Genomic DNA, 230686 nt, shown 5'->3' on the forward strand with positions numbered 1-230686 from the left:
TCAGAATTATAAAAAATAGCCGATCGATATTGCGTACCAACGTCATGACCTTGTCTGTTTAATGTTGTTGGGTCGTGTGTTGCAAAAAAGATTTCTAACAATTCGGTATAACTCACTTTATCATCATCAAAAAATATTTGGATACCTTCTGCATGACCTGTTCTACCTGTGCAAATTTCTCTATACGCTGGATTTTTAATTTGTCCACCTGTGTAACCAGAAACCACACGCTCTACACCATCAATTCTTAAAAACACTGCTTCGGTACACCAAAAACAACCTCCAGCAAATGTAGCAATTTGTAAATTTTTATTTTCCATATTGTAAAAATAACTAATTCTGTTTAGGATATGTAAGTAATGAGGTGAACAAAATGGAGATTTAACGTTTAATTATGAGTTTATTTTAGCATCAAATTTAGTTTTGTAATATCATACTGTAACAAAGTAAAAAAAACAAAGTCTTTAAACAGTAACCATCAATCAAAAAAACCAAATGAAAACTTATCTAGTTTTATTCTTCGCTTTAGTTATTTCTTTTCAAATAAAAGCACAAGACAAAAAAACATATCAAATAGAACGTACGGATTCGCCTCCAAAAATTGATGGCGTTCTAGACGATAAAGCTTGGATTGATGCGCAAGTGGCTACAGACTTTACCGAGTTTAGACCTGATGTTGGTGATACTGCAGCAGAACATAAAAAAACAAAGGTTAGAATGACATATGATGATTCTGGTATTTACGTAGCAGCATATTGTTATGATGATCCTGAAGATATCATGCGTCAATTTACACAACGTGATAATTTTGGGCAATCCGATTTTTTTGCAGTTATTTTTAATCCAAATAATGACGCACAAAACAATACAGAATTTTTTGTATTTAGTTCTGGCACACAAGCAGATGCTGTGGAAAGCCCTAATATTGGTGAAGATTTTGGGTGGAATGCAGTTTGGGAAAGCAGCGTTAACATTGTTGATGACGGATGGATTGTCGAGATTAAAATCCCGTATCGTTCCCTTCGTTTTACACAACAAGAGGATCCAACTTGGGGCATTCAATTTCATAGACATTACAGAAAAACGCGCGAGCAAATGACATGGAATGCTATTGATGTGACCAAGGGTAACATTGGATTATATAATGCAGAATTAAAAGGCATAAAAAACATAACACCTCCAACCAGATTAAGCTTTTTTCCATATGCTTCAGGATTAGTCAGTACGTTTGATGGTGAAACAGATACCGATTTAGCAGCAGGTTTAGATATTAAATATGGTATTACTGAAAACATTACGTTGGATGCGACTTTAATACCTGATTTTAGTCAAGCTGGTTTTGATAATGTCGAATTAAATCTAGGTCCTTTTGAACAACAATTTGCTGAACAACGACAGTTTTTTACTGAAGGTGTTGATTTGTTTAGTAAAGGAAATCTATTCTACTCAAGACGTATTGGTGATAGACCATCTGGACGTGTTAACTTAAATAGTAACGAGTCTATTGAAGAGTTTCCAGAGAAAGTACAACTACTTAATGCTGTAAAAGTATCTGGTCGTACTAAAAAAGGATTAGGGATTGGTTTTTTTAATGCCATTACAGATAAAACAGAAGTAGCCATTACTAATAATGACACTGGAGAAAGACGTAAACAAGTTGTAGAACCTTTGGCTAACTATAACATTATGGTTTTAGACCAACAGTTTAACAAAAACTCGTCAGTAACACTAATAAACACAAATGTTACAAGAAATGGAGATTTTAGAGATGCCAATGTTACAGGATTATTATTGGATGTACTAAATAAAAAAAATACATATGGTGCAATTGGTCAAGTAAAAATGAGCACGTTTAACGACGTCCCTAACAAAGAAAATGGATATAATGCCTTTTTTAGAGTTGGAAAAGCAAGTGGTAAATTTAGATACAGTGTAGACTATAGTTATGCAGATGAAAATTATGATATTAACGATTTAGGTATCTTATTTAGAAACAACTACAGCAATTTTGGTGCGGATGTTAGCTACCGTATTTTTGAGCCTAGTAAGCTCTTTAACCAAATGTACATTGGTAGTTGGATAAACTATAGACAATTAGCTAACCCTAATACATATACTGGTGGAAATGTTGGATTTAATTTTAATGCACAAAGTAAAAAGTTACACAATTTTGGTATAAATGCAAATTGGAACTACGGAAAGCAGTATGATTATTTTGAACCTAGAAACGGATTTGATAGCTTTTTTATAACTGAAGATTATGCACAATCTAATATATGGATGTCTAGTAATTATAACTTATTTTTTGCATTAGATGCTAATTTTGGATATGGTCAGTTTTTAGACGACGATAGAAAAAACTTTAACAACTGGTGGTTTGGATTAAATCCAAGATTTAAATTCAATGAAAATTTCTTGTTAGTATTAGGATTTGATTATGATAATTACTCGGCAGACAGAGGTTATGTCAATGGACAAGATATTGATGATAGAATCATTTTTGGACAACGTGATCGTATAGATATAGAAGCAAGCATTTCTGGAAGTTATAACTTTAATCCATTTAATGCATTAACCTTAAGTTTTAGAAACTACTTAAGTACAGTAACTTACGATGACAACCTGTATGTTTTACAAGACAATGGTTACTTAAGAGAATCTGAAATTTATACAAAAAGCACAGTAAATGGTGACCCAAATTTTGATCCAGATATCAATTTTAATACATGGAATTTAGATTTAAGTTACACGTGGCAATTTGCACCTGGAAGTCAATTAACTGCTTTATACAGAAATCAAATTTTTAATTTTTCTAATAACTCTGAAGCTGGATTTTTCGACAGTATGGACGATTTGTTTAAGCAAGAACAACGCAATACGTTTTCTTTAAGGTTAGTATACTTTATAGATTACAACGATTTAAAAAATGTCCTAAAAAAGAAAACCTCATAAATTGTTATTAATAGCTTAAAGTAGTAATTTCATAGCTTTAAAATCAATCTATGATTCAAGCAAAAAATATTCATAAATATTATGGCGATTTACATGTTTTAAAAGGTGTAGATGTTCATATCAAAAAAGGTGAAATAGTATCTATTGTAGGCGCCTCTGGTGCAGGAAAAACAACTTTACTTCAAATATTAGGAACCTTAGATTTTATTGAAAATAAAACCGAAAGTCAGTTAATTATAAACGGTACTCCAGTTACAAGTTTAACCGAAAAGCAATTAGCACAATTTAGAAATACGCATATCGGATTTATATTTCAGTTTCACCAATTACTACCAGAATTTACAGCTTTGGAGAATGTGTGCATTCCTGCTTTTATCAAAGGGACTTCTAAAACTGAAGCCGAAACACGAGCAAAAGAACTATTAGACTTTTTAGGCTTATCGCAGAGATACAACCACAAACCTAGCGAGTTATCTGGTGGTGAGCAGCAACGCGTTGCTGTAGCACGTGCTTTAGTTAATAATCCAGAATTAATTTTTGCAGATGAACCTTCTGGAAATCTAGATAGCGAAAGTGCAGAAAACCTACACAACCTATTCTTTAAATTGCGTGATCAATTTGGACAAACCTTTGTTATTGTAACGCACAATGAAGAATTAGCTAATCTTGCTGACCTAAAATTAACAATGATAGATGGTAAAATAGTGTAACACATGAAAGCATTATTTTATTCCATCTTAGATTACGTTAAAAATCCACGTTTAAAACAATTAAAACACACAACTGTACAGCAAAAATTAAGTATTGTTTTTGCTTGTATTCCCATTTGCATTGGCTTAGGTCTTAGTTTTGGACTACTAATAAGTATTATGGAAGTTTTGGGCGTTTATAATTCTGACTCACACGCTATAAACAAATTAATGGAGGAGGAATCTCCAGTCTACATTTTACTAACAGCAGTAATACTAGCTCCTATTATAGAAGAATTTATTTTTAGAGGACCATTAACCCTTTTTAGTAAGAAGTACTTTAAACTAGGATTTTACGTTTTAGCTATAGTATTTGGGTATGTGCATCTTTTTAATTTTGAAATTACAACTAAAATACTTGTATTATCTCCATTATTTGTAGCGCCTCAAATTATAATAGGCTTGGTTTTTGGGTATGTTCGCGTCCGATTAGGATTAGTGTATTCTATATTATTACATGGATGTTATAATGGTGTATTAATGATTCCAGCGGTTTTATTTATGGAACAAGCTTTAAAATAATGACTAAAAAAGACCTTAAAGATTTTCTAGACCAAAAGGTAATACTTTACAACACACCAAAGTTTATTGATAGTGATCCTATTCAAATTCCACATTTATACACTAAAAAGGAAGATATAGAAATTGCAGGTTTTTTAAGTGCTACTATTGCTTGGGGAAACCGAAAAAGCATTATCAATAATGCACATAAAATGATGCAATTATTAGACAATAGTCCTTACGACTTTGTAATGCATCATCAAGAGTCTGACTTAGAAAAATTAGAATCTTTTGTACATCGTACCTTTAACGGTATAGATTTTATAACTTTTATAAAAGGATTACAGCACATTTATTCTAACCATGACGGTTTAGAAGCTGTATTTGCTAAACACGCGCAAAAGGATAGCTTACAAGCGTCTATTCATTATTTTAAATCTATTTTTTTTCAGATAGACCATTTACAACGTACACAAAAACACATTAGTGATCCCTTAAAAAATAGTGCTGCTAAACGTATTAATATGTTTTTACGTTGGATGGTTAGACCCAATAACACTAATGTGGACTTAGGTATTTGGACTAGCCTCTCTCCTGCTCAACTCTCATGTCCTTTAGATGTGCATTCTGGAAATGTCGCTAGAAAATTAGGACTTCTTAAGCGTAAACAAAACGATGGAAAAGCATTAGCAGAATTAGACCAATCATTAAGACAATTAGACCCAAATGATCCAGTTAAATATGACTTTGCGTTGTTTGGATTAGGTGTTTTTGAAAAGTTTTAACGAAATATAACTAATTATCAGTATTTTCGTTTGTGTGTACAACGTAAATGAAGCTTACTAAATGATCAAGCCTGAATTCCCTAAGAACGAGCATGAGCGTATCTCATGCGTTAAAGAATATAAATTACTTGACACACTTCCAGAGAGTGATTTTGATAATATTACTAGCTTAGTCGCTACCATTTGTAATGTTCCGATCTCATTAATTACTTTATTAGATACAGAACGTAATTTTTTAAAGTCACATCATGGTGTAGACATACAAGAATCACCAAGAGATATTTCATTTTGTGGACATGCCATTTTACAGGATGATGATATTTTTATTGTTGAAGATTCTAGAAAAGACAAGCGATTCCATGACAACCCTTTGGTAGAAGGTTTTAAAGCCATTTTTTATGCTGGTGTACCTTTAAGAAATGAAGAAGGATTAGCTTTAGGCACTTTGTGTATTTACGATCACGAACCTAGACAACTTACCGATTTACAAAAAAAAGCATTAGTAACTATTGCAAAACAAGTTATGAATTTGTTTGATTTAAGACTGAATAACAGGTTATTAGATGAAACTAAACAAGAATTAACAGATAGAAATACTGAGCTTAATAAGTTTGCTAGTCATGTCTCGCATGATTTGAAATCGCCTTTAGCCAATATTATTTCGTTAACCAATTTTTTAAAAGAAGAAGAAGGAAATAGTTTTACTGAAGAATCTGTTGAATACATTAATTTTATTGAAGAATCTGCCGAATCTTTGAAAAATTACATAGACGGAATCTTAATTCATTATAAGGCTAATGAACTTTTAAATGCAGATAAAGAAAACATAAGTATTCAAAAATTATTTGAAGATGTGCAACGTATACATTTGTTAGATACTGAGCATTTACAGATTGAAAATGTACAACATAATGCATTTATAAACAAAGCTGCAGCCACACAAGTATTGTTAAACTTAGTAGATAACGCTTTAAAATATAATAATAAACCTAGTCCTAAAGTTATTTTAGCTTTTTCAGAAAATGCGGATTATTACCTATTTAAGGTTACAGATAATGGTAATGGTATTGCTAAAGAGCAGCAAAACGAGGTGTTTAAATTATTTAACAACAATAATCAAATAGACGCTAAGGGTAATAAAGGAACAGGTATTGGGTTATTTACCGTAAAAAGTTTAGTGAAAAAACTTGGAGGTACTATTTCATTAAAATCTGAAATTGGTAAAGGCAGCACGTTTCAATTTACCATAGCAAAATAAAAAAAGCCTAATCTTTCAATTAGGCTTTTATATGTTTAGTGTTTACATCAGGATTTCCTCATGTGTTTTATTAACTTTTTAGTTAAGGTTTCTTGGTCTTTATACAAAGTACCACTCATCCCTAAGCATTGTCCATCTTTTAACATCATAGACTTACCATCCTTAGTTACATAAGTACCATCTGTTTTTACTACAGTTTCATTATTAAGCTTCAAATCTGCTTTTAAAGGTGTTACACCATCTACTGTGTAATGAAACACTTTGCTATCTAATAAAATTACGTAATTAGCATCCTCAAGCTTATTAGACTCTTGAGCGATTAAGGAATTTGCACCTAAAAATAAAGTAAATGCAATAAGAATTAATTTTTTCATTGTTATATATTTTTTAGTTTATTAGTTTTAAAAATTTACAACGTGTTGTAAATAATCACTAATTTAAACATTTCAACTACCATGCCAAACTATTTTTTAATTAATTATCCTTTAAGCCAAGCTTGTCTTGTTGCTTTTTGTGTTTGAGTTGCATTTGGATCTTCCGCTAATTTGTTTCCTGTGGTATAAGATTGCGTAGTTTTTGTTTTAATAACAATTTCTTGTCCATCTCTATCTAAAACAACATTAATATCAGTTCCAGGCTGCCACATATACATACTTGTTAAAATTTGTTGTGCTGTACTTAAGTTTAATTCTTTACCATCTACAGATTTAATCACATCACCTGGTAACACACCATTGTCTGCCCAAAAACTATTGTCTTTTACTGCTTCGCTAAATGGTATTGTCATTGTCTCTCTGTTTGGTGCAAAAATCAATACACCATCGTTTTGTATATAGTTGGTTTTTACGCGACCACTATCCATAGTTAATCCAACTTTTTCAAAAAATTTAGAATAGTCAATCGGTGTACCTCCAACAACATGCGTGTTTAAAAATTCACCAACACTTGGATAGGTCATTGCAGTAATTTCTTCAATTAACTTATCATCTTCAAAAGGTTTGTTCTTACCGTATTTATTAGATAATTCTTTCATTAAAGATAAAATTCCACGGTTACCATTACTCTCTTCGCGCATAAGTATGTCAATACACATTCCGATTAAAGCACCTTTCATATAAACATTGTAGTATTGTGGTGCATAAGGATCATCTAACACATTTTCACTCATTTCTGTAAAACTCATACTGTCGTTCATGTTAGAAGCTGTTTGAATTTTACTTAAAATATCACCATAAAATTCTTCTTCATCAATCAAACCTTGATCTACCTGAAATAAGGTTGCAAAATACTCAGTTACACCTTCGTACATCCATAAATGCTTAGAAAATGTTGGCTGGTTGTAATCAAAATAATGCACGTCTTCTGAGTGTACACTTAAAGGTGTTACAATATGAAAAAACTCATGCGACACCACATCTATCATACTTTCAGCTAAAGCTTCAAAAGGCATACTTTCGCTTAAAACAACAACTGTTGATGTGTGATGCTCTAAAGCTCCAAATCCTTTTGGTGATTCTGGTTTACCTTCAGATAAGTATAAATAAATGTCATATCTAGGTGTGCTATTAATGTCTCCTAAGTAGGTTTTTTGTGCTTGCATCATTTTTTCCATAACAGATTTAATTTGTGCTGCACTATGTACTTTGTTTGGAGAATAGACACTTAATACTATTTTGATATCACCAACTTGAAACTCTTCAACATCCAAATCACCATAAAACATTGGGTTATCTGTAATATCAAAGTAACGTGGAGCAAAATAACTTGAAGTTACCAACTGACCGTCTTTACTAGTTGTTTTACCTGTTTCTTGCAGTGCAGAAGTACGCTTGAAACTTGCTGGAGCAGTCACATCTAAACTATATTGACTGTCTTTTAAATTATCAAAATACCCAATAAAACCATGTAAATTTAACACGTAGTTGGTTGACTCTATATTTGTTCCTGCAGGAGAAAAAGGAACCTCTCCACCTATTCCACCACCAGAATTTGCTTCTTGATCAAAAGTATCATTAGCATTGTAGGTAATGTAGTCTAATTCTGTAGCATTAGAAATGGCCCACGTATTAGTATCAACTTTATTAGTTGCTAATTCGTTTCCTTTATAATCAAATGCTTTAAAATCGTCTATATATTTACCAAAGTCGCTTACAGAGTAGGTTCCTTGTACTACTCTTGGTAATCTGTAAGTTACTGTTTCTTCTGTAAAACGTCCTGGATTGATAGTTACAGGAGCTTTGTCGTTAACAACTTTAGATAAATCTATAGTTGTTGCAATTGGAGTTTGAGACGCTAATTTGTCCGTAGTTTTTGTTCCACCACAACCCACTAATAAAAGTCCTGCTGCAATAGTTGTTAATAAAAGTTTTTTCATTGTATGTTATTTTGTTAATGGTCTTAGTTAAAAGACGTTCAAATGTAAAATTTGTTACAGAATCAATACACTAAGATTTTGTTAAAATGTTAATTTGCAGATAGCAATTATATAAAAGCAATTATTATCTTTGACAAACTTTAAATTTAATGCAGTTTAAAAACCCAGAACTTCTTTACGCGCTTTTCTTACTGCTTATTCCCATTATTGTTCATTTATTTCAACTTAGAAAATTCCAGAAGGAATATTTTACTAATGTTGCCTTTTTAAAGAAAGTACAATTACAAACCAGAAAAAGCTCGACTATAAAAAAATGGTTAACCCTATTAACTAGGTTATTACTATTAGCTGCTATTATTATTGCGTTTGCACAACCTTACATTTCTAAATCAGAAACGTTTAATGTAGAAAAAGAAACGGTAATTTACCTTGACAACTCTTTTAGTATGCAAGCTAAAGGCGATAAAGGTGAATTACTAAAACGTGCAATTCAAGATTTAATTAACAACATACCAGATACCGAAAAACTATCACTTATTACCAATACTGAGAATTATAGAAACACAACTATTAAAGCCATTAAAAACGAATTGTTGCAACTCAACTATTCGTCTAACCAATTAACCTATGATGCTGCTTTACTTAAAGCTAAAAAAGCATTTTCTATTGGTAGCAATACCATTAAAAATTTGATATTTATATCCGATTTTCAACAAAATACAGATGATTTAAAAATAAAAAAAGATTCAAGTATTACTTTAAATTTAGTTAAGCTAAATCCTATAAATAAAACTAATACATCTATTGATAGTTTATACATTTCTAAACAAAATGCTAGTAACTTAGAACTTACAGTTATTTTAAAAAATGATGGCTCAGAAATTAAAAACTTGCCTGTTTCCATTTATAATAATAACAACTTATTATCTAAAGCGTCTGTAAATTTAAGCGGAGAAACCAGTACTATTTTTACGCTTCCTAACAATCAAATTATTAAAGGAAAAGTAACCATTGAAGACACACAATTACAATTTGATAACACCTTGTATTTTAATATCAATACGCCTTCAAAAATTAATGTGTTAGCAATTAGTGATGTCAATGCAGATTATTTAAGTCGAATTTTTAGTGAAGATGAATTTAATTTTACATCAAAATCAACCAGCACATTAGATTATAGTTTATTTGATACACAAAATATTATTGTGGTTAATGAAATTGAAACCTTGCCTGAAAACCTGACTACTGCTTTAAAAGCCTTTATAGACAAAGGTGGAGCTGTTGTTTTTATTCCTTCCTCTAAAGGAAATGTATCAAACTATAACACCTTTTTACAACGCAATGGGTTTTCTCCTTTTAGCAATTTAGTCACTTCAGAAAAGCGCATCACAACCATTAACTATTCGCATCCATTATACGCAAATGGTGTGTTTGAAAAACGTGTGAATAACTTCCAATATCCAAAAGTGAATAGCTATTATCCGCAAATTAATAATCAAGCCTCTAGCGTATTACAATTTGAAGACTCTAAACCATTTTTATCGCAAAAAGGTTCTGTATATGTGTTTTCTGCTGCTTTAAACGACCAAAACTCAAATTTTAAAAATATCAATTTAATAGTTCCTACTTTTTATAACATTGCAAAGCAGAGTTTGAATACGTCCACATTATACTACACAATTGGGCAAAATAACAGCTATGACGTTGCAGTTAATTTACAACAAGATGCTGTGCTTACTTTAGTGAATGGTGAGGATAAGATAATTCCTGAACAGAATTATTTTAATAATAAAGTAGTTATTAAAACCAACGAAACACCAGAAAAATCAGGTATCTACGATTTAAAAAACAACACAGAAATTATACAAAACATTAGCTATAATTACAACAGAGACGAAAGTAATTTAACCTACATCAACCTTGATAATTTAGAGTCTGCAACAGTTAGTAATTCCATTACCACTGTATTTGACAATATAAAAAACGATGCTAAAGTTAACGAGTTATGGAAATGGTTTGTAATTTTAGCACTAGTTTTATTGATTATAGAAATGCTCATCTTAAAATATTTTAAATGAACGTCTTAATAAAAACCGCAACCATCATTGATCCATCCAGTAAGTTTCATAATCAAACTTGTGATCTATTAATTGAAAAAGGTAAAATTAGCAAAATTGCTAAAAGCATTAAAAACACTAACAATTCCAAAACAATCGACTTAGAAAATCTACACCTTTCTCAAGGTTGGTTTGATAGTAGTGTATGTTTTGGAGAACCTGGATTTGAAGACCGAGAAACTATTGAAAACGGTTTAAAAACTGCTGCAAAATCAGGGTTTACAAGTGTTGCATTACAAGCCAATACTAGTCCAATAATAGATAGTAATGCAGATGTTGCTTTTTTATTATCAAAAGCACAAAACCATGCAGTTAACTTATTACCTGTTGGTGCTTTAACAAAAAACAGCGAAAGTGTTGATCTAGCTGAGCTTTTTGATATGAAAAACGCAGGAGCAGTCGCATTTTCAGACTACAAAAAACCTATAAAAAATCCTAATTTGCTTAAAATTGCGTTGCAATACGCTAGTAATTTTGGTGGTTTGGTGTGTTCTTTTCCTTTAGACACACAAATTGCAGGTAAAGGAATGGTTAACGAAGAGTTTATTAGTACTTCCTTAGGACTTAAAGGAAGTCCAAATTTAGCCGAAGCCATGCAAGTTGCAAGGGATTTGTTTTTATTAGAATATGCAGGTGGAAAGCTTCATATTCCTACCATTTCTACTGCAGAAAGTGTTGATTTAATTAGACAAGCCAAAGCTAAAAAATTAGACGTATCTTGTAGTGTAGCGATTCATAATTTATGTTTAGCAGATAGTGTTTTAGAGCAGTTTGACACCAATTATAAGGTCAATCCTCCGTTAAGAACTCAAACCGATATTGATGCATTAATTGAAGGACTAAAAGACGGAACTATTGACATGGTAACTAGTGACCATAACCCATTAACCATTGAAGATAAAAATGTAGAATTTGACCATGCAGCTTATGGTACCATTGGCTTAGAAAGTGCTTTTGGAGCGTTAAACAACTTATTTTCTACTAAAAAAACCATACAATTATTAACTAAAGGAAAATCTAGATTTGGTCAAGACCAAACAACAATTAACGAAGGAGAAATAGCCAACTTAACGTTGTTTAATCCAAATACTAAATATGCTTTCTCGGAAACTAATATACTTTCAAAATCTAAGAATAGTGCTTTTTTAGGTCAAGAATTAAAAGGAACAGTCTACGGAATCATTGCCAATAACAAAACTGTACTATAACCTATGAATCAACAAACTATAGAAGAAGGAAAATCGTTAGCTGTAATCAGTTACCTCACCATTATTGGTAGTATTATAGCTATAATTATGAATGGCGAAAAGAAAAACGAGTTTACCACCTTTCATAACAGACAAGGGTTAGGGTTGTGTTTATTATGGATGATTATTGGCTATTTTGTTAGTCAGTTTGATAATATGCAAATTTCTATTGCGTTTTGGATAAGCATGGGATCTTTATTGTTTTTAGGCGTGATGACAGCTATAAATGGGTCTATGAAACCTATCCCCTTTATTGGACCACTATTTCAAAAACTATTTAAAGGATTAGGACAATAATGGAACAATTTGATTTACACCACATCACCAGACCGTCGTCTTTATCAGAACATGCACCTTTACTACTCCTCTTTCATGGTTATGGAAGTGATGAGAATGATTTATTTAGTTTTGCACAAGAGTTACCAGAGGAACTGTTTATTATTTCAGTAAGAGCGCCTTACCCAATGCAACCATACGGAAATGCTTGGTACGCTATTAATTTTGATGCCGAAAAAGGGAAATGGAGCGACAACGAGCAAGCCAAACAATCTAGAGATTTAATAGCCACATTTATAGATCAAGCGGTTGCCCATTATCCTGTAAATAAGGATAAAGTAACGCTTTTAGGTTTTAGTCAAGGGACTATTTTAAGTTACGCAGTCGCATTAAGTTATCCAGAAAAAGTCAAAAATATAATTGCGTTAAGCGGTTATATAAATGAAGATTTATTTGAAGTAAAAAATGCTGAAGCCTACCAACATTTAAGCTTTTATTGCTCTCATGGCACAGTCGACCAGGTGATTCCAGTCGATTGGGCTAGACAAGCACCTAAATTTTTAGAAGCTTTAAATATCAAACACCAATACAGTGAGTTTCCTGTGGGTCATGGTGTTGCACCACAAAATTTTTATGAGTTTAGAGATTGGTTAGAAGGGTTAATTTGATTTAAGTAAAACATTATGATAAGCTCAATTACAAATGGAGGAAAAACACACATTACCTATGCTCATAGGCATTTTCCTAAAATAATCGAACTAAAATGTAAAAAATGTAAATCTAAAGTAATAGCGAAAAACTTAAATGCATCTGATGAAATTGAGCATTTTATTGACATATCTAATATTGAAAAAACATGGAATTTACTGTGTGTAAATTGCACTTATAGAAAAGATTTAGTTTGGGAAGAATTAACTGAATTTGATTTATGGCTAAAAACAGAAATAAGAAATATTAATTTTTGGGCTTGGAATACGGATCATTTAAAAATGATAATAAAAAAACTAAAAAAAGAAGATTTAGCATCTGATAAATGGATGTTTTTTGAAAGCTACATTCCTAAAATTTGGCTTATAAAATTTAACAGCAATAAAGAGATTAGAAAATTAGAAAAATTGATTCAAAAGTAACCTCCAAATTTAATAACTTTTCAAGCTCAAAATTATCTCGTATACAACAAGTAGTCTAACACTTCAAAATCTACTTTTTGATCTGAAGAAATAAAATATTTGATAAGCAGTTCGCCTTCAAATTGTCCATCGGTAAAATCTGCAATAATCCATCTATGATTTAGCATTTTTATGGTATTAAATTGCATTTTCTTCCCTTCTGTAGCTGCATATGGGATTAAAGGGTGTTCTCCATCGACTTCATTTAATTTGTATAATTCGTTTTGAATAAATGGTATTAATGCGTCGCTATCAAGGCTTTTATTATAAAAATAATCTTTAGCCATTTGGTTGTGTCGTAAATCAAATAATGACAAGTCTGTTAACTCTAAGTTCTGAGCGTCAACTTGTGCTTTAAGAGCTGTGTTTTGCGTTTTAAGGGTGTCCATGCGCTTAATGCTATCGTCTAAAATATTTTTAGAATTTACATATTGAAACACCACTATTAGTAGTGTAAATATAAACAGGTACATAAAAATTTTATTCTTCATTTTAATATCCTTTTAAATAGTTATTTGTAGTTGGTCATATGCCAAAAAAACATTGTCTGGTAACTTTTGCTGCACGTCATCATGAAATCCTAATAAGTGACTAATATGTGTAAAATAGGCACGTTTAGGCTTAATAATATTAACCAGTTCCAAAGCTTCTTCTAAATTTAAATGCGAAATATGTGCTTCTTCTCTCAAGGCATTGATTACTAAAACGTCTAAATCTTTAAGTTTATCTAATTCAGCTTTGTCTATAGTTTTAATATCTGTCAAATAAGCAAATTTATCAAATCTAAATCCAAATACTGGTAGTTTGTAATGCAACCCTTCAACAGGAAGTATTTGTTTTCCATTTACGTTAAACACTTCGTTTTTAATTTGGTTGATTTTTACTTTAGGTGCACCAGGATACCTATTTTTAGTAGCAAACACATATTCAAATCTTATTTTAAGCTGTTCTATAACGCGCTGGTGAGCATAGATAGGTAATTCGCCTTGTCTAAAACAAAAGGGTCTAATATCATCTATTCCTGCAGTATGGTCTGCGTGCTCATGGGTAAATAAGATAGCATCAATTTTATCTGGATTAGCACGTAACATTTGCTGCCTAAAATCTGGTCCACAATCCACTACAAACGTATTTTCGTCCCATTGGACCATAATGGATACACGTAAACGCTTGTCCTTTGGGTTATTACTTAAACATACAGGATGTGTGCTTCCAATAACTGGAATACCTTGAGACGTTCCTGTGCCTAAAAATGTGATTTTCAATAGTTGAAGATTTCTCACAAAAATAAGTTATTTTTTTTGTTTGCTATAGTTATTTGATACCTTTGTAAAACTTAACATCATAGGGATTTTTATATGGAAATTACGCTAAAAGGAGACAAGGAATTTGAAAACATTCCGTCTCTAAAAGATAAAGCGCTTCGCATTAACTTAAACGAAAACATTTACGGGACGTTTGCAGAGATTGGAGCAGGTCAAGAAACGGTTCGTCATTTTTTTAGAGCTGGTGGTGCTTCTGGTACTATTGCAAAAGCTATGTCTGCTTATGATAAGGATTTTAGTGATGCCATTTATGGTATTGAAAACGATAGACGTTATGTGACAGAAGCACGTCTGCGTAAAATGCTTTCTCATGAAATAAATCTTATTGAAGAGCGTATTGACAGGGAGAAAAACCCTAACAAGATGTTTTTTAGTTTTGCAAATACTGTTGCTACTATAGATTTTGCAAAAAAATATAAAGGTCATGGTTGGGTAGGCATCAAATACCAAATAGATCCAACAGAAAAAGAATATAACGAGATAGTACTTCATTTACGTTTTAAAGAAAATGATGCGCGTTTACAACAAGAAACACTAGGAATGCTAGGTACTAACCTAATTTATGGTGCTTTTTATAAGTATAACGAACCTAGAAAATTACTGCGTTATTTATATGATCATTTAGACAAAGATCAATTAGAAATTGATACCATAAACTTTTCTGGTCCTGTTTTTAAAGATGTAGATAACCGTTTAATGAGTTTACAATTAGTTAAAAACGGTATGACTGATGCAGTCATGTTTGCACCTGATGGTAATAACGTTCTGCCTGCTAGAGTCCTATATAAAAAGAATATTTTGGCATTACGTGGTAGTTTTAGACCTGTAACCAAAGTAAATATGGATATGTACCAAAAGTCTTTGGACATGTTTATAAAGGAAAATAAAGTGGATGAGGATAAAACACAAGTTATTTTTGAAATTACCTTATCTAATCTAAGAGCAGAAGGAGAAATAGACGAGCAAGATTTTATGGATCGTGCCAGACTACTATGCTCTTTAGGGCAAACCGTATTAATTTCTAATTTCCAAGAGTATTACAAATTAGTAGAATACTTCTCTCAATATACTAAAAGTCGTATGGGATTAGCAATGGGAGTTAACAACTTAGTTGATATTTTTGACGAAAAGTATTACAGACATTTAAGTGGTGGAATTTTAGAAGCGTTTGGAAAATTATTCTTTAAAGACTTACGTGTCTACTTATATCCTATGCGTGATGAAGATGGAAGTCTGACCACTAGCGATAACTTAAAAGTACATCCAAGAATGAAAGAACTTTATAAGTTTTTTAAATACAATGGTAAGGTGGTAGATATCACAGATTATGACCCGAAAACATTAGATGTCTTTTCTAGAAGAGTTTTAAAAATGATTGCTTCTGGAGAAGAAGGTTGGCAACAAATGCTTCCTGAAGGAGTCTCTAAACTAATTACAGAAAAAAGTTTATTTGGATGTGAAACTGAAGAAATTCATCACAACAATTAAAAACAAACAATTACAAAAAAAAGCGACTTTAAATAACATTAAAGTCGCTTTTTGTATGTCGTAGTAGGTAAATGTTTCTTTTTAGGGACTTAAAAAGTTTACTTTATGTTTCATTATTTACTACACAAAGTTTATTTCAAAACTCGTACCAATATTACATTTTTTTTGAAAAATTCCAAAAAAATTAAGAATTTTTTGCAATTTTTCCTTTTACACCCTTAAAAAAAGCTTTCATAAATTTAAAATCTTCTTCGATATTATCTGTAGGGTAAAAAGGTTTAGAAATTTTATTTTGCTTATTTCCAAAATCTAATGTAAACATGATTATTGGGACATTGGCTTGTTTTGCTATGTAGTAAAAACCCGTTCTCCACTCGTCTACTTTACTTCTAGTTCCTTCTGGTGCTAGAGTTAGCCTAAATTCGTCTTTGTTTTCAAATAATTTTGAAATGGTGTGTACTTTATTTTCTTTTGTTTTACGGTCTACTGGTACTCCTCCTACTGCTCTAAAATAGTAACCAAAAGGCCAAGTGAAGAGTTCTTTTTTACCAATAAAATTGGTCTTAACTCCAACTACTTTACGCAGTAAAATACCAATTATAAAATCTAAGTTACTAGTGTGTGGTGCTGAGATAATAACCGCTTTTTTAACGGTATCCTTCGAGAAATTGGTATTACCTACCACCTTCCAACCCAGAATTTTAAAATAAATAAGTTTAGCTAGCCAACGCATATTACATTTTTTGGTATAAAGCTTTTAGCGTGTCTGGAGTAATCGATTTTTTCCAGTTTTTACCTATTGCATTTTCCCAAAGTGGTTCAAGACTTAGTGCTACTTTTATCATGACATCAAAATCTTTATCGGATAAATCTGCGCAAATACCTTGTGGTAAGGTGATGTTGTGGGTGTCTTTCATTTGTTTGAATAACGCAACACCTTCAGGATAATAATCTGCTAAATGATCAAATACTATGCAATTACCAATTCCATGTTTTATACCTAATAAGTAGCTTAAACCATAACTTAAAGCATGGCATACACCTACTTGAGAATAAGCAATACTCATACCACCATGCCAACTAGCCATCATTAATTTATCTTGAGACTCTTCAACTGATAATGTATTATTTAAGAAAATGTCTTTACATAATTCTAAAGCTTTTTCTCCATAAGTTTTACTAAAGGTATTAAGATACGTTCCGTTTAAAGATTCTATACAATGCACATAACAGTCCATTCCTGTATAAAACCATTGGTCTTTTGGAACATCTTTAGTTAATTCTGGATCTAAAATAACTTGATCAAAAGGTGTAAAGTCACTATTAATACCAAGTTTGCGCTCTGGTCCTGTCAGTATAGTAGTTCTGGATACTTCTGCACCTGTTCCAGAAATAGTTGGTATCCCAACATGATAGATAGCTGGATTTTTCACTAAATCCCAACCTTGATAGTCTTTACTTTCTCCATCATTATTTAACATAATAGACACTGCTTTTGCAATATCTAACAAACAACCACCACCAATTCCAATAATACCTGAAGGACGTTCTTTAAAAGTTAAAATAATGTCTTCTACTAATTGGTCTATTTGTTCGGTTTTGGGTTCTTCTTTGGCAGAAACATAAATGACTTTGTCTTGATAAGACAAAGGTATTCTTGATGTTAACCAAGCATTACCCTTAAAAATATCATCTACAAAAAATATAAATGGTGCATTAGTATTTAATCGTTTAGGCTCAATAATTTCGCTTAATTGATTAAAACTACCTCGTCCAAAGATTACTCTGGACACCATCGGAAAATTTTTATAACTCATGGACTTGTTTCTGATTCAAAAATATAGCTTTTTTTGAAAATTAATTTAATAATTTAGGTAATTCTAATAAACTTTTTATGGTTTTATATTGTTTAGACTCGTCATGATTAACTTCTATTTGTTCATGCAACCATGTGGTATGAAAAGGCACGTGTATGGCGTGAGCTTTTATATTTATTAATGGCAAAATATCTGATTTTAAAGAGTTTCCTATCATTAAAAACTCTGAAGGATTTATATCTAAGTGATTTAACAATTTAGAATAATTTGCTTCCTTTTTATCACTTAACACTTCAATATGGTGAAAGTAATCTAACAATCCAGACTTTTCTAGTTTGCGCTCTTGGTCTAACAAATCTCCTTTTGTTGCTACTATTAATCTGTATTTTTTTGATAACTGTTGTAAAATATCTTCGACGCCTTCAAGTAATTCCACATCTTTATTTATCATATCCTTACCAATATCTAATATTTTAGAAATGGTTTTATTGGATACTGTATTATTGGATAATTCTATTGCCATTTCTACCATAGACAACACAAAACCCTTAATACCATAACCATAAACAGGAAGGTTTTTCATTTCCATTTTAAATAGTTCTTGGTCAATTTTATTGGCAGTTTCAAATGCACTTAGCAGTTTAGCAAACTCTAATTCTGCATCTCTAAAATAGGTTTCGTTAACCCAAAGGGTGTCATCAGCATCAAAACCAATGACTTTGATATGACTGTAATCTATTTCCATAATTTTTTTGCACGTTCTAAATCTTCTGGTGTATCAATTTCTACACCTTGCACAGACGTTTCAACCATTTTAATACGTTTTCCGTATTCTAAATATCGTATACATTCAATTTTTTCTGACGCTTCTAATGTTAACATTGGTAAACGATAAAAATCCATTAAAGCCTCTTTTCTAAATGCATAAACCCCTTTGTGTTTGTAATATTTAACATCAACACTTTCATCTCTTGGATACGGAATTGGACTACGTGAAAAGTAAAGTGCAAACTTTTGTTTATCGATAATTACCTTGACTGTATTAGGATTTTTTATTTCTTCCCAATCTGTTATATGAACCATTAGCGATGCTAAATCGACTTGTTTCTCATCGTCATCTTTAAACACTTGTATTAGCTTTTCTAGAGATTCTAACTCAGTAAATGGTTCATCTCCTTGTACATTCACAACAATATCAATATCTAAATCTTCTACAGCTTCTGCAATACGGTCGCTTCCACAGTCGTGCTCTTTTTGACTCATCATAACCTGTCCACCAATTTTTGTGATTTCGTCATAAATTATATCGCTATCAGTAACAACAATTACATCATCAAATAATTTGGTGTTTACAGTAGCTTCGTAAGTACGAGTTATGACTGGTTTTCCTCCTAAATCTTTCATTAATTTTCCTGGAAAACGTGAAGCACTATATCGTGCTGGTATCATGGCTATAATTTTCATCTACATTATTATATTGAACTATAAAAATAGGGTAAATATTGATGGTAGTAAAATAAAGGGGGAATATTATTCCTCTCCCCAACCCTCTCCAAAGGAGAGGGAGCCGAAACGCGATGACTCAAACCCTTTAAAACTACTTACTGAACACTGCGACTGCTAATTAATACTGAATACTGAACACTAATCCACTTCTTCAAAAAATTCGTCTTTAAAACCAATTAAATATAATTTTTCTTTTGCTCTAGTTACTGCTGTGTACAACCATCTTAAGTACTCTTTATCAATGCCATTTGGAAGATAAGGCTGTTCGACAAAAACAGTATTCCATTGTCCACCTTGAGACTTATGACAAGTAATAGCATAGCTAAATTTAACTTGTAAAGCATTAAAATACTTGTTGCCTTTAATTTTTAAGAATTTTTTATAGTTGCTGGTTTCGTCTTCATAATCTTTTTGTACTTCTTGGTATAACCTATTGGACTCTTCGTAAGGTAATGATGGAGTTTCAGCTTCAATAGTATCAAGCATTAAAACAGTTTCAAAAGGTCGCATTTTAGGGTAATCTACCATGCGTACTTTAACCTCTGCAAATCTAAACCCATACAATTCTTTAATACTAAAAATCTCTAAGACTTCAACAATATCGCCATTTGCAATAAAACCAGCTTCTGTTGTGGGTTTAATCCAAAAATAATTATTCTTAACCACCATAAGGTAATCACCAGATGCTAATTCGTTTTCACTAAACAAAATACGACTACGTATTTGTTGGTTATATAAATTGGCGCGTTTATTACTTCTAACTATTATACTAGTTTCCTCATAACCTAACTCGCTGTATGCATCGTTTATAGCGTCCATAATTTCATATCCATCTACCAATCTTACAATGTCTTTAAACGCCTTTAAATTAAATTTAAAACTATCGTAGAAGCTTCCTGCTAAGGTTTCTCTTAAAATGGTAGCATTTTCTAAAATTCCAGAACCTTCACCTTGTCTAACCACTTCGTCCAATTCCATTTTGGTTACAGACTTATTGTAATTTAGGTTTAATATGTTTTCATCTAACGCTGGACTTAACTCTAGTTTTACAGGAGGCAACTGTGCTGTATCACCAATTAGTAATAATTTACATCTATGACCTTGATAGACGTATTGCATTAAATCGTCCAACAAAGATCCATTGTCAAATAATTTTGAATCGCTTGGTGAATCTGGAATCATTGAGGCTTCATCCACAATAAAAATAGTGTCTTTGTGTTTATTAGGCTGCAATACAAATTTAACACCTCCACCTTTTTCTTTTTTTGGGAAATATATTTTTTTATGAATGGTAAACGCTTCCTTTTTTGAATAATTAGAGATAACTTTAGCTGCACGACCAGTTGGAGCCATTAAAACAGCACTTTTTTTTGCTTTCCATAAATTAGTAACAATTGTACCAATAATGGTGGTTTTACCAGTTCCTGCGTAGCCTTTCAATAAAAAAATACCATTTTGTTTATCATTTAAAATAAATTCTGATAACTGTAAAAGTAAAATATCTTGTTTGGAGGTTGGTTGAAACGGAAATTGCTGTTTTATAAGCGAATAAAATTGGGAACTAGTCATTAAATCGTGTGGATTGAAAACTTTTTATCAAATATATAAATCATTTTTACCTACAATGGTTTTTACGAATAAAAAAAAATTGTAGATTTGTCACTGACCTTAATTAAATTTAATAATATAAAATATGAAATTAGCACTTATTATAGTTGGAGCGATTTTACTAACAATTTTAATTGTTTGGCTTATTGACAAATTTGTTCCTGTAAAAGCAAAACCTTTTATAACATTAGCTCTTTGGGGACTTATCATATTTTTAGGATACCTAACATTTGATTCTGTTTATGGTGAAATTAAATTTAATCAATTAAAAGAAAAACGATACGCAGCAGCAATTGAGAACTTAAAAGATATTAGAGATGCTCAATTAGCACATAGAACGGTTACTGGAAAATTTACAAAAAGTTACGACTCGTTAATTAAATTTATTGAGACTGGTAAATTTACCATAGTAGAGAGAAGAGATTCTAGTATAGTAGATGTAGAAAGAACTAGAGCTTATGGTGGTGTAACTACGTATATGGATATCGTTATTACAGATACTATTGGATACGAGCCTGTCAAAGAAAAATTATTTAAAGATTCAGACAGATATAAAACTATGATGAATGTTCCGCTTGCAAAGGAAGGTACAACATTTACTATGAATGCTGGAGAAATAGAACAAGAAAGTGGATTGAAGATTCCAGTATTTGAAGCTTTTGTAATGAAAGACGATATTTTATACGATCAAGACAAAAATTTAGTGCTTAAAGAAAAACAAGTACAATCTGTAGAAGGTGTTAATGGTGACGCTTTACGTGTAGGATCTATGGAAGAAGTTAAAACTATTGGAAACTGGCCAAAAACTTATGGCTCAAACGAATAAAACACATAATACATTAACCAACCTAGAACTGTCCATTCAAATTAGTTTGAGTGGACTTTCTTTTTGTGTATTAGACAGAAGCACAACAACTATCTTAAACTTACACTCTACTAACTTTAAGATAAAAAAATCGCCTACAGATCTTTTAGATGCTGTAAAACATCTATTTAATACCCAAGCGTCTTTACAACAATCGTTTACAACTATTACTGTAATACATGTAAATGATTGGTCTACACTTGTACCAAAACCTTTATTTAAAGAAGAATTTTTAGCAGATTATTTAAAGTTTAATACCAAAATTTTAAAAACAGATTTTATAACTTTTGATGAAATCTCTCAAAACGATAGCGCTAACGTTTACGTTCCTTTCACAAACGTCAATAATTATATTTTTGATCAATTTGGGACGTTTACCTACAAGCACTTTTCAACTATTTTAATAGAACAACTTCTAACTTTTGAAAAACACAATAATACCTCAAAAGTATATGTCAACGTATCAGAATATAATTTTGAAATCATTGCATTTAACAGTGGAGAATTGTTATTATACAACACTTTTGAATACCAAACTAAAGAAGACTTTATCTATTATTTACTCTTTACTTTAGAGCAATTACAACTAAATCCAGAAACTGTAGAACTAGTATTTTTGGGTGAAATAAATGAAGCTGATACTTTATACCAAATAGCTTATAAATATATAAGACATGTGTCCTTTGGTAACCGAATGGACACGTTTGCTTTTAATACGCAACCAAAATCTAACCATTCTAATTTTACGTTACTAAAAAGCCTATAATGCGCATTATATCTGGACAATTTAAAGGAAGACGGATTACAGCTCCAAAAAAATTACCTGTAAGGCCAACCACAGACATGGCTAAGGAAGCCTTGTTTAATATTTTAAATAATCAGTATTATTTTGATTCTGTATCTGTTTTAGATTTATTTGCTGGAACAGGAAATATTAGTTACGAGTTTGCGTCTCGTGGCACAGAACACATTACAAGTGTCGATCAAGATTATGGATGCATAAAATTTATAAACCAGACTGCTGCTAGTTTTGAAATGCCTATACAAACCATAAAAAGTGATGTCTTTAAATTTTTAGAAAGCAGCAAGCAACAAGCCACTATTATTTTTGCAGATCCTCCTTATGATTTCCCTATTGAGGAGTTTGCAAAAATACCAGAATTAGTTTTTGAAAATAATTTATTAGAAACAGAAGGCTTACTAATAGTCGAACACTCTAAACATACCGATTTATCGGATTTATCAAACTATAGTCACTCAAAAAGTTATGGTGGAAATACCTTTAGCTTTTTTGAGAATGAAACTAATGATGAGGAGGAATAAAAAATTATGTCATTCCTGCAAAAGCAGGCATCCAAAATTATATTAAAATAGATTCCTGCCTACGCAGGAATAACAAAATCAAAAACCCTTCTTAATTTTAAGAAGGGTTTGTTATGTGTAAGCAAATCTATAAGCCGGATTCTGTATTACGCCTAGGCGTAACCCTTATCATTTATCTACATCTATTGTTACCAATAGACTTTAGCTACCTACCCTCTAACAATCGCGCGTGCACGCTCAAGCGTTAGTATACATGGTATTGCACCTCATAGAGTTTACCTGGTTTCACTACAGCATGACCTGTACATACTTTCTGTTGCACTTTTCCTCACCTTTCGGTGGATGGCTGTTAGCCACTATGATTACACTATGGTGTCCGGACTTTCCTCTACGCCAAAAGCGCAGCGATAAGGCGATTTACTGTTTGCAAAATTACGGTAAACTTAGTTATTTTATCAACTAATTATTAGTAAACTTATTTTTCTATAATTAATAAAGCTAGTTGCATTTCATCGATTTCTATTTGTTATATACGGATGTTGTGCTTAGTTATTTTTCAGATTACTATTTCCAAATCTTTTTAAATTCGTTCCAGAGATTGTTTTTAGGAATCGATTTTTCGATATTGGATTCCACAAACTTTTCATCTGCTTTTGAACTTAAACTTTCTTTATATTCAATTCCGATTATTGGAAACGAAACTTTTTTTATGTAATCCATTATCCAGCTTTCCGATTGCTGTACAAAATCCGAGCGTTTTTTTAATTCAGACGCAATAGCATTTATAATATCTAAGCTTTTTGGGTCTGACTTATTCGCTTTGTCATAAATCATTACACATAAAGCTTCTATTAATACATTCCGTTTTCCAATGTCGATTTCATCTTGGTCTATAAACTTCAAATACAAGTCAATACTCTCATCGTGTTGGGCGAGCAACAAGTCTTCGTCTTGAGATGAAAAGTAATATTCAGGATTTTTGCTCCATTCAGAAAGTAATTCTTCGTCAATATCAGGTTTATTTGAACTGATAGAAGAGAAGTTTTTTCCTCCGCATTTTGAACAAGCTAAATTATGAACAAAACTATCTTTCAATTCAAATGCAGCTTCTCTTTTGTCAACTTCTATTGAGTCAACATTTCCACATTTACAAGTTTTATTGTATTTGTAGGTCATTTTTTAATTAAGCACAACGTATTTGTGTATGGTTTATAGCGTTTTTATTAGCGATTTTAGTTCCGATTGATTGATGTTTGTTAAAGGTAGGTATATTCCTTGACTTAATCAACTAAGCTATAAACTATACACTTTGTTGTAAGCAGTTTTTTATTCCTCAAATCTATACATTATGTCTGTTCTCAAAATATATTTTTCTCCTAGATCCAATTTTGTTCCTTCGTGTTCCAAATCGTGAAAGAATATCAAGCAACTTCCTTTTTTAGGTACTATTTTTAAGTTTCCAAAAGTCGTTTCTCCACCAACAAAGTTGTCGTTCAGATAAATCATAAACGTATAGTAACTCGATTCAAGCTCGTTCCGTATATAACTTTGGTCACGATGTTTTTTAAATTCTTGATTTGGTTCATATTTATAAAATCGGAACATTTCATTTAGTCCAATCGCTCTACTTTTTCCAAGTTTTGGATTTACGAATTCTTTTACGTCATTCCAGATATTTACAGCAAGTTCAAAGTCGGTAAACAGAATCCGTTGATTGTTTCTTACACTTTCAACTAATTTTTGTCCACTTTCGGTCTGAACCATTGCTGGTTCATATCCAATAATTTCACTTTTAGAAATGAATTCATCACACTTGTCTGATGTCCAAAAGTTTTCAATTTCTAAAATATGTTCTGCATGTTGAATTAAGTTCATTTCTTAAATTGCTTACAACGGTCTCGGTTATGAGTAGTTGCGTGGTTTTGCACTTAACTTTGCAAGTACATACCAAACTGAAAATCCGCGAGGATTTTCAGAAGCAGGCGTGAACTAGCAATTACTTATAGCCATTGTTGTGCATAGTTTTTTTAATTCGCTATTAGTTTGTCTGAAATCATTATTCCACTATATCCAGCATTTTGATGTTTAAGTGAAAGTTTATTTTTTATTAAGGGTTTGAACATCAAGTTCGTCGTATCGCTCACAATGTCTACTTCAAATCTATAAGCTCCAAAATCTCCTTTTTCCGTTTTTAAAGTAATCGGATTTTTAATTTCATAACCTTGTTTCGATTCATCTCTTTCTGTTCCAAATAGGACAAAGTCGTCTCTAACATCAGGAACAAAAACAAATTCTCCATAATATTTGGTTCCTTTTTTCACTTGACTACCTTTAATCGGAAAATGCTTAATCTTTACATCATCAAATACATATTTATTTTCATATTTTTTTAATTCAGATTTCAGACTGTCGTTTTGAGTTTGTAATTGGTTAATTTCGGATTGCAATTCAGTTTGATTTCCACAACTCATAATTGCAAATAGCAGTAATAAAATATAGACTTTATTCATTCAGTTTTGAGTTTGTTTAAATTACCTACAACTTGTTATATAAATTGTCTATATCCCGTAATTAAATCGTGATATCGTAACTTTTATGTTGTTGACACCTTGTAAATATAATAATAAAAATAAGTAGTAAAAATAAAAAAAAACATCCAAACAATTATTAATTAATCAATATGCCATACTGCTTAAAAAAGTGTTTTATTTTGTTAATAACTCCTATTAAATTATACCTTCAAATTTCTAATTTTGAATATGAATTTTTAACTTTGTTACTATTAAAATAACATCTAGAGATGTTAGAAAAACGTAGTATTAATTGGAACACTTTGTAGTATCGGCTAGAAAATACAGACCACAAACATTTAAAGATGTTGTGGGCCAATCTGCTATTACAAATACGCTAACTAATGCTATAGAAAATAATCATTTAGCACAAGCTTTATTATTTACAGGACCACGTGGTGTTGGTAAGACTAGTTGTGCACGTATTTTAGCAAAAATGATTAATAGTGACGGAAACGAGACTGGTGACGAGGATTACGCCTTTAATATTTTTGAGTTGGATGCAGCATCAAACAACTCGGTTGACGATATTAGAAACTTAACAGACCAAGTTCGTATTCCGCCTCAAGTTGGTAAATATAAAATCTATATTATTGACGAGGTACACATGCTGTCTCAAGCTGCTTTTAATGCCTTTTTAAAAACTTTAGAAGAACCACCAAAACACTGCATTTTTATATTAGCAACTACTGAAAAACATAAAATAATTCCAACCATTTTATCGCGTTGTCAAATCTTTGATTTTAAACGTATAACTGTAAAAGACGCTAAAGCGTACTTAAAATATATTGCTAAAGAGCAAGGGATTACTGCAGAGGACGATGCTTTACACATTATTGCCCAAAAAGCAGATGGTGCCATGCGTGACGCTTTATCTATCTTTGATCGTGTAGTGAGTTTTTCTGGCAAAGAGTTAACTAGACAATCGGTTACCGAAAATTTAAACGTCCTAGATTACGAAACCTATTTTGAAAGTACAGACTATATTTTAGAGAATAAAATTCCAGAATTACTTATTCTGTTTAATAAAACGTTAGCTAAAGGGTTTGATGGTCACCATTATATTGCTGGATTAGCGTCACATTTTAGAGACTTGCTAGTGTGTAAAAATCCATCGACTATAGAATTGTTAGAAGTTGGTGATGACACTAAAACCAAATATGTAGAGCAAGCCCAAAAAGCGTCTCAAGACTTTTTAATTAAAGGAATTAACTTGGCTAACGAGTGTGACTTAAAATACAAAAGCAGTAAAAACCAACGACTCTTAGTTGAGTTAACACTAATGCAATTGGCCTCTATCACTTTTGATGGAGAAAAAAAAAATAGCAGTCGCTTCATAATTCCGCCTTCTTATTTTAAAAAGATTGGTATTACACCTGTAAAAGTCACTAAACCTAAAAAGGAATCTGAAACTACACAAAAGGTTGAAGAAGACCCTGTAAAGGTTAATCCAGAACTACAAAAATTTGTCGAGCCACCTAAACCTAAAATAATTTTAGAAAAAGGGATCGCTTCAGACAACAAACGTACTTCTGGTTTATCTTTAAAAAGTATTAAAGCCAAAAAAGAGCATCAAATCAAACAATTAGAGGTGGTTGTAGACGAAGAAAACTTACCACGTGATGCTTTTAATGAAGATGAATTAGTTACTGTTTGGAATCAATTTGTCGATCAAATTGAAAAAGAAGGTAATTACAATCTAGCATCAATCTTATCCATTGACAAGCCAACGCTAGCTGAGGATGGACATACCATACAATTAACCTTTCCTAATCCTACTAACAAGGTTGAAGTTGAGCGTAACTCGTTTGATTTAATGTCTTATTTACGTAAACATCTTAATAATTATGATGTTACTTTAGACATTACCATAAATGAAGCGTTAGATACTAAATATGCCTACACGCCTATTGAAAAATATGAAAAGTTAAAAGAGAAAAACCCAAATTTAGAGTTGTTACGTAAGACGTTTGATTTAGACGTATAAATCATTATACTAGAATTAAATAACTATGTTTTATGAATAAATTTATTGTATTAATTTTAGCTGTTTTTATAGCTCTAGTTAGTTGTGATGGTCGTGATAGAATACATAAAACACCTCAAGAAGTTCTTATTGAGAATAAGCTTTTAGACTCGTTTTCAGAAAACATAAAATATTTTCCTAAAGAGTATGTAGAATCTACAACAGATACAGTTTTAAGTAATGGGTTTAGGGTGAAAATTAAGACTTATACTGATATGGAGAATGCTGTATTGCAGTCCTTTACAGTGGATACAATAAAAAATAGACATTATTTTAGAGAGGTTATTTCTGAGGTAGTTGTTTTTAAAGAGAATAAGCAAGTTTTTAAACAAAACATAGACGATACATTTTTATCTGTAATAGATACTGATTACATAATAAATGAAATGTATTTAGATGAAGAAAAATCATTAGAGACTAATAATTTACATCTAATTGCATCACTTTGTATTCCAAGAACTGTGAATTGTCCAGTTTATTCAATAATAATTGATAAATATGGAAAATATGAAGTTTTAAAACTTTAAACTTTTAACTTTTAACTAATATAAATGCTAGGACTTAAACTACCCACAGATCCACGTTGGGTTAACATTGTAGAAAAAAACATAGAAGACATTTTAACAGATCACGCGTACTGTGAGCAAAAAGCAACTAGTACAGCTATATCGTTAATAGTTAGTTTTCCTGAATATACAGAGCTTGTACAAGAGATGGTAGCTTTGGTTAAAGAAGAAATTAGCCATTTTAAAATGGTTCATGATTTAATCTTAAAAAAAGGTTGGACTCTTGGTCGAGACAGAAAAGATGACTACGTTATACAATTATTAACTTTTTTCCCGAAAGGTGGAAGCCGAACCACTCAATTAGTACATAGACTTTTGTATGCAGCATTAATTGAAGCCAGAAGTTGTGAGCGTTTTAGATTACTGTCTGAAGAGCTTGAGGATAAAGAATTAGCAGAATTTTACAGAAAACTAATGGTAAGTGAAGCTAACCACTATACCATGTTTTTAGGGTTTGCAAGACAATATGGAGACCGAAAAGAAGTAGACAAAAAATGGCAAGATTTACTTGAATTTGAAGCACAAATCATGAAAAACTTAAGCAAAAGCGAAACCATACATGGTTAAAAAATGAGATAAAAAAAGCCAATTCTATACAGAATTGGCTTTTTTTATGTTTATTAAAATAGATTAGAATTTAACACCCAATCCAATTTGCATATTTGTGTTTTTTGCTTCTAAGTTAGCAGTATTATCATCTAATACACTAGTTAGTCCATAAGAGTATCTAAAGTCAATAAAAAATTCGTCAGAAATCATGTATTCTAGTCCACCTAAACCAGAAAAACCAAAGTTTTTAAAACCATCGTTGTAAGAATGTCCCTTTATACTTGCTACTGGTCCTAACCCTAAGCTAAAACTATCACTAATTTTAAATTTAAAAAATAATGGCATTTGGATATAGTTAATTCTTAGGTTTTCTTCTTTTGCACCTTCTGCAGAAAACTGAATTTCTGGTGCAAACGATATAGATTTAGATAAACCATATTCACCGAAAAAACCTATAAAAAAACCATTTCTATGTGCATTTTCAACACCTGATGGAACCATTGGTTCAAAATCTAAGTTTGATATTGTATAACCTGCTCTGACACCATACATAGCATCTTGAGAAAATCCGTAAAAAGACGCTAATAACAGGGTAAATAGTAAAATAGTTTTTTTCATGATTTGAAAAATTTAGTTGGTTTAATTCAGTTATTGATTGTAATAGTAAATATATATTTTTTTAATAAATAAATTATAATAAACAGATAAAGTGTACTATTTTAACTTTGTATGGCTTGAAACCGTTTCGTTATACATGCTTTTTATTATACCATCTGCAAGTCCAATTTTAGGAACATAGATATCTTTTGCGCCAGACCACTTCATAGCTGAGAGGTATATTCTGGTTGCAGGTATAATAACATCTGCTCTATCTTGATTTAAGTCTAAAATAGAGATACGCTCTTCGTAGGAGTAGGTTTGCAGCATATTGTAGTACGTTGTTAAATAAAAGTACGATAGTGGTTTACCTAAGGCTTTTCCTGATACTTTAAATATTTTGTTGATGTTACCACCAGAACCTAAAACATCGATTTTATCATACTTTGAAGTTTCTGTTTTAATCCAGTGTTCTAAATCTAACCAAGCCTCTTTTTTAACCATATCATTTAACAATCGTACAGTACCAATTTTAAATGATTTAGACGACACCTTTTCACTATTAGAGATTACAGAAAATTCTGTACTACCACCTCCAACATCTACGTATAAGTACGTTTTGTTAGCATCTATAAACGTATTTAAATCGGTAGCAGCAATAATAGCAGCTTCTTCTTCGCCTTCAATGATATCGATTTGCAAACCTGTTTTTTTCTTTATTTGTTTTGCAACTTCTTTTCCATTATTTGCTTCACGCATTGCGGAAGTTGCACACGCCTTATATTTAACTACACCATGAGATTGCATCAATAATTTAAAAGCCAACATGGTATCTAACATTCGTTTAGTATTGTTTTCTGAAATGACTTCAGAAATAAATACATCTGCTCCAAGACGAATAGGCACCCTAACCAACGAGCTTTTTTTAAAACGTGTTGGTTTTCCCTTTTCTTCTACAATATTAGAAATAAGCAATCTAACTGCATTGGACCCTATATCTATAGCTGCATATTTTTGAATCTTAAGCATCTAATTTATTTTTTAAATAATTATAGGCTTCAAATTGTGATCTAAATTTTGGCTTATCGTTTCGTTTATAGGTATTGTTTTGAGCTTTATTTAATAATCTTGCTTTAAAATTATCTTTCCAGCAAATATCAAAAGTGTCTATTAGCTCTTCCTTTATAGCGTCATCGTAAATTGGACAAGTAACTTCTACTCTATTTTGTATATTTCTAGTCATCCAATCTGCAGATGAAATAAAAACTTTTGGATTATTATTGTTACAGAAAATATATAGTCTGGTGTGTTCTAAAAATTTATCTACAATACTAACGACTTCTATATTATCACTAACGCCTTTTACACCTGGAACCAAACAGCAGATACCTCTGACTACCATATCTATTTTCACACCTGCTTGACTAGCTTCGTACAATTTATCAATCATTTGGTAGCTAGTTAAGCTATTCATTTTAAGTTTCATATAGGCAGGTTTACCTTCTTTTTTATTCTGAATTTCCTGATCTATAAGCTGATAAAACTTGTTTTTAGTATAATGAGGAGAAGTAATAATATGCTTGTACCTGTATATTTTATAATTAACTTCAAAAAAATTAAAGACTTTATTAATGTCTTTTAAAATTTTAGAATTAGCAGTAAACAGTGTGTAATCTGTATAGATTTTAGCAGTAGATTCGTTAAAATTACCTGTGCTAATAAAACCATATCGTTTTAGTTTTTTTCCTTCTTCACGCTCTATAACACACATTTTACTATGTACCTTTAGTCCTTGAACTCCAAATATTAGCTGTACACCTTCACGTTGCATTTGTTCGGCATATGTAATATTTGCTTGTTCGTCAAAACGCGCTTGAATCTCCATTGACACAATTACCTTTTTACCATTTTTAGCAGCATTTATTAAAGAACTAGCCACTTGAGAAATTTGAGCTAACCTATAAATAGTTATTTTGATAGTTTTTACTTTAGGATCTAAAGCAGCTTCACGCAAAAACTTAACCACATAAGCAAAAGTGTGATAAGGTGCATATTGCAGGTAATCTTTTTTAGCTATTGCTTCAAAAATACTACCTTCTAATGATAGTCCTTTAACTTCTAAAGGTTCTATTTTGTCGTACAATAAATCGGTTCTTCCTAAGCTAGGAAAGCCCATGTAATCTCTACGATTATGATATCGTCCACCAGGAATAATACTATCTGTATTATCTATATTAAGTTTCTCCATTAAAAACTTTAACGTAGACTTATCAATTGTTTTGTCATAGACAAATCTTACAGGCTCAGCATCTTCACGCTCTTTTACACTGTCACTGATTTTTTCCATAAAACTTTTGGTTAAATCACTATCTAAATCTAACTCTGCATCTTTAGTGATTTTAATCATATGGGCTGTAATTTTTGAGTATTCAAAAATGTTGAAGATATCATCCAAAAATAGACGTAATAAGTCATCTAACATGATAACGTTATTTTTGTCATCCTCTTTGGGTAATACAATAAAACGATCCATGTTTTTAGAAATTTCAATCAAAGCATATTGATTCGTTTCATCTTTCATCTGCATATTTACAGCCAAATAAGCAGCGTCATCTTTAAGGTTTGGAAGTTTTAAATCTGTATTTAAAATTATGGTCACTAATGCAGGACTAACTTTTTCTAAAAAATATCGTTTTAGAAAGGCCAACTGTGATTTAGATACTTTATTTTCTCTTAGAAAAAATATGTTTTCTGACTCTAATTGCTTTTGAATATGACTTAAAATTTTCAAACTTTCTGTTTGATGTTTTATTACTGTGTTGGTAATAATATCTAGTAATTTTGAAGCTTTAATACCACCTAGTTGACTTTTTCCTTCTTTACCTGCAAAATTTATACGTTGCACAGTAGCATATCGTACTTTAAAAAACTCATCTAGATTATTCGAATAAATTCCTAAAAAGCGAAGTCGCTCAATTAACGGAACAGTCTCATCTGCAGCTTCTTGAAGGACACGATGATTAAATTGTAACCAACTAAGTTCTCTGTTAATATATTTATTGTCTATTATATGATTAGTCATTGATAATTAAGATTTAAATACAAATATATCTATAAGAAAAACTATTTTAAATGTTTTGGAAAGACAATTTTAGTTGTCGTTCCATTTTTAATATTTTTCCAGCTATCGGTTTCAAATTCTATTTGTACAAATCCAGATGTTGTTACATTGTCAATACTAATATTTCCAAGAGAATTACATAAATTAGTTAGTGCATAATTATGTCCAAAAATCATTAAAATGCTTATTGAATCGTCACAAGACTTAATAATTTTAAGAACAGCCTCTCCAGAAAAATCATAAAGCTGCTTTTTTAGCTCGAATTGGGTCGAATTTAACTTTAAATTATCGACGAACAACTTAGCTGTAGATTTTGCCCTATTAGCAGTGCTACTATAAATAGCATCTGGATATAAAAAATTAGCTTCTAAATGATTACATACTAATTTAGCATCATTTACACCTCTATTTTTTAGTGGTCTATCATGGTCTGGAACATCAAATTCCCATGAAGATTTACCATGTCTTACAAACTGAATTATTTTACTCATTACTGTCGATTAACTACGTTTTTAAACGATTAAATTGTTTTTAAATACCTTTTATCGGTTTTATAGGTGCTATAACATATTTTTTTGATTTCAATAGCAAATCATCTTTCATTTGTTATGCTATTAATTAATTTTCCCCTTAAATCTAAAAAAATACAAAAGACCTACTATTATCACTCAGTGGTAAATTTCCCTTAAGCTGTAGCGTATTTTGGCTGTAATAATTAGTTAAAAATATAAAATATTAAGCAGTAAAGAAGTTTATGTTATGAGAATATTCAATTCTCTTTATTTATTTCCAATAACCCTACCATTTTATGGTAAGGTTTTCTATGCGTATATTTTATCTAATTTTTACAATTAAACAGTATTAAATTATATAAAGTTTTGAAACTATTGAAAACGAATACTAAACAAAAATTACTCTTAGTAATACTTTTATTAATTGGCTTTGGCATACAAGCGCAAGTTAAAAAGTCTTTTACTCCTAGATATAATTCTACTATTACAGGAGACGTAACTATGGTAGGTAATAATATGTTGTCAAGAACAGCTACTACTAATTACGATGGTGAGCAAGATAATCATGATTTTGTTGATAATGTATATGTCGATATAGATAATGACAACACGACTTTCAATTCAAGTAGTGCTAATTTATCGAATCCTAAACCTGGTGATCCATGTTTAGAAATTGATAGGGTGTTATTGTATTGGGCTGCAGCAGATAAAGGATTAATAAATGATGGTGATGAAGCTGAAAATGAACCAAACTGGAATTATAATGATGTAAAATTAATGCTTCCAGGACAAACGACTTACACAACTGTTACAGCTGACGAAGTTATCTATAGAGGACGAAATGAAAACCCACACGAAAATAACGATCCTTATGTATGTGTCAAAGATATAACTAGCAGTGTATTAAGTCTTTCTGAACCTTTTGGAAAGTATCAAGTTGCAAATATTGAAGCTAAAACAGGTTTTTTAGTATCGCATAATGGTAATAATACAGGGACTTCAGGTGGATGGCAAGTAATTTTGGTTTACAAAAGTGACAATTTAAAATCAAGAAATATCACTCTATTTGACGGTTATGCCAATGTAACTAGTACACAAAATAATTTTGATATAAATATTACAGGTTTCCAAACTGTACCAAATGGAGTTGTAAGATCAAATATTGTTATTGGTGCTTTAGAAGGTGATAGAGCTTTAACAGGAGACCGTTTGCAAATATTAAATACTGCAAACACTTTTGTTGATATAACTGCACCTTTAAGAAGTGCTGATAATTTTTTTAATAGTAGAATTACAGTAGGACCAAGTAATGGCGCAAACAACTTTATAGATAGAAATCCTGCAAGTTTAAATACGTTGGGTTTTGATGCTGCTATTTTTCCATTATCAAATCAAGGAAATTCTATTCTAACAAATAATCAAACATCTACAACTCTTAGATTAACTTCTAATCAAGAAACTTATGGGTTATTTGTCTTAGGTTTTTCAGTTGAAGTGTATGAACCTAATATTCAAACAACATTTACTGTTAATCCAACATCAATCACTCCTACAAACACTCCACAAACAGCCACATATTCAGCCAATGTAACTAATGCTGGAAATGATGATGCTACCAACGTGGTTTTAACAACAGTGATTCCTGTGGGTTCTGAATTAGTTACTCCAATTACTGGATTACCATCTGGTGTTACATATACATACAACTCTACTACACGAGTTCTAACTTTTACAGTAGCCAATGGAGTTTTAGCAGCTGGCGAAAGTTTTTCTTTAACCTATAACACAACAATAAATGATAATTGTTATTATTTAACCAATACGTGTTCTGATGTTTTAAGTTCTACACTTTCTGCTACATATAACGGAAATTTAAATATCAAAGATTTTTCTAGTGGTAGCTCAACAGGTACAGATAGTTGTGGAATTGGTAACAACTTAGGTGCAACAGTTACTGTTAATCAACCTTCACCTGCAACTTGGATAACTCAAGCTGGAGACTTGGATAGAACGGTTAGTTGTGATGATAGTGCAGCATTAACTAATGCACAAGCGTTAATTCCTGTTCCGTCATGTTCTGGTCTTACGCCAGTTAAAACGTCTGGGCCTTTTGTTCAAGACGCTCAATGTCCATCTAATGGAACATATACAAATACATGGAATTTTACTGATGCTTGTGGAAGAACTATAGACAATTATGTACAAATCATTACTGTAACCGACACGACACCTCCTACATTTACTGCACCTGCAGATATTGAAATTTTTACTGATGCCTCTTGTAATTATGATGCTTCTGTTGCTCAAACTGGAGATGTCACTAACGAAGCTGATAACTGTTCTACTGGTTTAAATGCTACTTTTTCTGATAGCGTAGTTGCTGGCACTTGTGAAGGAAGCTTTGTTATTACTCGTACTTGGTCTTTAGTAGACAATTGTGGTAATGCTGCTCCTACTCAAACTCAAACTATTACAGTTTCAGATAATACTCCTCCAACTTTTACTGCACCTGCAGATATCGAAATATTTACTGATGCCTCTTGTAATTATGATGCTTCTGTTGCTCAAACTGGAGATGTCACTAACGAAGCTGATAACTGCTCTACTGGTTTAAATGCTACTTTTACAGATAGCGTAGTTGCTGGTTCCTGTGAAGGAAGCTTTGTTATTACTCGTACTTGGTCTTTAGTAGACAATTGTGGTAATGCTGCTCCTACTCAAACTCAAACTATTACAGTTTCAGATAATACTCCTCCAACTTTTACTGCACCTGCAGATATCGAAATATTTACAGATGCCTCTTGTAATTATGATGCTTCTATTGCGCAAACTGGAGATGTCACTAACGAAGCTGATAACTGCTCTACTGGTTTAAATGCTACTTTTTCTGATAGCATAGTTGCTGGTTCCTGTGAAGGAAGCTTTGTTATTACTCGTACTTGGTCTTTAGTGGACAATTGTGGTAATACTGCTCCTACTCAAACTCAAACTATTACAGTTTCAGATAATACTCCTCCAACTTTTACTGCACCTGCAGATATTGAAATATTTACAGATGCCTCTTGTAATTATGATGCTTCTGTTGCGCAAACTGGAGATGTCACTAACGAAGCTGATAACTGCTCAACTGGATTAAATGCTACTTTTACAGATAACGTAGTTGCTGGTAGTTGTGAAGGAAGCTTTGTTATTACTCGTACTTGGTCTTTAGTAGACAATTGTGGTAATGCTGCTCCTACTCAGACTCAAACTATTACAGTTTCAGATAATACACCTCCTACTTTTTCTGCACCTGCAGATATAACTATTAGTTGTGAGCAAGATCCTACTGATTTATCAATTTCAGGTGATGTTACAAATGAAACAGATAACTGTGATACTAGTTTAGATGCTACTTATACAGATAGCACAACTGCTGGTAGTTGTCCAAATGAATCAGTAATTACTAGAACTTGGACATTAACAGATGATTGTAATAATACAACAACACATGTACAAACTATCACTATTGAAGACAACACTCCTCCAACTTTTGTTGAAGCTTTACCGTCTGATGCAACTGTAGATTTTGATTCAATTCCAAATGCTGTCACTTTAACTGCTACAGATAATTGTGGTACAGCTACTGTTACTTTTAATGAAATACAAAATGGTGATATCTGTACTGGAAGTTTTACAATAACAAGAACCTGGACAGCTACAGATGATTGTAACCTTACCACAGTTCACACTCAAGTTTTAACAGTTACACAACCTATCCTTGAAGCTACTATAACTGCTCAAACAAATGCTATTTGTGGTAGTGCAGATGCATCTGCTACTGTTACTCCTACTGGAGGAACAGAACCTTATATGTATCAATGGAATGATTCTTCTTCCCAAACTACAGCTACAGCTTCTAATTTAGTTGCTAATTCTTATAATGTTACAATTACTGATGCAAATAATTGTACTATTACAATACCTGTTATTATTACAGATTCTTGTATTACATTAACAAAATCTGGTATTTTTAATGATGAAGATCAAGATAACTGTGCAGATGTTGGTGAGACAATAACTTATAGCTTTGTTGTATCTAATACAGGAAATGCTAACTTAACAAATGTTATTGTAACCGATTCATTACTTGAAGCTCCTAACCCAGTCGTAGCGATTGTATTAGCTTCTGGTGATACCGATAACGATAACGAATTAGATCCTACCGAAACGTGGACCTATACCGCTAACTATACAGTGACGCAAGCGGATATTGATGCTGGTCAGGTGACTAATCAAGCTACGGTAACTGCTTTTACATTAGATAATATATCTATTTCTGATACATCTGGAATTACTTCAAATACTGACGACCAAACTATTGTTACCTTATGTACAGATGAAAATATCGCTCTTGTCAAGTCTGGAATCTTTAATGATGAAGATCAAGATAACTGTACAGATGTGGGAGAAACCATCTCATACACCTTTACTGTAACTAATACTGGTAATGTGTCTATCGATACTATAGTCCTTACCGATCCTTTATTAGAAGCACCTAACCCTGTCGTTACTATTGCATTCGCCTCTGGGGATACCGATAACGATAACGAATTAGATCCTACCGAAACGTGGACCTATACCGCTAACTATGCAGTGACGCAATCGGATATTGATGCTGGTCAGGTGACTAACCAAGCAACCGTGACGGGACAAAACGTCTTAACCGATGCGGTGGTGACTGACCTATCTGGTACTACTGCAACTACGGACGATGCGACGGTTATTACCTTATGTCAAGGGGATACCACCATTGCGCTTGTCAAGTCTGGAATCTTTAATGATGAAGATCAAGATAACTGTACAGATGTGGGAGAAACCATCTCATACACCTTTACTGTAACTAATACTGGTAATGTGTCTATCGATACTATAGTCCTTACCGATCCTTTATTAGAAGCACCTAACCCTGTCGTTACTATTGCATTCGCCTCTGGGGATACCGATAACGATAACGAATTAGATCCTACCGAAACGTGGACCTATACCGCTAACTATGCAGTGACGCAATCGGATATTGATGCTGGTCAGGTGACTAACCAAGCAACCGTGACGGGACAAAACGTCTTAACCGATGCGGTGGTGACTGACCTATCTGGTACTACTGCAACTACGGATGATGCGACGGTTATTACCTTATGTCAAGGGGATACCACTATCGCTCTTGTCAAGTCTGGAATCTTTAATGATGAAGATCAAGATAACTGTACAGATGTGGGAGAAACCATCTCATACACCTTTACTGTAACTAATACTGGTAATGTGTCTATCGATACTATAGTCCTTACCGATCCTTTATTAGAAGCACCTAACCCTGTCGTTACTATTGCATTCGCCTCTGGGGATACCGATAACGATAACGAATTAGATCCTACCGAAACGTGGACCTATACCGCTAACTATGCAGTGACGCAATCGGATATTGATGCTGGTCAGGTGACTAACCAAGCAACCGTGACGGGACAAAACGTCTTAACCGATGCGGTGGTGACTGACCTATCTGGTACTACTGCAACTACGGATGATGCGACGGTTATTACCTTATGTCAAGGGGATACCACTATCGCTCTTGTCAAGTCTGGAATCTTTAATGATGAAGATCAAGATAACTGTACAGATGTGGGAGAAACCATCTCATACACCTTTACTGTAACTAATACTGGTAATGTGTCTATCGATACTATAGTCCTTACCGATCCTTTATTAGAAGCACCTAACCCTGTCGTTACTATTGCATTCGCCTCTGGAGATACCGATAACGATAACGAATTAGATCCTACCGAAACGTGGACCTATACCGCTAACTATGCAGTGACGCAATCGGATATTGATGCTGGTCAGGTGACTAACCAAGCAACCGTGACGGGACAAAACGTCTTAACCGATGCGGTGGTGACTGACCTATCTGGTACTACTGCAACTACGGATGATGCGACGGTTATTACCTTATGTCAAGGGGATACCACCATTGCGCTTGTCAAGTCTGGAATCTTTAATGATGAAGATCAAGATAACTGTACAGATGTGGGAGAAACCATCTCATACACCTTTACTGTAACTAATACTGGTAATGTGTCTATCGATACTATAGTCCTTACCGATCCTTTATTAGAAGCACCTAACCCTGTCGTTACTATTGCATTCGCCTCTGGAGATACCGATAACGATAACGAATTAGATCCTACCGAAACGTGGACCTATACCGCTAACTATGCAGTGACGCAATCGGATATTGATGCTGGTCAGGTGACTAACCAAGCAACCGTGACGGGACAAAACGTCTTAACCGATGCGGTGGTGACTGACCTATCTGGTACTACTGCAACTACGGACGATGCGACGGTTATTACCTTATGTCAAGGGGATACCACCATTGCGCTTGTCAAGTCTGGAATCTTTAATGATGAAGATCAAGATAACTGTACAGATGTGGGAGAAACCATCTCATACACCTTTACTGTAACTAATACTGGTAATGTGTCTATCGATACTATAGTCCTTACCGATCCTTTATTAGAAGCACCTAACCCTGTCGTTACTATTGCATTCGCCTCTGGGGATACCGATAACGATAACGAATTAGATCCTACCGAAACGTGGACCTATACCGCTAACTATGCAGTGACGCAATCGGATATTGATGCTGGTCAGGTGACTAACCAAGCAACCGTGACGGGACAAAACGTCTTAACCGATGCGGTGGTGACTGACCTATCTGGTACTACTGCAACTACGGATGATGCGACGGTTATTACCTTATGTCAAGGGGATACCACCATTGCGCTTGTCAAGTCTGGTCTCTTTAATGATGAAGATCAAGATAACTGTACAGATGTGGGAGAAACCATCTCATACACCTTTACTGTAACTAATACTGGTAATGTGTCTATCGATACTATAGTCCTTACCGATCCTTTATTAGAAGCACCTAACCCTGTCGTTACTATTGCATTCGCCTCTGGGGATACCGATAACGATAACGAATTAGATCCTACCGAAACGTGGACCTATACCGCTAACTATGCAGTGACGCAATCGGATATTGATGCTGGTCAGGTGACTAACCAAGCAACCGTGACGGGACAAAACGTCTTAACCGATGCGGTGGTGACTGACCTATCTGGTACTACTGCAACTACGGATGATGCGACGGTTATTACCTTATGTCAAGGGGATACCACCATTGCGCTTGTCAAGTCTGGTCTCTTTAATGATGAAGATCAAGATAACTGTACAGATGTGGGAGAAACCATCTCATACACCTTTACTGTAACTAATACTGGTAATGTGTCTATCGATACTATAGTCCTTACCGATCCTTTATTAGAAGCACCTAACCCTGTCGTTACTATTGCATTCGCCTCTGGGGATACCGATAACGATAACGAATTAGATCCTACCGAAACGTGGACCTATACCGCTAACTATGCAGTGACGCAATCGGATATTGATGCTGGTCAGGTGACTAACCAAGCAACCGTGACGGGACAAAACGTCTTAACCGATGCGGTGGTGACTGACCTATCTGGTACTACTGCAACTACGGATGATGCGACGGTTATTACCTTATGTCAAGGGGATACCACCATTGCGCTTGTCAAGTCTGGAATCTTTAATGATGAAGATCAAGATAACTGTACAGATGTGGGAGAAACCATCTCATACACCTTTACTGTAACTAATACTGGTAATGTGTCTATCGATACTATAGTCCTTACCGATCCTTTATTAGAAGCACCTAACCCTGTCGTTACTATTGCATTCGCCTCTGGGGATACCGATAACGATAACGAATTAGATCCTACCGAAACGTGGACCTATACCGCTAACTATGCAGTGACGCAATCGGATATTGATGCTGGTCAGGTGACTAACCAAGCAACCGTGACGGGACAAAACGTCTTAACCGATGCGGTGGTGACTGACCTATCTGGTACTACTGCAACTACGGACGATGCGACGGTTATTACCTTATGTCAAGGGGATACCACCATTGCGCTTGTCAAGTCTGGAATCTTTAATGATGAAGATCAAGATAACTGTACAGATGTGGGAGAAACCATCTCATACACCTTTACTGTAACTAATACTGGTAATGTGTCTATCGATACTATAGTCCTTACCGATCCTTTATTAGAAGCACCTAACCCTGTCGTTACTATTGCATTCGCCTCTGGGGATACCGATAACGATAACGAATTAGATCCTACCGAAACGTGGACCTATACCGCTAACTATGCAGTGACGCAATCGGATATTGATGCTGGTCAGGTGACTAACCAAGCAACCGTGACGGGACAAAACGTCTTAACCGATGCGGTGGTGACTGACCTATCTGGTACTACTGCAACTACGGATGATGCGACGGTTATTACCTTATGTCAAGGGGATACCACCATTGCGCTTGTCAAGTCTGGAATCTTTAATGATGAAGATCAAGATAACTGTACAGATGTGGGAGAAACCATCTCATACACCTTTACTGTAACTAATACTGGTAATGTGTCTATCGATACTATAGTCCTTACCGATCCTTTATTAGAAGCACCTAACCCTGTCGTTACTATTGCATTCGCCTCTGGGGATACCGATAACGATAACGAATTAGATCCTACCGAAACGTGGACCTATACCGCTAACTATGCAGTGACGCAATCGGATATTGATGCTGGTCAGGTGACTAACCAAGCAACCGTGACGGGACAAAACGTCTTAACCGATGCGGTGGTGACTGACCTATCTGGTACTACTGCAACTACGGATGATGCGACGGTTATTACCTTATGTCAAGGGGATACCACCATTGCGCTTGTCAAGTCTGGTCTCTTTAATGATGAAGATCAAGATAACTGTACAGATGTGGGAGAAACCATCTCATACACCTTTACTGTAACTAATACTGGTAATGTGTCTATCGATACTATAGTCCTTACCGATCCTTTATTAGAAGCACCTAACCCTGTCGTTACTATTGCATTCGCCTCTGGGGATACCGATAACGATAACGAATTAGATCCTACCGAAACGTGGACCTATACCGCTAACTATGCAGTGACGCAATCGGATATTGATGCTGGTCAGGTGACTAACCAAGCAACCGTGACGGGACAAAACGTCTTAACCGATGCGGTGGTGACTGACCTATCTGGTACTACTGCAACTACGGATGATGCGACGGTTATTACCTTATGTCAAGGGGATACCACCATTGCGCTTGTCAAGTCTGGTCTCTTTAATGATGAAGATCAAGATAACTGTACAGATGTGGGAGAAACCATCTCATACACCTTTACTGTAACTAATACTGGTAATGTGTCTATCGATACTATAGTCCTTACCGATCCTTTATTAGAAGCACCTAACCCTGTCGTTACTATTGCATTCGCCTCTGGGGATACCGATAACGATAACGAATTAGATCCTACCGAAACGTGGACCTATACCGCTAACTATGCAGTGACGCAATCGGATATTGATGCTGGTCAGGTGACTAACCAAGCAACCGTGACGGGACAAAACGTCTTAACCGATGCGGTGGTGACTGACCTATCTGGTACTACTGCAACTACGGATGATGCGACGGTTATTACCTTATGTCAAGGGGATACCACCATTGCGCTTGTCAAGTCTGGAATCTTTAATGATGAAGATCAAGATAACTGTACAGATGTGGGAGAAACCATCTCATACACCTTTACTGTAACTAATACTGGTAATGTGTCTATCGATACTATAGTCCTTACCGATCCTTTATTAGAAGCACCTAACCCTGTCGTTACTATTGCATTCGCCTCTGGAGATACCGATAACGATAACGAATTAGATCCTACCGAAACGTGGACCTATACCGCTAACTATGCAGTGACGCAATCGGATATTGATGCTGGTCAGGTGACTAACCAAGCAACCGTGACGGGACAAAACGTCTTAACCGATGCGGTGGTGACTGACCTATCTGGTACTACTGCAACTACGGATGATGCGACGGTTATTACCTTATGTCAAGGGGATACCACCATTGCGCTTGTCAAGTCTGGTCTCTTTAATGATGAAGATCAAGATAACTGTACAGATGTGGGAGAAACCATCTCATACACCTTTACTGTAACTAATACTGGTAATGTGTCTATCGATACTATAGTCCTTACCGATCCTTTATTAGAAGCACCTAACCCTGTCGTTACTATTGCATTCGCCTCTGGGGATACCGATAACGATAACGAATTAGATCCTACCGAAACGTGGACCTATACCGCTAACTATGCAGTGACGCAATCGGATATTGATGCTGGTCAGGTGACTAACCAAGCAACCGTGACGGGACAAAACGTCTTAACCGATGCGGTGGTGACTGACCTATCTGGTACTACTGCAACTACGGACGATGCGACGGTTATTACCTTATGTCAAGGGGATACCACCATTGCGCTTGTCAAGTCTGGAATCTTTAATGATGAAGATCAAGATAACTGTACAGATGTGGGAGAAACCATCTCATACACCTTTACTGTAACTAATACTGGTAATGTGTCTATCGATACTATAGTCCTTACCGATCCTTTATTAGAAGCACCTAACCCTGTCGTTACTATTGCATTCGCCTCTGGGGATACCGATAACGATAACGAATTAGATCCTACCGAAACGTGGACCTATACCGCTAACTATGCAGTGACGCAATCGGATATTGATGCTGGTCAGGTGACTAACCAAGCAACCGTGACGGGACAAAACGTCTTAACCGATGCGGTGGTGACTGACCTATCTGGTACTACTGCAACTACGGACGATGCGACGGTTATTACCTTATGTCAAGGGGATACCACCATTGCGCTTGTCAAGTCTGGAATCTTTAATGATGAAGATCAAGATAACTGTACAGATGTGGGAGAAACCATCTCATACACCTTTACTGTAACTAATACTGGTAATGTGTCTATCGATACTATAGTCCTTACCGATCCTTTATTAGAAGCACCTAACCCTGTCGTTACTATTGCATTCGCCTCTGGGGATACCGATAACGATAACGAATTAGATCCTACCGAAACGTGGACCTATACCGCTAACTATGCAGTGACGCAATCGGATATTGATGCTGGTCAGGTGACTAACCAAGCAACCGTGACGGGACAAAACGTCTTAACCGATGCGGTGGTGACTGACCTATCTGGTACTACTGCAACTACGGATGATGCGACGGTTATTACCTTATGTCAAGGGGATACCACTATCGCTCTTGTCAAGTCTGGAATCTTTAATGATGAAGATCAAGATAACTGTACAGATGTGGGAGAAACCATCTCATACACCTTTACTGTAACTAATACTGGTAATGTGTCTATCGATACTATAGTCCTTACCGATCCTTTATTAGAAGCACCTAACCCTGTCGTTACTATTGCATTCGCCTCTGGGGATACCGATAACGATAACGAATTAGATCCTACCGAAACGTGGACCTATACCGCTAACTATGCAGTGACGCAATCGGATATTGATGCTGGTCAGGTGACTAACCAAGCAACCGTGACGGGACAAAACGTCTTAACCGATGCGGTGGTGACTGACCTATCTGGTACTACTGCAACTACGGACGATGCGACGGTTATTACCTTATGTCAAGGGGATACCACCATTGCGCTTGTCAAGTCTGGAATCTTTAATGATGAAGATCAAGATAACTGTACAGATGTGGGAGAAACCATCTCATACACCTTTACTGTAACTAATACTGGTAATGTGTCTATCGATACTATAGTCCTTACCGATCCTTTATTAGAAGCACCTAACCCTGTCGTTACTATTGCATTCGCCTCTGGGGATACCGATAACGATAACGAATTAGATCCTACCGAAACGTGGACCTATACCGCTAACTATGCAGTGACGCAATCGGATATTGATGCTGGTCAGGTGACTAACCAAGCAACCGTGACGGGACAAAACGTCTTAACCGATGCGGTGGTGACTGACCTATCTGGTACTACTGCAACTACGGATGATGCGACGGTTATTACCTTATGTCAAGGGGATACCACCATTGCGCTTGTCAAGTCTGGAATCTTTAATGATGAAGATCAAGATAACTGTACAGATGTGGGAGAAACCATCTCATACACCTTTACTGTAACTAATACTGGTAATGTGTCTATCGATACTATAGTCCTTACCGATCCTTTATTAGAAGCACCTAACCCTGTCGTTACTATTGCATTCGCCTCTGGGGATACCGATAACGATAACGAATTAGATCCTACCGAAACGTGGACCTATACCGCTAACTATGCAGTGACGCAATCGGATATTGATGCTGGTCAGGTGACTAACCAAGCAACCGTGACGGGACAAAACGTCTTAACCGATGCGGTGGTGACTGACCTATCTGGTACTACTGCAACTACGGATGATGCGACGGTTATTACCTTATGTCAAGGGGATACCACCATTGCGCTTGTCAAGTCTGGTCTCTTTAATGATGAAGATCAAGATAACTGTACAGATGTGGGAGAAACCATCTCATACACCTTTACTGTAACTAATACTGGTAATGTGTCTATCGATACTATAGTCCTTACCGATCCTTTATTAGAAGCACCTAACCCTGTCGTTACTATTGCATTCGCCTCTGGGGATACCGATAACGATAACGAATTAGATCCTACCGAAACGTGGACCTATACCGCTAACTATGCAGTGACGCAATCGGATATTGATGCTGGTCAGGTGACTAACCAAGCAACCGTGACGGGACAAAACGTCTTAACCGATGCGGTGGTGACTGACCTATCTGGTACTACTGCAACTACGGACGATGCGACGGTTATTACCTTATGTCAAGGGGATACCACCATTGCGCTTGTCAAGTCTGGAATCTTTAATGATGAAGATCAAGATAACTGTACAGATGTGGGAGAAACCATCTCATACACCTTTACTGTAACTAATACTGGTAATGTGTCTATCGATACTATAGTCCTTACCGATCCTTTATTAGAAGCACCTAACCCTGTCGTTACTATTGCATTCGCCTCTGGGGATACCGATAACGATAACGAATTAGATCCTACCGAAACGTGGACCTATACCGCTAACTATGCAGTGACGCAATCGGATATTGATGCTGGTCAGGTGACTAACCAAGCAACCGTGACGGGACAAAACGTCTTAACCGATGCGGTGGTGACTGACCTATCTGGTACTACTGCAACTACGGACGATGCGACGGTTATTACCTTATGTCAAGGGGATACCACCATTGCGCTTGTCAAGTCTGGAATCTTTAATGATGAAGATCAAGATAACTGTACAGATGTGGGAGAAACCATCTCATACACCTTTACTGTAACTAATACTGGTAATGTGTCTATCGATACTATAGTCCTTACCGATCCTTTATTAGAAGCACCTAACCCTGTCGTTACTATTGCATTCGCCTCTGGGGATACCGATAACGATAACGAATTAGATCCTACCGAAACGTGGACCTATACCGCTAACTATGCAGTGACGCAATCGGATATTGATGCTGGTCAGGTGACTAACCAAGCAACCGTGACGGGACAAAACGTCTTAACCGATGCGGTGGTGACTGACCTATCTGGTACTACTGCAACTACGGATGATGCGACGGTTATTACCTTATGTCAAGGGGATACCACTATCGCTCTTGTCAAGTCTGGAATCTTTAATGATGAAGATCAAGATAACTGTACAGATGTGGGAGAAACCATCTCATACACCTTTACTGTAACTAATACTGGTAATGTGTCTATCGATACTATAGTCCTTACCGATCCTTTATTAGAAGCACCTAACCCTGTCGTTACTATTGCATTCGCCTCTGGGGATACCGATAACGATAACGAATTAGATCCTACCGAAACGTGGACCTATACCGCTAACTATGCAGTGACGCAATCGGATATTGATGCTGGTCAGGTGACTAACCAAGCAACCGTGACGGGACAAAACGTCTTAACCGATGCGGTGGTGACTGACCTATCTGGTACTACTGCAACTACGGACGATGCGACGGTTATTACCTTATGTCAAGGGGATACCACCATTGCGCTTGTCAAGTCTGGAATCTTTAATGATGAAGATCAAGATAACTGTACAGATGTGGGAGAAACCATCTCATACACCTTTACTGTAACTAATACTGGTAATGTGTCTATCGATACTATAGTCCTTACCGATCCTTTATTAGAAGCACCTAACCCTGTCGTTACTATTGCATTCGCCTCTGGGGATACCGATAACGATAACGAATTAGATCCTACCGAAACGTGGACCTATACCGCTAACTATGCAGTGACGCAATCGGATATTGATGCTGGTCAGGTGACTAACCAAGCAACCGTGACGGGACAAAACGTCTTAACCGATGCGGTGGTGACTGACCTATCTGGTACTACTGCAACTACGGATGATGCGACGGTTATTACCTTATGTCAAGGGGATACCACCATTGCGCTTGTCAAGTCTGGAATCTTTAATGATGAAGATCAAGATAACTGTACAGATGTGGGAGAAACCATCTCATACACCTTTACTGTAACTAATACTGGTAATGTGTCTATCGATACTATAGTCCTTACCGATCCTTTATTAGAAGCACCTAACCCTGTCGTTACTATTGCATTCGCCTCTGGGGATACCGATAACGATAACGAATTAGATCCTACCGAAACGTGGACCTATACCGCTAACTATGCAGTGACGCAATCGGATATTGATGCTGGTCAGGTGACTAACCAAGCAACCGTGACGGGACAAAACGTCTTAACCGATGCGGTGGTGACTGACCTATCTGGTACTACTGCAACTACGGATGATGCGACGGTTATTACCTTATGTCAAGGGGATACCACCATTGCGCTTGTCAAGTCTGGAATCTTTAATGATGAAGATCAAGATAACTGTACAGATGTGGGAGAAACCATCTCATACACCTTTACTGTAACTAATACTGGTAATGTGTCTATCGATACTATAGTCCTTACCGATCCTTTATTAGAAGCACCTAACCCTGTCGTTACTATTGCATTCGCCTCTGGGGATACCGATAACGATAACGAATTAGATCCTACCGAAACGTGGACCTATACCGCTAACTATGCAGTGACGCAATCGGATATTGATGCTGGTCAGGTGACTAACCAAGCAACCGTGACGGGACAAAACGTCTTAACCGATGCGGTGGTGACTGACCTATCTGGTACTACTGCAACTACGGACGATGCGACGGTTATTACCTTATGTCAAGGGGATACCACCATTGCGCTTGTCAAGTCTGGAATCTTTAATGATGAAGATCAAGATAACTGTACAGATGTGGGAGAAACCATCTCATACACCTTTACTGTAACTAATACTGGTAATGTGTCTATCGATACTATAGTCCTTACCGATCCTTTATTAGAAGCACCTAACCCTGTCGTTACTATTGCATTCGCCTCTGGGGATACCGATAACGATAACGAATTAGATCCTACCGAAACGTGGACCTATACCGCTAACTATGCAGTGACGCAATCGGATATTGATGCTGGTCAGGTGACTAACCAAGCAACCGTGACGGGACAAAACGTCTTAACCGATGCGGTGGTGACTGACCTATCTGGTACTACTGCAACTACGGATGATGCGACGGTTATTACCTTATGTCAAGGGGATACCACCATTGCGCTTGTCAAGTCTGGTCTCTTTAATGATGAAGATCAAGATAACTGTACAGATGTGGGAGAAACCATCTCATACACCTTTACTGTAACTAATACTGGTAATGTGTCTATCGATACTATAGTCCTTACCGATCCTTTATTAGAAGCACCTAACCCTGTCGTTACTATTGCATTCGCCTCTGGGGATACCGATAACGATAACGAATTAGATCCTACCGAAACGTGGACCTATACCGCTAACTATGCAGTGACGCAATCGGATATTGATGCTGGTCAGGTGACTAACCAAGCAACCGTGACGGGACAAAACGTCTTAACCGATGCGGTGGTGACTGACCTATCTGGTACCACTGCAACTACGGATGATGCGACGGTTATTACCTTATGTCAAGGGGATACCACCATTGCGCTTGTCAAGTCTGGTCTCTTTAATGATGAAGATCAAGATAACTGTACAGATGTGGGAGAAACCATCTCATACACCTTTACTGTAACTAATACTGGTAATGTGTCTATCGATACTATAGTCCTTACCGATCCTTTATTAGAAGCACCTAACCCTGTCGTTACTATTGCATTCGCCTCTGGGGATACCGATAACGATAACGAATTAGATCCTACCGAAACGTGGACCTATACCGCTAACTATGCAGTGACGCAATCGGATATTGATGCTGGTCAGGTGACTAACCAAGCAACCGTGACGGGACAAAACGTCTTAACCGATGCGGTGGTGACTGACCTATCTGGTACTACTGCAACTACGGATGATGCGACGGTTATTACCTTATGTCAAGGGGATAGTTCTTTAGAAATTGTAAAATCTGCTACTATTGCTAATGGTGATCCGTGTATTGTCCTTGGTAGTGAAGTAACATATACATTTACTGTAACTAATACTGGTACAGTTTCTATCAATAATATTACAATTACTGATGATTTATTAGGTGGTGATATTACTGCTTCATTAACTCTTACTGGTGATACCAATGCTAATGGTGTGCTTGAACCTACTGAAACTTGGATCTTTACTGCTCCTAATTATACAGTAACTCAAGCGGATGTTGATGCTGGTAGCATTACTAATACTGTGACTGTAGATGGATCAGACACTAATTCAATTTCTGTTTCTAATACAGATACTTACATCATTGATCAGAATAATCCTGATGTGACTTTCTGTGATCCTACAACTGGTATAAACATTGTTAAAGCTGCAACTATTGCTAATGGTGATCCGTGTATTGTCCTTGGTAGTGAAGTAACATATACATTTACTGTAACTAATACTGGTACAGTTTCTATCAATAATATTACAATTACTGATGATTTATTAGGTGGTGATATTACTGCTTCATTAACTCTTACTGGTGATACCAATGCTAATGGTGTGCTTGAACCTACTGAAACTTGGATCTTTACTGCTCCTAATTATACAGTAACTCAAGCGGATGTTGATGCTGGTAGCATTACCAATACAGTTGTTGCGGATGGTATTGAAATTCTTGGTGGTACTGATGTGTCTGATACAGATACTTACATCATTGATCAGAATAATCCTGATGTGACTTTCTGTGATCCAACTACTGGTATAAACATTGTTAAAGCTGCAACTATTGCTAATGGCGATCCGTGTATTGTCCTTGGTAGTGAAGTAACATATACATTTACTGTAACTAATACTGGTACAGTTTCTATCAATAATATTACAATTACTGATGATTTATTAGGTGGTGATATTACTGCTTCATTAACTCTTACTGGTGATACCAATGCTAATGGTGTGCTTGAACCTACTGAAACTTGGATCTTTACTGCTCCTAATTATACAGTAACTCAAGCGGATGTTGATGCTGGTAGCATTACTAATACTGTGACTGTAGATGGATCAGACACTAATTCAATTTCTGTTTCTAATACAGATACTTACATCATTGATCAGAATAATCCTGATGTGACTTTCTGTGATCCTACAACTGGTATAAACATTGTTAAAGCTGCAACTATTGCTAATGGTGATCCGTGTATTGTCCTTGGTAGTGAAGTAACATATACATTTACTGTAACTAATACTGGTACAGTTTCTATCAATAATATTACAATTACTGATGATTTATTAGGTGGTGATATTACTGCTTCATTAACTCTTACTGGTGATACCAATGCTAATGGTGTGCTTGAACCTACTGAAACTTGGATCTTTACTGCTCCTAATTATACAGTAACTCAAGCGGATGTTGATGCTGGTAGCATTACCAATACAGTTGTTGCGGATGGTATTGAAATTCTTGGTGGTACTGATGTGTCTGATACAGATACTTACATCATTGATCAGAATAATCCTGATGTGACTTTCTGTGATCCAACTACTGGTATAAACATTGTTAAAGCTGCAACTATTGCTAATGGCGATCCGTGTATTGTCCTTGGTAGTGAAGTAACATATACATTTACTGTAACTAATACTGGTACAGTTTCTATCAATAATATTACAATTACTGATGATTTATTAGGTGGTGATATTACTGCTTCATTAACTCTTACTGGTGATACCAATGCTAATGGTGTGCTTGAACCTACTGAAACTTGGATCTTTACTGCTCCTAATTATACAGTAACTCAAGCGGATGTTGATGCTGGTAGCATTACCAATACAGTTGTTGCGGATGGTATTGAAATTCTTGGTGGTACTGATGTGTCTGATACAGATACTTACATCATTGATCAGAATAATCCTGATGTGACTTTCTGTGATCCAACTACTGGTATAAACATTGTTAAAGCTGCAACTATTGCTAATGGCGATCCGTGTATTGTCCTTGGTAGTGAAGTAACATATACATTTACTGTAACTAATACTGGTACAGTTTCTATCAATAATATTACAATTACTGATGATTTATTAGGTGGTGATATTACTGCTTCATTAACTCTTACTGGTGATACCAATGCTAATGGTGTGCTTGAACCTACTGAAACTTGGATCTTTACTGCTCCTAATTATACAGTAACTCAAGCGGATGTTGATGCTGGTAGCATTACCAATACAGTTGTTGCGGATGGTATTGAAATTCTTGGTGGTACCGATGTGTCTGATACAGATACTTACATCATTGATCAGAATAATCCTGATGTGACTTTCTGTGATCCGATAGGAGAAATAAATCTAGTTAAAACAGGAATTTTTAATAATGATAACGGAAATAATTGTACAGAAGTTGATGAGACTATTACTTATACTTTCGTCGTAACAAATACAGGAACTGTTTCATTAGGAAATGTAGTTATAACAGATCCTCTTCTTAACAATGCTACTCCTCCTGTATCTATTGATTATGTATCTGGTGATACAGATGGAGACAACCAATTAGATTTAAATGAAACCTGGACGTTTACTGCAACTTACTTAGTTACTCAAGGAGATATTGATGCTACAGAAGTGGTTAATACTGCCACAGTAACTGCAGAAATGGTAGTTAATGGAAATATTGTTTCAGATACTTCTCAAACAACAACAGATTTAATTGAAGATATCACTCCTCCAGATACTTCTAATTGTCAAGTGCTGGATGAAACTATTGAATGTGATGGTACAAACAATGAAACTTTAGCAGATGCATGGAATGCTGCTAATATCTTAGCATTAGAAAATTGTGCAACTGATGAGTGTGATAATAACTTTGTTGTTACTTCTGACTATGATTTTGCAAACTTAATTTCAGGATGTGGAGCTACTGGTTCAATAACAGTAACTTACACATTAACAGATGCTACAGGTAATTCAAGTACTTTTACAGCTACATTAACTATTGAAGATACATCAAGTCCTAGTTTTACAGTTCCTGATGATATAACTATTAACTGTGATCAAGATCCAAACGATTTAATGCTTACAGGAGATGTAACTACTGAAACTGATAGCTGTAGTGGTCCTCTTGAAGCAACCTATTTAGATGCTATTACAGCTGGATCTTGTGCTAACGAATCTGTAATTACTAGAACATGGACATTAACAGATGAGTGTAACAACACGACTACTTTAGTGCAAACTATTACTGTGGTAGACACTACTGCTCCAACGTTTACAGTGCCTGCAGATGTGACTATCGAGTGTAGTGATGACGAAACTGATTTATCACTTACAGGTGATGTAACAGATGAAAACGATAACTGCTCGACTGGTTTAGAAGCAACCTATTCAGATGCTGTTGCTACTGGTTCTTGTGCTAACGAATCTGTAATTACTAGAACGTGGACATTAACAGACGAGTGTAACAATACGACTACTTTAGTTCAAACTATTACTGTGGTAGACACTACTGCTCCAACGTTTACAGTGCCTGCAGATGTAACTATCGAGTGTAGTGATGACGAAACGGATTTATCACTTACTGGTGATGTAACTGATGAAACTGATAACTGTTCAACTGGTTTAGAAGCAACCTATTCAGATGCTGTTGCTACTGGTTCTTGTGCTAACGAATCTGTAATTACTAGAACGTGGACATTAACAGACGAATGTAACAATACGACTACTTTAGTTCAAACTATTACTGTTGTAGATACTACTGCGCCTACGTTTACAGTGCCTGCAGATGTGACTATCGAGTGTAGTGATGACGAAACGGATTTATCACTTACAGGTGATGTAACAGATGAAAACGATAACTGCTCGACTGGTTTAGAAGCAACCTATTCAGATGCTGTTGCTACTGGTTCTTGTGCTAACGAATCTGTAATTACTAGAACGTGGACATTAACAGACGAGTGTAACAATACGACTACTTTAGTTCAAACTATTACTGTTGTAGACACTACTGCTCCAACGTTTACAGTGCCTGCAGATGTGACTATCGAGTGTAGTGATGACGAAACGGATTTATCACTTACTGGTGATGTAACTGATGAAACTGATAACTGTTCAACTGGTTTAGAAGCAACCTATTCAGATGCTGTTGCTACTGGTTCTTGTGCTAACGAATCTGTAATTACTAGAACGTGGACATTAACAGACGAATGTAACAATACGACTACTTTAGTTCAAACTATTACTGTTGTAGATACTACTGCGCCTACGTTTACAGTGCCTGCAGATGTGACTATCGAGTGTAGTGATGACGAAACGGATTTATCACTTACAGGTGATGTAACAGATGAAAACGATAACTGCTCGACTGGTTTAGAAGCAACCTATTCAGATGCTGTTGCTACTGGTTCTTGTGCTAACGAATCTGTAATTACTAGAACGTGGACATTAACAGACGAGTGTAACAATACGACTACTTTAGTTCAAACTATTACTGTTGTAGACACTACTGCTCCAACGTTTACAGTGCCTGCAGATGTGACTATCGAGTGTAGTGATGACGAAACTGATTTATCACTTACAGGTGATGTAACAGATGAAAACGATAACTGCTCGACTGGTTTAGAAGCAACCTATTCAGATGCTGTTGCTACTGGTTCTTGTGCTAACGAATCTGTAATTACTAGAACGTGGACATTAACAGACGAGTGTAACAACACGACTACTTTAGTGCAAACTATTACTGTGGTAGACACTACTGCGCCTACGTTTACAGTGCCTGCAGATGTAACTATCGAGTGTAGTGATGACGAAACGGATTTATCACTTACTGGTGATGTAACAGACGAAAACGATAACTGTTCAACTGGTTTAGAAGCAACCTATTCAGATGCTATTGCTGCTGGATCTTGTGCTAACGAATCTGTGATTACTAGAACATGGACATTAACAGACGAGTGTAACAATACAACAACACTTGTTCAAACTATATCAGTTGTAGATACAGCAGGTCCTACATTAATTACTCCTTTAGATTTACCAAGTAGTGTGATTTGTTCTAATGTACCAGAAGTTCCAGAGTTATCATTTGAAGATGATTGTTCAACAAATAACATTAATGTAGTATTTGAAGAAACATCAACTTTCACTGGAACTGAAGAAATCTACGATTTGATATGGACTTGGACTGCTACAGATGACTGTGGTAATGACACAGTAATTACGCATACAATTAACGTTGTAACTGAGAACTTTACTGAAGAAATTGAAGCAGATAGATGTACCGAAGATGGATTAATTGATCTTTATGAATTCCTACCTGATGGAGCAGATACATTTATAGAATGGGTTGTAGTCACCGATGGAATAACAATAATTGATGGTATCTTTGATCCACTAGAGGTTGAAATCGGAGATTATGTATTTACCTATACGGTTTCTAATAACGGGTGTTTAAATACTTATGAAGTAACTATTCATGTTAATGAAGATTGTATAGTATTACCTTGTGGTGAAGACGATTTAAAAATTTCTAAAGCAGTAACGCCAAATGGAGATAGTTATAACGAATTCTTCACAGTTGGTGGTGTTGAAGAATGTGGATTTATTGTAGATATTAAAATATTTAACCGTTTTGGTGATATTGTTTTCGAATCTAGAGACTATCAAAATGATTGGAATGGACAAAGTCCAAGTGGATCTGTAGGTTCCGCTGGAAGATTACCAAACGGTACATACTATTATGTTATAGATATAAAGGATAGTGGTATCAAACCATTAGCTGGCCCTATTTACTTAGGAACTAAATAAGAATTATAGATGAAAAAAATAAAAATATATAGTATTGGAATTTTATTGATGTTTAGTTGTGTACAAATATTTGCTCAGCAATTGCCACAATTTTCACAATATATGTTTAATACTATTTCTATAAACCCAGCCTATGCTGGTAGTAGAGAAACTATTAGCGTAGTTGGCTTGCATAGAAGTCAATGGGTTGGTTTAGCAGGATCACCAACCACTTCCACAGTATCTATTCATTCTCCATTAAAAGATGAGAAAATAGGACTAGGATTATCTGTAATAAACGATGAACTTGGATATGAAAATTTTGTATTTGTTTACGGTGATTTTTCATATACAATAGAAGTCTCAGAAAAAACAAAACTTGCATTTGGTTTAAAAGCTGGATTTACCCATTACAATTTAGATCAAGAAGGTTTCTTAGATGATCCATCTGTTGAAATAGATCCTTTCTTTAGTAACTTTACTAATCGATGGAATCCTAATATTGGTGTTGGTGCATATTTACATCAAAACAGATGGTATGTTGGCCTTTCTGCTCCAAGAATATTAAATACAGATTATAATGAAAGTGCTTTGGATCCTGAAGTAGATTACATAGCATTAGAACGTGTTGGGTATTATTTGACAGGTGGTTATGTTTTTGATTTAAATGAAAGCACAAAACTTAAACCTTCTGCTTTAGTTAAAGTAACAAATGGTGCTCCAATTTCCTTCGATATTAGTACACATATTTTATTTAATGAAAAGTTTTGGTTGGGTGGAAGCTACAGATATAATAGAGACACCTCTACTATTGGAGCTTTAGCAGATTTTCAAGTCTCTCCTCAAATGAGAATTGGTTATGCTTATGAACATTACATTACAGATTTAAGACCATTTACTGGTGGAACCCATGAGATATTATTAATGTTTGAGGTATTCAAACCTACTAAACGTGTCAAATCTCCTAGATATTTTTAAAATGAAGTTAAAAATAATTACATATTTTATTCTTTTTTTATTTGTACAACAGGCGTTGTCACAAACAAAAGTTGCAGATAATTTTTTTAGAGATTTTTCTTATGAAAAAGCAGCTGAACTATATAAAGAAGCATTGAAAAAGGAAGATAGTACAGAATATATTTTAACAAGAATTGGTGATTGTTACTTCAATACTAGAAAAGTTGAAAAAGCAGAATTTTGGTATAGTAAAGCTATTAAAAAGTATCCGTTAATTGATTCAGAATATATATACAAATACGTACAAACTTTGAGAAGTCAAAAAAAATACGAGCTTGCTAATGACTATTTAAGAACCTTTAACGAAAAAAATAAAAGGGACAAACGTATAAAAGACATAGAAAACTTTAATTTAGAAAGTTACAACCAACTAACTAATACAGAAAAGGTGTATGTGGATGTTGAAAATCTTCCATTAAACACTGTGTATTCTGACTTTGGTGGGTATGAAAAAGATAATACTTTATACTTTTACTCCACTTGGGTAAAAGATACCATAACAGATGAAAAGCAATTATATGATTGGAATAATGAACCTTTTTTAAATATTTTTCAATCTGAAACTAAAATTGCTAATGCAGCTAAAAATTTTTCAGAACCTAAAAAATTAAATTCAAGTATTAATACGTCTAACGATCATGAAGGATTAGTCACTATAACTAATGATGGTCAAACAATGTATTTTACCAGGAATAACGTTAATAAAAAAGAAAAAAGAAAATATTCTAAAGAAGGTACTTCTAATTTAAAAATTTATAAAGCAACAAAAACAGGTAACAACTGGAGTAATGTTATAGAATTACCTTTTAATAATGATGCCTATTCTTGTGGTGCACCAGCTTTAAGTCCAGATAATAAAACATTATATTTTGTTTCAGATATGGAAGGTGGCTTTGGACAAACAGATTTGTATCGAGTAACAATCAAAGCTGATGGTACATATGGAACACCTGTTAATTTAGGTCCAGATATTAATACTGAAGGGAATGAAAAATTTCCGTTTGTTGCCAAAGACTCTACATTATATTTCTCAACAGATGCTTATTTAAATCTTGGGTTACTTGATATTTTTGAAACTAATCTACTAAAACTAAAAAGAAACGATACCACACAAGTATATGTCAAAAATCTTGGTGCACCATTTAATAGTCCCTTTGATGATTTTTGTTTTTTTATTGACTCTGACACTCAAACTGGATACTTCTCTTCAAATAGAGAAGGCGGTAAAGGTGGAGATGACATCTACGCTTTTGGAAAATACCAATGTAAACAAATAGTTTCTGGAGTTGCGTATGACGAATTATCTGGAGAACCTTTAGATAAAGTAAATGTATCTTTATTAGACATTAATGGTCAGGTTGTAGAAACTTTTTACACAGATAAAGATGGTAAATATGAATTCAAAGATATTGGTTGTGATAAAACATATACTGTTCTTGCAGAGCGTGTTATTTACAGACCAGACAAAAAAGGCTTTGTAACCTCACCAATTAACGGAGAAACTACAACTATAGATTTATTTCTAACTCCATTAATAGTTGATAACGAAATTGTTATCAATCCTATTTACTTTGATTACAATAAATCAGATATAAGACCAGATGCAGCGTATGAGCTAGAAAATATTGTTGCAGTTATGCGAGAACATCCAAAAATGATTATTAAAATTGAAGCACATACAGATAGTCGTGGTAGAGATGCCTACAACTTAAAATTATCTGATAGGCGTGCAAAATCTACAAGAGACTATTTATACTCTAGAGGAATTGCAGTAGATAGAATTTTAAGTGCTATTGGTTATGGTGAGTCACAAATACTTAACCATTGTACAAATGGAGTAAAATGTAGCGATAAAGAACACGAATATAATAGACGATCTAAATTTATAATAACTAACCAATACAAATAAAATAAAAAAGCCTTTCAAAAATTTGAAAGGCTTTTTTAATAACGGTTGTAAATTTATTTTTTAATAAAGATATTTGTAAAATACCATTTATTATTTTCTCCTAATTCTGCTGAGATTTCAAAATCTGTAAAATCTCCTTCAATATTACTTTTATGTCCTTCGCTGTTTAACCAAGCATTAACTACAGATGAAGCACTAGAAAATCCATAAGCTACATTTTCTGATACTTTTACAGCATTAGCATTATTAACTAAGTACGATTTTCTGCTAAAAAAATTATCGTGATTAACTTCATTGATATCAACCATGTAATCAGTATGAGCGTAAGCTTGACCTTTAATTAACTTATGACTTTCTAAAGCATTAAGTCCAATACTAATTCTGTGTTGATTGATTAACTCTAAAATTTCAATTTCTATTGGTTTTGCTTCAGGAATAACTAAAGCACTAACATCGTCAATGTGATCTTCGATATTATCTGTTGAGCAAGAAACAAAAAGTAATGCAAAACAAATAACCATAAGTAGGCTAGTAATTTTTCTCATTTTAAGAGTTGTATTGATTTGGGACTCCTAAAATATAATACTACTAACTAATAAAGTGTTAAATAAATGTTAAAATCGATTAAAAATATACTATTTAACTTATTAACATGCATTTCATCGATTAAAATTAGATTTTATATGTATTTCATCGATTATTTTATGGATATAATCGGTTTTTAATCCAATTGTAATCTGAAGTCAATGTGTATAAAATTCTGTCGTGTAAACGATTGGGTCTTCCTTGCCAAAACTCAATAGAAATAGGTCTAACAATAAAACCACCCCAAAAAGATGGTCTTACTATTTCTTTACCCTTATACTCTTCTTCTAGTTGTTTAAGCCTATCTTCCAATTGCTCTCTGTTGTCTACCACGCTACTTTGTTTTGACACAATTGCACCCAATTGACTACCTCTAGGTCTGGACTCAAAATATCCATCACTTAAGTTTTCTGAAATTTTTTCTGCTTTACCTTTAATTATAATCTGTCGTTCTGCTCCATGCCAAAAAAAAGACAAACAAACGTTAGGATTCTGACTAATAGCTTTGCCCTTTTCGCTTTCATAATTAGTATAAAAAATAAAACCTTCATAAGTAAATTTTTTAAGTAGCACTACTCTACTTTTAGGAAATCCATCAATACCAATAGTAGATAATGTCATCGCATTAGTCTCATCTTGAGGGAAATGGCTATCCACTTCGTTAAACCAAGTCCTAAAGAGTTCTAATGGATTTTCTGGTGTATCTTTTAACCGTAGTTCTCCTTTTTCGTAAGATTTCCTGTAATTACTTAAGTCTTTATTCATGTTGCAATTTACAAGATTTATAAATTAAAACTCAAACACTTTACCATCATCTGCTAACTGGACGTTTTGGAAGATAGTTTGAGCTTCTTCTTTAAACAAGTTTAAATCATCATATCTAGTAGAATAATGTCCTAAAATTAATTGTCCAACTTGTGCTTGCTTTGCAATATTAGCTGCTTGTTTTGCTGTACTGTGTTTAGTTGGTGCTGCTAATTTCTCATGCTGATCTAAAAAAGTAGATTCGTGATACAACACATCTACATGCTTAATAATTGGGATTATAGCTTCATTATAAGCAGTATCGCTACAAAACGCATAGCTTTTTGAAGGATTTGGAGGTAATGTTACTGTTTTGTTTTTTATAAGCTTACCATTTTCATTTTGGACGTCAAAGCCTTGCTTTAATTTTCTGTAATATGATACATCAATATTGGCATTTAAAACTCCATTCATATCCAACTTACGTTCGCCTTCTTTTTCTTTGAATAAAAAACCATTTGTGTATACACGATGATCTAACGGTATGGTATGGACTTCTACTTTTTTATCTTCAAAAATAAGCTCTGAAAGCTTACTGGTTAACTCATGGAAAACAAGGTTATAATTTGTCCAAGAACTGGCTAGCTTCATCTGTAATGTAATGACGTCTTTTAAACCTTTTGGTGCATAAATATGCAAATCTGTTTCACGACCCAACAATCTAAAAGTAGATATTAAACCTACTAAACCAAAAAAATGATCGCCATGTAAATGAGAAATAAAAATATGCTTTATACGACTAAACTTAATTTTGTTTTTTCTAAGCTGTACTTGGGTACCTTCTCCACAATCTATTAAAAAAATATGATTATTAATTTCTAATACTTGAGCGGTTGGATTAGTAAATGTACGTGGAGTTGCGCTATAACAGCCTAGAATGTTTAGTTTCATTTTAAAATCCTAAATCACGTTCCATGTCTTCCATTTCAATAATGTCATGTGCTTCTTGAAGTGTTGGTACAATGACAATTTCATCTGGAGTGTTATCTGTATTAATCCCTTCGTTAACTATAACAAAAGAATGTTTAGCAGCTCTATGCTGATTGGACACTCTTAAAAACTCAATAATTTCTTGTAACGAGATGGGTTTAATTGTATTTAAATTAACAATAACATTATTATTTTTAAATTTTGGGTACAATGTTTCTATTTTTTTTACTAATTCTATAACCGAAGCATTTTCTTGGGTTATTATGGTTATGTTTTCATTTTGATCTATAATCATAACTATTGTTTTATTTTAGATGCTAACAAGTATATTACCGCCATTCTAACAGCTACACCATTTTGAACTTGGTCTAAAATTATGGCTTGCTTAGAATCTGCTACATCACTAGTAATCTCTACTCCTCTATTTATTGGTCCTGGATGCATAATTGTAATGTCTTTATCCAAGCTATCTAATAACGCTTTATTAACTCCAAACTGTTGCGTATATTCTCTTGTAGACGGAAAATAACTAATATCCATACGTTCATTTTGTACTCGGAGCATATTAGCAACATCACACCAATTTAGAGCTTTACGCAGATTGGTTTCTACTTTTACACCAAGTTTTTCTATATGTTTAGGTAATAATGTTTTAGGTCCGCAAACCATAACATTAGCACCTTGTAATTTTAATGCATAAATATTGGATAAGGCCACACGACTATGTAAAATATCTCCAACAATTACGACATTTTTTCCTTTTACACTGCCTAAACGTTCTCTAATAGAATAGCTATCTAATAAAGCTTGTGTTGGATGCTCATGTGCTCCATCTCCTGCGTTTATAATGCTAGCATCAACGTGCTTAGATAAAAATACTCCTGCACCAGGATTAGGATGACGCATCACAACCATATCTACTTTCATAGATAAAATATTGTTAACTGTATCTATTAGTGTTTCTCCTTTTTTTACTGAAGATTGAGATGCTGAAAAGTTAATGACATCTGCAGATAATCGTTTTTCTGCTAATTCAAAAGATAGTTTGGTACGTGTAGAGTTTTCGAAAAATAAGTTAGCAATAGTAATATCACGAAGCGAAGGAACCTTTTTTATTGGACGATTAATCACCTCTTTAAAGTGATCTGCTGTTTTAAAAATAAGCTCTATATCTTGTTTGTTAAGATATTTAATTCCTAATAAGTGATTGACACTTAATTCGCTCATAGTTTTTAATTATTAATTTTTCAGTATTAATTTTTTACTACATAAACCGCATCTTCTCCATCATTTTCAACCCAGTTTACTTTTACTTTTTCGTTATTTATAGCATCTACTTGTCGTCCTCTATAATCGGGTTGGATGGGTAAATGTCTACTAAAACGTCTATCTATTAAAGTTAACAATTCAATTTCGTTAGGACGTCCAAAAGACTGTATAGCTGTTAATGCAGCACGTATACTACGTCCTGTATACAATACATCGTCAATAAATACCACTTTTTTATCTTCTACTTGCACGTTCATTTCTGTAGTATTAGCTTCTAATGGCTTATCGCTTCTCCTAAAATCATCTCTATAAAAGGTAATGTCTAAATATCCTAATTGTAGGTTTTTAATCTTGTAATCTGATTGTAATATAGATGCTAAACGTTTAGCCAGATATTTTCCTCTTGGTTGAATACCAATTAAAACCGTATTAGAAAAATCGTTGTGTTTTTCAATGAGTTGACAAGCCAATCTGTGTAAGATGATATTGACTTCTGTTGCATTAAGTAGCACTTTTTGACTCATGGTGTTCCAAACGTGTTTGGTAAACAAAGGTAATTTAAATTATTATAAGTTAAAAGTTGTTTTATATGAAATAAAAAAGCCTCTCAAAAATGAGAGGCTTTTACTTTTATTAATAAATGGTTGGATTATTTTTTTCCGTCCATTTTATCTTTTAACGCTTGTAACGCTTCGTTAGCATCACCTAAAGTTGGTTTTGCTTCTTCAGCTTGTGCAGCAGCTTTTTTAGCAGCAGCTTTTACATTTGCCATTTCTTCTGCTTTGAATATAGCAGTGTGAGAGGCAACTACACGTTTGAATTCTTTATTAAATTCGATAATTTTGAATTCTGCAGAATCTCCTTTCTTTAACATCTTTCCGTCTTCTTTTTCAAGGTGACGAGATGGTACGAAAGCAACGATATCTTCATTAAATTCAATAGTAGCTCCTTTATCTACAACTTCAGCAATTTCTGCTGTATGCGTTGTATCTAAAGCAAACTCTTTTTCGTATTTATCCCAAGGATTCTCAGTGGTTTGTTTGTGACCTAAAGATAATTTACGTCCTTCAACATCTAACTCTAATACTACTACATCTAATTTATCACCAACGTTACAAAATTCTGATGGATGCTTAATTTTCTTAGTCCAAGATAAATCTGAAATATAAATTAATCCATCAATACCTTCTTCTAATTCAACAAAAACACCAAAGTTTGTAAAGTTACGCACAATACCTGTGTGTTTAGAACCTACAGGATATTTAGTAGTAATATCTGTCCATGGGTCTGGAGTTAATTGCTTGATACCAAGAGACATCTTACGATCTTCTCTATCTAAGGTTAAAATAACTGCATCAATTTCGTCTCCAACGTTAACAAAATCGTTAGCAGAACGTAAGTGCGTAGACCATGACATTTCTGACACGTGTACTAAACCTTCTACACCTTCTGCAACTTCAATAAATGCTCCGTAATCTGCGATTACAACAACTTTACCTTTAACTTTATCACCTACAGCAACATTTTCTCCTAAAGCATCCCAAGGATGTTTAGATAATTGCTTAAGACCTAATTGGATTCTTGACTTATCTTCGTCAAAATCAAGGATTACCACATTTAATTTTTGGTCTAACTCAACAATCTCATTTGGATGGTTTATACGTGACCAAGATAAATCTGTTATGTGTACTAATCCGTCAACACCTCCAAGATCAATAAATACTCCGTAAGATGTAATGTTTTTAACTACACCTTCTAATACTTGACCTTTTTCTAATTGACCGATGATTTCTTTCTTTTGTTCCTCAATATCAGCTTCAATAAGTGCTTTATGAGATACAACTACGTTTTTGAATTCGTGGTTGATTTTCACAACTTTAAATTCCATAGTTTTATTTACGTACTGATCGTAATCTCTAATTGGTTTAACATCAATTTGAGATCCTGGTAAGAATGCTTCGATACCAAAAACATCTACAATCATACCACCTTTAGTACGACACTTTACAAAACCGTTTACGATTTCGCCAGTTTCGTTAGCTTTTATTACTCTATCCCAAGCCTTAATTACACGAGCCTTTCTGTGAGATAATACTAATTGTCCTGTTGCGTCTTCACGCACGTCAATTAATACCTCAACTTTGTCTCCTACTTTTAAGTCTGGATTGTATCTAAATTCGTTTAAAGAAATTACACCTTCAGACTTCGCATTAATGTCAATAATTGCGTCACGATCTGTAATATGAATTACTTCACCTTCTACAACCTCGTCATCTAAAGTGTCTACGAAATTTTCTGATACTAATTTTTCAAATTCTTTTAATTGAGAATCTTCAACCTCATCAATACCTTCTTGGTAGTTGTGCCAGTTGAATTCTTTTAAGAATTTTTCTGGGTTTGCTTGTGCTTCAGATACTACTGGAGCTTCTTTAGTTGCTGTTGCTACTTCTTTAGCTTCAACTTCTGCTTGTTTTGCTTTATCAGCCATTTAAATAAATTATGTAATATAGTTTTTCGCTTTCGCTAAAACAGAACCATATTACGGTTTGTATTCTGTTGTGTTTAGAAAAATTAAGCGCTAACACACAGAAGTGTTATAAATTAAATTGTTTAAATCCCTTTTTTATCTTTCTTACTTGCGCTAAAAAGGAGTGCAAAAATAGTACTTTTTAACAATATTGCCTAATACAAATTAAAAATTATTAACTAACTGAATATCAATTACCTAATAATATACTAAAATCGATGTTAAAACCCGCGTTTTATCGATTAAAACATACATTTTGTCTAAGTTTTAGCAAAACGCAAATGTTGTTGATAAATCTGCAATTATAATTACTATCTTTAAAGAAGATTAACATTAAAAACAAATTATTTATGGCTGTAAAAGCAAAATATCAAGGTGTACTTGATTTAGGAGAAAAATTAAACATTCAAAACGGAAACGTTACTGAAGAAAATGGTGTATTAAAAGTTAAAGGTACTGCTGCTACACAATATGAAAAAAACCTAATGTGGGACGCAATTAAAGAAGTTGGTGGAGATAATCCATCAGATATTATGGCTAACATAGAGGTAGCTGACACTAGTGTATATGCTAGACATACAGTTAAAAGTGGAGACACTTTAGGTAAAATTGCTAAACATTATTATGGTAACGCAGCAAAATACACTGCTATTTTTGAAGCTAATAAAGACATCTTAAAAAATCCAGATGTAATTCACCCAGATCAAGAATTAAAAATTCCAAATTTGTAGGAGTTTAATAGCAAACTATGTAAAGCGGATTATCGAGCGAAAGCTGATAATTCGCTTTTTTTTATTCCAAATCCTCTAGTGTCATTTGTACCAGACTAAGTACCTTTGAGAATTGCTCTTCTAAGGTTAAATCCGAATTATCTATTTCTATAGCGTCCTCTGCTTTTACTAAAGGAGAGTCTTCACGATGAGAGTCTATATAATCTCGCTCTTGTACATTACGTAAAACATCTTCATATTTTACGTCATCACCTCTTTCAATTAATTCGTCGTAACGTCTAGTTGCTCGTTTTTCAGCAGAAGCAGTCATAAAGAGTTTTAATTCAGCATAAGGAAATACCACAGTACCAATATCGCGTCCATCCATAACAACGCCTTTATCTTTTCCCATTTGTTGTTGTTGTTTTACCAATTGGTAACGTACTTCTGGGATAGCTGCCACTTTGCTAACAAAACTGGAAACTTCAAGTGTACGGATTTGTTTTTCGACATTTTTACCATTTAAATAAACTTCTGCAAAGCCTAATGTAGGATTAAATGTAAAACTGATAGCTGCTTTATCTAAATTAGATACTAATGCCATCACATCAAACTGGCTGTTATCTATCCAACCATTTTGCATTGTAAATAATGTAACAGCTCTGTACATTGCACCAGTATCTACATAAATATAGCCTAGGTGTTTAGCTAATTGCTTAGCAATTGTACTTTTACCTGTAGATGAAAATCCGTCTATTGCGATGGTGATGTTTTGCACGTCATTTAATTTGTTGCAAAAGTAGGGATTATAATTTGTAGCTAAAAGTCCGTAATTGATAGATTGAGATTACTAATAACTCTTTTATTAACTTTTAACTTGTTTTCTGTAATGTTTTATTCTTTTCTTTTAAAATAGCAAGCTGCTTTTCTAAAAACGTAATAGCTTGTTCTGTTTTGTAACTAGTTTTGGACGCTAAATCTTTAATTTCTTCTTTTAATTTTTCTTTACCAGAGGTTGTTGCTTTTGATAAGTCTTCCTTCACTTCGTTAAAGTCATTAGATAATTGATCTTTAATGTCTTTACCCTCTTTTTTAAGTTTATCTCTAGTAACACTTCCTTTTTCTGGAGCAAATAATACGCCAGCTACAGCACCAATAACAACTCCTAATACTAATCTTTGAATCATAATTTTTCTTTTTTATTAAACTTGATTTACTTATAAGTCTCATAATGAGGAGCTTTGTTACAACTAAGTGTAATAAAAACAACATTAAAAAGGAGGTATACCTCCACTATAGTAATATTCAAATTCAATGGTTTCTCCTGTATCTAATGTGTCTCTTCCAATTAAATAGTAAGTCGTACCAACATGCAAACTTGTATAGGATTTAGCTTCAAAAAAAGTAATAGTTTCGCCAGGTTGATAGACTTTGACTGACTTAACCTCATCTGTGTCATAATCTGAGGCTTCATTTAACACTAAACTGTAGTTAGAAAATCTAAGATTAGTATCATACCAACGTATAGTTGCAACGTCTTTAAGTTTAATTGGAGTATTAAGACATTTGGAATAGGGATCTAGATTAGAAACATCCTCTCTAGATTCATAAATAATAGAAATAAAAATAGCTGCACATAATAAAATTAAGGTGGCCAAAACAACTCTTAAAAGCTTCCTGACTGTTTTAGGCTTAATCGTCATTGTTTCAACTTAGTTTGTTAAGTTGGATACAATATCTTTAACTGGTAATATCGCTTTGGTATGTTCTATGCTTGGTCCTGCAACCCAAACGGTTTTATAGGTAGCTTTTTTCGCTGCATTTTCGGTCGCCTTCATACCAATAGAAAAACGAATCATTTTAACCCACTTTTTAAGTTTTCTATTTTTGTTTAATACACGTTCTATCCAAGTTTGTTTAGTCCCTATTTTTTGAACATATGGTGTGTTTATAACTGTACATGGTGTACCAGAAATACGTTCTGTCATAACTATATCCTTTTCGCCATAATCAACACAAGCTTGTTTATATTCGTCTGTAACTCCTGCTTCAACCGAAGCTATAAAAGGACTACCAACAGAAACACCTTCTGCACCATAACTTAACATTTTATCTATATCTGCTTTACAACCTACGCCTCCAGCAGAAATTACTGGAATGGTCAATTTTTGACTTAGCAAATTAGTCAATTCTTGAGGTGATAAATTACCTCTATGTCCACCTGCTTCATTATTTACTGCTATTGCAGCATCTGCACCTAACTGTTGTACTTTTTCAGCAAAACGTAAATCGGTAACGTCACAAAACACTTTGATACCTGCTTGATGAGCTTGTCTAATGGTTTCTTCTGGACTTCCTAAAGACGTAATAATAAAATCGCAACCTTCTTCACATAATACTTCTAATTGACTTTTATATTTGATATTAGATTTATTAACTATTAAATTAAATCCAAACGAACCACCTTCTACTTTATTAGCTTTTAGTTCTTTTATAGCTGTTCTTAACTCATCTAAAGTTCTATAATTAAGTGCAGGAATGCATCCAGCAATCCCAGCTTTCATAGCTTCTGTTACCATTGCTACATTAGATACCAAAAACATTGGTGCTTGAATAATTGGATATTTAATATTAAGAAGTTGTGTAAGTTTGGTCGTCATTTTATATTGAAATTAGTCTTACAAATATAAGTATTAATTTATTATGCATGCATAATATTTTTAATCTATAAATCTATAGTAACCACATTTTAAGTAAGCACCTTCTGGAAAGCTTATGGGATGATCTACATCGTGCTCCGTTTTTAATTCAACTTTAAACTTTCTATTAGAGTTTGACAACACCTGACTATTGATATCATAAAAGGCTTGACTTAACACTCTAGAGGAACAAGATGCTAATACCAAAAGTCCATTTTTACCAGTTAATTGTAGTCCTAATTGAGCTAATTGAGCATATTTTTTCTTTGCTAATTCAATGTCTGATTGCTGCTTAGCAAAACTTGGAGGATCTATAACGACAATATCAAAGGTTTGTTTTTTAGACACCAACTGTTCAAGAATTTTAAAAGCATCTCCTGCTAAAGTATGATGCACTCCAGAATAGTTGTTTAGAAGTCCATTTTGCTTAGCAATCTCTAATGCTTGCTGACTAATATCTAAACTAGTCACTTCTTTAGCTTCATTAGCTAAGGCGTGAACGGAAAATCCACCAGCATAAGAAAACACATCTAAAACGGTCTTGTTTTTACTCAGCAATCCTACTTGCCTTCTATTTTCTCTGTGATCTAGAAAATAACCTGTTTTATGTCCTTTAATAACATTGGCTGAAAAATTAACATCGTGCTCAACAAAAGTAACGACCTCATTTTCTAAAGTACCGTAAACAACTTCTCCATTTTTAAGATGATGTAATTTAGAGTTTTCTAAACTTCGACTTAATCTAATCACTACAGTTTCAGAGTTTGATATTTCTTGTAAACTCGGGATGATAGTTTCCAAATAAGGCAACCAGATTTCAGAATATATTTTAACTACCAAAACAGATGCATACACATCTGCAATTAAACCAGGAAACCCATCATTCTCGCCAAATAACAAACGGTAACTATTAGTATTGGTTTGTAATAATGATTTACGTTTTACAAATGCTTCTTTTATTTTTTGATGAAAAAACGCTGCATTTATTTCTGCTTTTTCATTCGCGCTATGCAACATTTTAATTCTAATTGGTGAATTAGCATCATACAAACCTAAACCAACTACTTTATTTTTGTTTTTACCAAAAATAATAGCTAAATCTCCAGACTGAGCCTCCTCATTAATTTTCGTAATATTATCAGAAAATACCCAAGGATGACCTTTTACCACAAACTGCTCGCCTTTTGCATTAAGCTTTACTGCTAAGCGTTTTGGCTGGTATTTAAATTTTAATTTAGGTGAAAAAGACATTTTTTACTTTTTTGGTGTAAAAGTAATGCATTTGAATTTGAAGATAAAAAAAGCGTAGCCATTACTGACTACGCCTAAAAGAATGATTTTTACTAACTAACTAATTATGAACTTCATTCTTTTTCACAGCTAATGCATATATAACTAGACCAAATCCAATTTTATTAATTGCATCTGCAATATTATAAACAACATCTATACCTCCTTGTGGTAATATTGAATTATACCAACCTTCAGTTCCCATCATGTAACCTAAAGGATATATTGCCCATCCTACTAATACAAACCAGCATAATATTTTGTGTGCTTGTAATACATCACCACCTGCCTCTACTGCTAATTTCTTAGCGCTACCAAGCCATATTTCATATACAATGTAAAAGTAAGCTGCTCCAGAAATTGCACCCCAGACTGCTGGTCCACTTCCTGTGTTGTATACTGCTTCACCAAAGTATCCTGTTACTAGCATAATTACTGAGAAAAATATCATTTTCCACATTAAAGATTTTTTAGCACCAGCTACTTTGAGTATTAAGTAAAACTCAACACACATTAATGGAACTGTTAAAATCCAGTCTACATATCTAAAGAAAGTAGGTGATTCCATGTTTACTGCCCAATAATCTCTCATGTAAAAATAATGTACTGCTGCAATAAAAGTAATTAGTCCAGAGACTAATACCGATGTTCTCCATTTTTTATCAAATTGATTTAATGATAAAAAGAAAAAGGCTGATGCTGCCATCATGGCCATACAACCTACAAAGAATGTAAATCCTACATAATCGGTAGGATCTAGTTTAGACGTGACGTCTACTAAAGATAAAAAAGTTTTCATAGCAATTTTTGTTTAGTTTTTATTAATTTTGTTTAAACAAAGTTAAGAATGATTAAACAAAATAAATTCGACTTTAACAAAATATTTGGTTTATTTTTAAGAATTCGATAAATATTATGGAGAAAATTTATAATTTATCAATTGTGTTGAGTTTTATTGGATTATGGATTACTTCTATAGTTCCAAGCCAACTTGAAATTATTTTTGGATTCATATTAATATTTTCATTTGGTATTTTACATGGATCAAATGACATTTTACTAATAGAAAATTTTTCAAAAAAGAAATCGAACCATCCATTTATTAAGGTGTTATTTGTTTATTTATTAACAATTACTATAGCTATTGTAATATTCTATTTTGTTCCAATACTTGCACTACTACTCTTTATAGTATTTAGCGCATTTCATTTTGGAGAACAACATTGGGAGAGCAAGATGACAAGTGAAGTAAGAGTAATGACAACAACTTTTTATTTGTTTTATGGTTTTTTTGTTTTATTTCTCTTATTCATTTTCAATGCACAGGAAGTTGTTGAAGTAATTACTTCTATTACTAGTTACACTATTGACCAAAGCCTGGTAAGTTATGGGTTAATAACGTCTACTTTAATAATGATTTTTTTTGGATCACTTTTAAATTCATATATAATAAACTTCAAATCCATCATTTTTAAAGAGTTATTCTACTTGTTAGTTTTCGCTATTGTCTTTAAAGTCTCAACTTTAATTTGGGGATTTGCGCTGTACTTTATTTTATGGCATAGTATTCCATCTTTGTTTGAACAAGTAAACTTTATCTATGGTCACTTCACAAAAACATCAATTATTGCTTATTTAAAAGGTGCGTTTCCTTATTGGTTAGTATCTATTATTGGATTAGTTACTGTTATATATCTTTTAAAAGATGAAAAGCTACTATACGCTATCTTATTTTCTTTTATTGCAGCTATCACCTTTCCGCATGCATTGGTAATAAACAAAATGTTTAAACACAAAAAAACACAATCAAATTAAAGACTGCGTTTTTATTTTTTTATTAAAACCTAGTTTAATTTAAATCTGCTCTAAAACTGATAGAAAAGGTATTGATATCTTGAGGATTGTTTTTAAACACTGGATTTAAGTCATATTTAAAATAAAGACTATAGTCTTTGTAACCTATGTAAGCACTTGGACCAAAGTTAATTGTATTAACATTAAAATTACCATCCTCATACAAACGAATACGTCTACCTTCGTTATTATTATATCTAATAAATTGTGAAGAGCCAACCCTTATAGCAAAAAAGCCACCTAAACCTAATCTAAACCCTCTTTGAGAAAGTAGATAAGTTTGATTAGTTTTTTTGTCATACTGTGGTTTAGAAAAATCTAATTCTAAATGAATCGGAATACCAAGATATACATTGTTAAAACGAGATCTTTTAATATTATAACCTGCATTTTCCAATGTTGTTAGACCTTGATTGGTCACCACAATATCATCATTTGATTTAGGTCTTAATTCGTAAGCCATAGCTGATAATCCGAACTTAAGATTCCAAAGGTTTGATTTTTCTTGCAAACGGTATTTGAATGAAAAACCTAACTCTCCGTAACCCAAAGGATTATTTTTAAAACCATTGCCATAAAAACCTTTATCATCATTCAAAACTATATTTAAACCTAAAGCTATTACAAATTGTGTCGTAAAGCGTTTTTCAACTTTTAATCCTGTAGCAGAATCTTTATAATAATTTTCATCCTCAAACGGAGTAAAAAATCGATTGCTTTTTTTATTAACGTCTTCTTCTAAATTTAATTTACCACTTACTCTGTTTTTAATCAACGCTTGTAATTTCTGCTCCTCTACAAAAACAGCATCATTAATTTGCTTTGCGTGGTACTCAGCAATAGTATTTTTTTGCTTGTTAGCATCATCAAAATTAATCTCATTCTTTTCCAGCTTTTCATCAATCTTTTTTAATTCTTCTTTAAGTTTACTTTTTTCAGTAGAAGTTATTGAATCTATTTTAGAGGTAATCTGAGCTGCTTTTTCTTCAAAACTGTTACTTTGAGCTAGTATATTTTGAGTATAAAAAAACAGTATAGCTAATAAAATTTTAAGTTTCATAATACGATTGTTTTAATAATTAATATTTATGATTTCTGCTAACCACAGCGTCTTTAAATTTTTTAATTTTTCTGCCAGCTTTTGTTAAAAAACTTTTATTCCGCTCTTCAAATAATTGTCTTTCAGCATCTATTAGCAGTTGATTGGCATTGGTATACGTTTTAGTTGTTTTTGCATTAATATTAATTAATTCTGGTCTAGTTAATGTATCAGCTTCAGTTAATAAATCTTTAGGTGAAATGTATCTGTATTGATTGTCTACAATATCCTGTTTTGTTTTTTCTTTAACTGCGGAAATATTAGTAACAACAATTTTATTTTTAGATATCTCTTTGTTTTTTATGACTTGAGATGGATTTATTTTTTGTGAGTATTCTATACTTTTATTAATATCTTTTTTATCAGCAACACTCTTGTTTATCGTGACTTTAGTTTTTACCGTATTAGCTTTAATATCTCTTGAATTTTTGTTTAATATTTTATCTGAAACCACAAGATTATTATGAGGAGCAGATTTATTGTTTTGGTGTGATTCTAATGGTTTTTTTTGGTTTGTAATCTGCTTTAATTGATTATCCTTATTATTTTTCATTACCAGTTTAGCAGCTGTAAAAAACAGAACAAATACTACAGATGCTGCTACCAAATATCTTATCCAATAACTGCTTTTCTTTTTAGACCTCGTGTTTAAAGCACTAATCAAACGTGTTTTTGCTTCAGGTGTTGGAGTAATACTGCGTCCTCTAATTCTTTTTTTTATTAAATCTTCTATATTATTCTGTTCCATTATTTTTAGACTTTAAATTAGCCAAGCTATTTTTTAATAGCCTTTTAGCATGCGATAATTGTGACTTTGAAGTGCCTATACTTATCTTTAATAATCTTGCAATTTCTTGGTGCTTATAGCCATCTATGACAAATAAGTTAAAAACAGTTTTGCAGCCTATTGGCAAACTATCTATTGCGTTTTGTATTTGATCTGTATCATTACTTAAACTATCAAAAGGCTTTTGCACAAAATAATGATCATCAATTTCTACTACTCCAAATTTATTTTTATGTACACGTAAATAAGAAATACATTCTCTAATCATTATTTGTCTTAACCAACCTTCAAAACTTCCAAAAGGTTGATACTTGTTAATATTTAAAAATGCTTTAGTAAATGCAGTAATCATAGTGTCTTCAGCAAACTGTAAATCCTTAATATATTGTCTACAAACACTAAGCATTTGTCCTGAATACCTATCATAAAGTGCTAACTGTGCTTTTTGATTAGAAGATTGTGCCAATCTAACCAGCTCATTAACATTTTGATTTATAGGTACTAGTTTCGCCATAAGGATGTGTTCTATTTATTAAAACGCAATTAAAAGATAAAAGGTTGGATACAATTGAAAAAATTATAAAAAAAAACGCAATCAAATTAATGATTGCGTTTATTAATATTTGTGTTCAATCTTGAAAGACCCTTCGACTAGGTTAAGGATAAGCGATTCAATTAATTTTTACTATTAAAAATTGTTCCAATGCTTACTTAACTTCTTCGAAGTCTATACTTCGACTTCGCTCAGTACAAGCTACTTAACTTCTTCGAAGTCTACGTCTTCAACATCGCTACCATCAGCAGCTTGTCCCTTAGCACCTGCTCCTGCATCTGTTGGTCCACCTTCGTTAGTTGGTCCTCCTTGTGCCTCTTGCTGTGCTTTGTACATTTCTTCACTAGCTACTTTCCAAGCGTCGTTAATTTTTTCTAACGCTGGCTCAATAACTGCTAAGTCTTTAGTCTCATAAGCTTTCTTTAATTCTTCTAAAGCGTCTTCGATTGGTTTTTTCTTATCCTCTGATAATTTATCTCCAAATTCTTTTAACTGATTTTCTGTTTGGAAAATCATAGAATCCGCTTCATTTAATTTTTTAGCAGTTTCTGCTGCTTTAGCATCTGCTTCTGCATTTGCTTCTGCATCAGCTTTCATTTTTTGAATTTCTTCTTCAGTTAAACCAGAAGACGCTTCAATACGAATATCTTGAGATTTTCCTGTTGCTTTATCTGTTGCAGATACTTTAATAATTCCGTTTGCATCAATATCAAAAGTCACCTCAATTTGTGGTACACCTCTTTGTGCTGGTGGAATTCCATCTAAATGAAAACGTCCAATTGTTTTATTATCTGCAGCCATAGCACGTTCACCTTGTAATACGTGAATTTCTACTGAAGGCTGGTTATCTGCAGCTGTAGAGAATACTTGTGACTTTTTTGTTGGAATAGTTGTATTTGCTTCAATTAACTTAGTAAATACATTACCCATAGTTTCAATTCCAAGAGATAAAGGTGTTACGTCTAATAGTAATACATCTTTAACGTCTCCTGTTAAAACTCCACCTTGGATTCCTGCTCCAAGAGAAACAACTTCATCAGGATTTACACCTTTACTTGGTGCTTTTCCGAAGAATTTTTCTACTGCTGCTTGTACTGCTGGAATACGTGTTGATCCACCTACTAATATCACTTCATCAATATCAGATTTTGATAAACCTGCAGCTTTTAATGCTGTTTGACAAGGCTCAATAGTACGTTTTACTAAGTCGTCTATTAACTGCTCAAATTTAGAACGCGTTAACGTACGCACTAAGTGTTTTGGTCCACTTGCAGTTGCAGTAATATATGGTAAATTGATTTCTGTTTGCTCAGATGAAGATAATTCAATCTTTGCTTTTTCTGCAGCTTCTTTAACACGTTGTAAAGACATCGGATCTTCTCTTAAATCCAAACCTTCTTCGTTTTTAAACTCGTCTGCTAACCAATCTATAATTTTTTGATCGACATCATCACCACCTAAGTGTGTATCTCCATCTGTAGATAATACTTCAAAGACACCATCTCCTAATTCTAGGATAGATACATCATGCGTACCTCCACCAAAGTCAAATACTACTATTTTTTGATCTTTACCTTTTTTATCTAATCCATAAGCTAAAGCTGCTGCTGTAGGCTCGTTGATAATACGACGCACTTTTAAACCTGCAATTTCTCCTGCTTCTTTAGTGGCTTGACGTTGACTATCGTTAAAATAAGCTGGTACTGTAATTACTGCTTCACTAACATCTTGACCTAAATAGTCTTCTGCGGTTTTCTTCATTTTTTGAAGCACCATTGCAGATAATTCTTGTGGTGTATATAAACGACCATCAATGTCCACACGTGGCGTATCATTATCTCCTTTAACTACTTTATATGGTACACGTTCTGCTTCTTTTTTAGATTCAGAATACTTATTACCCATAAAACGTTTAATAGAATAAACCGTTTTTGTTGGGTTAGTTACTGCTTGTCTTTTTGCTGGATCACCAACTTTAATTTCGCCTCCTTCTACAAAAGCGATAACCGAAGGTGTTGTACGTTTACCTTCTGCGTTTGGGATTACAACTGGCTCATTACCTTCCATTACAGAAACGCAAGAGTTAGTTGTTCCTAAATCGATTCCAATAATCTTACTCATAATTTTATATAATTTTATTTTGTGTTGTTATTATTACGCTTACAATTAGTCAATCATTATGCCAAGCAAAAAATGCTGACACGATGTCAGATACTATTCTAAAAATTAAATTTTACTAATCCTACTTTGGTATTAGTTTTGATACAGAATTGTAGAAACAATCTAAAATGTATTAATTATGAAACGTATAGCATCAGTAGTGTCAGTTCTAGTTCTTTTATTAACATCTTGTACAGGTCCTGAAGGCCCTCCAGGTTTTGATGGTGTAGATGGTGGATTAATAGTATCTAGTGCTTTTGAAATTGAATTAGATTTTAATGCCAATACTAATTATGAGTTTATTGAACCTTATGGTTTTTATATCTACCCTTCTGATGTTACTTTAGTATACATTCTGTGGGAAACAGCAGATGGTCAAGACATCTGGAGATTACTCCCTCAAAATGTGTTTTTTGATGATAATACCGTGTTAACTTATAACTTCGATTTTACTCAAGACGATGTTAGGTTCTTTTTAGATGGCTCAACTAATCTAGATACTCTGGGTTCTGAGTGGACCCAAAACCAAGTATTTAGAGTGGTCGTAGTTCCTGCCGATAATGTCGGTAGAATTGATTACTCAGACATCAACAATGTCATGCAACAATTAAATATTACAACTTTTGAAAAGCGTTAATACTATTTGTGATTTAAATTTTTAGATAATCCATTTTAACACAAATAACAAAATGTATATTTGCTGAGATAACTTAAATGTTTTCGTTGGTATGGAATGTATTTCGGTATTTGATATGCTTAAAATTGGTGTTGGTCCTTCTAGCTCACATACTTTGGGTCCTTGGCGTGCAGCAGAACGTTGGATGTTTGAGCTTAAAGAGGCTAATGTTTTTGATCAAATTCAAAGAGTTAAAGTTGACCTTTATGGATCCTTATCTTTAACTGGAAAAGGACACGCTACGGACTTAGCTGTAATGCTAGGATTAAGTGGTGCAGATCCAGAAATTATCCCAACAGATACTATAGATATTATTATTGCTTCAGTAAATAATACTGAAAAATTAGTATTAAATAATGAACGTATTATTCCGTTTCAACCTAAACAGGATATTACTTTTAACAGAGAGTTTTTACCATTTCATGCTAACGGAATTAGGTTTACCGCTTTCGCTAAAAACGAATTGCATACTTCCACATTCTACTCTATTGGTGGTGGTTTTGTAGTTAAGGAAGAACGTACAGTAGATGCAGAAAATAAAGCCTTGAAAAAGGAATTTCCATTTCCTGTAGATAGAGCTTCAGAGTTATTAACGTTTTGCCATTCTGAAAACAAATCTATATCAGAGATTGTTTTAGAAAACGAGCGTGCTTTAAGAACTGATGAAGAGATAGACTTCCAACTTAACAGAATATGGCAAACCATGTTAGACTGCATGTTTACAGGTTGTCATACCGAAGGAAACTTACCTGGAGGATTAAATGTACGTCGTCGTGCGTTTGATATGCATAAAGGTTTAAATGTTGAAATACCTTATATTACACCTCGAGACTGGTTAGAAAGCATTAGACAGAGTGAAGTCAAATTTAGACAAATCCTAAAATGGGTGAGTTGTTTTGCTTTGAGTGTTAATGAAGTGAATGCCTCACTTGGTCGTGTGGTTACCGCTCCAACCAATGGTAGTGCTGGTGTAATCCCGTCGGTTTTAATGTATTATATGGTCATTGAAAATCATGATGCAGATTTTAAACATATCAAACAATTTTTATTAGTTGCTTCAGAGATTGGTAGTCTATTTAAAAAAGGAGCAACCATTAGTGCTGCAATGGGTGGTTGTCAAGCTGAAATTGGAGTCTCTTCTGCTATGGCTGCAGCAGCGCTATGTGAATTATTAGGAGGTACACCAGAACAAGTGATGATTGCTGCAGAGATTGCTATGGAGCATCACTTAGGTTTAACCTGTGACCCAATTGGTGGATTAGTACAAATACCCTGTATAGAACGCAATTCTATGGGTGCCATAAAAGCGATTAATGCTGCCGAATTAGCTTTAGAAACCAATCCTGAAAATGTTAAAGTTCCTTTAGATAAAGTCATTGATACCATGTGGGAAACCGCAAAAGACATGAATACTAAGTACAAAGAAACTTCAGAAGGTGGATTGGCTGTTCGTGTTAATATGGCGGATTGCTAACTTGACTACGCTTAACTACAGAAAACACTTCTTATTTTACATTTAAGTCTATTGCTCACACTTTCGTCTAGTGTCAACTAAATAGATAATTTTCCAGACGTCATTGTCCTTTATCAGTTGGAAAGAATTGACACCACAATGACTTTTTTGGTCATTAAACCAAAACTCGTAAGGCGTCCACACATTAGCCATATTACCATCAATTTGGACACTATAACTCATTAAGTTTTCAAGAAAACTATTATCTTCAGGAATAGATACAATTTGCTTCAAAAAATCAGAAAAGCCACTAGAGTGTAATTGGGTCTCACCATCTTTATTTTTGCCAATAGACTGCATAATAACGTCCTTAAACACAACACTTTTCATTAACGTGCTATCTTGAGTATGGAATCCAGCAAAAAAAATATTTATAGATTCAATCACTTGTTCTTGTTCTTCTTTTTGAGAAAAACTTACTGTAGAAAATAACAGCAAAATAAGAGTTATTAAAGGTTTCATAATATAATTTTAATACGTATTAAAGTGTAAATATAAGTGTTTCAGTAAGAAAGAAAAATTTATGTATAAACCTTTATTTTAGTACATTTACAATCTATTTAAACTAATAAAACATGTCTGTAGCAAAAAAAGAATATAAAAGAGTCACAGTAAAATCGTTAGTCGATATGAAAAAGAATGGAGAAAAAATCTCTATGCTTACAGCATACGATTACACTATGGCTAAGATAGTTGATGGAGCTGGTACAGACGTGATTTTAGTTGGTGATTCTGCAAGTAATGTGATGGCTGGACATGAAACAACTTTACCTATTACTCTAGATCAAATGATTTACCATGCATCTTCTGTTGTACGTGCAATAGATAGAGCTCTAGTTGTGGTTGACATCCCTTTTGGAAGTTATCAAAGTGACCCAAAAGAAGCTTTACGAAGTGCTATTAGAATCATGAAAGAATCTGGTGGACATGCTGTGAAAATGGAAGGTGGAAGTGAAATAAAAGAATCTATTAAACGTATTTTAAATGCAGGAATCCCAGTTATGGGACATTTAGGCTTAACACCTCAATCTATTTATAAATTTGGAACCTACACAGTAAGAGCCAAAGAAGAAGAGGAGGCTGAGCAATTAAAATCGGATGCACTAATGCTTGAACGTATTGGTTGTTTTGCAATAGTTTTAGAGAAAATTCCAGCAAAATTAGCCCAAGAGGTTGCAAAAAGTGTTTCTATTCCCGTTATTGGGATTGGAGCTGGTTCTGGTGTTGATGGTCAAGTATTGGTGACGCACGATATGGTTGGTATGACACACGAATTTAATCCAAGATTTTTACGTCGTTATATGAATTTATACGAAGACATGACAAAAGCCTTCACCCAATATGGCAAAGATGTTAAAAGTGGTGATTTTCCTAATGATTCTGAGCAATATTAATTTCACTTATAGCATTTAGCTATTGGTTCTTAGCCTAAATTTAGTGTTTAAAATTCTTTCAAATAAAGACAACCTTCAAGTAATTTATGAAGACAACCACATTATTCTTGTCAATAAACGTGCAGGAGACATTGTCCAAGGAGATAAAACTGGTGACAAACCCTTAAGTGATGTTGTTAAAGACTATATAGCAAAAAAATACAATAAGCCAGGGAACGTCTATTTAGGTACTGTACACCGATTAGATAGACCAACAACAGGATTAGTAATCTTTTCTAAAACAAGTAAAGCACTTCCTAGACTTAATAAACTATTTGTATCAAAAGACATTTCTAAAACGTATTGGGCTTTGGTTAAAAACAAACCTAAAAAAGAGGCAGACACATTAATACATTGGTTAAAAAAGAATCCTAAAAATAACAAATCTACAGCCTATCCAAAAGAAGTCGCTGAGAGTAAAAAAGCCATACTTCATTATAGAACATTAAAGAAACTGGATAATTATTACTTATTAGAAATTAATTTGGAAACTGGTCGTCATCATCAAATCAGAACTCAATTAGCAAGTATTGGCTGCCCAATTAAAGGCGATTTAAAATACGGATTTGATAGAAGTAATAAAGATGCTAGTATTAGTTTACATGCTAGAAACATTCAGTTTACACATCCTGTTTCTAAAGAAGACCTCAATATTACTGCGCCTTTACCAAAAGATGCCATTTGGGATGCTTGCTTATAAATTGATTACTTTTATATAAAATTTTATAGATGATTCCACAATTAGTTCAAGATCAAAAAGACTTTTTTAAGACCAGACAAACCTTAAATGTTACTTATAGGAAGAACCTTTTAAAAAAATTGCTAGCAGAATTAATTACACGAGAACATCAAATTACCGAAGCCTTATACCAAGATTTTAAAAAACCAGAGTTTGAATCGATTTTAACCGAAACTGCTATTGTTATACAAGATTTAAAGTTAACCATCAAAAAACTAAAACAATGGGCTAAACCAAAACGAGTGTTTCCTAGTTTATTAAATTTTCCATCATCAGATTATTTGTACTCAGAACCTTACGGAACCGTTTTAGTAATTGCACCATGGAACTATCCTTATCAATTAGCTATAGCACCTTTAGTAGGTGCAATTGCTGCAGGAAATACGGTTATATTAAAACCAAGTGAATTAACTCCTAATACTTCTAATCTGATTAATGATATAATCAAAACAGTTTTTAAACCACAGCATGTCACTGTAGTTCAAGGAGGTGTTGAGGTGTCTACTAAATTATTGGAGCAACAATGGGACTATATATTCTTTACAGGAAGTGTTAACGTAGGTAAAATTGTAGCAAAAGCAGCTGCACCTAACTTAACACCAGTTACTTTAGAGTTAGGAGGTAAAAACCCTTGTATTATTGATGAAACTGCCAATATAAAATTAACAGCAAAGCGAATTGTTTGGGGTAAATTTGTTAATGCTGGACAGACGTGTATAGCACCAGATTATATATTAATTGATGAGTCTAGAAAAGGAGCATTTTATAAAGCTATGCAAGCAGAAATGGATGAAGCCTACTCTACTACTCCACAAAATTCAAAAGACTTTGCACGTGTCATAAACAAAAAGAATTTTGAGCGATTATCTAAAATGCTAATGGATGAAAATTGTGTAATTGGTGGACAAACAGATGCAGATAATCTATACATTGCGCCAACTTTAATTGACGAACCTAAATTGGATAGTGAGGTTATGAAAGATGAAATTTTTGGACCTATTCTACCTGTAATTTCTTATAAAAACGAAACTGATTTAGAGCGTATCATTTTATCTTATAACAAACCTTTAAGCTTGTATGTGTTTAGCACAAATTCCGCTAAAGCGAAACAATTAATGCAACAATTTTCTTTTGGTGGTGGCTGTGTAAACGACACAATAATACACTTTGCTAACCACAGATTACCCTTTGGAGGTGTTGGAAATAGTGGAATTGGAGCTTATCATGGTAAACACACTTTTGATACCTTTTCTCATAAAAAGGCTGTCGTAAAAAAAGGAAATTGGTTGGATTTACCAATGCGTTACGCACCTTATAAAGGAAAAGTTGAATTGATTAGAAAAGTATTGAAGTGGCTATAAATTTATTCTAAATTTCTATAAGGGTAAGTCAAGGTTAATTGCACTCCATTACCTTGTGTTGAACTCAAATTTAAGTCTGCATTTATTAACGCTGCACGACTTTTCATATTGATTAGTCCAGAACCTTGATCAATGGTTTTTTCGTCAAATCCTACACCATTGTCTTTTAACGATAGTAGTAGTTTATTTTCTGAAAAATTTAGATTAATTTTTAAAGTTTCTGCATCAGCATATTTTACTGTATTTGAAATAAATTCCTGAACTATTCTAAATAATATAATACTGTCTTTAGGTTGATTAAAAAACTCTGGGTTACCTTCAATAATAACCGAAGCTTCTAATAATTTAAGCTTATTTAAACGTTCTACTTCACTTTTTACAGAATCTATAAAACCTCTATTAGCAATGACATCACTATTTAATGTTTTAGAGAGTAAACGTAACTCACTTAAACCTTCTTTTACAGCATTTTTAGTTTCTGTAAACGATGCCTTAATGGTTTCTGGGACTTGAGTATTTAGTATACTCATATTCATATTTGCAACAGATAGGATTTGTCCAACATTATCATGCAATTCTTGTCCTATGTTTTTTAACGTTTGTTCTTGTATTTCTATTTGCGTATTTGTTAGCTCCTCCTCAAATGCTTTTTGCTGCTTAACTTTATCTAAAATAAGTTTGTTTTTTCTTTTTTGAAAAACCACAAAAAACAAAATAATAAGTGTACAAACTATTAGTAATATACCAATCATGTATGCCAATAAATACCGCTCTGAACTGGACGACATTGGACTGTCTAAATTTTGAAATTGTAAGTATAAACTAATCATGCTCTGGTTTTGATACAATAAAGCCTATGGTAAACGCTAGATACATAAATACAATTGAAAATAAATAAATGTAATTTTTTAAAGCCATAAAATGTACGTCTTCACCATTAAAATATTGCTCGTAAAACATTAATGGCGTAGTCACAATCCAAAATACTAATACACCTATTGCAATATAAAAACTTAAAGATTTATAAAAATTTAAGATTTTTTCCGAATTAAGCAACTCAAAAAAATAACTAAATGTAACTAACAATATTAAAAATAAACTTAATATTTCAATAGATAATAAGAAATTGTTGTGATACGCTTTATAATTAAAAAATATAAATACTACAGATGCTATCAAAAAAAATATTGTTGCGATTTTGATTGTTTTTTTTGTAGCAATAATATTAGAAACTTTATAAAAGTAATATGAAATAATTAATGAACCTACTATTGTCCAAAAAAGAGCATAAAACCAATAGTTTTTTTCAAATATTGTATCTGAAATTATATTTTGAAACCATCTTAGAGTTTCTGAATTTTTGGCAACTCTTGGATAAGCACCTAATGTTTCAATAAGCTGAATATAAACTAAAAACCAAATAAAAATTCTTGCAGCTTTAGATTTAAATTTTTTATAAAAAAACAAACCGGTTATAGCTGCAAGAATTTCTGCTCCTCTGTAGATTACAACATAATTATCTATTAAAAAGGAGCTCATATATTATGTAATAATTTTAGTTTATTGTGGATAAGCTGCTGTAGGTGGATATCCATTTAATCCTCTATCTAAACCATTTGCATCAGTGATATCATCATGTCCATCTCCTCTTTCATTTGGTTGAGTAGGAACCATGAAAATAGTAGTATATCCACCTTCTCCAACAGATTTGTCAACGCCTAAATAAAACCGTAAACCGTCTGCGTTAGGATAATTTTCAGTTACCATGCTTATAAAAGAATTTAAATCGCTTATAGAGTACCATGAAGAACGATTGTCGCCTTCATTATATGCTACTTGATCATTAACGGTTTTTCTTAAATCTGTCCAGTTGTCGCTTAATTCTTTAGCTTCTGCTGATGTAATAATTCCACTAGGTGTAGAAATTGGTGGTGTCATAGGTGTTTGGTTAAATGAGTTAAAATAAAAATACGTGGCTAATGCGCCTAAAATTAATCCTAAGACTAGGATTCCTAAGTTTTTCATAAAATTTGGTTATTGATTAATAGTTAAAGGTAAAGTAACAAAAAGAAATCATTTCCTACAAATCTAATACCAGATTATCCTAACCAACCATCTCTATCCAAACTTCTATATTGAATGGCTTCGCTAATATGATTGCCTTTAATATCTGGACTTTGCTCTAAATCTGCAATAGTTCTAGCTACTTTTAAAATTCTATCATAAGCTCTTGCAGATAGATTTAAACGTTCCATAGCAGTTTTTAAAAGTTGTTTTGAGGTGTCTTCTAGCTTACAATAGACTCGGATTTGTTTGGTAGACATTTGTGCATTATAATGTACATTATCATAAGCCTCAAATCTTTTAGTCTGAAGTTGCCTAGCTTCTGTAACGCGTTTTCGTATCTCTACAGAAGATTCTCCTTTACGCTCTTCTGATAATTTTTCAAAAGGTACAGGAGTGACTTCAATGTGTATGTCTATTCTATCTAACAATGGACCAGAAATTTTACTTAAATAGCGTTGCATTTCTGCTGGACTACTAGTTACAGGAGCATCAGGATCGTTAAAATAGCCACTAGGACTAGGATTCATACTAGCCACCAACATAAAAGAGGATGGATAGGTCACGGTAAACTTAGCTCTGGATATGGTGACTTCTCTATCTTCTAATGGTTGACGCATGACCTCTAAAACACCACGTTTAAACTCTGGAAGTTCGTCTAAAAATAAAACTCCATTATGAGATAAGGAGATTTCTCCAGGTTGTGGATAGGCACCACCACCAACTAGTGCGACATCACTAATGGTGTGATGTGGACTTCTAAATGGTCTTTGCGCCATTAAACCTGAATCTTTAACACGTCCAACCACACTGTGTATTTTAGTTGTTTCTAAAGCTTCATGTAAAGTCATTGGTGGCAAAATACTAGGTAAACGTTTTGCCAACATTGTTTTTCCTGCTCCTGGAGGACCAATTAAAATAATATTGTGTCCTCCTGCTGCCGCAATTTCCATGCAACGTTTTATAGATTCTTGACCTTTGACATCGCTAAAATCAAATTCAGGAAACTCTAAGTTTTTTTCAAATTCTTTTCTAGTATCAATTATGGTTTGTTCTAAAGCCTCTCCTTTATCAAAATAATTAATGACTTGCTTAATGTTTTCAACTCCGTATACTTCTAAACCATCAACAATTGCTGCCTCCTTTACATTTTGTATTGGTAAAATAAACCCTTTATACCCTTCTTCCCTAGCTTTAATAGCTATTGGTAAAGCACCTTTAATGGGTTGTAAACTACCATCTAAAGATAATTCTCCCATGATTAAAAAGTCCTCTAAATTTTCTGCTGCTATTTGTTTAGAAGCAGACAAAATACCCATTGCCAAAGTTAAATCGTAAGCAGACCCTTCCTTTCTTAGGTCTGCAGGTGACATATTAATGATGATTTTTTTACCAGGAATTTTATAACCGTTATTTTGAAGCGCAGCAGCAATCCTAAAATTACTTTCTTTAATGGCATTATCCGGAAGTCCAACAAGATGGTAACCAATTCCGCTATCAACATTAACTTCTACTGTTACCGTTGTTGCTTCAACACCAAAGACAGCGCTTCCAAAAACTTTTTTGAGCATAGATAGGTTAGTTTAGAAAATAAAAGTAGGAAATTTATGTTGTTCTAGAAAATAGAAAACAATTTGTATCTAATTAATTTCTAAAGAAGTAAACTCAAACTTTCCACCATCAAACAAGCCTTTATCACTTAATTTTAGGGATGGAATAACTAACAAAGCCATAAAAGATAAGGTCATGTAAGGTGCATGCAACGTAGCACCTAATTGCTTAGCCATTTTATCTAAAGCTGCATAGGAGTGTCCAATCGTTTCGGCATTTTGGTCGCTCATGATACCTGCAACTGGAAGTGGTACAATACGTTCTTCGGAATTTGATACAGCACAGATTCCGCCTTTATTTTCAATAATTAGATTTACTGCTTTACAAATAGCATTATCGCTAACGCCTACTGCAATAATATTATGTGAATCATGGCCTACAGAACTGGCTATAGCTCCTTCTTTTAATCCAAAATTTTTAATAAATGCTAGTGCTGGAGCATCATTCTTATAACGATTAACAACTGACATTTTTAGAATATCAGTAGCTGTATTGGATACTAGATTTCCGTTTTGGATCGTAGCTTCTTCTTTAAGTTGATTGGTTACTAATTGACCATCCAAAGCTTGAATCACACGTATGTGTTTAGCTGAGTTTTCGACTTTAAAATCATCAACAGTTTTCTTTTTTGTATTGAAATTATTAAGGTTTTTAAATACTACATGTTTTACTAATGAAGTCCCATTATCATAAACCAACTCACCATTGATATAAGTTTTAAGCGTTTTAAAATCTGTTAAATTATCAACAATTATAAAATCTGCAGCATCACCTTCCTGGAGTAAACCAACGTCCAAATTATAATGTTTGACAGGATTGACACAAGCTACTTGCAATACTTTAAATACATTAATATTCTTGTCTACAGCACGTTTACATAGTTCGTTAATATGATTTAATAATAAATCGTCTGGATGTTTATCGTCACTACAAAACATCATGTTTTGGTAATGCTCTGGAAGCAAATCGATTAAAGCGTCAAAATTTTTAGCTGCACTACCTTCTCTAATCAATATTTTCATTCCTTTTTGAAGCTTTTCCAACGCTTCATCATAGGTAAAACACTCGTGATCTGTACTTATTCCAGCATTGATGTATTTGGTAACGTCATCACCTTTTAAACCTGGAGCGTGACCATCTACTGGTTTATTATAGTGTTTTGCCCAAGCAATTTTTTTAAGCACTTCTTCATCATTAAATAAAACGCCAGGATAGTTCATCATTTCGGCTAAATATTTTATATCTGGATTAGCCATTAAGGTTTTAATATCCTCAGAATCTATAACTGCTCCAGCCGATTCAAACGTCGTTGCTGGTACGCAACTTGGTGCACCAAAATTAAATTTAAAAGGAGTTTGTTTACCATTATTAATCATAAACTGGACACCTTCTACACCTAAAACATTTGCAATTTCATGAGGATCACTAACAGTTGCTACGGTTCCATGTTTAACTGTTATTTTAGCAAATTCTGATGGTACTAGCATAGAACTTTCTATATGGATGTGTGCATCGACAAAACCAGGTAATATGTAATGATTTATGTTATGCTCTTTTTCGGTAATAGATTCAATTTTACCAGAATTGATAGTGATTTCTCCACTAAAAATACGTTGGTTTTGGATATCTACAATTTGTCCTTGGATGGTTTTCATCATAACATTACAGTAAAAAAATCCTGCATAAAGCAGGATTTAAAATTTATTTCTTAAAATTTTCTAAGCCTTTTTTAAGCCATTCTAAATACTCATCTGCATCTGGTGTGTATGCTGTAGTATGGTTTAACAACTCCATGTTTTCATTTAGTAACACATAATAGGGTTGCGAGTTATTTTGAAAATTAAGAGTTTGTAAAGTTGCCCATTTGTCGCCTATGGTTTTAATGTTTTTAAGATTTCCGTTAGCTTTTACAAACTTAAATTGCTCGTTTTCTGGAAGTTTCTTTCTATCATCTACATATAAAGACACAATAATATATTCCTCTTTTAAAATTTCGTAAATCTTATCTTGACTCCATACCTGCTCTTCCATTTTTCTACAGTTCACACAAGCCCAACCTGTAAAATCTAACATGATGGGTTTGTTAGCTTCTTTGGCAGCAACAATCCCTTCATCAATATCTTTATAACAATTTAAACCTAAAGGACACTCACTATCCTTCTCGTAAATACTGTAAGGCAAAGGTGGTGGAAAACCACTTAGCAGTTTTAAATTAGCGTATTTAGTATTGGTTAAACCAGGAATTAAATAGATTACAAAAGCACCAACTAATACTGCAAAAGATATACGACTAAAACTTAATTTTTTAATAGGACTGTCATGCGGAAACTTGATTTTTCCTAATAAGTATAGTAGTAATCCAATACCTATGATAATCCAAATCCCAATAAAAATCTCACGCTTTAAAAGTCCCCAATGTTTGACTAAATCTGCATTGGATAAAAACTTAAAGGCCATACCCAACTCTAAAAACCCTAACACGACTTTAACTGTATTTAGCCAACCACCAGATTTTGGTAACGAGTTTAACCATTTTGGAAACATGGCAAATAAAGTAAATGGTAAGGCTAATGCTAGTCCAAACCCACTCATACCTGCAGTTAATTGCATCGCTCCACCATCACTAGTTAACGATCCTGCTAATAGCGACCCTAAAATAGGTCCTGTACATGAAAAGGATACTATAGCTAAAGTTAACGCCATAAAAAAGATACCAATGATTCCTCCAACTCTAGAAGAGGTTTCATCCATTTTATTTCCCCAAGAGGATGGTAGTGTGATTTCGTAATATCCAAAAAATGAAAAGGCGAAAAACGCTAAAATCAAAAAGAAAATAATATTTAGCCACACGTTAGTAGAAATGGTATTTAAAATCTCTGGATTTAACGAGTCTAAAAAGTGGAATGGTAAGCTTAATAACACATAAATAATTAGAATAAAAACACCATAGATAATGGCATTTGCCAATCCTTTTTGCGTGTTTTCTGCACTTTTAGTGAAAAATGAAACGGTTAACGGAATCATTGGAAAGACACATGGTGTTAATAAAGCAATTAATCCACCAATAAAACCAAGTATAAAAATACCAAAGTTGGTTTTTTCTTTAACTTCTTCTTTTTTATAATTGTCCCAACCAGTAACACCTAAATTAAGTGCTTTAGATTTTTTTAAATCTTCAGGGTCTATATTTAAAGTTTTAATTAATGTTTCACTACCATCAAGATTGGTAGCAAATTCAAAGGTAGTTGGTGCCAGACATTTTTCGTCATCACAAGCTTGATAGTAGACTTCTGCTTCAATTTTTGTGATAGCAGGATTTAGTACTTTAATTTTCTGAGTAAATACTGCTTTGTCTTCAAAATAGGTGACATCCATTTTAAAAGCATTTTCATATTTAGTCACTGTTTCCGACTCTTGTAATGGACCTAAAATTTGGTAATCGTTATTGTCGTTATCTTTAAAGGTAAACTCTGTAGCAATTGGACCCATTGGGTCTGAATTATCCTGCGAATAAATGTGCCATTTTGGATCTAGCTTTGCAGTGTATTGAATCTGGTAATGAGTGTCATTTAACTGTTTGACTGATGTTGACCATTTTACAGGATCAAAAATAGCAGGAACTTGGTTAGTTGTTAATTGAAAGTTTACAATTTCGCTTTCAAAAATACATTTTGCGTCATCGCAGGCTTGAAAACTAATTTCGGCTTCAATTGCTGTTACTTGTGGGTTTTTAAGCTTTATTTTTTGAGTAAATGTGGCTTCATTATCAAAATACGTTAAGTCCATTTGAAAGACTTTATCAAACTTGGTAATGCTCTTACTCTCATTAGCTTTACCTACTAATTCAAAATTAGTATCTAAAGCTTTTTCATCATAAATAAACTCGGTTGGTATAGCACCACCTTCTGGTAAGGTTTGGGAGTATAGATGCCAATGGTCTTCTATTGCTGCTTTATAGATTAAGTTATATTCTGTGTCGGAAATTTTCTCTACTTCTGTAGTCCATTTTACAGGTTCGATTTGTGCATTAACACTTAAAAAAGCGAAACATCCGAATAGAAAAGCTAGTATTTGCTTCATTTTGTTAGTTTAATTTTTAATATAGATTTGGTAGTATCTGTTACCTTAAATCTGTTGTCTGAACGATAATTTATAACCCAAACCACTTGGTTTTGGCTACATAAAAGCAAGACTTTATTTTTGTCTAGCAAAGATAGTTTTTCATCTTTAAAATACTTGCTTAGTTTCTTTTTTCCTTTCATCCCAAAAGGGTAAAAATAGTCGCCTTCTTCCCAATGCCTTACAACTAAAGGGAATTTTAACAAATCTTTGTCAACATAGATTATGGATTGGTTTGATTTTGAAATGTCTTGAACAGGTTCTACAATTAAAGATCCTAAAGGTGTTTCAACAGAATTATCTTCTAGATTAATTTTAGTTTCAAAAGTTGTTTCTTCAACATTAATTTCACTTAAAATCAGACAATCTCTATCCTTTAATAAGCTATGTGTTGCAGAAGATACTTGCTTTCCGCTTTGCGCTTCTAAAAGATTAACAATGTCTGTCCATTGCGTAAATCCATAATCTTTAAAAATTTCAAACAGATATGCTTTTGGATTATTTAGTTTTTTAAATTCTGAAATCTTATAGCTAACCTGAGAATTATCAATATTTAGTATAGCTCGTTTTAAAACTGCTTGCACACTTTCTTCAACAATATCTGCAGTATCGTTTAAATTACTAACGGTATTTTGAAAATTAGATAATAGTTCTGGATTAACCTCTTTTAAAACCGGAATCACATCATGTCGTAACTTATTACGTAAATACTTGGTTGACGCATTGCTGCTATCTTCTCGCCATTTTAAATCATTTTCTTTAGCGTAATCTTCTATTTGCTGTCTTGTAAACTTTAATATAGGTCTAACAATATTTTCATTAATTTCTGGGATACCTGTTAAACCGTCTAAACCAGTTCCTCTGGTTAGATTAATTAAAAAGGTCTCTAGGTTATCATCTACATGATGTGCAGTTAAAATGTAATCAAATTGTAGTTGCTCTGCAAGATCCTGAAACCAGTTGTAGCGCAACATTCTTGCTGCCATCTGGATAGAAAGTTTGTGTTCTTTAGCATATTCTTCAGTGTCAAAACTTTCAATAAAAACCTCAAGATCAAGTTGTTCTGATAAGTCTAAAACAAAGTTTTCATCTGCATCACTTTCTTCTGCTCTTAAATTAAAATTACAGTGTGCTAATGAGATTTTTAAATTAGATTGCTTACTTAAATGAGTTAACACGACACTATCTAATCCTCCAGATATAGCAATGAGAAGCTTGCGTTTTTGAAGGTAAGGGAAGTTAGATTTTATGTTATTCTGAAAACTTTTTAGCATCTTCAAATGTAACCATTTTCAGCTTAATTTTCCAACACCGTACGCATAGCTTTTGCCTTAACTAAACACTCTTCATATTCCATTAAAGGATCACTTTTTGCAGTAATTGCTCCACCAACCGAGTACGATACATACTTATTAGTTTTATTATATAAAATACTACGTATTACCACATTAAAATCGAAATTACCTTCTGGAGAAATGTATCCTACTGCTCCAGAGTATAATCCACGTTTGGTTTCTTCGAGGTCTTCAATAATTGTCATTGCAGAAATTTTTGGAGCTCCTGTCATACTTCCCATTGGAAACGTAGTTTTTATAATATCAATAGGATTAGTGTCTGCTTCTACTTCTGAGGTTACTGTAGATATCATTTGATGAACTTGATTAAAAGTATAAATCTGACACAACTCCTCTACTTTTACACTTCCTTTTTTAGCTGTAAGTGATAAGTCATTACGAACTAAATCTACAATCATCACATTTTCGCTACGTTCTTTTTGGTCTGCAATTAAATCGTGTTTTAAAATAGAATCCATTATAAAATCCTGATCTCGTTTTGCTGTCCCTTTAATAGGTTGCGAGATTATTTTAGTCCCTTCTTTTTTTATGTAACGTTCAGGAGAAGCTGATAACAAGTACTTATCATTACATTTTAAAAATGTCGCAAAAGGTGGTCTTGAAATGGCATTTAGTTTTTTATAAGTGTCTAAAGGATTAATGGTCGTGTCTTCTGCATAAAACTCTTGACAAAAATTGGCTTCGTAGATATCACCTCTACGAATGTGTTGAAGCATGGTTTCAATTTTATTAAAATACTCGTCTTTATGGATACGAAGATGGATTTTTATGTCATTTGGCAGATTACTTCGTCCTTCGTCCTCGCAATGACATATTGCATTTAAATCAGAATCAAATTCATCATCTACCATCTTTAAATACTGTATAGTAACAGTATCATCTTTAAATAAAAATAGTTTTTTAGGCTGAAAAAAGTACAAATCAGGAAAACCTAAACCATCAAAATTATTAGATTGAAGCTGTTCGACATCATTTTTTAAATCGTAAGACAAATAGCCAAAAATCCAATCGTTAGTTAGGGATTGGTATTCTTTTAGCTGTTCAAACGCGTTATGATAATCAGTTTGAAGTCCAGTAAACGCATCAACCGCTAAAACTGCATCAAAGTTAGAATATTGTTGTTGGTATTGGTTAGAATCTAACCAAACCACATCATCAAACTGTTGGCTCCAAGACAAGATATTTTGCTTGAATTGCTCAGGATTAGTTAGTTTATGTTTTTTAGTTGTTCTCAATGCGAAAAATGAATGGTAAAGTTAAATAGATTTGGCAAAAAATCTACTATTTTAGGTGTGACTTTAAACTTTAAGTATGTATCAACTTTCAAATAATTATTTAAATATTGGTGTACTACCAAAAGGCGCAGAACTTTGTCAAATTAATGCGGTTAACAATAACAACCAATTTATGTGGCATGCAGACCCAAACATTTGGGGAAGTTTTGCACCAAACCTATTCCCTATTATTGGTTGTTTAAAAGAAGATCAATATATGTTTAACAATACAAAATATACGATGCCAAAACATGGTTTTGTTAGACATAATACAGATATCAAGCTGGTTTCTCAAACGGAAAATAGTTTGGTGTTTAGTTTATTATATAATGAGGATTTATTAAAACTATTTCCTTTTAAATTTGAATTCATTATAACTTATACCTTAAAAGACAACACTTTAGAAGTTAACCACACAGTTAAAAATTTAGATAATCAAACTATATATTTTTCGGTTGGTGGACATCCTGCTTTTAAATGTCCCTTGTATAAAGATGAAGATTATACAGACTATAGTCTAGTTTTTGAAACCAATGAGACTGCAGAAACTTACTTATTAAATACCCAAAATGGTTTGTTAACCGACAAAACAAAACCAGTATTTACAACTAAAAATAGTATACAATTAAGACCAGATATATTTAATGAAGATGCACTAATTTTTAAAGATTTAATCTCCAAAAAAGTGGCATTAGTAAGCAAAACACATGGCGAAATTTTAAGCGTATCGCTTAAAGATTTTGATTATTTGGGGATTTGGGCAAAACCAAATGCGCCATACGTTTGTATAGAACCTTGGTTAGGTATAGCAGATCATGAGCAGACCACACAACAACTCACCAAAAAAGAAGGAATTATTACTTTACCAGCAAACAAAACTTTTAGTGCCAGTTACAACATTCAAATACACGAGCGTCATTTAGGGTAAACAAAATAATAGTAGTAGTTTTGTAGCTTAAATTATGACAGATTTTGACCTTTAGAGATTTAAATTTAAACACACCTTTATATAACGCTATAGACGACTTAGGCTTTACTACACCTACGCCTATTCAGGCAGAAGCTTTTAATGTGGTTGCTAGCGGTAAAGATATGGTAGGTATTGCACAAACTGGTACTGGTAAAACCTTTGCCTATATGCTACCTATACTTAAAAATCTTAAATTTTCTAAGCAAGATAATCCTCGTATTTTAATATTAGTACCTACAAGAGAATTAGTCGTTCAAGTGGTTGACGAGATAGAAAAATTAGCCAAATACATAAATGTAAGAGTATTAGGTGTCTATGGAGGAACCAATATCAATACCCAAAAACAAGCAGTTGCACAAGGTCAAGATATTATTGTAGCTACTCCTGGACGTTTATACGATTTGGCTGTTAGTAGAGTACTTCAACTTAAATCCTTACAACGTTTAGTGATTGACGAAGTAGATGTCATGCTAGATTTAGGATTTAGACATCAGTTAATTAATATTTTTGATATTCTTCCAGAACGTCGACAAAACATTATGTTTTCTGCAACTATGACGGAAGATGTGGACCATTTAATTACCGACTTTTTTACAGCTCCAGAAAAGGTATCTATTGCAATTTCGGGTACACCTTTAGAAAATATAGCACAAACCAAATACAGTGTCCCAAATTATTATACAAAACTAAATTTGTTAGTACACCTATTTCAAGATGCTGAAACTTTTAATAAAGTTTTAGTTTTTGTTTCTAACAAACGTATGGCTGACCGTTTATTTGAAGCTTTAGACGAGTTTTTTAAAGAAGAATTATGTGTTATTCACTCCAATAAAACACAGAACTACAGATTACGAAGTATCGAGCAATTTAGAGAAGGTGTTAACCGTATTTTGGTGGCAACAGATGTTATGGCTCGTGGTTTAGATATTGACAATGTATCACACGTAATTAACTTTGACACACCAGATTATCCAGAAAACTATATGCACCGAATTGGTCGAACAGGTCGTGCTGAGCGCGAAGGTCAAGCCATTATTTTTTCTACTGAAAAAGAGCAAGATTCATTAGAGAAAATTGAAACATTGATGCAAATGGAGATTCCAAAATTGGAGATTCCTGAAGGTGTAAAAATCTCAGAAGAGTTAATTGAAGAAGAACGTACAGTAATTAAAGAACGTAACAATCCAACAAAACGCAAAAAAGACGACGATGCTCCTGGTCCTGCATTTCACGAAAAATCTGCCAAGAACAGTAAAGAAAATTTAGGTGGTAGCTATAAATTTAAAATTGCTGCTAAGTATAAAAAGCCTAAGACTAGAGGTGATAAAAATTATAATAAGCGAAATAAAAAGAAGTGATTTTTAGTTTTCAGTTGTCAGTCGCAGTTTGTAGTTGATTACTCATTTTAATTATAAAATTATCATTCCCGAAACTTCAAGACAAGAAAATTGAAAAGAAGTTTAGTATTACCTATTAAGTTTTATTTTTTTGTATTATTTAATTTAGTTTCAATATCGCTTAGATGATGATTTAAAGCATCTACAGAAATTTGTATTTCTTTTATTAAATAAGCTAAAGAAATGATTAGTAAGACTAGTGCTAAACCAAACACCCAAACTGCTATAATTTGCTGTTCTACATAAATTAAAAACATAGTTAAAACGCAAAGCAATAAACTTGTAATACCATAAATCTGCATGGATCTGGTTAAAAATAAGCGCTTTTTTAAGTTAATAATCTGCTCTAATAAGGTATCGTCTTTTTCTTTTAAATAGCGTTCTTTTAAGCTACGTACAACATTTGCATACGCTAAAAACCGATTAGTGTAAGCTAACATGATTAAAGAGATTGCTGAAAATAATAAAGCTGGTGTGGATAAGGTTAATTCATTCATGTGAATCAAATTTAAAAAATAAAAGCGAGCTTAATAGCTCGCTTTTTTATATTATGAAATTCTTTTTTACAAAGACATTAGATTAAACATGCAAAGCACGATATTCCGTTGCTGCTAAAGCTGCTTCTTTTATAGCTTCTGCATATGTTGGATGTGCATGAGACATACGCGAGATATCTTCAGCAGACGCTCTAAATTCCATAGCTGTAACTGCTTCTGCAATTAAATCGGCACAACGTGCACCAATCATGTGTATTCCTAAGACTTCGTCTGTTTTTTTATCGGCAAGGATTTTTACAAATCCATCTAAATCTCCTCCTGCTCTAGCACGACCTAACGCTCTAAATGGGAATTGACCAACTTTATATTCTGCTCCAGCTTCTTTTAATTCTTCCTCTGTTTTACCAACAGCAGCAACTTCTGGCCATGTGTACACGACACCAGGAATTAAGTTATAATCTATATGTGGTTTTTGACCAGCAATTGTTTCGGCTACAAAAACACCTTCTTCTTCAGCTTTATGTGCTAACATCGCGCCTTTTACAACATCACCAATTGCGTAGATGTTAGAAACGTTAGTTTGTAAATGCTCATTAACTTCAACTTGTCCTCTGTCTGTTAATTTTACACCTGCAGCTTCAGCATTTAAACCATCTGTATATGGTTTACGTCCAACTGACACTAAACAATAGTCGCCTTTAAACTCGACAACCTCACCTTTTTTGTTTTCAGCTTTTACAATTACCTCATCACCTTTACGCTCTACAGACTGTACTTTGTGAGACATCATCATTTTAAACTTCGCCTTTTTAAAGACTTTATTTAACTCTTTAGATAATGCTGCGTCCATGGTTGGTAAAATTCTGTCCATGTACTCGATCACAGTAACCTCAGAGCCTAATCGTCTGTATACTTGACCTAGCTCTAAACCTATAACACCTCCACCAATCACTATCATGTGTTTAGGGATTTCTTTAAGTTTTAAGGCTTCAGTAGATGTTATAACACGTTCTTTATCTAATTTAATAAATGGTAAGTTTGATGGTTTACTACCTGTTGCAATAATGATGTTTTTAGCTTCAATATCTCCTGCATCTTTCCCTTCAATCTTAATGTGAGTCGCATCTTTAAAACTACCAACACCTTCAAAAACATCAATATTGTTTTTTTTCATTAAAAAGTCAATGCCACCAGTAGTTTGGTCTACAACAGCTTGCTTACGACCAATCATTTTTTCTAAATTCACTTTAATATCTCCCGGAATTTCAATTCCGTGTTCTTCAAAATGCTTGGTTGCTTCTTCATAATGGTGCGAAGATGCTAATAAGGCTTTACTTGGGATACATCCAACATTTAAACAAGTTCCACCTAGTGTAGAATATTTCTCGATAATTGCAGTTTTCATTCCTAATTGTGCGCAACGTATTGCTGCTACATATCCACCAGGACCTGAACCTATTATTGCTACATCGTATTGACTCATATATAGTTATTTTTTTTCGCTTTCGCGGAAATTGATATTAATAAAATGAGTACAAAAGTACAATTTTGTGTGATTAATTACGCATGAGAATTAACGAATTTTTCAATCTCTTATAAACACTTATACAGGAATTGCAGTTGTATTTTTAACCTCGCTAATCACAAACATACTATGCGTACTACCAATATGGTTAATATTGGTTAATTTTTCTACCATAAACTCTCTAAACGCTTCCATGTCTTTGACCATAACTTTTAGTAGATAATCATAGTCACCACTTATATGATGACACTCTAATACTTCTGTTAGCTTAGCGACTTCTTTTTCAAATTGCACCACATATTCTTGAATGTGTTGTGAGAGTTTAATATGGCAAAAAGCCACAAAACTTTTATCAATTTTTTCCTTTTTAACTAAAGCGACGTATTTATTAATAACACCATTATTTTCAAGTTTTTTTATGCGCTCAAAAACTGCAGTTACAGACAAATTTAGTTTGTTGGATAACTCTTTATTGGTTTGTTTACTGTCGTTTTGCAATAGTTGTAAAAGCTTTCTGTCAGTTGCGTCAAATCTCATTTTGGAAAATTTTTCAGTTAAATTGAAATAATTTCAAATATAATTAATTAAAATCTATTAATTAAACCTATTATAGTTTTATGTTCCTAATATTAGTATATCTATTGATTATTATTCTAATAAAGTTGATATTTGATGTAAACAAAATAATTGATTATGACATTTAAGCCAGCTAATAATATTCAAGATTTACAATATTTTGGAGAATTTGGAGGTGTAAATCCTTCAATATCTGACTCGTCTACCTACACCTTCTTATCAGCAAAAACCATGTTTGACACCTTTGAAGGTAACGCAGATGGATGTTATTTGTACTCTAGACACTCTACACCTTCTAACCTATATTTAGGTGAAGCTTTAGCAGCTATGGAAGGTACAGAAACTGCAAACGTTACAGCATCAGGAATGGGAGCCATTACTCCTGTTTTAATGCAATTATGTGGTGCTGGAGAACACATAGTATCTAGCAGAACTATTTATGGTGGTACCTATGCGTTTTTGAAAAATTTTACACCTAGATTTGGTATAGACACCACTTTTGTAGACATCACTAAATTAGAGCTTGTAGAGGCTGCAATAACTCCAAAAACCAAAGTATTGTACTGCGAGTCTGTTAGTAATCCGTTATTGGAAGTTGCAGATATTGCTGGATTAGCTAAACTAGCCAAAAAGCATCATTTAACATTGGTTGTTGATAATACGTTTTCACCTTTATCCATCTCACCAGCAGAATTAGGTGCAGATGTCGTGATACACAGTTTAACTAAATTTATAAATGGATCTAGTGACACGGTTGGTGGAGTTATTTGTGGTACGCAAGAATTTATAAATGACCTCAGAAACGTTAACGATGGTGCTTGTATGTTACTAGGAAGCACTATGGATAGTTTACGTGCTGCTTCAGTTTTAAAAAACTTAAGAACATTGCATATTAGAATGCAACAACACAGCAAAAACGGACAGTTTTTAGCAGAAAAATTTGAAGCTTTGGGATTAAAAACAGTCTATCCAGGTTTAGCATCGCATACATCTCATAATTTATTTAAAAGCATGATGAATAAGCAATATGGTTTTGGTGGTATGCTAACTATTGACCTTGGGTCTTTAGATAAAGCTAATGCGTTAATGGAATTGATGCAAGAAAAAAACTTGGGTTATTTAGCAGTAAGTTTAGGGTTTTATAAAACCTTATTCTCTGCTCCAGGAAGCTCCACATCTTCAGAAATCCCAGAAGATGAACAAGCAGCAATGGGATTAAGCGATGGATTGATTAGATTTTCTATTGGTTTAGATGCAGATATCGAGCGTACCTACCAAATGATGAAAGCGTGTATGGAAGAACTGAATGTGATTTAGTTTTTTCATTGTCAATAAAATACAAAGTCCAGCTAATACTGGGCTTTTTTATTCGCCTTTAATTCTGTTAAAAAACAAACTCCAAGATGTTTCATCTGGAAAATCTGGTGCAAAAGGTTTGATATTCCATCGTGGACCATCCATATACAATTGAAACTTAAACACAGACGTCTTTGCATCATTTGGATCTAAAAAAGGATAACGTAAATCTGTATATTCAATGTCATCAGTGTTTTCGATAGGTTTTAAGTTAAAATAATCATTACTAAACCATCGCAATAGTCTAATATCTCTGTTTTCAATATTTATTAGGTCATGCTGTTTTTCTATGACATTCCAATTAGAAAACTCTGGATTTGTATCTAAAATCGAATAAAATCCAGCATAATACGCGTCTTCCCCTTCTGCAATTCCGTACCACAATACATTATTAAAAATCGTTGGTTGCGACTGAAACCGAGTATAGTTAAATCCCTTTTCAGCTATCGATTGCTTAAAAATGGTATTAACATACAGTTTATTAATACAGGTTAATAACAAATACAAGCTACTTATGTAAATGCCGATTTTGGTCCATGTGAGGCGTTTGGGATTCTGCCTTTTAAAAAACATAACCACAATTAAACAAATCAAAAATGGTAATGTGTATAAAGGATCTACTACAGATATGGTATTAAAACCGACACGATAATCACTAAAAGGTGTGAATAATTGTGTCCCATAAGGTGTAAAACTATCTAAAATAGGATGTGTGAAAATGGATAGAAAAAACAGCAGCATCCAATCTTTTGGAGTGGTTGTAAATTCTCGTTTTCCACGATTATACAACCAGTGGACAACGTAACCTATTAGAGGCGCGACTACAATCGCAAATACAAACGAATGCATAAACCCTCTGTGGAAAGCATTGATATCAATTTCGTTATTAAAAATTAGACGTCCAATAAAGACATCTAAGTCTGGAATGGTACCTCCAATTGCTCCAAAAAGCAAGGCTTTATTACCAATTTTTTTGCCAAGTACAACTTCTCCGCAAGCTGCTCCTAAAACGATTTGAGTTAATGAATCCATATAAAACGCTAAAGTACAGTAATGAAATCAATTTGCATAACATCTAGTAAAATCGTAACATTACATCTCTTAAAAAACTAACTTAGATGCAAGACGATAATCTTTCCGAATTTAAAGCAAAAGACCAAAACATAGTTGAAAACAAAGCACTAAACATTTGGGAAGCCTTAATTCCTGTTATCTGTTTAATGGGTTTATTAGCTTATAACATCTTTTTTGTTGAAGGACAGGAGTGGTTAGGAGGTTACACCAATCAGATTATTTTATTAATGGGAGGAGCTATTGCAGCAGGTGTTGGATTTTTTAATAAAGTGTCCTTATCAGTAATGATTAAGGAGATTTGGGAAAATCTAAGAAGCGTCTTTGTCCCTATTGTGATATTATTTTTAGTGGGTGCATTAGCTGGAACTTGGTTGGTAAGCGGTATTATTCCTGCAATGGTTTATTATGGGTTACAAGTTTTAAGTCCAGAGATATTTTTACCAGCTTCAGTTATTATTGCTGCTATTATTTCTATAGCTACAGGAAGTAGTTGGACTACATCTGCTACGGTTGGTATCGCATTAATTGGTATTGGTAGTGCATTAGGCATCAATCCAGGAATGATTGCTGGTGCTGTAATCTCTGGTGCTTATTTTGGAGATAAAATGTCGCCTTTAAGTGATACTACAAACTTGGCTCCTGCTATGGCTGGAACAGATTTATTTACGCATATTCGTTATATGACCTTTACTACTGTACCTACAATAATTATTACACTAATTGTTTTTACTATTATAAGTATGAATATTGATACTACAGGTAGTGCAGACATTAGCGGATTGTTAGCCAGTATAAAAAATACCTTTAATATTACTCCGTTGTTGTTTATTGTTCCAGGAGTAGTTATTGGATTAATTCTTTTAAAAACAAAACCATTACTAGCTTTATTAACTGGAGTGGTATTAGCAGCGATTTTTGCCTTTATTTTTCAACCAGAGGTTTTAGAAAGTTTAAACGCATCAAAATTTGGAGCTGTAACAAATGCTGTTTTAACAGATACCAACATAGCTACCGATAATGAGAAACTAAACAAATTATTCAGTTCTGGAGGTATGAACGGAATGCTTTGGACCATTTATTTAATTTGTTGTGCTATGGTCTTTGGCGGTATTATGGATGCAATTGGTGCCTTATCCAGAATTACAAATGCTTTACTATCTGTTGCAACCACTGTTTTTGGTTTATTTGCAAGTACAGTTATAAGCTGTTTGGGCTTAAACGCTATAGCGTCAGACCAATACTTAGCATTGGTTATTCCTGGGAAGATGTTTAAAAAAGCGTATGAAGATAAAGGTTTAGCACCAGAAAACTTAAGTCGTACGTTAGAGGACTCTGGTACTGTAACCTCTGTTTTAATTCCTTGGAACACTTGTGGTGCTTACCAAAGTGGTGTTTTAGGTGTTGGTGTTGCCGAGTATTTTGTCTATGCCATTTTTAATTGGCTAAGTCCATTTACTACCTTGTTATTTGCAGCTTTAAATATTAAAATCAGACAGATTACTTCAAAATAATAGGTAACGCACTCATTGTCAATAGCTATCATTTTTATTGATTTTACGATAAAGATTTCACATTTTTTTAATGTTCAAAATCGGGATACTACACTATCTTTGTGCCTTGAAAAAATAAATCTTTAATTATAAAATTTACAATACAATGACATTAGTAGGAAAAAAATTCCCTAACCTAAACGTTACTGCAACTGACAAAACTGGTCAAAATCAAACGATTAACATTTTAGAAGAAGCACAAAAAAACAATAAAAAAGTGATCTTATTCTGGTACCCAAAAGACTTTACTTTTGTTTGCCCAACAGAATTATATGCTTTTGAAGCTGCTGTAGCAGCATTTGAAAAACGTAATACTATTGTTATTGGTGCGTCTTGTGATACGCCAGAGGTACACTTTGCATGGTTAAACACACCAAAAAACCAAGGAGGCATCCAAGGTGTTAGCTACAAATTAATTGCAGATAGTAACCGTAATTTAGCCTCTACATTAGGTATTTTAGATATTACTAATGAGACTTACAACGAAGAAACTGGTGTAGTAACCGTTGAAGGTGATAACGTAACCTACAGAGCGACCTATTTAATTGACGAAGAAGGCACTGTATTTCATGAAGGCGTAAACCATATGCCTGTTGGAAGAAACGTCTCAGAATTTTTACGTTTAATAGATGCTTATGCACACGTACAAGAAAACGGAGAGGTATGTCCTGCAAACTGGCAAGAAGGTGATACAGCCATGACAGCAAACAGAGATGGTGTTGCCGAGTATTTAGCTGCACACGTTAACTAATACACACACTGTTAATAACTATAAAAACCACTTTGCGACAGCAAGGTGGTTTTTTTGTTTGAAAATTTTATCTTTACGTGATAAGGACAACTAAAAAGATTTTTATCTCGATTTATTTATGGGATATAGATAGTAAAAGTTGTTATGTAACTAGTTGGCAACAATATGAAAAATGAACATTGACGAGAAAACTATAATCAAATATTTTGATATTATAATCAAAGAGCTTGATGATGTATCTTTTTTCAGTGTAAACAACATTCTTATTGACAATAAGCATCTTAAAATCGACACTAAAGAGGAAAGAGAATACCTTTTTGAATTAACCAACAAAATTAAAACCTTAGGAATTTCAAGAGGCTATTTCCAAAAAAATGGTGAAAACGGATGGCTGGAATTGACTGTAAAAGGTATAGAATTAAAAGACTCTAAAAAAGGATTTCTCAAATTTATAAAAGATTCAAAAACTAAATCGGAATCAACATTCGATAAAATTATTTTCTATTTTAAAAACAACAGAATAATAGCCGTACTTCTTTTTGTTGTTTTCGTGATATTTATTGGATCTAAAGCCTTCAATGAATTTTCAAAAGCAAAAGAAAACATAGAGAAAATAAATGGTTCTTCTGACAAATCTAGCGTTGAAAGTGATTATAAAAACGAGACTATAAAAGATACTGTAGAATTATTGAGTCCAAAGATTGTTGATAGCTTAGAATTACCATATTTAAAAAACACACCAATTTTAGATAAAGGTATATTTTTTAGTTATTCCTATAATAATTTACTAATTGGCGGTGCAAATATTGACTCTATTAAAATTAATGCTAGAACATATGACGGACAAAAATTGAAGTTTAGAAAGTACGATGAGAAATTAGAATTTGATATAACGGAACAGCCATACATAGAATTGGAATATAAAGAAACTATTTATTCTTTTGAAATAATCGGAAAACATTACTCTTTTGATTGTATTATAACAAAAGATATAGTCCCTACACTGAACCTAATTGAAGTTAATTAATTGTGTATCTGATTTATTAAAAATACTGTTGACAACAATGTATATAATTCATGCTTTACTTCTACTTCAATTTAAAATCTTATATTTAAACAACTGATTTGCTACATCTGAAAATCCTACGGATTCTCAGCCGCACAAATCATACACAATCACGTTGGCAGTCATTTAAAACCAATCTAAAGAACAAAAAACAGATATGAACGATTTATTTATTTCGATCGAATACAACAATCGAGAATTTGATGGAATTGAGGATTTTAAATCAAGTTTATCTGAAAACTACCATCATCAAATTAGACCTAAATGGATTCCTGCTTGTTCTGAAGGTGCAGAATTTTGGATAACCGTTTTTGTGAATACAGGAATTGCGGACTTTATTAAAGGCGCTATTGCTGGTGGATTAGTTTGGGATTTAATAAAATTTGGAGGAAAAAAATATGTTTTTACACCACTTTATAAAGCTTTAGAAAAACTGAATAAAGACAATTCAAAAAATTGGGGCGGACTGAAAGTGTTGAAATATAAACTTCAATTTGATGATTGTGTAATACAAATTGGAGGAGTCAATAAAAACTTCACATCCATTTTCTCTACTGTATTCAATGAAATAGCGAAGAGAAAACCTGAATTTGAAAATGAAATCGGACAGGAAGTAATTAAAATCGAATTGCCAATAGAATTTATGGAACATTTTGAAAATGTGAACGAACAATTTTCGCTTGATATTTATAACGAAGACTATTCTATAAAAGCTTTCAAAAATTTATGGAGAGTAACTTTTTCAACTGAATTTCCGATTATGATTTACAGCTTTACCGAAAAGAAATTATTTGAACCAAAAGAAATGTCAGACAAATTAAAAACGCCTACCAATAATGTATAACCGAAATGAATAAAAGAAATATTTTTGATGCTATTGAAAAATCTAGCAATAAAATTTTTGGCGGAAAAGACGGTCTTATAAAAAGAATAAAGTCAGCTAAAAATTATGTAGCTAATGATAATTTTACCGAATGGGCATTTTCGAAATTAGTGGCAACTGAAAATTTTAATATTAATTCTGGCTCATCATCTAAACCCTTTTTCTACACTCATAACTTTGTAAACGTTTTAGAGATTAATGACAAAAAATTTAAGAATGAAGTTATCGAAAAATTTTTAAAATGGTCTGACAAAGTTGAATATATTGATATTAGAAAAAAATTTGATACTGACCAAAAAGACAAAAAACGATTTGAACTTTTAGTACATACAGATTTGGTTCCAGAAAAAATCAAAAAGAAACAAAATTTTTCAGCTAATAATCAAAATGAATTCTTGGAAGGTTTTAAAAGAGAAATCAAAACTGAGAATAGTTATCGAAGTCAAAAATTAGTCAAGTTGGCAAAAGAAAAATACGGAACCGAATGTATAGTTTGTGGATTTAGTTTCGAACATAAATATGGTCAACACGGAAAGGATTTTATAGAAATACATCATTTATTACCAATAGAAAACGGTATACGAAAATCGACAATCGAAGATGTAGCACCAGTTTGTTCAAATTGTCATCGAATGTTACATAAAGGAAAAATAATGCTTTCAATTGAATACCTGAAAGAAATTATAGAACGAGAAAAAGCCAGCAGGCAACACCGTATTTAATTTATTGTCATTTCTATACTACTACTAAAATCCTTACGGATTTTCTATTTGGTTTTTATTTGTTAAGTTAGTTGATTAATCACGCTACAAAACATATACAAACAAATTGCTGAATTAAAGTCTAACAATTTTTTTATAAATTTAAACTGAATTTAAAACGAATAAATTATGATAGAAATCGGGCAAGGAGGAGCTGGGAGAGTTTTTAGAATTAATGAAACAACTGTGGAAAAAACAGTAAAATTAACTAAAACACCCACTATTGAAACAAAAGAATTTATAAAAAATAATATCATTAATATTTTCAACAACTCAATTTATAATGTTAAATCCATTCGATTTTTTGAAAAAAACGCAATAATTAGTTGGGATTATATTTCAGGAATAACTCTTGAGAGTTATATTAATCAAGGGTTTAAATTAAATACTTACCAAATAGATTCAATATATAAAGCTCTTGAACATCTAACTTCAATAAACGTAAATCACGGAGATATTTCGGCTTCGAATATTTTGATTACAGATAAAAAAGAAATTAAATTAATTGATTTTAGATTATTAGACTCTAACAACGAAGACATAACATCATATACAAATATTGATGTTAATACAATCACCAGAGCTAATATTACCCGTAGAAATGTTACGCGTAGGAATATTACTCGAGGTGTAAAAGCAGAAAGTTTTATTACAAGAAGGAATATAACTCGTGGACAAGTTACTAGAGCCAATTTTAGTTTCATCAACATTAATGATTTAAATTCTTTTGAGAATTTAAAAATTAAACTTGCCATTTAAAAATTATGAGTGATTCTAATGAAGAAAGTATACATATTTCTAAAGATGGAGTTAAACTTTCTTATTACAGATATGTGTCAGAAAGTACTCCTGGTTTTCTTTTTGTTTTAATCTCAATTGTATATTTGAAATTAGCTCAATTTGGAATAGTCTCTTCTGAATTAACAAACATCTTTCTTAAAATAAAATTAAGTGAAGATTTTAAAATCGTGTTAATCTTTATTTTATTTATAATAGCAATGCCAATTGGTGGACTTATATCAGCAATTAGTTATTATTTTTTCGGCTGGATTGAAGTTTTACTTCTTAAAATTATCGTTAGGTTTAATTTGTTTTTGACAATACTGCCTAAACGAGCATATGATTACAATAAAATAAAAAACAATTATGATTTAAATTCAAATAATTTTCTAAATAAAGGCTATAAAATCCAAAGAAAGAATGAGGTTTTAAACAATAAAATAAGTAAAATTGGAATAAAAGCCAATAGAACTTTTGCTAGGAATCTGATTTTTGTTTTTGTATACTTTTTTCTTTTACTATCAATTAACCTTTCAGGACTTAATTTACTATTATCTAGTATCCTAATTTTATTAATAGTTGTTTTTTTAGGCTTAATATGTGCATTAGAATTATTTGTAAGCCATCTGAATATTTTTTTAGCCGATTATAATTCTAATAAATAAATACTACACACAAAATCCACATACTACAAATTAAAAAGAGACCCTACTTAAAAATAGGGTCTCTTTAGTTATATTATAATGTATTATCTACTTTAAATCAAAGCGGTCTGCATTCATCACTTTGGTCCATGCAGCCACAAAGTCTTTTACAAACTTGTCGTTACCATCATTGGCACCATAGACTTCTGCTATTGCTCTAAGCTCTGTATTAGATCCAAAAATTAAGTCTGCTCGTGTTCCAGAAAACTTCATAGCATTTGTTCTACGATCGCGACCAATAAATTCTTTTTCTTCTGGTGTTACAGCTTTCCAAGTAATTGCAAAATCTAACAAATTGGTAAAGAAATCGTTAGTTAAATGCTCAACATTATCTGTAAATACACCATGTTTAGACCCATCATAATTTGCACCTAACACTCTAAGTCCACCTACTAAAACTGTCATTTCTGGAATGGATAATCCCATTAAATTGGCTCTATCGACTAGTAAATCTTCAGCTTTAACGTTTAGATTAGATTTAATATAGTTTCTAAACCCATCTGCTAACGGTTCTAAGTATCCAAACGATTCTAAATCGGTTTGTTCTTGTGTGGCATCACCACGACCTTGAGCAAACGGTACAGAAATGTTGTGACCTGCATTTTTAGCTGCTTCTTCGATTCCTGCATTTCCTCCTAAAACAATTAAATCTGCAATAGAGACATCTCCACTAAAATCGTTTTGTATAGCTTCGTAAGTCTTTAACACTTTATCTAATTCTGCTGGATTGTTCACTTCCCAACTACGTTGTGGCTCTAAACGTAAACGTGCTCCATTAGCACCACCACGTTTATCAGAGTTTCTAAACGTAGAGGCAGATGCCCAAGCAGTAGTCACTAATTGAGAGATGCTTAACCCTGAAGCTAAAATCATTTTTTTAAGCAACGTAATATCTGCATCACTTAAGGTATAATCTACCGTTGGAATTGGGTCTTGCCATAATAATTCTTCTTTTGGAACTTCTGGACCTAAATATCTGTGTATTGGTCCCATATCACGATGCGTTAATTTGTACCACGCTCTAGCAAATGCATCTTCAAATGCTTTATGGTCTTTATGGAATCGCTCTGAAATCTCTCTATAGGTTGGATCCATTTTTAAAGCCATATCTGCAGTAGACATCATTAGCGCTTGCATACCCTTTCCTCCTGCTGCAGGAGCTTGAGGCGCATTTGAAGCTGCTGTTGGTGTCCATTGGTGTGCACCAGCTGGACTTTTAGTTAATTCCCATTCGTTATTTAATAACACATCAAAATACTCGTTATCCCAACGTGTTGGATGTGGTGTCCATGCACCTTCCAATCCACTAGTAATGGTATCATCTAACACACCAGAGTTAAAGTTGTTTCTCCAACCTGTGCTCATTTCTTCCATAGTAGCACCATGTGGTTCTGGACCAACATGCTTATCTGGATCTGCAGCACCATGTGCTTTACCAAAAGTATGTCCACCAGCCACTAAGGCTACCGTTTCTTCATCGTTCATAGCCATACGACCAAAGGTAATTTTTATATCGTGAGCCGATTTTAATGGGTCTGGTTCTCCGTTTGGACCTTCTGGATTCACATAGATTAATCCCATGTGTACAGCACCTAAATGACCTTCTAAATCGCCATCACTAGTATCATAACGCTCGTCATTATCTAACCAACCTGTTTCACTTCCCCAATATATATCTTGTTCTGGTTCCCAGGTATCTTCACGTCCTCCTGCAAAACCAAAGGTTTTAAAGCCCATAGACTCTAATGCACAGTTACCTGCTAAAATCATTAAATCTGCCCAAGAGACTTTTTTTCCGTATTTCTTTTTTATAGGCCATAACAGTAAACGTGCTTTATCTAAATTACCATTATCTGGCCAACTGTTAAGTGGTGCAAAACGTTGCGATCCAGAACATGCTCCACCACGACCATCACCTACTCTGTACGTTCCTGCACTATGCCAAGCCATTCTAATCATAAATGGTCCATAATGTCCATAATCTGCTGGCCACCAGTCTTGAGAATCTGTCATCAAGTCAATAACATCTTGTTTTAATTCTGCATAGTTTACACTTTCAAATGCTTTTGCATAATCAAAGTCTTTATCCATAGGATTGGAACTGGTTCCATTTTGACGTAAAATATTTAGCTTTAATTCGTTTGGCCACCAATCGCGATTGTTAGTTCCACCACCAGCAGTCCATTTTTGGTCACCACTTAAAAATGGGCACTTTGCTGCACTAGAATCATTGATATCCCAAACGTTTCCGTTATCTGAATGATTTTTATTTTCCATATATTGTTGATTTTAGATTAATTGTTTCTAAAATTAATCAATTATTGCATTCCATTTACATTCAAAAATTGATTGTCATTATAAATTGATAGTTTTTAGTTATGTAAAAATTACTTTTTCATCATTTTATGCTATTCTAACAATAAAAATTATAGAAATCTTAAGTTTTATTCTTTTTATAATGTCTATTTTTATGTTTCAATTTAAAAACTAAAATAATGGCTAAAATAACATTAGGTGGTACTCCAGTCGAAACGTGTGGAACACTTCCAAAAATAGGCACTAAAGCGCCAAATTTCACTTTAACAGTCAGTGATTTATCCACTCAAAAATTATCAGATTTTGAAGGACATAAAGTGGTGTTAAACATCTTCCCAAGTGTGGATACTGGTGTTTGTGCTGCATCAATAAGAGCCTACAATAAAGAAGCTGCAGAAATGAAAAACACTAAAGTATTATGTATTTCTAGAGATTTACCATTTGCACAAGCACGTTTTTGTGGTGCAGAAGGTATTGAGAATGTCATGATGCTTTCCGATTTTAAAACTGGTCAATTTGGTAAGGATTATGGTTTAGAATTTTCAACTGGTGCTTTTGAAGGATTACACTCTAGAGTAGTGATTGTGTTAGATGAAAATGGTATTGTAAAATACACAGAGCAAGTACCAGAAATTGGCGAAGAGCCTAATTATAAAGCATCGCTTTATGCCTTATTAGATGAATAAAAAAGACTCTTTTTTGGTTAACCGTTTAAAAAGTGTTGGGTATGCCTTTAAAGGTATGCTTATACTTTTAAGGACGGAAGCCAGTATAAAAATTCAATTTGTCATTGCAATTATTGTTACCATTTTAGGATTCTATTTACAGATTTCTACCACAGAATGGATTTTACAGTGTTTTGCAATTGGATTAGTTATGAGTATAGAAGGCGTTAATACTGCTATTGAAGCTATTGCAGATTTTGTGCATCCAGAATATCATGAAAAAATTGGATTTATCAAGGATGTGGCTGCAGGAGCAGTATTTATTGCCTCAATAGCTGCTTCAATTATTGGATTAATTATTTATCTTCCTAAGCTATTTTAAACAATTATCCATTAGGATAAACGTTAAGTATTTGTATTTTTACGCAAACTAAAAACCAGTAATGGCGAAAGCAAAAAAACAAACTAAAACTAAAAAGACAATTAGCCTCAAAACACCTAATTTAAAACTGAATAGTCAGCAAAAATTAGTACTTGGAAGCTTTTTAATTATTTTAGGCGTCCTGTTTTTTATTGCTTTTTTATCGTTTTTATTTACTGGACAAGCCGATCAAAGCACACTCACAGAATTTACCTCAAGAGACGTCGATACTAAAAACTGGTTGAGCAAATTAGGTGCTTGGATTAGCGACCTGTTTATCCAACGTGGTTTTGGAATTGCCTCATTTATATTTTCTGGATTAATCTTTTTATCTGGAATTTATGTGTTAATGGACTTAAACAAAGTAAAACTCCGTAAACATTGGTTTTGGGGAATTTTAGTTGTGATATGGTTATCCGTATTTTTTGGTTTTTTCACCCATAAAAACGATAGCTTAAGTGGTGTTATTGGCTTTGAAATGAATAGCTTTTTTCAAGATTATATCGGAAAAATTGGAACTGTATTCTTACTGGCATTTGCCTTTATTAGCTATTTGGCAATTCGATTTAAATTTACACCTCAACGTATTGCTTCATTATTTAAAAGAGCTAAGAAAGAAATTAAGGATGATTTTAATGATGAGTTTGTCCCAATAGACAACACACATTCTGAAGAAGCTGAAGCTATAAAATCTGCTTTTGAAGTCGATAAAGACATACAACCAACCATTTCTAACCATTCTAAATTAGATACGTCTACCGAATTGAATATTGAGGTTGAAGAGCCTAAAATTAAAGCTGAAATAGTTACTCCTAAAATAGAAATTGAAGAACCTAAAGTAGAAATTGAAGTAGAAGCTTTAAAAGAGGAACTCTCTGAAACAGACAATTTAGCTAACAAATTAGTGGAAGATTTTGGGCAATTTGATCCTACTTTAGAATTGGGGAATTACAAATTTCCGCCTTTAGATTTATTGAAAAAGTATGATAATGAAGGAGTTACCATTAATCAAGAAGAGCTTGAAGAAAACAAGAATAAAATTGTAGAAACCTTAAATAACTACAAAATTGGTATTGCTAGTATTAAAGCAACCATTGGACCTACTGTTACATTATATGAAATAGTGCCAGAAGCTGGAATCCGTATTTCTAAAATTAAAAATTTAGAAGATGATATAGCGTTGTCTTTATCTGCTTTAGGTATTAGGATTATTGCACCAATTCCTGGAAAAGGAACTATTGGTATTGAAGTCCCAAATAAAAATGCGACCATCGTATCTATGCGTTCTGTTATTGCGTCACAAAAATTTCAGAAAACCGAAATGCATTTACCAATTGCAATTGGTAAAACCATTAGTAATGAGACTTTAGTTATTGATTTAGCTAAAATGCCTCACTTATTAATGGCTGGTGCTACTGGACAGGGTAAATCTGTAGGATTGAATGCTGTATTGACATCACTATTATATAAGAAGCATCCAGCTGAAGTTAAGTTTGTTTTGGTAGATCCTAAAAAGGTAGAATTAACGTTATTTAATAAAATAGAAAGACACTATTTAGCCAAATTACCAGACGAAGCGGAAGCAATTATAACAGATAATACCAAGGTTATCCACACATTAAATTCGTTGTGTATCGAGATGGACAACCGTTACGAAATGCTTAAAAACGCCTTGTGTAGAAATATTGTTGAGTATAACAAAAAGTTTAAAAACCGTAAGTTAAATCCAAACGAAGGTCATGCGTATCTGCCTTACATTGTTTTGGTAGTGGATGAGTTTGCCGATTTAATCATGACCGCAGGAAAAGAAGTTGAAACACCTGTTGCACGATTAGCACAATTAGCACGTGCTATTGGTATCCATTTAATTATAGCGACGCAACGACCATCTGTAAATGTTATTACTGGTATTATTAAAGCTAACTTCCCAGCACGTATTGCTTTTAGAGTGTCTAGTAAAATAGACTCGCGTACTATTTTAGATGCTGGTGGAGCCGACCAGCTAATAGGTCGAGGAGACATGTTATACACGCAAGGAAATGATATGACACGTATCCAATGTGCATTTGTAGACACACCAGAAGTAGAAAAAATAGTAGACTTTATTGGTGCGCAAAAAGCCTATCCAGACGCTTATTTACTACCAGAGTATGTTGGAGAAGAGAATGGCACAAGTCTTGATATAGATATATCAGACAGAGATGCTCTGTTTAAAGACGCAGCCGAAATTATAGTAACAGCACAACAAGGATCGGCTTCTTTATTACAACGTAAATTAAAATTAGGTTACAATCGTGCAGGTCGAATTATAGACCAATTAGAAGCAGCAGGAATTGTAGGTGGTTTTGAGGGTAGTAAAGCAAGACAAGTGTTAGTACCAGATTTGGTAGCTCTTGAAGAACTATTAGAAAACGAAAGACAATAAATTAAATTTAAAATGAAAAAATTACTTGTATTATTTTTATTAGCAACCACTTCTATTTTTGCTCAAGATAAAGAAGCAAAACAACTATTAGATGACGTGTCTGCAAAAGCTAAAAGCTATAATAATATCTCTATTGATTTTAAATATGTTTTAGAAAATACTGAAGAAAACATCAAACAAGAAACCAAAGGTGATGTTGTTATGGAAGGGGAAAAATACCGCTTAAACATTTTAGGTATTACCCGAATCTACGATGGTAAAAATGTGTATAGCATTAGCCCAGAAGACGAAGAAGTAACCGTATCTAAAGGAAGTGACGAGGACGAAAACACCATTACACCTAGTAAAATGTTATCGTTTTATCAAGAAGGATTTACTTATAAAATGGATATAGTTCAGGATGTAAGTGGTAGAAAAATTCAGTATGTAAAATTAACTCCTATAGACTCAAACTCTCAAATTAAGTATGTTTTATTAGGTATTGATATTAAAACAAAGCACATCTACAGATTAATTGAAACCGGTAAAAGTGGTACCAAAACAACTTTAACTGTTAATTCTTTTAAAACTAATGAGCCTTTATCAAAATCCTTATTTACCTTTGACGAGAATAAATACAAAGATTATTACATCAATAAACTGGATTAATTCTAAGTGAAAATATTAGATAGGTACATATTAACTACATATCTTAAAACTTTTATCAGCGTGTTTGTTATACTCATGCTGATTTTTGTTTTACAAGCTATATGGTTATACATTAAAGAACTAGCAGGTAAAGATCTTGACTTAGTGACTGTACTTAAGTTTTTAATGTACATTACACCTACTCTAATCCCATTAATTTTACCCCTTACTATCCTATTAGCCTCCATTATGGTTTTTGGGAATTTTGCTGAAAACTACGAGTTTGCAGCAATGAAATCCACAGGGATTTCCTTGCAACGTGCGATGTCTGGCTTAGGCATTTTTATTGTTGGATTATCTATTCTAACGTTCTTTTTTAGTAATAACGTCATCCCTTGGGCAGAATATAATAGCTATAATTTAAGAAAAAATATTGCTAAAGTAAAACCTGCTATGGCTATAGCAGAAGGTCAATTTAATGATATAGGCGAAACTTTTAATATTAAAGTTGAAGAAAAAAGTGGTGAAAATGGTAAGCTGCTAAAAGGTGTGACAATTCATAAAAAAAACAATAATCGATTTTCTGGTAATAACGTTACCATTATTGCAAAACGAGGTGAATTGGCAAGTAAGGAAGACTCCAACGTTTTAAAATTAATTTTATATGATGGCTACTATTATGACGACACACCTCCAAAAAAAATGTCAGATCGTAATAAAAATCCATTTGTTAAAAGCGAGTTTAAAAAACATGTCATGAATATTGATTTGTCCGAGTTAAATAATATTGATTTAGACGAAAAAAATATTGATAATAAATACACCATGCTTAATGTAGCAGAGTTAAACTATACTATAGATTCACTTAAAACCCAAAGGGACAATGTGGTTAAAGAGTTTTCTAAATCTTTATATAGTCGTACTAATTTAGAAACTTTAAACTTAACCATAAAACCTAAAAAAGACTCTGTCTACAATGGAGAAATATTAGACATCTTTGAAAACAAACGTAAAATTCAAGTATTGGATTATGCTGTAAATAGCATTTCTAGTACACAACAAATTATTAAATCTAAAGCTGCAAACCTAAAAGCAAGTAGTTCATGGATTTTTAAACATGGTATCCAGTTACACAAAAAATTTGCTTTAGCGGTTGCTTGTATTATCTTGTTTTTTGTTGGTGCACCATTAGGAGCTTTAATAAGAAAAGGTGGTTTAGGTTTACCAATGGTTATTGCAATTGTATTGTTTTTAACCTATCACTTTATTGGTCTTTTTGCAGAAAATAGTGCTAAAAACGGAAATCTACATCCTGCGCTATCGGCTTGGTTTTCTACTTTAATTATGTTACCATTAAGTATATTTTTAACCAAACGTGCCACACAAGATCGAGGGTTATTTGAATTTGATCACATTACAGTACCCATTAAAAATTGGTACAATAAAAAATTTGGATCTTCAACTAAGATTATTGATACTGAAGCGCAACTTCCAGCTTCAGTACAACTATCAGAATCTGTAAAGCAAAGTTATACTATGCTGTCTAAAATCAATATGGTTAGTTTTAGCATAGCATTAGTATTATTCATTTTGTATTTTGTATTTAAGAATAACAAACTACCACAAGTAGCATTAGCTGGGATACAAATTAGTGCTGTATCATATATCGTTTTTCTTTATAATTACGTAAAATCATATATAGTTTTCACTAAAAATATTGCTAAAGAAAACATCTTGTTTACTGTAATTGGTTTGATATTATATCCTATTACTCATTTTTTAAGAGGCCAAAAAATCAAGTCTTAGTTTTCTGCTACTAATAAAATGCAATATCTTTGCATAACAATATCTTACTATGATTACTACAAAAACAGCGCGACAAACTACATTTAAGTTAAATACCATAGAAGAAGCTATCCAAGATATTAAAGCTGGAAAGGTAATTATTGTGGTTGATGATGAAGACAGAGAAAATGAAGGTGATTTTCTAGCTGCAGCAGAATTAGTGACACCAGAAATGATAAACTTTATGGCAACTCATGGTCGTGGTTTAATTTGTACACCACTAACAGAACAAAGATGTGAGGAGCTAGATTTGCATATGATGGTGACCAATAACACAGACCATATGGAAACTGCCTTTACAGTATCTGTAGATTTAAAAGGTCATGGTGTAACTACTGGTATATCTGCAGCAGATAGAGCAAAAACAGTACAAGCATTAATACAACCAGACACTAGACCTTTTGATTTGGCTAGACCCGGACATATCTTTCCTTTAGTTGCAAAAGAAGGTGGCGTGTTAAGACGTACTGGTCATACAGAAGCTGCTATAGATTTTGCTAGATTAGCTGGTTTACAGCCTGCTGGTGTCATTGTAGAAATTATGAACGAGGATGGAACTATGGCGCGTTTACCTCAGCTCATAGAAGTCGCAAAAAAGTTTGATTTAAAGCTTGTTTCTATTGAAGATTTGGTAGCCTATAGAATGGATCACGATTCATTAATAGTTAAAAAAGAAGATTTTGATATTGGAACTAGATTTGGAAGTTTTAGATTAAGAGCATATCAGCAAACCACTAATAATCAGGTGCATATAGCTTTAACTAAAGGCGATTGGACTAGTAACGATACAGTTTTAACACGAGTAAATTCTACTTTAGTAAATAACGACATATTAGGTACACTAACTAACAATGCAGACAAGAAATTGGATGATATGTTTAAGGTTATAAACGAAGAAGGTAAAGGTGCTATCTTGTTTATTAACCAACAAGCTGCATCAATGAATTTGTTACAACGCTTATCTGTACTTAAAAAAGAACAAAAACCAAATACCATAGTAAAAGCTCCAGCAATTGCAATGGATAGTAAAGATTTTGGTATTGGTGCGCAAATCTTACACGATTTAAATATTCATAAATTAAAACTAATCTCAAACTCGCAACAAACTAAACGCGTTGGAATGATTGGATATGGATTAGAAATAGTAGACTACGTAAACTACTAATTTTTATAAAGTTTACACTAAATAAAAAAGCTCCAATTTTAAATAATTGGAGCTTTTTTTAATTGTTAATAGTTAATTATTTATAACCTATAAACGCTTCCTGTGCATCTAATACATTTTGCACATAACCTTTAAACCCTGCATAATCAGAAGCTTTAATTCGGTTAATAGATGGTGTGGATTTTATAACTACTTGTAATTGGTTGTCTTTAACTTTAGTATAAGTAATACTGTAAGAGTGACCTTTAAAAGTAAGACTAACATTTTCAGGGATTTCTGTAAATTGTTGTCCTTCTTCTATGTTAATGGTGTAATCTACTTCATATACGTCCATGTTTTCATATAACATATAATCTATTTCATGCTCTCGTGTTTCAAGACTCACAATACTACTTGTGTAAGGGTTTGAAACAATTGGTAATTGCAATACACTGGTAGACCCAATTTTATTAATCTTTTTATTTAGGGTCATGTCTGATGTATATTTAATTAACATATCATCATTTACACGTTCGATATTACTCACACTATTTAAAACAAAATCATCATCTAATCTGTTATCATAATCATCATAAATAGTTTTTTTAACGACTTCTGCATTAGGTTCTGAAAACACACTTGAATAATAAGAGTTGATATGACCTGTATATTCAGAATCTATAACCATTCCTATTTTATCTTTTTTAAGATTAAGTGTCACGCTATTTTTAGAAATAGCTGTTTCTCTGGACAAGTTTTCTAATCTAAATAAATCATAGGTTTTAGTATCATTTCTGTCTAAAGGAATTTCTAAACCAGTTGCACCTCTTAATGAGGTTGGTAATGATTTATACGGTAAATACTTATCGGTCAATTCTAAAAATTGGTCTTTACCATCAATTTTAACTTTAGCAATACAGTGATTAAAGTCAGTACTTGGTAATACTAAGCTATTGTAACCGTAATCTGAAGTTAAAACAAGCACCAAATTAGCCTCTAATTCTGCTTTCTTAGCTAGTGTTACAAATAAGGTAGAAAAGTCCTTACAGTCTCCTAAATTAGTTTTTATGGTTTTAGATGGTTTTTGCGGTACAAATCCACTTTGTCTAAAACTTACATAACTATAAGTGAAGTTATTACGAATGTAATTATAGATTATTTTTGCGCGATCGTCTTCAGATAATTGCTTGTATCCATTAGGAAATAATGTATTAAACGTCTCTTCTACAGTAGAATTAACTTCCATAACACTTCTAACTAAATCTGAATACCAAATAGAAATCTCATTCCAGTTATCTATAGTACTTAAATGGATATACTCTGCAATATCACTGTCACTTGGCATATAATCTTCACCCTGAGGTAATCCAGGATTGTCTAAAATGGTCCACTCGTATAACTTAGAGTCTCCTTTGCTAGAGATTTTTGGTTGTGTATTTCCGTTTACACTTTTATAATTTAATTTATAATCTTTAGGTGTAATAATTTTTATTGAAGACGATAATGTTGGATGAAACGATCCTAACATAAAACGATCTGAATATGTTTTATAAAAACGTCCCGTTTTTGAAAACGAATATTCGTAATCTAAATAAATCACATCGCCTACTGACAAACCATTAAAGACAAAACTAGATCCGCTTTTATCTGCAGGAACTATGCTTTTATCTTTTTTTACAATTTCAGACTTGTTGATATTGTAATTACCACTTAACCCTAAATCGTATTCTTTAAAACGCTCTACTCCATTGTCTGAGGTAATTTCATAGATAAATACATATCTGTAATTTCCACCACCTTCACTATACAACTCGACAGTACTATTATCGTGTAAAATATTAAACCCATAGTTATTGGTTGTAATGTTTCCGCGTCTTTCGTTAATCAAATCATAAGCATCTTCAATAACTAAATCTTTTAACACGTTATTTTCATTGTTTAAGTCTTTTAGCTTTTTTCTTAATGATTTATCGTTACTATTATGAGATAAAGACGCTTCATAAGCTACAATAGCTTCTTTCTTTTTGTTTAACTGAAGTAACGCATCTCCTTTTAGCTCTTGAAATACAAACGAGTCTGGGAAATTTTCTAATCCTTGATCTATGTATTTTATTGATTCTTTATACTTTTGATATTTGTGAAGCTTGTTAATTATAGATCTTAAATAATAGTTGTCATTTCCAAGATACTCAATCTCATTAGACAAAATCTTTATAACCTTATCTTTTTGATTGCGTCTATCATAGTACGTTACTAGTTTTCTTACTATAGATAAATCAAATTTCTCATTCGCTAAATCTTCTAGTATTTTAATGGTCTTATCATCCTCTTCAAACAATGAAGCATAGAGTCCAGAATAACGTAAAATAAGCTTAACATTACCATCAGCCATTTTCATTAAATTGTCTAAGTTTTTTCTAACCTTAGCTTTATCTTCTTTTCTAGCATTATAGATAAAATCTGCGGTTTCATGCATCATTTCTAAATCTATAGCCTTTTTTAGTTTTTCCAAATATTCTTCTAAATCGGATAAACTCATGCGTGTTAACTCGTCAAACACTATTACCTTCATTAGGATTGGAAGATAATAATCTTCATCATCAAGTTCCATATTGGTATTAATCTCTTGGATACTTGTGTAGTCTTCTTCTAGAGAATAGACAGAAATCATCATTTTTCTAATTAAAGAGCTTTTTGGATATTTAGCATAAAAAGGTGCTAAAACTTTTTTTGCATCTTCATATTTAGAATTTCTTAAATAGGTTCTAGTTAAACAATAAGCATTAAAAAAGTCATTAGGATTCTGTTCTAATTTAGTCTTAAAAAAAGCTTCAAAATCATTAACTACAGGTTCTGCGTTTAACTGATCAGCTGTACTTGTGTTGTATGCAGTATAGGTTGCACTGTCTTTTAAACTGTTATTGTGTGTCCCATCAGGATTCATGGCACTAACAATAAAGTAACTACCGTAATCGCTTTCTGCTGTTTTTATTAACAATCTATTGTTACCTTTTGGTATAGTTACTTTAACTTGATAGGCATTTAACTCTGTAATAACATCTTGATTATTTTCTAAAATCAACACATCATTTAACCATAATTTAAAAGCAGAACCACTACCTATACGTAGTATAACTGTTTCATCTTTATCGGCAGTTAAAAAGGTTTGCGCATAATTAACACCTCTTCCGTATTCTTCGTGATTAGTGAAAAATTGGTAAGCTTCATCATTATTTTTAGCAGTATACCAATTTACAAATCCATTGCTTTCTGCATCAAATGGCTGACTACTTACAGCATTAGTTTCTGGACCGTAAACACGATCTAATCCACTTTTATTTAAGTTTTCAAACACACCACAATATTGCCAATTTTTAATAGACTGTATATCATCCATTTTAGCGTTACAGGTTTTCCAGTTACCATTATCTCTAGCCAATACGGACTCTAAATAAATAATAGCATCTTTAATAGTACTATGAGTAGGATTTGCATCTGCTACTTCTCGTATAGCTGCAATATTTTTATTATTAAAACCAGTATCTAAATAGGTGTTAAACAGGTAATTTTCATTCCAAAGTGCATATAAATAGTATTGGTAATTGTCTTGTTTTAAAAACGCTGGCAAAAATTTATCGTTGGTATTAAAACGTCCATTTTCTACTCGCATCAGCTCGTTGCTAACGAGGTTTTCAATAGTGTTTGTAGGTTTAATTTTTTTTAATGTTTTTTCTGCTGAAGCTCTATCATTAGCCAATAATTGTTCCCAAAATTGGCTATAATTATCTTGGGCTATAGCCGAATAAAAGCAAAGCGAAATACAGATTAGAAATAGTTTTTTCATTAAAGGGGTATTTAAATTAATAATTAAAGCGAACGTTTTATAGCGTCAACCATAAGTTGAGCGCGTTGTTTGACTTGGTCTTCTGTCCAAGACAATTTGATTAAGCAAGATATATTACGACCAATGTAATAATCTGAATTTGTAAAAGTTTTAGTTTTAAGGTAGGACAGACCTTCTTTAACTTCTTTTGAGACTGGATAAAGCGATTTTATGTTAGCTAAATGTTCCCATTTTCTAACATAATGCCAATTGTTGTCGTAATAATGAAAACAGGCATCAACACCTTTTTCTTTGAATAATGCAGCTACTTTTCTAGTCGTCTCCAAATCAGGAAGAAAAAAGTTTAAAAATGCGTAGCTTTCTTCACCACCTTCTGGTACCCTTCTAAAAGTCACCTCTGGAATAGAAGATAAAGCATCTCTTAATATAGTATAGTGTTTTTTCTGTAGAGTAATAAAATCTTTTAATCGTCTAACTTGTGCTAATCCTACAGCAGCACTTAATTCAGAAATTCTAAAATTATATCCTAAATAAGGATGTGACTCTGCACCTCTATCTTGACCTATATGATCGTGTCCATGATCTGTAAACTGGTCGGCTAATACAGCATAATCTGAGTTGTTGGTCACTACTGCTCCACCTTCTCCACAAGTAATGGTTTTTACAAAATCAAAACTAAAACAGCCTAAATCTCCATAAGTCCCTAAGTATTTTCCTTTATAAGTCCCTCCTATTGCTTGGCAGGCATCTTCTACAAGTATTAAATTATTAACAGTACAAATAGCTTTCAAAGCATCTAAATCTGCCATACTTCCACACATATGGACAGGCATAACAGCTTTAGTTTTGTTTGTGATAGCTTGCTTTACAGCTTCTGGGTTAAGTGTTAGTGTATCATCAATGTCAACTAAAACAGGAATAGCGCCTAGCATCATTACTGCTTCAAAACTAGCTACAAATGTAAAACAAGGTATAATCACCTCATCACCTGCTCCAACACCAGCTAATGCTAACGCAACAGACACTGCAGCAGTACCATTAGTGACTAATTGTGCGTGTTTAACTTCTAAAGTCTGTTGTAATTCTTTTTCTAAAGATTGGGCTTTATAATGTCCATTGCGCATGGCATCAAACCCATAACGCATTAAAACACCATTGTCTAATACATCTTCTACTTCTTTTCGCTCTAGTTCTCCAAAGCGTTCAAATCCTGGCATTTATTAAAAATTGGTTAAAAATCAAATCTAATAGAAATAAAGCAATAAAAAAAACGTCTAAAAATAATTTTAGACGTTTTTGATTATCGTGACTAAATACAATTAGTAATTTTCTAAAATTGAATCTATAAAGGCAAAATGCCTATCGGTTTCACGCAAAAACGTATAACCAGATAATTCGCCTATAATATTAAGTTTATCGTTTAACGCTACTAAGTTAGGATACCCTCCAGAAGCATTATATTTACTAACTACTTTTATATTTTTTTCTTTTTGCTCTTTTGTAATAATGTCAGTACGTCTAGGCATATCAATCATCAATAAAACAAATTGTTTTGCTTTTTCTTCAAACTCAACTGAATTAAAAAAATCTGTTTTTAACATTTTACATGGTGCACACCAGTCGCTTCCTGTAAAGTAAATAAGAATTGGCTTTTTAGAGGTTACTGACTCTGCTTTCGCTTCATTTAAATCTGTTAACCAATTTAGATTTGAGTTAAACTCCTCGTCCTCTTGTGCATTAATAGAAAATGAAACACACAGAACAAGAAGAAGTAGTAAATTTTTCATTTTAAAGGATTTAAAGCTTTACAAAAGTATTATTTTTTTTAAAATAACAATAATCTTGCCATATTATTGTGTTACCACATAATTACGCTTTCTTCTATTGGTTTCCTAACTTTTTTAAGATTTGCCATAAAATCATTTTCAGCGCGATAGCCAATAGGCATTACTAATACAGATTTAAGTTTCTTATTTTTTAAATTTAAAACACGGTCATAATCTTCTGGATTAAAACCCTCCATTGGGCATGCATCTATATTTAGCAAAGCACACGTCGTCAATAAATTACCCATTGTTAAATAAGCCTGCTTAGTTGCCCAATTCTCTTTTTCTAATTGGGTTTTAGATTTAAAATCTTCGATTAAAAAAGTTTTAAACGGACTTAAAATATCTTCTGGTGTGCCACGAATAGCCTTTACCCTATCAAAATAATCAATGATAAATCTTGAGTTCATTTCTGTTTCGATACAAAAAATCAAAAGATGAGACGCTTCTCCTACTTGTTTTTGATTAAATGAGTATGGAATTAATTCTGACTGTAAAGCTTTATCCTTTATAATAAGCAATTTAAGTGGTTGCAAACCATAGGATGTCGCTGTTAAGTTAAAAGCTTCAGAAAGAATATTAACGTCTTTATCTGAAATAATCTTATTGGCATCAAAACTTTTAGTTGCATAGCGCCAATTAAGCTGTTTTATTATATCCATAGTTTAATTTTGGGTAAAAATAAAACTTAAGTTGTCAATATTAATTATAAGACAAATAGATTTATATTATAATACTATTAAAGTTTTAAAAAGTTAGTTTCAATTTTTTTAAAAAAATCACATTTTTTATTTGAATAGAACTAAAAACCTATCTATATTTGCACTCGCATTTGGAGAATATCCAATGAGGCACTCAAGGAGAAATGGCAGAGTGGTCGAATGCGGCAGTCTTGAAAACTGTTGAGGGTCACACCTCCGGGGGTTCGAATCCCTCTTTCTCCGCCAAGATTTATTCAAAATCGAGCAAAGTCCTGTAAACACTATGTTTACGGGACTTTTTAGTTTCTACAAAACAGCAGAAAGTGTATTAAAAACCATTCTGTTGGTGACCTTTTGGGTGACCTTTTTAAAACCTTTTTTAGGTCACCTATTTGTTAATAACTACTTACAAATCAATTAGTTAAACACAAAATAAGACCTAATTATTTCGTAAATTAATGTATAATTTTAAAGGTCACCAGAATGAACAAAACATTTGGATTATTATTCTACTTGAAGAAAAGTAAGGTAGATGCACAGGGCAAATGCCCTATTTATCTTCGTATTACCATAGATGGTAAACGTACAGAAATCAGTACAAAACGCAGTATTGAAGTTAATAAATGGAACAGTCAAGGCAATAAAGCAATTGGAAGAACTGAAGACATAAGAGAGCTTAACGCTTATTTAGATTCCCTTACTACAAAAGTATATCAAAGTCAAAGAGACCTAATTCAAGACAATAAAGAGGTCACTACAGAAACCCTAAAGAATAAGTTTTTAGGTATTGAAGAAAAAGAGCGTACACTCATAACCATTTTTGAAAACCATAATACACAAGTAAAAAAGTTAGTTGGTAGAGAATTTTCAGCAGGTACTTTAGAGCGCTACAAAACCGTATGCAAGCATCTTAAAGAATTTATGCAGCATCAGTATAAAGTAAGCGATATAAGTATTAAGCGAGTAAACCACCAATTTATAACAGACTTTGAGTTTTACTTAAAAACCGTTAGAAACTGCGGACACAACAGCACCATTAAATACATAAAGAATTTCAAAAAAATAGTGCGTATTGCTCTGGCTAATGGTTGGATAGCAAAAGACCCATTTTTAAATTACAAAGTACGTTTAAAAGAAGTCGAGCGTCAATTCCTTTCAGAAGAAGAAATACAAACAATGCTCGAAAAAGAATTACACACCAATCGATTAGAGCAAGTAAGAGACATTTTCATTTTCTGTTGCTTTACTGGTTTAGCCTATAGCGACGTTAAGAAGCTCTCAAAAGATAATTTGGTATTTGGTATTGATGGCGATAAATGGATTAAAACAAAACGTACTAAAACCGATACACGCAGTAATATTCCACTTCTTCCAACAGCTTTAGAGATTATAAAGAAATACGAGAACCATCCAGAGGCAGTAACAAAAGGTGTTTTACTTCCTGTTTTAAGCAATCAAAAGTCCAATGCCTATTTAAAAGAGATAGCAGACTTGTGTGGTATTCATAAAAACTTAACCACCCATTTAGCTCGACACACCTTTGCAACTACGGTAACATTATCTAATGGTGTTCCAATGGAATCAGTAAGTAAAATGTTAGGTCATAAATCACTAAAAACGACACAACATTATGCTAAAATATTGGATAGAAAAGTAAGCGATGATATGGCAATTTTAAAACAAAAATTTGCTAACAAAACTAATACTGACGCTTCAAAAAGGATTGCAAACTAACACTTATACACAATAGCGTTAAGCAAATTTCTTAAAAAACACTCTAAACCCTTGAATTTACAAGGGTTTTACTGTTTTTTATTGCCATAAATTAGTTAATAACTGTTAATAAGTTTGTTTTATGTAAAGCTCAAAATATCGTAAATTAACACAATATAAATCAGGTGTTTACACCTTTTAATACATTTTAATATAGAATGACATTTGAAGTAATTACAAAGGATGATTTAAAGACTCTAAAACAAGAAATCATCACAGAACTTAAGACAATTTTAGGAAGCCAAACAGAGCAAAAAAAGTGGTTAAAATCAGCAGACGTTAGAGAGATGCTTAACATCTCACCAGGTACACTGCAAAACTTACGTGTGAATGGTACTCTACCCTACACAAAAATGGGTAAAACAATGTACTATGAGTATGACGATGTAATTAAAATTTTAACCCAAAACAAGAGTGCTTAATGAGATTATACATACCAGAGAATTTAGACATAGACCAAATTGTCTATGATTACCCACCTAATTTTAAGAAATACAAACACAAAAGAGATAAACTATTATATGTCATTCACTTAATAAATGCGCTTACACTCTACAACAAAGATTTAATGTATGATGACTTTGTATCTATAAGTGCAAAAATCTTACAGGACAAAATATCTAATTACAAAGAGTACTTAAATTACCTAATCAACGTTGCAAAAATTATAGAGACGGATAATCAATACTTTGTTGGCTCAAAATCAAAAGGGTTTAGACTTACTGAAAAATACAGATGCGAAGTAGCTATTCATTCTATTAGCGACCAAACATTTCACAGGAAGCTAAAAGTTGAGCGTAACAATAGAGTGGTTTCAGTAAAACACCTAAACTATCTAACAAAATGGTTTGATGAAAAATTAGAAATTGATATTGATTACGTCAACAAGTTTTTAGCAGAAGAATATGCATTAAAGAAAGACAACAAATCTTTGTGGCAATCCAAAAAGGTTAATAATTATGGGAAAGTCCAAGTCAAATATAAAAGACCGATTGACCAATTAAACCACGCAAAAATTAGTGCGGAAAAAATAAGTCGTCAAGATTATTATTTGTTACACGATGATAATGTGTATCGCTTTCATTCCAACCTTACTAATATGAGGAGCGTTATCAGAAATGCAGTAACGTATGATGGTCAAAAATTAATTTCGATTGATATTAAAAATAGTCAACCTTATTTAAGCACCATATTGTTGAGTCGTTCGTTCTGGATTGAGCAAAAAAATGAGCCAAATGCACAAAAAGAGTTGTCAATCACGTTTGACGAGCCCAAAAATCGACCTTTTTATTCTTTTAATAGTATAAATGATAATATTTATAAGGTTAATGGTAATATTAATGATAGAATGAATATATCACATATCAAAGTACACGATACTGATTCTTACATTATGTTAGGAGATATTGATAAAACCCTTATGAATAGTGAGTTTAGTCAGTATATAAATCTTGTGGTGAGTGGAACACTTTATGAGTTTTTAGAAGAACGCTTTTCAATCCTTTTAGGTGAAACCTTTGCTAACCGCAAAGAGGTTAAAACAGCAGTATTCCAAGTGCTATTTACAGATAATAGGTTTTTGGGGCAAGAGGATGCAAAACCAAAGAAGATGTTTAAGGAGATGTTCCCAAACGTATATGATGTGTTTAGACAGATTAAGAGTAAAGACAAATCACTACTTCCAAGATTGTTGCAGAGTATTGAGAGCTACTTAATGATAGATGTTATAGCAAAGCGTATATCAGCAGAATATCCAGATGCACCAATATATACAATACACGATAGTATTTCTACAACAGAAGAATACATAGACGTGGTTGAGGCTATAATGAAAGAGGAGTTATCTAAAGCCATAGGTCACGCACCTAAATTAGCTCGTGAGGAATGGTGTAAGAGCAATATGGTAAAGTATCTCGAAACCTTAAAGGAGAAAGCAAAGGTTGTGGCATAAATAATCCAAGATAATCCAAGACAGCTAAAGTAGGTTGTATTAAGTTCGTACATTAAAAAACAGATGAGTATAGAAGATTTAAGATTGAGAGCAAACGGTGAATATGAAATCAAAATATTTCAAATTGATACTACGCATAGAGATATTAAAGGCTTAACTAATCATCAAATAGTCAATACCCTTGTAAAACACCACAAAACAAGAATTGATGAAACAGAATCTATAAATGTAGAATTATTACCCAAGGTAATAGATGGTGTTCACTATTACACATACGTCTACAACGAAAAAGAAAAAAAAGCACATTGGGATAGTTTTTTACCTACCACATTATCAGAGAACCTTGACTTCACAGTTCTAAAAATATCATTTGTGTTGTTTGCTTGTATAGACAATAAAATATTTGCTGTTATTGGAGGAGGTGGTACAATGGTTATAAAGGCATTTCAAAATCATCGTTTTGGATTGGAGTTTTATGAATATCTAACAACTCTTGATGAAGAAATTGTCTCACTTACAACAAGAGGTATTTCTGGGACATTAACCCAAAGTAATAGAATTTTTAAAGAAGGCCAACGATTAAGTGATGTTCTAAATTTTGTAAATATTCCTACGAGTATTAATTTAATTTTAAAAGATGCTATTAGAGATACATATTTTGATTTTATAGATTTTGGAGATAAAAATGTACAATTAGAAATTGCTTCATATTTTCACATAAAACATAGAATCTCATTTGCAGAATTGCATTTACTATTTAAGAGAATTAATGAAATTATAGATACCCAAACAAGAAGACCTTTAACATCATTTGTAGAAATTAAAGAAAGAGGTTTAACAGATAATGAATTTGTAAAAATCTTAATGATTGAGCTTCGTGATGATATGTTAAATAGATTTTCTCAAACAAGAGGGCAAAACCCTAAAAAAGCCGATATAGATTTTGTTCATCCATCTAAAATAAAGCAGTTCTATGAGTGCGATAGATTTGAGATAAAGATGAAAGGGCAACGCAAAGACTTTTTAGAAGTTAAGGATAGAAATAAAATTTATGAGGATGGTCTAAAATATATTTTTAATCAACTTGATTTAAATGCAAGCCAAGTAGATTTTAACAAACTAATGTGGGGATTAAAAGTTGAAGGATTTAAGGGAAATCAAAAAAAGAAATATGTATGGGCAAACTTTTGGCATTATGTGACCTGTGAACTACAATATGAAAATAAGCCTATATTTCATATAGATTCTAAATGGTATTTTGTAAAAGATGATTTTACAGACTCTATGAATCAATTATGTAGTCAAATGATTAATAGACATCATTCTCAAAGAAATATTTTATTTAACCCTTGGATTTCAAGTAGTGAAGATGCCTATAATTCTCTTTACAGAAATGAGCCTAATTATTGGGTTTTTGATAAAGCGTTAGGGCAGAATATTGAGCTATGCGATATTATGTATGAAAGTGATGATACAATTTATCTTATTCATATTAAAACAGGTTTTGATGCTAAAATTCGTGATTTATGTAACCAAATAGTTATTTCGGCCAATAGGTTTATGATTTCTCGTAATTCTGGAGATAATGCATTTGTCAATGATGTTATAGATAGCTATAATAGAAGAGCTGATAATGTTGGTTATGAGATTGCAGATAAGGATTCATTTATTCAAAAATTTGCTACAGGAGGTAAAGAAATAGTGTTTGTAATGGCATTTAAGTCAGATACACAACGTGTTCCTGTCATTAGAAATAATGTCGAAAAGTTAGAGTCTAATATTGCTAAATTCTCTTTAATTCAATGTATCAGGGAAATGAGCACTTTTAATTATCCCATTGAGATAATAGAAATAAGTAATTCTTAATATGTATATGGTACTAAAAGACTTAATAAAGAGAAAACTAAAGCTGTAGCTTAAATAAAATATTTGCACAACCATTGCATCTCTAAATTTTTATCTTTGTAACTGTGAAATTTGTAACAATCATATTATCCTTAATAATACTATTGCTTTCGGCAAAACCTTGTTCTGATGGTCAAAACATAGAAGACCAACATCAAGACGAGATAAGTGTTAATCACAACCATCAAGAAGATAGTGACGATTCTTGTCCTGTCACTTGTATTTGTAATTGTTGTGGTATGTCTATTACTTACGAACCAATCAAGACATTTAATTTAAAACTCAATATTGAAATCTCATCGGAGTTAATTTCTACATATCAACCTATTTATAGGTTTAACTTCCTTTCCAATATTTGGCAACCGCCACAAGTAATAAGCTAAAACGTTTCGATTTTAAATCAATTATTTAGTTAATTACAATTATAATTCAATGAATAAATACCTATTGAGCCTAAAGCTCATATTAATACTTTGCCTATCGTTAAAGGCACAAACATCAGACATACAAATTAAAGTCATAACAGAGGCAGATAACGAACCTTTAATGGGTGCTACGGTTTACTTTGAGGCATTAGAAAAAGGTGCAGTTACCAATTTTGATGGTGTCGCAGAATTTACAGAAATACCAGAAGGCGAACATCAAATAGTAATTTCCTTTTTAGGTTTTGAAACATTAGAAACCACAATTCAAATTCCAAGTAATACAGAATTAGTGTTTAAGCTAAAAGAAGGTGGTAACGAATTGGATGCTGTCGTATTACAATCTACAAGAAGTACAAGAACAGTAAGAAAAATACCTACACGTATAGAGTTTATTGGTGCAGAAGAATTGGGAGAAAAAGCAATAATGAATCCTACCAATATTTCTATGGTGCTTCGTGAAAGTACAGGAATACAGATGCAACAAACGTCATTAAGTAGTGGTAGCACTAATATTAGGATTCAAGGATTAGATGGTAGATATACCCAACTATTAAGAGATGGGTTTCCATTATATGGTGGTTTTTCAAGTGGTTTAAGTATTTTACAAATACCACCTTTAGACTTACAACAATTTGAGATAATCAAAGGAAGTTCTTCAACACTTTATGGCGGTGGTGCAATAGCAGGATTGGTTAATATGGTTTCTAAAACACCAGATGAAGAACCTGCTTTGGACATTATGCTTACACAAACACAAGCATTAGGAAGTACTGCAAATGTGTTTTACAGCAAACGAAATGAAAAGTTTGGTGTTTCACTCTACGGCTCTGGTCACTATCAAAAAGCATTTGACCCAGAAGATGATGGCTTTAGTAATCTGCCAAAAACAACATCAATTTCTTTCAACCCTAAATTGTTTTATTATCCATCGGATAAAACAACACTTTGGTTTGGATTAAACGGAACATATGATGATAGAATTGGTGGTGATATTACTAAAATTGAAAATGGTGAAGATGGAATTCATCAGTACACAGAAGAAAACAATTCAAAACGATTAAGCAGTCAATTTGTATATGAGACCCAATTAGATTCTGTTAGCTCATTTCAATTTAAAAACAGTGTCTCTTTTTTTGATAGGAATTTAACTGTTCCTGATTTTAATTTTGACGGTCAGCAAACAAACACTTTTACTGAAATCTCATATAATACAGCATCAGAAAAAATGGATTGGATATTAGGAGCTAATTTATATACTTCAAATTTTGATGAAAATGATGACGCACCATTACAACGAGACCAAAAAGATGTAACCTTTGGGGCATTTGCAAATAATATCTATGACATATCGGATAATTGGATATTGGAAACAGGATTAAGAGCAGATTACAATACTGATTTCGGTTTCTTTCCATTGCCACGAGTTTCATTGCTCTATAAAAATAATAGTGGGTTTTCAAGTAGAATTGGTGGAGGTTTAGGGTATAAAATCCCAGACATTTTTACAGAAGAAGCAGAGTATATCAATTTTGAAAATGTACTTGCAATAGATAAATCTACAGTAGATGCAGAACGTTCTTATGGTGTTAATTTTGATTTAAACTATCAAACCCGTTTATCTGATGAGATTGGTTTTTCTGTGAATCAATTATTCTATGTGACTGCAATAAATGATGGATTGCTTTTAAATTCAACAGATAACGGATTATTTCAGTTTGAAAATGCACCAGATGAAATCTTTAGTAAAGGAGCAGAAACAAATATAAAATTTACATACAAAGACTTTAGATGGTTTTTAAACTATGCGCTTATTGATACCAAACTAAATTATTTGCCTGGTAATCCACAGAAGCCATTAACCGCAAAGCATAATGCAGGTAGTGTATTAATGTATGAGTCTGAAAAGTGGCGTATAGGTTATGAAACCTACTATACAGGAAAACAATTCTTATCCAATGGTACAGAAACTACAGACTTTGTAACTATGGGTTTATTGGTGATGCGTAACTTTAAATTAGGTAGTGTATTTGTGAACTTTGAAAACTTTACAGATAGAAGACAAAGCAGATTTTCACCTTTGGTTTTACCACCACACGAAAATCCAGTTTTTCCTGAAATTTACGCACCTACAGATGGTTTTATTTTTAGTGTAGGGCTAATTATTAAACCATTTGGTAACGAAGACCACGATTAATTATGGAAACAATAGAACAAGTATTAGAATCAAAACAAGTACGTGTTACAGCAATGCGTTTGTTAATTTATAAGTTTCTTGCTGAAAAAGAAATTGCGGTAACATTAAGTGATATTGAAAATGCTTTTGAAAAAGCAGATAGAACTACGCTTTACAGAACTATTAAAACTTTTGAAGAAAAGGATATTGTACACCAAATAGACGATGGTACAGGTATTACAAAATACGCATTATGTGAACAAGGTTGCAATTGTGAAATTGAAACCGATTTACATCTTCATTTCCATTGTAATAATTGTAATGAAACCATTTGTTTAACAGACCATAAAATACCTCAAATTAAAGTACCTGATGGATTTGTTTCAGAAAACGTAAACTTGGTTGTAAAAGGTATATGTGATAAGTGTAGTGGCTAATAATTGCACTTCCATTGCACTTACTATTAAAGTACATTTATCCAAAATTAGTGAATATGAAGTTTAATACTAAAATACCTAAACATATCAAACAGGCTTATATCGAAGAATTAAAACAATACAGTTTCTGTTTAGAAAATAAGCGGTTTGGTAATGCTTGGTTTCATTTAGAACGCAGTCATATAATAGGACAGTCTTATCCTATAGAACATACCTATTCACATTGGCTAATGCTAAAGTTTGGATTTAGACAAAAAGATACTAAAGAAGTATTCGGTCAAATTATTAGATTGCTTGTTGGTGGTTGGAAATCATTTATAAATCACGTTCCTCTTGGTAATACAGGTGGCGCAAACGTACCACCATTAAAACGTATGCCTATTCCAAATGACATTGAAAAAGTATTAGATATAGAATGAAAAATAAATTAGCGGTTACAAGTATCCTAACAGCAATCACAGCTTCATTGTGTTGCATCACACCAGTTTTGGCATTAATTGCAGGAACAAGTGGTGTAGCTTCAACTTTTTCTTGGATAGAACCATTTAGACCTTACTTAATAGGGCTAACTATATTAGTTCTTCTCTTTGCTTGGTATCAAAAATTAAAACCAGAAAAAGAAATCGACTGTGAATGTGAAACGGATAAAAAACCAAAATTTATTCAGTCAAAAACCTTTTTAGGAGTTGTAACAGTATTCGCAATAGTGATGTTGGCATTTCCATACTACTCAAGTATGTTTTATCCAAATTCAGAGAAACAAATTGTTGTCGTTGATAAATCAAATATCAAAACAACAGAGTATAAAATAAGTGGAATGACTTGTCCCAGTTGTGAAGCTCACGTAAACCACGAAGTAAATAAACTTAACGGAATTGTGAACTCAAAAACATCATACAAGAATGGTAACGCAATCATTGAGTATGACCAAACTAAAACTAATGAATTAGAAATTGAGAAAGCAATTAATTCTACAGGTTATAAAGTAACTGATAAAAATTAAAATTGATGCAAACTATATTAAAATCTGAAATCACTTGCCCAACCTGTGGTCATAAAAAGGAAGAAGATATGCCAACAAATGCCTGTCAATTCTTTTATGAATGTGAGAAATGTAAAACAGTTTTAAAACCAAACAAAGGAGATTGTTGTGTGTATTGTTCTTATGGTACAGTTCCTTGTCCACCAATTCAACAAAACAAAAGTTGTTGTTAAAACTAACTTGATGAAAAAAAAGAAAATCAATTTAAAAGATTTAAAACCAAATTCAGAAGCACAACATTCTCACGATGATGGTCATAATCACGGTAATGGAAGTGCATTCAAAACATACATTCCTGCTATCATAAGTTTTGTTATGTTAATGGTAGGTATCGCTGTAGATTATTTTGATGCGATTCCTCAATTTCAAGGATTGATTCGAGTAGTTTGGTACACTTTAGCATATATTCCAGTTGGATTTCCTGTAATTAAAGAAGGATGGAAAAGTCTTATAAAAGGCGATGTTTTTACCGAGTTCTTTTTAATGTCTATTGCCACCATTGGTGCGTTTATCATTGGTGAATATCCTGAAGGTGTGGCAGTAATGCTATTTTATGCAGTAGGAGAATTATTTCAAAACGCAGCAGTTAATAGAGCAAAAGGAAATATTAAAGCCTTATTAGATGTTCGACCAAAAGAAGCCAATGTATTTCGTGATGGTGATTATGTTAGTGTGTCGCCAGAAGCTGTAAATATTGGTGAAAAAATACAAATTCGAGTAGGTGAGAAAATACCGTTAGATGGGATTTTATTATCCGAAAAAGCATCTCTAAACACCGCAGCGTTAACAGGCGAGAGCAAACCAGATTCCATTCAGAAAGAAGCAAAGGTTTACGCAGGTAGTATCAATTTAGAAAGCGTTATTGAAGTTGAGGTAACTAATAAGTTTGAAGACAGTTCTATTGCGAGAATATTAGATTTGGTTCAAAATGCTACAGCTCGTAAGTCTAAAACAGAACTATTTATTAGACAGTTTGCTCGTATCTACACACCAATTGTTGTGTTTTTAGCTATTGGTGTTACTTTTATACCTTACTTTTTTGTAGATGATTATGTGTTTAGAGATTGGTTATACAGAGCATTAATTTTCTTGGTAATATCTTGTCCTTGTGCCTTAGTGATTTCAATTCCATTAGGATATTTCGGTGGATTGGGAGCAGCTTCAAAAAATGGAATATTATTTAAAGGTGCTTCATTTTTAGATGCTATGACCAAAATAAATACTTTGGTAATGGACAAAACAGGAACCGTTACCAAAGGTGTTTTTAAAATCAAAGAAGTAAAAGCAATTGGTTGGAATGAAACCGAATTTATGCAATACTTAATGGCGTTGGAAGAACAATCCACGCATCCAATTGCTAAAGCCATTTTAGAGTACAAAGCTGAAGGAGAAGATTTTGAAGCACAAGACGTTTCTGAAATTGCAGGTAAAGGTTTAAAAGGCGTTGTTAATGGTAAAACAGTTTTAGTAGGAAATAAAGCCTTAATGACTGCGAATAATATAAATGTTCCATCTGAAACGGAATCTATTGTAGAATCGATAGTATTAGTTGCAATCGATAATCAATTTGCAGGTTATGTAGTCATAGCAGATGAATTAAAGGAAGATGCAAAAGAAACTATTACAGCATTACACAAAGTAGGCATTAAAAATATTATGATGCTTTCCGGTGATAAAGATTCCATCACGCAACAAGTCGCTAAAGAGTTGAATATCGAAAATGCTAAAGGTGGTTTACTTCCAGAAGATAAATTAAACGAAGTTGAAATTTTAAAGAAAAATCCTGAAAACAAAATAGCCTTTATAGGTGATGGTATTAACGATGCACCTGTTTTAGCAGCAAGTAACGTTGGTATTGCAATGGGTGGTTTAGGTAGTGATGTAGCTATTGAAACAGCAGACGTTATCATTCAAACCGACCAGCCTTCAAAAGTAGTTAGAGCCATTAAAATAAGTCGTTCTACAAGAAAAATTGTTTGGCAAAATATCATTTTAGCGTTTGGAGTTAAAGTTATTGTCTTGATATTAGGAGCAGGTGGTTTAGCCACAATGTGGGAAGCTGTTTTTGCAGATGTAGGAGTAGCATTATTAGCAATTTTAAATGCAGTTCGATTGCAGAAAATGAAATGGGATTAAGCAGATTAATCAATTAAACTTCTGTTAAACAAAATCAATAGTTGTTAAAATTTCGTAACTTCGCAATCAATATGAAGCAGATTTTCCATAAAATAATGTCTTTAGCAATGACTTTTGTAGTGTTATTCTCTACAATGTCATTTACTGTGAATATGCATTATTGTGGAGATACTTTAGTAGAATCTGCTATCTTTCAAAAAGCCAAAGGTTGCGGAATGGAAATGGAAAAGCCTTCAACCGAAGAATGTTCTATTACCAAGAAAAATTGTTGTGATGATAAACAATTAGCAATTGAAGGTCAAGACGAATTACAATTGCAAGTTGACAAAATCACGTTTGAGCAACAAGTATTCATCGCTTCATTTGTTTATACTTACATTAACCTTTTTGAAGGTTTAGACAGTAATGTATCTACCTACGAAGAATACAAACCACCACTCGTCATAAGGCAACTCTACAAGATTGACGAGACATACTTAATTTGATTTTTAAACAATAGACTCTTTTATCCTATGACTGCAATGTCGTAAGGATAATTTACTGTATTCGGTGTTTTTACAACACTATTGTCTAATTGTTTAAAATCAATCATATGCTAAATAAAAGCATCAAATTTTTAATAGAAAACAAACTCGTTGCAGTTTTACTACTTGTCCTTTTCGTAGGATGGGGAACTGTTAATGCACCATTTAATTGGGATACAGGTTTTTTACCAAGTAATCCTGTAGCTGTAGATGCAATTCCAGATATAGGTGAAAACCAACAAATTGTATTTACGAAATGGGACGGTCGTTCACCACAAGATATTGAAGATCAAATTACTTATCCATTAACCACATCATTGTTGGGTATTCCTGGAGTAAAAACCATACGCAGCTCGTCTATGTTTGGCTTTTCAAGTATCTATATCATTTTTGAAGAAGACATAGAGTTTTACTGGAGTAGAAGTCGTATTCTCGAAAAACTCAATTCATTACCAAGTGGTTTATTGCCTGAAGGTGTTAATCCTGCATTGGGTCCAGATGCTACAGGATTAGGTCAAATATTTTGGTACACTCTTGAAGGTCGTGACGAAAACGGAAACGTTACTGGCGGATGGGATTTACACGAATTACGAAGCATTCAAGATTACTATGTAAAATATGCATTATCCTCTGCTAGTGGTGTGTCTGAAGTTGCATCCATTGGTGGTTATGTACAGGAATACCAAGTGGATGTAAACCCAGAATTAATGCGTCAATATAATATTGGTTTGCACCATATTGTTAAAGCAGTTAAAGAAAGTAACCGAGATATTGGAGCACAAACATTAGAAATCAATCAAGTCGAATATTTAGTACGTGGTTTGGGTTATGTGAAATCCATAGCAGACATCGAAAATGCAGTTATAACTTCAGAAGATTACACAGCTATCAAAATTAAAGATGTGGCAAAAGTGTCTTTAGGTCCTGCAACAAGACGTGGTATTTTAGATAAAGAAGGTGCAGAAGTGGTTGGTGGTGTTGTAGTAGCACGTTATGGTGCTAACCCAATGGAAGTGATTAATAATGTAAAAGCCAAAATAAACGAATTAAGCGCAGGACTACCTACAAAAACATTAGCAGATGGTAGAACATCACAAGTAACAATAGTACCATTTTACGACCGTACAGAATTGATTCAAGAAACATTAGGTACACTAAATGAGGCCTTAACATTAGAGATACTCATTACCATTTTGGTCATTATCATTATGGTATTCAATCTTCGTGCTTCCGTATTAATCTCTGGTTTATTACCTGTAGCAGTTTTAATGGTATTTATAGCAATGAAACTATTTGGTGTAGATGCTAATATTGTAGCACTATCGGGTATTGCTATTGCAATTGGTACAATGGTAGATGTTGGTGTCATACTTTCAGAAAACATCATAAGACATTTAGACGAAAACGAAAACAAATTACCAATAAACACAATCGTTTACAACGCAACAGCAGAAGTATCTGGTGCAATCGTAACCGCAGTAATGACAACCATTATCAGTTTTATTCCTGTATTTACTATGATTGGTGCTGAAGGAAAATTATTTAGACCATTAGCATTCACAAAAACCTTTGCATTAACAGCTTCGATAATTGTAGCCTTATTTTTAATTCCACCGTTTGCAGCCTTTTTATTCCGAAAAAAGAGCATTCATAAACATTTTAAATATGCTTTAAACGGTGTTTTAATAGTATTAGGAATAGCAGCAATAATTTATGGATATTGGTTAGGAATCATACTCATCGCTTTTGGTGTCACAGCTTTATTAAATCTTCAAAACAAGATTTCAGATAAACAAGCAAACTTTGCCAACATCATCATTTCTGCTTCGGCAATCGTATTCTTATTAGCAGAATATTGGCGACCGTTAGGAGTAAACGAAAGCATTTTCTTAAACCTCATTTTTGTAGCCATTATTTGTTTTGGCTTGTTAGCTGTGTTTTCATTATTCATTAAATTTTACACACGTATTTTAAGATGGTGTTTAGACAATAAATTATTATTTCTTTTCATACCTACAGCAATTGTCATTGCAGGATTTTTCATAATGAAAAATACAGGTAAAGAGTTTATGCCATCATTAAACGAGGGTTCTTTTCTATTAATGCCTACCTCTATGCCTCATTCAGGTGTGGAAGAAAACAAACGTGTTTTGCAGCAATTGGATATGGCTGTTGCCAGTATTCCAGAAATTAAAACCGTTGTAGGTAAGGCAGGTAGAACGGAATCTGCTTTAGATCCTGCACCATTATCAATGTATGAAAATATCATTCAATACAAACCTGAATATATGCTGAATGATAAAGGAGAACGTCAGTGTTTCAAAGTCAATGAAGATGGATTATATCAATTAAAAGATGGTCGTTTAATTCACAATGAAAATATAGCTGTCAGTTCGGGCGCAGTCGAGAACAATGCGTTTATAAAGTCAACTTTATTAAATATAGAAAGGTCTCAATTAATCCCAGACGATGATGGCGAGTTTTACCGAAACTGGCGACCAGAAATACAATCACCAGACGACATTTGGAACGAAATCGTTAAAGTCACTAAAATACCAGGTGTCACAACAGCACCAAAACTACAACCTATTGAAACCCGATTGGTAATGCTACAAACAGGTATGCGAGCACCAATGGGAATCAAAATAAAAGGACAAGATTTAAAAGAAATCGAAGCTTTTGGAATGCAGTTAGAAACCATTTTAAAAGAAGCTGAAGGAGTAAAGGATGAAGCCGTTTTTGCAGACCGTATTGTAGGTAAACCGTATTTGCTAATCGATATTGACAGAGAAAAGATTGCACGTTATGGTGTAAGTATTGAAGAGGTGCAAAACGTATTAAAAGTAGCTGTTGGTGGCATGTCATTAACCCAAACCGTTGAAGGTCGTGAGCGTTATGGTGTACGTGTGCGTTACCCAAGAGAATTACGAGCAAATCCAACAGACTTACAACAGATTTATGTGCCAGTTGAAAAAGGCAGCCCTGTTCCATTAAGCGAATTGGCAACTATTCGTTACGAACAAGGTCCACAAGTGATAAAAAGTGAAGATACCTTTTTAGTAGGCTATGTGTTGTTTGATAAACAAGATGGCCATGCAGAAGTCAATGTAGTTGAAAATGCGCAGGCAATTATTCAAAGTAAAATTGATTCAGGTGAATTAGTAGTCCCAAAAGGCATTAATTATCAATTTACAGGAACTTACGAAAATCAATTACGTGCCGAAAAAACCTTATCGGTTGTTGTGCCTTTAGCATTGGCTATTATCTTTTTAATTCTGTACTTCCAATTCCGTTCGGTGGGTACATCATTAATGGTTTTTACAGGGATTGCAGTAGCTTTTGCAGGTGGCTTTTTAATGATATGGTTATACGGACAATCGTGGTTTTTAAACTTCAGTGTCTTTGGTGAAAATCTGCGTGATTTATTCCAAATGCACACCATTAATTTAAGTGTAGCTGTTTGGGTAGGCTTTATTGCGCTTTTTGGAATTGCAACGGATGATGGTGTGGTTATGGCAACCTACTTAACACAAACATTCGATAGAAATTCACCAGAAACTAAAAAGGAAATTAGAGCATCTATTGTAGAAGCAGGTGAAAAACGTATTAGACCGTGTTTAATGACTACAGCAACAACCATTTTAGCACTCTTGCCAGTACTAACATCAACAGGACGAGGTAGCGATATTATGATTCCTATGGCAATACCTAGTTTCGGTGGAATGTTAATCGCTTTAATCACCTTATTTGTTGTGCCAGTTTTATATAGCTGGAAAGCCGAAGTTCAACTTAAAAGAGTATCAAAATGAAATATATAAAAACAATCTTTTTTCTTTTTTCTTTTCTCTTTTGTCTCAAAGGAAACGCTCAACAATTAGAAACATTAATTGATGAAGCGTTGGAAAACAATCCCGAAATTCAAAAATTCGAGTTACAATACAAAAGAGTTTCAGAAAAAGTAAATGAAGTCAACACCATTCCAAACACCGAATTTGGTGTCGGTTATTTTGTAAGTGAACCAGAAACACGAACAGGAGCACAGCGGTTTAAAGTATCAGCAAAGCAAATGTTACCTTGGTTTGGTACAATTACCTCTCGTGAAGATTATGTAACCGCATTGGCTGATGCGAAATATGAAGACATCGTCATTACCAAACGTAAACTAATGGCTTCGGTATCTCAATCCTATTACAACCTGTATGCAAACCAAGCAAAACAGCAAGTGTTGAGTGATAATATCAAATTGTTGGAAACCTACGAAACAATGGCATTGACTTCTGTTGAGGTTGGTAAAGCATCAGCAGTAGATGTATTGCGTTTGCAAATGCGACAAAACGATTTGCAACAGTTGAAAGATGTATTGCAACAACAGTTTTTAGCAGAACAAACGAATCTAAATAACCTTTTGAACAGGGAAAATAATGTTGCTGTTACAGTAGCTGATAGCTTAATGATACCTTCAGAGGACTTTGAAATCAATACTAAAAATCTATCTGTACATCCTGAATTGTTGAAGTATGATAAACTATATCAATCCATAGAACAATCCGAATTGTTAAACCAAAAAGAAAGTAGCCCTATGATTGGTTTTGGATTAGACTATATCAATGTGTCTGAAAGACCAGATATGAATTTCTCGGATAACGGTAAGGATATTGTAATGCCTATGGTATCGGTATCAATCCCAATTTTCAATAAGAAATACAAGTCTATTTCCAAACAAAACGAATTGGAACAGCAAGAAATCAATTATCAAAAACAAGAGCGTTTAAACAGTTTAAAAACGGTATTAGATAAAGCTATAAACGACCGAATTTCAGCAAGAATAAGTCATAAAACAGCAACAAAGAACATCAAGCAAGCTAAAGATGCGGAACAAATTCTTGTCAAAAGTTATGAAACTGGCACTATTGATTTTAACGATGTTTTAGATATTCAAGAGTTACAATTAAAGTTTCAAATGAGCCAAATAGAAGCGGTTAAGGGTTATTATTTACAGAGTACTATTATTAATTATCTAATTCAATAAAAAATGACACATACATATAAAATAACAGGAATGACCTGTGGCAGTTGCAAAGCTTCTGTAGAAAAAAGTTTAGAAAGCATTGACAATGTGACTAATGTTGAAGTTAATCTCGAAAAAGGAGAAGCTGAAGTTACAATGAGTAGCCACGTTGCTACAGAAACACTGAAAAAAGCGTTATCTGAAAAATATACACTATCTGAAAAGAAAGAAAAGAATGTGTTTGCTTCTTCAAGTATGTCGGCAATGCCAATGGAAGAAGAAAAAAGCAAACTACAGCAATTAAAGCCCTTACTACTAATCATCTTTTATATAGCAACCGCAAGTGTATTATTGCATTATAAAGATTGGAGTTGGAGTGCTTTTATGCTCGATTTTATGGGCTTATTCTACATCGTGTTTAGCTTTTTCAAAATGTTAGATTTAAAAGGCTTTCCAGAATCATTTAAAATGTACGACCCATTAGCAAAACGAGTCCCTGCTTATGGTTGGGTATATCCTTTTATCGAAACAGCTTTAGGATTAATGTTTTTAATGCGCTTTAAAGTAGAAATTGCTTTAATAATAACACTTGTTGTTTTAGGTATTACAACTGTTGGAGTTACTAAAACATTATTGGATAAAAAATCGATTAGATGTGCTTGTTTAGGTACAGCTCTGAAACTTCCTATGACAGAAGCCACTTTTATTGAGAATGCCATTATGATTGTAATGGCAGTATTAATGCTAATAAATTAAATAATAACCACTAAAATTTTAAAAATATGAACACGCAAGAACACAAAAACAACGAAAATGGAATGAGTAATTACACGAAGTTTTTTTTAATGTTAGGCTCATCATTCATAGCAATGTATATCACAATGTATTTAAACACCTATGAATTTGACCACGTATGGTTTAGTCTCACACGTTTTTATATGGTTTGTTTGGGTATTGCCACAATGGCTTTGATTATGTTCTTTTTTATGAAAAATATGTACAAGAATAAAAAGAAAAATATGGGTATAGTCATAGGTAGTATTGCACTATTTGCAATTGCTTTAGGATTAGTACGTGACCAAAAATCAACTGTTGGAGATGTTCTATGGATGAAAGCTATGATACCACATCATTCCATAGCAATATTAACAAGTGAAAGAGCAGACATAAAAGACCCAGAAGTCAAGAAGTTGGCAGAGGATATTATTAAAGCACAGAAGAAGGAGATAGAAGAAATGAAAGTAATGATAAATCGTTTACAGAATGAAAAATAATAAAACAGTCATATACATAGGATTACTCGCAGTAGGTTTGCTTTTGGGTTGGTTACTTTTTGGTAGTTCATCAAACGAAGAGACAGAACATAATCACAATGAAGTTTCAGAAACCAATCAAATGTGGACCTGTTCAATGCATCCACAAATTATGCAACCAGAACCAGGTGATTGTCCTATTTGTGGAATGGATTTAATTCCTGCCGAAAGTGGAAGTGATGGCCTGTTAGCAGACCAATTCAAATTAACCGAAAATGCGATGGCTTTAGCCAATATTCAAACAACTGTTGTAGGCAAAGGAAATGTTGATGGCAACACCCTTAAATTATCTGGTAAAATTGCTGAAAACGAAGAAGCTAATGCAGTACAAGTCAGTTATTTTTCGGGTAGAATAGAACGTTTGAATATCAGTTTTACAGGAGAAGAAGTCCGTAAAGGTCAATTACTAGCAACCATTTATTCGCCAGAATTGTATGCAGCACAACAAGAGTTAATTACAGCATCGTCTTTAAAGGAATCTCAACCTGCATTGTACAAAGCGGTTCGTAATAAATTGAAGTTATGGAAGCTATCTGAACATCAAATCAATCAGATTGAAGAAACTCAAAAAATAAAAGAAAACTTTCCAGTTTATGCAACCGTTTCAGGTACAGTTACCGAAAAATTAGTAGAACAAGGCGACTACATCAAACAAGGTCAACCATTGCTTAAAATTGCAAATCTCAATACGGTTTGGGCAAACTTTGATGTATATGAAAATCAAATCGATTTATTTAAAAAGGGACAAGAAGTTTTAGTGACTACAAACGCTTATGCTAATAAGGAATTTAAAGGGAAAGTAGATTTCATTGAACCAATATTAAATACCAAAACAAGAACAGTAAGCTTACGTGTGGTGCTTAATAATAAAAACGATGTATTTAAACCAGGAATGTTTGTAACCGCCAATATTGAACGAGTTTCAAGAAGTAATGATGAGGTATTAACAATCCCAGCATCTGCTGTACTTTGGACAGGTGAACGTTCTGTTGTCTATTTAAAAACCAATCCAGACCAAACCGTTTTTGAAATGCGTGAAGTTGTTTTAGGGAATCAAATTGGTAATGAATATGAAGTTTTAGAAGGATTATTTGTTGGAAATGAAATCGTAACTAACGGAACATTTACTGTAGATGCTGCTGCACAACTACAGGGCAAAAAATCAATGATGAATAAGCAAGATGGTAAAACTATGACAGGTCACGAAGGACATTTAGGTATGGATAATAATTCAAAAAATGAAAGCGACCATACTTATATGAATGAACGCTTAAAAGTGTCAGGGAAATTTCAAGAGCAATTAAAAGAGGTATACTATGATTACATCAATTTAAAAGATGCTTTAGTAAAAGAAGACTCAAAAGGTAGTTCAAAAAATGCAACTACTTTACTATCAAATTTGGGTAAGATAGATATGAAATTGCTTAAAGATGAAGCACACAATCATTGGATGTCATTAATAGATGAGATGAAATCTTCTACAACTTCAATAGCCGGTTCACAAGACATTAAAACCCAAAGAAATCACTTTAAACACTTGTCTTTACATTTAATAAAAGCGGTTCAAATATTTGGTGTTAAAGAAAAGGTATATGTAGAATTTTGCCCTATGGCAGATAACAATAACGGAGCCTATTGGTTAAGTAAAGAAGAACAAATCTTGAATCCATATTTTGGTGACGCAATGCTTAAATGTGGTGAGGTTAAACAAACAATAGAATAAATAAACACAGATAATAATTAAATTTTTAAAAATGAAGAAAGTAATTTTAAGTGTAGCTGTAATAGTAGCTATGGGATTAACAAGTTGTAAAAACGAAACTAAAATAGTTGAAGAAACTATAACAACGGAAGTATCAAAAGAAATCGCAATGACAGATTTATCTTTTGGCGTAAGAGGTAATTGTGGTATGTGTAAAAACACCATTGAAAAAGCAGCCAATAGTGTTGAAGGTGTTACCGCTGCAAACTGGGATAAAGACAAAAAGAAAATAGATGTATCTTTCGATAGTTCTAAAACAGATGCAATGGCAATTCATAATGCAATCGCAGCTTCAGGGTATGATACTGAAAAAGTTGCAGGTAACGAAGAAGCATACGATGGTTTACCAGGTTGTTGTAAATATGACCATAATATGGCTATGAATCAGTCTGGAGAAATAAAAGCTGATGACCATTCAAATCACGACCACTAAATAACAGTAAAAGAGTCTTTTTCGGAAGGCTCTTTTTTTATTCCCCACAACCCAAAACCCAGTTTTTTCGTGCCTCAAAATCCTCTGTCTTTTGTATTGTTCCGCTCACCTAACAAGTTTAGCGTTTTTTTGTCTTTTAGGTAATAGCATATTACAGCTTTGGTTTTTCATAAAATCAAACCAAACAGCAATAAGCTATTCTGTTATTATTCTATCATAAAACCCTAAACTCACCCAAGCTATGTTACATAATGCGTAGTTATAGCAACTAAAAGCGCTATAACGGTCATTATGTAAAATATCCGCTATAGTCAACGCTCAATTTAGAACTTAAAATCAAATTTAGAGCTATATTGAAACAGTAGTAAGATGAGGTAAGTTAAAATATTAGTTATCTCATTCATCTGCACAAAACCATCGTTAAGTCCAAGTATTCCTTATCTCAAGTCTTTGTTTGTTTCATTTCGTTAACAAATATCAAGTAACATACAGCTATAATTGAAAACCTTTAAATTGTGCTTAACTTGAAAATGCAGTACATAATAAAATAATAGTAAAAAGAAAAAGCCCTATGATACAAAACCATAGGACTCTTTCAGCTTCAAAGGTCAGAATGAAACTTATGCTACTTCTACGATATTTAAAACGTTATATGCGCCATTTTTAAGCGGATATTGAACACCGTTAATCTCTTGAAAGAACTCAACCAAAAGCAAGTAAATATCGTTTCCTGTACCTGTTGGCACACCTGCTGGAGTTAGTGTTTGCGATGCAGAAGTCGAATCAATTGCAATATTTACAGTCGGACTGTACTCAATCGCATTATCTGTAGTATCGAAGTCAACTTTTAGATAAGCCGATGTAAAACTAACGTGAGTCGCACCACTTGGATAAGCAATATCGTTTGTTGGTGTTAAATTTGGGATTGAAATTTCACCTGTAGAACCATCAACACTAAAAGGAACAAATAAAACAGCACTTAAAATAGCTCTATTATTGAAATCAAAGCCTTTTAAAGCAGCTTTACCCTCTGGTGTTGCTAATCCTGTAGCTACATTTCTTTCGCCTCTTATAGAACTTGTATCAAAGTTCTTAATTTTTGTCATTACTTGCGTAACACGACTTGAAACACGATTATCTTTTGCTTTAATCATTAAGTTTCTTGCAGAAGTTCTTAACAACTTACCAGAAGATGCAGAACTTCCAAATTCAGAACCATTTTCACGAGTACGCTCAAAAGCAGGATCGTTTTGAATACGCTCTTTTGAAACACCGCTTTTAGTCTTTACTAAATAGCCTTCTTTACCCTTGTAAAACGTCAAATTATCTAACGTTCCTTCGAGTTTAATAATACCTTTTAACTTTGCCATAACAATACGTTTTTTAATGATGAATAATCAAATATACGTGCTATAAAGCATCAATGTTTATAAGCACTTCCGTACTGTTTACAACTTGCCAAAACTTCCGAAATAGATAGTTTTTTCACTGCGATAATTGTCGTATATTGTATATAAGAGCTTTAGAGCTACGGTATAGCTAAAGTATAGTTAGAGTATTAATTTTAAATTTTGAGCCAATGAGCAGAATCTGTATTTACCCTAAAGACGTTCAAATAGTAACAGGTAAAAGTGAGCGTTATGGTAGGTCAATTATCAAGAAGATAAAAGACCACCTAAACAAAGAAGCTCACCAATTAGTTACTATTGATGAATTTTGCGACTTTATGGGCTTTGAAATCAGTAAAGTACGAGGATTAATCAAGTAAATTTCGTATCTTTAAGACAAGGTTTTAAAGGTGACCTATTAGGTGACCTCATAATGGTACAGGACTGAAACATCGATAAATAAAGACGCTGAGAAAGAGGTTCACTTACCTCTTTCTCCGCAAAAAACCCTGTAAGCTCAATGTTTACGGGGTTTTGTTTTTTTAGGTGTCAATATAGGTGTCAAAAGCCTCTTATTTAACACCTTTTTCACACTCAAATACCATATATAAAAAAATCTAAACTATTAATATATAGATGAGGTTCTTACTACACTTTATAAGCTATTTGCTTTTAGCTGTTCTCTACTATTGCAATTTCTTCTGGTGTTAAGTCATATAATTTGTAGACCATTTGGTCTATTTCTTTTTCTAAAGTTGTCGTGTCACTATTTTGATTATCCGCCTTAGCCTTAGTTATTTTAGTTGTTAATAAAGTAAAAGGTAAAATAACCTCATCTGGAATTTTTTTTATCGGAATTTTTTCTAAAAAAGTTTTAGAAATATTTACTGTTAGATTTGAACGATTAGAAAACATTAAAGCATAATACCAATTTATTAATTTAGAGTTTAATAAGGCTAAATAAACTGAATATAAATGTTCTCTACCTTCTTTCAATATAAGATTGTTTACACTATTAAAAGTGTAAAATTGATTATCATCTAATACAGCAGTAAGCGGACTTAAACCACCACTAATTCTTTGAATTAAAATTTTCTTTTTAGCCAAAAATATTTCTTCATTTCTAGCTCTATTTAAAAGATTATTATCATAAAGTATATAATTATTATTAAAGTCAATTCTATAATTTTTAAAATCTTTCCCAAATAAAAGAGGTTTATAATCTTCGTTAATTTTAGTATTAGCAATATATTTTTCTTTATCTCCATCTATACCTGGTGAAATAAACAAAAAATCATCACCCATTGGATATGTAGATTCTTTAATTTTGTCAATTATTTTAACAGTTGAATTATCAATAAAATTATTAATAGTGTAACTAACATTTTGCAAGAAAAAAGATTGTTTAACTGAATTAATTACTGAATTGCTTTTTAATTTAATTTCAGATTCGTCTAAGAAAGATTTATTTAATTCTAAGATTATTGTAGAAATTGTTACACCATCAAAAACCCCCTTGTCTAAATCGACAATTGAATAAATATTGGTTTTTTCTAATAAATATTTTCTTATTGCCTCCAAAGTAGTTGCTCTCAATAATCCATTAGGAATTATATAACTTAATTCTGCATTTTTATTCATTATATCTAATCCCCTTACAACGAATAAACCGAAAAGATTTATTTTATTAGTCTGAATATTTAAACCTTTATTTTCAGTGCCAATTTTATGTTTTTTAATATAATTTGCTACATAATCTTTAAAGCCTTCTCCAAAATCACTATCTCTTGTAAAAACATAAGGTGGATTCCCAATAATAGCATCAAAGCCAATATAACTTCCATCATCGGCTAATACTTCTGGAAACTCAAAACGCCACTCGAAAGCATTATTATATATGGCATTGTTTACAATTTCTTCTTTTTCTAAATAGGTTGCTTCTGCTTTGTTTTTTAGTTTTTTAAGATTATCTTTTTCTGTTTTTTTAATCTTTTCACCAAAGGCTTTTAGGTTTTTAAGGCGTTCTTCTTCGTTTATATATTCACCTTGTGCTTTCTGAAATTTGCTTATAAAAGCATTATCTAAAGTGCTTTTAAAATTATTTTTAACCTCATCTATAATTTGTAAAACTTCTCGTTTTCTGTCTTTACTATTGGTTTCTTTATATTCTGCTACGGCGTTTTTATAATCTGCAAAACTATAATTTACTTCTTTTCCTTTAAAAGCGTCTTTTAAATCATCCTCTAAATGAAACCTACTAATTAAGGAGTTTCCGCATTTAATATTTATATCAATATTTGGTAAGGTTTGTAGTCTGTTCTCTTTAGTATAATATGCGTTTTTAAGTAATTCAATCCATAAACGCAAACGACAAATTTTAACCGAATTTGGATTTATATCTACACCAAACAAACAGTTTTCTATTAAGGTTTGCTTTTCGTGAAATAAAGTGTGTTGTATGCGTGTGCTTTCTTTGTCTGTTGGATTATATTCAAACAACAAACCTTTGTCATCAATTACATAAAGCTCATCGTTTACAATTTCTATATCACAACGTAATGGCAATCCTTTAGCATCTACTAAAATACCTAAGTCTTTTTTTATAACAATTAACTCGTTTAATGCACTTACTAAGAAGTGACCAGAACCAACCGCAGGGTCGCAAATTCTAAATCCATTAATAATAGTATTAAAGCGCTTTAAATCGTCTATTTTAAAGTGTTTACTGCAATAGGACTGTAAGTCTTCAAACGTTTCTATTTGATCGTTTTCCTGTTCCTTAAATTTTTGTATTACAGCACGTCTAAGCATTTCTTTACACATGTACATAGTAATATAAGCAGGCGTATAAAATGAGCCTTCTTTGTAACCGTTTATTTTCTCGAAAATTAAACCTAATACCGAAGCATTAATTAATGATTTGGTTTCTTGACTGTCTTCAATACCTTCGTTTCCATCTGTTGCAAAATCATAAGCATCTAAAAACTGAAATAAATAATCTAATGTAGAAAGTTTGCCTTTTAAACGTTTTCCTTTAGTATCTTTTAAAACCGTATTACTAAACACTTCTATAGCATCATTATTTAATGCTGAAATTTCAAAAGCTTCGTTTTCTAAAGTGTTTCGTTCAAATAGCGAACTGTTTAGATAAGGAATATTTTTATACTTATCCTTATATTTTGGATGCCTTTCGTCTTCTTGTTTTGCTAATGCAGAAAAAAACAAATCGTTTAATTCATCAAATCCATTTATAAAACTAGAATTAAGAAATTTGTATTTACTATCCTGTTTATGGTATGCTAATAATTGAGATTCTAAGAGCTTTAAAAATAATATACGGTTAACCCAAGTCAAGCATAGCTCTAAACCAACATTAAATGCTTTCTCTGAACCGTTTTCAACGCTTTTAACATTAGCTAGATAATCTCTATCCTCTAATATTACAATCGTATTTTCTAGTAAAGAAGCATAATCTCTGCCTTTTTCGGATTTACGACTAATTATTTTTTTCCCTTTTTCTTTTATCTCTTCTAAACCTATAATATGCAGTAACTCATTATAAAAGGTTTTATTTAGTTGGTTGCTATCATTACCAAAAGAATGACCTAATAAGTGCACGTCTGAAAATATTTTATACAATGTATTTAGGTGCGCATCCTTTAGGCTTTCAAACTTTGTTTTTGAAAAATCTAAATGAACAAAAGGCAAGGTTTCTTGAACCTCATTAATATATTTTTTTGCAATTTCATCATAAAAAAGCTCATTCTTAGTAGTATCTTTTAATCCATCTCTAAAAGATTTATACTCTTTTAGTAATGCTTTATTTTTATAGAAATAATTATAAAAATCCTCCGCTTTAAACAAAAACCATTCATAACCATTAGTAGCGATGAGGTGTTTTATATTATTATTTTCATTATCTACACGTTCACGTAAATAGTATAATAATAACTCCTGTAATGCTTTACGATTTAGATTTTCTGTAGTTAGAAATTCTGCCTTGTTACTTGGTTTCTTAGCTTCAATAATTACTCCTACATCACTACTTGCTGTAGCATCAATATAAATAGCTAAATCAATTCTATCTTTAGTATTTATATAATTTTGACCATAAAACGTATTAGTAAAAAAATCTTTGAAATGTGATTTAATATGCTCTTCGCTTTCTCCATTATCATCACTTAGCTTTACAGCATCTATACAGACTTGTAACTGTTCTGTAAAATTATTTACTACCTTTCTTAAAGGCTTGTGTTTTCTGTATGCAGGATTAAGAGCTTTTCTAGTGCGAAGTTTATTCATTTATGTAATTACTTTTCAATTAATAACTAACATTAAAAGTATAAATCTTTAGAGGATTATAAGCATTATTTTAAATCTAAGTTTATATTATTTTTAACTAATTTTATTTTTATTATTATTTCACAAATTAAAAAAAGACAAACTGAATGGATTTAGAGTTATTACATATAATGTGCAAACAAGATACTCGCAATGGTTTTAATGAATTTAAAAGAGTAATAGATATAAATTTATTCACGTTTGATTTGAATGTTAAAGAAGACCTATTAAACCAACTTTCACAAGGTTTATGTAGTAGAACAGTGAAAGAGTTTGTAACAAATAACAATCTTTCAAATAAGCAATTAGAATATCTGAGTATTGTTATTGAATATTATAAAGCAATAGCTATAAAAACTGCGGAAAATTATAGTAGACGATTTTTATAATTTACTTTAAATCTATATTAATATTATGCTCTAGAAGAGCCTGTAAACTTGTAGGCAAGTTATAACCACTTAAAAATTCACCTGTTTCTATATTCTCCCAATCATTAGTTTTTGCATTAAATTTCCACTCATTAAAAGAACTTAATAATTTTGCTGAGGTATTTTTACACTCTGTCTCTTTTGGTGCATTAAAACCGAATCTATCAAAAATGCGTTTACCTTTCATTGTTACTAAAATAGTATTTAAAGCATTAATATAAATTTGTGCTGTAGTAGTTTCTTTTGCTCTCTTTTTTAAGTCTGGTTCTGTAAATATTTTACTGCCATATTTAATAATCTCTATTAAGCTTTTTTCTACATCACAAACTCTTTGAATGTCTTGACCTTGACGTAATGCAAATTTAGAAGTACACAACATTAACCAATCAGAAACAATTACCTCAGCCATTTCTTTATTTGCAGTTATTATGTGCAAATGTGGGTTATAGGTTTTTTTCTTTGGGTTGAAGTTACATTCTAAAGATTTTACACCTACTAGCTTTGCCCCTGTTCCTCTTTGGTGTCTTTTCCTATGCTTTGCATTTATTTTTTTAAAACCTCTTAATAAACCATCTATTCGGCTTTTTAGTTTATCCTCTTTTACTGCTTTTATAGTTATGGTTACAAAGTGAGGGTCTTCCCATTGTTTGATAATTGGATAATAGCGATTTATAATTTCTGCTTTTCGAATACTACAACATAATGTACAAAATCTATTTTTACAATATTTACCATACAATCTCCCATCTGCCGTAATTATCTTTTGTTGGCAATGGTATGTGTTCCAAAAGGCTTTTTGTAGTTCTGGTGTTTCGTTTTCTTTTGCTAAATCAATTAATTTAAGCATCATAGATTGTGTAATCGTTTTGCGCTTTGCTCTACCTTGTAAAACTTCTTTTTTGCTGAGGTCTGAACCTTCTCCATTAACAATTACTTGTTTATGTCTCGCTTTATTTGTCTCGTTATCTGCTAATGTATACATAACACCCATTTTAGGAAGCTATAAACCACAAACAAAAAAGGCTAAGCCCTTTTGTATTTAAGTGACTTAACCTCTGTTAATGCATTATCTAAATCAGTTCTTTTTATAAGTAAAATTCTACCTAATTTTTGAGCTGAAATAAACCCTTTTTTTATATAATTATGTACTGACTGTTCTGAAACCTTTAGAAGTTCTGCGGTTTCTTTTACTGTTAAATTCTCAGATTTCTCTTCTTCTATTGGCTTATATTTAAGCTCTAATAAAAGATTTTCAATGTTTTCTAACCTCTGGTTTAGGTTCTCAAATGGATTACTCATAACAAATCATTTTATAATTTGCCATAAATGTATATACAGGTTGAGATGGTAACTATAATGTAACCATTACCTCTTATAGTTACCTACTCTTTATTTTTGCTTGTTGTAGCTCTAAAAGGGCTATTTCTTTAGCTTTTGGGTAATCTTTAAGCATTGTATTAGCCACATAACTAATATTAGCTTCTTCTTTTTTTGCTATTCTGTTAGTATGATAATTTGTTAATCTATTATAAACTATCTGAAAGTACTTTGCGGTAGTCTTAATATTATCTTTTTTTATTAATTCTTTAATAGCAATCCATTTTCCCTCCGGATGGTTTTCAAAATACCCAAAATCCTTACTTTGTTGTAAATAATGATAATACAAAGCATAATGCACAACTGTAGGTTCTTTTTTCTTATTTCTACTTAAGCCTTTTATAGCAACCCCTTCTCTCTCTTCAATAAATATTTCATCTTTATAAAAACGTCTCTTATTCTCAAAAAACATCTTTTGTAAATCTAAATAATTTTCATCCTCGATTTTATTAATTTTATTACTTAAATCTTTTTCTTCGATGTCATTCAAAGTTGAGTTTATTATTTTAAGATTTGTTAAGGTATCTGAACTAGAGAACATTTTAGTTATAGTCAAAAAACCAGACTCTAATGTAAACCTGCATAGCCTATCTAAATCTAAATACATTTTTCCTTCTCCCTTTATAAACCTAAAACAATCATAAAACTTAACCGTTAGTTTTTTAAGATTGGGCTTATCATTATAAATATGTTTATTTTTAGATATTATACGAATAAACTCATTCGAAGCTAACATAAAAGTAACTTCCATTTGCAAGTAATATTTACTACAATTTTTATCTCCTACATCATTACTTTCTCCTTTGCACCACTTACAACCATCCTCAACATTATCAGGCAAGGACATTTTAACAGCTTCATTCAAAGCATTATTAACAATGTCATAATCTTTTTTTGTAACTAAAAACTGCTTTAAATAATACGTGTGATTTTTCTCAAAATCCTTATCAAAACGTTTTTTCAGTCTCTTATCAAATTTTAACTCAACTATTTTTTGCCCTTCTTTTAGATTTAACTCAAATCCAATATTCCTTTTTGCCATCTAATTTACTTTTTTTAGTGGTGCTTCATCCATTTTCCAAACTGTATGCATAAAATCTTTCCTTTCTTCATTATTAGGCTTATAATACTTATTGAATACTTCTAAGCTTTTGTGTCCTGTATAACTCATTATTATTTTGTCTGGAATCTTTTTATTTTTCATTATCGTAATGAAACTTCTTCTTGCTGTATGCGATGAAATACGCTCAAACATTGGGTTAATTTCTTCTATTATTTCTTTACCTAACTTTATTGTTTTTTTTACTTCTTCATTGTAACCAAGTAACTTAAATACTTCTTTTATATAATCATTAAATCTTTGATTTGATATTCTTGGCAACTTGTAATCATACTTTTTTAGTACATATATAGAAAAATCATTTAGCGGAACTTCTAAAGATTTATCTGTGTTTTTCTTATCTCTTACTTTTATAATACCGTTTTGAATATCCTTTTTAGCTACTTTAGAATAATTACTATAACGCATTCCTGTAGCACAACCAAAAACAAACAAATCTCTAACTTTTTCTAATCGTTCATTTTTACTTAAATCAAAATCAAAAACTTCCTGCACTTGTTTTAGAGTTAAGGCAATTTCATCTGTTTGCTGAGACTTTGGAGCTTTAAACTTTTGAAAATCTGTTTTGTATGTATAATTATTTTCTAAAGCCCAATAAAGAAAGGTTTTCATTAAACCTACATTTCTGCGAAGTGTATTTGCTGAGTGTGGTTTAACTCTGTCATTAATACAGTAATTAACAAATGAATTATAAAATACCTTATTAATTTGATTGAAGTGTAAACGTTTATTTCTAAACTCTTGAAATTCGAAAAGCAATTTTTTATTATACTCATAACGTTTAATAGTAGTTGGTGAATTACCTTCTTCTGTAAAATCATTTCTTTTCTCTTCTAAGAAAATATCATAAACCTCAAAAAACTTACTAGAAATGGATTTCGTTCTTTTAAATTCAATATCAAAATCATCTTTTACATCAGAAATAATTATCTCTCTTTTGGATAACTTGTAATTCTGTATGGTATCTTGGAAAAATAAAGAATAACGGTCTAACTGTCTTTTAATAGCTCTATGCGTTTCGGCTATTTTATTCCTTCCGTTGAGGTTATTAGGTTGTTTATTTTCATAATCCCATTCTTCTGGAGTAATATGTTCTCCTGTAGAATATACAAATCGACGCCCTTCATCTTTAAAATAGGCTTTTAAATAAATTAATGATAATCCAGCTTTATTAGGCTTTTTCAAATTAAAAGTACATTTCATAACAAAAATATTAGGTGTCATTATAGGTGTCAGTAAATATACTATTTATTATACTTTTAGAACTATAACAAAGTATACAGTTATCAACAAAGTGTTGATTATGTTAGGTTTAACTAAAATAAGCTCTAAGTAAATATACAAGGTTCAAATACCTCTTTCTCCGCAAAAACACTAAAATCACAACGAAAGTTGTGATTTTTTTTTATCTTATATTTTAATTAATCGATGTAATTTTTGCTTTTCTTTGGTATAATTATTGTGCGATTTAACAGACTAATCCAACAAACTAATTATGAAAAAACTATTAATTTTTTGTTTTATAATATTCTTATATTCTTCTCAATCTTTTTCGCAAAATTTAGATAGTTTATATATAAATTATTTTCAGGATACAAGGGAGCTGCCTTTTTTACATTTAAATAAAACTACCTTTTTAAAAGGTGAAGATTTATGGTTTCAAGCTTATGTTTTAGAACAAAACTCAAACCAATTACATCCCACAACTTCAAACCTTTATGTATCTATTTTTGATGAGTCTGGTAATCAAAAAGAACAGCATCTAATACATGTAAAAAATGGAGTTGGATATGCTAACCTACCTATAGATTCCACATTTTCTAATGGTAATTATTACATTAAAGCTTCTACTAATTGGATGCGGAATTTTAATGAAGATCATTCATTTACGCAAAAAATTTCAATTTTATCTGACAAAAAAAATAAAAGTAAATCCCTTACTAATGAAGACTTCTTTGAATTTGAACTTTTTCCTGAAGGTGGTCATCTTCTTGCCAATACCATTAATAATATTGGTATCTTAATTAAAGATGCTAATAATGAAGGGGTTAAAATTAAGGAAGGTAAAATCAAAAATAAATCTGGAGACACAATTGGAGAATTTACAACCAACTCATTAGGTTTTTCAAGCATTAATTTACTAGTAAATAGTAATGAAATATATACTTTCGAGGCTACGTTGTCCAGCGGAACTATTTTGACAGAAAAAACAGGTTTACCAAAAAATAAAGGGATTACAATCAATACTATACCTCAAGAAGATGCTTTTGTATTAAATATTTTGACTAACAAAGCCTCTTTAAATCAACTTGCAGGTAAAAAATATCGCGTTTTAATACATAATACTAGAAGTTTTAAAAATATATTTTTTGATTTTAATCGCAATGATTTGACCTATGCATTAGTATTACAAAAAAGTGAGCTTTCTAAAGGCATTAACATAATTACCATTTTTAATGACCAAAATGTACCTTTACTAGAGCGACTAATTTTTAACGAGTATGAAGAATTTGATAATCCATTATTGATTTTAGATTCTAAAGCTAAAAACGATTCGATTACCACAATACTTACAAATATTTCAAACGAAAAAATAGTGCTAAGCGCTTCTTTTTTACCTGCTGAAACAAAAGCGTATAAGCCACAGAATAATATTAAATCTCAATTTCTTCTTAATCCTTTTATAAAAGGAGTTATTGAAAACCCACAATATTATTTTAACAACAACTATAAAGATTTAGACTTACTATTATTAACTCAAGGTTGGAGTAAATACAGTTGGGATAATGTTTTTAATAATCCTCCAAAAACTAATTACAGTTTTGAAAATGGTATAGATGTAACTGCAACATTTAATAAAAAGATAAAATCTAACCAATCCGTTTTAATGTTTTCAAAAGAAAACAATTTAATTAGAGAAGTTAAAAACACCCAAACTCCTTTGGTATTAGAAAATACCTTTATTAAAAAAAATAGTACTATAGATTTTGGGCTAAGAACAAACGATAATATATTTAAAATATCACCATCCATCTCTTACGGTAACAGTTACATTAATGACACTTTTAATACAGAAAACATTATTGAAGAGAAGACTATCGAACTAGAAGTTGCTGATTTTGAAAGTATTTTTGAAGAGTACACATTATTAGACGAAGTGATTTTAAGCTCTAATAAGCGAGTATTAGATAATAATCCCTATGGAGCAGTGTCAATGTTAAGAAGTGCCAAAATGGAAAATATAATTATTCCTTCGGGCGAAACTATCATCGATTTTTTGAAATTTAAAGGCTACGGATATTCAATTGATACTGGATTTACACCAAGAGGTATTGATGAAAGTGAAAGAGATATTAACACATTTAGTATAGAAGGTGAACTTACTGGAACAACTTCTGCTAGAGGAAACAATAGTGAAGAAGGATTTAAACGTCCTAAGGTTAGAGTCTTTCTTGATGATAAAGAAGTAACGTTTAATCTTTGGGTTATTGAAAATTTAAACACAAATGCTGTTAAAGAAGTGTTTTATGGTAGAGATCCTGGTCAACTTGGAGAAGTCATTTATATATACACATTACTACCTCAAGAATACTCTTCAAATAGTACAAATTTCTCGACTATTAATTTCCCTGTCGGATTTATTACAGAAAAAGAATACTATACGCCTAAATATCCATCTTATGCTAACTCTACTTTTAGAGAGTTTGGTGCCATATATTGGAACCCTAACTTGGTAATTGAAGCTAATACATCCAAAAAGGTCACGATTCCTATTTACTATCAAAATGAAATTAAAGTATTTATAGAAGGTGTTTCTGAGTCTGGAGGTTTGATTTCAGAAACACAGCTATTTGTCATAGACTAATGCCAAAAAATACAACATAAGTTGTGATTTTATAATATTTCTATTTAAAGCAAATAAAGATTTTAAATGTATACATATAAAAATTATTAGTGCGTTTATGAAGTAGGTTTAAAATATCTAATAATGAAAAAAATATTGTTTTTCTGTTTAATTACCGCATTGTTTTCTGTACAATCTTTCACGCAAAACATAGATAGTCTTTATACTAACTATTTTCAAGACACAAGAGAAATAACATATTTACACTTAAATAAAACCACATTTTTAAAAGGAGAAGAACTGTGGTTTCAAGCTTATGTTATCGAGCAAAATACTAATCAATTACATCCTACTACTTCTAATCTTTATGTTTCTATTTTTGATGATCTAGGCCTTCAAAAAGAGCAACATTTAATTCATATTAAAAATGGAATTGGATATGCAAACATACCTGTAGACTCTACATTTATAAAAAAAGATTACTACATCAAAGCATCAACACAATGGATGCGCAATTTTAATGAAGACCACGCTTTTACTCAAAAAATCTCAATACTATCTGACAAAAAAAGTAGCGATAATACATCATTATCCATAGATAAATTTTATGAGTTTAAACTTTTTCCTGAAGGAGGTCACATACTTGCAAATACAATTAACAACATTGGCATCTTAATTAAAGACAGCAACAACAAAGGTGTAAAAATAAGCAATGGAAAAATTAAAGATGAAACAGGAACACTAATAGGGATATTTAGTACTAATATTCTAGGGTTTGCTGATGCAAACATACCTATTAAAAATAATGAGATTTACTCTTTTGAAGCTACGCTTCCAGACGGAACTATTTTAATTGAAAAAACCACACTACCGGAAAAAACAGGAATAACGCTAAACACTAAAATATTAGACGATGGTTTTGTACTAAATATTTTAACCAATAATAAATCTTTAAAACAACTTAATGGTAAAAAATACAGAATGCTTGTACATAACACCAGAAATTTTAAAAATATATTTTTTGATTTTAATGATACTAATAAAACCTATGCCTTAATTCTACAAAAAAAAGAGTTGCCATACGGAGTAAACATTGTTACTGTATTTGATGACAATAACGTACCAATAATTGAGAGACTAATTTTTAATGACTTTGAAGATTTTTCAAATCAAATACAAATCTCTTCTAATTATAAATTAAAAAACGATTCCATTGAGGCAGTATTTACCAATAACACAAAAGAAAAGATATTTTTAAGCGCTTCTTTTTTACCCTCTGAAACAAAAGCATACAAACCGGATAATAGTATTAAATCTCAAATCATATTTAAACCTTACATAAAAGGTTTTATAGAAAATCCAGAATACTATTTTAAAAATAACTACAAAGATTTAGACTTATTATTATTAACACAAGGCTGGAGCAAGTACAATTGGGATAATATTTTTAATAAAGCTCCAAAAAATAAATTCAATTTTGAAATAGGTATAGATGTTAAAATCCATTTAAACACACCCTTAGAAAAAAAACAATCTATCCTAGTTTATTCGCCAACAAATAATATTGTAGACGAAATTTTACCTAAAAATAATCCTCATATTATTGAAAATTCGTTTTTAAAAAAATATTCTGAATTTGAATTTTCGTTAATGAAAAACGACAATCCACTTAAAGTGACACCTATTATATCATACTCAAATAGTAAGATTTCAGATTATTTAAATTCTGAATATTTAAATATTAAAAACAAAGAATTTGAAACGCAGAAACATACCGTTTATAATATTGACGATTTTTTTAATGAAACTGAAATGTTAGATGAAGTTACTATAGTTGGTAAAACAAAATTTGATAATGAAGCTAAGGGTTTAACCAAAGCGTTTAGAAAGCTCGACCATGAAGATATGATATATACTGGTAGAAGTTTGTTTGATTTTGTAAGACCAATATATTTAAAATACTACTACTCAAAATATAGCTTGAAAGCAATTTACTTAAATGACAAGGTAGTAAGAAATGCAAGAGACTTATATCATGTACCTATGGAACAAGTTAGAGAAGTAAGAATGGGTACTGTCATGTTTGGGATTGGTAGGGAAATGCATGTGTATACATACTCTAATAAAGAATTTTTTAATTTAAAGAAAAATACACTTAAAATAAAAGCACCTGTAGGTTTTATTACAGAAAAACAATACTATTCACCTAGATACCCTTCTTATGACAATACAACATTTAAAGAGTATGGTGCTGTGTTTTGGAAACCAAACTTAATTATTGAGGCTAATTCTTCAGTTAACTTGAATGTACCAACATACTTCCAAAAAGAGATTAAGGTGTTTATTGAAGGTGTGTCTGAATCTGGAGATTTAATTTCTAAAACACAACTATTAAGCATAAATTAATGTCAAAAAAAAATCACAACATCAGTTGTGATTTTTTTGTTTAAAATTGTTCTATTATTTCCAAAACCCCTCAATTTCTTCAAGAGATTTACCTTTTGTTTCTGGAATAAATTTATAGGTTACAAATACAATTATTAATATAAAAGCTATAAATATAAAGTAAGGTAATGACCCATTCCATGGAGCACTATTATTGGTTTCACTTCCCATGACCATAGGAAACGATTGTGATACCACATAGTTTGCAGCCCACTGTGCTGCTACTGCTACAGACATAGCCACACTTCTAATTTTATTAGGAAACATTTCTGATAACAATACCCAAACTACTGGTCCCATAGACAATGCAAAAGACGCTATAAATAACAATACACCTATTAAAGAAATCATACCTACATTTTGTTGTTGCAAGGATACACCTAATAACAAAAATCCAACAATCATACCAATAGACCCAATGTAGAGTAATGGTTTTCTACCAAATTTATCTACTGTAAACATGGCTACAAAAGTGAATACCAAATTCACAAATGCTAACAGTATTTGTTGTGCCAATACATCTTCTTTACCAAAACCTAATGCTTTTTCAAAAATATCTGCTCCATAATATAATACTGCATTAATACCTGTAAATTGTTGTAACATAGACAACACTGTACCAATAGCAATAATTACTAAAATAGCTTTTGAGAAATAACTCACTTTTATTCCATCATTTGATTGGTCTAAAGAATCTTTAATTTGCTTCATTTCTAATTCAGCCTCAGTTGCTCCATTAATTTTATTTAAAACAGCTAATGCTTCATCATCATGTCCTTTTAATGCTAACCATCTTGGACTTTTAGGAACAAAAAATAAGAGTATTAAAAATAATCCACTAGGTATTAATTCTGACCAAAACATACGACGCCATCCAAATTCAATATTTTCTGCTTGTGTTAAATTATTTCCTATATAATACGTTGCTAAAAACACAACAAAAAAACCAATTACAATTGCTAATTGGTAATACGTTACCATACGTCCTCTAATGTTAGATGGTGCGATTTCTGCAATATACATAGGTGCATTCATTGAGGCTATACCAATACCTAATCCTCCTAAAATTCTAAAAAACACAAGCATACTTACCGATTGCGGAAATAGTTCTGGTAATCCTGAGCCATAAGCTGATAGTGTAAAAAATACAGCCGATATAATTAAGGACCACTTTCTACCAATTTTAATACTTAAAGGTCCAGCAACTATTGCTCCAACAAAACATCCTAATAATGCACTACCAACAACCCAGCCTTTTAAGCCATCACTTAAACTAAAATGCTCTGTTAAAAAAAATTGTGCGCCATTTATGACACCTGTATCATATCCAAATAATAAGCCTCCCAAAGCAGAGACTGCAGCAATTAGAAGTAAAAAAACACCTTTATTCATTTAATTAATTTTTAAAGTTAGTGTTTCAATATACTATTAAAACCTATTAAAATGTATTAAAAATATAAGATGTATGGTTTTTGTATAGGTGTCTTATGCAATCATGCTTAACTAAAAAGTTCTACTATCGCAATAACACTCAGGTGTTCCTTTTTTTACCAGTAATTTCTTCAATGTGTATTAAAAAAACTGCTGGAATGTTATCGTCATGTTTTTTGCTTGAAAACTCGTCTATAAAACTTGCTTTTTTATGTTCTTTTCCTAGAATAATGTCTTTAACTCCTAACGAAAACTTGTGCAAGTAAGATTTAGCATCACTACCAAACTTTTGCTCAAAAACACCATGCACTAAAACAGATTTCCAATTAGTAACATTATCAATAGTATTAATTTGTAAACATACATCTGGTTTAATTCGTAACGCATGCATTTTATGTCCATCTGCAGAGTAACATATTATGGCCTTTATATCCTGATCATAAAAAAACGTAATTGGTACAACAAATGGTCTATTTTGGTAAACATATCCCATGTGGCCTATATAATTATTTTCAAGGATATATTTAATTTCTTTTTCTTCTAAATTTTTAAACATCTCTATTCTATTTATATTTTAATTATTGTAAATTCAACTCTATTTCTAGTTTAGCCAATAGTAGTAATTCTGACTTATTTGTTTTTGAAAAACTAGAGGCTATAGCAATTGCAGTATCTTTAACTTTCTTTTTTATCTCATCTGTAAACAAGGTTGGGTTTGCCTTTTTATATTGTATAAAGCTTTTAAAACATTGTTCTGCACTATATTCCCTATCGTTATTAAGCCAATTAAATACATCAACTATTAATGATGCATCTTTAGTATTCCATTGATTACTAATGGCATCGTTTAAAGCTATAACTTCTGAAGTCTCAATTACTCCATCAGACATGGCAATAGCATAAAATAGCTTACCAAGATTTTGATAAAACTGATTCTGAATATTTTTGTTATTAGACATAGACTACAAATTAACTACTTAAAGTTAATCTTTTTATATTCAACTATTTATGACATAAATCAGTATTTAAGCATAATTCAAAACAAATTTGTTAGCTTTATAATATAAATAATACATTTTATGAGTCCTGTTTTTAAGGCGATTGCATTATGCTTTTCCGGAGGAGGTTACAGAGCTTCTTGCTATACTTTTGGGTGTTTGTCGTTTTTAGAGAAAATTAATCTTTTAGAACACGTCAAAGCACTATCTACAGTATCTGGAGGAACAATAACTGGTGGAAAGTATGTACAATCTTTAATCGAACACCAATCGTTTGACCAATTCTACTTAGAATATTACAACTGGTTAAAAGAGGATACACTTACTGAAAATGTTATAAAACATATTAAAAGTTATAAAGTTTGGAAACAACCAGAAAACAAACACAAGCATAAAAATCCAATTAATGCATTAGCCATAGAGTATAACAAACTAACCAACAACCGTACTTTAGGACATTTTCAAAACCACAAGACACATTTAGAGCGTATTAGCTTTAATACAACCGATTTTACTTATGCTACACAATTTAGGTTTCAGAATATCGATAAATCTGGTCGTGTTTTTGGACATAAATTTTTAAAACCTGAATACAGAAACTTAGAAGATCAAATTAAAATTGGCGATTGTATTGCTGCCTCATCAGCTTTTCCTGGTGGTTTTGAACCCATTGCTTTTCCTTCAGATTTTGTACCTAACACCAACCATATAGAAACTATTGGCTTAATGGATGGTGGCATTGTAGATAATCAAGGTGCTTCAGTCTTTTTGACAACAAAGGAAGATGCCAATCCCTACAGTTTATTTTTTATAAACGATGTGTCTTCTCCTTATGTCAATAAGGACAAAAACGAAACGTTTAAGTTTGCTGAAACCTCAAAACTCTCTAAAGTATTAACCATATTGTCCAATCCAATACTATTAGTTGGTTTTATTTTGCTTAGTATTTTTGCTTTTATAAAAAACTGGTGGCTACTCTACTCTATTTTTCTAATTATTTCTACATTTCAATTAGTGATACAACTTGGCTTGTTAATGTTAAGTATTAAAATTGGGAAACTAACAAATCTTACTGAAACTTTTAAAGTCGCGCCACATCGACTTGGAAAATATCTCATCAACAGGCTTAATAGTCTTTTAATCATGTCTGGTGTGGTTATGCTAAAAAATGACAGGCGACAAAACGCAAGTAAATTATATAATTCTTATAACGAAATTGCTATTACTTCTGCTATTTATGAACTAAGATGTAAAGACAGTGATAAACCTGAATTTGCTTTAGAATGGGAAAAGATAAAACCCTACACTAATGATATTTCTGAAAACATTAAAACCATAGCAAATCGCTGTGCTTCTTTTGGGACAAATCTTTGGTTTGACCGTAAAGCAAAAAGTAATAATATGTTGGATCAATTAATTGCTTGTGGTGAGTTTACTACTTGCTATAATTTGATAGCTTATTTGGTCCGTTTTCACGAGGATAAAATAAAAGGAAAAGATGCAGAATTAACAGCAATTTTTAATCTGCTATTAGAATACTGGGAACAATTTCAGGCTAACCCTTTATGGTTAGTAAAAGAGAGGTATACAAATTAATAATCATCAAACTCTTCAAGACTGTCTTCAAATTGTGACGCTTTTTGTGCTATATCTTTAACTCGTTTTGAATGACCAGTAGTCTGCCAAATTGCAAAAGTTAAGAACAATACAAATCCTATTATATGAAAAAGCAACCATTGCGGTTTATCTGTTCCAGAAGGTTTAACCACAGCTAAAAAACAAGCTCCTGCATAAACCGAAGCATATAAAATGGCATTTAGTAAAGAGACTAAATTATTTTTTAACATCAATCGCATACCTATATGTCCATAGCTAATTAAGTTTTGTCCAACTAATTTGTTTATGGCTTGTTCTAAATATTGCTTATAACCTTGTAAACCAACAGTTCTTTGGTATTGGTATAAAACTCCTGAAAGTATAAGCAACACAAAAAATGGCAAAAATTGAAGATAAAATTTAGTATCTGTTTTAGTGTTTATTGCCTTATCAATTGCGCTTACTCCCTCAATTAAAAAAAAGACATATCCACCTGTTAATACTAATGCACCTTGAGTAAACAAAAACTGATTACCTACAAATTTTTCAATCTTAGTATTTGTTAATTCGTAATCTTTTAATAGAACGTCTAATTTACTTTGCTCTAAATCTGAGATGGTGTTTTTATTTGGCTTGTGCATTTTTTAGTTAGATTAATTAGTGTTGTTAGACTCTAAAAATAGTCAAACATATTGAAAACGTAAAAGAAATATCTTACAAAAACTAAACACATCTATTGCGTATCTTTGTTATCAAGACAATCCTAAAACATGATTATACATCCTAAACATACCTTTACCAATAGCTTACCAGCAGATTCAATCGTAGACAATTCAAGACGTCAAGTCACTAAAGCTTGCTATAGTTATGTTACACCTAAAAAAACGTCAAATCCTAAGTTATTACATGTCTCACCAGAGATGCTTAAAAAATTAGGGCTATCAGAAAACGATGCCAAAACCAAAATGTTTTTAAACATTTTTACAGGTAATACTGTTTTAGAAAACACTAAACCCTATTCCATGTGTTATGGTGGTCACCAATTTGGTCATTGGGCTGGACAATTAGGTGATGGTCGTGCTATTAATTTATTTGAAATCGAACACGACAAACAAAACTGGAAACTTCAACTAAAAGGTGCTGGAGAAACACCATATTCCAGAACCGCAGACGGATTAGCAGTATTAAGAAGCTCTATTAGAGAATATTTATGTAGCGAAGCCATGCACCACTTAGGTGTACCAACCACACGTGCATTAAGTCTTGCATTGTCTGGTGATCAAGTACTACGTGATGTCATGTATAATGGGAATCCAGACTACGAAAAAGGCGCTATAGTCTGTCGTGTGTCACCAAGCTTTTTACGCTTTGGAAGCTTTGAGATTTTTGCAGCTAGAAACGATATAAAAACCCTAAAAACACTTGTAGATTATACAATAAATACTCACTTTAAACATCTAGGAAAACCAAATAATCAAGCTTATCTTTCATTTTTTAACGACGTAGCAATACGCAATTTAGATATGGTAATCCATTGGCAACGTGTTGGTTTTACTCATGGTGTGATGAATACTGATAATCTATCTATTTTAGGGCTAACCATAGATTATGGACCTTACGGTTGGTTAGAAGGTTATGAGCCTAGTTGGACACCAAATACTACAGATAGTCAACATAAGCGCTACAGGTTTGGTGCACAACCAGATATTGTGCATTGGAATTTATACCAATTAGCAAACGCGTTATATCCTTTAATTGAAGAGGCTGAAGGATTGGAAGCAGTTTTAGCAAATTTTGCTATTCAAAAAGAAGCTAAATACCTTCAAATGATGCGAAGTAAAATCGGTTTGTCAACCGAAGAACCTAAAGATGCCAACCTGATTCAAGAATTAGAAGATTGCTTACAATTAACAGAAACTGATATGACAATCTTTTTTAGAAATCTAGCCGATTTTGATAGCTCGATACCTACTAATGGATTACAAATAATTCGTGAGTCGTTTTATGAGATTAAAACGGTAACCGAAGCTGTAAAAAACAGATGGAATTTATGGTTTGATAGCTATGCAGACCGATTGAAACGCGACCCAATTTCAGCGAAAGCGAAAAAAGAAAACATGAATAGCGTCAACCCAAAATATGTCTTACGCAATTATATGGCACAATTGGCAATAGATGATGCTAATAAAGGGGACTACAAATTAATTGACGAGTTGTTTAACCTTTTAAAACAACCTTATGAAGAGCAACCAAAACATGAAAAATGGTTTGCAAAACGTCCAGAATGGGCAAGGCATAAAGTTGGTTGTTCCATGTTGTCTTGTAGCTCTTAAATTATGGACAAAATAGCATTTGGTGGTGGTTGTCATTGGTGTACAGAAGCAGTGTTTCAAGCATTGAAAGGTGTACTAAAAGTAGAGCAAGGTTTTGTGGCTTCAACTAATTATGATTCAAGTTATTCGGAAGCAGTTATAGTTCATTTCAATTTAAAAGACATTGCATTAAGTGACTTAATACAAATTCACCTTTACACACACAAAAGCACTTCTAACCACTCTATGCGTATTAAATATAGATCTGCTATTTACTATTTTTCTGAAGCTCAACAAACGCAAATCCAATTACTTTTATCTCAATTTCAAGTTGATTTTGACAATAAATTAATAACCAAAATTATTCCCTTTGTCCAATTTAAAGCATCAGACATTCAGTTTCAAAATTACTACAAAAATAATCCTAATAAGCCATTCTGTGAGACTTACATACATCCTAAACTAAAATTACTTCAAGAAAAATTTAGTAAACATTTAACGGATAACTAAGCGCTAAAAGCCAACAACAAAAAGCTATTTAGTATCTTTGTTAAAAAAGAAAAAGCATGTCAGATACTAAAAAACCTGATAATATTGTCTTTAATGAAGATACACAAAAATATGACGCAGCATTAAAACCTTATGCAACTAATGTTGGTGCTCCTGCTATACAAGTTACCGAAAATGTCACTTGGAAAAACAAAAACGTACACAAAGCCAATCAGCAGATAAAAGCTAAGTATTTAGAGCTAAAAGCAGAATATGAAAAAATGATGGCAGAGCTTGAATATAACAATTTGGTTTATAACGCTAAATTTAGCTTTCAGCCTATAATTGGAGACACTTACCATTTATACAGAGATAAAAATGGACAACCTTTTTTATCTATTATTGCACCAGACCAATGCAATTTTGATTTTATAGGAAGCTTTTACCTAAACTCTGAGCACATCTGGAAACGGATTGATAACGAAATAATAGATGACGAGTAAGCTTCAAGTATTAAGTCTTGTCTTAGATTTTGGATTAGTGGTATTAATTTAGATAGTTCAACTTATTATTTATCCAAACTTTAAATATCATAATCAAGAGTCACTATTAAAATGGCATAGTAAATACACCGCTAGATTAGCAGTTATTGTAATACCCTTAATGTTTAGTCAATTATTACTTTATGTGTATTTAGTAGTCACGCAGCCTAATACTTCAATTTACATCAGAACAGCTTTGGTGTTTAGCGTTTGGATAATTACCTTTTTAGTATTTGTACCGTTACACAACAATATAAACAAAGTAAACACCACAAATATTATTCTCAGTAATTTGATTTCAAAAAACTGGATAAGGACTATAATCTGGTCATTACTGTTTATATTAAATACGATTACATTTATATACTAACAAAAAAATCCCAAGCAAAAGCTTGGGATTCTTTGTATTTAATAGAAAATGTAAACTTAAAACTGTTTACTTTATACTAATTACTTTTTACTGCAATTAGTTTCCTTTTTTATAATCTGCTAAAAACTTAGCCAATCCAATATCTGTTAAAGGGTGTTTTAATAATCCTTCAATAGAGCTTAATGGACCAGTCATTACATCTGCACCTAGTTTAGCACAATCAATAACATGCATGGTATGGCGTACAGAAGCTGCAAGTATTTCTGTTTCAAAAGCGTAGTTATCATAGATATGTCTAATTTCTGCAATTAGGTTTAATCCGTCTGTAGAGATGTCATCCAAACGTCCAATAAACGGACTGACGTAAGTCGCACCAGCTTTAGCAGCTAATAACGCTTGACCTGGAGAAAACACTAAAGTGACATTAGTTTTAATTCCTTTATCACTAAAATATTTACAAGCCTTTACACCATCTTTAATCATTGGTAATTTAACCACGATTTGGTCATGTAATTCAGCTAAAGCTTCACCTTCTTTAACCATACCTTCAAAGTCAGTCGAAATCACCTCTGCACTCACATCACCATCCACTATGTTACAAATAGCAACATAATGTTTCATGATATTATCATGACCAGTAATACCTTCTTTAGCCATTAAAGATGGATTTGTTGTCACACCATCTAAAATACCCATGTCTTGGGCGTCTCTAATTTGGTCTAAATTGGCAGTATCAATAAAAAATTTCATTTAAAATATATTTAAGTTGTGTTTAATAATTATTTGGGCGTTTTAACAGGCTGTCACTACTCGCTCTCTTAGAAGATCTCAAACAGAAAGCCTTTACTGAGCAAAGACAAAGTATTACATCCTTAACGCACTACAAAGTTACAATTTAACTTAAGGGACAAAAAAAATGATATGAAATGATATTAACATTTAATCAAAAAAATGAAATGTACGCTTACAATCCAGCTTTTGTTGGTAATAATTCATTTTAAAATCATCATGATTCCATTGTAATCTCCAATCAAAAAGGGTTAACTCAAAATATATAACCCATAAAGAAAACAAACATAAAGTTATCAATATAACTCTTCTAACAATTATAAAAACTCTATGTTTAAGTAAATTTAAAAGCCTAATTATAACATAAAAAAGTAATCCCCAAAAAATCACATTTCCAATAAATCCTGATATAAAAAATTTGCCAGACATAGAAAACACCCAACTTCTATCTGTATTTTGTACAAACGGAAACCCATAAAAATCAGGCCAACGCTCGTCAGTAGCGCAAACAAACTTATAGGATATAAAATTTGGAAGTGTAAATCCTATTGCAAGACATAACGAGGCTAGGATTTTTTTCATATTACAACTTATAATGCTTTATTAACATCTTTTCATACACCTTATCTGGTAACAAAAATTTTAATACTATTGAAAATTTTTGCATAAAAGCACCAACCTTGTAATGTATTTTTGGGTTTTTCGTAATGATAACTTGATATACTTTTTTTGCTACTGCAATTGGTGAACTACTATTATCTACATGGTCGTCAATATCTTTTAACACACTTGGGTACTCAGTATATGGAGAGTCTTTTAAAACTGGTGCATGATAACGTCCTGCAGCAATATTGGTGGCAAAATCACCAGGAGCAATGTTGGTGAATTGTACACCAAAATCTTTAGTTTCTATACGTAAGGCTTCAGTAACAATCTCCAATGCGCCTTTACTTGCACTATAAATTCCTCTGTAGGGTAATCCCATGTATCCAGCAATAGAAGTAATGTTAATGACTAAACCAGACTGTTGTTGTCGCATGTGTGGCAAAACTGCCTTAATCACATTAATAGGTCCAAAAAAATTGGTATTAAAATTATGTTGTATTTGCTCTTGCGGAATTTCCTCGACAGCACCATTTATCCCAACACCAGCATTATTAACTAATACATCCAACTTACCTTCTGCTTCAATAACGGTTTGTACAGCGTTTGCAATAGTGGTAATATCGTTAACATCTAAAGCCACTAGTTTAAATTTGCTATTAGTATAATTAGAAGGGTTTCGGCTAGTACCATAAACAGTAAACCTTTTATCTGTTAAATACTCACCTATAGATTTGCCTATTCCTGAAGATCCTCCAGTAATTAATACGACTTTGGACATGTACATTAATTTAAAAGTTAAAAGTAAAAAAGTTGAAAGAGTAAAACTAATAACTCACCAAATATCTTGAAGATGCTTCAAAAATCTAAATTTTGGGTACAAAAAAAAGGCAAGCTACCTACATCACACCGCTACGACCGCGTACCTTTGCTTCGTTCCCGACCTGGAGGATTCAGCAGGAGCTGGTTGTGTAGGACTTGCCAGCTGCAAAGATACATACTTTTAAATTTTTCACAATGATTTTTTAAAATGAATTTTAATAAATAACTTGCTCTCAAATAAGTTTACAACATGAAAGTATTTAAACACCTCACCATCATATTTTTAGCACTAGTGCTTGTGTCTTGCGGAGCAAATTTAGAACAGCAAAAAAAGAGTTTTTCTATAACAACTAATGCTAAAAACGGAACGATTAGTATCGACAAAACACTAGAATTGGCTCTTAAAAATCCTAAAAATCTTGACGTCTCTTCTATTGTTTATGAATTGGATGGTAAAACTATTAATACTAAACAACCACTTTCTGATTTTAAATTAGGCGAGCACAATTTAAAAGCAACCATTAATTTTAACGGAGAAACTGCAATTGTTAACCAGCAATTAACCCTATTAAATGATAAAGACCCAAAAATACTGTCTTTAGAAATTGTGAATGTGTTTCCTCATGACAAGACGTCTTTCACACAAGGTTTAGAGTTTCATAAAGGTGTTTTGTATGAAAGTACTGGGCAACGAGGCGAATCTAAAATTAGAAAAATAGACTACAAAACGGGAGACGTTATTGCAGAAGTTGCGATTCCAGACAATTATTTTGGAGAAGGTATGACTGTGCTTAACAATACCATTTACCACTTGACTTGGCAAGCTAAAAAAGGATTTACTTATGATGCTGAAACTTTAGAGAAAAAAGGAAGCTTTAATTACGGAAAAAGTCAAGAAGGTTGGGGTTTTGCAAATGATGGTAACAAATTATATAAAAGTGATGGTACCAGTTTAATATGGACCTTAAATCCAGATACTTTAACTGAAGAGGATTATATCCAAGTGTATTCTACCAAAGGAAAAATTGGGCGTTTAAATGAAATTGAATGGGCTAACAACAAATTATATGCTAATATTTGGGAAAAAAACGGAATAGCAATTATAAATCCTAAAAATGGAGCTGAAGAAGCAGTTATTAACTGCATTCCACTAACGAAACAAATTTCTAATTTTTCTTTAAACGAAAATTGCCTTAACGGAATTGCTTACAATCCAGACACGCAGACGTTTTTCTTAACAGGAAAACGTTGGGACAAATTGTTTGAGGTTAAGATTGTTGAAAATTAGTATTCACTCACCCAAAAGTACCATACACTCATTACAGGTTTTAAAACTCTTATATCTTTTAGTTATTTGATGTAATAATCAAACCACCATGAGAACTGAAATTAGAGTAACCATTCCAGAACCTTGTCATGAAGACTGGAACACCATGACACCAAAAGACCGAGGTCGTTATTGCAAAGTTTGCGAAAAAACAGTCGTAGATTTCACTAATAAAACAGATGAGTACATCGTTAAAACCTATGAAAAAGAAGGAAAACTGTGTGGTCGTTTTAAACAACAACAATTAGATAGACCTTTAGCATACAGCAGAAAAGATAGTACTAATTATTTAGCAGTTGCTAGCACAGCTGTACTTGCCTACTTGTCTTTTGGTAATACTAATGCTTACGCACAACAAGAACCAAAAACAGATACGACTTCTGTAAATACAACAAATCACATTAAAGGAAAAATTGCACAATCTATATTAAAAACTAAGATCATTTCTGGACGTGTCATTGGTAATAATAACAAACCGTTACCAAATGTTTTAATATCAGAAAAGGGTACTAACAACTTTACTAAAACTAATGTTGAAGGACATTATACCATAAAGGTTAGCAATACTTCCGTACTAGTTTTTTCTCATGAAAGCTATCAAAATTTTGAAATTTTAGTAGAAAACAATAACTATATTTCTATTGAAATGGTTGAAAAAACAGAAATTAAAGATTCCGACAACACCATTACCATTTCTGGAGTTATAACAGATGAAAACAATTTACCATTACCAACTGCTAATATTGTAATAAAAGGGACAAACAAAGGAACATCAACCGATTTTGATGGTAATTATTCATTAGAGGTTAACAAAAATGATGTATTAACCGCTAGTTATATTGGATATGAAAGTAAAGATTATGTAATTAAAGATAACACATTAGTAAATATTAAACTTGATCCAGATTATTATTATGATGAAGTTATTGTTGGTGGTGCTTTCACTGTAAATCGACATTATAGAAAAACAAAAGAAGAAAGGTTAGAAATAAGACGCTTAAAGAAAATAAATAAAGAGAAAAATAGAGAAAAACGCCAAAAAGCTAAAGCTGAAAGAAAATGCAAACGTCTAGAAAGACGTGCAAATAAAAGTTAACAGTTCTTAAATGCGTTGTTAAAGTCTCTTAATTTTAATGCTTGATTAGTCGTTAATTCTATTTTTGGATAGACAACAACTAATCAACTTTTGAAAACGTTACTATACTTAATTTTCTTTCTTGTTGTATTCACAGCATCTTCACAAACTATTAGTGGTATAGTGTACGACTCCATTTCTACAGTAGAAAACATTAAAATTGAAAATTTAGCGAATAATAAAATAACTGCGTCTAATGCAAATGGCGAGTTCTCTATTGGCGGAAAAGTAAATGATACTCTTAAAATAAGTTCATTATTTTATCATGAACAAATAATAGTGGTTAAAGAAATTCACGTTTCAGAATCAATTGTGATTGACCTAAAAAAAATAACCAATACTTTAGAAGAAGTACAATTAATTAATGCTTATAAAGAACAATTAGCAGATATAGAAGTTGTTGAAGTAACACTTAAAAATCAAATATTAGAAGACATTAAAAATAACCCTCATTTATACTCTAGAGGAAGTTCAAGTGCTGATCTTAATATTAAAGCATTATTAGGCTTAGTTTTTAACCTTTTCAAAAACAAAGATAAATATGAAGAAAAGCCATTTGTTGCTATAGATTATTATGCTTTAGAAACTTTATTTACTACATCTGCGATATTCACAAATGATTTTCTTAATAACACTCTTAGAATAGACAAGAACTATAAACACTTATTTTTAGAATATGTAGTCGAGCAGAATTTAAATAGTGAATTACTTGAAAAATCCCATGAGATTTATCTTATTGAAAACCTTATTGCTTTGAGTAAAGACTTTAATAAAATTGTAGATGATTTAAAAAAAGACCTTTTAAAGAAGAATTAAACCTTATAGATACTAAATCATTAATTCAAAAGTTATATTTTAGTCAACCAAAGTTACAATTACAATTTATGAAGCGTACGCTATATTTAATCTGCTGTATTGGTTTTATTTTGTTATGGAGTTCTTGTCGTAAGGATTTTGAATTTCAAGCAAGCACCGGAAACCTTGGTTTCTCTAAAGACACAGTCTATTTAGATACCATTTTTGCTAACATTGGCTCTAGCACCTATAATTTAAAAGTATATAATTCTAGTGATGAAGATATCGCTATCCCTTCTGTTAGATTAGAAAATGGTGATAATTCTGGTTACCGATTAAATGTAGATGGACAAGCTGGTAAAAGCTTTGATAACGTCCAATTATTAGCCAAAGACAGTCTGTTTATTTTTATAGAAACCACTTTTAATACTAACACAGAGCCATTACTTAGTAATGAGTTTTTATACACAGATAAAATATTATTTGATACTGGCGAAAACCAGCAAGATGTAGATTTAGTCACCTTAGTTAAAGATGCAACCTTTATCTATCCTGACAGAGATAATACCACAGGAATTGTTGAAACACTAACACTAACCATAGATGGTCAACAAGTAGAAACTGAAATACAAGGTCGCGAATTACTTCCTGAAGAGTTAACCTTTACTAATGAAAAACCTTATATTATTTATGGTTACGCAGCAGTACCAACTGGTGAAACCTTAATTATAAATGCTGGAGCACGTGTGCATTTTCATGCTAATTCTGGATTGTTAGTTAGTGAAGGTGCTACTCTAAATATAAATGGTGCTTTAAGTAACGATGAAGAATTATTAGAAAACGAAGTTATTTTTGAAGGCGACCGTCTAGAGCCTTTATTTAGTGATGTACCTGGACAATGGGGAACCATTTGGCTATTTGAAAATAGTATAAACAATACTATTAATTATGCGACTATTAAAAATGCAACAGTCGGAATTTTATCAGATGGTAATGCAGATGCTGCACAAGACAAATTAACCATTACCAATTCTCAAATTTATAATGTGAGTACGTTTGGTATTTTAGGTAGAAACACGTCTATAACTGCAGAAAACATTGTACTAAACAATGCTGGACAGTCTAGTTTTGGTGCAACATTTGGTGGAAAATATAACGTCACACACTCTACCATTGCTAATTATTGGGATAGTAGTTTTAGACAATTTCCAGCGTTATTAATTAATAACTTTGTGACAGATGCAGATAATAACGCGTTTATTACAGAATTAACAGAAGCCAATTTTAACAACTGTATTATTTACGGAAATGACAATCCAGAGTTATTAATCGACGAGCTTCAGGATGAAACCTCTCCAATCCCATTCAACTTTAAATTTACTAATTGTTTATTACGTTTTGAGGATGGTAGCAACTTTTTTAATAGTGACAACTATAATTTTGAAGACACGACACATTATGAAAATATGATTTTTAATCAAGATCCTAATTTTAGAAATGCATTTGAAAATGATTTAATTATTGGTGATGATTCTGCTGCAAACGGACAAGGTAATACCACATTTGCTAACCAAGTACCAACAGATATTTTAGGTGTTAACAGAACTGCAAGTCCAGATTTAGGTGCTTATCAGCATATTACTTTTGAGTAAGAATATTAATATGATAAAACAAAAAAAAACCAGCTTAAAAGCTGGCTTTTTTTCCGCGAAAGCGAAATATTAATTTCTATTTTATGCACTAAAAAGAGGTAACTCACTCATCATAGCGTTAACTTTAACTGCTATCTGGTCAAGCACAGCTTCATTTTCATGGTTTTGTATAACTTGATCTATTAACTCTACTATTGCCTCCATTTCGTTTTCTTTTAAACCTCTTGTTGTAATAGCTGCAGTACCTACTCTAATTCCAGAAGTTACAAAAGGCGACTTATCGTCAAAAGGCACCATGTTTTTATTAACGGTTATATCTGCTTTTACTAAAGCTTTTTCGGCATCTTTACCAGTAATATTTTTGTTACGTAAGTCAATTAACATCATATGGTTGTCTGTACCTCCAGAGATAATTTTATAATCACGCTTTACAAAAGCTTCTGCCATAGCTGCTGCATTTTTCTTGACTTGTAGCATATAATGCATAAATGGCTCTGTTAATGCTTCTCCAAAAGCTATAGCTTTTGCAGCAATAATATGTTCTAACGGTCCACCTTGGTTTCCTGGGAATACTCCAGAATCTAAAAGTGAGGACATCATTCTTAAATTTCCGTTTTTAAGCTTTAGTCCAAATGGGTTTTCAAAGTCTTTACCCATTAATATCAATCCTCCTCTTGGTCCACGTAATGTTTTATGTGTAGTTGTTGTTACTATATGACAATGCGGAATCGGATCGTTTAAAATACCTTTTGCAATTAATCCTGAAGGATGAGAAATATCTGCTAATAACAATGCACCAACACTATCTGCAATTGCTCTAAAACGTTTAAAATCTATATCTCTAGAATAAGCAGATGCACCAGCAATAATCAATTGTGGCTTTTCTTTTGTAGCAATCTCTTGAATTTTGTCATAATTTAAAATACCTGTTGCCTCTTCTACTCCGTAAAACACAGGATTATATAATTTTCCTGAAAAATTAACAGGAGACCCATGGGTTAAATGTCCACCATGTGACAAATCAAAACCTAAAATTTTGTCACCAGGTTTTAATACTGCATGATATACGGCTGTATTAGCTTGACTTCCAGAGTGAGGCTGCACGTTAGCATATTCGGCTCCAAACAACGTTTTTGCTCTGTCAATTGCAATTTGCTCGACTTCATCTACCACTTCACAACCACCATAATAACGCTTTCCAGGATAGCCTTCAGCATATTTATTGGTTAATACAGATCCTGCAGCTTCCATAACTTGGTCACTTACAAAGTTTTCTGATGCTATCAATTCTATTCCGTGTAATTGTCGCTCTTTTTCGGCTTGAATAAGTTCAAAAATCTGTTCGTCGCGTTGCATATTGTAATTAGAGTTAAATTTTTATCAAAAATAAGAAATACTACTCTTAAATAATTCAAAAAACATATATTTACTTATAATTTATAAACAACAAATTAACATACCTCAATATGCCATTATCCGCAAATAATCCAGATAGAAAGTCTTGGCTTCACGTCGATAAAAATTCAGATTTCCCTATTCAAAATATACCTTTTGGTGTGTTTTTAACAAGAGATGATATTATTACCATCGGAACTCGTATTGGTGATACAGCAATAGATTTGGGTGCTTTGCATCAGTTAGGTTATTTTGAGGGGATTCCGTTAACCGACGATATCTTTCTTCAAGATACACTAAACGATTTTATTGCAGATGGACGTAAAACGTGGCGTTTGGTAAGAAATAGAATTGCTGAAATATTTGATGCTGATAATAATTCATTGAAAAATAATGTTAAGCATAAAGAAATTGTGCTATTTAGATTAGATGAAATTGAAATGCAATTACCAGTTCAGATTGGTGATTATACCGATTTTTACTCTAGTATAGAACATGCGACCAATGTAGGAACTATGTTTAGAGATCCAGATAATGCGCTTTTACCTAATTGGTTACATATTCCAGTGGGTTATCATGGAAGAAGTAGTTCTATAATTCCGTCTGGAATACCTGTGCACAGACCTCAAGGTCAAACATTACCAGCTGGAGCTTCAGAGCCTGTTTTTGGACCAAGTAAATTAGTGGATTTTGAATTAGAAATGGCGTTTATCACCACAGATGCTAATGATTTAGGCGAACCAATACCTGTAGATGAAGCAGAAGAATACATCTTTGGGTTGGTACTATTTAACGATTGGTCTGCACGTGATATCCAAAAGTGGGAATACGTTCCTTTAGGACCGTTTTTAGCCAAAAACTTTGCGTCATCAATTTCTCCTTGGATAGTAACCTTAGATGCGTTACAACCGTTTAAAACAGACAGTCCAAAACCACTTAAAAAGCTATTACCATACTTACAACAAAACGGTAAAAAAAGTTACGATATAAACTTAGAAGTAGCCATTCAGCCAGAAAAAGCAAAGGAAACTGTTGTGACCAAGTCCAACTTTAAATATATGTATTGGAGCATGTCGCAACAATTGGCGCATCATACCGTAAATGGATGTCCAGTAAATTCTGGAGATATGATGGGAAGTGGTACTATTTCTGGACCAACTCCAGACAGTTATGGATCAATGTTAGAACTATCATGGAGAGGTGAAAAACCTATTAAAATGAAAGATGGCTCTGTGCGTAAATTTATCAACGATAACGATACTGTTATTATGAGAGGGTATTGCGAAAAAGAAGGCACCAGAATTGGCTTTGGAGAAGTTAAAACAAAACTGTTACCCATTTTTGAGCCTAAAAAGAATAAATAATAACTTACTATAAGTCAAAAACTTAACCCTTAAATTATATAATTTAAGGGTTTTTTATTATCGTTTGGCACGCATATTGAATTTCTATTATAATAGAAACCAATTAAATCCAAAAAAGATGAAAAATTTTACACGTATTACAGTACTTCTTCTGGTACTAACATCTTGTGTTGGAAGAAAACAAATCCAGAAGCAATTACATTCTGGTAATTATGATTTAGCCATTACCAATGCGCTAAAAAAATTAGAAACTAATAAAGACAAAAAACGTAAATATGATTACGCGTTGATGCTTCAAGATGCTTACTATAAAGTGGTTGAAGAAGATATAATTGCATTAAATCATTTAAAGTCGGATGGTAATCCTGCTAATTACGAGATAATATTTAATACGTATTTAGAGTTAGACTCGCGTCAAAATGCCATAAAAAGAGTATTACCACTACAAATTGAGGGTAAAACTTTAAAGTTTGACTTTAATAATTATACAGATGAAATTATAGACTATAGAGCAAAAGTCTCTGACTATAAATACACAGAAGCTTTACAATTAATGCAATCTGATGATACATTTAAAAATCGTGAAGCCTATAGATTACTAAATCAGATAGAAAACATAAATGCAAATTTCAAAGATGTAAGACAACTAATGGATGAGGCACACTTTAAAGGCACTGATTTTGTTTTGGTATCTATAGAAAATCAAACCCATCAAATCATACCACAACGTTTAGAAGCAGACTTGTTAAATTTTAACACCTATGGTTTAAATGATTTTTGGACAGCTTATCATGCTAATGTGGATGAAAATATTGAGTACGATTATGCGATGCAATTGCAATTAAGACGTATAAATGTCTCTCCAGAGCACATCACCGAAAGACAGTTAATACGTAAAAAAAATATTATAGATGGATGGGAATATGTCTTAGATGATAACGGAAATGTTGTTAAAGACAGCTTAGGTAATGATGTTAAGCAAGACAAAATTGTAACGGTTAAAGCTAGATTTTTTGAAGTTAACCAATTAAAATCGACGCAAGTAGTTGCCAGAGTGGTTTATACAGATTTAACTAGAAATCAAATATTAGATAGTTTTCCAATGGATAGTGAGTTTGTATTTGAAAACACTTTTGGAAGGTTTAGAGGAGATGAAAGAGCCTTAACTGAAGAAGACGTCCAGTTACTTAGAAATAGACAAATACGTTTCCCTAGTAATGAGCAAATGGTTTATGATACAGGTGAAGACCTAAAGTATAAACTAAAAAGCATTATAACTAGATATAGTTTTAGAAGTTAAAACATCCAAAACGCCCAAATTAATTTGGGCGTTTTTAGTAATAAGTAGTAAATTAAGGCATAAATGTTGTGGCATTTAAATAAACTAACCATTATGCGCTATTCTATTTTTACTATTATTTTATTTATTTCAATTTCCGCCTTCTGCCAAGACAGTGTTAAAGAAAACCCACTTTATTCTATAATAAAAAAAAATAAAAAGTTCCATAATTATAATATTGAAAACTTTTATCTGCACACAAATAAAAGCATTTATTTTACTGGGGAAAGTGTGTTTTTTAAGGCTTATGTAGTCAATGAACATAACAATAAGCCAAACTCAGAAACCACTAATCTTTACATTAATCTCTATGATTTTAATAATATCTTAGTTTTAAGTCAATTATTTTATGTAGAAAATGGTAAAACTTATGGTTCTGTTAAGTTACCTAAAGATTTAAAATCCGGTGAATATACACTACAGTTAGATACCTATTGGAATAAAAACTTTAAAAAAGGATCTAACTTTTCAATTTTGATTCAAAATCTTGACGATTCAAAATCTGTTATCTCTGATAGCAAAACTATTCAAGACATTGGTAATTCTATTATTACCAACAATAGCACAGCACAAAATTCTGAAACAGAAACATCGGGTTTCCAGTTAACTAAAAGCAACTCTGACAACTCTGACCGTATCAACTTTACATTGTTAGCAAATAAAGAGGCTATCGCTAATAGAGAAAATAAGTTTGTTTATGCTGCACTTCATAAAAAAGGATACATTACCAATACTGCATCATTTGTATTATCAGAAAAGTTTTTAATGTACAGTATTAACTTTCTTAAGAAGGATGTATTAGAGGGTTTAAACACTATATCTCTATTTGATAGTGATAATAAACTTTTAGCAGAAAATAGATTTTATTATAAAGCAGAACAACATGCAGATATTTTAGCAAAAAAAATAAACCAAACTAAAGACTCTTTAACCCTTGACCTTACATTAATTAATATCTATAAAAAAGCTAATGTAAGTATTAGTATACAGCACCAAGATAGCAAAGTAATAGATTACAACTCAACTATAACAAACGTACTATTAAATGAAAATTTTAATACTCCAGAACAATTAACTCTAAACTACAACCAACAAAAAAACAGCTTTCCGTATCAATCCATTTTAGATAAAACACTTTTGTATGATAATGAAAGAGGGTTAAGAATAAAAGGTCAATTAAATACCAAGTTGGATAATCCTAGCAATTATAAAATTACGTTATACTCTAAGAAGGATAATATTTTGATTAGTAAACCACTAAATGAAGATAGAAGTTTTGAATTTAACAATCTGTTTTTAACATATCCATCCCAATATTCATTGACATTGACAGACGAAAATGAGAAAAATAAAGAAGGTCATTTTTTTATTTACAATACATTTATAAACTACAAAGCAGATTCTATTTTACAAAAACCACTGTTAAAAATAACTAAAACAACCGTTTTAGAAAAATCTAATCTACCTACTAAAATTACAGATGATATTGACCTTCCAATATCCAAAAATGTAGAGTTATTAGATGAAGTGGTTTTAAAAAACGTAGGAAGAAAAAATGATAAAAGAATTAAAGAAATATTAAAAGAAAACTCTTATTTAGGAATAAAAAACGGATTTTCAGATTACTATTTAATTGATGAAGACAAAGACAAAACAACCCTAGAGCAATACTTAAGAAATGTTAGAGGATTAATTGTTTTTAGTTATTTTGGAGATATTTATGTTATGGACAGGAGAGACAAAACACTTGTATCTATAGTTATAGATGGACATCCAGAAAGTCAAGTAGGAGGTTTTAGGTTAGCAAATGATCAAGTAACAAACTACGAGTTAATAACCTATGACATCACAGGAGTTGGAAGTATGTTTAATAACCGACTAAACCTTGTAAGTAGAAAAAACTTAAGTGGCATAAAAAACAAAAAGGTAATATCAAAAATTTACAAAACAATAAAAGGCTATAGTTTTAACCAAGAAACATTAAATGATAACAGTTTAATTTACCCAAATAAGACCTCAGAACATTCATTTAGTACTTTAGATTGGATTCCAGATTTAGCATTAAATCCAAATACCTCTAACATAATTTCAATTAAAAAACCAGAACATGATAATGTAAAACTAATTATTAATGGAGTTAGTGAAGATGGAGATTTGATTTATAAGGTGATAGATCTTTAATGTTTAACGTTTATTGCTTTAGTTACAATCTAACACATAAACAGTTATTACATCTATAAGTACTGATTCAAATAAAAGAAAAGAAAAATGTGATTACTTCTTTAAACCAAAACCTTTAGGAGCTTTTAATTTACCAGAATCATACATATTAATGTAAATAGACAACGTGTCTTTTGACCCTTCCCAAGTTACTCGATAATTATCAAGCATAGCACTTCCCATAAATCCATTTTCACTTTTTACTGGACAACAACTTCCTGCTCTGAAGTAAGAAATTTCTTCTCCATTAGGACCAGTTAAAGCATTTAAATACCTTCTTTCGTTTAAAGGTCCTTCTTTTGTTTTTGCTCCTCCAACTTCTACAGGGTTTTTTGAAGTTAGTCCATATGTTTTATCTGTAGAAATTTCATTTATAACAAATGTATTATAGTCCTTAAGAATTTGAGCTTGATTTTTTGATACATTTTTTGAAGCGCTTTTTGTAGAAGTACACGAAGCAAATAAAATAATAATGCCTACTAATGCTAATTGTTTCATCATTTAAAGAGAAGTATTAATTAAAGAAAATCTATAACTAAACTAGTCAATAAAAAATTAATACACAAAAGACGTTTTACAAAAACCTTTCTAAATCAATCTCATTAATCTCTCCATGACTGGCATGCGCAACCACTACTCCATTTTTAATAATTAATAATTGTGGACTTTGATGCATCACTTGAAAATGGTATCCAACCTCATTAGACATCTCTCTGTAACTTAATAAATCTAAATAGTATACATCTAAATTGGCATCAACATTAAACGCTTGAGTAAATTGGTTAAGTACCATTTTACTAATTCCGCAACGTGTAGAATGTTTAAAAATAACTTGTGTTTTGCTTTTAGACAACGCTTCAATATCCTTTAACTGATTGACTTCCGTTAAAGGCTTCCATGGAAGCACTTTGTCTTCTTTTGGTTCAGATGAACCGCCTAATATATTTTTAAAAAAACCCATAGTTTAAATGTCGTATAATACTTTTAAACTTACAAAAATTATTCCTTTATAAACTTAAAAGTGTTAGAGGTATTATTATCAAACTCCAACTTCATAAAGTAAATTCCTGCATTTAAAGCGGATGTATCATAAACTAAAGTAGTGTTATTAATATTAAATTGCTTTTGTGTCACTAAACGACCAGCAACATCTAAAACTTGAAGTGTTCCATGGTGTTGACTAGTATTGCTAATTTTAATATTTAAAATATCAGTTGCTGGATTCGGAAAAACCAATATATTGTCGTCCAAATTTATATCCGAAACAGATAGTGTGCTTTCTTGATAGACTCTTACATAATCAATTTCCATAGTATCTTGGTTAAAACCAGATTGGATTGGTCCACCTAAATTTCCGCCCATCGCTACATTTAATAAAATATAAAACTCTTGATTAAAAGGATCGACCGTCGTTAATTGATTAATTAAAGTCCCATCCATGTAAATTTTCATGTTTTGCTCACTCCAAACCAATTCGTAAATATGAAAATTTTGAGATGTATCAGCATTGGATGTTGCAATACTATTACTATCATACATATAGCCATTACCATTATCCCAATGCCAAGTGGCTAAAATTTGATTTTTAGCAATATTGGGTTCCATAATATCAATTTCTCCACAAGCTGGCCAAGAGGTGGTACCAAATCCTTGATTATCCCAATAACCACCATCCTCGTTAATGTTTTTACCTAATAACCACATTGCTGGCCAAGTTCCTGCTATAGATGGTAGTTTAGCACGAATTTCTACTCGTCCATTCTTAAAAGAAAACTTAGAATTTAATCGTGCAGAGGTATAATTTTTAGTCACACCTTGATCTGTGTATGTTTCGCCTTTTGCTACAATCTTTAAGCTTCCGTTATCTCTGTAAGCATTATCAATACGATTAGTATAGTGTTGCTGTTCGCCATTTGCCCAACTATCACCTGCAATTAATTGTGTTTGCATAAACCATTTATTGGTATCTATTGCACCAGACCCATCAAACTCGTCAGACCACACTAAATTATCATAAATAGGATCTGTACTAATACTATCATAATACAATACATCGTCTAAATAGGCTAATACGTAATCATAGTTATTCTCACCATTTACCTGAATTACAACTCTGTTGAAATCAGTTCTTTGCACAGGTGGTGGCGAATTTCCATCTAAATTTATATAATTGTCATTCTCAAAATCAAAAGTCACTTCTTGCCAAGCATTTAATGCAATGGGTTTAATAATTTCAGATTGAGTCGTCCAAGGTTGTGCTAAGTTTTTATCCTGAAGTTTTAACGATATTTGATTAGTCTGATTACCAGTCAATCCACTAGATGGTACATAAATCTTTAAACTAAAACTGTTTTTAACAGTTAAATCAAAGTTAGTATTTACATCAAATTGCACATTAGCGTATTGTCCACCAACATCACTATACTCTAAAACAGTATTGGAAGTATTTATACCTTGTTGGTAGGGATTTGCATAATTAATATTCATCCCACAATTATCTCCATACCATGAGGTAATGGTTCCGCCACCTTCAAAATCGTCTTGAACAACTTGAGCATTAACTAAAGAACAAAGAAAAAATAGTAACAAATAAAAATGGCGCATAATTATAATTTTACTCAAAAATAAGGTTAATCGGTTCAAGTGTCTAAAATAGATACTATACACAAGCCATACAGTCCATTTAAAAACTATTAAAACAGACAAAATGTCTTTAAAATCAATACCTAAGATGACTTTTTGGCATTAAAATAGTAGAATTTACAATTGGTAAGATAATTGACCTATAGTGATAGTAATTAAAAAAATTAAAAATCATTTTCGCTGTAGCGGAAGTAAAAAATAAAAATATGAACCCAAATAATTATACAATTAAATCGCAAGAAGCCATACAACGTGCGCAACAAATTGCGCAAAGTTATGGGCATCAACAAATAGAAAATGAGCACTTTTTTAAAGCTATTTTTGAAGTTGATGAAAACGTATTACCATTCATCTTAAAAAAACTGAATGTAAATATTAATGTTTTAGAACAAGCTTTAGACAAACAACTAGAAAGCTTTTCTAAAGTTACAGGAGCAGATATTATGTTATCCAGAGAAGCTGGAAAAACCTTAAACGAAGCCTCAATTATTGCAAAAGCAATGAATGATGATTACGTCTCTGTCGAGCATTTTATACTAGCAATATTTAAATCTAATAGCAAAATAGCACAAATGCTTAAAGACCAAAGCGTAACCGAAAAAGGTTTAAAAGCTGCTATTGACGAATTAAGAAAAGGAGACCGAGTAACCTCTCAAAGTCAAGAAGAGACGTACAACTCTTTAAATAAATATGCTAAAAATTTAAATCAATTAGCCAAAGACGGAAAACTAGATCCAGTGATTGGTCGTGATGAAGAGATTAGACGTATCCTTCAAATCTTATCCAGACGCACAAAAAATAATCCTATTTTAGTGGGTGAACCAGGAACTGGTAAAACCGCTATTGCAGAAGGATTAGCACATAGAATTGTTGATGGTGATGTCCCAGAAAACCTAGTAGATAAACAAATTTTTGCTCTAGATATGGGAGCATTAATTGCAGGTGCAAAATTTAAAGGCGAATTTGAAGAACGTCTTAAAGCTGTCATCAAAGAAGTAACCGAGAGTGATGGCGACATCGTATTATTTATTGACGAAATCCACACATTGGTTGGTGCTGGTGGTGGACAAGGTGCAATGGATGCTGCAAATATCTTAAAACCAGCTTTAGCTCGTGGAGAATTACGTGCTATTGGAGCGACTACTTTAGACGAGTACCAAAAGTACTTTGAAAAAGATAAAGCATTAGAGCGTCGTTTCCAGAAAGTAATGGTTGATGAGCCTGATACAGAAAGTGCCATTTCTATTTTAAGAGGTATTAAAGAAAAGTATGAGACACACCACAAAGTACGTATTAAAGATGATGCTATTATTGGCGCAGTCGAGTTATCTACAAGATACATTACTAACAGATTTCTTCCAGACAAAGCAATTGACTTAATGGATGAAGCTGCTTCTAAATTGCGCATGGAAATTAATTCTAAACCAGAAGAATTAGATGTTTTAGATAGAAAAATCATGCAATTAGAAATTGAAATTGAAGCGATTAAGCGTGAAAAAGATGAAGTAAAACTTAAGAGTCTACGCTCTGAATTAGCTAATCTTAAAGAAGAACGCAATGAGATAAATGCCAAGTGGAAAAGTGAAAAAGAAGTTGTCGATAATATTCAAAACACTAAACAAAATATCGAAAACTTCAAGCTAGAAGCTGAAAAAGCTGAGCGTGATGGCGATTATGGTAAGGTAGCAGAGTTACGTTACGGAAAGATTAAAGAAGCGCAAGAAGAACTGGAAAAGCTTCAGAAAAACTTGCAAGACAATCAGTCGGAAAGCTCTTTAATTAAAGAAGAAGTAACTTATGAAGATATTGCTGAAGTTGTGGCTAAATGGACAGGAATTCCTGTCACTAAAATGTTGCAATCAGATAGAGAGAAGCTTTTAAAATTGGAAGACGAATTACACAAACGTGTTGTTGGTCAAGACGAAGCTATTGTAGCTGTAAGTGATGCGGTTAGACGTAGTCGTGCAGGTTTACAAAACCCACAAAAACCTATTGGTACCTTCTTATTTTTAGGAACCACAGGAGTTGGTAAAACCGAGTTGGCTAAAGCATTAGCAGAATATCTGTTTGATGATGAAAGCGCAATGACCAGAATAGATATGAGCGAGTACCAAGAGCGTCATGCAGTAAGCAGATTAGTTGGTGCACCTCCAGGATACGTTGGTTATGACGAAGGCGGACAATTGACCGAAGCAGTTAGACGTAAACCGTATTCTGTAGTATTGTTAGATGAAATTGAAAAAGCACATCCAGACACGTTTAATATCTTATTACAAGTATTGGATGAAGGTCACTTAACGGATAATAAAGGACGTACTGCCGACTTTAAAAACACCATTATTATTATGACATCCAATATGGGAAGTCAAATCATACAAGAGCGATTTGAAGCAACTAAAGATGTTGACTCAGCAATAGAAGCTGCAAAAGTAGATGTATTAGCGTTATTAAAACAAACGGTTAGACCTGAGTTTTTAAACAGAATTGATGATACCATCATGTTTACACCTTTAACGCAAGATAATATTACAGAAATTGTAGGCTTACAGTTAAAAGGTGTCACCAAAATGATTGCAAAACAAGGTATCACCTTTGATGCAACACCAGAAGCTATCGAGTATCTAGCAGAAAAAGGATATCATCCAGAATATGGTGCACGCCCAGTAAAACGAGTGATTCAAAAAGAAGTACTTAATCAATTAAGTAAAGAGATTTTATCAGGAAAAGTAAGCACAGATAGTATTATACTATTAGATGCGTTTGATGGTCAATTAGTGTTTAGAAATCAAGGAGATTTAGTGACAGAAGAATTTTAATCATAAACTTCTGTTAATATAAAATAAAGCGTGAAATGACACGTTTTTAATTTGGTTGGTTAGTTAAGAAGCAACACAATACTTTCTAAAAGTGGCGTGTTGCTTTTTTTATAAGCTACATTTCTGCTATATTGCTTTAACCTAATACACATAACTTGACTTTATCTCAATTAAAAAAACAACTAATAGTATTTTTTATAATTGCTTCAACTTTTGTTAATGCTCAAACTAAATATAAAAGCGTTTTACAATCGGAAGCAGATTTTAATGCATTAAAAACAAATCCAATTACTAACAAATATGGTAATGTTGACGCTTTAAAAGTGGCTTTCGATATAAAAGATAACAAGCTATATTTTATAAATAGTAAAACGTTTAAGTATCACTTTAACTTTTGCAAAGGGTATTTAGAAATTCCGGAAAACATCAAACAATTTAATAGTGCAAATTATAAAGCACAGCATCCTAATAAACGGTTTTTATTAGGAAACATCAATCATTACTTAGCTGATGATTCTTATAATTTAGAACTATCACCAATTGATGAGATGCAAATAGAAGACATTAAAATCTTTTATGAAGCCATACAAAAAGCAACGTACTTTAAAACGTTTAATTTCTTTTTAAACACGTCACGATTAGAAAAATTGAAATCGGTGTTACAAATCCCAACACAATCTGCATCAGATTTGTATGGTAACCAAACCTATCAAGCAGTGAGTACTCATAAGAGTTATGGATGTTTAAAATTTGTATCTGTAGACTCGTTAAAACATAACAATATATCTAAGTATGATATTATTGTTATTGACCAACCCATTTTAGAATTACCAATAACTGCAGGTGTTATAACCACTATTTTACAAACGCCTTTAAGTCACATTTCTGTTTTAGGAAAAAATCGACAAATACCAATTGCAGCTTATACAAAAGCGATGCAATCTGATATTTTAAAAGGTTTTGATAACCAATATGTATCGTTTGAAGTCGCTATGGACACTTTTTACATCAAGCCAATCTCAAAAGAACAGTTTGAAAGAAAAACTAAAAAGAAAAAGAAGGATATTCTATTTCTTGAAAAAAACACAACTGTAAAAACACTTATAAATGCTGACGATTTAAATTCTAAACTAGTCAATACCGTTGGCGGAAAAGCAGCCAATTTTGGAGTGCTTTATGATTTAGCAAAAAACAATAATTTTAAAGTGCCTGAATCCGCTTTTGCGATTCCGTTTTACTATTATGAAGCACATTTAAAAGCATCTGGAGCTGATAGAATGGTAAAGGATATGATATATAACTATCGTATCAATCAAGATAAAAACGTGTTAACCGAACAACTAAAAGCCATTCAAAAAACAATTAAGAAAACACCTATTGATCCAGATTTAATCACAAAAGTAGAAGCAAAAATTATAGAAATTGGAGATTTTAAACGCATGCGCTTTAGAAGCTCGACAAACGCAGAAGATATTGTTGGGTTTTCTGGTGCAGGTTTATATGATTCTAAAACAGGAATTGTAGGCGACTCTATTAAAACCATTGAAAAAGCCATTAAAAAGGTATGGTCCAGTCTATGGTACGAACGTGCTTTTTTAGAACGCGAGTATTTTAATATCGATCAAAATAGTATTGCAATGGGTGTTTTAGTACATCGCTCCTTCCCTAACGAAAAAGCCAATGGTGTAGCTATTACCAAGAATTTATATCGCAAACAGTATTTAGGTAATGTCATAAACGTACAGCTTGGCGAAGCCAGTGTGGTACAGCCAGAAGATGGTGTTACTTGCGACCAGATTATTTGCTATTCTGGATCATCCTCTAAATTATATAACGACAAACGCATTGTGGAAATCATCTCACATTCCAACCTTAATAATGGCGAATTAGTAATGTCTGAAGCAGAAATTATCCACTTGTCTGAACAACTTGAAAAGATCAAAAAACACTATTATTATAACGTATATAAATCTAAAAAGAAATATTTAGATTTTGGTTTAGATATCGAGTTTAAATTAATGGATGAGGATAGAAAATTGTATATTAAACAGGTGCGATATTTTAACGACTAATGTATTAAAATCCTATATTTTTATGACAATTATCAGCAGGACTGTTTTACAAAAAGTGTAAATTTGATTTATGAAATTACATCAATACATAGATCATACATTACTAAAAGCAACTGCTACAAAAGCAGACATCATTAAACTATGTCAAGAGGCTAAACAACATCAGTTTTTTTCGGTTTGTGTTAATAGTTGTTATGTAAACTTAGCTAAAGTTGAATTAAAACAAAGCAATGTTAAAGTCTGTAGTGTTATTGGATTTCCGTTAGGAGCTATGAGTACTGCTGCTAAAGTCGAAGAAACCAAACAAGCACTAAAAGATGGAGCTGATGAAATTGATATGGTTTTAAACATTGGACTTTTAAAAAGTAACGATTTTGAAGCAGTTTTAAAAGATATTGAAGCGGTAAAAAACCAAATGCCTAACAACGTTTTGAAAGTAATTTTAGAAACCTGTTATTTAAATGAAGAAGAAATCACCAAAGCAAGTACATTAGCCATAAAAGCAGGCGCAGATTTTATTAAAACATCCACAGGATTTGGTACTGATGGTGCCACGATAAAGGACGTCAAACTAATGAAAAATGCAATTGGTAATGGTACTACTAAAATAAAAGCATCTGGTGGTATTAGAGATACAAAAACTGCTTTAAAATATATCAATATTGGCGTGCAACGCATAGGTACTTCAAACGGAATTGCTATTGTAACTGGCAACGCTTCAACAGGAAATAATTATTAATTATATAATTTTCCCCTTAGGGAAATGTCCACAAGGACAAAGGAAATAACTTTAAATACTTCAAACTTAAAACATGAGCATACACATAGGAGCCAATTCAGGCGATATTGCAGAAACTATATTATTACCAGGTGATCCTTTACGTGCAAAATGGATAGCCGAAACGTTTTTAGACAATCCAATTTGCTTCAATGAAGTCAGAGGTATGTTGGGTTATACTGGTACCTATCAAGGTAAACGTGTCTCTGTTATGGGAACCGGAATGGGTGTACCTAGTATCTCGATATACGCACACGAACTCATCACTCAATTTGGTGTTAAAAACCTAATTCGTGTTGGTAGTTCTGGCTCATACCAAGAACATGTAAAAATTAGAGACGTTGTTTTAGCTATGGCTGCATCGTCAAACTCTGGTGTTAACGAGTTGCGATTTGGTGGTGCAGACTACGCACCTACAGCTAGTTTTGAATTGTTTCAAAAAGCTGTAGAAACTGCAAAAACAAAAAACATCCCAATTAAAGCTGGTAATGTATTTACGTCTGACGAGTTTTATGCAGATGATTTTGAATCTTACAAAAAATGGAGCAAATTTGGTGTATTGTGTGTCGAAATGGAAACTGCTGGACTATACACGGTTGCTGCAAAACATAATGTCAATGCATTATCTATACTAACCATATCAGACTCTTTAGTCACAGGAGAGAAAACAACAAGTAAAGAACGCGAAACTACGTTTAAAGACATGGTAGAAATTGCTTTAGAACTTGCTTAAACTATATTTAAAATGAAAAAAATAATAGTACTATTTCTTTTACTTAATTGTATAGTATTTTCTGCTGAAGCACAACAAGATGAAACAAACCAAACCACAACCTATTACTTTATTCGTCATGCAGAAAAAGACCGTAGTGATGCCACAAATAAAAATCCTGAGTTAACCAGAAAAGGAAAACGACGTGCTAGACGATGGAAACGTTATTTTAAAAGAAAAAAATTAGATGCCATTTATTCTACCAATTACAAACGTACGTTGGCAACTGCATTCCCAACTTCTGTAAATAAAAAACTTCCAATAATACTATACAATCCAAGAAATACAGATTATGAAGCGTTTAAAAAACAAACCCAAGGACAAAACGTATTAATCGTTGGACATAGCAACACCACTCCAAGCTTTGTTAATGCTATTATTAATCAAAAAAAATATCAAGATATTGATGATACCGTTAACTATAAACTGTTTATCATTACCATTTCTAACGGTCAAATTACAGATGAAGTCATCGACATCATTTAAAGCTTTAGTTTCAATCATTTTATTTAGCTAAATACCTTAATTTATATAACTTTGCTCTGATGCAAAAAAAGATTAATATACTTAATAAAAAGGCTAAATTTCAGTATGAAATTTTAGACAAATATACTGCTGGAATTGTTTTAACTGGTACAGAGATTAAATCTATTAGAAACAGTCAAGCCTCTATTGCAGAGTCGTTTTGTGAGTTTAATGAACAAGGCGAACTGTTTGTAATAAATATGACTGTACAAGAGTATGCTTATGGTAATTACTATAACCATAGACCAAAAGCAGAACGCAAACTTCTACTCAATAAAAAAGAACTTAAAAAACTTCAAAAAGAAGTTAACACCTCTGGTTTAACTATCATTCCATTACGGTTATTTTTAAATGAAAAGGGCTTAGCAAAACTAGATATAGCATTAGCTAAGGGTAAAAAATTATACGATAAGCGTGAAACCATCAAGGACAGAGATAACAAGCGTAACTTAGATCGTATTAAGAAAATTTATAAATAATTTATAGTTTTTATAACAATTAGCAATAACTTAAAGTTATATGTTTGAAGCTAGGCAACCATTGTATAAAAATGTGCGTCTATACTATTAAACAACCAACTTTAAATGAAATATTCTTTTTTTACGCTATTTGCTTTTGTCTGTTCGTTATCTTTTGCTCAAATTACAGGAACCGTTACTTCAGACCAAAACCAACCACTTCCAGTCGTTAATATTTTTATAGAAAATACTTACACTGGAACTACTACAAACAATGATGGTCAGTATGCTTTAGAATTATCCAAAACAGGAGATTACATCGTAACATTTCAATATTTAGGCTATAAAACGGTTAAGAAAAGTGTTTCTATTAAAACATTTCCATACGTTTTAGATGTTATTTTATACGAGGAAGATATTAATTTAGACGAAGTAGTTATAAATTCTGATGAGAATCCAGCAAACGACATTATCAGAAAAACCATTGCCAATCGAAAAGACAACCTCAATAAACTTAAGGCTTATAAAGCCAATTTCTATTCCAGAGGATTATTACAATTGGTTGATGTTCCAGAAAAAATATTAGGACAAGAAATTGGTGATTTAGAAGGTGCTTTAGACTCGACCAGAAGTGGTATTGTTTATTTATCCGAAACCATTTCTAAACTAGAATACTTATCGCCTAAACCAATAAAAGAGACTATTACAGCTTCAAAAATAAGTGGAGACAGTAATGGGTTTAGTTTTAATAATGCAACTGATGTCGAATTCAATTTTTACAAAAACACCTTTGAGTTAGGTAGCGAGATTGTCTCGCCAATTGCAGACTTTGCCTTTAATTACTATAGATACAAGCTAGTTGGAACATTTTATGACGACTTAGGAAACTTAATAAACAAAATAGAGTTACTTCCAAAACGAGAAAACGACAAAGCGTTTGGTGGCTTTATTTACGTTATAGAAGATCAATGGAGTTTGTTTGGTGTAGATGTCACCTTAACGGGTCAGCAAGCACAGATTCCAGCAGTAGATATATTTAAAATTAAACAGACCTTTACTTACTACGATGCTGAAAAACTATGGGTAAAAACCACACAGTTATTTGATTTTAAATTTGGAATTTTCGGTATTAAAGGTGATGGTCGTTTTACAGCAGCTTACAGCGACTATAACTTTAATCCAAATTTTGATAAAAATAATTTTGGAAGAGAAATCCTATCGTTTGAAGATAATGCTAACAAAAAAGATTCGCTGTTTTGGGAAGACAAAAGACCTGTTCCGTTAACCAATGCAGAGGTTGAAGACTATGTTAGAAAAGACAGTATCCAATTAGTTAGAGAATCAAAACCTTATTTAGACTCAATAGATGGTGTGAATAACAAATTTAAATTAGGTAATATTCTAGGTGGTTACAGTTACAACAACTCATACAATAAAACCTATTTTAATATTTCCTCTCCTCTCAGTAAAATGGCGTTTAATACTGTCCAAGGATGGAATGGAGCTGTTACTGCCAACTATACAAAACGATATGAAGATAATCAGAAATACTTCAACATGTCTTCAACAATCAATTATGGAGCGTCTGATGACAGACTAAGAGCTACAGGACAAATTAATTATAGATTCAATAGAAAAAACAGAGCCTTCATATCCTTATCTGGAGGTAGTAAAGTAGAACAATTTAATCCTAGTTTGACCAGTTTAGAGTCATTAAACACGTCCTACTCAAACTTTGCTGAGAAAAACTTTTTAAAGATTTACGATCGTAGTTACGTACAGTTAAATTATAGTCAAGAATTGGTCAATGGACTGTTTATAAATTCAGCCTTAAGCTATAATCGCAGACAACCATTATTTAATACCACAGATCAAACTTGGTATCCGCAAGATAACAGAGATTACACTAGCAATAATCCAGTAGACCCAACTGCTTATGGTGTTGCGTCGTTTGACACACATAATATCATGAAGTTTAATTTAAATACACGAATTAATTTTGGTCAGAATTATATGAGTTATCCTTTCGGGAAATTTAACATTCCAAATGGTAAAATACCAACACTATATTTAGGCTACGAAAAAGGGTTTGCAAGTACTAACGACAACTACAATTTTGATCAGTTTAAGGCACAACTCTACCAGAATGTAAACTTGGGTAACAAAGGGGATTTTACCTACTTTATTAAAGGAGGAGTTTTTAATAACGCAGACAATATTGCCTTTATGGATTACCACCATTTTAATGGTAATCAAACCAATGTGGTATTAGATGGTAATTACATCAATAATTTTAAAATCTTACCGTATTATACGTTAAGTACCAATAAGGCTTACGCCGAAATCCATTCAGAACATAACTTTAAAGGGTATATTTTAAATAAAATCCCTTTATTAAATAAACTTAATTACAACTTGGTTTTAGGGTTTAATGCAGCAGCAACCAAAGAAAACAAACCATATACCGAATACTCTATTGGATTAAGCAATTTAGGTTGGGGAAAAGTACGTTTTTTACGAGTGGATTATGTTAGAGCGTACCAAGGAAGTGGTTTGGTTAATGATACCTTTTTATTTGGGTTTAGTTTCTAATACATATTCTAAAACAGTAGATATTATTTTATTAAAAATAAATACTAATTTCATTCAACTTCAGATATCAAACACTTTTATTAAACCAGTCGAAGTAATTAAACGATTTTCATCAAAGACATTTTAATGTAATTAGAAAAACACCGACACATAACTCACTGATTAGGTTGTTTTTAAAAATAAATTTAAAAAAACTATGTTTATAGTTAAGGAGTTTTGTCGACTTAATTGTTATATAAATGAATAATAAAATTAATAAATATGAAAACCTCAAATTTTAAACTACTTACAACTCTAACTGCATTGGTCTTACTTATTGTAACATTTTCATCTTGTTCTGATGACGATGAACCAATTGCTAACATAACCGTTAATGAAGGACCATCTGGAGATATTGGTGGCGATTTTACTGGAAATGGCGGTAATGCTTCTCGAATAATAAGTTGGACAAATAATTTAACGACAGCTGACTACAATGCAGATATAACTACAAATGCATCTGGAACATTTAACATCGTAGTCGCAGATTCTGAAGGAACCATAGTGCTTAATAAAACTTTAAACGGAACAACTGAACCTGATAGTATTGATGGTGTAACTCAAGCAGGAGAACCCGGAAATTGGACTGTTACCATTACTGTTACCTCTTTCAATGGAGATGGAAGTTATTCTTTAAGCGAAGGAAATTAATTAATAATTTGAAAGGCTATCTGATAATGATAGCCTTTTTTTTAAAATAAACTACAGCTAACAAAAATTAGTAATAATTGTTATATCACATGACTACTAATAGCTAATACTGTTAAGCGAAACTTCAAAAAAACTTAATTAATTCTTATCCTCCAAAAGCGGTACAAATTCAGGCTTGACTTTATCAAAAAAATCAGCTAACTTCGTCTGACGTCTGATATAAAACACTTGTACTGAGCTTGTCGAAGTATTAAAACGTTTTCATATCATATAAGTTATGCATAATTACTTACTCATGTGGGAATGGAATTACATATATGGAGCAATCTTAATCAAGGATTTTAATAAAACCTTTGAAGTTATTGAATCGCTTAAAAAAGACAAGGAATATCCTTTCATTAATACTAATATGTTCAACTTCGGTGAAACTGAAATTCCATATTGCTATGATGATATAATTTTAACATTCGGAGCTACTTATAAAAATTTCGGCTATGATGAATCGGAATGGAAAATATTTATTTTAAAAATTGAGCATATATTAAGAAGAATAGGTTTTAAAAGTGCTCAATTTCATGCTTCAGGTGTCTTTGATGACGTAACATTATATTGGCATGATATAAGTGATGCGAGTGATGAAATAAATAAAAACTACCATACTAACGAATATGACTTAATAAAAACCAATGAATGGTATTTTGGTTATGGTGAAAGAAATTTACATTTCCCACGATTAAAAACAAAGGATTATCCGAAACTTGAGTTGGTTTACCCTATTGATTATAAAAAAGATATTATCAGAGAATTTGAAGACCGAATATAGCTATGCACAACAACGTGTATGATTAATTGCTTTGGTCGTTGCTTATTTAGAAAATTCCCTCGGAATTTTCTAGCGTTCGTTTTTGTTTACTAAATTAGTTGCTGAAACACGCAACTAACCATACACAAGACCGTTAAACGAAACTCTAAAATCTTAATCTTCTTTAATTCTTATCTTCCAAAAGCGGTACAAACCTAAACTCACCAAACTCAGTCTTTTCAAATTCTTTTTGACTTGTTCTAACAAACAACGTCATAATTTGTACATCATCACCAACTGGTATTACTAAACGTCCACCAATTGCTAATTGTGCTAATAATGGTTTTGGTACAAATGGTGCACCAGCAGTTACAATGATACTATCAAAAGGCGCTTCTTCTTTTAGCCCTTTATATCCATCTCCAAAAATTAGTTTTTTAGCTCTGTAACCCAGTTTTGGTAAAAAACGACTGGTTATTTTAAACAGTTCTTGTTGTCTTTCTATACTAAATACTTTAGCACCAAGCTCGCACAACACAGCTGTTTGGTAGCCACTTCCTGTACCAATTTCTAATACTTTATCACCTTTTTTAACTTGCATTAACTCGGTTTGAAAAGCAACTGTATAGGGTTGAGAAATGGTTTGGTTTGCAGCAATCGGGAAAGCTTTATCTTGATACGCATGATCCAAAAAACTAGAATCCATAAATAAGTGTCTTGGTATCTTGCCAATAGCAGTTAAAACTGCTTCGTTTGTGATGCCTTTTGCTTTTAAGACAGTTACTAGTTGCTGACGTAAACCTTGATGTTTAAAAGTATCTTTCAATAGTTTGTAATAGTTTAGTGCCTAAAATTACTTCATTTTTTAATAGTTAAAAAGCAAAATCATTCAATTTATAAATTCTTTTAAAATCGTGTATTTAATTATTAATTTCATATAAATTACTACATAAAAAACTTATTTTTGTTGAAAACGATATAAACTATGCTAAAAGCTGGTGTATTAGGTGCTGGACACCTTGGAAAAATTCATCTTAGATTATTAAATCAATCAGAAAAATACAACCTTGTTGGGTTTTACGATGCAGATGAAGATAATGCTAAAAAAGTAGAAGCCGAATTTGGTTATAAATACTTTAATACTATTGAAAGTTTAATAGAGGCTGTAGACGTTGTAGATATTGTCACGCCTACGCTATCGCATTACGATTGTGCTAAACAAGCTATTTCTAAAGGCAAACATATTTTTATTGAAAAGCCTATTACAAATACGGTTCAAGAGGCTGAAGCTTTAAGAACTTTGGTTGCAGAATTTGGTGTGAAAGGTCAAGTTGGACATGTCGAGCGTTTTAATCCTGCGTTTATTGCAGTTAAAGACCAATTAGACAGTCCTATGTTTATTGAAGCCCATCGTTTGGCAGAATTTAATCCTCGTGGTACAGATGTACCTGTGGTTTTAGACTTAATGATTCATGATATTGATGTGATTTTAAGTGTGGTAAAATCTAAGGTTAAAAATGTATCTGCAAGCGGAGTTTCAGTTATAAGCGATACACCAGATATTGCTAATGCTCGTATAGAATTTGTTAATGGTTGTGTTGCCAATTTAACAGCTAGTAGAATTTCACTTAAAAATATGCGAAAAACACGATTTTTTCAGCGAGATGCGTATATCTCTGTCGATTTTTTAGAAAAGAAATGTGAAGTGGTAAAAATGAAAGATGCACCTGAGAATCCTGGAGATTTTGACATGATTTTACAAAATGCAGAAGGCGTTAAAAAACAAATCTATTTTGATAACCCAGACATCTCTAGCAACAACGCTATTTTAGATGAGTTGGAATCGTTTGCTGAAGCAATAAATAATAACACCACACCAATAGTAACACTCCATGATGGTACAGAAGCTTTGCGTGTGGCAACCATGATTATTGATCAGTTTTAAATAGCAGTATGATGACAAAACAAAAAGAACAACAAAAAAAATCGCTTTGGTCTTACATCGTCGATTTTTTTGCAAAAGTACTATTTGGTAACAAAAAAAAGTAATCAATAAAAGTGTTCCCGATGCTTTGGGATAACAGAATTAAAAACATAATATTTTAATGAAACATGTAGCAGTAATTGGTGCAGGCACAATGGGTAATGGTATTGCCCACACGTTTGCACAGTCAGGATTTAAAGTACAATTAATAGACATTAGTGAAGCGTCATTACAACGCGGAATGGATACGATTGCTAAAAATTTAGACCGCATGGTCGCTAAAGAAAAAATCACTGAAGCTAATAAAGCAGAAACTTTAGGAAACATTACCACGTTTACCAATATTGAAGCTGGTGTAAAAAATGTAAGTTTAGTTGTTGAAGCTGCAACAGAAAATATTGATTTAAAACTGAAGATTTTTAAGCAATTAGACAACGCTTGTCCAAAAGACACCATTCTGGCTACTAACACCTCCTCTATTTCTATAACACAAATTGGTGCAGCTACCTCTAGACCTGAAAAGGTTATTGGAATGCATTTTATGAATCCTGTTCCAATCATGAAGTTAGTCGAGATTATTCGTGGGTATAACACCAGTGACGACGTGACTAATACCATTATGGAGTTATCTAAAACCCTAGGAAAAACACCTACAGAAGTTAATGATTATCCTGGTTTTGTAGCTAACAGAATTTTAATGCCAATGCTAAATGAGTCTATAGAAACTTTATACAATGGTGTTGCTGGTGTCGAAGAAATTGACACAGTTATGAAACTAGGAATGGCACACCCAATGGGTCCATTACAATTAGCAGATTTTATTGGGTTAGACGTGTGTTTATCCATATTAAATGTGATGTACGACGGATTTAAAAACCCAAAATATGCGCCTTGCCCATTATTAGTTAATATGGTACGTGCAGGTAAATTAGGTGTTAAATCTGGTGAAGGTTTTTATGATTATACTGAGTCGAGTAAAGCGGAAAAAATTGCATCGCAATTTTTGAAATAAAATTTCTAGTCACAGTTTTCAGTCTCAGTTTGCAGCCTTACTTAATCCTTAAACTGTAAACTGCGACTGAGACTGAGACTGACCACTAAAAAATATGACCAAAATCCTACCATTTAAAGCAGTTAGACCAACCAGAGATAAAGTTAGTTTGGTTGCGTCACGCTCTTATCAAAGTTATACGCAAGCAGAACGAGAAGCACGTTTGGATTATAATCCATTTTCGTTTTTACACATAGTAAATCCAGGGTATAAATATGACAAAGAAATTTCTGGAGAAGCACGTTATAAACTGGTAAAAAACAGGTATTCTGAGTTTAAAGAAGATGGTGTATTTATTCAAGACCAAAACCCTTGTTTTTACATTTATAAAATAGTCGATAGAGATTTACAAGAGTTTAATGGTATTGTGGCTGCTGCAAGTGTTGAAGATTATAACAATAACGTTATTAAACGACACGAAGACACGATTGCTTCTAGAGAAGTTATTTTTAAAGACTATCTAAAAACGGTTGGTTTTAATGCAGAACCTGTACTACTCACCTATCCTGATAACCATACGATTTCTCAAATAATTACTGAAAAACAAAAGGAACGCGCAGAATTTGAGTTTACAACAACGTACAGAGACACACATTATTTATGGCTGATTGAAGACAAAAAAGATATAAAGGCAATTGCTGAAAACTTTAGCAAAATGAATACGCTTTATATTGCAGATGGACATCATCGGTCTTCTTCGTCTCAGTTATTAGCAGAAGAATTAAAAAAAGAAAACCCAAATCATTCTGGTAATGAGCCTTATAATTTTTTTATGAGTTATTTGATTTCGGAATCAGAGTTACGTATACATGAGTTTAATCGCTTGGTCAAAGACTTAAATGGATTAACAAAAGAGGAGTTTTTAATACAATTAGATACTATATATCGTATAGAAAATAGAGGCATCATGCCTTATCAACCGTCTAAACCACATCATTTTAGTATGTATTTGGATGGCGAGTTCTACTCGTTGTACCTTAGAAAAACAGAATATGAAATTAAAACGTCTTTAGATGAATTGGATGCGCAAATACTATACAAAACCATATTACAACCTATTCTAGGCATTACCGATTTACGTAACGATAATCGTATTTTTTATTTAAGCGGAAAAAAAGATATTGTAAACCTAAAAAGTAAAGTTGATAGTCAAGAATTTACCGTTGGATTTGGCATGGTTCCTGCGACTATTGAGCAAATGAAACAAATTGCTGACGATGGACTAACTATGCCACCAAAAAGCACCTATATTGAGCCAAAAATTAGAAGTGGTGTTACTATTTATGAGTTTTGATATAAGTGAAAAGTCGAAAGTAATAAGGCATTAGTGGTCATTTCGACGTTAGGAGAAAACGCATTATTTTTACAAAATAAACGACAACATTAATAAGATTCTTGCCTATGCAGGAAATAGTATGAGTATAAAACAAAACCTAAATAACATAAAACAATCTCTTCCAGAACACGTCACTTTGGTAGCTGTGTCTAAAACAAAACCAGTTAGTGATTTAATGGAAGCCTATGATGCTGGTCAGCGTATTTTTGGAGAAAACAAAATCCAAGAAATGACAGAAAAACACCAGCAAATGCCAAAAGACATCAAATGGCACATGATTGGTCATGTACAACGCAATAAAGTGAAATATATGGCTGAATTTGTAGATTTAATTCATGGTGTGGAAAGCTTCAAACTATTAAAAGAAATAAATAAACAAGCCAAAAAGCATGATAGAATTATCGACTGTTTGCTTCAAATTAAAATAGCTGAGGAAGATTCTAAATTTGGGATGTCACCAAGTGAAGCTTCAACTATTTTGCAGTCAGAAGACTTTTCAGCTTTAAAAAACGTCAATATTATTGGTGTTATGGGAATGGCAACTTTTACTGATAATCAAGAACAAATTAAACAAGAGTTTGATTTACTAAAATCTACTTTTGACCATCTTAAAACAATACAACCAGACCTTAACGCAATTAGTATGGGAATGAGTGGCGATTATAAATTAGCAATTGACAGTGGTAGCACAATGATTCGCGTGGGAAGTAGTATATTTGGCGTACGCAACTAATAGTTAAAAGTGAAAAGTTAAAAGTGAAAAGTGAAAAGTGAAAAGTTTGCAATAAATTTATGAGAGAGTCCATTTTAAAAACAAAAAGTTACGATTTTGCTTTGCTTATCATCAAATCCTATAAATTAATATCTTCAGAAAAAAAAGAATTTACTTTATCTAAACAATTATTAAGAAGTGGGACTTCTATTGGTGCAAACATAAGAGAAGCCGAATTTGCACAATCTAACAAAGATTTTATTAGCAAAATGAGTATTGCTTTAAAAGAAGCAAATGAAACTGATTATTGGATATCATTAATTCACGATTCCAATTATATTGATGAGAGTACGTTTAAATTATTGATTTTTTCAAATAAAGAGTTAATAAAAATGTTAGTTTCGACAATTAATACCATGAAATCAAAAACTAATTAACTTTTAATTATTAACTATTAGCTTTTAACTGAATTGTATACAATAATTGACATAGAAACCACAGGTGGTAAGTACAATGAAGAAGGAATAACCGAAATAGCCATCTATAAATATGATGGTCATGAGGTGGTAGATAAGTTTATCAGTTTAGTTAATCCAGAGCGAGAGATACAACCCTTTGTAGTTAATCTTACAGGTATAAATAGTAATATGCTACGTCACGCACCAAAATTTTATGAAGTGGCTAAACGTATTGTAGAAATTACCGAAGACACAATACTGGTGGCTCACAATGCTAAATTTGATTATAGGATATTAAAAACCGAATTTAAAAGATTAGGATTTCCTTTTGAACGTAGAACACTATGTACAGTAGAATTAGCAAAAGATTTAATTCCGGATCAAAAGTCGTACAGTTTAGGTAAATTGGTACGTTCTCTTGGTATTCCTGTAACAGACAGACATCGTGCATCTGGTGATGCTTTGGCTACTGTTAAGCTATTTAAATTATTACTTAATAAAGACACTACTAAATCCATTATAAAAGACTCTATTAGAAAAGAACCAAAATTCCAGATGGAACCAAGGTTAATAGATATAATAGATCAGCTTCCATCCATAACAGGTGTATATTACATGCACAAAGAAGATGGTGAAATAATTTACATTGGTAAAAGTAAAAACATTAAAAATAGAGTCAATCAACACTTTACAGGTATCACACCAAAATCCAAAAAAATGCAAGCCCAAGTTGCTGCAGTAACTTATGAAGCTACTGGAAGCGAGTTGGTAGCACTTTTAAAAGAAAGTGAAGAGATTAAACGAAACAAACCTATACTTAACAGAGCATTAAGTAGAAGCGTTTTTACGCATGCGTTATATAGCTTTACAGACCACAACGGTTATGTTAATTTAACAATTGAAAAAGCAGACGAAAAAAAAGCATGTGTGACAACATTTACTACAAGACAAAGTGGACGACATTTTTTAGAAAAAATGGTTGAGCAATACCAGTTATGTCAAAAACTATCAGGTTTGTATAAAACGAGCTCTAGTTGTTTCCATTATGAGGTCAAAAAATGCGAAGGTGCTTGTATCCAAAAAGAACCTGCAGTAAGTTACAACAGTCGTGTGGAGCAATTATTAGAAAAATACAGCTACAAAAACAAGAACATGGTTATTGTGGACAGAGGTCGTGAGGTTGATGAGCGCAGTGCTATTTTAATACAAAACGGTATTTTTAAAGGATTTGGCTTTTTTAATTTAAATTATCAAATTAATAATTTAGAAATTTTAGAAACTATTATTACTCCAATGGAGAATAATAGAGACCAACAACACATCATTCAAAGCTACTTAAGAAAAAATAAACGATTAAAAATTATTCAGTTACAATGAAAAAACTATTCCTATTTCTATTACTTCTATTCTCAAACTTAACCATTTCACAAAATAAATTTAATACAGAAAGTTTAAGTGTTAGTAATTTAGATTTACAATCAAATACATTTAAACAAGACACTACTGCTAATGCTTTAGTAATATATGAATTTGGAAATGCAGAAATAGATAAAAAAAAATTTAATTTAATTTTTAATTATAAGAAAAAGGTTAAGATTTTAAATCGTAATGGTTTTGATAAAGCTAATGTCTCAATTTATTTATATAATTCAGGAAAAAACAAGGAGAAAATAAAAAATTTAGTAGCTACAACTACCAACTTGGAAAATGGCACCCTAAGGCGTACAAGTTTAGATGCATCTCAAGTATTTGAAGAAAAAATAAATGCCAATTATACAATTTATAAATTCACTTTACCAGATATTAAAGAAGGTTCTGTTATAACCTATAGTTATACACTTGAAAGTCCATTTATTTATAAATTTCAACCATGGTACTTTCAAGAAGATATTCCTAAACTTTACAGTGAATATAACACAAGCATACCAGGAAACTATAACTATAATATAAAGTTAGTTGGAGAATTAGAAATGACAACAAATACAAGTGTCATAAAAAAACTTTGTATCCAACGTAATAATGGAGCAAGTGCAGATTGTACCGTATCAAAATACGTTATGGAAAATATTCCTGCTTTTATTGAAGAAGAGTATATGACTGCAGCAAAAAATTACTTATCTAGAATTGAATATGAATTAAAAATAGTGAAAGGATTTGATGGATCTGTAAAAAATATAACTAAATCATGGAAAACTGCTGATGTGGAGCTAAAAACCGATGATAATTTTGGAAAACAATTAAAAAAACAAAAATTAGTTAAAAATCTTATTGATACAGAATCATTACGGGAATTTACAAATGATTTAGATAAAGCTAAATACATCTTTAATTTTGTAAAAGACAACTATACATGGAATAAGTATTATAGAATATTTAAAGACGTATCCATAAAAGATATAATTGAAGAAAAGACTGGCAATGTTGCAGAGATTAACTTGCTGTTATACAATCTTTTAACAAAAAATAATATTACAGTTTATCCAGTATTAATATCTACTAGAGATAATGGTTTTGTTACTAAACTATATCCTGTAATTTCAGAATTTAACTATATTATTTTAAGAGCAGATATTGATGGCGAATCCTATTTTTTAGACGCAACAAACCCATCTTTAGTATTTGGCCAAATACCTTTTGATTGTTTGAACGAATATGGAAGAGAAATAAATTTTGAGGATGGTAGTCGATGGGTTGATATTAATTTAGACACCTATACATCTTCCCAATATAATGTTGATATTAAGATTAATGATGACAATACATTTTCTGGAACAGTCTCTATCATTAAAACTGGATATAAAGCATTAGAAGCTAAAAAAAGATTTAGAAAAAACGAAACGGACTATTTAAAATATTATAAGAATACATATCCTGACTGTAGCTTTGAAGATTTAAAAATTGAACAAGATGATTCCAACAACTCAACTTTTACAGAAACTTTTTCAATTTCTGCACCTTTAACTACCATTGGAGATAAAATTTATTTTGATCCCTTCATTTTTAAATTTTTATCAAAAAATCCTTTACAACTTAACACTAGAACTTATCCTGTAGATTTTGGTTATAAAGACTTATTAGTTTATAATATAAAAATCAATACAAATAATAAGTATAAAATCTTAGATTCACCAGAAGATAAATCAATTCAACTAGTAGGTAATTCTGGATTACTTGTTTTTAAAAATAAGAAAGAAGATAATTTAGCAGAATTATATTTTAGAACCAATTTTAAAAATTCAATATATCCAACAAGTTACTACACTGAACTTAAATCTTTTTTTAAAAACATGGTTGACATTCAGAACAACTCCGTTTTTGTTCTTCAAAAAAACAACTAAAGTTAATTTAGTATTTTTACAATATGAGTATTAAAAAGCTAAACCTAAGCTGGCAAGATAAACTTCATGAAATTATTTATGAAGCAGATACACCTGCAGGAAAATTGTTTGATGTGGTATTGCTAATTCTAATTTTAGCAAGTATAGTATTAGTTATGCTAGAAAGCGTTAACCGTATTGATGCTGTTTACCATAACGCGCTATACATTGGCGAATGGATTATTACTATATTTTTTAGTATCGAATATATTTTACGAATTATAACTGTAAAGAAACCTTTTAAATATATTCTTAGTTTTTATGGTATAATTGATTTTTTATCAACTATCCCAATGTACATTTCGTTTATATTTGCAGGAAGTACAGCTTTAATTACATTACGAGCATTACGTTTACTTCGAGTTTTCAGAATATTAAAATTAGCTAGATATTTAGGCGCATCAAATCAGTTGCGAGATTCTATTATAGCAAGTCGCGTTAAAATTTTTGTGTTTTTATTTGCTGTTTTAGTCTCTTCTGTCATTTTTGGAACCATTATGTATTTAGTAGAAGGTGAAGAAAATGGTTTTACAAATATTCCAAAAAGTGTATATTGGTGTATAGTCACATTAACTACTGTTGGCTTTGGTGATATTGCACCTCAAACTCCTCTTGGACAACTTATCACGTCTTTTATTATGATTTTAGGTTATGGTATAATTGCTGTCCCAACAGGAATAGTATCTGCAGAATATGTTAGAAGTAGTAATAAAACAGATAAAGATAAAGCTGAAAAAAATATCGAGGATATAAAACCGCATTTAAACTCGCAATGCTGTATAAATTGTTTAGCAGAAACACATAAAGATGGTGCTGAATTCTGCTACAAATGTGGCTGTAAATTAAACAAATAATCGCTTAAGTTTAAAATAATTGAAAGTCACTGACAAATACTTATTATCTATTGTTGGTCCAACTGCTATAGGAAAAACAGCACTTAGTATTCAATTGGCTAATCATTTTAACACAGATATCGTTTCAGCAGACTCTAGACAGTTTTTTAAAGAAATGAGTATTGGTACCGCTACGCCTTCAAAAGAAGAGTTGGCAGCTGCTAAACATCATTTTATTCATCATAAATCTATAACTGAGGATTATAATGTTGGTGCTTTTGAAAAAGACGCTATAAAACAAATTAAAACACTTCATCAATCACACGATACTGTAATTATGGTTGGTGGTTCTGGTTTGTATGTTGATGCAGTTACTAAAGGATTAGATAACTTTCCTGAGGTAGACAAATCTATCAGACAGCAACTTAATAATCAATTAGAGCAAGAGGGTTTAAAAGCACTTCAACGTCAACTTAAACAATTAGATCCTATCTCTTATAATACTATTACAATTGATAATCCACATCGTGTAATTAGAGCACTTGAGATTTGTATTGGTAGTGGACAACCCTATTCATCGTTTTTAAATAAGGACAAAAACAAAAGACCTTTTAAAACTATAACCATAGGTTTAGAAGCAGAAAGACCCATTATTTACGACCGAATTAACCAACGTGTAATAAAAATGGTTGAAGCCGGTTTAGTTGATGAAGTTAAATTACTACTACCTTATAAAAACCTTAACAGCTTAAAAACAGTAGGTTATAAAGAAGTTTTTAAATATTTAGAAGGTGAATGGTCTTTAGAAGTTGCTATTTCAGAGATACAAAAAAACTCAAGACGCTTTGCAAAACGACAATTAACTTGGTTTAAAAAAAACCCTGAAACATTTTGGTTTGATTATAAAACTTCTTTAAAAGATATAATTTTTAAAATTGAATCTCAATTTTAATAAATCAAAAAAACCAGCAAAAGCTGGTTTTTTAATTATTTAATAAATGTTTTAAGCATCTTGATTAACCACTAATCTAAAGCCTTCTCCATGAATATTTAAAATTTCTACTTTTGGGTCTGGTTTTAAATATTTTCTAAGTTTAGCAATGTAAACATCCATACTTCTTGAGGTGAAATAATTATCATCTCTCCATATCTTTGTTAATGCTAATTCACGTGGCATTAAATCGTTTTCATGTAATGCAAGCATGCGTAATAACTCATTTTCCTTTGGAGATAGTTTTACTGGTTCCTCATCTTTAAACTTTAAAAAACGGAGTTTTGAGTTTAAGTCAAAAGACCCTATTTTAAATTCAAATTGTTTGCTGTCTGCAACAGAGTCGTTAGCCTTGCGTTGCATGATGGCTTTTATCTTCATTAATAAGACTTCGCTATCAAAAGGTTTATTTAAATAGTCATCTGCTCCTACTTTATACCCTTTGAGGACGTCTTCTTTCATTGCTTTTGCAGTTAAGAAAACGATTGGTACATCTGCGTTTTTTTCTCTAATTTCTTTAGCTAATGTAAACCCGTCTTTATATGGCATCATGACATCTAAAATGCATAGGTCAAAATCACCACGTTTAAACTTTTCAAAGCCTTCCATACCATTTTTAGCATGTGTTACTTCGTAATCGTTCATGGTTAAATAATCTTTTAAAACGGTTCCAAAATTTGGGTCGTCCTCTACTAATAATATTCTTTTTAATTGTTCATCCATAATATTAAGAGATTAACGGAAGCTTTATTGTAAAAGTACTTCCTTTTTCTTTTTCACTTTCTACTGATATGTGACCTTGGTGGTCTTCTACTATTCTTTTAACGTAAGCCAATCCTAATCCATGACCTTTAACGTTATGTATATTTCCTGTATGTTCTCTATAAAACTTTTCGAACACACGCTTTTGTGCTGCTTTACTCATGCCACTTCCATGGTCTTTGACATGTACTAAAATGGTGTTACCAACAACTTCTGTTGTAACTATTATTTTTGGTGCTTCTGGAGAATACTTAATAGCATTATCCAGAACATTAACTAATACATTAGTAAAATGTGTTTCGTTAGCCAATACAGACGATTGTTCTGCATTAAGGTTTACCTCTATATGACCACCTCTATCTTCTATAATTAACTCAACGTGCGTAATAGCATCTTCAACTAAGTCGTTTAAGTCAACACGTTCCTTACTAATATTTAGTTCATTTTTTTCAAGTTTAGATATTCTAAGCACATTTTCTACCTGTGCGTGCATACGTTTATTCTCCTCTTTTATCATTCCTAAATAACGTAAAACCTTTTCTTTGTCATCAATTATTTTAGGATTTTTTATAGAATCTAAAGCCAAATTGATGGTGGCAATTGGTGTTTTAAATTCATGCGTCATATTATTAATAAAATCTGTTTTGATTTGCGAAATTTGACGTTGCCTAATTAATTGGTACAAAGCACTAGAATATGCTATTATTATGATTAACGTAAACACTATAGATAAAATTAGCATCGTTAATATTGATGAGAAAATAAACTTTTTACGTTCTGGAAAATTAACTAACAACCTGTAGTTACTCTTGTCATTTTCATTGTAAAAAAAAGGCACACTAAACGTAGATGCTTTTTCGTACTGGAAATCTTGTGTTTTAATTTTAGTCGCCAAATCGTTACTGTAGATTGCAAACTCATAACCTATATCTATATCATCTTCTAGTAGTTTTAATGCTAGTAACCTATCTATTTTGTCCACATTAACACGCTTATGTATGGGCTTTAAATAGGCTTTATCTTTATAAACAGTTTCAAGTGCTATTTGCGTACTTTCGTTTAGCTTACTTAATCTAGAAAGCATTGCTGATAAGTTTTTGCTTCCATCAATGGTATTATTTTCTACAATTTCAGTTTCGCGTTTTTGTAAAATTCTTTTTACGTTTAAACTATCTAAACCTATGTCAAAGAGCGCTGAGGAAACTTTAAAATTTTCCTCTAATATTCCGTTTCTGTAGATTACCGTTTCGTTAGAGTCGCTATTATCCTCTTTAATATATATGTTGATAATAGCTGTAGTGTCATTAATATCTCCTTGATTTAATAACTCAGTAAACTTAATTAGGTATTCTTCCTTTTCATCATTTTCAATGGTATTGGATACATAACTTAATGCTTTTTTTACATTAAAGTTAAATTGCTTCTCTGTATTTTGAAGCGAATTGTTAATATAATAAGCTTGCACTAAAATAATTCCTATTAAAGAACAGCTCATTAAAATGACCAATACAAGAAAAATCCTTTTATTCATCATTCAAAATTAAGATTTTAACATTTACCAATCTTACCATTTAACCTTACATTAACAAAAATGTTAAAATTTAATGATTTGCTATTGATTTTAAGAGTTTTTCGTGAATTATAGCAACTTGATTTTTTGTTTTTTTTAAATCTGTGTTAGTAATTACAAAATCTGAAAGTGCTATTTTTTTGTCATCATCCCATTGATTTTTTATAATAGCTGCTACTTTTTTTGCTGATGTATTATCGCGCTGTATTACTCTTTTTAATCTGATGTCCTCTGGTGCAACAACTGTAATAATATAGTCATATTTTTTATAACTACCATTTTCAAACAGTATTGCTGCCTCACTTATAACGTAGTCCGTGTTCTGTTTTTTTACCCATCGTTTAAAATGCGTGGCAACTTTTGGATGTATAATAGCGTTCATTTTTTCTAGTAACTCTTGGTTATTAAAAATTTGTTTAGCAATAAAAGGTCTATTTATTTTATGATCTAAATAAGCATTATTACCAAACAATTGTAACAGTTTTCGTTTTATGATTTTAGAACGATTCATTAGTGCTTTGGCTTCTGTATCTGCTGTATAAACAGGGACTCCTAATTCTTTAAAAAAATTAGCTACAGTAGTTTTACCACTACCAATTCCACCTGTTAGTCCTATTATTTTTGGTGTCATTCTGTTATAATAAATTCTATTTTTTGCTGTAATAATCTTGTATTTTTAACATCCTTGGGTTGTTTTACAATTTGAGGTGTGAGATAAGAATTGTCAATTGCTTCTTCAAAATTACAAACTACTTTAAAATCTTGATTAGCTATATTATTATAATTTTCTAAACTGGTTGTATAGCTTAAGGATACTTGCTTTGGAAAATAATTAATTGATTTTCCTTTAGGGATATTTATAATCTCTATTGGTAAGCTTATAATATCCTCTGAAAATTTAGAAACTTTAATGGATAAATTAGTACGTGTAATATTAGTTTTTACCGTTTTATTTAAACTATCTAATTTTAATTGGAGACTTTGATTAATATTGTTTTTGATATCCTCTAAACTTATTTTTTGAGTTTTAATGTACTGGATATCTTTTAATGTAGAACTAGGACCAATTAATTTAATACTATCTGGATTTGTTTTAATCTCATCCAAGGTATTGTAGCCTTGAGCATATTGGATATTAGCATCTAATATAATAGGAACGTATTTTACATCATTTACATCAAATTTAAAAGCTACTGCTTCAGGATTAATGCTAATAACCTTAACATCTTTACCAAATTGATTGTTAATACTTGAAAACCCCTTAGAAGTATTCCAAATTATAGTAGAGTCTTTTTTTGAGATGTCATTTTCAAAGTTTACATCTAATTCTGGTCGCTTAAAAGCATATGTTAACCATTTAAAACCATATGTCTCTAGAGTAACATCTAAAGTTATAGCTTCTGCATCAACAATAACATGAGTGTCGTTAGTGTGTTTTGCATTAACTTTAAATGAAAGTGTCGCTGTATAGGTCTTTGATAATTTGGTTAAAATTAAAATTGAAAAGGCCAACAGCAAAAACAATAAAAACATATTTAACTTTTTGCTTCTAAATAACCTTAATATTTTTGATTTTAACTCTGGCATTATTTGTTTTTGAAAAATAAATGTGGAAAAATTAGCTCTGGTTTACTTTTACTAAATTGTAATAGCAACGTGGATTTTATAAATCCGTAACCATATCCAAAAAACTGAATAGACATTGCTAATACTGTTTGTAATGCAATAATAATGCTTTTGGTTTTTATTAAAGCTAAAATAAAAACAATACCATAATAAGCAGATAGAAGATATAATGGTAGATAAATTTTAAAAAATGATAAAGCTATTGCAACTATTACACCTAAACTAAACAGCGTTGGAAACCAATAAGTCAACTTTTTAGTTTGTGGATGCCATAAATTTAAAATAGGTCTTACAGAACCAAATTTATTAACTTGCTTGTAAAATTTAGACCAAGAAATACGACGTTTATGATACACATATGCTTCAGAAATTAGTTTAGTTTTGAAACCTAAATTCCATAGGCGAATTGACAAATCTGGATCTTCTCCTGGATGAATATTTCCAAAACCATTCGTGGCTTCAAAAGCTATTTTAGACAAACCCATATTAAAGCTTCTCGGTTGAAACTGATTAATACTAGCTTTACCGCCTCTTATTCCACCTGTAGTAATAAAAGAGGTCATACTAAAATCTATAGCTTTTTGAATGTTTGAGAAAGAATGGTGACATGTATCAGGTCCACCAAAACAATCTACATAATCTGCTTTTAGGCTTTTTACAACTTCATTTAAATAATTATTAGGTAATAAACAGTCACTATCTAAAATGATAAAGTAATTACCCTTTGCTTTAGACATACCATAATTTCTGGAATCTCCTGGACCAGAATTTGGTTTGTAGAAATATGAAATATTTAGTTTATTATTATACTTATCTACTATAGCTTCTGAAGTTATAGAAGAGCCATCTTCAACGATAACAATTTCATAATCATAATTACCCTCTAATTTAGAAAAGCTTTCTAAAAGCTCTTCAATTTCATTAGGACGATTATAAACTGGTATAATAAAAGAAAAACTTAATTCCATATAACAAATGTAAGTTAATCGAATAAAAAAGCCACCTAAACAAATAGCTTTTAGTTTATTTTGGGGTTAGTTAATCCTTTATAACTTTTATTATTTTTGAAATATTATTAATGGTAACATTAACAAAATATACTCCAGATTGCAAGTTGGACATATTAATAATACTCATTAAAGTATGAGGAGAGTCTTTATAAACCTCTTGTCCAATGACATTAAAAATAGTAATATTAGAAATTTTAAGTTTTGATTTTATAGTAAAACTATTATAAACTGGATTAGGATAGTATGAAAACAGTGTGTTTAAATTAAATGTTTCTGTTGAAAGTGATGATGCTGCAGCTGCTGCAGAAATTTGAAACGTTCCGTCTTGTGGACCTAATATTTTAGAATTTGCTGCTCCATATTCATTTACTCTTAAATACAATACTTGACCAGGCGAAACATCTATACCTTCTGTAAGTGTTACCTGAGAAAAATTTCCAATACCTAAATCGTCATCACATGCTATTTCTGTTCCGCTACAATCTGAATATATTGATAAAACCGTATCTGTTAATGGTGATGTACCTGAAGGGTCTGGTTGAGTCGCTATAATATAATCTTCTCCTGCAATCAAGTCTGCAGGCACTGTTACTGCAAACCAAGTATCTCTACCACTTCCGTTAGAACCACAAGTGGCAATTATTCCAGAAGCTGTATTACTTATTGTTGTACCTGTTACCCAAACTTCTTGTCCTAAAATAGAGGATATTACTATCTCTGCAGTATTACAGTTATCATTAGAAGGTACACAATTATATAATAATGTTTCACTATTGCTAAAACAAGATGAATCGTCACCATTTATAGCATTTACATTAACAGATAGTCCAGATTGATAAGGTCCAAAAGTGACCATTCCGATACTATTCACAGATTGCGGTGCACTTCCTTGGTTGTCAGTAATATCAATAGTGCTGGCTGAACCCATATCTATAACATCAGCTACTACACTAAATTCGTTATTTATGCAATCATCAACGATACTATAAGTTACAGTAGGGTTTATACAACTGTCTTCAGAGATATCTAATGTATATGTAGTTGTTTGAGGTTGAGGAAAAGTAGAAATCACAATGTAATATGTTATTCCTATAGAAACCAATAAATCAATTTCTCTTGCATCTGAGTTAGGATTAGCAATTCCAGCAATACAATTTACACCTATATCATTACAACTTGTATACACGAATAGTCCTGAAAAAGGTGCTGCAGGATTTAAATTAATGCTTATTTGGGTATCTGAAGTCGCAGTGTAAGCATACACAACATCATCTCCATCTAAATAATTATCAGTTGTTCCGCAATTAGTATTACCTGGAGAATTAGAATAATCGTCTCCATAGCCATTAGTGCTATTATTATCGTTAAAAGGTAAAGAATTAATAACTAAAGGATTTGAGCATAATGCGCCTATTGGTGGTCCAATAGTCGTAAAATCCCAATAGCTACAAGTCGTGTTTTCTGATGGTCCATTTTTAGGGACTACTCTCCAATACACAGTTTCATTAAAGCCAATATTAGTTAAGTCAAAAGTAGTAACCGTTGTATTACCTCTTAATGTTTGATCAGAATAATTGGATAAAACACCTGAATATACATCATAGCTAGTTATTGAAGCTCCAGAGCTAGAATTTGACCAATTTAGAGTCACGATTCCAGCAGTTACATTAGTGTCATTATTATTTGGAGAAGGGTTAATAACACAATCTGGTGCTATCGGTAAAGTATACTCTGACAAGCAAAATGATAATGGATTGACCATAGATGTTCCAAAATCGTAAACTTGTATAATTAAATCTTGACCAATGGTCCATCCACTTAAAATATAATCTACAGAAGCAAACGTATCAATACAAGTAATTTCATTTCCAGAAGATGCATCTCTAATAATAATTCCAGGATTACCAGCTCCATCATTCCAAATTAAAGCATCTGAAGTTGCTGTCCAAGAAAAGAAAATATCTAACCCTGTATTTGTTCCATCACAACCTCCATCTAAACCACTATCAGTAAAACCAGTTGAAAAGTCATAAGAAAACGTGTATGCATTTGTATTACATACTGTATTTTCTGGAGAAGGCGTAATTGGAAGCGGATTAGAAATGAAATCTCCATTCATAAAATCTGAAGACTTTTTTTCAAAATGTTTTAAAGTTAAAGTTGTTGTTTTAACAACTTCTAATTTGGCAAAGCCATAAAACCCGAAGATGACAACTAATAAGGCTAGTAATGCATATTTTTTCATCTTTTAATTAGTTAAGAAGATATCGTTAAACAATATACATAATATTACATTACAAACAACTAACTAAAAACTAAACCTCAAGACTATATTCTCAATTTAAGATTAGAACACTCAAAAATAAAAAAGCCACCTTTTACAAGGTGGCTTTTAAAATTTATAAAAAGTCTAAGATTATTTCTTAATTACTTTTATAGTTTCTGTTACATTCTCAATAGTTACTTTAACAAAGTAAGCTCCTGATTGTAAGTTAGACATGTCTACAGTATTATTAACACTATTAGGTGCATTTCTGTAAACCTCTTGACCTAACATATTGTAAACTGATACATTATTAATCTCCTTTTGAGCTTTTAATGTTAAATTATCATTTACTGGGTTAGGATAGTAAGAGAATAAAGATTCTGTGTTAAATTCGTTAGTTCCTAACGACGATTCAGCTACTAATAAAGTAAATGAACCTGGAGCTAAAGCTCTAGCAGTACCATCGTCACTAACTCTTACATAATATGTCGTACCATCAGTTAAACCACTAACAACAGATGTGTTACATGCACCAACTTGAGTACCAGCACAATCGCTATACACTCCGTATTGAGCTGCAGTAGTTGTAATAGTTACTTCTCCTGTAGACGTCGCTACAAAAGAATACCATAAATCTGCAATAGCACCTGTAAAGCAATCTCCAGCAACCATAGAATCTGTTCCTCCAGTATTATCTGCTGTAATTTCAGTTCCTAAAGTTAAAGCTTCTGCAGTTGCACACTCGTCGTTTGCAGGAGGTGAAATATCAACTGATAAACAGAAAGTTCCTTCCGCTCCATTATATCCAGATACTTGAATATAATATGTACCAGCAGTCACAGCTTGATTAGTAATCAATGAGTTCCATGAAGAACCATTTGACAGTATCACAACTCCTTCGTCTTGACTACAAGCTACTTGGGTCAAAGCACCTGATGTACCAGAGAAAATAGCAATTTGAGTATCCACTAATGTGCCACCTAAGTAATCTGTAGATACATCTACATTAGAATCAGAAGCAACTGTAAACGTATACCAAACATCTGATCCTGCACCACCAACATAACATGTTCCGGCTCCTTCACCAGAATCTGTAGCGCCTTCATTTGTTCCATTGTTGGTAGTTCCGTCACAAATCATTTCTCCAATTGTAATAGCTGTAGCATTTGCTATGTCATCATTGTCTGGAGGACATACAGATTGAGTTAAGGTTCCGCTTGTAAATGTACAGTTAGAATCATTATCATCTGCTACTGTTATTACCACATCTGTAGCGTTTGCGTATGGTCCAAATTGAAATGTTCCTACTGCTGTTACATTAAATGTTGTAGCATCTTGATCGTTAGATACTGTTAAAGCTGTTGCTGTACCTAAATCGGTAATCTCTACGTCTATTAAGAAACCTCCACTGTTGTCACAATCATTAACAATAGTGTAAGTAGCGGTTGCAGGAGTACATGTCGGTTCTGAAGCACAAATAGTAAAATCACCAGGTGTTTCAAAACCATCATTCCAAACCATTAAATAATATGTTGTTCCAGCTGTTAAACCAGTAATTTCTGCTCCATTTAGCGGATCAGAACAATATAATTGAGTTGTTCCAGCACAATCGTCAAAAATTGCGTATTCTAATGGGTTACCAGTACCTAAAGTTACCGTAAAGTCTACATTTCCAGATGATGGTGCAACAAAGCTATACCACACGTCCCATTCTGTACCTGTATCACAAGTTGGATTAATGGTAGACTCCGTAGAAGATACTAACGTACCAGAAGTTGTTAATGTACAAGTACCATCTGTATTTACTGAAAGCATTTCTGCATCATCACAATTGTCATTTGCAGGTGGTGGTGGTGGTGTACCAATACAAATATCAAATATTGAAGTTTGTCCAGCTGTTCCTGTCCAAGAATAGACTTGTACGAAGTAAGTGTTACCAATAGTTAAACCAGATGTCGTACTTGTATTTGGATCAGAACATGTTAAAGCTGCTGCTAAAGACCCACATCCAGGATCTGCATCATAAACTGCATGATATAAATCTGTAGTACCACCAGTAATATTAATTAATGAAACTTGATGTGTTTCATTCGTCGCAACAAAACTATACCAAACATCATCGTCTTCTGTTCCTCCACAGTTATCAACACCAGAGTTCGTTGCTCCTACTATTGTACCATTTGTTACCTCAGCACATGTTAAATCTTCGTTGACTGTTAAAGCAACTGCTGCTGAACAATCATCGTTTTCTGGTGCATCAGGTAATGTAAATTCTGCTAGACAGAAAGATACTGGATTTGTACCAGTTGTACCAAAATCATAAACTTGTATAATTAAATCATCTCCAATGGTCCAACCACTTAATTGAGCATCTGTAGCTGCAAAGGTACCTAAACATATTATTTGTGTTCCAGTCGCGTCATAAACTGCAACTCCTGGGTTTGAAGCACCATCATTCCAGATTAAAGCGTCACTTGTTGCTGTCCATGAAAAGAACATATCAAAAGTAGATGTTGTACCACAAGTACTACTTGTACCACTATCTGAAACTCCGGTTGAATAGTCATAAGAAAAAGTATATGCTGACGTATCGCAAGTACTTCCTTCGGCAGAAGGTGTAATTGGTAATGGGTCATTAAAAGTATCACCTTGAACTGGATCAAAAGTAACAAAACTTTGTTCAACACATCCAGTAGCAGAACCATTTGCATTGTATGGTGTAATAGTAGCATAATAAGTTGTTGCAGGTGATAATGCACCTAAATTATATGCTAAAACATTTCCTACATCAACGTTGTCTAAGATATCAGTACCACCAGTAGTTGAACCTACTGTTAGTATGTATCCACCTGCTGATCCTGTAGCACCACTCCAAGATATGTCACCATTTACAGGCACATCAGTAGTTTGTGTTAAAGTAGCGTCACAGTTTGGTGGAGTAGCAGCTGTTAAACCACCAAAGATTGCATTTGCAAAATATAAACCTCTAGATGTAGCAGTTGGTGGAGCTGCTGGATCAGGGTTTGTACTATCATTTCTGTACCAAATACTTCTATTCACTGCAGAATCTGTTTTGTTCCAAGCAATTGAGCAATCCCAACCAGGTTGGTTTTCATCTACAGCAACTATTAAATTATCCACGTTATTATATGCAAATGGAGTATCAAAAATAATTTCCATCCAGTTACCGTTAGCAGGATAAGTTACATTTCCAGTATAAACTTGAGTTAAGTTTGCATTAGCTTCCCAATCTGTAGTAGAAGCAAATTCAGTTTTAGTTGAATGTCCTAGATATACTGTCCAGTCAAAACTTTCATTGTTTGTTGCAGGAGCCGAAGCCATATAAAAAGAAATAGAAGTTATATTTCCTGCTGAATTAATCTCACTCTGATAATATACTTGTTGAGCATAAGTATATCCATAACAACTAACGATTGGAACGTTAGTAGTAGTTGTAGTTCCAGTTCCTACTTGTACTTGCGCAAAAGCAAAAGCTGTAAACAACATAAAAATTAATAAAGTAATTTTTTTCATATTAAATTTAGTATTAGTTAATAATTAATTAATCATCCTCTAAAAATATTGATTAATTCCTAACTACAAAGTCTAACTATTACCAAATCGATAAAGCACAAATAAAAAGGTTTAAGTGTTAATTAATTTAACAAAAAAACACAACTATTTGAGTGTAAGATTTTTCTACAATACAAAACATAATCTATTGATTAAATATGGCAAAAAAAAAGCCTTACGAATATCGTAAGGCTTTCAGGTATTTGTTACTAAATTGTTATTTACTTTCTGACTCTACAAAAGCATCCATCACTGCATCACTAACTCCCATGTTACTAAAGCCTCCATCATTGTATAAATTTTGTAGTGTAACCCGTTTAGTTAAATCGCTAAACAAAGATACTGTGTAGTTAGCACAATCCATAGCTGTAGCATTTCCTAAAGGCGACATTTTTTCAGCGTAAGCGATAAATCCATCAAATCCTTTTACTCCACTTCCTGCAGTAGTAGGTGTTGGAGATTGAGATATGGTATTAACACGTACTTTTTTATCTCTTCCAAAGAAATATCCAAAACTACGTGCAATGCTTTCTAAGTAGGCTTTATTATCTGCCATATCATTATAATCAGGAAATACACGTTGTGCTGCCATATAGGTTAATGCAACGATACTTCCCCATTCATTCATTGCATCATGCTTATATAATGTTTGCATTGTTTTATGAAAAGACATTGCAGACACATCGGTTCCTTTTTGAGTCCAGTCATAATTTTGGTCTGTGTAATGTTTTCCTTTTCTAACATTAATAGACATACCAATAGAATGTAATACAAAATCTAGTTTACCGCCTAATAACTCCACTGATTTTGTTACTAAGTTCTCTAAATCTTCTAAAGAAGTTGCATCTGCTGGAATTATGTGTGATCCTGTTTTTGAGGCTAAAGCATCTATTTGACCCATACGCATGGCTACAGGAGCATTGGTTAGCACAAAAGTTCCTCCTTCTTCATGTACACGTTCTGCGGTTTTCCATGCTATTGAGTTTTCGTCTAATGCGCCAAATATGATTCCTCGTTTTCCTTTTAGTAAGTTGTATGACATAATGTATAAGTTGTTTGTCCGTTTAGTTTATTTAATTATAGTTCAAAGATAGTATTAAATTCAAAATAAATTGATGAGATACCTGCTTTCGTAGGAATGACAAGTCAATTCAGTAATTGTTTAGCATGTGCTATTGCAGAATCTGACAATTGAGCACCTCCAAGCATTTGTGCTAGTTCTACAACACGCTGGTCATAATTTAATTTAACTAAATTAGTAGTTGTAACTTCATTTACATCTTCTTTATAAACTTTAAAATGCGTATTACCTTTAGCAGCAATTTGTGGTAAATGTGTGATACTAAACACTTGCATTTTAGTACTCATTTGCGACATGATACTTGCCATTTTATTAGAAATCTCGCCTGAGACACCAGTATCAATTTCGTCAAACATAATACTTGGTAATTTGACATATTTTGAAAGAATAAATTTTATGGCTAACATAATTCTAGATAATTCTCCGCCTGAAGCAGCTTTTTTAAGCTGATTAAATTGTCCACCTTTATTTGCTGAAAATAAGAAATTTAAATTATCTTTTCCATTATACAGAAACTCTTTTGCAACATTTAAACTAATATCAAATTGTGCATTTGGCATACCTAGTTGACTCAAAATAGTTTCTAATTGCTTTTTTAATTCTGGTATAGCTTTATTTCGTTTTTCAGTAATGTTTTTTGCTTCTTTATTTAAAAGGTGCTTAACAGAATTAATCTCTTGCTCTTTTTCTAAAATATCTTCGTCTACACTTTCTGTTGCTTCAACTTTTTTAGATAGCTTTTCTTTTATTTCTAATAATTCGTCTACAGAATTTACCAAATGCTTCTGCATCAAGTTATTTAACGTAGACAATTTGGTATTTACTTCTTCTAACCTGTTTGGATCTGCATCTAAAGCTTCTTGAAAACGCTCTATATCCACCAAAACATCATCCAATTCTATTAAACTACTGGCAACTCGGTCTAAGATAGGTTGATAATTAGCAGAAATAGTGGTTAATTTTTGTAGTGCTATTTTAATTGTTCTTAAGTTAGTTAATACGCCTATTTGCTCTTCACTTAACAAAACGTTGGTTTCTTCTAACTTTTGCTGAATAGCTTCTACATTATTTAAAACTTCATACTCTTCTTCTAAGCTTTGGAGTTCGCCTGTTCTTAAGTTAGCAGCTGTTAATTCACTTAATAAAAATGAATTATAGTCATGTTCTTTAATAGCCTCTGCTTGAAACTGTTTTAATTCTTTTAGCTGTTTTTGTAGCGCTTTATACTGTTTTAAATGAAGTGAGTACGTCTCTAAATTAACTTCAGTATTAGCTAATGCGTCAATAACTTGAAATTGAAATGCATCATCAACTAACTGTAATGTTTCGTGTTGCGAGTGGATATCTATAAGATGCGCTCCTAATAACTGTAGACTAGATAAATTTACAGGAGAATCGTTAACAAAAGCTCTAGATTTACCAGATGGTAAAATCTCGCGTCTAATGATGGTTAGTGACTCATAGTCTAAATCTTCAGACTTAAATAACGGTTGTAATTTATATTTAGAAACATCAAAAGTCGCTTCAATAATACATTTAGTTTCTGGATCTCGTAAACTTGATAAGTCTGCACGTTTTCCTAATATTAAAGATAAACCGCCTAAAAGTATTGACTTACCTGCTCCAGTTTCTCCAGTAATAATGGTAAAACCATCATTAAAGCTAACCTGAAGCTGATCTATTAACGCGTAGTTTTTTATGGTTAGTCCAGTAAGCATTAGTTTGATTAGTTAGTGAGTCACTAAAAAAATAGTTCTAAAATTTAATGTTTCTCCATTTAGAAGAATGCATTGGTGCTACTTTATTTAAAGTGTCTACCAATTCTGCAATATCTACACTTGGTCCATCAGAAAATATTTGTTCAATCTCTTCTGCTTTAGCATCGAAAAATACACGTAACAAGTAAGAGTTTGGACGTCTTCTATTCATATCTTTAAAATATCCTAGTGCAATAGCAATTTCGTTTTTGGCATCTTTCTGGTTATCGCTCATAATATCTAGACCACGTCTGTGATAATTGTACATTACAGATCTAAACTCTTTAAAAGTTGGCGATAATAAATTATCTATTAAAGCAAATCTGCTTTGTAAACCATCTTCTAATTTCCATCCAGAATAATTTTCTTGTTGTGAGAAGTTGACAATGTTCTGTGCTTGCCTAAAATAATCATCTCCTCCTTCTTTTTCAAAAGATTCTGCATCCATGCCTAATATCATGTGTATATGAAATGCTAATACTGAGATTAAGTTTGATGCATATTGTGTAGGATTGTAAATCAATTGCTGAAACTCGACATAATCAAAAGTAAAATCCTTATCGTTTACATTATAAACAGGCGTTGTGTAGCTTGCACCAAATACAGGTCTAGACGACTGTACTTGCAATGTGGCTTTATAACTATTACCAGAATATTCACTTATATTAATTACAAAATTACAATCTATACGCTCTTGTGGTTTAACTGTTTTGTTAGTCCATTTAGTACTAGAAATAAATTCTTTTAATTGTTTTTCTAAGGTTTTAAATTGCTGTAAATTTTCATCACCAGTTTGTTGTGCATTAACGACTACAGTAGCATTTAACTCCTGTGCTTGTAAAGACACAGATAAACAAAATAAAAAAAGTATTAATAGATTACGCATGTATTGTTTTTATTATCGTATTAAAAATATCAGCAGCTACTTCTGTCTTAGATTTTAACTTATAAACTGTTTCTTGTTCTTCTTTATTAATTAAAGTTACTTTATTGGTGTCTGATTTAAAACCAGCACCTTTGTCGTTTAACGAATTTAAAACAATTAAATCTAAATTCTTCTTTTTTAGTTTCAATTTTGCATGTTCTAATTCGTTATTAGTCTCTAAAGCAAAGCCAACTAAAAACTGATTAGTTTTTATTTGACCTAAAGACGCTAATATGTCTTTAGTTTTTTCTAGCTCTAAAGTTAACGTAGACTCTTTCTTTTTTATTTTCTGAGTAGCTATATTTTTGGGCTTATAATCTGCTACTGCTGCAGATAAAATTGCTATATCAGAATTATTAAAATGAAGATGAGCAGCTTCATACATCTCTTGAGCGCTTGTAACTGGAACTACTGTAATTAAGTTATGATTAACTGTTTGATGTGTTGGACCAGTTATTAATATAACTGTAGCACCTAAGCTTGCAGCAGTTTTAGCTAATTCAAATCCCATTTTTCCTGAAGAATGATTGCCAATAAATCTAACAGGATCTATAGCTTCATACGTTGGGCCAGCTGTAATTAGTACCGTTTTGTCTTTTAAAGGTAATCCATCAATGATATCTTGTTCTATAAAATCAACAATATCTTCTGGCTCTGCCATACGACCTTGCCCAATCAATCCGCTAGCCAACTCGCCTGAAGTGGCAGGAATCATTATATTACCAAAACTTTTTAATTTACTAAATGAAGCTATAGATGAAGGATGTTTATACATATCCAAGTCCATAGCTGGTGCAAAATACACTTTGCATTTTGCAGACAAGTAAGTTGCTAATAATAAATTATCGCAAGTACCATTTGCCATTTTAGACAAGGTATTAGCTGTAGCTGGTGCAATAACAAAATAATCTGCCCAAAGACCTAACTCTACATGGTTATTCCACATAGCATTATCATCATCGTCATTGGTAAAAGTTGAATGTACTGGGTTTTTGGAAAGTGTAGATAGTGTAAGCGGAGTTACAAAATCCTTAGAAGCAGGTGTCATCACAACTTTTACGTTAGCACCTGCTTTTATAAATGCCCTAACTAATGTAGCAGTCTTGTAAGCAGCTATACCAGCACTAATGCCTAATAGTATATTTTTGCCACTTAATACAGACATAGTTTTAGTCTTGGTTATCTTGCTCTGTGTTTCTGTGGTAGATTTTATCATCTAACCACTCTTGCACTGCTAAAGCATGAGGTTTAGGTAATTTTTCGTAAAATTTAGACACCTCGATTTGCTCTTTGTTTTCAAAAATTTCTTCTAAGCTATCGTTATACGTTGCAAACTCTTCCAGCTTTTCAATTAATTCTTTTTTAATTTCAGAATTGATTTGCTCTGCTCTTCTAGATATAACCGAAATAGCTTCGTAGATGTTGTTGGTTGGTGCATCTACTTCGTTTCTATTATAAGTAGTTGTTGTTAATGGAGCGTCGATTTTTTTTAAATCCATAATATATTAGCTTTTGGTACTGTATTGTTGTAATTGTTGTTTTAAATCTTCCACCATCTTTTCTGCATTTTCAGTATATTCTGAAGCTGGATAAGATTTTTTGAAAGCGTTGTAATATGATATCGCTGAGTTTAAGCGTTCTTCTTTTTTGTATTCTACACTTTTAATTGCTAATTGATAAGCCGAGTCAAATCTGTAGTAAGCAGCATTTTCACGCAGTGTTGTACCTGGAAAATCTGCAATAAAATTATTAAACGAGCTTATAGCCGCTTTGTAATCTGCTATATGATTATACTGCTTAGCAATACTGTAGGCTTTCATCTCTAATTTAAATTGCAACTCTTTTACCAACTCGTTAATTTCAGGCATGTACTGAGACTCTGGATATAAGTTAGCAAATAATTGTAATTTTTCTAAAGCATGATTGGTTTCGTGCTGTTCTTTTGAGTATACAGGAGATAACTCAGCGTAACTTATGGCACTTTTATATAAGGCTTCTTCTAATTTTTCACTTCTTGGATAAGAGGTTGCAAAACGCTCAAATCTATAACCAGCCAAATAATGTTGTCCTGTGTGAAAATAACAATCTGCATCTAAATACATTAATTTCTCAGCTTGAGGCTTTCCTCTGTAAGCAGGTACAATCTGTGTAAATAAACGACTGGCTTTGTTGTATTTACCGTCTTTATACAGTTGTTCTCCCATTTTAAATTTAACTGCAACGTCTTCAGACTTTAAGGCCTTTTGATACTCGTTACAAGAGGTGAATACTAAAAAAGTAATTAAGATGTAAAATAAATTCTTCATAAATTTTAAACGAAGCGCAAAAATACGCTATTTAAATGGATTTTAAAAATATAATTTGATTGCTAATTTAATTGAAGAAATCAAGTTTGACATAGGTTTAAGTATAATTTAACTTTTAGAAAAATGAGCCATAAAATTATCAATCTTAGTTTGTAATTGATCTGTTACAGGAACTAAAGGTAATCTTACTATTTTATCACAAAGATTTAAGTTACTTAATACTGCTTTTATACCTGCTGGATTATTTTCTTCAAAAATTAAATTAATGATGTCCATCATTTTAAAATGCAGTGCATAAGCTTCTTTAGCTTTACCTTCTAGACCTAAATTAATCATGGTTGAAAACGCTTTAGGCAAACCTTGTCCAATAACAGAAATTACTCCTGCTCCACCTGCTAATACTACTCCTAATGCTAAATCGTCATCTCCAGAAATAACAGAAAAATCTTCTGGTTTATCTCTTAACAATTCTAAATATTGCGCTACATTATTACCAGCTTCTTTTACTGCTACTATATTTTCAAAGTCTCTAGCTAAACGCAAGGTGGTCTCTGGCAACATGTTTTTAGAGGTTCTTCCTGGTACATTATATAATATAATTGGAACTGGACACACCTCTGCTATAGCTTTAAAATGTTGATACAAACCTTCTTGTGTTGGTTTGCTGTAATAAGGCGAAACAGATAAAATACCTGCAAATTTAGATAAGTCTGTTGCTTTAATTTCTTCAATGACTGCTGAAGTATTGTTACCTCCAATACCTAACACTAAAGGCAAACGTCCTTTATTTACCTGACTTATAACTTGTATTATCTCCTTTTTTTCTTGTTTGGTAACTGTTACACTCTCACCAGTAGTTCCACTAATGACTATATAGTCAATACCATTATTAATATTGTACTCCACGATATTTTCTAACGCTTGAAAATCTACTGATAAATCAGCTTTAAATGGAGTCACAATTGCTATTCCTGTGCCTAAAAAAGGGTTATTCATTACTTATTTTGTTTAAAATGTTTAGGTATTTTATTAATTCTGATTTAAATATTGCTTTGTCTTTAATTGTAGTTTCAATAATTAAATCGTTTATTTTTTGGTTTGCATTGTTTATCCCTACTTTTAATTGTGCATTTGTAGTTGCTGAGGCTACTTGTAAGGCCAAAGTATTGGTTTCATAAAAATTAATAAGTAAATCAAATTGTGTTGATACAAAATCTTTTACCACTTGACTTTTAAAGTGACCTTTCCAACCTAACTCTTTTTCAGAAAAGGTATTGTTATAAACAGAGGTTTCTTCTTTTTTATTATTAAAAAGAGATAAAATTTTAATGTTGTTTTGATTAACATTTAATTCATTTATCAAACTATTAATCCATTCTAAATCAGAAAATTCCTTATTATCCACTAAAACACCTACACGTTTTATAGTATCATTATTAGTAGCTACAACCCTATTGTTTACACATTTGTTAATATACTTTTTATTAGATTTTTCTTTAAATCCTTTTAAAATCATTTATCTTTATTCCTTTGCTACAAATGTAGTGATTGTAACTAAATATTGACTTTAAAATATTCAACTTTAAATATGAATTTAAAACACTATATCTTCTTACTTTGTTTTGTTGTTATAACATCTTGTAAGCAGGAACCTTATGCTTTGAGTAAGATTGAAGGTCGGCAAATCAATATAAATGATTCAATAGTATTGGATGATGCTATCGATGCCTACATCAAACCTTATAGAGAAAGTATAAATAAAGATATGGAAGCCATATTATCTTATGCACCTGACACCTACAGTAAAACAGATGGTGAGTTTAATACAGCTATAGGTAACTTGATGGCAGATGCTGTTTTTGAACAAAGTAATCCGATTTATAAAAAACGTACAGGCAATGACATAGATATGGTTTTACTTAATCACGGTGGAATTAGAGCTATTATATCTAAAGGAAACATTACTACCAGAACCGCTTTTGAAGTTATGCCTTTTGAAAATAGCATTGTAGTTGTAGAACTTAAAGGACAACAGATAGATAGTTTAACTAATTATTTAAGTAAAGCTAAACGTGCACATCCCATACAAGGTTTAAAATTAACTTTAGATAAAGATTTTAGTGTTAAAGAAGCATTAATTAATGGACAAAAAATTGAAAAAGATAAAGTGTATCATGTGGCAACTAACGATTATTTATATAATGGTGGTGATCGCATGCGGTTTTTTCAAGTGAATGATAGTGTACATGTTTTAGACTATAAAATACGAAATGCCTTATTAGACTACTTCAAAAAAGTAGATACTATTAAACCCGTAATTGACGATAGATTTATCCAAATTAAATAACCCAACCTAATGAAACGTAGAGACTTTATACAACAAGCAACAGCTGCTACTGCTTTAATTACAGTTGGTGGTTATGGATTACAATCGTTTGCCACTTCAACAAAAACTAAAAAAATCACTATTCTGCATACAAATGATGTGCATAGCCATATCGATGTGTTTGGACCAGAAGATGGACGTAATGCAAATCAAGGAGGTGTTGCAAGGCGTGCCACTTTAATTGAAAAGATCAGAGCCAATAACCCAAACACTTTATTATTGGATGCAGGAGATATTTTTCAAGGAACACCTTACTTTAATTATTATGGAGGTGAATTGGAATTTAAATTAATGAGTAAGCTTAAATATGATGTAGCAACTATTGGAAACCATGATTTTGATAATGGTATAGACGGGTTATACGCCCAACTTCCACATGCTAGTTTTAACTTTGTATCTGCTAATTATGATTTTTCAAACACCATTATGGACACCCATGTTAAACCATATCAAGTCTTTAAAAAAGATGGAATTAAAATAGGTGTATTTGGATTAGGTATTAAACTACAGGGCTTGGTTGATAAAAACATGTATAAAGAAACAGAATATCTAGACCCTATTGAATCTGCCCAAGAGATGACACGAGTTTTAAAAACAGAAGAACAATGCGATTTAATTATCTGTTTGTCACATTTAGGATATTACTATAGTAAGTTTCCAGAGAAAATTAGCGATTTAAATTTAGCCAAAGCGACTAAAGACATAGATCTTATAATTGGTGGACATACGCATACGTTTTTACCAAAACCTACAGTAGCACAAAATAGTGAAGGTAAAAATGTTTTAGTAAATCAAGTGGGATGTTATGGTATAAATCTTGGTAAAATAGATTTTTACTTTGAGCCTGACAGCACTAAAAAAGCTGAAGGTACTTCAATAATAGTTTAAGTTTAAGCTAATTTAGCTTGTTTTTGTATGGCTAAATATTTCATTTTTATATACACATACAAAAAGTAAAACCCAATACCCATTAATATGGAATATGTGATTTGTAACAGTTGTTCTGATGAAATAAACAAATAAGCTACTTGTACCATTTCTGAAAATACAATACACACACTAGCTAAAAATAACAATAATCCATGCTTAGTTTCGTGGTATAAATAATGTACTAACGAAAGCGATAACACCAATAAAATTAATACATTATAAGTCACTTCCATTGCAAAATCTAAGGTATTAACTACAAGCGTCTCATCTTGCATAATCATTTGATTTAAAGCATAAATAATATATGTATTAAAAACAGTTAATACTATTAAATGCAATTTAAATTCTTTAACTAACAACCTTAAGTTTATATCTTTTACAAGAAAGATAACTAATGATAAATAGGCAGCAATTATCAATGTGTTAGAACAATGATAGGACAATAATTGATTACCCTTAAAGACTATTTTAAGTATTTCTGCTATTGAAAAACTTAACAGAAAAAACCCAAAAAAATGATTTTTTTGTTTGGCTTGTCCATAATACAAATAAGCAAAAAATGGAAAAATTGTTATCCATGCATAATTGGACAATTCTGGAACATTAAACAGTCTTCCAACCATTGTAAGTACCACAAGAATTATTAAAAGTGTCGATACAATATTGAACTTCGTTAATTTCATTTTCTAAGATTTGGGATTACAAATATAGAATTAAAATGCAATTAAACGTGTAAATATGTATTTAATCGATGAAATGCAATGCTATTTCAGTTTACTCAAAAAGTCTTCTTCAGTAATCATCTCAATATTAAGCTTCTCTGCTTTCTCTTTTTTACTTGGTCCCATATTATCTCCTGCAACAATAAAACTGGTTTTGGAAGAAATTGAAGACGACACTTTTCCGCCATTATCCTCAATAAGTTTTTTAAGCTCTGTTCTGGATAAAGAATGAAACACACCAGACACAACAATGATGTTTCCTTTTAACCTATCGGTTTGATTAGCTAATGTTTCTGCAGATAATTCTAGCTGCAAACCATAAGATTTTAGTCTATTTATGATTTTCTGATTGTTTTCATCCGAAAAGAAATCGACAACACTTTCTGCAATTCTAATTCCTATCTCGTTAACTTGTTCAAGGTCTAAAACAGATGCAAATGCCAAAGCATCGATACTTTTATAATGTTTTGCAAGAGTTTTGGCAACCGTTTCACCCACAAATCGAATACCCAAAGCAAATAACACACGTTCAAACGGAATTTGTTTAGACGCTTCAATTCCTGCAATTAAATTATCTGCACTTTTTTCTGCCATACGCTCTAAAGGAAGGACTTGCTCTTTTGTAAGCACGTATAAATCTGCATAATTTGTAATTAATCCTTCATTGACTAACAGCGTAACGGTTTCTCCACCTAAACCTTCAATATCCATTGCTTTTCGCGAAATAAAATGCTGAATACGTCCTATAATTTGTGGGTTACAACCATTATAATTAGGACAAAAGTGTTTGGCTTCACCGACTTCACGTTGTAGCTCTGTATCACACTCTGGACAATTAGTAATGTATTGGGTTGGTTGAGAATCTGCTGGTCTTTGAGATAAATCTACAGCAATAATTTTAGGTATAATTTCCCCTCCTTTTTCTACAAAAACGGTATCATTAATTCTAATATCAAGTTTTTCAATTTGGTCTGCATTGTGTAATGAGGCACGTTTTACTACTGTACCAGCTAACTCTACTGGTTCTAAATTAGCAACTGGTGTAATAGCTCCTGTACGACCTACTTGATAGGTTATCTCTTTTAAAACAGTACTAACTTGTTCTGCTTTAAACTTATAGGCTATTGCCCAACGTGGTGCTTTAGCAGTAAATCCTAACTCTTCTTGCTGGTACAAGCTATTAACTTTAACCACTACTCCATCAGTCTCATAAGGTAAATCGTGTCTTGCTTTGTCCCAGTAGTTTATAAACTCAAAAACTTGATCTATGCTATCGCATAATTTGGCTTCAGTAGGCACTTTAAATCCCATTTGTCGTGCTTCTTCTAAACTATCAAAGTGTGTTTTAAAGTTAAAATTATTACCAACTAATCCATACAATAAACAGTCTAAAGGTCGTTTTGCCACCTCTGCACTATCTTGTAGTTTTAAGCTTCCAGACGCAGTGTTTCTAGGGTTTTTATATGGCTCTTCACCATTAGCGATGCGCTCTTCATTCATTAAATTAAATCCATCGAATGGTAAAATAATTTCGCCTCTAATTTCAAATTCTTCAGGATAGTTACCTTTTAACTGTAAAGGAACAGAGTTTATAGTTTTAATATTTGCAGTTACCTCATCACCTTGAAAACCATCACCTCTAGTCACAGCATTAAACAACTTTCCGTTTTTGTACGTCAAATTTATAGAAGCACCATCATATTTAAGCTCGCATACATACTCTATCTTTCCGTCCACTTGTTTCTTCACTCGGGTTTCCCAATCTTTTAAATCTTCAAGAGAATATGAATTATCTAAACTATACATACGGTGTTTATGCACCACTGTGTTAAAGTTTTTAGTCACTTCTCCTCCAACTCTTACTGTTGGCGAATTGGCATCAAAAAATTCTGGATGCTCCTCTTCTAGCGCCTGAAGCTCTTTTAACTTTTGGTCAAACTCGTAATCGCTTATAGTTGGATTGTCTAAAACGTAGTAGTTGTAGTTATGTTGACGTAACTGATCTCTTAAAGTGTTTATTTTTTGTTGTATGCTCATATTAAATTATAATACTCTAAATATTATATTTTTATTTTAAATTTTAAAAAATAGGGTTTAGAAAGTTTTTCAGGATTGTAACACTCACCAACATAATTGACCACATTTATTATAAACTCATCATCATCTAACCAATACAACGAAAAAATATCATCCATACCTGCACTATTATTTTTTTTAAATGGATAGGACCATGATTCTGGTGTAAAGCTTATTAAACGTGTGTAAGAATTATCTATGCTTTTTTTATGTACTTCAAAATAAGTATCATGATAACATTCTGTTAGATCATGAGTTACTAATATTACATATTTTTTATTGGGAGAAACATAAGGATAGCCATTAAATGTATTTAAAGTATCTCCATTTTTTATGCTAATTTCAGTATGAGTATTTGGCATAAAAAACATATTTTCTGAGACCATATAACTATTAGGAAAGTCCCTATGATGAAATACATTAAAGCTTTTTGTTGGATTATATTCTGAGTGATAAGTTGTATCTTTTAAAATTAAATGTTCTCCATTTTCAAAAGATAGTGTAATGGTTCCGTCTATTTTTTTTGGTGCTTCTATTGGTGTAATTTTTTGTTTATCTAGTATTTGGTTCTTATATTTTTCAAAATCTATTTTCTTAATTTCTAACACTTTTTGTAAGTCAATTTTAGAATCTTCTCCTTTCTCTCCTAACACCAAATAACCATATTTATAAATAGTATTATCATTGGTATTTTGACTGTTTTCGTACAAAAAGCCATCAAATATAAAGCCTATATTATCTTTTAAAACATACCAATTGTGTTTGTATTTGTTGTCACTAACTTTAATACTTTCATAACTCCATTTAGTCACTATTTTGGCAGTACGTCCTTTTATGACATTACTATTATCTACTATTGTTGTGGAATCTTTTGAGTAATTTAAAATATATATCACTTCACCAAAATCTAATTTACCAATTTTATTACCTAACGAATCTCTAATAAGAAGTCCGCTTTTTGCTTTAACAGTTCTTCTATCTAATTTTGAAAATTCCTTTGGTGCAATCCATTTAAAAATAGAATCTTTGTCATTTTTTGCCAGCTCTACCGATTTGTAAATTGGATTTGAGCCTCTATTATTATCTAGTTTAACGGTATCTTTTATTGCAATACTCTCTTGCTTGTCACTATTTAATTCAACACTATTATTTTTTTCCTTTTTGCATGAAAAATTTAATAGTAAAATTATTATGTACAAGAATTGCTTCATTAATTTTTAGTTCCTATTATCATTCTATCTTTTCCAAACATATCCTGCTTTAATTGGACATCTTTAAAACCATGGTTTTCTAAAAGCTGTATCATCTCCTGACCAAGATATTCATTAATTTCAAAATATAATTCGCCTTTAGGCGTTAAGTTTTTAACAGCAAAATCAGTTATAGCTTTGTAAAATAGCAACGGATTATCATCCTCTACAAACAACGCTAAATGAGGCTCGTTATTTAATACATTTGGTTGCATTTGTGTTTTCTCTTGGTGTCTTACGTATGGTGGATTGGATACTATGATGTCAAATTTCAAGTCATTAAAATTTAAATCCCAATTTGACTTATTTAATATATTGGCTTCTATAAATTGTACTTCTACGTTATTTAACGTAGCGTTTTCGCTTGCTTTTTCTAACGCTTTCGCGGAAACATCTAGCGCAAAAACAGAACTGGTTGATAAATGTTTAGCTAAACTTATAGCAATACAACCACTTCCTGTACCAATATCTAATATCTTAAGAGACTTATCGACTGTGCTTGAAGTGACATTTGATATAATTAAGTCTACTAATTCTTCCGTTTCGGGACGAGGTATTAGTGTATGCTCATTTACTTTAAATGGTAAACCGTAGAACTCGGTTTCACCTATTATGTATTGTATGGGTTTATGGTGCTTTAAAAGGTCTAAAGCCTTAAAAATAGGTTCTTGCTCCTGTTTGGTGATTGCAAGGTCAGGATGTAAAGCCAAATCTAATCGACTGTATTTATAGTAAGCTTGAGTTAATATAAAAAAAAAGGACTGCACCTCGTCTTTTCCATAAATAGCATCTAATTCGTTATGAAAAATGTTTTTTAAATCTGTTAATCTCATAGTGTTTTTATCATCCAAACTCCACAGTTAAAATGTCCAGTTTGGCCTAAAGGAGCATTTAAATGGGTAAATCCATAACTTTCATAAATATGTATAGCTTCTTTTAATTTTGGGATAGTTTCTAGATAGGCTTGTTTAAAACCTAATGATTGTCCTTTGTTAAGACATTTTTCGAATAGTTTCTTACCAAAACCTTTTCCGCGTAAGCGATTAGAAAAATACATTTTTTGTATTTCAAACACCTCATCTTCCATTCCGTTTAAAGGCTTTAATCCACCTCCTCCTTCAATAACTCCATCTATAGTCACAACGTAGTAGGCTTCATTGTGTTTAGCATAAGATTGGTACATTTTCGGTGTTTCTTCATCTGCATAAGCTGTACCTACTAAAGGCAAACCATATTCAATAAAAACCTCACGTATAATAGCTTCCATTTGAGGATTATCTTGTGGCTGTATTTCTCTTATTTCAATAATAGCATTACTCACTTATAAATAGTATTTTTGCTTCATATTTTAGAGGTTCAAGATACATTAAATCTAAAAATGTCATAATGAAAAACACACTAATCTTATTAACATTATTGTTCACTTTTTTTAGCTGTAAGGTTAGAGAAACTCCAGAATTTATTAAGGTTGAGAATATTAAAATTACTGAAACTTCTCCAAAATATATTACGATTACCGCAGATGCTTTTTTCTTGAATCCTAATAATATTGGAGGTGAATTGGAAACAGATGGTATTAAAGTATTAGTGAATGACAACGAGTTAACCTCAGTCACTGCCAAAAGCTTTAAAGTTCCAGCAAATAAAGAGTTTTCTATTCCATTACAAGCAAGTATCCCAATTGATAGTTTATTAAGCAATAAAAGCCTAAGCAGTTTATTAGGTAGTTTTATAAATAAAAAAATGAAAGTCCAATATGTTGGTGATATCAAATATAAAATCCTTGGGTTTTCAAGAAAATATCATATTGACAGAACCGAAGACGTTAAAATAAAGCTATAAATTGTCTCACGAATATTACATAACACGTTGTTTACAAATTGCTAAAAATGGATTAGGTACTACTCGCCCAAATCCTATGGTTGGTTGTGCTATAGTACACAATAACACCATTATTGGAGAAGGCTTTACTAGTCCGTATGGTGGTAATCATGCAGAGGTCAATGCCATACAATCTGTAAAAGATCAATCCCTTTTAAAAACAGCAACTATTTATGTGACTTTAGAGCCTTGTAGCCATTTTGGTAAAACACCACCTTGTAGCGATTTAATTATACAGTATAACATACCAAATGTAGTTATTGGTTGTATAGATGATAATCCAGAAGTTGCAGGACAAGGCATTAAAAAGTTAAAAGAAGCAGGTTGCAATGTCACTGTTGGCGTTTTAGAAGCTGACTGTAAAGCGCACCACAAACGGTTTTTTACATTTCATAATAAAAAACGTCCTTACGTTATATTAAAATGGGCAGAAACTAAAGATGGTTTTATAGCACCTAGTTTTAAAGATGAAAAAAAGCCAGTTTGGATAACAAATCTATACTCACGTCAATTAGTGCATAAATGGCGTGCTGAAGAACAAGCCATTTTAGTTGGAACTAATACTGTTTTGGAGGACAATCCTAGTTTAACAGTAAGAGATTGGATAGGTTACAATCCTGTTAGAGTGGTTTTGGATAAACATGATACACTAAATCGTAATTTTACAGTATTTGATTCTGAAGCAGAAACCATTATTTTGAAAGAAAACACTGCCAAACTCATTTGTGACACATTATACAATGCCAATATTAACTCCATAATTATTGAAGGCGGAAGTAAAACCTTACAACTTTTTATCAACGAAGGGCTTTGGGATGAAGCACGTGTTTTTACTGGACCTGTTACTTTTAAAGAAGGTATAAAAACGCCTGTCTTTTCTGGTAAATTAGCTTCTGAACAACACATAAAACAAGACACTTTAAAACTATATACTAATGATTAAAACCATAATCTTCGATTTTGGAGATGTGTTTATCAATTTAGATAAAGAAGGCGCAATGACTA

General features: G+C 32.3%; 189 protein-coding genes, 1 tRNA gene and 2 other RNA genes (2 of these 192 running past the window's edge). 100 read left to right on the top strand and 92 right to left on the bottom strand.

The features are described 5' to 3' along the window. A protein-coding gene (msrA, locus tag Ollyesu_RS12635) for a peptide-methionine (S)-S-oxide reductase MsrA (protein WP_279301585.1) crosses the window boundary here: on the bottom strand, positions 1–320 show its 5' portion. 247 nt of this gene lie to the left of the window's left edge; 320 of the gene's 567 nt are visible here — the first part of the coding sequence; it begins with the start codon at positions 318–320; its stop codon lies off the left edge, out of view. Between the two features lie 175 nt (positions 321–495). On the opposite strand from msrA, the gene Ollyesu_RS12640 reads away from it, so the two are divergent. The 5 genes from Ollyesu_RS12640 (at position 496) to Ollyesu_RS12660 (ending at position 6245) form a co-directional block, all read left to right on the top strand. Next, positions 496–2952 carry a DUF5916 domain-containing protein gene (locus tag Ollyesu_RS12640; protein ID WP_279301586.1) on the top strand — a complete coding sequence of 819 codons (2457 nt, stop codon included), beginning with the start codon at positions 496–498 and terminating at the stop codon, positions 2950–2952. Positions 2953–3002: 50 nt separating this feature from the next. Then, positions 3003–3662 (top strand): ABC transporter ATP-binding protein, encoded by a 660-nt coding sequence (locus Ollyesu_RS12645; protein ID WP_279301587.1) that lies wholly within the window; start codon positions 3003–3005, stop codon positions 3660–3662. A 3-nt stretch (positions 3663–3665) separates the two neighbouring features. Then, positions 3666–4223 carry a CPBP family intramembrane metalloprotease gene (locus Ollyesu_RS12650; protein WP_279301588.1) on the top strand — a complete coding sequence of 186 codons (558 nt, stop codon included), beginning with the start codon at positions 3666–3668 and terminating at the stop codon, positions 4221–4223. Next, positions 4223–4987, top strand: a complete 765-nt coding sequence (locus Ollyesu_RS12655; RefSeq protein WP_279301589.1) for a TIGR02757 family protein — start codon at positions 4223–4225, stop codon at positions 4985–4987. The genes Ollyesu_RS12650 and Ollyesu_RS12655 overlap by 1 nt, the downstream gene beginning before the upstream one ends. 61 nt (positions 4988–5048) lie before the next feature. Next, on the top strand, positions 5049–6245 hold the full coding sequence (locus Ollyesu_RS12660; RefSeq protein ID WP_279301590.1) for a GAF domain-containing sensor histidine kinase: 1197 nt from the start codon (positions 5049–5051) through the stop codon (positions 6243–6245). A gap of 47 nt (positions 6246–6292) precedes the next feature. On the opposite strand, the gene Ollyesu_RS12665 is transcribed toward Ollyesu_RS12660, so the two are convergent. After that, positions 6293–6619: a DUF6799 domain-containing protein gene (locus Ollyesu_RS12665; RefSeq protein ID WP_279301591.1), complete on the bottom strand. Its 327-nt coding sequence runs from the start codon at positions 6617–6619 to the stop codon at positions 6293–6295. Between the two features lie 104 nt (positions 6620–6723). Continuing rightward, positions 6724–8619, bottom strand: a complete 1896-nt coding sequence (locus Ollyesu_RS12670) for a peptidase M61 (protein WP_279301592.1) — start codon at positions 8617–8619, stop codon at positions 6724–6726. Between the two features lie 149 nt (positions 8620–8768). Between Ollyesu_RS12670 and Ollyesu_RS12675 the strand changes: the two genes are divergently transcribed. Genes Ollyesu_RS12675 through Ollyesu_RS12695 form a run of 5 tightly spaced genes read left to right on the top strand, consistent with a single transcriptional unit; the run spans position 8769 to position 13389 of the window. Continuing rightward, complete coding sequence (locus tag Ollyesu_RS12675; protein WP_279301593.1) at positions 8769–10697, top strand: BatA and WFA domain-containing protein; 1929 nt, start codon at positions 8769–8771, stop codon at positions 10695–10697. After that, positions 10694–11944 carry a dihydroorotase gene (locus tag Ollyesu_RS12680; RefSeq protein ID WP_279301594.1) on the top strand — a complete coding sequence of 417 codons (1251 nt, stop codon included), beginning with the start codon at positions 10694–10696 and terminating at the stop codon, positions 11942–11944. The genes Ollyesu_RS12675 and Ollyesu_RS12680 overlap by 4 nt, the downstream gene beginning before the upstream one ends. A 3-nt stretch (positions 11945–11947) precedes the next feature. Beyond that, positions 11948–12280, top strand: coding sequence for a hypothetical protein (locus tag Ollyesu_RS12685; RefSeq protein WP_279301595.1), 333 nt, complete (start codon positions 11948–11950; stop codon positions 12278–12280). Then, positions 12280–12927 (top strand): alpha/beta fold hydrolase, encoded by a 648-nt coding sequence (locus tag Ollyesu_RS12690; protein ID WP_279301596.1) that lies wholly within the window; start codon positions 12280–12282, stop codon positions 12925–12927. The genes Ollyesu_RS12685 and Ollyesu_RS12690 overlap by 1 nt, the downstream gene beginning before the upstream one ends. A gap of 15 nt (positions 12928–12942) precedes the next feature. Next, positions 12943–13389, top strand: a complete 447-nt coding sequence (locus tag Ollyesu_RS12695) for a hypothetical protein (RefSeq protein WP_279301597.1) — start codon at positions 12943–12945, stop codon at positions 13387–13389. Positions 13390–13421: 32 nt separating this feature from the next. Here the strand turns inward: Ollyesu_RS12695 and Ollyesu_RS12700 are convergent, their stop codons facing one another. After that, positions 13422–13919, bottom strand: a complete 498-nt coding sequence (locus Ollyesu_RS12700; RefSeq protein ID WP_279301598.1) for a hydrolase — start codon at positions 13917–13919, stop codon at positions 13422–13424. Positions 13920–13931: 12 nt separating this feature from the next. Beyond that, the gene (locus tag Ollyesu_RS12705; protein WP_279301599.1) at positions 13932–14693 is read right to left on the bottom strand and encodes an MBL fold metallo-hydrolase; all 762 of its coding nucleotides are present in this window, start codon (positions 14691–14693) and stop codon (positions 13932–13934) included. A 93-nt stretch (positions 14694–14786) separates the two neighbouring features. Here Ollyesu_RS12705 and Ollyesu_RS12710 point away from each other — a divergent pair, with 93 nt between their 5' ends. After that, a complete protein-coding gene (locus tag Ollyesu_RS12710; protein ID WP_279301600.1) occupies positions 14787–16241 on the top strand; it encodes a TonB-dependent receptor in 1455 nt (484 codons plus the stop codon). Between the two features lie 184 nt (positions 16242–16425). Here the strand turns inward: Ollyesu_RS12710 and Ollyesu_RS12715 are convergent, their stop codons facing one another. From Ollyesu_RS12715 to Ollyesu_RS12735, 5 genes are all read right to left on the bottom strand, one after another. Then, a complete protein-coding gene (locus tag Ollyesu_RS12715) occupies positions 16426–16974 on the bottom strand; it encodes a 1-acyl-sn-glycerol-3-phosphate acyltransferase (RefSeq protein WP_279301601.1) in 549 nt (182 codons plus the stop codon). 1 nt (position 16975) lies between these two features. Further along, positions 16976–18058, bottom strand: a complete 1083-nt coding sequence (locus Ollyesu_RS12720; protein WP_279301602.1) for an iron-containing alcohol dehydrogenase family protein — start codon at positions 18056–18058, stop codon at positions 16976–16978. Positions 18059–18098: 40 nt separating this feature from the next. Further along, on the bottom strand, positions 18099–18803 hold the full coding sequence (locus Ollyesu_RS12725; RefSeq protein ID WP_279301603.1) for an HAD family hydrolase: 705 nt from the start codon (positions 18801–18803) through the stop codon (positions 18099–18101). Further along, complete coding sequence (gene kdsB / locus Ollyesu_RS12730) at positions 18794–19522, bottom strand: 3-deoxy-manno-octulosonate cytidylyltransferase (protein WP_279301604.1); 729 nt, start codon at positions 19520–19522, stop codon at positions 18794–18796. The genes Ollyesu_RS12725 and kdsB overlap by 10 nt, the downstream gene beginning before the upstream one ends. A gap of 180 nt (positions 19523–19702) precedes the next feature. Next, positions 19703–21133: an ATP-binding domain-containing protein gene (locus tag Ollyesu_RS12735; RefSeq protein ID WP_279301605.1), complete on the bottom strand. Its 1431-nt coding sequence runs from the start codon at positions 21131–21133 to the stop codon at positions 19703–19705. 124 nt (positions 21134–21257) lie between these two features. Between Ollyesu_RS12735 and Ollyesu_RS12740 the strand changes: the two genes are divergently transcribed. The 3 genes from Ollyesu_RS12740 to rsmD are packed head-to-tail and all read left to right on the top strand — an operon-like array spanning position 21258 to position 23360. Beyond that, positions 21258–21998: a hypothetical protein gene (locus tag Ollyesu_RS12740; protein WP_279301606.1), complete on the top strand. Its 741-nt coding sequence runs from the start codon at positions 21258–21260 to the stop codon at positions 21996–21998. Then, positions 21982–22803, top strand: coding sequence for a DUF3822 family protein (locus Ollyesu_RS12745; protein ID WP_279301607.1), 822 nt, complete (start codon positions 21982–21984; stop codon positions 22801–22803). The genes Ollyesu_RS12740 and Ollyesu_RS12745 overlap by 17 nt, the downstream gene beginning before the upstream one ends. Beyond that, positions 22803–23360, top strand: a complete 558-nt coding sequence (gene rsmD / locus Ollyesu_RS12750) for a 16S rRNA (guanine(966)-N(2))-methyltransferase RsmD (RefSeq protein ID WP_279301608.1) — start codon at positions 22803–22805, stop codon at positions 23358–23360. The genes Ollyesu_RS12745 and rsmD overlap by 1 nt, the downstream gene beginning before the upstream one ends. Positions 23361–23474: 114 nt before the next feature. On the opposite strand, the gene rnpB is transcribed toward rsmD, so the two are convergent. The 4 genes from rnpB to Ollyesu_RS12770 form a co-directional block, all read right to left on the bottom strand. Beyond that, positions 23475–23784: RNase P RNA component class A (rnpB, locus tag Ollyesu_RS12755), an RNA gene on the bottom strand. 140 nt (positions 23785–23924) lie between these two features. Further along, positions 23925–24536 (bottom strand): hypothetical protein, encoded by a 612-nt coding sequence (locus Ollyesu_RS12760; protein ID WP_279301609.1) that lies wholly within the window; start codon positions 24534–24536, stop codon positions 23925–23927. A gap of 150 nt (positions 24537–24686) precedes the next feature. After that, positions 24687–25235, bottom strand: coding sequence for a 2OG-Fe(II) oxygenase (locus tag Ollyesu_RS12765; RefSeq protein WP_279301610.1), 549 nt, complete (start codon positions 25233–25235; stop codon positions 24687–24689). Between the two features lie 152 nt (positions 25236–25387). Next, the gene (locus Ollyesu_RS12770; protein ID WP_279301611.1) at positions 25388–25870 is read right to left on the bottom strand and encodes a hypothetical protein; all 483 of its coding nucleotides are present in this window, start codon (positions 25868–25870) and stop codon (positions 25388–25390) included. 313 nt (positions 25871–26183) lie between these two features. Here Ollyesu_RS12770 and Ollyesu_RS12775 point away from each other — a divergent pair, with 313 nt between their 5' ends. From Ollyesu_RS12775 to Ollyesu_RS12785, 3 genes are read left to right on the top strand one after another with little or no spacing between them, the layout of a single operon-like run. Further along, a complete protein-coding gene (locus Ollyesu_RS12775) occupies positions 26184–27917 on the top strand; it encodes a DNA polymerase III subunit gamma/tau (RefSeq protein ID WP_279301612.1) in 1734 nt (577 codons plus the stop codon). A 32-nt stretch (positions 27918–27949) separates the two neighbouring features. After that, positions 27950–28483, top strand: coding sequence for a hypothetical protein (locus Ollyesu_RS12780; protein WP_279301613.1), 534 nt, complete (start codon positions 27950–27952; stop codon positions 28481–28483). 24 nt (positions 28484–28507) lie between these two features. Next, the gene (locus tag Ollyesu_RS12785) at positions 28508–29089 is read left to right on the top strand and encodes a tRNA-(ms[2]io[6]A)-hydroxylase (protein ID WP_111660806.1); all 582 of its coding nucleotides are present in this window, start codon (positions 28508–28510) and stop codon (positions 29087–29089) included. 63 nt (positions 29090–29152) lie between these two features. Here Ollyesu_RS12785 and Ollyesu_RS12790 read toward each other — a convergent pair whose 3' ends face one another. From Ollyesu_RS12790 to Ollyesu_RS12805, 4 genes are all read right to left on the bottom strand, one after another. After that, positions 29153–29689, bottom strand: coding sequence for a porin family protein (locus Ollyesu_RS12790; RefSeq protein ID WP_279301614.1), 537 nt, complete (start codon positions 29687–29689; stop codon positions 29153–29155). Positions 29690–29785: 96 nt separating this feature from the next. Beyond that, positions 29786–30697, bottom strand: a complete 912-nt coding sequence (locus Ollyesu_RS12795; protein WP_279301615.1) for a rod shape-determining protein — start codon at positions 30695–30697, stop codon at positions 29786–29788. Next, a complete protein-coding gene (ppk1, locus tag Ollyesu_RS12800; protein ID WP_279301616.1) occupies positions 30690–32750 on the bottom strand; it encodes a polyphosphate kinase 1 in 2061 nt (686 codons plus the stop codon). The genes Ollyesu_RS12795 and ppk1 overlap by 8 nt, the downstream gene beginning before the upstream one ends. A gap of 41 nt (positions 32751–32791) precedes the next feature. After that, positions 32792–33280, bottom strand: coding sequence for a histidine phosphatase family protein (locus Ollyesu_RS12805; RefSeq protein ID WP_279301617.1), 489 nt, complete (start codon positions 33278–33280; stop codon positions 32792–32794). A gap of 396 nt (positions 33281–33676) precedes the next feature. On the opposite strand from Ollyesu_RS12805, the gene Ollyesu_RS12810 reads away from it, so the two are divergent. From Ollyesu_RS12810 to Ollyesu_RS12820, 3 genes are read left to right on the top strand one after another with little or no spacing between them, the layout of a single operon-like run. Next, complete coding sequence (locus Ollyesu_RS12810) at positions 33677–55645, top strand: gliding motility-associated C-terminal domain-containing protein (RefSeq protein ID WP_279301618.1); 21969 nt, start codon at positions 33677–33679, stop codon at positions 55643–55645. Between the two features lie 9 nt (positions 55646–55654). Further along, positions 55655–56602, top strand: coding sequence for a type IX secretion system membrane protein PorP/SprF (locus Ollyesu_RS12815; protein ID WP_279301619.1), 948 nt, complete (start codon positions 55655–55657; stop codon positions 56600–56602). Between the two features lies 1 nt (position 56603). Continuing rightward, entirely contained in the window at positions 56604–58550 is a 1947-nt protein-coding gene (locus Ollyesu_RS12820; protein ID WP_279301620.1) for an OmpA family protein, read from the top strand. A 53-nt stretch (positions 58551–58603) separates the two neighbouring features. Here Ollyesu_RS12820 and Ollyesu_RS12825 read toward each other — a convergent pair whose 3' ends face one another. From Ollyesu_RS12825 to rpsA, 7 genes are all read right to left on the bottom strand, one after another. Beyond that, positions 58604–59095 carry a CAP domain-containing protein gene (locus tag Ollyesu_RS12825; protein WP_279301621.1) on the bottom strand — a complete coding sequence of 164 codons (492 nt, stop codon included), beginning with the start codon at positions 59093–59095 and terminating at the stop codon, positions 58604–58606. Between the two features lie 157 nt (positions 59096–59252). Then, a complete protein-coding gene (gene pdxH, locus Ollyesu_RS12830) occupies positions 59253–59900 on the bottom strand; it encodes a pyridoxamine 5'-phosphate oxidase (protein WP_279301622.1) in 648 nt (215 codons plus the stop codon). Positions 59901–59924: 24 nt separating this feature from the next. Then, entirely contained in the window at positions 59925–60830 is a 906-nt protein-coding gene (locus Ollyesu_RS12835) for a ribonuclease Z (RefSeq protein WP_279301623.1), read from the bottom strand. Between the two features lies 1 nt (position 60831). Continuing rightward, positions 60832–61164 (bottom strand): ribonuclease Z, encoded by a 333-nt coding sequence (locus tag Ollyesu_RS12840; protein WP_279301624.1) that lies wholly within the window; start codon positions 61162–61164, stop codon positions 60832–60834. Between the two features lie 2 nt (positions 61165–61166). After that, a complete protein-coding gene (locus Ollyesu_RS12845) occupies positions 61167–62096 on the bottom strand; it encodes an aspartate carbamoyltransferase catalytic subunit (protein WP_279301625.1) in 930 nt (309 codons plus the stop codon). Between the two features lie 26 nt (positions 62097–62122). Further along, complete coding sequence (gene pyrR / locus Ollyesu_RS12850) at positions 62123–62662, bottom strand: bifunctional pyr operon transcriptional regulator/uracil phosphoribosyltransferase PyrR (RefSeq protein ID WP_279301626.1); 540 nt, start codon at positions 62660–62662, stop codon at positions 62123–62125. 125 nt (positions 62663–62787) lie between these two features. After that, a complete protein-coding gene (gene rpsA / locus Ollyesu_RS12855; RefSeq protein WP_279301627.1) occupies positions 62788–64626 on the bottom strand; it encodes a 30S ribosomal protein S1 in 1839 nt (612 codons plus the stop codon). A gap of 389 nt (positions 64627–65015) precedes the next feature. Here rpsA and Ollyesu_RS12860 point away from each other — a divergent pair, with 389 nt between their 5' ends. Then, positions 65016–65396, top strand: a complete 381-nt coding sequence (locus tag Ollyesu_RS12860) for a LysM peptidoglycan-binding domain-containing protein (protein ID WP_279301628.1) — start codon at positions 65016–65018, stop codon at positions 65394–65396. Between the two features lie 61 nt (positions 65397–65457). On the opposite strand, the gene cmk is transcribed toward Ollyesu_RS12860, so the two are convergent. The 6 genes from cmk to Ollyesu_RS12890 form a co-directional block, all read right to left on the bottom strand. Then, positions 65458–66153: a (d)CMP kinase gene (gene cmk, locus Ollyesu_RS12865; RefSeq protein ID WP_279301629.1), complete on the bottom strand. Its 696-nt coding sequence runs from the start codon at positions 66151–66153 to the stop codon at positions 65458–65460. A 94-nt stretch (positions 66154–66247) separates the two neighbouring features. Next, a complete protein-coding gene (locus tag Ollyesu_RS12870) occupies positions 66248–66562 on the bottom strand; it encodes a YtxH domain-containing protein (RefSeq protein ID WP_279301630.1) in 315 nt (104 codons plus the stop codon). An 84-nt stretch (positions 66563–66646) separates the two neighbouring features. Then, a complete protein-coding gene (locus Ollyesu_RS12875; RefSeq protein ID WP_279301631.1) occupies positions 66647–67078 on the bottom strand; it encodes a hypothetical protein in 432 nt (143 codons plus the stop codon). Positions 67079–67087: 9 nt separating this feature from the next. Beyond that, positions 67088–68035, bottom strand: coding sequence for a nitronate monooxygenase (locus Ollyesu_RS12880; protein ID WP_279301632.1), 948 nt, complete (start codon positions 68033–68035; stop codon positions 67088–67090). A gap of 60 nt (positions 68036–68095) precedes the next feature. Continuing rightward, positions 68096–69325 carry a class I SAM-dependent rRNA methyltransferase gene (locus Ollyesu_RS12885; protein ID WP_279301633.1) on the bottom strand — a complete coding sequence of 410 codons (1230 nt, stop codon included), beginning with the start codon at positions 69323–69325 and terminating at the stop codon, positions 68096–68098. A 100-nt stretch (positions 69326–69425) separates the two neighbouring features. After that, a complete protein-coding gene (locus Ollyesu_RS12890; RefSeq protein WP_279301634.1) occupies positions 69426–70163 on the bottom strand; it encodes a bacteriorhodopsin-like in 738 nt (245 codons plus the stop codon). A 116-nt stretch (positions 70164–70279) separates the two neighbouring features. Here Ollyesu_RS12890 and Ollyesu_RS12895 point away from each other — a divergent pair, with 116 nt between their 5' ends. Then, positions 70280–71179 (top strand): Brp/Blh family beta-carotene 15,15'-dioxygenase, encoded by a 900-nt coding sequence (locus tag Ollyesu_RS12895; RefSeq protein ID WP_279301635.1) that lies wholly within the window; start codon positions 70280–70282, stop codon positions 71177–71179. 34 nt (positions 71180–71213) lie between these two features. Here Ollyesu_RS12895 and Ollyesu_RS12900 read toward each other — a convergent pair whose 3' ends face one another. The 4 genes from Ollyesu_RS12900 to dnaK form a co-directional block, all read right to left on the bottom strand. Further along, on the bottom strand, positions 71214–72278 hold the full coding sequence (locus Ollyesu_RS12900) for a hypothetical protein (protein WP_279301636.1): 1065 nt from the start codon (positions 72276–72278) through the stop codon (positions 71214–71216). A gap of 19 nt (positions 72279–72297) precedes the next feature. Further along, positions 72298–73065 (bottom strand): hypothetical protein, encoded by a 768-nt coding sequence (locus Ollyesu_RS12905; protein WP_279301637.1) that lies wholly within the window; start codon positions 73063–73065, stop codon positions 72298–72300. Next, positions 73052–73618, bottom strand: a complete 567-nt coding sequence (locus Ollyesu_RS12910) for a sigma-70 family RNA polymerase sigma factor (RefSeq protein ID WP_279301638.1) — start codon at positions 73616–73618, stop codon at positions 73052–73054. The genes Ollyesu_RS12905 and Ollyesu_RS12910 overlap by 14 nt, the downstream gene beginning before the upstream one ends. A gap of 240 nt (positions 73619–73858) precedes the next feature. Then, positions 73859–75778, bottom strand: coding sequence for a molecular chaperone DnaK (gene dnaK / locus Ollyesu_RS12915; protein ID WP_279301639.1), 1920 nt, complete (start codon positions 75776–75778; stop codon positions 73859–73861). A 178-nt stretch (positions 75779–75956) separates the two neighbouring features. Here dnaK and Ollyesu_RS12920 point away from each other — a divergent pair, with 178 nt between their 5' ends. Continuing rightward, entirely contained in the window at positions 75957–76454 is a 498-nt protein-coding gene (locus tag Ollyesu_RS12920) for a hypothetical protein (RefSeq protein WP_279301640.1), read from the top strand. A gap of 91 nt (positions 76455–76545) precedes the next feature. Further along, entirely contained in the window at positions 76546–77967 is a 1422-nt protein-coding gene (locus Ollyesu_RS12925; protein ID WP_279301641.1) for an L-serine ammonia-lyase, read from the top strand. A 48-nt stretch (positions 77968–78015) separates the two neighbouring features. Here the strand turns inward: Ollyesu_RS12925 and Ollyesu_RS12930 are convergent, their stop codons facing one another. Next, complete coding sequence (locus Ollyesu_RS12930; protein ID WP_279301642.1) at positions 78016–78468, bottom strand: nuclear transport factor 2 family protein; 453 nt, start codon at positions 78466–78468, stop codon at positions 78016–78018. Between the two features lie 113 nt (positions 78469–78581). Here Ollyesu_RS12930 and panB point away from each other — a divergent pair, with 113 nt between their 5' ends. From panB to Ollyesu_RS12945, 3 genes are read left to right on the top strand one after another with little or no spacing between them, the layout of a single operon-like run. After that, positions 78582–79400, top strand: coding sequence for a 3-methyl-2-oxobutanoate hydroxymethyltransferase (panB, locus tag Ollyesu_RS12935; protein WP_279301643.1), 819 nt, complete (start codon positions 78582–78584; stop codon positions 79398–79400). A gap of 43 nt (positions 79401–79443) precedes the next feature. Further along, positions 79444–80139, top strand: a complete 696-nt coding sequence (locus Ollyesu_RS12940; RefSeq protein WP_279301644.1) for an RluA family pseudouridine synthase — start codon at positions 79444–79446, stop codon at positions 80137–80139. Between the two features lie 29 nt (positions 80140–80168). Further along, positions 80169–81539 (top strand): aldehyde dehydrogenase, encoded by a 1371-nt coding sequence (locus tag Ollyesu_RS12945; RefSeq protein WP_279301645.1) that lies wholly within the window; start codon positions 80169–80171, stop codon positions 81537–81539. A gap of 2 nt (positions 81540–81541) precedes the next feature. Here Ollyesu_RS12945 and Ollyesu_RS12950 read toward each other — a convergent pair whose 3' ends face one another. The 8 genes from Ollyesu_RS12950 to Ollyesu_RS12985 all read right to left on the bottom strand — a co-directional run bounded on the left by Ollyesu_RS12950 (position 81542) and on the right by Ollyesu_RS12985 (position 91923). Then, on the bottom strand, positions 81542–82369 hold the full coding sequence (locus tag Ollyesu_RS12950; protein WP_279301646.1) for an ATP-binding protein: 828 nt from the start codon (positions 82367–82369) through the stop codon (positions 81542–81544). After that, the gene (locus tag Ollyesu_RS12955) at positions 82362–83078 is read right to left on the bottom strand and encodes a hypothetical protein (protein WP_279301647.1); all 717 of its coding nucleotides are present in this window, start codon (positions 83076–83078) and stop codon (positions 82362–82364) included. Before Ollyesu_RS12955 ends, Ollyesu_RS12950 begins: the two co-directional genes overlap by 8 nt. A gap of 21 nt (positions 83079–83099) precedes the next feature. Continuing rightward, positions 83100–83564, bottom strand: a complete 465-nt coding sequence (locus Ollyesu_RS12960; RefSeq protein ID WP_279301648.1) for a hypothetical protein — start codon at positions 83562–83564, stop codon at positions 83100–83102. A 74-nt stretch (positions 83565–83638) separates the two neighbouring features. Beyond that, positions 83639–85174, bottom strand: a complete 1536-nt coding sequence (locus Ollyesu_RS12965) for a YifB family Mg chelatase-like AAA ATPase (protein ID WP_279301649.1) — start codon at positions 85172–85174, stop codon at positions 83639–83641. A gap of 69 nt (positions 85175–85243) precedes the next feature. After that, positions 85244–86869, bottom strand: a complete 1626-nt coding sequence (gene ade / locus Ollyesu_RS12970) for an adenine deaminase (RefSeq protein ID WP_279303077.1) — start codon at positions 86867–86869, stop codon at positions 85244–85246. A gap of 46 nt (positions 86870–86915) precedes the next feature. Further along, entirely contained in the window at positions 86916–89294 is a 2379-nt protein-coding gene (locus Ollyesu_RS12975) for a thioredoxin family protein (protein WP_279301650.1), read from the bottom strand. After that, entirely contained in the window at positions 89291–90607 is a 1317-nt protein-coding gene (gene tilS / locus Ollyesu_RS12980; RefSeq protein ID WP_279301651.1) for a tRNA lysidine(34) synthetase TilS, read from the bottom strand. The genes Ollyesu_RS12975 and tilS overlap by 4 nt, the downstream gene beginning before the upstream one ends. A gap of 23 nt (positions 90608–90630) precedes the next feature. Then, the gene (locus Ollyesu_RS12985; protein WP_279301652.1) at positions 90631–91923 is read right to left on the bottom strand and encodes an anthranilate synthase component I family protein; all 1293 of its coding nucleotides are present in this window, start codon (positions 91921–91923) and stop codon (positions 90631–90633) included. A gap of 76 nt (positions 91924–91999) precedes the next feature. Here Ollyesu_RS12985 and Ollyesu_RS12990 point away from each other — a divergent pair, with 76 nt between their 5' ends. Together Ollyesu_RS12990 and Ollyesu_RS12995 are read left to right on the top strand one after the other, a co-directional pair. After that, positions 92000–92890 (top strand): aldose 1-epimerase family protein, encoded by an 891-nt coding sequence (locus tag Ollyesu_RS12990; protein ID WP_279301653.1) that lies wholly within the window; start codon positions 92000–92002, stop codon positions 92888–92890. 44 nt (positions 92891–92934) lie between these two features. Beyond that, complete coding sequence (locus tag Ollyesu_RS12995) at positions 92935–94290, top strand: DEAD/DEAH box helicase (protein WP_279301654.1); 1356 nt, start codon at positions 92935–92937, stop codon at positions 94288–94290. 122 nt (positions 94291–94412) lie between these two features. Here the strand turns inward: Ollyesu_RS12995 and Ollyesu_RS13000 are convergent, their stop codons facing one another. From Ollyesu_RS13000 to Ollyesu_RS13010, 3 genes are all read right to left on the bottom strand, one after another. Further along, entirely contained in the window at positions 94413–94826 is a 414-nt protein-coding gene (locus Ollyesu_RS13000; RefSeq protein ID WP_279301655.1) for a DUF2721 domain-containing protein, read from the bottom strand. A gap of 82 nt (positions 94827–94908) precedes the next feature. Beyond that, on the bottom strand, positions 94909–96309 hold the full coding sequence (gene lpdA / locus Ollyesu_RS13005; RefSeq protein WP_279301656.1) for a dihydrolipoyl dehydrogenase: 1401 nt from the start codon (positions 96307–96309) through the stop codon (positions 94909–94911). Positions 96310–96429: 120 nt separating this feature from the next. Next, positions 96430–96888 (bottom strand): Lrp/AsnC family transcriptional regulator, encoded by a 459-nt coding sequence (locus Ollyesu_RS13010; protein ID WP_279301657.1) that lies wholly within the window; start codon positions 96886–96888, stop codon positions 96430–96432. A 156-nt stretch (positions 96889–97044) separates the two neighbouring features. On the opposite strand from Ollyesu_RS13010, the gene Ollyesu_RS13015 reads away from it, so the two are divergent. After that, the gene (locus tag Ollyesu_RS13015; RefSeq protein WP_279301658.1) at positions 97045–98244 is read left to right on the top strand and encodes an aminotransferase class I/II-fold pyridoxal phosphate-dependent enzyme; all 1200 of its coding nucleotides are present in this window, start codon (positions 97045–97047) and stop codon (positions 98242–98244) included. Positions 98245–98292: 48 nt separating this feature from the next. Here Ollyesu_RS13015 and Ollyesu_RS13020 read toward each other — a convergent pair whose 3' ends face one another. Next, positions 98293–99315: a metal-dependent hydrolase gene (locus Ollyesu_RS13020; protein WP_279301659.1), complete on the bottom strand. Its 1023-nt coding sequence runs from the start codon at positions 99313–99315 to the stop codon at positions 98293–98295. Positions 99316–99401: 86 nt separating this feature from the next. On the opposite strand from Ollyesu_RS13020, the gene nhaC reads away from it, so the two are divergent. The 7 genes from nhaC to Ollyesu_RS13055 all read left to right on the top strand — a co-directional run bounded on the left by nhaC (position 99402) and on the right by Ollyesu_RS13055 (position 105813). Next, positions 99402–100868, top strand: a complete 1467-nt coding sequence (nhaC, locus tag Ollyesu_RS13025; protein ID WP_279301660.1) for a Na+/H+ antiporter NhaC — start codon at positions 99402–99404, stop codon at positions 100866–100868. 145 nt (positions 100869–101013) lie between these two features. After that, entirely contained in the window at positions 101014–101658 is a 645-nt protein-coding gene (locus Ollyesu_RS13030) for a peroxiredoxin (RefSeq protein WP_279301661.1), read from the top strand. A gap of 172 nt (positions 101659–101830) precedes the next feature. Further along, the gene (locus Ollyesu_RS13035; protein WP_279301662.1) at positions 101831–102685 is read left to right on the top strand and encodes a hypothetical protein; all 855 of its coding nucleotides are present in this window, start codon (positions 101831–101833) and stop codon (positions 102683–102685) included. A gap of 196 nt (positions 102686–102881) precedes the next feature. Next, a complete protein-coding gene (locus tag Ollyesu_RS13040) occupies positions 102882–103568 on the top strand; it encodes a hypothetical protein (RefSeq protein WP_279301663.1) in 687 nt (228 codons plus the stop codon). A gap of 5 nt (positions 103569–103573) precedes the next feature. Beyond that, positions 103574–104329: an HNH endonuclease gene (locus Ollyesu_RS13045; RefSeq protein ID WP_279301664.1), complete on the top strand. Its 756-nt coding sequence runs from the start codon at positions 103574–103576 to the stop codon at positions 104327–104329. 168 nt (positions 104330–104497) lie between these two features. Beyond that, the gene (locus Ollyesu_RS13050) at positions 104498–105127 is read left to right on the top strand and encodes a protein kinase (protein ID WP_279301665.1); all 630 of its coding nucleotides are present in this window, start codon (positions 104498–104500) and stop codon (positions 105125–105127) included. A gap of 5 nt (positions 105128–105132) precedes the next feature. After that, on the top strand, positions 105133–105813 hold the full coding sequence (locus tag Ollyesu_RS13055; protein WP_279301666.1) for a hypothetical protein: 681 nt from the start codon (positions 105133–105135) through the stop codon (positions 105811–105813). A gap of 87 nt (positions 105814–105900) precedes the next feature. On the opposite strand, the gene katG is transcribed toward Ollyesu_RS13055, so the two are convergent. Continuing rightward, positions 105901–108129, bottom strand: coding sequence for a catalase/peroxidase HPI (gene katG / locus Ollyesu_RS13060; protein ID WP_279301667.1), 2229 nt, complete (start codon positions 108127–108129; stop codon positions 105901–105903). A 218-nt stretch (positions 108130–108347) separates the two neighbouring features. Between katG and tpx the strand changes: the two genes are divergently transcribed. The 6 genes from tpx (at position 108348) to ribB (ending at position 115316) form a co-directional block, all read left to right on the top strand. Beyond that, positions 108348–108854 (top strand): thiol peroxidase, encoded by a 507-nt coding sequence (tpx, locus tag Ollyesu_RS13065; RefSeq protein ID WP_279301668.1) that lies wholly within the window; start codon positions 108348–108350, stop codon positions 108852–108854. Continuing rightward, positions 108847–109215 (top strand): diacylglycerol kinase family protein, encoded by a 369-nt coding sequence (locus tag Ollyesu_RS13070; RefSeq protein ID WP_279301669.1) that lies wholly within the window; start codon positions 108847–108849, stop codon positions 109213–109215. Before tpx ends, Ollyesu_RS13070 begins: the two co-directional genes overlap by 8 nt. Positions 109216–109276: 61 nt before the next feature. Next, a complete protein-coding gene (locus tag Ollyesu_RS13075; RefSeq protein ID WP_279301670.1) occupies positions 109277–111679 on the top strand; it encodes a DNA translocase FtsK in 2403 nt (800 codons plus the stop codon). 12 nt (positions 111680–111691) lie between these two features. After that, positions 111692–112327 carry an outer membrane lipoprotein carrier protein LolA gene (locus Ollyesu_RS13080; protein ID WP_111659271.1) on the top strand — a complete coding sequence of 212 codons (636 nt, stop codon included), beginning with the start codon at positions 111692–111694 and terminating at the stop codon, positions 112325–112327. A gap of 6 nt (positions 112328–112333) precedes the next feature. Next, positions 112334–114112, top strand: coding sequence for an LptF/LptG family permease (locus Ollyesu_RS13085; RefSeq protein ID WP_279301671.1), 1779 nt, complete (start codon positions 112334–112336; stop codon positions 114110–114112). 49 nt (positions 114113–114161) lie between these two features. Next, on the top strand, positions 114162–115316 hold the full coding sequence (gene ribB, locus Ollyesu_RS13090; protein WP_279301672.1) for a 3,4-dihydroxy-2-butanone-4-phosphate synthase: 1155 nt from the start codon (positions 114162–114164) through the stop codon (positions 115314–115316). Positions 115317–115392: 76 nt separating this feature from the next. Here ribB and Ollyesu_RS13095 read toward each other — a convergent pair whose 3' ends face one another. From Ollyesu_RS13095 to Ollyesu_RS13110, 4 genes are all read right to left on the bottom strand, one after another. Further along, positions 115393–119139, bottom strand: coding sequence for a DUF3857 domain-containing protein (locus tag Ollyesu_RS13095; protein ID WP_279301673.1), 3747 nt, complete (start codon positions 119137–119139; stop codon positions 115393–115395). A gap of 23 nt (positions 119140–119162) precedes the next feature. After that, on the bottom strand, positions 119163–120356 hold the full coding sequence (locus tag Ollyesu_RS13100) for a DegT/DnrJ/EryC1/StrS family aminotransferase (RefSeq protein ID WP_279301674.1): 1194 nt from the start codon (positions 120354–120356) through the stop codon (positions 119163–119165). Between the two features lie 102 nt (positions 120357–120458). Continuing rightward, the gene (locus tag Ollyesu_RS13105; RefSeq protein ID WP_279301675.1) at positions 120459–120926 is read right to left on the bottom strand and encodes a thioredoxin family protein; all 468 of its coding nucleotides are present in this window, start codon (positions 120924–120926) and stop codon (positions 120459–120461) included. Between the two features lie 71 nt (positions 120927–120997). Beyond that, entirely contained in the window at positions 120998–121627 is a 630-nt protein-coding gene (locus Ollyesu_RS13110; protein ID WP_279301676.1) for an NAD(P)H-dependent oxidoreductase, read from the bottom strand. Positions 121628–121824: 197 nt separating this feature from the next. Here Ollyesu_RS13110 and Ollyesu_RS13115 point away from each other — a divergent pair. From Ollyesu_RS13115 to Ollyesu_RS13205, 19 genes are all read left to right on the top strand, one after another. Next, positions 121825–121912, top strand: a tRNA-Ser gene (locus Ollyesu_RS13115). Positions 121913–122149: 237 nt separating this feature from the next. After that, positions 122150–123400, top strand: coding sequence for a site-specific integrase (locus tag Ollyesu_RS13120; protein WP_279301677.1), 1251 nt, complete (start codon positions 122150–122152; stop codon positions 123398–123400). Between the two features lie 197 nt (positions 123401–123597). Continuing rightward, positions 123598–123861 (top strand): helix-turn-helix domain-containing protein, encoded by a 264-nt coding sequence (locus tag Ollyesu_RS13125; protein WP_279301678.1) that lies wholly within the window; start codon positions 123598–123600, stop codon positions 123859–123861. Then, positions 123861–125390 carry a hypothetical protein gene (locus Ollyesu_RS13130; protein ID WP_279301679.1) on the top strand — a complete coding sequence of 510 codons (1530 nt, stop codon included), beginning with the start codon at positions 123861–123863 and terminating at the stop codon, positions 125388–125390. The genes Ollyesu_RS13125 and Ollyesu_RS13130 overlap by 1 nt, the downstream gene beginning before the upstream one ends. A 63-nt stretch (positions 125391–125453) precedes the next feature. After that, on the top strand, positions 125454–127256 hold the full coding sequence (locus Ollyesu_RS13135) for a DUF6119 family protein (RefSeq protein WP_279301680.1): 1803 nt from the start codon (positions 125454–125456) through the stop codon (positions 127254–127256). Between the two features lie 104 nt (positions 127257–127360). Beyond that, the gene (locus Ollyesu_RS13140) at positions 127361–127678 is read left to right on the top strand and encodes a DUF6660 family protein (RefSeq protein ID WP_238673312.1); all 318 of its coding nucleotides are present in this window, start codon (positions 127361–127363) and stop codon (positions 127676–127678) included. A gap of 49 nt (positions 127679–127727) precedes the next feature. Then, positions 127728–129914, top strand: coding sequence for a TonB-dependent receptor (locus Ollyesu_RS13145; RefSeq protein WP_279301681.1), 2187 nt, complete (start codon positions 127728–127730; stop codon positions 129912–129914). Positions 129915–129916: 2 nt separating this feature from the next. Continuing rightward, the gene (locus tag Ollyesu_RS13150) at positions 129917–130330 is read left to right on the top strand and encodes a transcriptional repressor (protein ID WP_279301682.1); all 414 of its coding nucleotides are present in this window, start codon (positions 129917–129919) and stop codon (positions 130328–130330) included. Between the two features lie 56 nt (positions 130331–130386). Next, positions 130387–130749, top strand: a complete 363-nt coding sequence (locus Ollyesu_RS13155; RefSeq protein ID WP_120201175.1) for a DUF3703 domain-containing protein — start codon at positions 130387–130389, stop codon at positions 130747–130749. Further along, a complete protein-coding gene (merTP, locus tag Ollyesu_RS13160) occupies positions 130746–131333 on the top strand; it encodes a mercuric transport protein MerTP (protein WP_133355506.1) in 588 nt (195 codons plus the stop codon). The genes Ollyesu_RS13155 and merTP overlap by 4 nt, the downstream gene beginning before the upstream one ends. A 5-nt stretch (positions 131334–131338) precedes the next feature. Then, positions 131339–131545, top strand: coding sequence for a GDCCVxC domain-containing (seleno)protein (locus Ollyesu_RS13165; protein WP_120201171.1), 207 nt, complete (start codon positions 131339–131341; stop codon positions 131543–131545). Between the two features lie 10 nt (positions 131546–131555). Further along, positions 131556–133508, top strand: a complete 1953-nt coding sequence (locus tag Ollyesu_RS13170) for a heavy metal translocating P-type ATPase (RefSeq protein ID WP_279301683.1) — start codon at positions 131556–131558, stop codon at positions 133506–133508. A 71-nt stretch (positions 133509–133579) separates the two neighbouring features. Next, on the top strand, positions 133580–133993 hold the full coding sequence (locus Ollyesu_RS13175) for a hypothetical protein (RefSeq protein ID WP_036122971.1): 414 nt from the start codon (positions 133580–133582) through the stop codon (positions 133991–133993). A 107-nt stretch (positions 133994–134100) separates the two neighbouring features. Next, entirely contained in the window at positions 134101–137841 is a 3741-nt protein-coding gene (locus Ollyesu_RS13180) for an efflux RND transporter permease subunit (RefSeq protein ID WP_279301684.1), read from the top strand. Next, positions 137838–139061 carry a TolC family protein gene (locus tag Ollyesu_RS13185; protein ID WP_279301685.1) on the top strand — a complete coding sequence of 408 codons (1224 nt, stop codon included), beginning with the start codon at positions 137838–137840 and terminating at the stop codon, positions 139059–139061. The genes Ollyesu_RS13180 and Ollyesu_RS13185 overlap by 4 nt, the downstream gene beginning before the upstream one ends. Before the next feature lie 3 nt (positions 139062–139064). Next, positions 139065–139796 carry a heavy metal-associated domain-containing protein gene (locus Ollyesu_RS13190; RefSeq protein ID WP_279301686.1) on the top strand — a complete coding sequence of 244 codons (732 nt, stop codon included), beginning with the start codon at positions 139065–139067 and terminating at the stop codon, positions 139794–139796. A 26-nt stretch (positions 139797–139822) separates the two neighbouring features. After that, positions 139823–140314 (top strand): DUF305 domain-containing protein, encoded by a 492-nt coding sequence (locus tag Ollyesu_RS13195; protein ID WP_238673321.1) that lies wholly within the window; start codon positions 139823–139825, stop codon positions 140312–140314. Further along, on the top strand, positions 140304–142076 hold the full coding sequence (locus tag Ollyesu_RS13200; RefSeq protein WP_279301687.1) for an efflux RND transporter periplasmic adaptor subunit: 1773 nt from the start codon (positions 140304–140306) through the stop codon (positions 142074–142076). The genes Ollyesu_RS13195 and Ollyesu_RS13200 overlap by 11 nt, the downstream gene beginning before the upstream one ends. A gap of 31 nt (positions 142077–142107) precedes the next feature. Then, positions 142108–142548, top strand: coding sequence for a heavy-metal-associated domain-containing protein (locus Ollyesu_RS13205; RefSeq protein WP_279301688.1), 441 nt, complete (start codon positions 142108–142110; stop codon positions 142546–142548). Between the two features lie 620 nt (positions 142549–143168). Here Ollyesu_RS13205 and Ollyesu_RS13210 read toward each other — a convergent pair. Then, a complete protein-coding gene (locus Ollyesu_RS13210) occupies positions 143169–143918 on the bottom strand; it encodes a hypothetical protein (RefSeq protein ID WP_279301689.1) in 750 nt (249 codons plus the stop codon). A gap of 209 nt (positions 143919–144127) precedes the next feature. On the opposite strand from Ollyesu_RS13210, the gene Ollyesu_RS13215 reads away from it, so the two are divergent. Beyond that, positions 144128–144316 (top strand): hypothetical protein, encoded by a 189-nt coding sequence (locus Ollyesu_RS13215; protein WP_279301690.1) that lies wholly within the window; start codon positions 144128–144130, stop codon positions 144314–144316. Between the two features lie 292 nt (positions 144317–144608). Here the strand turns inward: Ollyesu_RS13215 and Ollyesu_RS13220 are convergent, their stop codons facing one another. Next, a complete protein-coding gene (locus Ollyesu_RS13220) occupies positions 144609–148238 on the bottom strand; it encodes a TaqI-like C-terminal specificity domain-containing protein (protein WP_279301691.1) in 3630 nt (1209 codons plus the stop codon). 146 nt (positions 148239–148384) lie between these two features. Here Ollyesu_RS13220 and Ollyesu_RS13225 point away from each other — a divergent pair, with 146 nt between their 5' ends. Beyond that, the gene (locus Ollyesu_RS13225) at positions 148385–148666 is read left to right on the top strand and encodes a hypothetical protein (protein ID WP_279301692.1); all 282 of its coding nucleotides are present in this window, start codon (positions 148385–148387) and stop codon (positions 148664–148666) included. Position 148667: 1 nt separating this feature from the next. On the opposite strand, the gene Ollyesu_RS13230 is transcribed toward Ollyesu_RS13225, so the two are convergent. The 4 genes from Ollyesu_RS13230 to Ollyesu_RS13245 all read right to left on the bottom strand — a co-directional run bounded on the left by Ollyesu_RS13230 (position 148668) and on the right by Ollyesu_RS13245 (position 152405). Then, positions 148668–149687 (bottom strand): protein rep, encoded by a 1020-nt coding sequence (locus Ollyesu_RS13230; protein WP_279301693.1) that lies wholly within the window; start codon positions 149685–149687, stop codon positions 148668–148670. A gap of 41 nt (positions 149688–149728) precedes the next feature. Then, positions 149729–150004: a helix-turn-helix domain-containing protein gene (locus Ollyesu_RS13235; protein WP_279301694.1), complete on the bottom strand. Its 276-nt coding sequence runs from the start codon at positions 150002–150004 to the stop codon at positions 149729–149731. A gap of 79 nt (positions 150005–150083) precedes the next feature. After that, complete coding sequence (locus Ollyesu_RS13240; RefSeq protein ID WP_279301695.1) at positions 150084–151124, bottom strand: hypothetical protein; 1041 nt, start codon at positions 151122–151124, stop codon at positions 150084–150086. Beyond that, a complete protein-coding gene (locus Ollyesu_RS13245; protein WP_279301696.1) occupies positions 151125–152405 on the bottom strand; it encodes a tyrosine-type recombinase/integrase in 1281 nt (426 codons plus the stop codon). It abuts the gene before it with no gap. 292 nt (positions 152406–152697) lie between these two features. Here Ollyesu_RS13245 and Ollyesu_RS13250 point away from each other — a divergent pair, with 292 nt between their 5' ends. Beyond that, a complete protein-coding gene (locus Ollyesu_RS13250; RefSeq protein ID WP_279301697.1) occupies positions 152698–155067 on the top strand; it encodes a hypothetical protein in 2370 nt (789 codons plus the stop codon). A gap of 123 nt (positions 155068–155190) precedes the next feature. Beyond that, positions 155191–157452, top strand: coding sequence for a hypothetical protein (locus Ollyesu_RS13255; protein WP_279301698.1), 2262 nt, complete (start codon positions 155191–155193; stop codon positions 157450–157452). A 54-nt stretch (positions 157453–157506) separates the two neighbouring features. Here the strand turns inward: Ollyesu_RS13255 and Ollyesu_RS13260 are convergent, their stop codons facing one another. The 3 genes from Ollyesu_RS13260 to Ollyesu_RS13270 form a co-directional block, all read right to left on the bottom strand. Then, positions 157507–158883, bottom strand: coding sequence for a sugar porter family MFS transporter (locus Ollyesu_RS13260; protein WP_279301699.1), 1377 nt, complete (start codon positions 158881–158883; stop codon positions 157507–157509). Positions 158884–159022: 139 nt separating this feature from the next. Continuing rightward, the gene (locus tag Ollyesu_RS13265) at positions 159023–159478 is read right to left on the bottom strand and encodes a pyridoxamine 5'-phosphate oxidase family protein (protein ID WP_279301700.1); all 456 of its coding nucleotides are present in this window, start codon (positions 159476–159478) and stop codon (positions 159023–159025) included. 22 nt (positions 159479–159500) lie between these two features. Beyond that, entirely contained in the window at positions 159501–159881 is a 381-nt protein-coding gene (locus Ollyesu_RS13270; RefSeq protein WP_279301701.1) for a hypothetical protein, read from the bottom strand. A gap of 120 nt (positions 159882–160001) precedes the next feature. On the opposite strand from Ollyesu_RS13270, the gene Ollyesu_RS13275 reads away from it, so the two are divergent. Then, positions 160002–161516, top strand: a complete 1515-nt coding sequence (locus Ollyesu_RS13275) for a patatin-like phospholipase family protein (protein ID WP_279301702.1) — start codon at positions 160002–160004, stop codon at positions 161514–161516. Here the strand turns inward: Ollyesu_RS13275 and Ollyesu_RS13280 are convergent. Then, positions 161513–162157 (bottom strand): hypothetical protein, encoded by a 645-nt coding sequence (locus tag Ollyesu_RS13280; protein WP_279301703.1) that lies wholly within the window; start codon positions 162155–162157, stop codon positions 161513–161515. The two genes, Ollyesu_RS13275 and Ollyesu_RS13280, sit on opposite strands and share 4 nt — an antisense overlap. 129 nt (positions 162158–162286) lie before the next feature. On the opposite strand from Ollyesu_RS13280, the gene Ollyesu_RS13285 reads away from it, so the two are divergent. From Ollyesu_RS13285 to Ollyesu_RS13295, 3 genes are read left to right on the top strand one after another with little or no spacing between them, the layout of a single operon-like run. Further along, positions 162287–163849, top strand: coding sequence for a protein adenylyltransferase SelO family protein (locus tag Ollyesu_RS13285; RefSeq protein WP_279301704.1), 1563 nt, complete (start codon positions 162287–162289; stop codon positions 163847–163849). A gap of 3 nt (positions 163850–163852) precedes the next feature. Further along, positions 163853–164338: a peptide-methionine (S)-S-oxide reductase gene (locus tag Ollyesu_RS13290; protein ID WP_279301705.1), complete on the top strand. Its 486-nt coding sequence runs from the start codon at positions 163853–163855 to the stop codon at positions 164336–164338. Positions 164339–164394: 56 nt separating this feature from the next. Next, positions 164395–164820: a DUF2452 domain-containing protein gene (locus Ollyesu_RS13295; protein ID WP_279301706.1), complete on the top strand. Its 426-nt coding sequence runs from the start codon at positions 164395–164397 to the stop codon at positions 164818–164820. A 505-nt stretch (positions 164821–165325) separates the two neighbouring features. Here the strand turns inward: Ollyesu_RS13295 and fsa are convergent. The 4 genes from fsa to ffs form a co-directional block, all read right to left on the bottom strand. Continuing rightward, positions 165326–165979: a fructose-6-phosphate aldolase gene (fsa, locus tag Ollyesu_RS13300; RefSeq protein ID WP_279301707.1), complete on the bottom strand. Its 654-nt coding sequence runs from the start codon at positions 165977–165979 to the stop codon at positions 165326–165328. 189 nt (positions 165980–166168) lie between these two features. Beyond that, a complete protein-coding gene (locus Ollyesu_RS13305) occupies positions 166169–166600 on the bottom strand; it encodes a hypothetical protein (protein WP_279301708.1) in 432 nt (143 codons plus the stop codon). Position 166601: 1 nt separating this feature from the next. Continuing rightward, positions 166602–167402 (bottom strand): SDR family oxidoreductase, encoded by an 801-nt coding sequence (locus Ollyesu_RS13310; RefSeq protein WP_279301709.1) that lies wholly within the window; start codon positions 167400–167402, stop codon positions 166602–166604. A 104-nt stretch (positions 167403–167506) separates the two neighbouring features. Then, an RNA gene (gene ffs / locus Ollyesu_RS13315) (signal recognition particle sRNA small type) lies at positions 167507–167605 on the bottom strand. 88 nt (positions 167606–167693) lie between these two features. Between ffs and Ollyesu_RS13320 the strand changes: the two genes are divergently transcribed. The 4 genes from Ollyesu_RS13320 to Ollyesu_RS13335 all read left to right on the top strand — a co-directional run bounded on the left by Ollyesu_RS13320 (position 167694) and on the right by Ollyesu_RS13335 (position 172352). Continuing rightward, a complete protein-coding gene (locus tag Ollyesu_RS13320; RefSeq protein WP_279301710.1) occupies positions 167694–168731 on the top strand; it encodes a glutaminyl-peptide cyclotransferase in 1038 nt (345 codons plus the stop codon). An 88-nt stretch (positions 168732–168819) separates the two neighbouring features. Further along, complete coding sequence (locus tag Ollyesu_RS13325; protein WP_279301711.1) at positions 168820–169866, top strand: carboxypeptidase-like regulatory domain-containing protein; 1047 nt, start codon at positions 168820–168822, stop codon at positions 169864–169866. A 90-nt stretch (positions 169867–169956) separates the two neighbouring features. Continuing rightward, entirely contained in the window at positions 169957–170721 is a 765-nt protein-coding gene (locus Ollyesu_RS13330) for a hypothetical protein (protein WP_279301712.1), read from the top strand. A 68-nt stretch (positions 170722–170789) separates the two neighbouring features. Continuing rightward, entirely contained in the window at positions 170790–172352 is a 1563-nt protein-coding gene (locus Ollyesu_RS13335) for a hypothetical protein (RefSeq protein ID WP_279301713.1), read from the top strand. An 81-nt stretch (positions 172353–172433) separates the two neighbouring features. Here the strand turns inward: Ollyesu_RS13335 and glyA are convergent, their stop codons facing one another. Beyond that, positions 172434–173708, bottom strand: coding sequence for a serine hydroxymethyltransferase (glyA, locus tag Ollyesu_RS13340; RefSeq protein ID WP_279301714.1), 1275 nt, complete (start codon positions 173706–173708; stop codon positions 172434–172436). Positions 173709–173818: 110 nt separating this feature from the next. Here glyA and fahA point away from each other — a divergent pair, with 110 nt between their 5' ends. The 3 genes from fahA to Ollyesu_RS13355 all read left to right on the top strand — a co-directional run bounded on the left by fahA (position 173819) and on the right by Ollyesu_RS13355 (position 178631). Then, complete coding sequence (gene fahA, locus Ollyesu_RS13345; RefSeq protein WP_279301715.1) at positions 173819–175111, top strand: fumarylacetoacetase; 1293 nt, start codon at positions 173819–173821, stop codon at positions 175109–175111. 118 nt (positions 175112–175229) lie between these two features. Then, positions 175230–176411 carry a hypothetical protein gene (locus tag Ollyesu_RS13350; protein ID WP_279301716.1) on the top strand — a complete coding sequence of 394 codons (1182 nt, stop codon included), beginning with the start codon at positions 175230–175232 and terminating at the stop codon, positions 176409–176411. A gap of 93 nt (positions 176412–176504) precedes the next feature. Then, entirely contained in the window at positions 176505–178631 is a 2127-nt protein-coding gene (locus tag Ollyesu_RS13355) for a hypothetical protein (protein ID WP_279301717.1), read from the top strand. A 93-nt stretch (positions 178632–178724) separates the two neighbouring features. Here Ollyesu_RS13355 and Ollyesu_RS13360 read toward each other — a convergent pair whose 3' ends face one another. The 3 genes from Ollyesu_RS13360 to Ollyesu_RS13370 form a co-directional block, all read right to left on the bottom strand. Next, the gene (locus Ollyesu_RS13360; protein WP_279301718.1) at positions 178725–179171 is read right to left on the bottom strand and encodes a 2-dehydro-3-deoxyphosphooctonate aldolase; all 447 of its coding nucleotides are present in this window, start codon (positions 179169–179171) and stop codon (positions 178725–178727) included. Positions 179172–179244: 73 nt separating this feature from the next. After that, positions 179245–179631, bottom strand: coding sequence for a bacillithiol system redox-active protein YtxJ (ytxJ, locus tag Ollyesu_RS13365; protein WP_279301719.1), 387 nt, complete (start codon positions 179629–179631; stop codon positions 179245–179247). A gap of 38 nt (positions 179632–179669) precedes the next feature. After that, positions 179670–181274: a family 16 glycosylhydrolase gene (locus tag Ollyesu_RS13370; RefSeq protein ID WP_279301720.1), complete on the bottom strand. Its 1605-nt coding sequence runs from the start codon at positions 181272–181274 to the stop codon at positions 179670–179672. Positions 181275–181519: 245 nt separating this feature from the next. Between Ollyesu_RS13370 and clpB the strand changes: the two genes are divergently transcribed. From clpB to Ollyesu_RS13415, 9 genes are all read left to right on the top strand, one after another. After that, complete coding sequence (gene clpB / locus Ollyesu_RS13375; RefSeq protein WP_279301721.1) at positions 181520–184129, top strand: ATP-dependent chaperone ClpB; 2610 nt, start codon at positions 181520–181522, stop codon at positions 184127–184129. Positions 184130–184284: 155 nt separating this feature from the next. Further along, the gene (locus tag Ollyesu_RS13380; RefSeq protein ID WP_279301722.1) at positions 184285–186201 is read left to right on the top strand and encodes a PEP/pyruvate-binding domain-containing protein; all 1917 of its coding nucleotides are present in this window, start codon (positions 184285–184287) and stop codon (positions 186199–186201) included. A 70-nt stretch (positions 186202–186271) separates the two neighbouring features. Beyond that, on the top strand, positions 186272–186940 hold the full coding sequence (gene deoC, locus Ollyesu_RS13385; protein ID WP_279301723.1) for a deoxyribose-phosphate aldolase: 669 nt from the start codon (positions 186272–186274) through the stop codon (positions 186938–186940). A 73-nt stretch (positions 186941–187013) separates the two neighbouring features. After that, on the top strand, positions 187014–187712 hold the full coding sequence (gene deoD, locus Ollyesu_RS13390; RefSeq protein ID WP_279301724.1) for a purine-nucleoside phosphorylase: 699 nt from the start codon (positions 187014–187016) through the stop codon (positions 187710–187712). A gap of 12 nt (positions 187713–187724) precedes the next feature. Then, the gene (locus Ollyesu_RS13395; protein WP_279301725.1) at positions 187725–188237 is read left to right on the top strand and encodes a phosphoglycerate mutase family protein; all 513 of its coding nucleotides are present in this window, start codon (positions 187725–187727) and stop codon (positions 188235–188237) included. Between the two features lie 59 nt (positions 188238–188296). Further along, the gene (gene smpB, locus Ollyesu_RS13400; RefSeq protein WP_279301726.1) at positions 188297–188755 is read left to right on the top strand and encodes an SsrA-binding protein SmpB; all 459 of its coding nucleotides are present in this window, start codon (positions 188297–188299) and stop codon (positions 188753–188755) included. Between the two features lie 105 nt (positions 188756–188860). Next, positions 188861–191326, top strand: coding sequence for a DUF5686 and carboxypeptidase regulatory-like domain-containing protein (locus Ollyesu_RS13405; RefSeq protein ID WP_279301727.1), 2466 nt, complete (start codon positions 188861–188863; stop codon positions 191324–191326). A 261-nt stretch (positions 191327–191587) separates the two neighbouring features. Next, positions 191588–192016, top strand: coding sequence for a hypothetical protein (locus Ollyesu_RS13410; RefSeq protein WP_279301728.1), 429 nt, complete (start codon positions 191588–191590; stop codon positions 192014–192016). Between the two features lie 295 nt (positions 192017–192311). Continuing rightward, positions 192312–192839 carry a hypothetical protein gene (locus Ollyesu_RS13415; RefSeq protein ID WP_279301729.1) on the top strand — a complete coding sequence of 176 codons (528 nt, stop codon included), beginning with the start codon at positions 192312–192314 and terminating at the stop codon, positions 192837–192839. A gap of 163 nt (positions 192840–193002) precedes the next feature. On the opposite strand, the gene Ollyesu_RS13420 is transcribed toward Ollyesu_RS13415, so the two are convergent. Continuing rightward, positions 193003–193644: a protein-L-isoaspartate(D-aspartate) O-methyltransferase gene (locus tag Ollyesu_RS13420; RefSeq protein ID WP_279301730.1), complete on the bottom strand. Its 642-nt coding sequence runs from the start codon at positions 193642–193644 to the stop codon at positions 193003–193005. A 159-nt stretch (positions 193645–193803) separates the two neighbouring features. Here Ollyesu_RS13420 and Ollyesu_RS13425 point away from each other — a divergent pair, with 159 nt between their 5' ends. The 9 genes from Ollyesu_RS13425 (at position 193804) to miaA (ending at position 203521) form a co-directional block, all read left to right on the top strand. Further along, the gene (locus tag Ollyesu_RS13425; protein WP_279301731.1) at positions 193804–194763 is read left to right on the top strand and encodes a Gfo/Idh/MocA family oxidoreductase; all 960 of its coding nucleotides are present in this window, start codon (positions 193804–193806) and stop codon (positions 194761–194763) included. 160 nt (positions 194764–194923) lie between these two features. Further along, positions 194924–195814: a 3-hydroxybutyryl-CoA dehydrogenase gene (locus Ollyesu_RS13430; protein ID WP_279301732.1), complete on the top strand. Its 891-nt coding sequence runs from the start codon at positions 194924–194926 to the stop codon at positions 195812–195814. A gap of 94 nt (positions 195815–195908) precedes the next feature. Next, positions 195909–197147: a DUF1015 domain-containing protein gene (locus tag Ollyesu_RS13435; RefSeq protein WP_279301733.1), complete on the top strand. Its 1239-nt coding sequence runs from the start codon at positions 195909–195911 to the stop codon at positions 197145–197147. Between the two features lie 121 nt (positions 197148–197268). Next, on the top strand, positions 197269–197922 hold the full coding sequence (locus tag Ollyesu_RS13440; protein ID WP_279301734.1) for a YggS family pyridoxal phosphate-dependent enzyme: 654 nt from the start codon (positions 197269–197271) through the stop codon (positions 197920–197922). Between the two features lie 59 nt (positions 197923–197981). After that, positions 197982–198338, top strand: a complete 357-nt coding sequence (locus Ollyesu_RS13445; protein WP_279301735.1) for a four helix bundle protein — start codon at positions 197982–197984, stop codon at positions 198336–198338. A gap of 33 nt (positions 198339–198371) precedes the next feature. Next, on the top strand, positions 198372–199736 hold the full coding sequence (locus Ollyesu_RS13450) for an exonuclease domain-containing protein (RefSeq protein WP_279301736.1): 1365 nt from the start codon (positions 198372–198374) through the stop codon (positions 199734–199736). Continuing rightward, on the top strand, positions 199733–201697 hold the full coding sequence (locus tag Ollyesu_RS13455) for a DUF3857 domain-containing protein (protein ID WP_279301737.1): 1965 nt from the start codon (positions 199733–199735) through the stop codon (positions 201695–201697). Before Ollyesu_RS13450 ends, Ollyesu_RS13455 begins: the two co-directional genes overlap by 4 nt. Before the next feature lie 23 nt (positions 201698–201720). Further along, entirely contained in the window at positions 201721–202590 is an 870-nt protein-coding gene (locus Ollyesu_RS13460) for an ion transporter (protein WP_279301738.1), read from the top strand. A 19-nt stretch (positions 202591–202609) separates the two neighbouring features. Further along, a complete protein-coding gene (gene miaA, locus Ollyesu_RS13465) occupies positions 202610–203521 on the top strand; it encodes a tRNA (adenosine(37)-N6)-dimethylallyltransferase MiaA (protein ID WP_279301739.1) in 912 nt (303 codons plus the stop codon). A gap of 51 nt (positions 203522–203572) precedes the next feature. On the opposite strand, the gene Ollyesu_RS13470 is transcribed toward miaA, so the two are convergent. From Ollyesu_RS13470 to Ollyesu_RS13540, 15 genes are all read right to left on the bottom strand, one after another. Next, complete coding sequence (locus tag Ollyesu_RS13470; RefSeq protein WP_279301740.1) at positions 203573–204283, bottom strand: response regulator transcription factor; 711 nt, start codon at positions 204281–204283, stop codon at positions 203573–203575. A 4-nt stretch (positions 204284–204287) separates the two neighbouring features. Continuing rightward, a complete protein-coding gene (locus Ollyesu_RS13475; RefSeq protein ID WP_279301741.1) occupies positions 204288–205817 on the bottom strand; it encodes a HAMP domain-containing sensor histidine kinase in 1530 nt (509 codons plus the stop codon). Positions 205818–205923: 106 nt separating this feature from the next. Further along, positions 205924–206523 carry a dephospho-CoA kinase gene (gene coaE / locus Ollyesu_RS13480; RefSeq protein ID WP_279301742.1) on the bottom strand — a complete coding sequence of 200 codons (600 nt, stop codon included), beginning with the start codon at positions 206521–206523 and terminating at the stop codon, positions 205924–205926. Beyond that, complete coding sequence (locus tag Ollyesu_RS13485; RefSeq protein WP_279301743.1) at positions 206520–207479, bottom strand: CdaR family protein; 960 nt, start codon at positions 207477–207479, stop codon at positions 206520–206522. Before Ollyesu_RS13485 ends, coaE begins: the two co-directional genes overlap by 4 nt. Next, a complete protein-coding gene (locus tag Ollyesu_RS13490) occupies positions 207479–208486 on the bottom strand; it encodes a glycosyltransferase (RefSeq protein ID WP_279301744.1) in 1008 nt (335 codons plus the stop codon). Before Ollyesu_RS13490 ends, Ollyesu_RS13485 begins: the two co-directional genes overlap by 1 nt. A gap of 70 nt (positions 208487–208556) precedes the next feature. Further along, the gene (locus Ollyesu_RS13495) at positions 208557–210773 is read right to left on the bottom strand and encodes a T9SS type A sorting domain-containing protein (RefSeq protein WP_279301745.1); all 2217 of its coding nucleotides are present in this window, start codon (positions 210771–210773) and stop codon (positions 208557–208559) included. Positions 210774–210944: 171 nt separating this feature from the next. Further along, a complete protein-coding gene (locus Ollyesu_RS13500) occupies positions 210945–214328 on the bottom strand; it encodes a T9SS type A sorting domain-containing protein (protein ID WP_279301746.1) in 3384 nt (1127 codons plus the stop codon). A 256-nt stretch (positions 214329–214584) separates the two neighbouring features. Continuing rightward, positions 214585–215409, bottom strand: coding sequence for an SDR family oxidoreductase (locus tag Ollyesu_RS13505; protein WP_279301747.1), 825 nt, complete (start codon positions 215407–215409; stop codon positions 214585–214587). Positions 215410–215513: 104 nt separating this feature from the next. Next, positions 215514–217166, bottom strand: coding sequence for a DNA repair protein RecN (gene recN, locus Ollyesu_RS13510; RefSeq protein WP_279301748.1), 1653 nt, complete (start codon positions 217164–217166; stop codon positions 215514–215516). Between the two features lie 37 nt (positions 217167–217203). Continuing rightward, entirely contained in the window at positions 217204–218091 is an 888-nt protein-coding gene (locus Ollyesu_RS13515) for a DUF4835 family protein (protein ID WP_279301749.1), read from the bottom strand. Beyond that, on the bottom strand, positions 218084–219295 hold the full coding sequence (coaBC, locus tag Ollyesu_RS13520; protein WP_279301750.1) for a bifunctional phosphopantothenoylcysteine decarboxylase/phosphopantothenate--cysteine ligase CoaBC: 1212 nt from the start codon (positions 219293–219295) through the stop codon (positions 218084–218086). The genes Ollyesu_RS13515 and coaBC overlap by 8 nt, the downstream gene beginning before the upstream one ends. A gap of 4 nt (positions 219296–219299) precedes the next feature. After that, positions 219300–219629 (bottom strand): DNA-directed RNA polymerase subunit omega, encoded by a 330-nt coding sequence (locus tag Ollyesu_RS13525; RefSeq protein ID WP_279301751.1) that lies wholly within the window; start codon positions 219627–219629, stop codon positions 219300–219302. Between the two features lie 6 nt (positions 219630–219635). Continuing rightward, positions 219636–220436: an outer membrane protein assembly factor BamD gene (gene bamD / locus Ollyesu_RS13530; protein ID WP_279301752.1), complete on the bottom strand. Its 801-nt coding sequence runs from the start codon at positions 220434–220436 to the stop codon at positions 219636–219638. Positions 220437–220544: 108 nt separating this feature from the next. Next, positions 220545–221432, bottom strand: a complete 888-nt coding sequence (dapA, locus tag Ollyesu_RS13535; protein WP_279301753.1) for a 4-hydroxy-tetrahydrodipicolinate synthase — start codon at positions 221430–221432, stop codon at positions 220545–220547. Then, a complete protein-coding gene (locus Ollyesu_RS13540; protein WP_279301754.1) occupies positions 221425–221952 on the bottom strand; it encodes a hypothetical protein in 528 nt (175 codons plus the stop codon). The genes dapA and Ollyesu_RS13540 overlap by 8 nt, the downstream gene beginning before the upstream one ends. Before the next feature lie 144 nt (positions 221953–222096). Here Ollyesu_RS13540 and Ollyesu_RS13545 point away from each other — a divergent pair, with 144 nt between their 5' ends. Together Ollyesu_RS13545 and Ollyesu_RS13550 are read left to right on the top strand one after the other, a co-directional pair. Next, a complete protein-coding gene (locus Ollyesu_RS13545; protein WP_347567255.1) occupies positions 222097–222783 on the top strand; it encodes a 5'-nucleotidase C-terminal domain-containing protein in 687 nt (228 codons plus the stop codon). A gap of 9 nt (positions 222784–222792) precedes the next feature. After that, a complete protein-coding gene (locus Ollyesu_RS13550) occupies positions 222793–223710 on the top strand; it encodes a metallophosphatase (protein WP_279301756.1) in 918 nt (305 codons plus the stop codon). A gap of 2 nt (positions 223711–223712) precedes the next feature. Here the strand turns inward: Ollyesu_RS13550 and Ollyesu_RS13555 are convergent, their stop codons facing one another. From Ollyesu_RS13555 to Ollyesu_RS13575, 5 genes are all read right to left on the bottom strand, one after another. Beyond that, on the bottom strand, positions 223713–224435 hold the full coding sequence (locus Ollyesu_RS13555) for a hypothetical protein (RefSeq protein ID WP_279301757.1): 723 nt from the start codon (positions 224433–224435) through the stop codon (positions 223713–223715). 81 nt (positions 224436–224516) lie between these two features. Beyond that, on the bottom strand, positions 224517–226511 hold the full coding sequence (ligA, locus tag Ollyesu_RS13560; RefSeq protein ID WP_279301758.1) for an NAD-dependent DNA ligase LigA: 1995 nt from the start codon (positions 226509–226511) through the stop codon (positions 224517–224519). 23 nt (positions 226512–226534) lie between these two features. After that, positions 226535–227761, bottom strand: a complete 1227-nt coding sequence (locus Ollyesu_RS13565; protein WP_279301759.1) for a hypothetical protein — start codon at positions 227759–227761, stop codon at positions 226535–226537. Next, on the bottom strand, positions 227761–228633 hold the full coding sequence (prmC, locus tag Ollyesu_RS13570) for a peptide chain release factor N(5)-glutamine methyltransferase (RefSeq protein WP_279301760.1): 873 nt from the start codon (positions 228631–228633) through the stop codon (positions 227761–227763). The genes Ollyesu_RS13565 and prmC overlap by 1 nt, the downstream gene beginning before the upstream one ends. After that, positions 228630–229121, bottom strand: coding sequence for a GNAT family N-acetyltransferase (locus Ollyesu_RS13575; protein ID WP_279301761.1), 492 nt, complete (start codon positions 229119–229121; stop codon positions 228630–228632). The genes prmC and Ollyesu_RS13575 overlap by 4 nt, the downstream gene beginning before the upstream one ends. A 65-nt stretch (positions 229122–229186) precedes the next feature. Here Ollyesu_RS13575 and Ollyesu_RS13580 point away from each other — a divergent pair, with 65 nt between their 5' ends. The 3 genes in view from Ollyesu_RS13580 to Ollyesu_RS13590 are tightly spaced (at most 1 nt apart) and all read left to right on the top strand, a layout consistent with a single transcriptional unit that may run on beyond the window. Then, entirely contained in the window at positions 229187–229642 is a 456-nt protein-coding gene (locus tag Ollyesu_RS13580) for a hypothetical protein (RefSeq protein ID WP_279301762.1), read from the top strand. Position 229643: 1 nt separating this feature from the next. Beyond that, positions 229644–230624: a bifunctional diaminohydroxyphosphoribosylaminopyrimidine deaminase/5-amino-6-(5-phosphoribosylamino)uracil reductase RibD gene (ribD, locus tag Ollyesu_RS13585; RefSeq protein WP_279301763.1), complete on the top strand. Its 981-nt coding sequence runs from the start codon at positions 229644–229646 to the stop codon at positions 230622–230624. Continuing rightward, positions 230617–230686, top strand: partial view of an HAD family phosphatase gene (locus Ollyesu_RS13590; RefSeq protein ID WP_279301764.1) — the start only. Its footprint extends 542 nt past the window's final position; the window shows 70 of its 612 coding nt (coding positions 1–70); it begins with the start codon at positions 230617–230619; its stop codon lies beyond the right edge, outside the window. Before ribD ends, Ollyesu_RS13590 begins: the two co-directional genes overlap by 8 nt.

Origin of the sequence: Olleya sp. YS, assembly GCF_029760915.1 — a bacterium.
Classification (GTDB): domain Bacteria; phylum Bacteroidota; class Bacteroidia; order Flavobacteriales; family Flavobacteriaceae; genus Olleya.

What these genes read in the sequence shown, in the direction of transcription:
- Ollyesu_RS13200 (WP_279301687.1), top strand. Translation starts at nt 140,304, where the DNA reads ATGAAAAATAATAAAACAGTCATATACATAGGATTACTCGCAGTAGGT.
- Ollyesu_RS12900 (WP_279301636.1), bottom strand. Translation starts at nt 72,278, where the DNA reads ATGAAACTTAAAATTTTATTAGCTATACTGTTTTTTTATACTCAAAAT.
- Ollyesu_RS12785 (WP_111660806.1), top strand. Translation starts at nt 28,508, where the DNA reads ATGCTAGGACTTAAACTACCCACAGATCCACGTTGGGTTAACATTGTA.
- Ollyesu_RS12825 (WP_279301621.1), bottom strand. Translation starts at nt 59,095, where the DNA reads ATGAGAAAAATTACTAGCCTACTTATGGTTATTTGTTTTGCATTACTT.
- Ollyesu_RS12920 (WP_279301640.1), top strand. Translation starts at nt 75,957, where the DNA reads ATGAAACGTATAGCATCAGTAGTGTCAGTTCTAGTTCTTTTATTAACA.
- Ollyesu_RS13500 (WP_279301746.1), bottom strand. Translation starts at nt 214,328, where the DNA reads ATGAAAAAAATTACTTTATTAATTTTTATGTTGTTTACAGCTTTTGCT.
- Ollyesu_RS13185 (WP_279301685.1), top strand. Translation starts at nt 137,838, where the DNA reads ATGAAATATATAAAAACAATCTTTTTTCTTTTTTCTTTTCTCTTTTGT.
- Ollyesu_RS12695 (WP_279301597.1), top strand. Translation starts at nt 12,943, where the DNA reads ATGATAAGCTCAATTACAAATGGAGGAAAAACACACATTACCTATGCT.
- smpB (WP_279301726.1), top strand. Translation starts at nt 188,297, where the DNA reads ATGCAAAAAAAGATTAATATACTTAATAAAAAGGCTAAATTTCAGTAT.
- Ollyesu_RS13240 (WP_279301695.1), bottom strand. Translation starts at nt 151,124, where the DNA reads ATGGCAAAAAGGAATATTGGATTTGAGTTAAATCTAAAAGAAGGGCAA.
- Ollyesu_RS13105 (WP_279301675.1), bottom strand. Translation starts at nt 120,926, where the DNA reads ATGAAAAATTTACTACTTCTTCTTGTTCTGTGTGTTTCATTTTCTATT.
- Ollyesu_RS13370 (WP_279301720.1), bottom strand. Translation starts at nt 181,274, where the DNA reads ATGCGCCATTTTTATTTGTTACTATTTTTTCTTTGTTCTTTAGTTAAT.
- Ollyesu_RS13135 (WP_279301680.1), top strand. Translation starts at nt 125,454, where the DNA reads ATGAGTATAGAAGATTTAAGATTGAGAGCAAACGGTGAATATGAAATC.
- coaBC (WP_279301750.1), bottom strand. Translation starts at nt 219,295, where the DNA reads ATGTCTGTATTAAGTGGCAAAAATATACTATTAGGCATTAGTGCTGGT.
- Ollyesu_RS12650 (WP_279301588.1), top strand. Translation starts at nt 3,666, where the DNA reads ATGAAAGCATTATTTTATTCCATCTTAGATTACGTTAAAAATCCACGT.
- Ollyesu_RS13205 (WP_279301688.1), top strand. Translation starts at nt 142,108, where the DNA reads ATGAAGAAAGTAATTTTAAGTGTAGCTGTAATAGTAGCTATGGGATTA.
- ade (WP_279303077.1), bottom strand. Translation starts at nt 86,869, where the DNA reads ATGAAAACCATCCAAGGACAAATTGTAGATATCCAAAACCAACGTATT.
- Ollyesu_RS13080 (WP_111659271.1), top strand. Translation starts at nt 111,692, where the DNA reads ATGAAAAAATTACTTGTATTATTTTTATTAGCAACCACTTCTATTTTT.
- Ollyesu_RS13180 (WP_279301684.1), top strand. Translation starts at nt 134,101, where the DNA reads ATGCTAAATAAAAGCATCAAATTTTTAATAGAAAACAAACTCGTTGCA.
- nhaC (WP_279301660.1), top strand. Translation starts at nt 99,402, where the DNA reads ATGCAAGACGATAATCTTTCCGAATTTAAAGCAAAAGACCAAAACATA.
- Ollyesu_RS13125 (WP_279301678.1), top strand. Translation starts at nt 123,598, where the DNA reads ATGACATTTGAAGTAATTACAAAGGATGATTTAAAGACTCTAAAACAA.
- Ollyesu_RS13130 (WP_279301679.1), top strand. Translation starts at nt 123,861, where the DNA reads ATGAGATTATACATACCAGAGAATTTAGACATAGACCAAATTGTCTAT.
- Ollyesu_RS13475 (WP_279301741.1), bottom strand. Translation starts at nt 205,817, where the DNA reads ATGAGCTGTTCTTTAATAGGAATTATTTTAGTGCAAGCTTATTATATT.
- Ollyesu_RS13360 (WP_279301718.1), bottom strand. Translation starts at nt 179,171, where the DNA reads ATGATGAAACAATTAGCATTAGTAGGCATTATTATTTTATTTGCTTCG.
- fsa (WP_279301707.1), bottom strand. Translation starts at nt 165,979, where the DNA reads ATGAAATTTTTTATTGATACTGCCAATTTAGACCAAATTAGAGACGCC.
- Ollyesu_RS13055 (WP_279301666.1), top strand. Translation starts at nt 105,133, where the DNA reads ATGAGTGATTCTAATGAAGAAAGTATACATATTTCTAAAGATGGAGTT.
- Ollyesu_RS13100 (WP_279301674.1), bottom strand. Translation starts at nt 120,356, where the DNA reads ATGCCAGGATTTGAACGCTTTGGAGAACTAGAGCGAAAAGAAGTAGAA.
- pyrR (WP_279301626.1), bottom strand. Translation starts at nt 62,662, where the DNA reads ATGAGTCAAAAAGTGCTACTTAATGCAACAGAAGTCAATATCATCTTA.
- Ollyesu_RS13155 (WP_120201175.1), top strand. Translation starts at nt 130,387, where the DNA reads ATGAAGTTTAATACTAAAATACCTAAACATATCAAACAGGCTTATATC.
- Ollyesu_RS13430 (WP_279301732.1), top strand. Translation starts at nt 194,924, where the DNA reads ATGAAACATGTAGCAGTAATTGGTGCAGGCACAATGGGTAATGGTATT.
- Ollyesu_RS12660 (WP_279301590.1), top strand. Translation starts at nt 5,049, where the DNA reads ATGATCAAGCCTGAATTCCCTAAGAACGAGCATGAGCGTATCTCATGC.
- Ollyesu_RS12700 (WP_279301598.1), bottom strand. Translation starts at nt 13,919, where the DNA reads ATGAAGAATAAAATTTTTATGTACCTGTTTATATTTACACTACTAATA.
- Ollyesu_RS12665 (WP_279301591.1), bottom strand. Translation starts at nt 6,619, where the DNA reads ATGAAAAAATTAATTCTTATTGCATTTACTTTATTTTTAGGTGCAAAT.
- fahA (WP_279301715.1), top strand. Translation starts at nt 173,819, where the DNA reads ATGCCATTATCCGCAAATAATCCAGATAGAAAGTCTTGGCTTCACGTC.
- Ollyesu_RS13195 (WP_238673321.1), top strand. Translation starts at nt 139,823, where the DNA reads ATGAACACGCAAGAACACAAAAACAACGAAAATGGAATGAGTAATTAC.
- Ollyesu_RS12905 (WP_279301637.1), bottom strand. Translation starts at nt 73,065, where the DNA reads ATGGAACAGAATAATATAGAAGATTTAATAAAAAAAAGAATTAGAGGA.
- Ollyesu_RS13210 (WP_279301689.1), bottom strand. Translation starts at nt 143,918, where the DNA reads ATGGCAAAGTTAAAAGGTATTATTAAACTCGAAGGAACGTTAGATAAT.
- Ollyesu_RS13165 (WP_120201171.1), top strand. Translation starts at nt 131,339, where the DNA reads ATGCAAACTATATTAAAATCTGAAATCACTTGCCCAACCTGTGGTCAT.
- Ollyesu_RS13525 (WP_279301751.1), bottom strand. Translation starts at nt 219,629, where the DNA reads ATGGATTTAAAAAAAATCGACGCTCCATTAACAACAACTACTTATAAT.
- Ollyesu_RS13285 (WP_279301704.1), top strand. Translation starts at nt 162,287, where the DNA reads ATGATTATACATCCTAAACATACCTTTACCAATAGCTTACCAGCAGAT.
- Ollyesu_RS13410 (WP_279301728.1), top strand. Translation starts at nt 191,588, where the DNA reads ATGAAAACCTCAAATTTTAAACTACTTACAACTCTAACTGCATTGGTC.
- Ollyesu_RS13540 (WP_279301754.1), bottom strand. Translation starts at nt 221,952, where the DNA reads ATGATTTTAAAAGGATTTAAAGAAAAATCTAATAAAAAGTATATTAAC.
- Ollyesu_RS13070 (WP_279301669.1), top strand. Translation starts at nt 108,847, where the DNA reads ATGAATAAAAAAGACTCTTTTTTGGTTAACCGTTTAAAAAGTGTTGGG.
- panB (WP_279301643.1), top strand. Translation starts at nt 78,582, where the DNA reads ATGTCTGTAGCAAAAAAAGAATATAAAAGAGTCACAGTAAAATCGTTA.
- Ollyesu_RS13255 (WP_279301698.1), top strand. Translation starts at nt 155,191, where the DNA reads ATGAAAAAAATATTGTTTTTCTGTTTAATTACCGCATTGTTTTCTGTA.
- tilS (WP_279301651.1), bottom strand. Translation starts at nt 90,607, where the DNA reads ATGCTAAAAAGTTTTCAGAATAACATAAAATCTAACTTCCCTTACCTT.
- Ollyesu_RS12895 (WP_279301635.1), top strand. Translation starts at nt 70,280, where the DNA reads ATGGAGAAAATTTATAATTTATCAATTGTGTTGAGTTTTATTGGATTA.
- prmC (WP_279301760.1), bottom strand. Translation starts at nt 228,633, where the DNA reads ATGAGATTAACAGATTTAAAAAACATTTTTCATAACGAATTAGATGCT.
- Ollyesu_RS13440 (WP_279301734.1), top strand. Translation starts at nt 197,269, where the DNA reads ATGAGTATAAAACAAAACCTAAATAACATAAAACAATCTCTTCCAGAA.
- Ollyesu_RS12770 (WP_279301611.1), bottom strand. Translation starts at nt 25,870, where the DNA reads ATGAATAAAGTCTATATTTTATTACTGCTATTTGCAATTATGAGTTGT.
- Ollyesu_RS12835 (WP_279301623.1), bottom strand. Translation starts at nt 60,830, where the DNA reads ATGAAACTAAACATTCTAGGCTGTTATAGCGCAACTCCACGTACATTT.
- Ollyesu_RS12670 (WP_279301592.1), bottom strand. Translation starts at nt 8,619, where the DNA reads ATGAAAAAACTTTTATTAACAACTATTGCAGCAGGACTTTTATTAGTG.
- Ollyesu_RS12765 (WP_279301610.1), bottom strand. Translation starts at nt 25,235, where the DNA reads ATGAACTTAATTCAACATGCAGAACATATTTTAGAAATTGAAAACTTT.
- Ollyesu_RS13460 (WP_279301738.1), top strand. Translation starts at nt 201,721, where the DNA reads ATGAGTATTAAAAAGCTAAACCTAAGCTGGCAAGATAAACTTCATGAA.
- Ollyesu_RS13235 (WP_279301694.1), bottom strand. Translation starts at nt 150,004, where the DNA reads ATGAGTAATCCATTTGAGAACCTAAACCAGAGGTTAGAAAACATTGAA.
- Ollyesu_RS12925 (WP_279301641.1), top strand. Translation starts at nt 76,546, where the DNA reads ATGGAATGTATTTCGGTATTTGATATGCTTAAAATTGGTGTTGGTCCT.
- merTP (WP_133355506.1), top strand. Translation starts at nt 130,746, where the DNA reads ATGAAAAATAAATTAGCGGTTACAAGTATCCTAACAGCAATCACAGCT.
- Ollyesu_RS13225 (WP_279301692.1), top strand. Translation starts at nt 148,385, where the DNA reads ATGGATTTAGAGTTATTACATATAATGTGCAAACAAGATACTCGCAAT.
- recN (WP_279301748.1), bottom strand. Translation starts at nt 217,166, where the DNA reads ATGCTTACTGGACTAACCATAAAAAACTACGCGTTAATAGATCAGCTT.
- Ollyesu_RS13175 (WP_036122971.1), top strand. Translation starts at nt 133,580, where the DNA reads ATGAAGCAGATTTTCCATAAAATAATGTCTTTAGCAATGACTTTTGTA.
- Ollyesu_RS13050 (WP_279301665.1), top strand. Translation starts at nt 104,498, where the DNA reads ATGATAGAAATCGGGCAAGGAGGAGCTGGGAGAGTTTTTAGAATTAAT.
- Ollyesu_RS13325 (WP_279301711.1), top strand. Translation starts at nt 168,820, where the DNA reads ATGAGAACTGAAATTAGAGTAACCATTCCAGAACCTTGTCATGAAGAC.
- deoD (WP_279301724.1), top strand. Translation starts at nt 187,014, where the DNA reads ATGAGCATACACATAGGAGCCAATTCAGGCGATATTGCAGAAACTATA.
- Ollyesu_RS13405 (WP_279301727.1), top strand. Translation starts at nt 188,861, where the DNA reads ATGAAATATTCTTTTTTTACGCTATTTGCTTTTGTCTGTTCGTTATCT.
- Ollyesu_RS12820 (WP_279301620.1), top strand. Translation starts at nt 56,604, where the DNA reads ATGAAGTTAAAAATAATTACATATTTTATTCTTTTTTTATTTGTACAA.
- Ollyesu_RS12840 (WP_279301624.1), bottom strand. Translation starts at nt 61,164, where the DNA reads ATGATTATAGATCAAAATGAAAACATAACCATAATAACCCAAGAAAAT.
- Ollyesu_RS13265 (WP_279301700.1), bottom strand. Translation starts at nt 159,478, where the DNA reads ATGTTTAAAAATTTAGAAGAAAAAGAAATTAAATATATCCTTGAAAAT.
- Ollyesu_RS12815 (WP_279301619.1), top strand. Translation starts at nt 55,655, where the DNA reads ATGAAAAAAATAAAAATATATAGTATTGGAATTTTATTGATGTTTAGT.
- Ollyesu_RS13555 (WP_279301757.1), bottom strand. Translation starts at nt 224,435, where the DNA reads ATGAAATTAACGAAGTTCAATATTGTATCGACACTTTTAATAATTCTT.
- dnaK (WP_279301639.1), bottom strand. Translation starts at nt 75,778, where the DNA reads ATGAGTAAGATTATTGGAATCGATTTAGGAACAACTAACTCTTGCGTT.
- Ollyesu_RS13230 (WP_279301693.1), bottom strand. Translation starts at nt 149,687, where the DNA reads ATGTATACATTAGCAGATAACGAGACAAATAAAGCGAGACATAAACAA.
- Ollyesu_RS12945 (WP_279301645.1), top strand. Translation starts at nt 80,169, where the DNA reads ATGATTCCACAATTAGTTCAAGATCAAAAAGACTTTTTTAAGACCAGA.
- Ollyesu_RS13010 (WP_279301657.1), bottom strand. Translation starts at nt 96,888, where the DNA reads ATGAGATTTGACGCAACTGACAGAAAGCTTTTACAACTATTGCAAAAC.
- Ollyesu_RS13485 (WP_279301743.1), bottom strand. Translation starts at nt 207,479, where the DNA reads ATGCCAGAGTTAAAATCAAAAATATTAAGGTTATTTAGAAGCAAAAAG.
- deoC (WP_279301723.1), top strand. Translation starts at nt 186,272, where the DNA reads ATGAAATTACATCAATACATAGATCATACATTACTAAAAGCAACTGCT.
- Ollyesu_RS13435 (WP_279301733.1), top strand. Translation starts at nt 195,909, where the DNA reads ATGACCAAAATCCTACCATTTAAAGCAGTTAGACCAACCAGAGATAAA.
- rpsA (WP_279301627.1), bottom strand. Translation starts at nt 64,626, where the DNA reads ATGGCTGATAAAGCAAAACAAGCAGAAGTTGAAGCTAAAGAAGTAGCA.
- Ollyesu_RS12655 (WP_279301589.1), top strand. Translation starts at nt 4,223, where the DNA reads ATGACTAAAAAAGACCTTAAAGATTTTCTAGACCAAAAGGTAATACTT.
- ytxJ (WP_279301719.1), bottom strand. Translation starts at nt 179,631, where the DNA reads ATGGGTTTTTTTAAAAATATATTAGGCGGTTCATCTGAACCAAAAGAA.
- Ollyesu_RS13015 (WP_279301658.1), top strand. Translation starts at nt 97,045, where the DNA reads ATGACATTTAAGCCAGCTAATAATATTCAAGATTTACAATATTTTGGA.
- Ollyesu_RS12715 (WP_279301601.1), bottom strand. Translation starts at nt 16,974, where the DNA reads ATGCGTTGGCTAGCTAAACTTATTTATTTTAAAATTCTGGGTTGGAAG.
- Ollyesu_RS12890 (WP_279301634.1), bottom strand. Translation starts at nt 70,163, where the DNA reads ATGAAAACTTTTTTATCTTTAGTAGACGTCACGTCTAAACTAGATCCT.
- ribB (WP_279301672.1), top strand. Translation starts at nt 114,162, where the DNA reads ATGATTACTACAAAAACAGCGCGACAAACTACATTTAAGTTAAATACC.
- Ollyesu_RS13565 (WP_279301759.1), bottom strand. Translation starts at nt 227,761, where the DNA reads ATGAAGCAATTCTTGTACATAATAATTTTACTATTAAATTTTTCATGC.
- Ollyesu_RS12875 (WP_279301631.1), bottom strand. Translation starts at nt 67,078, where the DNA reads ATGACGATTAAGCCTAAAACAGTCAGGAAGCTTTTAAGAGTTGTTTTG.
- Ollyesu_RS13320 (WP_279301710.1), top strand. Translation starts at nt 167,694, where the DNA reads ATGAAAGTATTTAAACACCTCACCATCATATTTTTAGCACTAGTGCTT.
- Ollyesu_RS13275 (WP_279301702.1), top strand. Translation starts at nt 160,002, where the DNA reads ATGAGTCCTGTTTTTAAGGCGATTGCATTATGCTTTTCCGGAGGAGGT.
- Ollyesu_RS13120 (WP_279301677.1), top strand. Translation starts at nt 122,150, where the DNA reads ATGAACAAAACATTTGGATTATTATTCTACTTGAAGAAAAGTAAGGTA.
- Ollyesu_RS13355 (WP_279301717.1), top strand. Translation starts at nt 176,505, where the DNA reads ATGCGCTATTCTATTTTTACTATTATTTTATTTATTTCAATTTCCGCC.
- Ollyesu_RS13170 (WP_279301683.1), top strand. Translation starts at nt 131,556, where the DNA reads ATGAAAAAAAAGAAAATCAATTTAAAAGATTTAAAACCAAATTCAGAA.
- pdxH (WP_279301622.1), bottom strand. Translation starts at nt 59,900, where the DNA reads ATGAATAAAGACTTAAGTAATTACAGGAAATCTTACGAAAAAGGAGAA.
- Ollyesu_RS13505 (WP_279301747.1), bottom strand. Translation starts at nt 215,409, where the DNA reads ATGTCATACAACTTACTAAAAGGAAAACGAGGAATCATATTTGGCGCA.
- Ollyesu_RS12710 (WP_279301600.1), top strand. Translation starts at nt 14,787, where the DNA reads ATGGAAATTACGCTAAAAGGAGACAAGGAATTTGAAAACATTCCGTCT.
- Ollyesu_RS13490 (WP_279301744.1), bottom strand. Translation starts at nt 208,486, where the DNA reads ATGGAATTAAGTTTTTCTTTTATTATACCAGTTTATAATCGTCCTAAT.
- Ollyesu_RS12950 (WP_279301646.1), bottom strand. Translation starts at nt 82,369, where the DNA reads ATGATTAGTTTATACTTACAATTTCAAAATTTAGACAGTCCAATGTCG.
- Ollyesu_RS12880 (WP_279301632.1), bottom strand. Translation starts at nt 68,035, where the DNA reads ATGACGACCAAACTTACACAACTTCTTAATATTAAATATCCAATTATT.
- Ollyesu_RS13305 (WP_279301708.1), bottom strand. Translation starts at nt 166,600, where the DNA reads ATGAAAAAAATCCTAGCCTCGTTATGTCTTGCAATAGGATTTACACTT.
- Ollyesu_RS13270 (WP_279301701.1), bottom strand. Translation starts at nt 159,881, where the DNA reads ATGTCTAATAACAAAAATATTCAGAATCAGTTTTATCAAAATCTTGGT.
- rsmD (WP_279301608.1), top strand. Translation starts at nt 22,803, where the DNA reads ATGCGCATTATATCTGGACAATTTAAAGGAAGACGGATTACAGCTCCA.
- Ollyesu_RS13040 (WP_279301663.1), top strand. Translation starts at nt 102,882, where the DNA reads ATGAACGATTTATTTATTTCGATCGAATACAACAATCGAGAATTTGAT.
- glyA (WP_279301714.1), bottom strand. Translation starts at nt 173,708, where the DNA reads ATGCAACGCGACGAACAGATTTTTGAACTTATTCAAGCCGAAAAAGAG.
- Ollyesu_RS12745 (WP_279301607.1), top strand. Translation starts at nt 21,982, where the DNA reads ATGGCTCAAACGAATAAAACACATAATACATTAACCAACCTAGAACTG.
- Ollyesu_RS13030 (WP_279301661.1), top strand. Translation starts at nt 101,014, where the DNA reads ATGACATTAGTAGGAAAAAAATTCCCTAACCTAAACGTTACTGCAACT.
- Ollyesu_RS13020 (WP_279301659.1), bottom strand. Translation starts at nt 99,315, where the DNA reads ATGGATTCATTAACTCAAATCGTTTTAGGAGCAGCTTGCGGAGAAGTT.
- dapA (WP_279301753.1), bottom strand. Translation starts at nt 221,432, where the DNA reads ATGAATAACCCTTTTTTAGGCACAGGAATAGCAATTGTGACTCCATTT.
- ppk1 (WP_279301616.1), bottom strand. Translation starts at nt 32,750, where the DNA reads ATGACTAATCATATAATAGACAATAAATATATTAACAGAGAACTTAGT.
- Ollyesu_RS13000 (WP_279301655.1), bottom strand. Translation starts at nt 94,826, where the DNA reads ATGAATGAATTAACCTTATCCACACCAGCTTTATTATTTTCAGCAATC.
- Ollyesu_RS12860 (WP_279301628.1), top strand. Translation starts at nt 65,016, where the DNA reads ATGGCTGTAAAAGCAAAATATCAAGGTGTACTTGATTTAGGAGAAAAA.
- tpx (WP_279301668.1), top strand. Translation starts at nt 108,348, where the DNA reads ATGGCTAAAATAACATTAGGTGGTACTCCAGTCGAAACGTGTGGAACA.
- Ollyesu_RS13145 (WP_279301681.1), top strand. Translation starts at nt 127,728, where the DNA reads ATGAATAAATACCTATTGAGCCTAAAGCTCATATTAATACTTTGCCTA.
- Ollyesu_RS13455 (WP_279301737.1), top strand. Translation starts at nt 199,733, where the DNA reads ATGAAAAAACTATTCCTATTTCTATTACTTCTATTCTCAAACTTAACC.
- Ollyesu_RS13280 (WP_279301703.1), bottom strand. Translation starts at nt 162,157, where the DNA reads ATGCACAAGCCAAATAAAAACACCATCTCAGATTTAGAGCAAAGTAAA.
- Ollyesu_RS12965 (WP_279301649.1), bottom strand. Translation starts at nt 85,174, where the DNA reads ATGCTCAAAAAAGTTTTTGGAAGCGCTGTCTTTGGTGTTGAAGCAACA.
- Ollyesu_RS13295 (WP_279301706.1), top strand. Translation starts at nt 164,395, where the DNA reads ATGTCAGATACTAAAAAACCTGATAATATTGTCTTTAATGAAGATACA.
- clpB (WP_279301721.1), top strand. Translation starts at nt 181,520, where the DNA reads ATGAACCCAAATAATTATACAATTAAATCGCAAGAAGCCATACAACGT.
- Ollyesu_RS12780 (WP_279301613.1), top strand. Translation starts at nt 27,950, where the DNA reads ATGAATAAATTTATTGTATTAATTTTAGCTGTTTTTATAGCTCTAGTT.
- Ollyesu_RS12740 (WP_279301606.1), top strand. Translation starts at nt 21,258, where the DNA reads ATGAAATTAGCACTTATTATAGTTGGAGCGATTTTACTAACAATTTTA.
- Ollyesu_RS12685 (WP_279301595.1), top strand. Translation starts at nt 11,948, where the DNA reads ATGAATCAACAAACTATAGAAGAAGGAAAATCGTTAGCTGTAATCAGT.
- Ollyesu_RS13150 (WP_279301682.1), top strand. Translation starts at nt 129,917, where the DNA reads ATGGAAACAATAGAACAAGTATTAGAATCAAAACAAGTACGTGTTACA.
- Ollyesu_RS13035 (WP_279301662.1), top strand. Translation starts at nt 101,831, where the DNA reads ATGAACATTGACGAGAAAACTATAATCAAATATTTTGATATTATAATC.
- Ollyesu_RS12910 (WP_279301638.1), bottom strand. Translation starts at nt 73,618, where the DNA reads ATGGCGAAACTAGTACCTATAAATCAAAATGTTAATGAGCTGGTTAGA.
- Ollyesu_RS12955 (WP_279301647.1), bottom strand. Translation starts at nt 83,078, where the DNA reads ATGAGCTCCTTTTTAATAGATAATTATGTTGTAATCTACAGAGGAGCA.
- lpdA (WP_279301656.1), bottom strand. Translation starts at nt 96,309, where the DNA reads ATGAGTCAATACGATGTAGCAATAATAGGTTCAGGTCCTGGTGGATAT.
- coaE (WP_279301742.1), bottom strand. Translation starts at nt 206,523, where the DNA reads ATGACACCAAAAATAATAGGACTAACAGGTGGAATTGGTAGTGGTAAA.
- Ollyesu_RS12960 (WP_279301648.1), bottom strand. Translation starts at nt 83,564, where the DNA reads ATGAAAAACTTAGGAATCCTAGTCTTAGGATTAATTTTAGGCGCATTA.
- Ollyesu_RS12725 (WP_279301603.1), bottom strand. Translation starts at nt 18,803, where the DNA reads ATGGAAATAGATTACAGTCATATCAAAGTCATTGGTTTTGATGCTGAT.
- Ollyesu_RS12805 (WP_279301617.1), bottom strand. Translation starts at nt 33,280, where the DNA reads ATGAGTAAAATAATTCAGTTTGTAAGACATGGTAAATCTTCATGGGAA.
- Ollyesu_RS13550 (WP_279301756.1), top strand. Translation starts at nt 222,793, where the DNA reads ATGAAACGTAGAGACTTTATACAACAAGCAACAGCTGCTACTGCTTTA.
- Ollyesu_RS13215 (WP_279301690.1), top strand. Translation starts at nt 144,128, where the DNA reads ATGAGCAGAATCTGTATTTACCCTAAAGACGTTCAAATAGTAACAGGT.
- Ollyesu_RS13425 (WP_279301731.1), top strand. Translation starts at nt 193,804, where the DNA reads ATGCTAAAAGCTGGTGTATTAGGTGCTGGACACCTTGGAAAAATTCAT.
- Ollyesu_RS13350 (WP_279301716.1), top strand. Translation starts at nt 175,230, where the DNA reads ATGAAAAATTTTACACGTATTACAGTACTTCTTCTGGTACTAACATCT.
- Ollyesu_RS12845 (WP_279301625.1), bottom strand. Translation starts at nt 62,096, where the DNA reads ATGAGCGAATTAAGTGTCAATCACTTATTAGGAATTAAATATCTTAAC.
- Ollyesu_RS13245 (WP_279301696.1), bottom strand. Translation starts at nt 152,405, where the DNA reads ATGAAATGTACTTTTAATTTGAAAAAGCCTAATAAAGCTGGATTATCA.
- Ollyesu_RS12735 (WP_279301605.1), bottom strand. Translation starts at nt 21,133, where the DNA reads ATGACTAGTTCCCAATTTTATTCGCTTATAAAACAGCAATTTCCGTTT.
- Ollyesu_RS12640 (WP_279301586.1), top strand. Translation starts at nt 496, where the DNA reads ATGAAAACTTATCTAGTTTTATTCTTCGCTTTAGTTATTTCTTTTCAA.
- kdsB (WP_279301604.1), bottom strand. Translation starts at nt 19,522, where the DNA reads ATGAAAATTATAGCCATGATACCAGCACGATATAGTGCTTCACGTTTT.
- Ollyesu_RS13220 (WP_279301691.1), bottom strand. Translation starts at nt 148,238, where the DNA reads ATGAATAAACTTCGCACTAGAAAAGCTCTTAATCCTGCATACAGAAAA.
- Ollyesu_RS13445 (WP_279301735.1), top strand. Translation starts at nt 197,982, where the DNA reads ATGAGAGAGTCCATTTTAAAAACAAAAAGTTACGATTTTGCTTTGCTT.
- bamD (WP_279301752.1), bottom strand. Translation starts at nt 220,436, where the DNA reads ATGAAGAATTTATTTTACATCTTAATTACTTTTTTAGTATTCACCTCT.
- Ollyesu_RS13290 (WP_279301705.1), top strand. Translation starts at nt 163,853, where the DNA reads ATGGACAAAATAGCATTTGGTGGTGGTTGTCATTGGTGTACAGAAGCA.
- Ollyesu_RS13515 (WP_279301749.1), bottom strand. Translation starts at nt 218,091, where the DNA reads ATGCGTAATCTATTAATACTTTTTTTATTTTGTTTATCTGTGTCTTTA.
- Ollyesu_RS13310 (WP_279301709.1), bottom strand. Translation starts at nt 167,402, where the DNA reads ATGTCCAAAGTCGTATTAATTACTGGAGGATCTTCAGGAATAGGCAAA.
- Ollyesu_RS12795 (WP_279301615.1), bottom strand. Translation starts at nt 30,697, where the DNA reads ATGCTTAAGATTCAAAAATATGCAGCTATAGATATAGGGTCCAATGCA.
- Ollyesu_RS13415 (WP_279301729.1), top strand. Translation starts at nt 192,312, where the DNA reads ATGTGGGAATGGAATTACATATATGGAGCAATCTTAATCAAGGATTTT.
- Ollyesu_RS12975 (WP_279301650.1), bottom strand. Translation starts at nt 89,294, where the DNA reads ATGAAGCAAATACTAGCTTTTCTATTCGGATGTTTCGCTTTTTTAAGT.
- Ollyesu_RS12720 (WP_279301602.1), bottom strand. Translation starts at nt 18,058, where the DNA reads ATGAGTTATAAAAATTTTCCGATGGTGTCCAGAGTAATCTTTGGACGA.
- Ollyesu_RS12690 (WP_279301596.1), top strand. Translation starts at nt 12,280, where the DNA reads ATGGAACAATTTGATTTACACCACATCACCAGACCGTCGTCTTTATCA.
- Ollyesu_RS12885 (WP_279301633.1), bottom strand. Translation starts at nt 69,325, where the DNA reads ATGTCTTTTTCACCTAAATTAAAATTTAAATACCAGCCAAAACGCTTA.
- Ollyesu_RS12760 (WP_279301609.1), bottom strand. Translation starts at nt 24,536, where the DNA reads ATGACCTACAAATACAATAAAACTTGTAAATGTGGAAATGTTGACTCA.
- Ollyesu_RS12680 (WP_279301594.1), top strand. Translation starts at nt 10,694, where the DNA reads ATGAACGTCTTAATAAAAACCGCAACCATCATTGATCCATCCAGTAAG.
- Ollyesu_RS13580 (WP_279301762.1), top strand. Translation starts at nt 229,187, where the DNA reads ATGAAAAACACACTAATCTTATTAACATTATTGTTCACTTTTTTTAGC.
- Ollyesu_RS13110 (WP_279301676.1), bottom strand. Translation starts at nt 121,627, where the DNA reads ATGGATATAATAAAACAGCTTAATTGGCGCTATGCAACTAAAAGTTTT.
- Ollyesu_RS12870 (WP_279301630.1), bottom strand. Translation starts at nt 66,562, where the DNA reads ATGATTCAAAGATTAGTATTAGGAGTTGTTATTGGTGCTGTAGCTGGC.
- Ollyesu_RS13075 (WP_279301670.1), top strand. Translation starts at nt 109,277, where the DNA reads ATGGCGAAAGCAAAAAAACAAACTAAAACTAAAAAGACAATTAGCCTC.
- Ollyesu_RS13190 (WP_279301686.1), top strand. Translation starts at nt 139,065, where the DNA reads ATGACACATACATATAAAATAACAGGAATGACCTGTGGCAGTTGCAAA.
- ligA (WP_279301758.1), bottom strand. Translation starts at nt 226,511, where the DNA reads ATGAGCATACAACAAAAAATAAACACTTTAAGAGATCAGTTACGTCAA.
- Ollyesu_RS13250 (WP_279301697.1), top strand. Translation starts at nt 152,698, where the DNA reads ATGAAAAAACTATTAATTTTTTGTTTTATAATATTCTTATATTCTTCT.
- Ollyesu_RS13495 (WP_279301745.1), bottom strand. Translation starts at nt 210,773, where the DNA reads ATGAAAAAATATGCATTACTAGCCTTATTAGTTGTCATCTTCGGGTTT.
- katG (WP_279301667.1), bottom strand. Translation starts at nt 108,129, where the DNA reads ATGGAAAATAAAAATCATTCAGATAACGGAAACGTTTGGGATATCAAT.
- Ollyesu_RS12645 (WP_279301587.1), top strand. Translation starts at nt 3,003, where the DNA reads ATGATTCAAGCAAAAAATATTCATAAATATTATGGCGATTTACATGTT.
- Ollyesu_RS13470 (WP_279301740.1), bottom strand. Translation starts at nt 204,283, where the DNA reads ATGGATGAACAATTAAAAAGAATATTATTAGTAGAGGACGACCCAAAT.
- Ollyesu_RS13095 (WP_279301673.1), bottom strand. Translation starts at nt 119,139, where the DNA reads ATGAAAAAACTATTTCTAATCTGTATTTCGCTTTGCTTTTATTCGGCT.
- Ollyesu_RS12675 (WP_279301593.1), top strand. Translation starts at nt 8,769, where the DNA reads ATGCAGTTTAAAAACCCAGAACTTCTTTACGCGCTTTTCTTACTGCTT.
- Ollyesu_RS12790 (WP_279301614.1), bottom strand. Translation starts at nt 29,689, where the DNA reads ATGAAAAAAACTATTTTACTATTTACCCTGTTATTAGCGTCTTTTTAC.
- Ollyesu_RS12990 (WP_279301653.1), top strand. Translation starts at nt 92,000, where the DNA reads ATGTATCAACTTTCAAATAATTATTTAAATATTGGTGTACTACCAAAA.
- Ollyesu_RS13335 (WP_279301713.1), top strand. Translation starts at nt 170,790, where the DNA reads ATGAAGCGTACGCTATATTTAATCTGCTGTATTGGTTTTATTTTGTTA.
- Ollyesu_RS12930 (WP_279301642.1), bottom strand. Translation starts at nt 78,468, where the DNA reads ATGAAACCTTTAATAACTCTTATTTTGCTGTTATTTTCTACAGTAAGT.
- Ollyesu_RS13045 (WP_279301664.1), top strand. Translation starts at nt 103,574, where the DNA reads ATGAATAAAAGAAATATTTTTGATGCTATTGAAAAATCTAGCAATAAA.
- Ollyesu_RS13260 (WP_279301699.1), bottom strand. Translation starts at nt 158,883, where the DNA reads ATGAATAAAGGTGTTTTTTTACTTCTAATTGCTGCAGTCTCTGCTTTG.
- Ollyesu_RS13395 (WP_279301725.1), top strand. Translation starts at nt 187,725, where the DNA reads ATGAAAAAAATAATAGTACTATTTCTTTTACTTAATTGTATAGTATTT.